Here is a 230,686-nt window from a genome sequence, read left to right as displayed (position 1 = left end):
TTATTTTAGCGCTGATAACTTCTAGAAGTTGCATCATGGCTGAACTTGTATTTTCAAAAATATATTCCTCGTCTATAATAGACAATCGCATATTGTACGCCTCCCATAATCACACTCTGTTTATTTTATCGGCGAAATTCAACTGATAAGTTAAAAGCAATTTGTGATTTTTTCTTAGTAATTTATGTCATTGAAATAAGATAGTAACCATGTTCATTATTGACGAACACGGTTACTTTTCATTACAAGCCTTTTTTATTTCCGAGTAGTACTTATCAGTCGAGCTGGACTTCCAGCAATAATCGAGTTTTCTGGGAATGAGTCTAATACTACTGAATTAGCGCCAACAATAGAATTCGCTCCGATAGTTATACCGCCTAAAACCTTACTGCCTGCAAAAATTGTTACGTTGTCCTCGATTCTAGGACGTCTTCTACTTCCATCACCTTTATCTCCTAAAGTGACGTTTTGATAGATAGTCACATTATCCCTAATTTCAACACGTGCTCCAATAACTGTACCCAGCCCATGAATAATTTTTAAGTTATTGCCTATTTCGGCGGAGTAATAAATTTCTATTTGAGTATACATTCGCTGTATATAGCTTAGCACTTGTAACAATTCTTTGGAGTTTGATTCGCCAAAATAATCAATGACTTTCCTTTGAACCATATAAATATGTACAGCCAATTCTTCGGGAGTCATAAATAAGTCAGACTCTAATAACTCTATTACTTTTTGAGAATTTACTATTTGAGGGTCAATCATAAAATTATTTCGTACAATCGTTAGTAGTTTTAACATTGTTTTCCCCCGAAAAATGTATTAATAATTTCATTATACAAAGGAACTCAATTTAAGCCGAAAGAAATAGTAGTAGCTACTTACTGTAACAATCCCGTTAAAGGAGAGGTCCACCATGCAGCAAGATATACTTGAAAAAAATGATAAAATAATCATTTCCCAACGCGATAATTTTAACAAAAAATTTGGTTTGGTACTCCGATCTTCGGCAATTTTTTACTATAAGTCCGCTCCTGATATTTCAACAACTCTCTCATTCATGAACTATTGGAAGTTAAAACGAGGAATCGAAGTTGCTATTGTGGCTTCAACTCGTGATATGGCTGGTACTCTAATAAAAAGAGAAGAACTTTCCTTTGAAAAAGGCGAGGTTATTAATTACTCTCCCGACCTACAGCTGCATTCATTTTTTGAGGGAAGTATTGAAATTGAAGTCTTTAGTACCAAAAATTTAAACATCCCTTACGCTGCTATCATGGCCATTTATGAAACAAAACAGAGCATTTCTATGGTCCATAGTTATTCACGAACCTATTCTCCATATGAAATAGAAGAAGGTCAGACCATAACGAAAGGAGAAGAGTCTTGCTGGACCCTTCGTGATACTGCTACCGTTCGCTCATTTTGCGTTTTCCATAATGGGGGCAAAGCAAAAGATAATCAAACGATTACTCTCCGTATAACAGGACCAAACAACGAGATTCGCCAAACTCTCATAGAGCTGCCTAGCCTTTTACCTTATAGCACAGTAAAACTTTACCCCTCTGATTATTTTCCAGATTTGTCTCACTGGTTAGTTGGTCAAGTAGCGAATGCCAATATTTCTTTTGCTGTTTCGGATGCTTTTACAAGGCTATTAGTGGGGAATGAGTCACTAGATGGTTTAGATTATCAGATTACTCATTCAAACTTTAATTACTCGAATCATGGCACTGATAAAATTGATATAGATGATATTCATGCCTACATGAATGTGCCTGATTGTGATGTGGATGATAAATACGTTATCATTTATCCTGATTCTGATCCAGGATCGTACGAAGTTTCTTACCTAAATAATCAAAAAGATTTTCAAACAGGGGAGCAGGTTTTAATACCAGTCAAAGGAGAGCAGTCGTTAACGTTCAAGAAAAAAAACGGGGTACTGCCAACACGTCTCGTTACCGGTTTAGTTTGTGAAAATGATACAGGATTGCTCCCAGCCGAGTGCAGCCTCGGGGTTATGACTTGCTTGAGGCCCCCCAAAAAACTGTGGTGGTGCTTGTGCGTAAGTAGCTTCTCTCACCATTCAAAACTAATTATTGTAGATAATCCCCAAATATATAAGTCTACAGAGAGCACTACGTTAAACATTCGTTTGTACTCTAGTGACAAGAATACATTCATAGAAACTACTATACTCTATGAAGAGCATGCTGAGAATTTTAGTAAAGGAATGAATATAAGAACATTATTCCCTAATGCACAGGAATTTTTAAATAATACGTATGGATATTTCACAGTATATAGTGAATACGGCGGGTTATACTGCTTTACAATGATCAGTAACCTTAATGGCTCATATACATTAGAGCATGGCTTCTAAAAGAATTAAATAACCCTAAATAATGGGCTGCCGATTTTTATCGGCAGCCTTTCATTTTTTCCTATTAAAAATCTGACACTTACTCGTAGCAGAAAATAAAGATAGACTTCGAGTGATCGAAGTCTATCAATGAAACTGCAACAGATCTTAACGGAGCAATTGCAGCACGCCTTGTGGCAATTGGTTCGCTTGAGCCAACATTGCTTGAGACGCTTGTGTAAGAATATTGTTCTTCGTGAACGCCATTTGCTCTTTTGCCATATCCACATCGCGGATACGGGATTCTGCAGCTGTCAGGTTCTCCGTAGTAATATTCAGGTTGTTAATCGTGTTTTCCAAACGGTTTTGGTTCGCACCCAGGTAAGAACGCGCTTTGCTCACCAGGTTGATTACATCATCGATGCTTCCCAGTACAGTAGATGCTGCGCCTGCACTACCCAAACTCCAAGCTCCTACTGCTGTAGCTACATTAGCAATAGAGAAGTTTGCAGTATTGAGAGACAAGGTTTGTCCTGCTTCTTGACCGATTTGGATTTTAATTTCGTCGCCAGTGTTTGCCAACAGATTGATACCGTTGAACTTTGTTTTATCTTTAATGTTAGTGATTTCTTTTGAGAGCTCAGACAATTCCTCTTGCAGACGAGCACGGTCATTCGTGTCATCATACGTACCGTTCGCGGATTGCGTAGCCAGTTCTTTAATACGAACAAGCATGTTGTTAACGGTTTGCAGTGCACCTTCTGCTGTTTGGATCAGGGAGATACCATCTTGGGAGTTACGGGAAGCTTGTTCCATACCACGGATTTGTGCACGCATACGCTCGGAGATAGAGAGACCTGCAGCGTCGTCAGCAGCACGGTTAATGCGGTAACCAGAAGACAGTTTTTCCACGTTTTTTGCCAAGCTACCTGTGTTTACGCCCAATTGACGGTGTGTGTTCATTGCAGAAATATTGTGGTTAATAATCATGTTCTTTCCTCCTTGAGTTGTCGACAATCACGTCCATGTGACTGCTAGATATTAGATGGAACTACAGTCACGTGCTTGTGACTTAATCCCTACTTTTATGTTATCGGATAGTACGATTGGATTATTAAGTAGTTTTTTCCTTTCCTAAACAAAAAAAAGATGATCTAATTATCATCTTTTTTTACCTTATTCTCTTTCATTAACTGTTTTACTGCTGCTGGCATCTGTATTTGACTCTTTATCGCAAGGCGATTTTCTTCTTGGATCGCATCAAATATTTCCTTTCGATACACGTCTAGATTCCTAGGCGCTTCAATTCCAATTCGCACCTGCTCTCCATCCACAGAAATAATTTTAATTTCAATGGTGTCACCTATCATAATTGATTCATTTTTCTTTCGAGAAAGGACCAACATGTGAACACCACCTATTCAAAATCCGCTGCTTGTTGCTCAAACAACGGTTGCCGAATGGAATACACTTCTTCTTGTAAAACGATTTGTTTCCCCATACGATTAGATAAGTTGACAACAATTGGAGCTTTTAGATTTGCAGTAACTTGATTATCATTCCGTACGGTTATGATAGAAAAAATAGCTATTGGAGTCTGTTCATTGATTCGCAATGCCTCTTTTATCCCGGACGAAAGCGAAAATTCATAGGTACGGAAGAATGAAAACGGATTTATTACCCAAAAACCAACATCTTTTTCTTCTGTCGATTGAATCAAAAAAAAGGGGCTTTCCTCTTCCTGTACCAACTGAAAAAACTGCAAATGGGAAAAACCAGGGATACCATCCTCAAAAAACAGCTTACCCAATTCGACTTGTTGGTTTTCGTTCATGTTATCCCCTCACTTACATCATTTTATCTAGCTGGCTACCAACCACACTAATCTTCAAACTATTATATTGTATCATATATGGTTCTATTTTACCTGGTGTATAGGAAAGCTCTGGAGGTCTAGTTACTGGATGAATACTCATTCCATTTCGCTTCACATTAATAGTAGCTGGGACAGCTTGGAAGCTAACATCTACACCCTCATCGTTAGATGTTGACGGTGGTCGGTAGCCTCCCTCCAATACTCTCAATCCTTTTTCCCTACCTATTTGAGCAATAGCATTTTCTTTAGTATATATTCTCATCAATCGGTCGCCTTCTTGGCTTTTCTCGGAGATCGACTGTAGCCATTTCTCACGCCCATAAGCAGCATTCGTATCACTAAATTGCATAGATGTCATAATCCCAATGTTTGCTCTAGCTTGACTAGAATCGATCTGTAATTTTGTCTTACCTTGCACAATTGTAAGTTCAGCGGGTGTCTGACTAAGGTTCATTTCCGCTTGGGGCTGTTTGATCGATTGTACAGGTTTATTTATGTTTAAACCTAATTGAGCAAATGTGCTTTCCATCCTTAGTTGAGGAATTTGCATCACACTACCCCCTAATTACCTATCGCAGAAAATCAAGCAGAGTTGGCTGAATAATCCGTGCACCTGATCCAAGTGCAGCTGAGTGTACACTTTCTTGCATTTTGAGATCCGTCATAACTCCTGCCATATCTGCATCTTCATTTTTTGACATTAATTCTGTAATACTAACATCTTGAGTTTTTAATCGATCTGCGATAAGTTCTACCCGGTTAACACTAGCTCCCAATGAGGCTCTCTCTGCCAGTAATTTATCATACTGCTGGTCCATACCTGTTATGAATTGAGACGCACCTCTCCCATTACTCAATTCAGTAATAACATTATCAAGCACTTTAAACATATTGTTTGCGTTATCAGGGAAGTTAAAAATCTTTTGTGCATTAATATTGGATGTCACAAAAACATTTTGGCTCACTTCTAAGTTGATAAGGGAGCTGTTTGTACTTACGAAATCGCCTTTCCCCGCATTAGCTGTAGGGTCAAATGGAGCTTTATTAGTATCTGTACCAGCAAATATATACTTCCCGTTAATCTGCTGATTAGCAAGTGTTCCTAGATGATTTTTGAGCTCCTGCACCTCGGAACCCATGGTTTTCAAATCGTCCGGCGAGATAGCTCCGTCCCCAGAATAAACTAGGATCTCCTTGATTCTTTTAATAACATTTCCAACTTCATCCATCGTACTATCCGTCATATCTAACCAAGACTTTGCTTCATCCACATTCCGTTTATACTGATCATTCTCCATCAATGAAGATCGATAAAACATACCACGTGCTGCTACAACAGGATCATCAGAAGGTTTTGCAATCTTCTTACCAGATGCTAATTGATCTTGTAGCTTATCCATGTTACGCATGGAATTGTGCAAATTCCGCAGCATATTACTATTTAGCATGTTCTGCGTTACACGTACCGCCATTTTTTATACCCTCCTAATTAGAGGCCAACTCGGCCCATGCCATTGATGACTTTATCCAAAATTTCGTCCATGCTTGTCATGACACGTGCAGATGCGCTGTATGCATGCTGATACTTCACCATTTCTGCCATCTCATCATCAATAGAAACACCTGATACAGATTGTCGCTGATTGTCAACAGTACCAACGAGCATTTCGGAGTTCAATTGATTACGCTTGGCTTCCTGGGCATCGACACCCAATTGGCTGATCGTATAGCGGTAGTAGTTATCCAGCGTAGAGCTTTCTGCCAAGTCATTAGGGCCAGTGCCTGCAGCCAATACCTTGAACTTAACCGATGCAATGGCGAGAGCGCTCTTGTTATTCCCTACAGGAGTACGACCTGCTTCTTCTTGTGCTGCCGCGATCGCATCTAGGCTCTTCATGATCTCTGGGTTAATAACGAGGCTAGATGCACCTTTCGGATAATCTTTGGTCACTGGATTAGCGGCCAGTGAATTCGCATCCACGAAGAAAGGCAGATCCTGTACAGTCCCATTGTTAATATCACTCAAGCTTCGTCCTGCCCGATGCAGATCGTTGATTTCCTTCGTCAGATTCACAGCCAAAACATCCAAGCGTTTCAGCATGTTCGGCACGATCTGATCACGAGATTGGAGGGTTCCTGCCATGTAGCCGGTTGTCGGCACAAACGCCGCCCCACCCAGCGTCATGTCACTCAGGCCCGTAGCTGGATTCTGTACAGTAGCTACCGGCTGCGATGTAATTCCAGTAACAAATTCACGACCTTCAATGGTCACGTTAACCATACCAGCTGTTGACTGAGTTGCACGAATCTCCACCAGTTTGGAGAGCTTATCCAACAATACGTCACGTTGGTCATAGAGATCGTTTGGCTGATAACCATGCGGTACAACGTTTGCAATCTGATTGTTCAAGTTAGCAATCTGTTGACCCAAGGAGTTGATCTCCATCGCTTTTACATTGACCACGTTGTTGAGATCGGTTTGTACTTCCTTGATGTGATTGGTTAGTGTATTAAACGTATCCGCTACTGCCTTGCTTCGTTCCCGAACAACTGCGCGAGCCGATGTATCTGTCGGGTCTTTGGCCAAGTCCTGCCATGCTTGCCACATTTGGTCCATAACCTTTTGCAAGCCAGTGTCAGAAGGCTCGTTCATGATGCCTTCCAGTTTCTCCAACGTTTCCAAACGACCATCCCAGTAGCCTTGACGTTTGTGTTCGTTCCGATACTGAATATCCAAAAACTCTTCTCGCAGACGCTGAATACTAGTCGCTTGCACACCCGTACCGAGCAATCCCGGCTCGATACTCGCTTGCATCCCTACATAAGGCAAACCAGTCGTAGCCTGCATATTCACGCGCTGGCGACTGTATCCTTCCGTATTCGCATTGGAGATATTATGTCCCGTTGTATTTAGCGCGGATTGTTGAGCGAACAAGCCGCGTTTGCTGACTTCAATTCCATGAAAAGTAGAGCGCATTTCGACACCTCTTTACGCTTTTTTGTTGAAAAAAGTTCGATTAGCCTGACGATACGTATCCGAGGTCGGCTTTCCATAGATGAAGTCGTCCTCGGGGGTATCTGTGATCAGATCGAGCGTCATGTTTACAAAAGAAAGGGATTGCTCCAGTAACTGCTGATTCAGGTCGTTAGCATCGCGCAGTTCGGTCACAATCCGGCTTAGCTCATTACGACAGGAAGTGAGTCGCATCTTCTCTTCCGCACTGGTCGTCAACTTGATCAATTCAGCCAGTGTGCCTTCTTGCAGCGCAAACCCCTTCTGTGCTGTCAGTTCTTTTACGACTTGTTGGCGGGCTGCTTCAGCTTCTGTGACGCCCTTGATCAGTTTTTGCTCCTGGCGTGTAATGGCTACCAGTTCATCCACACTCCCTTTTACCAGCACTTCTTTCTTGTGCGAGGCTAGGGTGTACAAGGCTTTGTGCAACTGGATCAAGTTGTCGAGCAGATCGTAGAGTCTGTCCATTCCTTGCTTCTCCTCATCTTCCATCGAAAACTATTTAAAGAGGCTGTTCAAAAGGTCCTCTTCAGATCTGTGTTACAGCTTTTTCCAAAAGGACAGGAGCTTATCAGCGATCCGCTCACTTGAGACGTGATATTTTCCTTCCTCCACTTGCTTCTTCAACTGCTCCACTTTTTCCCGACGTTGTGGAGAGTTGACATCTTCTACTTGCTTCTGCATTTCAAGCGCTTCTGTGGAAATGTTTACTTCATCCTTGCCCATCGGGATTTTACCGCTTTTGCCTACCTGGTTGTTACCTGTCTTGTTGTAAGCATTGATCATCCCGACACGGTTAGGTTCATTAATCCGCATCTGATTACCATCCTCTCATACCAACGGTCTTTTCATAGAAAAAACCGATGACACCTCTTAGTAGTATCATCGGCAATTTCATGATGTACGATTAGTTTTTTTGCGCAAAACTATTCGTCACTATTCTGCTTTCTTCGATAAGCTGCCTTAGCCAGATCGGCGCGTTGGAACTCCTCCAATCGCTGCTCTACCTCGATTTGTTGCGTGATTTCATGCTTCAAGCCTTTTAGACAAGATTCGCATATGTTGCCTGCTCGAATCAAAAAACCGCAGCGCTCACATGGATAACCAAGATTTGGACTTCCAGCAACCGAAATGCGCCCTTCCTTGATAAACTTCGTGATTTGCTTCACGCTCACACCGGTGGCTTCGCTCACTTGATGAATATTCGTTCCGCGATTTTCACGCTTGCGTAAAAACTGGGCGCATGCTTCATATTCTTGTTCCACTTCTTTATAGCATTTGGGGCAAATGTCACGGACTGCTTGTACAAATACAGCATCACACCGCGAGCAGTTTGCCAACTTGCCCATAGACATATCGGACAACCCCTTTTCCGTTCAGAAAGTTCATACGGTTCCACATCCGTTATATGCCTACATCATAGCTTAATTTTTCCAAACTGGCTATCGGTATATTGTCAAGGAATATACTTCACAGCTTGGCCCCAAATGTTCTCTGATTGTTTTCGCGCACGAACGCAACGTCGAACCAGTTGTATAAATATCGTCAAGAAGCAGGATTTTAGCAGTAGAGGGCACAGGCACATTCACCCCATCCCACACAAAAGCTTCGCGCATGCTTTCGTGACGAGCTGCGCGCCCTTTTTGCTTGCTCAGCTTTGGGGTATCCTTCGTCCTGAGAAGCAACGGTTTGACAGGAATTTTGATTGCCGCTCCTAAATGCTGGGCCAGCAGGTCAACCTGATTGAAGCCGCGTTCCCGCAATCGTTGTGGATGTAAAGGAACCATCGTGATACAGGTAAACCCCAAAGACCTGTAATAACGCTGAACCGTAATGGCGAGAAGCGTACCGTAGTATAAAGCTAGCCGCTCATCACCGCGGTATTTAAACAATCCGAGCAAATCCTTCTCTCCCTTTTCATAGCGAAGCAAACTCCGATTTGCCACCAATATCTGATCATCTTCTCCATGAACACAATCCCGGCATAGCCCTTCGTTGCCGATACTAGCCTGCAACTCCCTGTCACGCCCGCACTGCCGGCAAATATCATCCCCAATCAACGACAAAGCATCAAGACAGACTCCACACAACACAATCCCTTTTAACATGCGGTAGATGACCGGATAGCTCGCCTGATCGGATAGCTGTCGTGCCTTTTCACGAACGACCGATTCCTTTTGGAGAGCTGCGATACGCCCACCACAACGGACACACATCCCACTAATCACGAAAGGCCTCTTTGTTCCGCGAGCCTTTGAGCCAAGCTGTTCATCTGTAATATCTGTCTGACGGCCCGCTTTGGAGAAGTAGCGCGTTCTGCTTTCAAAAATAAAACACTACCCGACGTATCATCAACGGATCGCCCTACTCGTCCTGCTATCTGCACCAATGATGCCTCGTCAAATACAGGTGCCTCCGCGCCTACCACTACTACGTCACTCTTCGGTATGGTCACACCTCGCTCTAGAATCGTAGTCGTCACCATGACGGTATAACATTTTTCTCGAAATGCGAGTACCTTTTCCTCCCGTATAGGGTCTGCCGCATGAACACCGGCCATCTCCCCCGCGTGAGCAGGAAGCCACTTTTGAAGGTATGATAGCACCCTGTCAATTTCATCAACTCGCGGGACAAAAACAAAAACTTGTCGGCCTTCATTCAGAGAACTACTCACCGCTTCTATAAACGGTGCCACAATTCGATTCGTCTGAACGCGCTTATGTAAGCCTTGTACCGTGAGAATCTTGGGGACAGGAAGCGTAGCACCGTGGTAGCGTCCAGGTAACAGAACATGTGTATCTGAGAATAGCGGTATCGCCCCAGACGAGTCTAGGGTTGAGAATCCTTTTCTAACGAGCCGCTTTTGCAAATATCCCGGAGGTGTTGCACTTAAATAGAGGAGCTTCCCACTCTTTTTCACCGCTCTGGATAGAGCGCGATACAAAATAGGATCATTATGATAAGGGAACGCGTCCGCCTCGTCGAGAACCACCAGCAAAAAACGCCGATGGAAGCGCATGACCTGATGCGTGGTCGCAATCGTGATGTCACTCTCTTCCCACTTCTCTGAGCTCGAACCGTGAACAGCAATCACTTTAGCCCCGGGAAAGACTCGCTTAATACGCGGGGCTAACTCTAGTACGACGTCTTTTCGAGGTGTCGCAATCAAAACGCGACCGCCAGCAGCAAGTGCCTCTGTAACCGAAGGGAATAACAACTCTGTTTTGCCCGCTCCACAAACTGCCCAGATCAAAAACTCCGATAGCCCTGGTCTCGGATTGGCAACAAAGCAACGCGCTCGCTCAGCTGCCCGCGATTGATCTGCCGAATACTTCCCCGCCCACTCCAATCTCGCCACGTTCTGCAAGTGGTCTGCGCTTTGGATAAGAGATTCTCCTACATCCATTAAAAAATACGGAGTGCAACACTTACTCCTGCCCATCCCCAAACAAGCTGTGCAGTAAGCGCACCCTTGCTCACACGTATGACAATAAGTAAACTCCACCTGCTCTCCTGCGCTTCCGCAACGTTCACAGACCAACTCCAACCGATTGCGCCACCATCCATTTATGACCGTAAAACGAATACCAGGTCGCCATTCCGCTTTGTTTGCAAGCACGAATGCATGCAAAATGGCTGACAAATCATGCACGTCCACCCCTCGCTTTTTCAGCAAGGACTCCACTTCATCCCAAAGGAGCGCACGCCCGTCCAAAATCTCTCTCAAAACAGCTTCTTGTATATTCACCCGAGATGAGCTCCTTCGAAGAAGCTCGTGACCACCCAAAAAGCCCAACCGAGCACCCGGCAATTTCCCCGATTCTTTGCTACCTACATAAGAAACTTCCACACTCTCCTCGATTGACTCCCAAGAAAACCACCTCTGCTCTCGGCGGTCCTGTACACTCGCTGCTTCCCTTCCATATAAGTTGCTCGCTTCGCACACGCTACTTACCGCCAGTGCTCTCAACTCTTTTACATATCCATCAGTCAGCATCCGTCCTTTGCCGACTTGTTCCATCAAATACCCGTTCACCTTTGCACGCAAGGAAAAGGCCAGAGCAAGCGACGATGTCTTCCCGATGACATGCAGGACACATCCTTCTCTCTCCTGCCAAAAAGAACGATCTACAGAAAAGCTCGGCGTAACATAAGTCTGCACCTGTGGTATTGATCCGCCGCAAGCTTTGATATATAGCAAATACTCACGCATACGCTCACTCCCCCGCCCTCTTGCCCTTAGTGTGCAAAAAGACAGATAGGTCCGGCAAATAAATTTCGGAACCAAAATCATGCCGTAGAAAAATAAAAAAGCCGCCGATCTATTGTCGACAGCTCGTAATATTTACGCTTAACAAACTTTTATGCTCCCTCTTTTTTCTCCCGCAGATCAATGACGATGGTTCCAGCCGCCATATCCTCCTGTCCGTCTCCCAAACATTGTCCGTACGGATAACGATTCAAGACAGCTGTCATCTGTTTCGTATCATCGTCTGATCCATCATCTATCAAGGTAATTCGGATAGGTCTGCCACTCCAATACGAGCGAAACAGCAGACTCCGCACTACACGTTCCAGCACCTGTTCCGAATTGCGCACCAGCAACCGATAATGCTCATGCGGGAGCTCGCTCGCGCTATCCGTCCGATTGGTCCAGCGCTCCGCGATCATTACCAACAAAGAGGAGCAGCCAAATGCTGCCAAAAGCCATACAATCAGCTCTTCCATCACGGTCATACCTCCTCCTATACCAAGGTATGCCGCACGGCTTGAACAGCGTGCAAATAGGAAGCGCTTCCTACAGTTTCACCCAGCCATTTTTAATGGAGATGACAACAGCTTGTGTCCGGTCTTGCACATTCAGCTTTTGCAAAATGCTACTAACGTGATTTTTAACCGTCTTTTCACTAATAAACAAGAATTCCCCAATGGCACGATTGCTTTTCCCTTCTGCCATCAGCTGCAATACTTCCCGCTCGCGACGGGTAAGCGACTCGATCACTTTTGGATCGATGGCTTGCGATTCATCTACGGAGAAGCTACGCTCTGCCGTCCCTTCCTGCTCGCTCAGACGACGGAATTCTTCAATCAGCTTGCCCGTCACCTTCGGATGTATGTATGCACCACCACTCGCCACTACACGCACAGCATCAACGAGGTCTGTCGTTCCCATTTCCTTCAGCAAGTAGCCAGACGCTCCAGCGCGGAGTGTACGATACACATATCCCTCATCATCATGAATCGAGAGCATAATCACACGAGTAGAAGGGCTTACCGAAATCACATTTTCTGCAGCAGAAACGCCATTTATGTTCGGCATGTTAATATCCATCAACAAGACATCCGGCTTGTGCTCTTCCGCCAATACTGTGGCTTCTCCTCCGTCCGCACCTTCCCCGACGACCTTGAAATCTTCTTCCATTTCCAATATTCGCTTTACGCCTTCGCGAAATAATTGATGGTCATCTACAATCACGATGCGGAGTTCTTGCTGTCTCTTATCCATGGTTCATCCCCCAGTACTTATTTACGTATCATGTCACAATTTTATCGGTATTTGGAATATAACCTTGGTTCCCTCTCCCGGAGCCGATTGCAGCTCAACACTGCCCTCTAAGAGCTGTACACGCTCACGCATTCCCAAGAGTCCAAAAGAGTTGCCATTCGCCATGCGTTTTTCCAGATCGAACCCAACCCCATCGTCTTTGACGATAAGACTTAACGAATCTTGTACAAATTCCAGCTTCACTTGAACTGTCGTAGCGCCTGCGTGCTTCTCCACATTGTTCAGACATTCCTGAACCAAACGGAAGATCGCAGCCTTTACCGAACTGCGCAAAGGAGGCTCTACACCAAATACTACCAGATCGATGGAAGACTGAATACGCTCTTCGCACGTTTGAATATATTTTTGCAAGGTAGGTACTAGCCCTAAGTCATCTAATGCCATTGGACGCAAATCAAAAATAATACGTCGAACATCCGCCAAGCTCAAGCGTACCATTTCCTTCAGCTCGTGCAGTTCCATTTGCGCTTCCAAAATGCGCTCGTTCTTCAACATGCGCTCTACAATTTCCGAACGCAGCACGACATTCGCCATCGATTGAGCTGGACCGTCGTGAATTTCGCGTGCGACACGCTTGCGCTCTTCTTCCTGAGCCTGGATTACCTTTAAGCCCATCAACTGATGCTGCTTAGCCGATTCCAGCGCCTCGCCTATCTTGCTTAAGTCACCCGTCAAGTAACCTAGCACAACGCCCATTTGAGAAACAAGCTTTTCTGCACGGACGATGGTTTCTTCCAAGGTACGCAGTTGACGCTCCAAATCATTTCTTCTGCGCTTCAAATTATTTTCCCGTTCGCGGTAAATGGACAGCTCTACCTGAATACGGCTCGCCTCTTCATACGCAACCCGGATATCTTCCTCCGTGTACATATGAAAATTACGACTAACCAACACGAGCTTGTTGCGCGATTTGCGATACGCGAGTTCAAGTGCATCGACTTTTTGAATCACTTTGGAAATTTCTTGTCGAAGTTCATGTAAATCAAACTTCAATGAGTTGCCATGCTGTCTGGCGTTTTCAGCTATATCAAATATTTGGGTTTTACTCGTTTCTACGGTTTCAATCGTTCGCTTGATCACCCCGTCCAGCACGCTGATGTCTATCGCTTTGTTCATGATTGCTCTCCTTCAAACTCATTTTTAGCCTTCGTGAACAACTGTTGGAGGTGCTCTTCTTCAACATCTCGCAGTCCCATGTCATTGCGTGGAATGGCAAACGGATCTGTTCCCTGTTTTACGAATCCACGATTGGATGTAAATACATAGCGGTAGCCAGCTTGACGAGCTGTCTCCAGTACGACTGGACTTGTGTAGCCGAATGGCAACGAGATGACTTGGATCTCTTGCTTCATCCATTCGCTTAGACTAACGCGAGATATACTGAAATCTACATAGAGTCGGTCCCTGTACTCTTTTTCTTCCTCTAAACGCTGCAAGTCTTTCAGATAGACCGGAGCTGTTTCTGGGCCAAGATCGCCCCACTTATTTCGTTCTTCCTCTTCATGCAGACTGTACGTATGGGAACCGATTGTAACCAGTCCCGAATGAATCATTTCGTTAACCTGTTGACGCGTAAGTGGTGGCGTCATATTCTCCCGTTTTCGATCAGCTACATCTCTTAAGCGCCCCGCAATCGCGAAGTTCACTGAAGGGTAGCCGTATGTACGTAAGATCGGAAATGCTTCTGTGTAGTAACTCTCATACCCATCGTCAAACGTAATCAAAACAGCATTCTCAGTCGGTAAGGTACCCGTCTCCATAAATCGGAGGAACTCATCCAACGAAATCGGATTCAGGTCGTTATCATGCAAAAATTTCATGTGTCGGGCAAATTGATCAGGAGCTATGACATACCGCTGATTCGATTGATCCGTGACATGATGGTACGTCAAAACCACAACCTGATTGTTATACCACTTTTTCGTTTGAACCGCTGCTTCTTCAATTAGTGTGACGTTTGGCTCAGCATTTTTTGTCTCACTTATGCTTATAGACGTATCCACTTGGGGAAAAGGTTGCACTTCTTGTTTATTCTTTTTTTCCAGAAAAGATTCGCCTAACAACCCAATAGCCACTGCAAAAAACAAAAAAGTAAGAAACACGATCAGGAAGAGCCTTCTGTTCGGCAAAAAAACCCCTCCTCTACTTCCTCACTAGGAGATTCGACACAGTCCTACAAATTCCTGTGCAACAATTGGCCCAATAATTGGATGACTTTGCTCCTAAAATGAAAAAGAGCCCAGTAGCAACACCAGGCTCTTTTTATGTCATTCATGATATTACAGTTGAGCAGCCTCTTGCTTCAGGATTTCTGCCTTGTCTGTTTGCTCCCAAGGAACATTCAGGTCATTGCGTCCGAAGTGGCCATATGCAGCTGTTTGTTTGTAGATAGGACGACGCAGGTCGAGCTGCTTGATGATACCAGCAGGACGCAGGTCGAAGTGTTTGCGAACCAATTTCACCAGAGCTTCTTCGGAAATCGTACCTGTGCCGAATGTATCTACTGCAATAGAAACTGGTTGCGCTACACCAATTGCGTAAGCAACTTGTACTTCGCATTTGTCTGCGAGGCCAGCAGCCACGATGTTTTTCGCTACATAACGAGCTGCGTAAGCACCGGAACGGTCAACTTTTGTCGGATCTTTACCGGAGAACGCACCGCCGCCATGACGAGCATAACCGCCGTAAGTATCTACGATGATTTTGCGGCCAGTCAAGCCAGCATCCCCTTGTGGTCCGCCAATTACGAAACGGCCAGTTGGGTTGATGAAGTATTTGGTATCAGCGTCCAAGAGTTCAGCTGGAACAACTGGTTTGATTACGTGTTCAACCAGATCTTGCTTGATTTGCTCCAAAGTTGTTTCAGGAGCATGTTGGGTAGAAATAACGATTGTATCGATACGAACTGGTTTGTCGCCATCGTACTCAACGGTTACTTGTGTTTTTCCGTCAGGACGGAGGTAAGCAAGTGTTCCGTTTTTACGTACTTCAGTCAGACGACGAGCCAATTGGTGGGACATGCTGATTGGAAGTGGCATCAGCTCAGGTGTTTCATTGCAAGCAAAACCAAACATCAAACCTTGGTCACCAGCACCAATTGCTTCGATCTCAGCGTCAGTCATTTTGCCTTCGCGTGCTTCCAATGCTTGGTCTACACCAAGTGCAATGTCAGCGGACTGCTCGCCAATTGCAGTAATAACACCGCAAGTGTCAGCGTCAAAACCGAATTTCGCACGGTCATAACCGATTTCACGAATGGTTTCACGAACGAGCTTTTGGATATCTACATAAGTGTTTGTAGTGATTTCACCTGCTACGAGAACCAAACCAGTAGTTACGGAAGTTTCGCAAGCTACGCGAGCGTTTGGATCTTTGGACAGGATCGCATCCAAGATGGAGTCGGAAATTTGGTCACAAATTTTATCCGGATGTCCTTCGGTTACAGATTCGGATGTAAACAGACGACGACCTTTTTGCAAAGCCATGAGAAAATACCTCCTTTGACCTCATACAAATAGTGTGGTAGCCGAGTCAGGATTTTATCTACGTAAACGCAAATAAAAAACCCTTTCCATTTTTTAGGAGGAAAAGGTTTGAGCGTTTTTTGCTTCCTTCATCCTCTTATCGGCCAGAACAGATGTCCGTTCTGCTGGTTAGCACCGCTCTAGATCGGTTGCCGGGCTTCATAGGGCCAGTCCCTCCGCCTGCTCTGGATAAGAGTATCCATTACGGATAATAGAATAATTGTTTTTTTCAGAGATGTCAATAGGAAAAATTTTACTTATATTTGATAGGCCTTAGAAAGTACCACTACTACCTCTGCACGAGTTGCCCTTCCATTCGGTTTAAAGGAAGAACCGTAACCACTGAGCCACTTTCTAGATGTCAAAGCTTCAATGGCAGGAGAAGCCCAATGACTCGTTGGCACATCCTGATAATTCGAGGTACCACGGTTATACATTAAAACATCACGTGCCCGCGCGATCATGACCGCCATCTCTGCACGCGATATCGGCTGATCCGGCTTCATTTCATTCTTCGGGTACCCTTTCAAAATTCCTAATTGATAGGCTACACCTAGGTTGTGATACGCCCAGTGCCGCTTTTTCATATCCCGGAAGGTCGTGTTTCCTGTATAGGTAGTCGCTACCTTGGAACCGGTCGCACGCATCGATTTAAGCAGCATCGTCGCAAACTCTGCACGGGTCACTGCCTGATTCGGCTTGAACGAAGCATCATTGAATCCATTTACAATATCGCGAGAGCTAAGTCTGACGATCTCTGAGCGCGCCCAGTGGTCCGAAATATCTCGATAGCCCGCTATCAATTTCTGCTGCGTCACCGTGAGTCGGTAGGAATCATATTTGAACGAAGTACCACTATTGAGGCGTACATAGTATTTTCCTGGCTGCAAGCGCAAACCGATAACTTCATTCCCACTATTGGAAAGCTCGGCTACCTCATTCGTCGAAGCAAGCGCATAGTTCATGTTTCGATCGCTGTAGAGTGCGAAACGAAAGCCACTATCCACAGGAATATACGGCGCTCGGAATGTCACATATGATTCGCTATTGACAGTAAATTGGAACCAGTCGGGATCAGCTGCTGTCGGAATTGTTCCTGACATCACTGTCCCACCGCTTAACGGAGACGCTTTTTGATAGGTATCATTCGGCTCATTGAAATCTTTTTTAACTGGCGTGTACCCCAAATCCAGCTGGTATTCGCCATTGACTGCATTTCGCGAATACTCGCTCACACGGATGTAATATTTACCCGGGGACACCTCTTTACTGACCCGCTCTGTCGGATTGTCCCTTGTCCCATTATCGTATAGAGGATCCCAGACTACTGCTTTTTGACCAGGCGCTTGTTTGCCAAGACCCAGCAACAGATCCACTCTCTTGTTGTCAGGGCTTACAGTGACATCTAAATGCCCGTACTCGCGAACATAGTAAGAGAACCAATCCTGATCGCCTTCATCATGAAAATTGCCTGTTACACTGATTTGGTTCCCTACAAGCGGTCTGGCCGTTTCTTGTGTATCGTTCGGTTCATTTCGGTCAGGGTTGATCGTAAATTTACTCGTCAACACGTAGTTAAAAGCGTTGTTGACGCCTCCATTGCGCATTAAGCGGATGTTCATACTTCCTGCCTTGACCGGGACCGTTATCGTATCGCCATTCCCGAAGTACTGTGTAATCGGTTGACGATTCTCAGGGTAAAAGGTAGCAGCCACCGCCGAAGAAATACCCGATGTTACTGTAGCCGTAAAGCTGACCTTTCCATCGTAAGGGATGTCCATCTTCAGCCAATCTACGGTATCTTTTGGACCCAAATTGCCGCGTATTTGTGACTCAATCGGAAACGCCTTCGCTTTGGAAGGAGAATCATTCGGTTCTAAAAAGTCGTAAGAAAGTGCCGTTTTCACTGCTTTGTTGACATCTAACAAGCCGTATCCAGTCTTCCGATCCCATCCTTTCTCCCCCAAGTCAGTAGCCGTTTGATAAAGCAATTGCCTCACATCAAATGGACTGAGATTAGGGTGCCGAGCGAGAATGAGCGCGGCTGCACCAGCTACTTGCGGTGCCGCTGCTGAAGTACCACTAAACGAGCCGTATTTTCCCCCTAGCTTCGTTGTGTATACATTCAACCCAGGAGCCACCAAATTCAGTTCCGGCCCCGTATTTGCCTGAGACAAGACTTCATTGTTACTCCTCACAGCCCCTACCGCTACGACTGTTGGATAGGCAGCTGGATATGCCACACGGCTACTTTCATTACCACTTGCTGCAACCAAAACGGCTCCACTTCTCTCCGCTCGTTGTACAGCAGCTGCCAACGACTTGGAGTAAGCCATACTGCTAAAGGACATCACAATAACTTTGGCACCACGATCCAAGGCTACATTGATACCTTTTGCAATCAGTTCTTCATCCGATGACGCCTTGCTATTCAAGATTTTAATCGGTAAAATCTTGGCATTCCAAAGAACACCTGAAACACCGATATTATTATTTCCACTAGCAGCAAGAACACCGGCTACTTCTGTGCCGTGCCCGTTGTCATCCTGTGCTGACTTCCCAGCATTGACGAGATTCACACCAGGTAAAAGGTTGCCCTTTAAATCAGGGTGTTTATAATCTGCCCCAGTATCCAATACAGCAATAATAATCTGCTCATTGCTATTTACCGTTGGCCAAGCTTTATCTGCTTTAATTTGACTTAGATGTAGCTGGTTGGTCAAATAGTAGTCATTGGATGCCGGAGGTGCTGCTGCGAAGACTGATTGGTTGTTTGCCATAATGAGCGTGACCATTAATGTAACAGTCACTGACATGTTCACTGATCTTTTCATGTAAAACAGTCCTTCCTTCTCTCCCCTGCAAAAGTAGCAGTCTAAAAGGAATTCAGGTATTTGTAATCTGGTCTTTAGCATAGCGGATGAAAAGGGGGACATGCAACCCTCATCCTCCAATATTTGGGACATTCTCACAGAAGAAAACCCTTTTCACCATCGGCAAAAAGGGTTTTCTCCTTACTGTAACAAACCTTTATTGTCTTCTACTTCAGGTGCTACCTGAGCTTTTTCTTTTTTTCGTTGTTGCGCTTTCGGAATAAAGGCAGTCAGTTCCGCAATATTTACCGCTTCTTTTTTAAAGGAAGAGGAAGGAATATCGAACGCCCACACGCGATGGCTGTTCGCTTCTACCTTCATGTTTTCCAACGTGAAGTGTACGCGTGCTACCGTATCGCCAGCTTTATCATGAACAATAATTGGCACTTCGGTAAACTCCAGACGTTTTCCTAATCCGTTACGGAAAGCAACGATAACTTTCAAGCCGTTATCTTCACCAGGCTTGATATCGAGGACTTGCAAATCTACTTCGCCCTCTGCAATGGGGTTCTTCTCTTCAGCCTGTTGCAAATACTGCTCCGACTCATCTGCACTCAGACCCCAGTTATAATTTTGGTTATCCTCTACTCCGTGCTTTTTAGGCTTGATAAAAGTCAGCATCAGAGGTATTTCTTTTTCAGGGATACGGTCGAACTCATCCCAGCGGAACATAAATTCCATCGGGCGACTGGACATTTCTCCTACTGGTCCTGAGGCAATCAGGTCAAACGTTTTTTTCGCGACCTCTTCTCCGTCCTCCGTAACCAAAGTCAACGGAAGCTTTTGTAGCAAAACACTGCGGTCTGTCGCATTGCGAATGTAGACAAGAACCAGATAACCATCATTGGTAACCTGCGTAAAGAACGGAATAATACCGACTTCGTTACGAACAACCGGAGGCATTTCATCATGCGCGTATTGCAATAGCTCCTGCTCAGCGTCATCCAATTGATTTTCCCAAGGACCATTCATCACCAAAAACAGTTCCTTCGAGTCCACACGGTTCGCAGATTGTTGCGGATTATCCAGTCCAGATACACCCAGATAAAACTCTCTATGAAGATTCTCATGAATATCTTCGCGTACTTGCTCCAAGCTCTCTTTGGAACCAAACCAATTTTCCAATAACCAACTCATATAGCAACCTCCTCTTTCCCATCCCTAAAAAATGTGCGATCTACTCTACAGAAAGCGCCCATCTTTTCAGGTCGGCATCAGGCTTTTTCACAAATTTAGGTGGGAATACAATCAGCCACGGACGGCTGTTTCCAGGCTTTACACGAATGGAGCTTGCATCCAGAGAACCTGTCGCAACTACATCTCCATCCGAATCCGAAATCGTAAATTTGAGTTTTTCCGGACGGTAATCATGGTTGAGACCATTTCGGAAAAGCATGGCTACCACCAGGTTCCCTTCCTCGGTCTTTCGGATGTCAAAACCCGTTACTTCCACCGTATTAATAGGAACTAACGGCAAAGACTGTGTCAATGCTTCCAAACGATCCTTTTGACGATCAGTCATGCGCTTCTCCATTTCAGGATCAAGCTCCAGTGTACGAGGCCAAACATGTGAATTTCTGCCGGCCTTCATGACCACTTTCCAACGGCTAAAGGTGAAATTGTCATGCAAATAGCTTTCTTCCGGGAACAAAACCTCCCATGGACGGCTGGAATGCGGTGGAATAGCCTCCATATCTGACAAATCCACTCTCATCCGCGCAAAAGGCTTGTCGTCCAGATAAATCGCTAATCCTACGTTTTTAATACGCACAGGTTTATTTGTGGCGTTGCGGAAAAACATAGCGACAGTCATTCCGTTTGGCTGTGGAATCATACTGAAGCCTGTTACGCTAATCATGCCTGGTACCATCTCAGGCAATTCTGCTTGCAAAAAGCGGAGGGTATACTTTTTCTCCGAATCCAGCTCACTTTCCCATATCGGGCTCAACGATAGCTCAGTTCGAATTTTCTCAGCCTTCGTAGCAGACTTTTCTGGTCCACCATTGCTATCCATTTCGACTTCGTTGCTAGTCATGGAAGCTAAATCAATTGTCGACTCTTCCTGAATCTCCTTTTTCAGATCCTCCAGGGAGCGCTTTTGTTGATCTTTACCTAACAAATTCTTCATAAAAGAAAACATATGATACCTCCTCACACGTCCGGGCACGAACGAAGCTTCTCTTATCATCATAAACTTTTTAGACTAGCCCATGCAAATTGGCCACTCAAAAAATCAAGCTCCTTGGGGTACGCTCACTTTCCAACGCGACAAATCTGGTGCTTCCTTTAGGATGCTTGACGGCGGAAAAATAAACACCCATGGCTTGCTGGTATTTGCATTTACAGTCAAGCCGTCCAGTTCAAATAAGCCTTCTGCCACTTTATCTCCACTGGCATCAAACAGCGCCAACGGCAATTTTTCCAGGGAAAGGGTCTGCTGCGCAGAACCATTGCGTATCAGAAGCATGACATGAATATCGCCTTCTGACGAACGCCCAAGCTGTACACTCTGGATATTGACCTCTCCCTCTTTTAATGTAGGAAGATTCTTGGCTAACTGAATCAAGTAAGTTTTCTGTTCTTCAGATAGCGCCTTAATCCAGGATTCCTCTAACTCCAATTGGTGTGGCAGAACCATTTTCTTCTCGGCCAATTCAAAAGCAATTTTCCAATTTGCCAGAAGAACATCCACTTTCAGGAAGTGTTCTCTATCAAATACAAACGACCACGGTCTTGCGGAACGTGGTGGAATTTCCCCGATCTCGCTCAGATCAAATGTCTGGCGGGTAAACAACTCCTGATCACCGAACAGTACCACCAGTGTCGTCTCATTCAGCTGCACAGGTTCATCAGAACTGTTCCGGATGAACGCTGTCACTTCAATCCCTTCATCATGTGGAACAAGAGCAGTCCCTGCCAGAGAGATATTTCCCGCCTGCAATGGAGTCAGTTCTTGAGCCATAAAGGAGAGCGAATACTTCTCCTGTTGACTAAGCTTATCTTCCCATGATTCATGCAAGGAGAGCGTTGTGATGACGCCAGAAGATGCATCCTGTACCTGGCTTTCTTCTTGATGTGACTGTGCGGTATCAGAAGCGGACAAGATCGATTCCTCCTGAACCTGCTCTTGTACCTCTTTCGCTGTTGGTTTATTCCCCATTAAATTCTTCAAGAAGGATAACATATCGTCGCTCCCAACTTTTCTCTACATCTATATACAGTTTGCATTCGTCATCCACTATAGCATAGTGACATCCTTTTGCAACATAGAAAACTTGGCATTACAAACAGCAAATATACGTCTTGTGCAACCATAGAACAGAGCCATTCGTAATAGTAGTTATGTTAGGATACCCGTATGAAGCAGATGGTGTCAAGGAATGGAAAGATATCCTTACTTCATAGCTCGACACCTATAAGATGTTAAAGTTTACAATATTATTCAATATTGCTAGAATATAAGTGTCTAAACAAATAACTTGGGGAAGCACCATTTGCCAACTGACCAGCTCAGTTGGTCTTTTTTCTATTATGGGGATAAACAATATACATACAAAAAAATAAAGGACCTGCCTGTTACTGGCTGGACCTTCAGATTTGATTACCACGTTTTCTGTTAACATAAACGGAGGATTACCTAATCGCTAATTGTAGTTTCCAATCCAACGTCTCTCGAATGCCATCAGTTAAACTTGTTTTAGGCCCCCACCCTAATTTATCCATAATGTGAGAATTAGATAAAACAGAATGATTAATGTCACCTAATCTTGAATCTACATAAACAGGTGCTCCCTGTCCACTTAATAAATTGTTAAACAGGTTGTACAGCTCGTTTAAGCTTGTAGAAACTCCTGTGGAAACATTAAAGATTTCTCCATCTCCTGCTTGCAGTGCAAGTACATTTGCTCTAGCGATATCCTTTACAAACACAAAATCACGCGTGGTGCTCCCATCTCCATAAATAATCGGTGATTCTCCTCTGCTGAATAAATCAGTGAAAATAGAGACGACACCGTTTTCTCCATTTGAAGACTGCCTTGGGCCATAAACATTGGCATATCGTAAAATAGTAAAATCGATACCATAAAGTTCATGATACATCCTCAAGTATTCTTCTGATGTCTTTTTCGTTAAGCCGTACGGAGAAACTGGCTTCAGCGGATGACTCTCTTTGATAGGCAATTCGATAGGCATTCCGTATACAGCAGCTGTCGAAGCAAATATTACTTTTCTTACTTGATGCTTTCGAGCTGCTTCTAAAAGATTGAGTAGCCCTGTTAAATTGACCTGAAGATCCGTAATGGGGTCTCTTAAAGAATTAGGTACGCTAACTTGCCCAGCCTGATGTATTACAATGTCAAACTTTTCTCTAGAAAAGAGCGGATGCAAATCATCTCTAATATCTTGTTCAATGATTCGAACGTTCCTAGTGAGATTCCCCTTATTCCCTACGGATAAATTGTCCAACACGACAACGTGATGTCCACACTCAATTAATTCATCTACAATATGGGAACCTATAAAACCTGCCCCTCCAGTTACGAGTACTTTCATTAAAGTCTCCTCTTCACGCATTTGTGACGGCTTCTATCTTCTCAATAATTAACAGGAAATTTACTGTCACCTTTTTTAACCTTTGCAGGCTTTTCTCGTCCTTCTGCTTTGGTTTTATCAAGCAAGACAATGATCGTACGTAACATAATGATTATATCTAGCAGAAGAGAGTAGTTTCTAATATAATGCAAGTCATATCGCAGCTTATCCTCAACATCCGTCGTGTACTTCCCCATAACTTGGGCATATCCCGTAATTCCAGGTTTTACAACATGTCGGTATTCATAGGACTCGAACTGTTGGACAAACTGCTTAGTAAAATATTCTCTCTCCGGCCTTGGACCCACAAGTGACATATCACCTATGAGTACATTAAACAATTGAGGCAGTTCATCAATTCTGGTTAGTCTCAATAACCTTCCGACCCGTGTAATTCGAGAATCGTTTTGCTTAGCGATGATTGGTCCCGTATGTACTTCTGCATCTTCTATCATTGAGCGGAATTTATAAATATGAAATTCATTTCCATGCTGACCGATTCTATTTTGCTTGAAAATGATCCTTCCTTTTGGCTCCTCAAACTTGATCAGAAAACTCACGAAAAGAAAAATTGGGGATAAGAGCACCAAAAAAAGAAAAGAGAAAATCATATCAAAAACCCGCTTGATCAATCGCTGGTCAGCAGGAAGACCAAATGGCTTGACTGCTAGGACCATCGTGTCATCAAGTGATGTGATAATCGATTTAGAAAGCAGCAAATCATATAAGGATGGAACAACATATACGATCTTATTCTGTTTCATAGCTTGGTAAATGATCTGGGCTTTCTTTTCTTCCAATAATTCTGGGGTTATTATGACGGAATCTACCTTATTCATTTGTGCAATGATTTCTTCTAGGCTTTGATCAGGCTGAACGTGTTTCCACTTTATAGCGCCGAGGAATGACATGTCGATCTTTGCAAATTCAACCTGTGAACCAATTAGCAATGTTGTACCTGCTTTATAATCACGTTTACATTTCGAATAAATAAATTTCCATCCTGACAGTAATCCAATCATAAGAAAATAAGAAATTACTATGACAGATCTCGGCAGCGCAAACTCACGAAAAATAAAAGAAGCAGCCATTGTTAAGAACGTAATGAATGTAGTCGCAACGAAAATACTTCTGACAACATCCCATATGCTTTTTCTATTTAATGTATAAAGCTCATAGACTGTTAGAAAAAACAAGCTAATCAAAAGAATCCAAGGTGCAAGCGCCAGAAACGATTCCCAGTTTCTGGCTGTAATATTTTCATACCTCAAGAAAAAAGCCAGAACATATGTTAAAAAAATGATGAACAAGTCGACCGTTAACAAAATAAACTTATCAATGCGTCTATCCAATATATTAAACATAAAAAAACCCCTAACAATATCAATTGCTAGAGGTATTTTAACATACTTACTGTTTTCCAAACATCACACATTCATATGTCTATGTCGATTCTTAGGATTTTTTAGGCTGATTTATTAAGAGTTGGTCTTCTTCCACATCTCTTAACGGCTTTGCTGGATTACCGACAACAATCTTCCCAGAGACTACCTGTTTAGTTGCCACGCTTCCTGCCCCAATGACTCCATCTTCCTCCACAATCAGTCCAGGTAACAGAGTGGCATTTGCTCCTACCCTGCCGCCTTTTCGAATTGTACACCCTTTAAAAGCAGAAAATCTTTTTTCCGTACGTCCAATATAATTATCATTACTTGTTACAACACCAGGTGCAACAAACACATAGTCTTCAATCGTAGAAAAAGCAGTGATGTATGCATTTGTCTCAATCTTGCAATATGCGCCTACGCTACATTCGTTTTCTATAGCCACTCCACGGCCGATAATCGTTTGGGTGCCTATTGTTACCTTTTCACGAATAGTAGCAAGATCAGCCACGAATACTTCATCTGCCAGTTGCGCATTCACGTAAACAATCGCACTGGTTCCAATTGTACAACGATTTCCGATCACAGTTGGTGGATGATCTGATTGCGCCTTTAAGATCGATCTCGCAGCACGCATAGGTTTTTTTCCAATTACAACATTGTCATGTATTTGGCATCCTTCGCCGATTTTCGTGCCTTTGTAAATGATAACGTTATGACCGATCGTCACATTATTACCGATGACAACATCCTCTTCCACTATACAGTTGAATCCGAATGTAACATTCTCTCCTACAGTAGCCTGACCGCTGATGTGTAGATTCATACGTACGATCCCTCCAAATAAGACTTACCTTTCTATAATTGCGACCAGTTCTTTTGCTTGCATTTCTCGTGAGAAATATTGCTCAACAATCTCCTTGCCCAAACATACCAACGGATACATGTTGCCTTGAGCAAGATTATAAATCACTGTAGGTAAAAAGTCTGAGCCATCTTCTTTCATGTTCCCATAGATGCCTAAGTGATTTCGCTTTAAAAAGGCTTCTATCTCTCCCCTAACCGTTGTTATGATTGGTTTGTCATGCATAAGATAGTCAAATAGTTTATTGGGTAATGCCCCTTCAAACAATGGAACGTCTTTTAAACAAATAATGAATGCGTCGGCACACGAGAGATATTTCTGAACGTACGCTTTCGAAACAGCTGGGAGAAACAGTACGTTATTGTCTAATCCATATTCCATAACTTTCTGCTGAAGTTTCCCCTTCTCTACACCTTCACCCATTAACACGATCTTTATGTTACTTTCTTTACGCAATAGTTTGGCTGCTTCAATTATCTGCATAAGATCATTTGCCGGACCATGTGCTCCTGCGTACATAAAGACGAAATCATGTTGCCCTATCCCCATTTGTTCCCTAATCGTATTTCTTTGCACGGAGCAATCTTCAGGCATGGACACGTTTTCAAGATCAATGCCATTCGGCAGGAAAAAAATCTTGTCTGCCCTAATTCCTTTTTGCTGGATTCTACTGCTGATTCCCTCAGTAAGCACAACGATTTTGTCAGCTTTTTGATACAGCACTCTTTCCATCCATCGCAATATCTTAATGACGAATGTATCATCTTTACCTGTAATATCGACAAGTGAGTCTGGCCAAAGATCTCTTATTTCAAGAATAAAAACTGCTTTTCTGATCTTCGCTACAAGCATTGCTGAAAAAGCAGTAAATAAAGGGGGGGATGAACCTATAATGACATCAGGCTTGTCACGTTGAAAAAGTCCAACAACCCAAAACCAACATGCATACAACAACATATTGATCATACGAAAAGGTCCGTTGTCTTTGTATGCAATTGATCCTAACCACAGAAAACAGAACCCCTCCATGAACTGCTTCTTTGCTAGGGTCCATCTGGAAAACCGAAATTGCTTATTGTGATGGATGAAATTACTCCCCCAGAGAGTAACCTTGTACTGTTTACCCAGGTACTTCGCCAACTCATAGTGTCGAGTACTAGCTGGATATTCAGGAGTAACACTATATTGATTAACAATCCAAATGCTTTTCATGATTTTCACCTAACAAGTTAGCATAGAGAAATAACAGCTTCTTACTTTCTTCTTCCCAATTACCTTCCATTCTTGCCCACTCCCAAGCGTTTTCCCGGTATTGTAGGAGGTACTCTCTTTCACTTACCATTTTTCTAATTGCCTCCGCAATGCTTTTGGGATCTTCGGGATCAAACAATTCTCCAAAGTGAACCTGATCATTCAACTTGCGAATTTCTGGCAAATCACTGGCGCATACAGCAAGTCCAGCCATAATATACTCGGACAATTTATTTGGTAAGCTGTAATAGTTATTTAAGCATGTCGGTTTGTAGGGAATTATTCCGATGTCTGCAAACGCAGCTCCCTCTGTCAGTTGTTCCATCGTTACAGGTTCTAAAAAAGTAATTTTCTCCGTGAGCTTTAAATCAGCCACAAGTTGCCTCAGTTCATTCTCAATAGAACCAAAGCCCCGAATGAAAAGCTTGCAATCATCTGGCCAATATTCTACACTTTGAATCATTTCTTCTAACCCGCGATCCGGCATGAATCCACCGTGATACAATACGGATACTTCACGAATTGTCCCTCTCGTGATTGTTTTCACAGGGGTCATATTCTGACTAACGTAATTCTTCAGAGACAATGGCAGCGCAACGTTGTATCGCTTTTGTAACTCTTCTGCAATCGAACCATTGACTGTTATTATACGGTCTGCTCTCTTGATTAACATACCTTCTACGATTTGTAGACATCGTTTTATTACTGCAGATGTTCCTTGCTTTTGTTCCGTATATAGTTCATGGGAGTCATAGACAAGCTTTGAGCGATGGATGAAACTCGCAATAAAAGCAATAGGGAGAGTATCAAGGTCATGGGCATGATAGACCGTCGCTTTTGTCCCAAATGTTTTCATGGAAAGCCATACCATTTGATAAGCCTTAAGTAATACCTTTAATGGAAATCCCAGCTTCTTTTTCAATGTGGAGTCACCAGTCATGAACTGGTCAATCTTTCTCCTTACTTTCTGTGTGAGAAATGATACATTAGCCCGCTCCACTTCATAACCAGGCGAGAATCGCTCCTTTGGCTTATCATCCTTGTTCAGTCGAAGTCCTATAATTTTCACCTTATAATCGGAAGCAGCCAAAGAAGCAGCCTCTTTCCGTACACGCGGATCTGGAGTAACAGTGTTACTGACGATCATACAAATATCAATCTCTGAATTTCCCTTGCGCAAATCGTAAGTGACACCTCCACGGTACCTAAGTCTCAATCTTAGTCAATAAACTTCTTAAACCAAAGCTCTACATTTAACAAAGCCCAAAGCTCCCAGCTGTTGTCTTCTTTCTTGTTCAATGCTTCTTGAAGTTGTTTAGGTTGAAACATCCCACGGTCTAACGATCTTTTATCTAACAATGACTCATTTAAATAATTTCTGAGTTCATTTTTAAACCAATAGTTAATGGGGGTAGGAAATCCCTTTTTGTCTGTTCTCTCTAGAACCTCTTTAGGGATAACATTTCTGACTGCATCCTTCAAAATATACTTAGGGTCACCCATCTTGACTTTGAGCCCCGGAGGGATTTTAGCAGCCAATTCTACAAGTCTGTAGTCAAGCATTGGAACACGCGATTCAATGGAGACCGCCATACTTGTACGATCCTCTACTTGCAACAATGCAGGTAAGTAAGTTTTAAAATCATGGTAAAGAAGCTTGTCGAATAGCTCCTCAGCGTTATCACTGTTTACATATTTAAAAAACTCTACATCACTATCGTATGAGTGGTAGGTAGATAAAACCTCACTACCTAATAATGATACATCTAAAGCCATAGAGGTACTGAAGTGTTTCCACTTTTCTTCTGGTGAGCTAGAACGAACCGATAAGTATTGAAGAGCTTTGTTAATGGTCATTCTGATGCCTCTACGTTTTAAATAATTGAGCAAGAAATGTATCTTGTTAAATCTAGAAGAAGTCCTTGGTGACGAAGTACCAGGAGTTACAAGATCGGTAGCTGCCATTGTCCCAGTGGTTAAAAAATATCGTGGGTAGCCACCAAATAGTTCATCTCCCCCTTGTCCACCCAAAACAACTTTCACATGCTCACTTGCTAGTTTTGATACGAAATATTGAGGAAATAACCCCGGACCAACAGCTGGCTCATCCATAACCCATGTCATTCTATCCATTACATCAGGAAATGTTAACCCCTGTGGCACTACTTCCAAATAGTTAGTCTTCGCATGCTCTGCTACTGCTTTTGCATATTTTGTTTCGTCATAGAAGGGGTCTTCCGCAAACTTGCCTGAAAAGGTTTTTAACGTATGCTGGTCACCAAGTAGCTCTCTAGATAAACAAGTAATCGCACTCGAGTCTATTCCTCCACTCAGATGGCATCCAAGTGGTACATCACTTCGCAAATGGATTTTTACCGAATCGCGCAATGTTCCTAGAATCATCTCACTAGCTGTTTCCTCTGTAAGCGTATGATCGTGTCGAAACGATACATCCCAATACTGCTTTATTTTGGAATTGCCCGAGAGATCACTACTTAGTGTATGTCCTGGCATTAATTTTTTAATCCCTTTAAAAAACGTCTTATCTCCAAGCACATACATGTATTGAAGGTAATCTAATATGGCTTCGTAATTTGGTTGTCTCTTGACTGTTCTATCTTCAATGATCGCTTTTATTTCTGAGGCAACGATTAACCGCTCATCGTCCAAATAGTAATAGAACGGTTTGATCCCAATCCGATCTCGAGCAGCAAAGATTCGCTGTCTTCGTTCATCCCAGATGACAAAACTGAACATTCCATTAAGATATGCAACGCACTCTTCACCATAAAGCTCATAGAGATGTAGTATAACCTCAGAATCACTTTCCGTTTTGAAGTTGCGTCCTTTTCGGCGCAGCATTCCCTGCAATTCCTGATAATTATAAATCTCCCCGTTAAAAACAAGCCACATTGTTTGATCATGGTTAGCCATCGGTTGGTGTCCGCCAGCCAAATCAATAATACTTAACCTTCGAAATCCCAATCCAACAGGACCAGACGTATAAATCCCTTCGTCGTCAGGTCCTCGATGGATCATTGAATCTCGCATTTTCGAAAGCAACTGAGGGTCTACGGGCTGTCTGTTAAAGTGAAACATACCTACAAAGCCGCACATGTTATTAAGCTCCTTATTAACTATTGCCCATCAATGAAAGTTTTGAACCAAAGCTCCAAACATAACGCTCCCCACGTTACACGACCGAAATCCTTTTCATTGGATATTGCCTTCTCCAATGCATCTGTTTGAAAGATTCCGCGCTCGCGAGCTTTTTTATCAAGCAGTATCTCACGAACAAATGGCAACAGCGCATCTTTATACCAGAGGTTAAGAGGCACTGGGAAGCCCATTTTATCTTTTCTATTAAATACCTCATCAGGAATATGGTTTTTGATTACTTTCTTGAATAAGTATTTAGGCTGTCCACCCTTAAATTTAATAGCAGGAGGAATGGAAGCCATCAGTTCAGCAATGCGATGGTCTAACAAAGGCACACGGGATTCCAGCCCCCATGCCATGCTAGTACGATCTTCAACGTGTAGAAGTGCAGGCAAATGGACCTTCATATCAAAGTAAAGCATTTTATTCAAAAATGAAGCAGCATTAGAACCATTAAATATTAAACCGAACTCATTCACTACACGATCTGAATGAGAAAATAGATCACTACTGTAAATCGCTTTCGTGTCCCCAGAACGATCCATTAACCTGAAATATCTTTCATCTTGGGAGCTAAACAATCCATCGGCCCAAAAATATTTAAGCATTGGTACGTATTGCTGTAGCATTGGCAGACTAGGAATAATGGAAGCTAAGGTAGCCGCGTATTCTCCGCGATGCTGGGTCTCCATAATTGCACCTTTTAGACATTCTTCTAAATACCCAACCAAATAGCGAGTATACCCAGCGAAGATTTCGTCGCCGCCTTGGCCGCCCAGCACAACTTTCACATGTTCAGAAGCCAATTTTGAAACCATGAATTGTGGGAAAACGCCAGGACCTGCAGCCGGTTCATCCATGAAACGAATGATTTTAGGAAGAGTTTCCATAAAATCTGCTGATGAAGGATATATTTCGTTATACGTTGCTCCAGTCTGCTGTGCTACTAACTTTGCATAGCGAGTCTCATCAAATCTTTCACCTTCTTCAAAGGCACCCGTGAATGTATTTAATGAGCTCCCCGTCACATTTAACATTGAGGCCAAGCTAACTACCGTACTAGAATCTAGACCACCTGACAGATGAGCACCCAAGCTTACATCAGAACGCAAGCGAATTTTCACTGCGTCATCGATCAGTACTTTGAGCCGATCAGTGAAATACTCTTCCGTGTGTTCATAATCGATATCAAAATTCAAATCCCAGTATTTTTCGATTTTCTGGATCCCCGCTTGTGGATCCACTAGCATGTAATGACCTGGAGGAAGTTTTTTAACCTTATCAAACAATGTTTTTTCTCCCAGCACGGTTTGAAAAACAAGGTACTCTTCCAAAGAATGTTGGTCAACATTTCGAGTGACTTGACCTGTAGAGAGTAGCGCCTTAATTTCCGAAGCGAACATAAAGGTTTCATTCTGGTGCCAGTAGTAAAAAGGTTTTACACCCATGCGATCCCTTGCGCAAAAGAGCAGCTTCTTACGATCATCCCAAATCGCAAAGGAAAACATCCCAATAAAATATTTAAGACAATCAATCCCGAACTCTTCATAAGCGTGCACAATGACTTCTGTATCCGAATACGTACGGAAACGATGTCCTTTGCTTCGAAGATTCTGTGCTAATTCCATGTAATTATAAATACACCCATTAAAGGTAATCCAAACGGTTCCATCTTCATTTGAAAGTGGCTGTTTCCCACCCTCTGGATCGATAATAGCTAAACGGCGGTGCCCAATCCAGAGCCGATTCTCCGGGGACATCCATTCGTCAAAACCATCGGGACCACGATGAGCAATAGCATCGAGCATATTTCGCCCCTGATGCTTAATCTCATCAAACGCACCCCTATTTGATAGGATTCCTGCAATACCGCACATGTCCTGAACACTCCTAATTCTTGAATACTTTAGTGTTGTATATATGAAGGAGCTTCTGTCCTTCAACTTCCCAGTTTAATTCAGTCGCAGCTGCATTGCATTTCGCTTTCAAATCGTTTTTCCTATCTACATCCTTAAGCATCTCGCATACGGTTTGTCCAAAGGCAGAAGAAGACCCCATGTTTGTAACTTGAATAAATCCGTACTTTTCCTGCATCAAGTTAAAAAACGGCAAATCATCTGCAATAATCGGAACCCCAGCTAAAACATATTCAAACAATTTGTTCGGTGAGCAGTATAAGTGGTTGTCATCAATCGGGCGATAAGGAATGATACCTATGTCGGCCCCAGCAGAAAAATGAAGCATTTCCTCACTTGGAACTTTTCCCAAAAAGAAAATACGATCCTGAATATTTTCCTGAATCGCCACTTCTCTCAAAACTTTTTCGTATTCGCCATACCCGATAATCGCCAATGCTGTTTTTTCTGGGAAGAAACGCACTCCTCGGACAATGGTTTCAAGATTCCGCTCAGGGGAAATCCATCCTTGATAAAGGACAATATTCCAGTCTTCGGGAATCCCACTCTTTTCACAAAGAAGGGTCCTTGATTTATCAGGATTGAAGTTAACTGGCTTTTCCGTACAATTCATAATTACTTCCGGTCTTTTCACCTGATAACGTTCTTCCATAAGTTGAGCTATAAATGGATTTACAGTAATCGATACCGTCGGTTGTTGAATATATTTCTTCTCCAACTCATAGTACTTACGCTGCAGTGTCTTTGGTAGGACCTCTTGGGCATAGTAGAGTTCATGTGCATCATACACCAATGGAACCCCTTTTCTTGCAGCTGCATGCACACCTACTTTTAAACACGGCAAGTCGTGAACATGATAAACGTCAGCATCAAGCTCCAGCAGTTTGGTAAGCATGAATTGATCAAAAGGATCAATCTCCAGAATTGATCTAGCAATCTTCATAAATGCCTTGTTTACGAACATTTTCACTCTATCGTTATTGGGAAGATAGGATCGAATCTTCTTTAAGCGCTCGTCATCCCAATCGTACTGATAACGATGAATTTCAATGCCTTCCCAATTGTAGTGTTCTTCTTTTTCACATTCAAATCCAGCCAACAATGTAACAGAGTGGCCTGCATTTACCATGGTTTTCGCTTCCAGCAGGATCCTTCGATCAATCATGTAACTATCTGGGGTTATCATTACTATTTTCACTTCAATCCACCCTCTACCAGTTTCCGTAAGCCTCTTCAATATTAATAGATTTTATGTTTGTTCTGTACCCTGGAGACCAAAGAAAATTTAAGTCCCGCACTTGTGGAAATACGATCGGGGTAGCTTTTGAACTGCTTTTAAGACTAGTTAAGCTATCTTGGAATAACAAACCAACGGTAGGATCCAGTGTAATTATTTGTGATCCGACCTTCACCTCGATGACAGCATGAAATGCGTCTTCGAAATAATTTATACTTTGATACCTGACGTTATAATTCAATAGTCTTAAAATGTCATGCATTTCACTTGCGAGATTTAAACAGTGCGCTGTCAAACTGTACAAGGGAATTCTTGGTCTTAAATCTGATTCTGGAACCTGACTATACATATAATTAACAGAGTATAGATAGGTTAAGACCGATAAGAACTGAATATCATCTGGTAAATTTCGAACATCATCTAATACTTTCTTTACATTTGGATACTGTTTCAATGAAATAGAAAGAAGCTGATCATCACTCATTAATTTGTTAGCGCTTAAATCTACCTCTCTAGATTCAGTGCCAATTTTCAAGCCAACAATTGAGTCATTACTTACGCTACCAATAACAATCCCCGGTAAATTCCTCATTTTATCCACTCTATCCATAAGAGGGACCTTATGGTATTCCCACATTAACATATGAATAGCTAAATTCAGTTCATAGATTAATGACTCTGAAATTTGCCCGGCGTTCTGTGCAGGAGAGGGATAGTTAGAGAGTAAACGCCTGATCAAATAATCTGAGTTTGCTTCACGCTCTATATTAGATACAAAAAATTGGCCAACCCATACCTGTTGTCTGTAGTTTGGATGTTTTTTGTGTCTGACATCAACTTGCAGTGAATAGATACCTTCTTTAGGAAATCGGTAACCAGTAGCAAGGGATGCCTGATAGGGAGTAATTACTTTCCAATCTTCTTCGCCATACTTGCCCCATAATTGAAATTCAAGATCACTCAGTTGAAATTTGCCCTCTTTGATAATAAAGTCGATAGGTTCATTAACCTTTTTTTCAACGTAAAACGGTGCCCAGCTAATTCCCTCTACCAATTCCATATCTTTGATCGGCTCTACAACATTAAACTGCTGAACCCAGTGCTGGACATTCTCTGGATGTTTTAGATCCTTGATATCAATCTGAATATAATTTTCCCCGGTTTTTGTGAATGCAAAATCTATCAAGGGTAATTTCCCGTATGGCTGAACTAATTCCCAGTCTTCATTAGGAACCTTGACCCACATCTGATAAACCAATTGTTCTTTTGATATTGTATTTTCTATTGGAAAAAGATTAACTCTTTTATTCACATCAATTACTGTTGATTTTGGAGTCCATTCGATATTCTTGACAAGTTTTTCTGTTGATTCTATTGCTATTGCTCTTGAAGGAAAATAAACGTTACCAAGTAAAAGAAAAAAGGCAAGTACAACATAAACCCATTTCATAGTACGTGGATTACACATATTCATCAATTATAGTCTCCCGTGATGTTATTAAGTGTTTTGATAAATGTCCGTCAATTTATATGCTAAGTAGTTATAGCTAAAACGATTAACTGCGTGCTTCCGAATATCCTCTGATGCATATTTTTCAATATTGCACCCTACAGTAATCATAGCTTCGGCCAAGCTTAGCGGATCTTCTTTCTCACAAAGCTCTCCTAAAAACGACTCTGTAACGATACTCTCCGGTCCTCCACATCGAGTCGCGACTACAGGCTTCCCTGAAGCCATAGCTTCGATAAGCACTACTCCAAATGTTTCCGCTTTGCTAGGCAAAACAAAAACATCTGTTTCTTCTCGTAAAATACGTGAAACTTCTTGCCTTGATTGAAGCCCTAAGACAAAACAACATTGTTCCAATCCCAACGTTTGAATCAATTCCCTTACTTGAGCTCCTATTGTGCCATCTCCAACAATTTTTAAAGTCGCCTCAGGTAATGCCTGATGAACTTTAGCAAACGCCTTCACTAGTGTGTAGGGATCTTTTACCTCTTCCAAGTAACCAACATACGTAAAACGTAATGCTTGGGTATTTACCGAAAAAGCAGGATCAACATAGAAGTCATCAATAGATACCCCGTTATACAGTGTTTTGATTTTGTCCAGTACATTCTTATCTGAGAAGTAGCTCTTCACTTCATTCATCAACGATTCACTAACGCAATAGACCTGATCTGCACGTCCAATCGACCGTAAAGTTAGTTGTTTAATTAAAGCATTTTTTGTTAAATTACTGAATGGGCCTGTATGCTCTGTGAGAATAAGTGGAACTTGATATTTTTCCGCAACACTAGACGCAGCAGTGCCATCTAAATAGGCTGTATGAGCGTGTATCAAATCAAACTTGAAGTCTTTCCATACATTCTCGATCACTCCTAAAACGGCTTGACTGTAAGACCAAGCATGAAAGCGGAACGGAATGAATGGTGACCCCACTCGATAAGGCGGGTATAATACTGGGACTCCGTCGTATTCCTCCCACTTCGTGTCAGCAAGAACTTGCGGATATACTTGATTCGCTCTCCATAAACTTTTTATGTTGATTCCGTTCATCCAGAATGGCCTACATGAAATGACTCTGGCATCAATTCCTTCATACTCTCTCAATGCTTTTACTTGTTCATGAATAAATGGTCCGCTAACCTTTTGATCAGGATGTGGGAACATGTGACTGAGTACCAAAACTCTTTTCACTTTTCGATTGAGATTTTTGGTCCATAAAGTAGCAGCGGGTAAAGCCTCTTTATAATCAAGCTCAACCTGCGCACATCTGTCAGCAGTAATCTCCAGTTCTTCAGTCAAAATTTTATGCTTTCCTTCTAGAACTTTCACTTCATTTTGCAAACTCTCAAACTGTTCGCTGACTTGCACCATGCCTTGTTTGATTAACTTATTTTCTTCTAATACCAACAGGTTTTGTTGACTTTCCAATTGTCGTTCTGCTTCAATAGTATCTAGTTGCTTCTGCGCTAGTACCAATGCTGATTCAGCAAGAGAACGGTTATTTTCATTTCTATTTAATAACTCGTTGAGATAATCGATTCTATTGTTATAAAGCTTCTTCGCTTCCGACGTCTTCTTTATCAAATCGATCCAGGAAATCTCTTTTTCAGGGACATACTCTACTCCATCATGTTTGAACCACATCGGCTTTGGCCATAATCCTTCGTGGTCCGTCCATAGGCTCCAAGACACTTGGTAAGGTTCATCATTTGAAGATAATATATTTAACCCCCTGCTCAACTGAAGAAAGGGTTGTACACAACCAGTTTTTGGGGCAATATACTCTAAACTATTGACAATAACCTTCCCATACAAATAGAGGGATAAGGGTAATCCAAATTTATCAGCATTCCAGGAACTATTTATCGGGACTTCAAATGTTTGATCTTGCTCTTCTACTGACGAAGCGAATAATAAAGTGGGTAATCCAGTAATTCCATCGATGGCATACAATTCTACCCGATCGCTATTAGAGGAACCTGACGCCTTTATTACTAGTTTATCACCAGCTTTAGATACGACTGACATACGGATTGGTACTTCAGTAGTTTTATCGCTTTGATTTGTAATACCATTTTCAACTATCTTGGTTGTTTCAGGTAAACGAAACCTTGCCCACACTGAACCAACTGTAAAATCAGGACTAACTGCTTGCAAATGATTAGCAAACTGTACTCGATGGATGCTATCTTCTTGTTCTGTAATGGAAGGTACTTCTTTAAATGGAGCTTCTTCCAAATAAGGATACTGATAGAGTGCAATTAGTTCACTTCTATCTTGTATACAAGTAGTCTCGATCCCATCAAACCATTTCTCATGCCTGATAGCATCGAAATACGGCAGTATTTGGGTAGCCTCTTGATCGGGAATATGTTGCTCTTTTGACTGGCAGTTTGGACATACTGCTCCATCCCAATAATGGAAGATCCCTAATCCTTGCTTTACCTGTATGCTTGGATCGTGTGGAGGCAATGTTGAGGCGCCACTGTAACGAATTTCTCTTGCCTTCCAATCGATTAATGAAAATAAATCTACTATTTTCTTTTTATCGAAATTCCGTTGATGCCAATGAATATGGTAGACTTCCCCGCAGTTACTACATTTCGTTTCATTCGCAGCAAGCTGCTCACTGTGTGGCACCGTTAATAGAATGTACTTTTTAGCCACCCGTTTCATTTCTAGAAGGCCCTGAGCAAACTCTTCCTCTGTCAAATGTTCAAATACATCATTGGACATGACCAAATCAAACGAGTTATCTGGAAAAGGCAACTCTGTAATGGAGCTAACTACCGTATCTCTTTTTACGTATTTTAGAGCCTCTTCACTTATATCTACTCCCACAACATGAATATGGACGGGAAGATGATTGGTTATCTTCCCGTCTCCACACCCCAGGTCGAGAATGCTTTCCACATCTGAGGGAATCATGTTAAGGATATCGTGTAATACTTGGCGCTGATACAAATCTGGTGTATCACTCCAAATTTCAGCCTGCTTATAGTACTGTTGGTTGTCGTTTTGCATCCGATAACTTCACCCCAAATGGCTGTAAACAAAGCCCCTTCTCAATATTATCTTCAAGCGATTGTACAATCTCAAAATGTATACTGCGATCTAGCACATGATAACTTTCAGCTTCCACACCGCTTTTCGTGAGTGTTTTAAAAATAGCTGCGCTCGCTACATATTTTCCTCGGCCAATTAAAAGTTCATCTACATCAAAAGAGAATGCTCCTTTTCTCGGCAATGTAGCAATCCCGCTTTCTTTTGTATCGGCAATCCACTGACTGGCAACTTTTCCATCAGACATATATATACAAAACACAAACACTGGGTTGACCATTTCTATATTCGATTCATATTCAATAACTACCTGAACAGGTTTCCTAGTTTCAAATATTTTTGCTTCATGAAGTGACTCATTTAGCATCCGAACAGATACAATTCTCGCTTCTTTACTACCGTATTCAGAGAGTTCTGCTATACGTAAGACTTCACTCTCTCGTACTTCTTCTTCCTCATTTTCCTTCATTGATATCCCTTTATCTTCCAACCCTGTTTTCGCCATTTCCTCATTCATCAAAAACTGTGGTGGAACAATAAATTCATATGTTGTAAACTCACCAGCAATTAATGCGCCTAGCTGTCTGTATTCAATGCCATCGAACACTTCAAGATTCACATTTTCACCAGCAACCTGTGCCGTCACTTGTAAGCTCAGTTCCTGTAGATTTTGCAGGTAAACCTTCGGAACCTTATACTCAAAAGGTGCGTGACAATATTTCCCGCCGAGATTTTTATACTCTCGGTAATAACCATTCGCATCTCTTAATGATGGTCCCCAATCCATGTATCCTTTTGTATCCATTATGTAGTGCATTTGATCAGGTGAATTATCCATGGGCCCACCTACATCAATTGTCCCAATTTCTTCTGTACCAGAAAGAAGCTTGATTTGATAAACTCGACAAGAACCTTTTGGTGGTTTCCCGTTTTCACCTACAAAATGGAACAACACGGATTGAAATAGATCATCCATACTTTCAAGCAAGGCAGCCTGCTTCTTCTGTATCTTCAAGTCCCTTGCCCGAAGACGTATTTCTTCTTCCTTGCGAATCATTGCGTTGTAATTTTTAATCACCTCAAGCGGCTTTCCGTCTTGTCGTATACGACCACGATCGATCCAGATTACCCGATCACACAACTGTAGTACACTGTTTAAATCGTGGCTGACAAATAGAACTGTTGCTCCTGATTGAGCAGTTAGTTTCTGCATCCGCTCCACGCATTTTCCTGCAAAGTAAGCGTCTCCAGCTCCCAATACCTCGTCAATAATCAAAATTTCTGGCTCAATAGATGTGGCAGTAGAAAAAGCTAGTCTTGCATACATACCTGCCGAATATGTCTTGATTGGCTGATCAATGAATTCTTCAAGCTCAGAGAAGTCAATAATTTCTTCTTCTTTTTCTTGGATTTGTTTATCAGACAATCCTAAATAAGATAAAGCCGCCTTTATGTTTTGGCGGCCCGTAAATTCAGGATGAAATCCCGTTCCTAATTCCATAAGGGCTTGAATATTGCCTTTTACCTCAAGTGTTCCTTCTGTCGGTGTGACATTTCCTATAATCGTTTTCAAAAGGGTGCTTTTTCCAGCACCATTCCGACCAATTAATCCAATTCTCTCCCCTTTTTTTATTTCTACGCTAAGATCCCGCAATGCCCAAAACTCTTGGTAATAATCTTTGCGCCAAAAATTAAGACCAAACACATCAAGAACCTTATCGATAGGTTTGGAATACAATCGATATAGTTTTCCTAGGTTAGCAATCTTAATGGCATGATTAGACATTGTCTATAAACACCCGCTTCATTTTCTTAAAGAACCAGTAGCCAAGAACAAAAGTAGCAAGAGAAAAGCACGCTAATGTAACAAACGTTGAAGTTGGAGGCAATTTGCCAAGCATGAGAATGTTCTGATTGGATACTGTTAAATAGTAAATGGGATTCAAACTTAAAAACGGTCGCAAATACTCGGGAATCATATCTACCGTATAAGCAATCGGACTAATCATCATCAAAAAGAGTATGAGCACGCCAGTGATACTTTGTAGATCCCTTGCGTACACATTAACACTAGAAAGAATCCAAATAAGCCCTAATGTAAATAGAATTTGAAAGACCCATACAAATACAAATAACGGCAACAATGCCGTCCACTTCCCAAATGACAGCAAACCGATTAATAGCAATATCGTTCCTGCCACTTGGGTGGTTTGTGAAACAAGAACTGCTTTTACCGGAACTAGCTCAATCGGAAACATTGTATTTTTAATTAAACTCGAATTGGAAACGACACTGCTTACTCCATTTCCTAGGGCTTCTGAAAACCCAATAAACGGAATTAAACCACAAAAAATAAGCAACACGTATTCATTAGAGTTAAAAAGTTGAAATTTGACCTTGAAAATAAATATGTACACTGCTGCGTATGCACCCAAAAGCAGTAACGGGTACAAAAACAGCCACACTAACCCTAGCAAAGAACCAGCATACTTGGTCCTGATGTCGCTTTTCGTAGTCTGCCACAACAGCTTTCGATATTTATAAAGAAATGTAAATGGCTCAAGTAGTATTTTCACTATGCTCCACCAACTAGTAAACGGATTATTTGTTCAGCAGCATCTCCGTCACCGTATACTTTAGGGACTTCATTTATCGTAAAAGCTGCTTCCTTGTAACGATTATAAGCCTCAACGATTGAGTTTGATTGAGCACCAGTTAATACGTTTGCCCCCGCATTTACTGTCTCTACCCATTCGGTTTCATCACGCATCGTAATACAAGGTCTTTGTACGAAATATGCTTCTTTTTGAACACCGCCGCTATCAGTGAGAATAATTGCTGCGTTGCTTTCTAATTCAATCATTTCTAAATATGAAACTGGCTCGATGAGCAATATATTCGGATTCACCTTAATTCCGTATTCATCCAAGTATTTACGAGTCCTTGGATGCAACGAAACGAGCACACGGATATCTTGTGCAATCGTACCGAACGCTTCAAAAATTTCCGTTAGCCTGCCTCTGTCATTCGTATTTTCAGCCCGATGAACAGTTGCCAGTGCAAATTGGTTCGCTTCCAAACCATACGATTCCAAAATTGTAGTTCGCTCATTATCTAATTTGGCAAGATAATGCTTCATACAATCGTACATAACATCACCGACGACATGTACCCCTTCATTGATACCTTCCTTATGGAGATTATCAACAGAGTGGGATGTTGGACAAAAAAGCAAATTGGAAACATGATCGGTTAGTACACGATTTACTTCTTCTGGCATATGTCGATTGTAGCTTCGGAGCCCCGCCTCCACATGGGCAACAGGAATATGGAGCTTAGATGCAGCCAATGCGCCAGCAAGGGTAGAATTTGTATCTCCATATACGAGAACCCAATCCGGCTTTTCTTCCAAAAGTACCTTTTCAATTTCTGCTAACATTTGGCCGGTTTGCTGACCATGAGCTGATGAACCGATCCCAAGATGATAATGCGGAACAGGAATATCGAGTTGCTCAAAGAATACTTCGCTCATGTTTCGATCATAATGTTGTCCTGTATGAACGATCACTTCAGAAATTCGAGGATTATTTTGCTTTTGGGTTAATACTGCCCGAGAAACCGCAGCTGCCTTAATAAACTGCGGTCGAGCCCCAACAATCGTTACAATCTTCATATTTAGCTCCTACCTATAATCGGTAATATTTTCCCTGAATTTTTTCTTTGTCTTTCATTCCGTCTCTCGTATCAAAAATGATCTTTGCTTTTTCAGAGATTAATTGATAATCAAATGCTGTATGCTCTGTTGTTAACAATACAATATCAGATTGCTCCAGCACTTCATCTGTCAAACGAACTGTTTCTTTTTTGTTACCCTCATGTTTGAATACTGGAATGTTTGGGTCAACTACGATACAAGTTGCCCCCTGTGACTCTAAATGTGAAATAATAGAAAGAACGGGTGATTCCCGATAATCATCTATATCTTTTTTATAAGCTACACCGAGTATTAAAATCGTAGAACCACTTAATGATTTTCGCTCTTGATTTAAAATCTTCATTACTCGATTTACTACAAACTCTGGCATCGCATTGTTAATTTCGCCTGCGAGCTCAATAAGACGAGTATGGTAGTTATACTCACGAGCCTTCCAAGTAAGATAGAATGGATCGATAGGGATGCAGTGTCCTCCCAAACCAGGCCCAGGATAGAATGGCATGAAACCATAAGGCTTTGTTTTTGCCGCATCAATTACTTCCCATACGTCTATCCCCATTTTGTTACAAAGTACCGCCATTTCATTTGCAAGGGCAATGTTAATATGACGAAATGTATTTTCGTAAATTTTTTCCATTTCAGCTACTGCTGGAGATGATACGACATGTATTTCTCCCTCAAGTACAGTCTGGTACATAGTAGCAGCAACTCTTGCGCATTCGGTTGTAACACCCCCAACGACCTTAGGAGTATTTTTTGTGTTATAGTGTTTGTTTCCTGGGTCTACCCGCTCCGGTGAATATGCTAAAAAGAAATCCACTCCACATTTTAAACCCGATTCTTCAAGAATTGGCTTTACTAGTTCCTCAGTTGTCCCTGGATAAGTAGTACTCTCAAGCACAACAAGCATACCAGGCTTCAAATGGTTGGCTATTTCTCGTGCCGAAGAGCTAACATAGCTCGTGTCTGGTTGATGATACTTATCTAAAGGAGTCGGTACGCATATTGCCACCGCGTCTACATGATGGATAAAAGAATAATCGGCAGTAGCGTTCAACTTTTTTGCTTTTACAGTAGACAAAAGGTCTTCGTTCAGTACATCCCCGATATAATTAATTCCTTTATTAACCATATCGACTTTATCAGATTGTACATCAAATCCAATTACTTGAAACCCAGCTTTTGCTTTCTCTACTGCCAGAGGCAAACCAACATAGCCCAATCCTACCACACCGATGACTGCTGTTCTTTCTTCAAATTTTCTAATCAGTTTTTCGGCTAAGGGAGATATCGTATTCTCTAGCATGGTACTCATGAAGTTGCTCCTCTCATCTCGAAAAATTCTCTCACAACAGAAATTACGTACTGTTGCTCTTCCTCAGTCATTTCTGGATAAAGTGGCAAAGCCATAGTACCCTTTGCGGCTTTTTCAGACTCAATCAGGCTTTCTCTATCGCAGCCTAAATCTTTATATACTTCTTGCAAATGCAGTGGGACAGGATAGTAGACACCAGAAGAAATACCTTTCTCTTGCAAGAAGGCCATTAGTTCATCACGAAGGTCGGTTTGAATAATGTACAAATGATAAACTGCATAGCGGTTCTCTTTTTCAAAAGGAACCTGTATAGGCAAATCTTTCAGTGCCTCGTTATAAACAGCTGCTTTTTGTCTACGAGCTGCATTCCACTGATCAATATAAGCAAGCTTTACGTTCAGCATTGCAGCTTGCAGACTATCCAATCGACTGTTGTAACCAATCATGGAGTGATAGTATTTAGGATTGCTACCATGTGCGCGTAGAATTTTTATTTTTTTGGCCAGTTCTTCATCATTTGTTACGACCATACCGCCGTCTCCATATCCCCCCAAATTTTTCGTTGGAAAGAATGAAAAACAACCGGCGACACCCAATGAACCGATTTTTTGCTCCTTGTATTTTGAGCCAATTGCTTGACACGCATCTTCGACAACGTATAAATTGTATTTTTTAGCCAATGCCAATACTTCGTCCATATCTACAGGTTGTCCAAAAATATGTACCGGAATGATTGCCTTCGTATTTGGCGTTATTGCTGCCTCCAGCTTGCTTACATCAAAATTATATGTTTTTGGATCGATATCAATAAATACCGGTTTAGCACCTAGTTGAGAAACCACTTCCGCAGATGCAAAGAAGGTGAACGGTGTAGTAATAACCTCGTCACCTGGTCCTATTCCAAGTGCATCAAGTACGAGAAGCAATGCATCAGTACCATTTGCAACTCCGATAGCGCATTTTACGTTACAGTAATCTGCCATCTTTTGCTCAAAGTCAGCAACATGCTTACCCATAATATAATTGCCACTCGATAATACATCATCAACAGCTGCTTTTATCTCAGCTTCGATGCTTCTATATTGCTTTACCAAATCAAGCAATGGTACCTTATGAGTGGTTGTATTCATATTGACGATTCTCCTCTTCTACTCGTTCATTTAATTTAACTGGCTTTCCTAATTCCGCTGATTTATAGATTGCTAATACAAGCTTTAAAGCCTCTAGCCCATCTACTCCACTTACAACCGGGTCCCGATCACTCCGAATTGCCTCAACCATGTCTCTAATGATTTCTTCCTGCCCAGGGGTACCGTATGGATCTTGTTCAACCTCTTGAATGAGCGCTTCTGCATGTTGCTTTGGAAGAGACTCAAATTCCCAATGCTTGATCCAGTTAGCTGTAGTTCCAGATACAACAGCTGTTCCGCTCTCACCAAAAATACTGAGGGACTCTTCGAAGTTCTTTGGGAATATGGTAGCCGCAGCCTCGATGATCCCCAATGCCCCATTTTGGAATCGAACTGTTGCGGCTGCAACATCTTCAGCTTCTATATTTCTAAGACGTGTTGCAGAGTATCCTTGTACTTCTTCCACCGGCCCCATTAACCACAATAGTAAATCTAAATTATGTATAGCTTGGTTCATTAAAACTCCGCCGTCCATTTCCTTCGTTCCACGCCAAGCTGCTTGATCGTAATAGGCTTGGTTACGATTCCACCGTAACGTTGCATTAGCGTGACTTATCTTTCCAAATTGGCCGGTTGTCATTGCTTTCTTAAGAGCCATAATGGCAGGTCTAAATCGATTTGGATGCACGACAGATAGTTTTACTCCGTTGTCCTTACATGCTTGTACAATCGCTTCCGCATCCTGAATAGTCAATGCGATTGGTTTCTCTACGATCAGATGCTTTTTAGCCTTAGCCGCTTGAATTGCCAATTTTGCATGCAGCCCACTTGGTACACAGATGCATACAACATCTATTTCTGACTGTTTATCCAGCATTTCATCTAAATCTTTGTACCCATTCACTTGATATTTTTCACAAGTCTCCTGCAATCTCTCAACTGACGTATCACAAACTGCTACAAGTTTCGCGTTTTCGACATTTTCGATCGCCTCAATGTGTTTCTTTGAAATGTGGCCGCAGCCTACTATGGCGAAATGTATCATGATTCTATCTCCATTCTTTTCTTCTTGTATTACTATACCATGAATGAAACAAAAATATATTTGTAGAATAACATCATATTACTGCAAATATAAGTTTCATTATTATACAGAAGTCGACAATTACATAGTTTCTATTACGCTAAAAAAGGATGTTGATATGATTTCAACATCCTTTTATCCTTACCCAACTATTCTATTAACATGGCCCGATAGTCATCCAAAAGCTGCTTATACTTCGGGGACTGTCCTTGTAATTTCTGAGTCAATTCGATTGCTACACTATTTTGCCCCAACTTCTCATATGCAATGATCATGAGAGCCTGCACTTCGAGTGTAATACTCGGATCAGTAACCAATTTAAGTTGTTCAAGACTATCTGCGTAGTTCCCTAAAATAATATTCGCTTGCCCAAGATAAAAATACGTATAGGCATTCAAATCTAATGGCCGCTTGTCAGGGATTGCCTCTGCCTTGAAAGGTTCTATCCGACTTACGTAATCCTTGTATTTATCTAAAGCCTTCCCAGCAAGTACTGATGCTTGATCTTTTTGATTTTGTTTTGCCAATTGGAATGCAACCTGTGCATTTACCTGAATGCTCGCATCATAGAAGTGAACATTAAAATGATCTTGCTCCCAAGCCTTTTGGAAATATTGATCGGCTTTTACCCAATCATTCATGAAGAGATATACGTTGCCGATCTTGTATAAAACCTCAGACGCCTTGGGTTCGAGTTGCTCAGTACTATTTAATGTTGCTTCTGCTTTAGATTTCCACTCGCTCTGCTGTGACTGTGTGTACTTCGTCGCATACACTTTAGCCAGGTTCATCGCATATTCCGTATGATAAGGGTTTAGCTTAACTGCTTTCTCCAATATCGGTTGTGCAGCTTCTACATCTACTTCACTTGTTAACGCAGAAATAGTGTTTTGTGCAAAGAGAATCCTTCCCGAATATACACCGACTATTCCTACACAAACAGCGATAAGAGTGATCAAGAACCGCGAGTATTGGAAGCGTGTTTTCATATCTGTTGACTGTAATGGTACTGCAATTGCTATCAGCCAGAAAACAATAAACCATACCGTACCAAAAGAGAAATCAAAATCTATGAAAGCATGCATCAATATAATGGACAAGGATACTAGGGAGGCAACTGCGATAGTCGAATCGCTATCCTCCTCTTGTTCTTTCTTGATGCGAATGAGTATCTTCACTACCAGAAAGCATATCACGCCAATGAAAACAATGAGCCCTAACCATCCTGTATTAAGCAATATCTCCAAATAACCGTTATGGACCTCATTACTATAGTAGGGAAGCTCTTGATGAGCAGGATAAACGACTCTCCATCCTTCGCCACCAAAACCGAATACAGGGGCCTCCTTACTCACTGCAAAAGCATCCATATACATATTGGTTCTTCCCAATACACTAGAAGTACCCAAGTTAATATCAGTTATTCGCTGCTGCAATGACTCAGGCATAGCCTGGTATAGCAATCCCTGGTTTTTGAAATCCAGCAAAGTTAATAACCCAACTAATAAAATAAAACCGGGCAATACAAAGCGAATCAGAGGTTTCTTCGTTTCTTTCATAAAACTACTATTATTAACGATCCTTTGTGTAAGCAGCACCAGTACCATTACGATAATACTTGCCGCAACGAATGCGAGTAAACCTGCATCATCTACGTTTTCAGACCCAGCTGCAGTCATTTTTTGGAACACTAGGAGTGAAGCGACTAGAGAGAAAACAGTAAATGCAAGGTATTGAATTTGTTCCTTGCCCTTGAGAAGGAGTACTCCAATGAACCACGCCACAGGAAAAACGACCATTGCGCCACGTGAGTACGATAAGAAAAAACAAACGCCATATGCTACCAACGGCAAGCTGAAGAAAAGTGTAGTCAAGACTTTGATTTCTTTTTTTGCCAAATAGACAAGAGCATACAGCCAAAATGCACAGATAATCGTAGCAAATGTGTTGGGATATTGGAGTGGCCCTGCCAGCCTTCCCGAAAGGACTATATCCTTAAATACAATCCAATTCCAAAAACCAGCAAGTGAAAAAAAACTAATCCATACGCCCGTTGCATTAAAAACGATTGGCAGCAGCTTTTCCACTTTATCATTGTGGTCGATCTGTCGTAACCAAATTAACATGATAAAAAGAATCGCGTAGGTTAACCAACGAAATAAGTTGTCCAAAGCTCCCATGGGAGTTTCCGCACCGAGTAGTGATAAAACATGAGTCAGTGGAATGAAAAATACAATCAAATAGATTAAATGCTCATATTGTTGATTTTTCCTGATCATCCATAGGGCTGCGATCAGAAATAGTAGAATTAGACTTACTTCGATTAAATAAAAATCAGTATCAAAAAATAGTCCTCGAAGATATGGCGTGCATAAAAATAGGAGGGCTAAAGCTGCAAATAGCCCCCATTTCACTAATTGTTGCATTTTAGACCTCCGGCTTGCTTCTTTCCTATTTAGATTCAAGTTCCTTTACTATGTTAGCAACCTCAACCTTTGTATTCGTTCCCTCAGGAGCAAGTTCCAAGTATTTTTTCATATTGGTTACCGCTTCTTGTTTTTTGTTCAATTGCATATACCCGAATCCGATAAAACGGTAAGCTTCAAAATACTTAGGATCACTCGTAATTTCCGACAAGACTTTTACCGACTCTTCAAATTTATTTTGAACAAAGTAGATTTGTCCGAGCTTAAATTTAAGATCTGCAAAATCCGGCTTTACTTGAAGGCCTTTGTTAGCCGTAAGAAGCGCATTCTCGAAATCTTGATTCAACATTTGAATTGCTACAATATTGTTGTAGCCTTCGATCATGTCTGGTGACTTTGTAACTGCATTTTGATAATAACTCAGTGCTTTACTGAGATCATTTTGTTTCCGAGAGATATTACCCAGGTAGTACTCATAGATACCATTTGAAGCGTCGAGCTTTACACATTCCTCAAATGCTGACTTTGCTTCATCCATTTTTCCAGAGTTGTATAGAGCTAATGCAGCATCAAACTTTTCCTTACCAGGATTTGAAGTTTCAGTCTTCTTTTCTTGAGCTATAGGTGTAGGTGCTTCGGTTTCCTTTGCACATCCAGTAATAATCGCTAAAGACAATAGGAATACACCCACTAAATGTACGTACTTCATGAACGTTAGGTCCTCCATATTCTAGAAAATACTGAGATACCATTCTATATTAGCACATTCCTATAAATTAGTTGCTGAAAACAAAAAAAAAGAGCCTATTACTAGGACTCCCCAACTCTGAAGATAATAACTATGTTAGTAACTCAGCCAAAACCAAACCTTCCTTTTCTCCCAGTTAACAACGCATATTAATTATTGCAATGATACAAATTCGCATTCCCACGATAAATGAAAAATTGATGTAATGATCATTTTACAGAATATATACCACATGAAAATGTACTTCAAGAAAAGCAAAAAAAGGTTGCCGAGAAATTCTCGACAACCTTCTCCCCATAAAGGGGTTCTTGCACAGCTATTAGCGGTTGCTTACAGAACCGTCTTTAACTGCATTGTTTTTCTTATCTACAATGTTAGCGCCTTGGAAAGTAACATTGATTTGATCGTTCACAGACAAGGAGTTTGCATTGTATACTGCAACAGTTACAGACTTGTTGTCAGAATTCACTGTAAACGGTGTAGTATCTGCAAGTTTTGTTGTTGCTCCATTAACTTTAACAGTTACACCTGTAACAGCTCCTTGTGGCAAGGAGATTTCTTCAGAGAAGTTGATTACGAAGTTGGAGGAATCAACCAAAGCTACAGAAGAAGCTACTGGTTTCACGTTCTCATCCAAGTCTACTACGTCAGTATCTTCGCCAGCTTTCAAAGTGTTACCATCAACGTCTACAACGTTAGCAACTTTCAACAGGCGGTTACCGGAAGCACTAATGAAACCTTCTGGCAACTCGATAACCACTTTGTCTTTAGAGCTATCGAAGTACAGGTTAGAAGTGCTTGGGTTCAGTGCAACTCCATCCAAGGAATAGTTGCCTGCAACCAGAGCAGAAGAAGCCATTTGTTTGTTGAATTTAACCAACAATTTGCCTGGTGCTACTTGTTTAGTATCTGCATCCACTACTTCAACAACAGCAGAAGATTCGGAAGAACCAGTTACAGTCAAAGTAAATTTAGTATCAGCAGTAGTTGCGTTAGGTACTTTATCTTGTACTTTGCCTGCAGCGATTGTTACTTCATATTTACCTGGCTTCAGCTTAGCATTTTCAAGCAGGTTTTGTTCAGTAACTGGGAGTACCAAGTAATTCTCATCTTCACCATCGATTGCTCCGTTGTTGTTAGCATCATAATGGCTAGCAACTTGACCCAATGCTGCAGCTGAGATGTTAGTTACAACATTATCTTTGTCCGTGTACTTAATTGTAACGTTAGTGAGGCTGTTTGCATCAACATCCTCATCAAACTTCACAATCAGTTTATCATCTTTAGAAGAAGCAGACACAAATGCTGGTGCAGTGTTATCTTTAGTGAGCATTACAGAAGTTGTGAAAGCATCTCCTACCAAGCCAGACTTGTCAGTAAATGCTTCAACTTTAACTGTAGCATTCAGGAAGCTACCTGCCACATATTGCGCAGCATCAAAAGTAAATTTGGTTTTGTCAGTAGTATCTTGGTTGCTTGCACCCAGGGTGAATGTGTTAGAACCAATAGTTACTTTTGCATAGTCATCAGTAGCCTGATCTCCATCTGCATCAACGAGTTTAAGAGCTTCGCTGAACTTGAAGGTCAATGTAGTGTTTTTCGCAGAAACAGCTACTGTAGGCTTCACAGTATCAACTGGTGCAGTCAATGCAACTGTTGTTGGGTTTGGAGCGATGATGTTACCTGCATTGTCAGTAGCACCTACAATAACCAAAGTGCTAGCTTTACCAGCAGTCAAACCAGTAACTTCGAGTGTGTCACCGGAAAGTGTGTAGTCGGATGTGGTCAATGTTTTACCGTCAAGTGTCACAGTTCCCACAGATTTCAGTGGCTCGCTGAACTTCACGATAGCAGTAGAACCATCATAAGTTACTCCAGTGTAAGTAGGAGCAGTAGAGTCTGTAATTTTTACGTTGCCAAGGAATTCAGCAACTTTTTTGTTTACATCGTCTTTGCTGATGATGGAATCTTTCTTAACATAAACGGAGTAGTCACCGTTAAATGCAAGAGAGTTTGTGATAGTAAGAGTTTTACCATCTTCACTCAAAGAACCAGTTAAAGTTCCAAGTTGAGCAGCGCTTCCCAATCCAGCAACTGTAATATTGCTAGAGTTGATCACTTTAGTTTGAGCATTAAACAATTCGCCGCCAGCATTGCTTACTGGAATGCTGAAGTTGATCTTGATTTGGCTACCGCTTACAGCAGCTACGGAATCAACTTTCAGATCGCCAGTTGGTCCATCGATTGCATCGTTACGAGGATCGTAAGTTGCACCGTTAGAACCATCGAGGTTAGATTTCGTATAAACGCCTTCGAAATCGGATTTTTTCAGGTCTCTCTTAACTTTGCTGAACTCACCGTTCATGATTTCGCGGAGGCTTGCACCTTTACCGTCGAAGTCAACGTAGATCAGTTTGTCGAAAGCAGTTACTTTCATGTCAGCTGCAAATTTTGTTTTACCTGCATCTGTCAGGTTGAACAGGTCACGCAATTCATAGTATCTGTCTACATCTCCACCCAAATAAACACCAGATTTTGGTGCTGCAAAAGCGGAAGAAGCCATGCTAGCAACTACTGTAGCAGAAAGGATGGAAAGAGCTACTTTTTTATTCACGTACTACCCCTCCGTAAGTTTGATAGGAAGTCTCTATTTTTTGTGAGTGAGTATGTAATGAACAGCGGAGAGAGGTGACTCCCTCCGCTGTTCGACTCACGTAAAAGGCTTTAACTCACAAAATTATTTTTTGAAAGTTACGTTTGCTTTGTCAGTGTCGCCTTTTTCACTTGTTACAGTGATTACACCAGTAGTAGCATCTGTTTTGTCAGTAGAGAATTCGAATACGATTTCTCCGTTGCTTACTTTACCAGTGAAGGTTTCGCCGCCAACTTTGATAACTGCGTTATCAATCTCGGATTCTTTACCGGATTTGATTTCTACAGTTACAGAGTAAGAGTTTACTGGACCGATAGCGAACTGTTTACCAGTTGCGGAGTCAGCAATAGCATCCCATTTACCTGGGTTTGGAGTATCGCCTTTTTCTTGTTTCAAGAACGCTTCCGCTTCATCTTCCCAACCTTCTTTATCTACTTCATCTTCGTCGGAAATGATCAATACGTAGTCGTACTTGTTACCAGAAACGTCGGAGCTATCGATAGCAACGATGTAGTCGCCTTTGCTCACGCCGTCTACGCCTTCCAGATCATCGAAGATGTCCAGGAATGCAGTAGAAGATTTAGTGGAGATAGTGGATTTTTTGTCATCAGCATCTTTAACGGTGATGGTGTTGCCATCTACGTTAGATACCAGACCCACTTTGATTTTGTCGATGCTAGCATCTTTCCACTCGTCTTTGTCAGCGATCTTAGCGAGCATTTTCTCGTCGGAATCTTCGAGGTTGTTGTTAACTACTTCAACAACATCGTCCACAACTACTTCATCGTTAGTATCCAATTGGAATGCGATGAAGTCGCCGCGTTTGATACCACGATCGTCTTTCAGATCTTCGGAATCTTTGTCCAATGGGTAAGTTTTCAATTCGACTTTGTCACCGGTTTTAGTGAGAACTTGGATAGTGTCATCTCCACCGGATCTTCCGTAATCCCAAACCATACCGTATTGGGCATCGCCACCCAAACCGTCACCTTCAACTACGAAGATTGCTTCAACTTCATCTTTATTTTCGTCAACTGTGTAGTATACAGTCAGATCGTCTTCATCTGCGATGTTTTTGAACTTCGTAGCTTTAGCGTTTTTCAGTTCAGGACGTTTGTTTGCGTCTTTGATCTCACCAGTCATGTCGAAGATCGCAGTATCTTCATTTACTTCGTAGTCGTCAACCATTTCATCGTCTTCGTCAGCAAGTTTGTTCCAGTCAGTTCCAGAAGAACGAATCAGATCTGTTTTCAGGATACGAACTTTTTCTGCTTTACCTTCTTTGTCAAGTTCAACTTCAAGCAGAACGTTGCTGTCGTCTTTCTTAGGTTGGAGAAGCTCTTCCAGTTCGCTCTCGTTACCGTTTTTGTCGAAGTTTTTGCCGTTTACATCATAGATGTCTTTAGCTTCCAACTCAACATTCACTTTTTTGCCTTTTTGAGTCAATACAGTGAATTGCCATTTGTCTTTACCATAGTCATTGTAAGCTGCACGAGTAACGATTGCTTTTTGTTTGCGATCGTCGATTGGATCCTTAGTAGTTACGTGACGAACACGACCAGAAGCATCCAGGTACAGTTTTACTGTTTCGCCGTCAAGATCTTTGATCAGATCCCAGTTGGATCCATCAGTATCTTCAACGTCTTTGTTTCCGTTATCGGAGTAAGTAGCACCTTTGTAGATACGGTATGTTTTGTCTCCAACAGTCAGACGGTAGTCGTTGCTGTTACGCATAACAACTTTGTCTACTTTACCTTCTACAATCGTGTCAGTAGCGAAGATCAGGAACTTGTCTTCGTCACCTTCTGGATAGTAAACGCTGTAAACCATGTTTTCTTTCAGATCGCTGAATTTAGCTGGTTTACCATTGAGGAATACGAGGAAGTCTTTACCTTCATCTTTGTTTTCCAGCTCATTGAACTTGTCGTTGTCAATGTTCGTGATCTTTTTCTTTTCAACATCGACTTTGCTGATCACTTCAGAACCATACTTGCGACCTTCGTCAGTTTGGTTCATAGTTTGATCGTCGATTACGTGCATGTAAGCAATTTCGTTGTTGTCATCCAGAACAACTTTCACACCAAAAGTGAAGCCATCGCCATCTTTGATGATTTCTTTCAAACCGTCAACTGCATCAGTGTAACGTTTGAAGTTGTAAGTAACAACAGTGTCTTTGTTCAGACGGTAGGATTTCTCGCTAGCATCCAAAATCAGTTTCAGATCTTTCAGATCGGAGTTGCTCAGATCTTTAGCATCGGAGAACTTTTTGCCTTTCAGTTCCCATTCGCTCACACGGTCCATGATAACTTCTTCGTCTGTGGAACCTTCCATCCAAACGATTACGTCTTCACGGTCGTCTTTGATCCACACTTGTACGTGTTGACCAGCGAATTCGTTAGAGTTGATACCGTCAGCTACTTTGTAAGTAGTGTTGCCGATACCAGCATTTTTACCATTCAAAGTTACTTCGTTAGCTTTGATTTTGCCCAAACCGATAGCAGGTACGTTTGTTACCAGTGGCAAGTCATCGCCGTCACGGCCAGCTTCTTGAGCCCATTCCATGTCACGAACAGTAACTTTCAGGTACTTAGTCAAGAGGTTCTCGTTTGTTACCTCATAAGTAGCTTCAGTACCGTATCCTTTACGCTCCATCAGGTCTACACGAAGAGCGTTGTCGAGCATTTTGAAGATGTCGCCACGAACTGCTGCATTGTTAGGAGAAGTGATGCTTCTAGCAATGTTCAGCTCGGAAGCTTTGGAGATCATGCTGTTAGGCCATACACCTTTAACTGCTGGCTCATAACCCAGTGCACGAACGATCATAGTTACTGCTTCAGCATAAGTAACTTGGTTTTGTGGTTTGAAAGATTTGTCCGGGAAACCTTTTACGATCTCTTCGCCGGAAGCTACGTTTACGAAACCAGCAAACCAATCAGAAGATTTAACGTCAGTGTAAGTATTGCTGAATTGTGCCAATTTCGCACCTTGCTCCAGTCCGCGAGCGCGAACGATCAGAGTAGCGAACTCTGCACGAGTGATAGTTTTGTCTACACCGTATTCGCCGTTGCCATAACCTGCTACCAGGCCAAGAGCTTCCAGACGTTTTACGGTTTTTTCCATTTCAGCGTCCATTTTAGGAGCTGTAGTTGTTGCTGCTTCTTCTGCTGCGAAAGCCATTGGAGCAACAGTAAGTGCGAGTGCACTAGCCAATACACTGTTAACGACCTTTTTCATAACCTTGTGTTCTCCTCCTCTAGTATAAACAAATTGTTCTTGGGGAATATTTGTTGTTAATCTATCTTTCTTTTTAAAGCCCGAATCCTGCAAGCGCGTGTCACCTCCTTTCGCAGGAAAGCCTCGCTTTTTGTGTTAAAAATCTCTAGTATATTCAGTATTGTGTAAAATGCAACAATCACTAGTGTAACACAACTGCTAGAATTCGTGAATCTTTTTTACACAATTCCCCGTTTTTCGTGTGACATCCTATTAAACGCCTGAGCGAATCAAAAGTTGCGGCGCCTTCGAAAAAAAATTAAAGTTTTTTTCGTGGTTCGTTATTCACCTGTCCATTATGTACGAAGTGACATCCGCCACAATCCGTATTATAGGGGACATATGGCGGGCTGTCACGACTGAACCTTTTTCCAATTGGATTCGAAAGCTTACAAATCTTGTTTTCAGTTAGTTGCCCAGAGCTGTTTCAAAAGCTACAACAGCCAGGTTGTATGACAATACAGCCTTTTGGTACTCGTTCTCGCTAGTAGACAACGCTTCTTCGGACTGGATAACCTCCAAAGTAGTTGCGAGCCCATTCTCAAAGCGCAGATTTTTCAGGCGATAGCTCTCCGCAGCAGAATCCTTTGCAGACTTACGGAACTCAATCCCTTCTCTTGCCGCATTCAGGTTGAGATATGCTTCTGTTACATCTTTGATAACAACACGCTTTTGCTCATCGATAGCAAGCTTGGCTTTTTCCACATTATTGCGCGCCTGTTGACCTTGAAGAGTAGATACAGCCAAATACTCATCGATCAGCTTCACGTTCAGTTCAGCCAGCTTGAGCTCTTCTTCTGCTCTCGTAATTTCTACCCGGTTGGAGAGTGCCTGCTCCTTGGCTTGCTCGTTCGTCAGCTTAATAGGGGCCGTTTGCTTATTCGATGTGACGAGCTTCCATTCTTTATTTAAATCTACTCCGAGGAAGTCATTTAGATCCATAAGAGCAATTTCCACAGCGTTTTCTGCAGACTTCAATTGTGCTTTTGCCGCTGCTACTCCCATCTCTGCTTCCAAAACATCTGTTTTTGCATTCGTTCCCACATCGAATGCAGCCTTTGCTACCTTCAGCTGTGCTTCTGAACGCGCCAAGCTTTGTTTCTTCAAGTTCAAATCATCTTGAGCAAAAATCAGCTTGTAATAGACATCTTGTGCCCCTAGCTTTGTTTTTGCTTCAGCTGATTTTACGTACAGTGCATTGAGCTTTTTGTTCACTTTCCCATTCTCATTTGTCACATATTTGCGTTGTGCATCTTCCAGCGTTTCAATCGTACTGCTTGGCATTTCAGAGTTACTTACATAAGTAAGTGACTGATTAATGTCTGCATTTTTTGCATCCAGACGTGTCTCATTAAGCTTAGCATTTGACTTCAGAGCCTGTTCAACGGCTTTTTCCAAAGTCAGCTCCTCACTTGCAGCAGCCTCAGTAGTAGTCTGGCTCCCTGTACCGGTTTGTGTTGTTGTTTTATCATTTGATGCTTGTACAGTCGTAGGTGCCTTTGTTTGATCGGAGCCTGTATTCGCAGATGCCGTCAAGCTTCCTGCGCCTAGCGCTGTTGTTAATACTGCCGCCAAACTGATGGACATCCATTTCTTTTTCGAATATGGAAAATTCACTGAATTCCACTCCTTTATTTTATATTGAGCATAAAATTATTAACCACATTAAATATGTGGTTTGTCCCAAGATCACTATATCACAGAGTTATACTTCTCACACGCAAAATTATGCCATACCAGCATTTTCATAAGGGAATCATAGATAGCTCCTCCCTTTCCTTTTTTATTCCAGAAGCACCACATAGAGTACTACGATTATGTGTCAAAAACATTTCAGTGTTCGCCAACATTTCTTTTGCATGCTATCCTTTTCTTGAGGTGATTGTACGATGCTTACGCAATACAAAACTATCGCTGGCTACGGTGAGGACTATATCGTTATTGAACGCTCCCGTTTTATCGGATATGCCAAGCGGGTTACAACCGAAGAAGAAGCGACAGCGTTTATCGCGATGATTAAAAAGAAGCACTGGGATGCTACCCATAACTGTTCCGCTTTTGTCATTGGCGAAAACGATCAAATTCAGCGATCAAGTGATGACGGGGAGCCCAGCGGTACAGCTGGCAAACCGATTCTCGAGTGTATCAAGAAAAACGGTGTTAAGGATACGGTCGTCGTCGTCACTCGCTATTTCGGCGGAATCAAGCTTGGGGCTGGTGGACTCGTTCGGGCTTACACAGCAGGAACGGTTACTGCACTTAAGGCTGCGAAGATCGTGGTGCATACCCTGCATCAAACGATTTCTGTCAGCGTCGACTACACGTGGTGGGGCAAGGTAGAGAACGAACTACGTCTAGGCGAACATCGCGTGAGTGGTACGGATTTCACAGACAAGGTTACCACGCATGTATTGATTCCTGAGGGCGAACAGGATGAGTTCGTCGCGCGAATGGTCGATTTGACGAATGGACAAGCTCAGATCGTGCTCGGAGAAAAGGAATATGTGGAGGTTCCGGTGGACGCGGTTGGAGATGTGGAAGAAGAGTAATTTCTCAACGAAAAAAGCTGAAGAGGCGGATGACCTCTTCAGCTTTTCTTCTATTATATATAGCGAAATATATTCACTTACTGCTTAGGCAGTTTTTTGAGTTGGACCATCACACGTACTGTGATAACAGCCATCTCTGCACGAGTCAAATTATGAGTAGGCTTGAAGCTGTAGGTTGGCTTTTTCACGGATGGGTCATTGACTTCACCGTTCATCAGCTTACCTTTGCTGACAGCCAGCACAGATGGAGCTGCATAGTAGCTCACATCTTTCGCATCTGTAAACATTTTATTCAATGCCACTTTGGATGCATCGAGCGTAGCCAATTTCATGTTGAGCGCACGCGCAATCATGATTGTTGCTTCTTCACGCGTCAGAGAATCATCTGGGCGGAAGTAGCCTGGCTGTTTTCCACGAATAATCCCAGCGCGAGCAGCCGTCTCGATGTACTTGTACTCATAATCCCACGTATTCCGATTAGGACGGACATCCGTGAAGGTAGGCTCTAAAGGATCACGTTCATTGCTATCCTTATATGGACCTGCGTTAATAGGCAGTGCCAACGCTTTTACCAGCATTGTGGCAAATTCTCCGCGTGTCATGTCACGGTTTGCACCAAAACTGCTTCCACTGTATGCTGGCATAATGCCTTTTGCATACAAGGTCTCAATCGCATCACGGGCAAAATCATGGGTAATGACATCATCGTAGGATTCTCTTGTTTTCATGACCATGTAGTAACCAAATCCAGCAAACGGTACCTGCACGGTTTTCGCGCCAGTATTCACTACACCACCAATGTTTCTCCACTCGTCACCATTGTGATAGTAAATGGTCAAGATGTTGTTCGCAGCATTTACGATCGATGGATCATATTTAATGGTAAGTGTTCCACGGAGGCTTGGAACAAGATTGTCCTGCCAACGGCTCTTAAAGTCCTGAGCATCGCCTTCATCGTAGTATGGATCACGTCCACCCGGAGCCTCTATGTCACCTGCATCGACATAGTACAACGGACTTGCGTAGTTAAAGTTGGATTCGAGTACCAGCCTGTCCTCCAAATTGTCTTCTTCAATGGTTACTTGTCCTGTTGTTCGGTCTGCCATACCAAAATAGAGAGGCACATCGACAAAAATGTCTCCGTTTGGATTCTTCACTTCTTGGCCAGCACGGCTGTCATCTGGTGACAGCAATACGGTACCTTTTGGGAACTTCAGATCAAATTGCTTATCAAATACGCTAAACGCTACTTTCTTCCCTAATACATCACGATATTCAGCACCATTTACATTCGAGCTCGCATTGTAAATTTTGATTTCGTCTTTATAGGTGCTATCGCCTACTACAACCGAGAATTTCACTGTGTTTAAACCTTTTTTAAGTGGAACTGTAGATGTAAACACGTAGTAGGTTTCTGGAATTGTTTTTCCTTGGTCATCGTCGTAATAGAAGTCAGGGTTTGTTGTATTCGTTACTTTCGCTTCTGTTTTGCCGAACAATACTTTGTCCGCATTTTCCGCAAACACTTTTACAACTGCACTATTGCTATTAACGATGATGTACGGATCGTTTTCTTTTGCTTTTACTGGGGACAGAACTTCCCAGCTGGAATATTTCTGATCGATGTTGATGTCATAGCGAATGACAGTACCATTATCATCTTCTGCTACGATTGTGTAGACCGTTGATCCACCCTTTTTCAGAGTCAGAGGGAAGAGGGCCAGTTTTTGTTCCTGATCTTTCGCATCAGTTACAGCATCTTGCACTTCTTCAACAAGATCGCCATACTTCTTCGTGCTCATTTTCCCTCCAAATCGGGAACGAGACTGTGAATCAATGTTGTGCTCATCAAACAGGTCTTCCAAATCGTTATTCAAAGCTGCTTCCAGACGAGTCTTTACATATTCCTGATTCGTCGTGTCTTGATCCCAATCTCCACTCTTGTAGCGGAAATCATTGATCCGTTTTCCATTCTTTTCGATATATACATGTGTTGCATCATTTACAGTAAAGCTCAGGCTGCTCAAGAAGTTAGCACCCGTCTTATAGGATGGGTCTCCAGCTTTTTTCATCAGCTCTTCGGTTTTACCATTGGAGATGATCTCCAGCTTCACATCCTCTACAGATGGCGTCTTGGATGTGTTATATGAAACATTGTAGGTAAACACGGTTTTTGGATCGTCTTTTAACGTGATTTTCAGGACGTTGTTGCCCTTTTTATAACCGAGTTGGTCTTTTTGAATCAAGAATGTGCCCTTGTTGGTATCGATATCGGTAATGTTGATAGTTGCTCCGTTCAACGTCGCCTCAATATTACCCGACTTCAATACGTAGTTGTACACTTTCCCGTCAAGATTTCGGATATCGTTCTCACTCTTCACTTGATATCCGTCTTCGAAGCTGCGAACCTGTCCTGTTGCATCTACATAGGTGATTTGCGCATATGGAGTAATGCGAATATCCAGTGTATAGGCAGCAGATGTCGATGCTGTACCGCCATTATATCCAATCACCAATTTACCCTGACCCTGTGGAAGCTTTCTCAGCGTAAGTGTAAATCCATCGGTCGCTGTCTGGATAACATAGTCAGTCCCTGCCGCCAGTGTTTGTCCGTTGTAGGTAATGTTTACAGTAGAGTTTGGATTCGAGATATTTTGTGTGACGACCTTCAATTCCAGCGGCGAAGTAACAATCGTATTTGCAGCCGTTGGAGACAACTCTTGTGCATTCGCCAAATTAATCACTTTTGTAATATTCGGCTTCGTGCTGTCCAAGTACTTGAACTCGTACTCGTAGTTCGCAACATTAATAAAGCCAGATGGAGAAGTTACGGTATTGTTCGATGCTTTTGTCAAGTACTGGTAGCTCAACGATACTTTGTACGTTTTTCCATCCTGGAAGACTCCTGCTGGTACCCCTACAGTTACCGCATATTCGGTAAAGCCGCTTTGCGGATTGCCGATCGGTGTAAAGGTTAATCCACTTCCACTCTTGTATTCACTCTTACTTCCACCTTCGGAAATCGTGACCTTGAATTCCTGGAACTGCTGCTCACCAGCAATATCTACAAATTTCAAAAGTGCCGCACCATTCAATGTCATGGCTGGAGAATACGTTGCACCTGTTACCGTTGATAGTTGGTTCGGCTGTAGTGATACTCCACCCAGCATTACTTTGTAAAACTGATCAGAGCTTCCGGATGAGGTAGTGGTAACCAGCAGCTTGCGGACGAATGTTCCTACTTCCTTATTTTGGTTAAACACTCTGATCTCCAGGGTATTTTCACCAAGCTGCGATGGTACACTCAATCCAAAAGATCCGGTGCGGTTCACTTGTGTTTTGACTACATCACCTGTACGCAGGTTTTTCACTTCAACTGTATCTGCATTGAGTGCTTTTCCGTCCATGTTCAAATTCAGACGGTTAGTCGAAGGAACTGTGATATAAGTTGGACTCGAAGTGACATTCGGATCGTTCAGTGGTGTATCATTTACTTTCAAATCACTAACTAGTGGTGTGTTGTTGTATTGAACATAGAACTGGTAGTGCTCTTTTGTTACATTTCCCACCTTTTCATAGAAGGCGACTTGATTCAGACCTGGTTTCAGGCTGATATTGCTAAATGTAAAAGTACTTCCGTTAATCGATGGAGCAGTATTCGATAAATCCTGAACCGTCTGGCCATTGTTCGTAATCAGCTTGATTCGCAAGCTGCTTCCGGTTACACCACTACCATACGTACCAATCAGTGTGATTGTGGAATCGCCATAAACCACTGGGTTATAGGCTGTCGTTCCACCCGAAAAGTTTGTAATCGAAATCGGGCTATTCTGCGAGTTGTATTCGTAATAAATAACGTCACGCTCACCTGTATTTGGTGCAAAAAGCTGTACAGCATTCAGACCAGGAGATAAATCAATATCTGGCAATACGCCTCCTGCTCCCGTTACCGTTCGGACGGTCACTCCGTTTACTTGGACTTCGACAGCCTGTGTTTTATCCACTGCGGCTGAGATGCCATACTCGTATTCCAAGCCAGTTACTGTTCGGCTTGTAACCTTTTTAGGATTGCTTTGATGCTCACCTTCCCCAGAATTTTTGAATTTTAGCGGGCCTGTTCCCGAAGGCGAAGGAGTTGGTGTGTACTGAAAGTAGATCTCTGTTGTATCATTTGTTGGATCTAGCGTTACTTTTGGTCTTACCGTAACTTTAGTCACTGCCCCACTGCTGTTCAGTTGAAAATCCGGCAGTATAATTTTGTCATTTGCGAACAGTTGGTTATTCGCAAGGGGGACCCCATCAATTGTTACATCAACGCCTTGACCATTTTTCGAGGTATCTTTGTAAAATAGCTCGACACCATATATTAATTTCGATTTGGTCTTGAGTGGGGTACTGTACGCATAACCGTTACCGCTACCAGTCGCAAGATAGGCAGTTGGCGTCTTGATACCAGCCCCAGTATTCCAGTTGGAACCAAGTGCCGCAAAAGCAGGTACGGCAGGCAAAACACCTGTAACAATCAGCATCATCGTCAGGCACATCGCCAGCCAGCGACGGAATTGTTGATAGGACTTGTTCATTTTTTCACCTCTCCATATTATTCTGAATTGCTTATATGTCCCGCTCCAAAAAAGATCGGGCAGTATACTTCTCCCCTATCTTTATCGGACAATTCCCTTCTGTACTTAAGTGTTTCCCCCTAAATTTTGGTGAAAAAAAGCCCCAGCATCAAAATGATGCCAGGGCTTTTCTTATTTTCAATTCGTCCGACGCTGTTGTTCGGCTTGCTTAATTTTGATCCGTCTATACGTATTAATCAACGGACGGTGGCGACGGCTAACGAGTCCAACGATCTCCGTTCCAAGATGAATAACGATCAACAACGCAACCATGACGATAATCGTAGTCCACTTGGTCGTCTTCGTCAGTAGGATCGCCATCGTCCCGAAGAAAATGCTGATCGAGTAAATCGTGAGTACAGTCGAACGATGGGATAGACCCATGTTGAGCAAACAGTGATGCAAATGCCCTTTGTCTGGGCTCGAAATCGGCTTTTTGTTCACGATTCTGCGCACGATGGCGAAGAACGTATCCCAGAGCGGTACACCGAGCACAACGATGGGAATGATAAAGGAAACGAACAACGCTTCTTTAAAGCCCATGATCGACAGAGCAGCCAAGTTAAAGCCCAAGAAAAGCGAACCAGTGTCGCCCATGAACAGACGAGCCGGATGAAAGTTAAAGTAGAGAAAGCCCAAGATCGCTCCGAGGAGCACGAAACAGTAGGTCGCTACCTTGTAATCGTCCATCAACAAGGCCATGACACCCATTGTCCCTGCGGCAATCGCAGACACACCTGCCGACAGGCCATCGAGACCATCAATCAGGTTCACCGCATTCGTTACACCGACAATCCAAAACATCGTGATCGGAATCGCGAGCCAGAAGAGCCAGCCACTGCTGAAATCAATACTTCCGTTATACGGCAGATTCACGACGCCGATTTTCAAGCCAAAAGGAATGACGACAATCGCTGTTGCGACTAGCTGTCCGAGTAGCTTCCATTTTGGCGAGAGCTGGTATTTGTCATCGAGCATGCCGACGACCATCACGATCGTGCTTCCGATAAAAATTCCCAGCATTTCCGATATGCTTGTATACGGGACAAATAGGAAGAACGCAACCAGATAACCGATATAAATAGCCAAGCCACCCATACGTGGCATGATTCGCGTGTGTACCTTGCGCTGGTTCGGGGCATCGACTGCTCCTACTTTTACAGCCAGGTTTTTTACATACGGTGTTGCAATAAACGATATGATCAGCGAAGTCAGAAATCCGAGGATTAGTGTAGACATCGACTGTTCTCCTCTCTACGGATGCATCTAGGAACGGCTACTCCATTTTTCTTTCAGTACGGTTAGAACAAACCGAGGAATAGCCAGTTGACGCTTCCAGCGAGAAGGCTCGGAAGCAAGTCGATAAAACCATTCCAAATGCAGTTTTTGCCAGATCTCGGGAGCGCGCTTCACTTTCCCGGAAATGACGTCAAAGCTTCCGCCTACCCCCATCATCAGGGAGGCATTTAACTGATCGCGATACTTCGCCATCCATTCATCTTGTCTGGGCGCACCCAGTGCGACGAACAGGAGCTGCGGTTTCGCTTCGGCAATTTCTTGTACAATTTGAGTTTCTTCCTCTGGACGAAAATAGCCATCCCGACATCCGACGATTCGGGCGTTCGGATAACGAGCACTCAGTTTGTCTTTTGCCAAATGAATGACATCCGGCTTGGCGCCGAGTAAATACACGCCCCACTGATGTTGATCGGCTTTGGCCATGAGCGCTTCCAGCAGTTCCACACCCGTAACGCGCTCATAAATCGGCTGATTCGTCCATTTAGCAGCGTACACGATCCCAATTCCATCTGGAACGACATAGGCTTGTTCTACAATAGAACGGAAAGCGCGATTCTCTCTCGCTACCATGACGATTTCCGGATTGGCAGTCACCACGTGGGTCTTTTGACCGTTTTGTATACGCTCTGTTATATGATCGATAGTCTCACGGAAGCCGCGAGTCGTAAATGGCACATCTAATATCGTTGCGACCTGTTTGGTCATTTCTTCACCTTCAAGTGCTTGTTATTAAATCAATGTTTAAAAAGACGACTTTTTAAACTACCTTATTCATGCATGGAGATGCCCATTAGCCATTCTACCCGAAAAGAAAGGCACATTCAAGATGATCATGAATGTGCCTTATTTCCTGCCGTTAGGGCAAACATCAATCCACCCTCTGCTACTACTTTCCCATTTACCAATGCTTTTCCATGCCCTTTGCCGACGGTACCACGCACACGAGTAAGCTCAACCTCAAGTACCAGCGTATCTCCCGGCTTCACCTGATCTTTGAAACGGAATTCATCAATCCCTGCAAACAGTCCGATTTTTCCTTGATGTTCCTCCATGCTGAGCATCGCTACTGCCCCAACCTGTGCCAACGCTTCCACAATAAGGACACCAGGCATGACTGGATAACCAGGAAAATGGCCTTGAAAAAACGGTTCATTAACCGTGACATTTTTAATTCCAACTGCTCTTTTTCCTAACTCCAGCTCTTCAATTTTATCTATCAGCAAAAACGGGTAACGATGCGGGATGATTTCCTGAATTTGCATAATATCCAAAGGCGCTTTGATTTCCATTATGTATCGCTCCATTTCCATACTTAACTAGACTTGTCTATGCATGAATACCCTTTGACCAAGAAAACAATATACATAACTCCCGCCCCAGTTGAACTGACAAGCGGGGTTAAGATAAAAGGGGCACTTCCTCCCAAAAAGCGGGAAGTGCTCTTTTTCACCCTTACACGCGGTTCAATAGTCGAGCCTTTGCCAGATAAATCGCGCTCGCAATAAATGAGAACGCTATAACAGACCAAAGTATCGCTTCACTGTACTCATAGCGATACATTACCAGCGGAATGACAACATACAAAAGGACAGTTGTCAGCTTGCCGTAGGCGTTTGCCGGGACGGTTTTTTTCCCGCGGAAGTGGTAAACAGCTCCTGTTACTATCATTGCCAGATCGCGCACAAAGAAAAACAGGGCAGCCCATATACTGATTCGATCTGTCAAAAATAATGAGGCGATGACCGCCAGCATCATTAATTTATCTGCCAGAGGATCTAACATCATTCCGATGGTGGTCACAAGCTTATGCTTCCGCGCGATGTACCCATCCGCAATATCGGTCACTCCCGCCAAAATCAAAATGCCTAAAGCGATTTCAACATGATACGGAAACACCGAAAAAAAGACATACAGGTACAAAGGGATGAGCACGATGCGAAAGATCGTAAGCAAATTAGGAAGATTCACGGACATCCCTCCGTATTCAAATCGTCACTTCCTTTTTCAACCACTCGCCCTATTATACTCTGTGGACAAACACCACAACAAGTCCTCGAAAAAATAGGAGCCCCAACCATAGGGTTCGGGCTTGTCCAGCTTCGTTTTTACGTATCTTCAAACATTAAATCCCACATATGTTTGTAGGTTCCCAGATCGAATACGTCAGACATTGGCTGCTTTCCAACCCCACCGTATCCGATCATCAGACCGATGACCAGTGAGAAAAACAGCAGGAGTGGGACCAGCACCATCTTGGCAACTCTCAGCCGCCAATTTTTGCCGCTCCGTTCCCGCTCTTTTCCTTTTGACTTAACCTCTTCGGTCTGACGCGGGAAACGTTTGCTCTTCCCTTGTTCCATGCTCCTCTCCTCCGTCATGCTGAAATTATATGGGTTATCTGCTTCTCAGTTGGTTAGCAATGCCCATCATTTGATCACTGATGCCGACTGCACGTGAGTTCAATTGATACGCACGCTGAATGTTCACCAGTTGGGACATTTCCTCTGTCATGCTTACATTGGAGCCTTCCAATGCTCCTTGTCGAAGTGTAGCATCACCTGTAATGAGGGCATTCGTGTATTTGGTAGTTGGATTTGCACCGGAATCTAACTCAGCATCAAACAGATTCTGACCGACTTGCTGCAGCTGATCAGGATTGTCTACTTTCCAAAGACCGATATTGCCGTAAGAAACTCCATTTGCAGTAAGTGCTCCCTCGGCAGTAATTTGAATATTGGTGACTGGCTCTGGCAATACAATATTTACGCCGTTTTCATCTGTTAAAATGTGACCAGAGGTAGTGTGCAATACATAACCTTGTTCATCATCATCGAATGAGACCTTGAAAGAGCCATCGCGTGTCAATCGATTTTCCTCTTGAATGACATTGCCAGTAGCGTCCTTGATCTTGTGAGTGACAAGAAAATACCCGTTTCCCTCAACCAACACATCTGTTGGCACATCAGTAACTTTCACACTACCTTGACCGAGATCCAGCTTGGTCATGCCAAGACGGGCACCGCTTCCGATCCGAATCCCCACCGATGTATTCCGATTTTGATTGTCTGCTGCCGGCTGTTCATTCATCGAATCGGAGAGAAGCTCGGAAAACGATGCGACCCGGCGTTTGTACCCGATTGTATCAATATTCGCCAGATTGTTGGCTGTATTGTCCAACGCTTGCTGAATACCGCGCATAGCTGATGTGGAAATATTAAGCGACTGCATCTTTCCTACCTCCTATTATCCGTTAACACGACCGATTTCATTAGCAGCCTTATCCAACGTACCATCAATCGTTGTAATGACCCGTTGGTTCGCTTCATAAGCGCGAAGAACACTCATCATGTTCGTCATGGTTTGGCCAGGGTCTACATTGGAGCGCTCACGCCAACCTTGTTGCATACCGTATCGACCTGAAATCGTAGGTGTAGCGTACGTACCTGCTGCCAGAGCTGCTTGATCGTTTGCTTCAGCAACATCAATCGCTTCGACGTCCATGTCGCCTTCCCAACGGAATACATTGGTTCCCTCACGAACCAGCATCAAGGGATTGGTTACTACAGCCAGTCCCAAACGAGGATGCGCTGCCAAAGATTGATATTCATTCGTGTTCGGGTCTTTGTACAACAATTCGCCAGCTTCGTTGATCTTCAAATCTTGTCCAGCATTAATTCCACTAACTGGGTCATTAACTCGAATCGCCTGATTTTGATTGTCCAAAACATAGTACCCATCAGCCGTTACCAAGTAGCCTTCCCCATTCACGCTCCAGTTACCGTTTCGCGTGTAGCGAATATCCTCTTCTTGAGCTGGCTGCGTCAAATCCTCAATCCGCGCCACACTGTAAAACAACCGTCGCTCATTCCCATCCGGATCTGGTTGAATATTGTCCATCAACGCAAGATCATACGGATTGCGTGTCTCTTCAATATCCCCCTGCGCAAAATTCGGTAGCGCCTCCGACATGTATACCCCTGTGTGCAAACGCCCGATAATGGCAGGCTGTCCAGGCATAGTAGGGATGCCCGGAACATCCAGTCCTTCCTTATCATTCATGCGGGAGAGCAATTGCTCCGGAAATGCACGCATGACACCCACGTCCTGTTTGAACCCGGGTGTATTGATATTTGCTAAATTGTTCGCCAGCGATTCTTGCCTGTTCTGCAAAGCCAGCATGCCAGATGCAGACGTATACAAGCCTCTGATCACTTAAATCTTACCCCCTGAATAATCGCTTATTCGAGTGAGCCGGCATCTTGTCCAAATAGTCCAGCATCATTCCTGTTCCTTTTGCAACGCACATCATTGGCTCCTCCGCTACCAGCACAGGAACCTTCAGCTCCTCTGCCAGAATCTCGTCAATACCGTGCAATAATGCGCCGCCACCGGTCAGGAAAACACCCTTATCAATTATATCGGCAGAAAGCTCCGGAGGTGTTCGTTCTAAAACAGATTTTGAGGCTTGTACAATCGCACTCACCGACTCAGCCAGGGCTTCCTGGACTTCAGTGGAGCGGATGGTAATCGTTTGCGGCAAGCCGCTTACCATGTCTCGACCCCGAATGTCCATTTCGTCCTGGCGTCCGCCGGATACGGTTCCAATCTGAACCTTGATATCTTCAGCCGTACGCTCACCAATCAGCAATTTGTATTTATTTTTTATGTAACGCATAATAGCCACATCGAATGTATCGCCTGCTATTTTAATGGAGGAAGACGTGACAATATCGCCCATCGACAATACCGCTACATCGGTCGTTCCCCCACCGATATCCACTACCATATTACCGGACGGCTGAAAAATGTCCATACCTGCCCCAACTGCGGCAACTTTCGGTTCTTCTTCGATAAATACTTCTCTTGCTCCACCGCTGCGCTCAGCTGCTTCGCGAATTGCTTTTTGCTCAACAGACGTGATGTTGGTCGGGCAGCAAATCAAAATACGCGGACGGGCAAACATGCTCTTTCCACCAATTTTGTTCAAGAAGTGCTTCAGCATAGCCTCTGTGATTTCAAAATCCGCGATAACCCCTTCTCGCAAAGGTCGGATCGCTACGATATTTCCTGGGGTACGGCCTACCATGCGATAGGCTTCATTTCCCACGGCCAAAACTTTTCTGGTTTTACTATCTATTGCCACGACAGATGGTTCGTCTAGGACAATTCCCTTGCCTTTTACAAAAACCAAGACATTGGCCGTGCCCAAGTCGATTCCGATATCTTTGCCAAACATGAAAGGTCCTCCCTGATTACCAGTTACATTTCTACCTAATATCATAGGCTCTTCTACGTGAGAGGACAAGGAAATTCTTTCTTACACACTCTCCTCCTGTTCTACTCGTACTTTTTTACTACGCCGTTTGTACTTTATTTTGGTCGCTTCGCCTCCCCGAAGATGTCTGATGGCTTTGTGATATTCCAAAATTTCCTTTACCTGGTTCGCCAACTCTGGATTTATCTCAGGCAGCCGCTCAGTCAAGTCCTTGTGCACAGTACTTTTCGAAACACCGAACTCTTTAGCGATCATCCGAACCGTATTTCTTGTCTCTACAATATATCGGCCGATTTTGATGGTCCGCTCTTTGATGTAGTCGTGCACATTACTCGCCTCCTTGTATCTACATTGTCTGATACAATATATGGGTGCGTAGGGACACATATTCTACGTTTCCAAGCCTGACAAGCCAGCACGGCCGCATCTTTTTTCAACAGTTTGTACCACACGCAAAAAAACACCCGCAATTGTTGTATTTTGCAGGTGTTTTTCTAAATTCATCGGTTATTGATTTTTTACTTCCGTTTCAGCCTGAATCAAGTATTGCTCTGGATTGACAGGCTTGTTATCGATGCGAACTTCAAAGTGAAGATGTGCGCCAGCGTCTTTTTCAAAGGTGTTGCGCCCAGCAGACCCGATTACTTGACCTTGTGTCACTTCATCGCCTGGTTTGACTGTTACACTTTCCAGACTTTGATATACCGTAATCATTTTGTCTGCGTGCTCAATCTCAATCTCGTTGCCGACAAGTGGATCGTTCACCACTTTTACTACTTTACCCGCAAGAGCTGCGATGACATCAAAGCTCTTACCGTCCGTAGATACGAGGTCAATACCTGTGTGTGGGTAGAAGGTATTGTCGAAGCTCACCAATGCTTTTTGCTGATTGTCCTTGGACGCTTTCTCATCGTAGTAGTTCATGCCCACATTGTACTGCACGCCTTTTCCTACTGGCCAAGCGAGTGGTTGTACGCCACTTGTAGCAGGTACCGCTTCTTCGTTTTGCGGTGTAGTCGTCTCAGGAGCTGCAGGAGTTGTCACTGCCACGCCATCTCCGCTATTCGTCATTTTGGATACCGTGTCCATGACATTGCCCTGATACCACATCACAAAAGCGAGAATGATTGCTGCGGTGCCGATGTAGATTGCAGGAAACGCCCATTTCTTGCCCAAAACTTTTTTCCAAGAACTTGCCTTCTTGAATGGAATTGGTTGATTTTTTTGATCTTCCATTTTATTCATCACCTCATCCCTCAGTATCGCCAGAATTTTGACGTATAAACCTGAGAGAGTAGGGAAAAGTAAAAATTTGCTTTTCTTTTAAGCTGGGATCACACTTGAATACACTTGCAGACTAATTCCTTGATAGAAGTGCTTGACGATTTGCTCCGCGCTTTTCCCGCTTTTGGCCATTCCATTTGCTCCCCACTGGCTCATGCCGACACCATGACCGTACCCTTTGGTCGTAATGAAAACCTGATTGCCGCGCAAATCCAACGTAAAGGAAGAAGAGTTCAAATTGAGCTTTTCACGAAACTCTCTACCTGTAAACTCCTTGCCGCCAATGCTGATGGTTCCTACGCGATTTCCGGTTGTACGCGATTCGATCCGATACCAGGAACCATTGGTAGAAGCCTCCTGCGTGAGCTTGACGCCCAAATTCTTTTCTAGCTCCACAGTAGACATGACGACCGTTTCCTCATAGCGAGGAGATTGAATATCCCAAGGACTCGCAACGCTCTTCAAATAAGGAATGGGCTTTTCCCAATATTCATCCGAGTTTTCTGTAAAACCATTACTGGTGGAAAAAAACGTCGCGTCAATGGGCTCGTTCTGGTAGGTCAGGATAATCCCTGCTGTCGCCATAACTGCCTGCTGAATTCGTTTGTTTTTCCATTCGTACTGATCTCCCCAACGCTCTCGCCGCTGGTGCTCATCCATATAAACTTGATGCTGCACCGTATCCAAGACCTGACCACCTGATGGCACATCATCAAATTTGCCCTCTTTTACTCGTCGCACGATATAGGTCCTGGCCGCCAACGCCTGTGCTTTTAAAGCCTCCAACTCGAACTCAGCTGGCATTTCCGCCGCTACGACTCCAGTAATATACGTTTCTAGCGGCAATGTTTCCACAGCTTTTTTTTCTGTACGGTACACCTTTACTGGCATAGAAGAAGCCGATTCCTTCATCGCCGGTATGGCAGGCTCCGTGACGGCCACAGTCGGCTGACTGACAGGACCTATTTCTGGTGAAAACCAAAAGACCAGAGCAGCAGGCATCAGGACGAGCAAGATCGGCAAAGCGATAAACCACATGAGTAGATAGCGTTTCATGCAAGAGATCCTCCCCGTTACATACTAGACACGAAAAGTCTGAATAACCTACTAAAGTCTATGTTTGGTAACAGAGCGGTAGAACGAGAGAATGAGAGAGTCGAGAGAACGAAAAAAAGACCCCCTGCATACGCAGAGAATCTTTCGTTTTGCCATATGGTTGACGCATTTATCAAGCAAAATTAGGAGAGAAGCTTACTTTGATGGTTTCCGAAACTGCTTTTTCACGAGCCTTTTCTTCTGGAACCATACGTTCTACATCTGCGCCCAAAGCCAGCAGCTTTTCGGTAAAGTTCACATAGCCACGGTCAATATGGTGCAGGGCAGAAACCTCAGTCTCACCCTCCGATACGAGCCCAGCCAGTACAAGTGCTGCACCCGCACGCAGGTCAGTTGCTGCTACCTTGCTGCCTGTCAGCTTAGAACCACCTTCGACGATGGCACTGCGGCCTTCGATCTTGATGTTCGCATTCATGCGACGGAACTCTTCCACGTGCATGAAGCGGTTCTCAAATACTGTTTCGGTCACGATGCTCGTTCCTTCCGAAACAAGCAAAAGCGCCATCATTTGCGACTGCATATCTGTCGGGAAGCCAGGGTATGGCAGCGTTTTGAGGTCAACTGCTTTCAGTGTGCCTGTGCGGCGTACACGAATGCCGTTTTCTTGCTCCTCAATGTCCACGCCCATTTCACGAAGCTTGGCGGTCACGGATTTGAGATGATCGCAAATCGCACCTTCCACAAAGACATCCCCGCCAGTAATTGCTGCAGCAACCATGAAAGTTCCTGCTTCAATGCGGTCAGGAATGACACAATGTGTGCAGCCCTTCAGCTTTTCCACGCCTTCGATGCGGATCGAGCCTGTACCCGCTCCGCGGATTTTTGCTCCCATTCTGTTCAGGAAGTTCGCCAAATCAACGATCTCCGGCTCTTCTGCCGCATTTTCGATCAATGTGGTTCCCTCTGCCAAAGCAGCGGCCATCATAATATTTTCTGTTGCACCGACGCTAGCAATATCCAGGTAGATTTTCGCACCCTTCAATCGTCCTTCTACCGTCGCTTCAATAAACCCTTGTCCGATTTCGATCTTGGCTCCCATAGCCTCAAACCCTTTAAGGTGCTGGTCGATCGGGCGCGTACCAATGGCACATCCACCCGGGAGAGCGACACGAGCTTGTCCTTTTCTGGCTAAAAGCGGCCCCATCACGAGGAAAGATGCGCGCATTTTGCGGACCAGTTCATAGGACGCTTCTACACTCGTAAGCTTGGAAGCATCGATTGTCAGCACTTCATGATCATATGTAAGGGAGATTCCCATCGATTTCAAAAGGTCGCATATCGTCATGACATCGTCGAGAGCTGGTACGTCAGAGATGACACAAGTCCCTTCTTCTGCCAGGATAGATGCTGCAATAATAGGGAGTACGGCATTTTTGGCGCCAGATACTTTTACATTTCCAGACAATGCCTTACCACCACGGACAATAATTTTATCCAATGTGTACCCCTCCGCGTGCTAATATTCCACAGTGATGATTGGTGTACCTACAGTAATCCATGTTCCAGAATGGCTGTCACGATGCGTAGCCACCTGTAGATTCATCTTTTGACCGTTTAACGCGATGAATGATTCCCACATAGGGGTATACCCTGAAATGCTGACAACCGTCTCATCTTGCAAACGTTCTAATTCTGCCGCCTGGAGAGTACCAAAAATCGACAATATTTTACCCTCCTGTTGGTCAACACCCATCTTAACATTGTACAATCCGCGAATACAAGTGCTAATTTGCGGAATAAAGTCGGCGCTTTGCAGGGCATTCGTGAAGGTTTCCTGTACTTGTCCAATATATAGTAGGGAATCACGGTTTCCAGATAACTGAAGTACTAGATATACAGAAAATGCTCCATTTTTAGGAACTGCTGTCACCTCGTAGCTCAGATCCACCCCGTTTTGTGTGTATGTAGTCCTATATGCAAGTATGTTGTGCTTACGCGATTGTTCGCTTGGGGAAAACGGAATCTCAAGTTGTTGTGCCCATTTCGTCGCCAACTCTTTTACTTGTTCAGAACGCAGGCCTTCTCCCATCGCCGTACGCATACGTACCTGAACCGATACACCCGTTGCGCCCGTATCTTCCAGTACTTTCATCATTTCTGTCACAACCGGCTTTTCTTCCTTTGCTTGTGCAGGCATCCAATACACGGCCCCCATCACGAGCAATAGAGCCAGCACGCACCAACCAGACCATTTCCCCATTGATATCCTCTCCCTATGCTTACATGTATCTCTTTGTACTTCTCATTTTGTACATGTAGCTGGGTGGATATACCAGCGAATCGTCGTCTTTGGGTATTTAGTTGAACAAATTCCCGAATGTCAGGGACCAGCCCAAGTAATCAAGGAAAAAGCGGGATAGTTCATATCCAATCACAATGGAAAGAAAAATTTGCAACAGCTTCGCCTGAACGCCATTTGGTTTTTTCAAAATCTTATCAAAGCGAAAGGATTGCAACGCCCACCAAGCGAGCCCAATAAACGCAATCGATAAAATGATACTCAACAAGCCATATACTTCTTGTGGCATGCTCGTTACCTCCTCATTGCCTATCCGAGAATCATAGAAAAAGGGACGGCCCGATTACGAGCCATCCCTTCTATTGTACCTGAAGTGCTATTCAGTTACGAGTATCACTGAGAGCTGGGAGAGAGCATGTTCCCAAAATCAAAGGACGGATTGAAATGAATTTGGATATAGTCGGTGACCAGACCCGGGAAAGCACCAAAGAATACGGTAGCGATTGCCATGATGAGAATAAACGTCCAAATGCCTTTTGGCACGACCATTGGTGCTTCGGTTGTCCCAGGACGCATGTACATCTGACGAATAATCCCAAAGTAGTAGTAGTAGGAAATGACGCTGGTGATGATCATAATCGCCGCCAGCCAGTAGTTTTCTACCACTAATGTACCCATGAACAGATAGAACTTCCCGAAGAAGCCAACCGTAATCGGGATACCTGCCAAGGACAAGAGGAAGATGCTCATCGCAACCGCCATAACTGGTGAGCGATGATACAATCCGGCGAATCCTTTCAAATCCTCTGTCTCTTGCTCACGAGATACAACCATAATCACAGCGAAAGCACCAAAGCTAACCAGCAAGTAACCGAACAGATAGAAGATCACTTCGCTGAAAAAGAGAGAAGTCGGTGGTACAAACGGCACGAGCAAATAGCCCGCTTGTGCAATGCCTGAATAAGCCATCATACGCTTGACGTTTGTCTGCCTGAGCGCCATCGTATTCCCGATAATCATCGAGGCCGCTGCCATTATCCCTAGATAGAGGCTTCCCTCTTCGAAAAAGAACCGTCCTGATCCCGTTCCATTGGAAACGTTGAAAAACGAGATCATCATTACTCGAAAAATCAGCGCGAACCCTGCTGCTTTTGACACAACTGCCAGGAAAGCAGTGACCGGGGTAGGAGCACCTTGATAGACATCTGGCGCCCACATGTGGTTAGGCGCTGCAGATATTTTGAATGCAAGACCTACTGCGAGAAACGCAAACGCCGTATAGACGAGGAACTGATAGCCCGCCATTCCCGCTTCTGCCAATCGGAATGAGATTTCATAAATATGTGTAGTTCCCGTGAGACCGTACACGTACGACATCCCAAACAGGAGCACAGCCGTGGCAATACTTCCCGAAACGACGTATTTGAACGCCGACTCGTTGGAAAGCCGCGATTTTTTTCGCAATCCGACCAGTACATAGGACGAGAGAGACAATAGCTCCAGTCCCACAAACAAGGTAATCAAGTCAGCCGACGAAGCCATGACCATAGCCCCGAGAAGCCCGGTCAGCAGCAAATAGTAATACTCGCCTCTGTGCTGGATTTCCCCTGATTTCAGATAGGACAGCGAGATGAGAATGGCAAAAGCTGTACCTGCCAGGAAAATCAGCTTGAACGCATTGCCGTAATCGTCGATTCGGATCATGTCGATCATGTAGCTGTATGGCTTATCGAGAGCATTCATATTGATGATCACAAAGATCGCCGCTATGACCGTTGCCAGGAAGGATAGCCAACCAATGACCTGCTTGCCTAGGCGTTTGCCCGCAAAAAGATCCAGCAGTGATAAAAAGGTAGCAAAGCCCAGAATGATAAACTCGGGCAGAAGGTAGCTCCAGTCATATGAGAAAATATCTTTAACCTCCATGGATTACCCTCCTATTCCCGTTACGATAGGTACGATCGTTTTCAGCGCCTGCTGCATCGGATTCCCCAGAACTGCTGGATAAACACCAATGAGAATAATACATCCCAATAGGACTACCATCGGAATGACTTCCATCGGCTGTGCATCAGCAAGTCCTGTACATCTACCTGGAGTAGGGCCAAAAGTCGTTTTCAAGATCGCTCTGAGTAAATAAACTGCGGTGAGGACAATCCCAATCGCTCCCACTGCTGCCATTACTGGCAAACGACCAAACAGACCGAGGAAGGCAAAGAACTCACTAATGAATCCGGACATGCCCGGAAGTCCGAGTGAAGCCATCCCCCCTGCCAACAACACACCGCTGACAAACGGCATGGACTTAGCTAAACCGCCCAAATCGTCGAGCATCGATGTCTGCGTCCGATCCCAAATGACACCGATCAAGAAGAAGAGCAGTGCTGAGATAAAGCCGTGGGATACCACCTGGAACATCGCTCCCTGAAACCCGATCGTGTTCATTGATGCGAAACCGAGCAAGACGATACCCATATGGCTGATACTGGAGTAAGCCAGCACCATTTTTAAATCCTTTTGTACGAAGGCCAGCACAGCTCCATACAAAATGTTGATAATCCCCAAAACTGCCATCCACGTAGAGAAATCATAGGCCTGCTCTGGGAAGAAGCCGATTCCCATCCGCAAAAGACCGTATGCCCCCATCTTCAGCAAAATACCGGAGTGAATCATGACGATAGAAGGTGGAGCCTGTACGTGTACGCGTAGCATCCACGTGTGGAACGGAAATACGGGCAGCTTGATCGCAAAAGCGATAAATAGCGCTAGGAAGATGCCAAAACGCATTTCCGGCGTAAGGATTTCGGTTATCGGATGCCCTGGTGTCGTCAGGATCGCCGTGATTTCATCCATATTGAGCGTCCGCATGATGACAAAGATCACGATGAAAGCTAGCAGCATAATCCCTGAACCGATTCCGTTATACAAAAGGAATTTATTCGCTGCTTGTTCGCGCTCCCCATATCCCCAAATCCCGATGAGGAAGTACATCGGTACGAGTGTCAGCTCGAAGAAAATGAAGAACAGAAACAGATTGTCTGCAGCAAAGACTCCCAACATGCCGATCAACAACAGGTGAAACAGGATAAAATACTCCTTCTGCCTCTTCTTGATCTGCCACGAAGCAATTGCTGCGAGGGTACCGATAATCGCCGTCAGCAAAATCAATGGCATCGAAATACCATCCACACCGAGTTCATAGTTGATCTCAAAAGCAAAGACGGTGCCTGCCTGAGCCATTCCAATCGGAATCGAAATCCAATTGTGCTTTTCTACGAACTGCAGATTAGCTGTCTCGTAATCAAACATGCCGAACATCCAACCTGCCAAGATAAGTGCCGGCAACGTTCCAAAAATCCCGACCTGCTTGATCACACCTGCATGTCGACTGGGGATAAAGGCCATGACGAGAATCGCCAGCAGCGGAGAGAACACCAGTGATGACAAAAGGATATTACCCAAAGAGTCCACCTCCCCTAGCCGTCAAACTGATGGCGATGATCAAGAGTAACAGACCGAATATGACCATTGCCCCATAGGACTGAATCTGCCCACTTTGTACTCTTGCGTGCAAAGATCCGATTCCTTGGGTGATTTTTGCTGTCAATCCAACCAAACCATCCACAATATACTTATCAAATACATCCAGGACAAATCCAAGCCAGCCTAATGGACGAACAATGACGTTGTGATACAGCTCATCGATGTAGTACTTCTTGTATGAGAGCTGATAGAGCCACGGCATTGTTTTTGGAATAGTGTCCGAGGAGATTGATTTCTTGCCGTACATCAGGTACGCCAGCACGACTCCAAAAATGGAGATCAACAGTGCCACAATCTGTAACCAAGATGGTGCATGCTCACTGCCTTCCCCAAAAATGCTCGTGATTGCCATCCCTGTGTTCGTTGATAACAACCAATCGGAGAGTAATGGCGCGTACGGTGTATTCACAAAGCCCGCAACAACCGCAAGTAATGCCAAGACCAAGAGCGGACCTGTCATGACACTTGGAGATTCGTGCGCTTCGTGCTTGCCACGTGCCTTCCCTGCGAATGTTAGGAAGAACAGACGGAACATATAGAATGCGGTAAAGAATGCCGCTAGCAGCGCGATGAACAGTAAATCGTAGCGTTGCGCTCCGTAAACAGCTCCCAGAATCGCTTCTTTTGACCAGAAACCAGCGAACGGAAAGATCCCCGCAATCGCCAAGCAACCGATCAAGAAAGTCAAAGCGGTAATCGGCATCTTTTTCCACAAGCCACCCATTTCGAATACATCCTGCGTATGTACGGCATGGATGACACTACCTGCTCCAAGGAAGAGCAGTGCTTTGAAAAAGGCGTGCGTCATCAAATGAAAGGAACCTGCTACATAACCAGCAGCACCAGCTACACCCAATGCCAGCATCATGTACCCGAGCTGACTGACTGTGGAATAAGCCAAGACACGCTTGATATCCCGTTGGGTCAGGCCGATGGAAGCTGCAAATATGGCAGTGAATCCTCCTACATACGCCACAACTGTCAAAGCCGTATCCGATGCGATAAACAGCGGATAGGTAGCAGCGACCAAATAAACACCAGCCGCGACCATCGTTGCCGCGTGAATTAATGCAGACACAGGTGTTGGACCTTCCATGGCATCAGGCAACCACGTATGAAGTGGAAATTGACCTGATTTTCCCATGGCCCCAACGAAAATGAGGATCGCCGTGAGTGTAATCATCCATGGTTCCAGTCGTCCGAGTGCGATACTCTCAAAAATCGCCCCGTACTCGAAACTTCCGGTCCACCAGAACAACAGACATATCCCGATGAATAGAGCAAGATCCCCGATGCGGGTAACGATAAAAGCCTTTTTGGCAGCCGCTTTTGCTTCTGTCTTGAAGTAGTAGTAGCCAACGAGCAGGAAGGAGCATACCCCGACCAGCTCCCAGAAAATATATACTTGCAACAAATTTGGCGAGATTACTAATCCCAGCATGGAGAACGTGAACAGCGCCAGGTATTGATAGAACACTGGAAATCGTTCATCCCCATGCATGTAGCCTTTGGAATAAATTTGGACCAACAGACTGACTAATGTCACAATGACGAGCATCATGGCATTCAGCGGATTCACTTCGAATCCCATGTTGATCACGATATCGCCAATATGCAACCAATCTATCACATAATGGTAATCGGTTCCCCCACCCTGGAATCTCTCCCAGAAGATGAGCACTGCGATTCCAAAAGAAACAGCCGTCAGGGTAATGCCCACTATGGCCGCTCCTTCTTTCAATTGGCGACCAAATGAGACGATCACGATGAAAGCAAGAAGCGGAAACAGAGGGATCAGCCAGGCATATTGCATTAGAGTATCCATCTTTGTCCTCCTTTTCAGGTTTCCCTCTTATCGTTTCATTTGGTCCATTTCATCAACATTCACGGTCTCCTTGTTGCGATACAGCGCAATCAGAATCGCTAGCCCTACGGCAACCTCGGCAGCTGCAACCGTCATCGTGAACAAGGTAAAGATTTGTCCCGTCACGGATGGATACAGTCCGAATTTGGAAAAGGCGACCAGGTTAATATTTACAGCATTCAGCATCAGCTCAATTGATAACAAGACGACGACTGCATTTCGCTTCGTCAATGCACCGTACAAACCTACACAAAAGAGAATCAGAGCGACCATTAAGTAGGAGGAAATGCTTACTGTCATTCGTTATCCCCCTCCTTTTTCGCCATGACGATCGCACCGACCAATGCGACCAACAATAGAACAGACAACAGCTCAAATGGTATGACGAATTTGGTGAATACTTCGATACCGATTTCTTTTGCATTGTTTACTGGAGCCTCTGCAGGTGGCGGTGGCGCAGGCCACGGTGTATTTTGCACACCCCAGAATAATAGTCCGAACAGAACGATTACAAAGAGCAGGATAAAACGGTTTTTCCATGTCCGACCTGTTCCCTCATCGTTCGCATCGTGCTTGGTCAGCATGATTCCAAAGAGCATCAAAATGGAGATTGCCCCTGAATAAACTAGAATTTGTGCGACCCCGACGAACTCCGCTCCCAGCAAAACAAACAGACCTGCAATGCTGATAAACGTAACGCCCAATGAGATGACCATGTGGACGACGCGCGTAAAGCTGATCATAAACACCGCGCCACCGATCGTCAGAAGGGACAGGATAAAAAAGGCTACGAATTCACCTGTCATACTAATTCTCCTCCCTGACGTTCGTATTGTTGTCGTCCAGCCATTTCAAGTTCTTGTACAATTCGTCCCGGCTATAGGCAGCCAGTTCGAAGTTGTTTGTCATCACAATCGCTTCAGTGGGACAAACCTCTGTACACAGATCGCATAAAATGCACAGCTCAAAATTGATATCATACGTATCGATAATCTTTCCTTTTTTCTCCGGATCAGGATGGGGCTTCCCTGTCAGTTGAATACACTCCGTCGGACAAATGCGTGCGCATTGGTTACAGACGATGCATTTTTCAGGAGAAAAGTGCTGAATACCGCGAAAGCGAGGCGGCATTGGAAAGGGCACATCCGGATAGAAGTGGGTTACTTTTTTCTCCGTGAGCTTTTTAAATGTATACCCCAGGCCTTTGGCCAGTCCTAGCATGTGTGTCACCCCTCAGGATTTGAGAACTTGGCTGCACCACGTTTTTGACGAAAGCTAGCTTTTGGCGAAGCAAGCCTATGGCGAAGCCTGCGCTATGAAAACAGTGGAACGTAGTTGTTTTCGATCAAGTCGCTACTAGAACATGCCATTTTGGTAAGAAACCACTACAGCTGTGAGCAGGATGTTGAACAATGCCACGGGCAACAGCACTTTCCAGGCAAACGACATCAGTTGATCGACACGTAAGCGCGGCATCGTGGCGCGAATCCAAAACTGGAGGAAGACGTAAATTGAAAATTTAAGGATAAACCAAACGATTCCCGGAATGAAGTCCAGCGATGGATGAATCGGCAACCATCCACCAAAAAAGAGAATCGTGATCAAGGCACCCATCCCGAACATGTATACATACTCCGCCAGCATGAACATCGCAAAACGGAAACCGGAGTACTCGACGTGGTAACCGCCAACGAGCTCCGACTCTGCTTCTGGCAAGTCAAACGGCGTACGATTCAGCTCAGCCTGAGCAGCAATGATAAAAACAGCAAATCCGATAAACTGCGGAACAATATTCCAGACATCCCGCTGCGCCTCGACAATATCCTTGAGATTCATGCTGCCCGTCAATAGGACGATACCCACCACGGACATGACCAGCGGTACTTCATAGCTGATCATCTGCGCAGCGGAGCGGAGACCCCCGATCAGCGAGTACTTGTTATTCGAGGCCCAGCCAGCCGTGATCACGCCTAATACGGTGATCCCAGACAAGGCGATATAGTACAAGAGCCCTATTCCCAAATCAGCGAACTGAATGCTGTCCGAAAAAGGCATGACCGCCAACACGGCGAAAGCAGGGGCATAGGCCAATATTGGTGCTAGAGTGAACAACGCTTTGTCAGCGTGCTGCGGACGAATATCTTCCTTTAATAGCAGCTTGGCAACATCCGCAACCGTCTGGAGAAGTCCCAATGGTCCTACTCGATTCGGCCCGATGCGCAGCTGCATCCACCCAATCACTTTACGCTCAAAGTAAATGGCGTACGTAACGAATCCCAGCACGACTGCAAGCAGTAAAACTGCCGCTACGATAAACCAAAGCGTAGTCCCCCATGAGGGTGCTTGCTGCAAGAGAGTATTCATCAACAGTCAACCTCCCCGAGCACGATGTCGATACTGCCCAGGATGGCAACCATGTTCGAGAGGTTTTCCCCCTGCAACAGCTTAGGCAGAATTTGCAGATTGGTAAACGAAGGTCGTCTGAACTTCAATCTCCACGGCTTATCCTTGCCTTGACTGGCAATGTAACAGCCAATCTCCCCCCGCGGTGACTCGATGCGCACATAGGTCTCCCCAGCAGGCGGACGAATCACACGTGGTACTTTGCCCATGACTTCGCCTTCACTCGGAAATTGCTCCAATGCCTGCTCAAGAATTCGCAAGGATTGTTCAATTTCAGCCATGCGCAGATGATAGCGCGCCATGCAATCTCCCTCAGTCGCTGTCGGCACATCAAATTCAAAACGATCGTAAATGCAATACGGTTCGTCCTTGCGCAGGTCCCATTTGACACCTGTCGAGCGAAGCATGACACCTGATAGCGAGTAATCCAATGCCGTTTTTGTATCGAACTTTCCAATCCCTATGAGGCGGTTGATAAAAATCTCATTCCCTGTCACCAGTTGGTGGTAGTTATTCAATTCTTTCTTCATGTACTGGACAAATTCTTTGGCTTTGTCGATCCAGCCTGGAGGTGCATCCCATTTCACTCCGCCTACGCGCATGTAGTTAAAGGTCATCCGCGCCCCGCATAGCTCATTAAACAAATCCAGGATCGTCTCTCGATCACGGAATGCATAAAGGAACGGCCCCATCGCACCAATGTCCAAAAGAAACGTTCCCCACCAAACCAAATGGCTAGCCACCCGGTTCAGTTCCATCGCGATCAATCGCAAAAACTGAGCGCGCTCTGGAATCTCCAACCCCATCATCGTTTCTACTGCGTGGCAGAGAACGTAGTTGTTGGTCATGGCGGACACGTAGTCCATACGGTCTGTATAAGGAATAATTTGTGTATAGGTCAAGTTTTCTGCCAGCTTCTCTGTACCTCGATGCAAGTAGCCCATCACCGGAATCGCTTCTTTAATGGTTTCCCCATCGATTTTTACTACCAAGCGAAATACTCCGTGTGTACTCGGATGCTGTGGACCTACGTTTAATAACATCTCTTCCGTACGAAGTCCTGTTTCAGAAGAGGTATCAACATGAGTCGTGAGGATGTTATGGTTCATCTGCTAAACCTCCTCGTCGTATTGCACATAATCTTTGCGCAGCGGATACCCAACCCAATCATCCGGCAACAGGATTCGACGTAAATCCTTATGTCCCGGGAAATGAATACCCAAAAGGTCAAAAGTCTCTCTTTCATTCCAATTTGCGCCATGCCAGAGGTCCATTACAGAAGCAACTTTTGACTCTTCTCTGCTCGTTTTGACCTTTACTGCCAAGCTTTGGCGATTTTTGTAGGAATAAAAGTGGTAGTATACCTCCAGGCGATCCTCATAATCGACACCGTGAAGATCGGACAGGTACTCAAAGCTCAATTGCTCGTCATCTCTTAAATATTGGGCAACTTGATGCCAACGTTCGTTTTGAATGGTGAGAGTTGGAACTTCCTTTCCCAGCTCGTTAATATACGAAGCCTCGATGACTTCCTGTCCAAATGCTTCGGAAATTCTTGAAACGTATTTATCAAGATAGGGCTGGTTTTTGGAAGGTGCTTTCGGCGCTTCCTCTGCCGGGGCCTCATCACCAGTCGCTTGCGCTGTTTTTGCCTTCGCTGCTGCGGCTGCTGCTGCTTTGGCTTTTGCGGCAGCGGCTGCCTTTGCCTTGGCGTCGTCATCACCGGATTCATCGCCGCCTGCTTCACGTGCGGCTTTTGCCTTTGCAGCGGCCGCTGCGGCAGCCTTGGCTTTTGCGGCTGCTGCTGCCTTCGCCTTGGCATCCGCATCTGGAGCTGAATCAGCTGTATCGGCTCCATTTTCCGCTGCTTCCTTCGCTGCTTTTGCCTTGGCTAGTGCTTCTGCGGCAGCTGCTTTCTTGGCTGCGGCTTTTTCTTCTGGCGTCATTTCAGACACTGGCTTTGCTGGTGTAACAACTGCTTCTGATTGTTGCTCGGCAACTGGAGTTTCCGCTTCCGCAGCTTCTTTTGCTTCCTTCTCCGCTTTTGCCTTGGCAATCGCTTCTGCCGCTGCTGCTTTCTTGGCTGCGGCCTTTTCTTCAGGCGTCATTTCAGACACAGCTTTTGCATCCGGAGCAGAGACTTCCTCTTGTGGCTCTTGAGATGGCTCCACTTGGCTCGCCTCTTGGGAAGCCTGGGCTTCCTGTTCTCTTAATTTTCGCAAAGCTTCTGCCTTGGCACGGGCTTCAGCCGCTGCCGCTGCCTTTTCCTCCGGCGTCGGCTTGCGTTTCTCATCGCTCATAGATTGGTCACCTGCTTCCCAGTCTTCGCTTCGTAACGGATTTTTTCTTGAAGCTTATTAATTCCGTAGATCAAAGCGGCAGGGTTAGGCGGACAACCTGGAATATATACGTCGACAGGCACAATCTGGTCTACACCTTTTACCACGCTGTACGAGCGCACATACGGACCTCCCGCTGTCGCACAGGAGCCCATGGCAATCACCCACTTTGGTTCAGGCATTTGATCATACAGCCTGCGCAGCAGTGGGGCCATCTTTTTCGTGACGGTTCCGGCTACGATCATGACATCAGATTGTCTTGGGGATGCTCGAAAAATAACGCCAAACCGGTCGAGGTCATAACGAGCCCCACCCGTTCCCATCATTTCGATCGCGCAACAGGCCAAGCCAAAGGTTAATGGCCACAACGAGTTGCTGCGAACCCATCCCTTCACCGTTTCCAATGTCGTGAACATGACGTTGCGATTCAATTCCTCTTGCAATTCAGGCGCAATGCTCGTCAGATCTAGTTCCATTCCAGCACCTTCTTTCTCCACGCGTAAATCAATCCTACGATGAGCAAGGATATAAAGATGACCATCTCGACTAAGGCAAAGAGCCCCAGTTCTTTGTAAGCGACGGCCCACGGATACAGAAAGAGTGTTTCTACATCAAAGATGACAAACATGAGGGCAAAGATGTAATACTTCACGTTGAAACGCACCCAACTGTCACCAACAGGAATGTTACCGCTTTCATAAGTAGTTTGCTTCTCCCGTGTCGGTTTCTTTGGACGAAGTAATGGACCAACAAAACTGACTGTAGCCACGGGCAACAGCACACCAAGAATCAAAAAGATCGCGACAATCACATAATTGTTGGTATAGATGTCACTCACCCACGTTCCCTCCGCTCTTGAGAAAGGTATGAATCGTCTTGCGCTGTCCTCCAGAAGAAGTCGTGACTCCCTCAAAAGGGTACTGCTCGCAGCATCAAAGGTGTAGGTATGAACGCTGTCGCTAAATGATACTGCTAGAAAAAAATACCTTTATCATTATAGCAAATTGCCAATAGGGTGTCTAACGAAAGCCTTCCTTTTGTGCCATATAAAGGGAAAAAACTCAGAGATTTCTCCCCGAGTTTTTCCAGCATAGTATGATGACCAAACGAATATGTCCATCTGATCCTCTTATTCTCTTAATTATTGAACGTTGTTTGAAAATTGCTGTCCGAGGAAGTCCTCGTAAATGCGCTCCCATACAATCGCAAAGTTCATCTTATCGTCTTCTGGGATCTCCAGCATATTTTCAATCGCTTCTTCCATATATGGAGTCAGCTTGATCAGGACCTCTGCCAGCATCTGATCATTGGTGTTCAGCAATTGCTTCATTTCTGCTTTGGACATGCTGAACGTATTTTCTTCTTGCTCGTGCAGCTTCATCACGAGGCGGCTAAACATCGGATGTACCAATGCTTCCAGTTTAACATGAGCCAATGCAAGAGATTCTGCTTCGCTCAGCTTGAACAACTCAGATGCGTCTGGGAATGGATAAACCGGTACATCCCAAGCATCTCCATTATCGATTACCAGACCCCACTTCACGAAAAGCTCAATCGCTTCGTCAAGAGATGTCGGATATGCATAATCGGAACGGCTCATGAACGCTTTGAATCTGTTCAAGAGGTTTACATAGCCTTTAAAATCCTCTTCAGACTTAAAGCCTTCTTTAACAGGTTCGGTGAATGTGCCTTTCAATGCTTCGAACTCGTCCAGAGCTTTTTTCATTTCTTCTTTTGACTCATGCTTCGTTACTACATAGCACATTGCCTGGAAGAGAACTTTCATTTCATGAGATAGCACGCTTGTCCAGCCATTAGCCGCAAAGCTGCTAGGAATCACTACGCCATCTTGATTGTGGCGGATATCGCGAACGGTTTGCATCAATTACACTCTCCTTTAATCCCAATAGCCAATGCCGCTTTTTCCCGCTGTTTTTCATGCTAACGTAGCTCGTCGGCAGGGCATTAGGTCTATTATACACAGAAACATTAGGCAATTACCAACTGGAAATATCATGCCCGATTACCATGGCTCATCATTCATCACCTGATAACCGAAAAATCCCCGCAGCCACATGGGCGCGGGGATATCAAGCTTACGCTTTACTTCGCTACGTCGAGACGTGCCATCGCACGTTGCAGCGCGCGTTCTGCACGCTTGACGTCGAGCTCGGCATATTTCTCAGCCAAACGCTTTTCAGCACGCTCTTTCGCTGCCTTCGCGCGTTCAACATCGATGTCTCCCGGCAATTCAGCCGTTTCAGCAAGGATGGTTACTTTATCGCCGCGCACTTCCATGAAGCCGCCGCTTACAGCCATCTTTACTTCTTTATCGCCTTCTGTCTTAATCCGAACTGGCGCTGTTTTCAGCGGGGTTACCAACGGCACGTGGTTCGGCATAATACCGATTTCCCCTTGCAAGCCGCGAGCAATCACCATTTCAGCCTGACCGCTGTAGACAACTCGTTCAGGAGTTACGACTTCAACTGTCATCTTACTCACTTACTCGTCTCCCCTTTCCAGGGTGTCTTACGCCATTTTCTTCGCTTTTTCTACCGCTTCTTCAATTGTACCTACGTACAGGAACGCGCCCTCTGGCAGGTGGTCATGCTTACCTTCGAGGATTTCCTTGAAGCTGCGAACGGTTTCTTTCAATGGCACGTATTGGCCTGGGTTACCAGTGAACTGCTCGGCAACGTGGAAGGACTGGGACAAGAAACGTTGAATGCGGCGAGCGCGTCCAACTACTTGCTTGTCGTCGTCGCTCAACTCGTCCATACCGAGAATCGCGATGATATCTTGCAGTTCTTTGTAACGTTGCAGGATTTTTTGAACGCTACGAGCCACATCATAGTGTTCTTGTCCTACTACATCAGGAGCCAGAGCACGGGAAGTGGATGCGAGTGGATCTACCGCAGGGAAGATACCCAACTCAGCGATGGAACGCTCCAAGTTCGTTGTAGCGTCCAAGTGAGCAAACGTAGTAGCAGGAGCCGGGTCAGTGTAGTCATCCGCTGGTACGTAGATCGCTTGAATGGACGTTACGGAACCTTTTTTCGTGGAAGTAATACGCTCTTGCAGCTGACCCATTTCGGTAGCCAGTGTTGGCTGGTAACCTACCGCAGATGGCATACGGCCCAAGAGAGCAGAAACTTCGGAACCCGCTTGAGTAAAGCGGAAGATGTTATCAACAAAGAGAAGAACGTCGCGGCCTTCTTCATCACGGAAGTATTCCGCCATAGTCAGACCAGTCAACGCTACACGAAGACGTGCACCAGGCGGTTCGTTCATCTGACCGAATACCATCGCGGTTTTCGGCAGAACGCCTGCGTCTTTCATCTCGTGGTACAGGTCGTTACCTTCACGGGTACGCTCACCTACACCAGCGAATACGGAAATACCACCGTGCTCTTGCGCGATGTTGTTGATCAGCTCTTGAATAGTAACGGTTTTACCTACACCCGCACCACCAAACAGACCGATCTTACCACCCTTGATGTACGGAGCCAAGAGGTCAATAACTTTGATACCTGTTTCCAGGATCTCAACAGTCGTTGCTTGGTCTACGAACTCAGGAGCTTTACGGTGAATTGGGTCACGACGATCTACTTGACCGAGTTCTTGCAGGTCGATCGGCTCACCCAATACGTTGAATACGCGTCCGAGGGTAATTGCACCCACTGGAACGGAGATAGCTGCACCAGTATCAACTGCTTCCATACCACGAACCAAACCGTCAGTGGAAGACATTGCAACGGTACGAACCAAGTTATCGCCCAAATGAGTAGCAACCTCAACAGTCAAGTTGATGTCGCGCTCACCAGCGCTTTGTGCTTTATGTTGAATCTTGATCGCATTGTAAATGGCAGGCAGGTGTCCGCGGTCGAACTCGACGTCAACAACCGGACCCATTACCTGAACCACGCGTCCATTCGCCATCTTACTTCTTCCCTCCTGTAAAGCTAAATTGGGAGCTATTCGCTGCCACTAAGCCTGTGCGTTTGCACCTGCAACGATCTCGGAAATCTCTTGTGTAATGGCTGCCTGACGAGCACGGTTATAGCTCAACGTTAAACGGTTGATCATATCCGTAGCATTGTCTGTCGCACTGCCCATTGCAGTCATACGGGAACCTTCTTCAGAAGCTTTTGCTTCGAGGAGTGCACTGTAAACCAGTGTTTCCGCATATTTCGGCAACAGATCAGCCAATACTTCTTCCGAGGACGGCTCATACTCGTAATTCAATTCGCGCGCATTGTTGCTCTCGGGAGCTTCCAATGGCAGCAATTGTTTTACGGTAGGTATTTGCGAAATTGCACTTTGGAACTTGTTGTAGCACAGGTACAGTTCGTCAATCTGCTCGTTCTCGAACATTTGGACTGCTGCACCGGCAATTTTCTTGATATCAGCAAAGGCTGGGCTGGCTGGCAGACCTGTCACTTCCTCCAAAAGAGGGTAGTTCCGTTTGCTGAAGAAGTCACGACCTTTGCGGCCAATCACAAAAATACCATACTCATCCTTGGTCTTGTGCTTCTCGTTAATGGTATTTACCACTCTACGGAGAATGTTGGCATTGTAACCCCCAGCAAGTCCACGGTCGGAAGTGATGACAATATAACCAGTCTTTTTCACCGGACGATTTTGCAACATTGGATGTTTGGAACCAGAGTTCCCACTCGCGATGCTTGCGATCACTTCTTGGATCTTGTCAGCATACGGGCGTGCCGCCTCAGCTTTATCCTGGTTACGGCGAAGCTTTGCAGCCGCCACCATTTTCATCGCTTTCGTGATTTGGCGCATATCCTTTTTACTTTTGATACTGCGTCGAATCTCACGTATTCCTTTAGCCACTCGTTTTCACCACCTTGAGGACGCATGCACGGGCAAATGGCCCGGCATGCATCTGATGTCTATCAGGTTAACGATTAGCGAGTTACCGAAAAGCCTTTTTTGAACTCTTCGATCGCTGCGTTGAATTCTTTTTCATCTGGAAGGTCTTTCGTTGTGCGGATGTGCTCCAACAGTTGCGGTTTGTTGGAATCCAAGAAAGACAACATCTCTTTCTCAAAGCGGCGCACATCTGCTACTGGAATGTCATCCAGGAAACCTCTTGTAGCGCTATAGATAGAAGCAACTTGCTTCTCAACAGACATTGGATCGAACTGACCTTGTTTCATGATTTCCATCAAGCGCTCACCACGGGTCAGACGAGCTTGGGTCGCTTTGTCCAGATCGGAACCGAACTGAGCAAACGCAGCCAACTCACGGTATTGAGCCAACTCAAGCTTGAGTGGACCTGCTACCTTTTTCATCGCCTTGATTTGCGCGGAACCACCTACACGGGATACAGAAAGACCAGTGTTAACCGCTGGACGTTGACCTGCGTTGAACAAGTCTGTCTCGAGGAAGATCTGACCGTCCGTGATGGAGATCACGTTGGTTGGAATGTATGCGGAAATGTCACCCGCTTGGGTTTCGATGAATGGCAGAGCCGTAATGGAACCAGCGCCCAGATCATCAGACAGTTTCGCAGCGCGCTCCAGCAAGCGGGAGTGCAAGTAGAATACGTCACCAGGATATGCTTCACGGCCTGGAGGACGGCGGAGCAAGAGGGACATTTCGCGGTATGCAGCAGCCTGTTTGGACAGGTCATCGTATACGCACAGAACGTGTCCGCCTTTGTACATGAAGTACTCAGCCATTGTTACACCAGTATAAGGAGACAGGTACAACATTGGAGCTGGGTCAGACGCAGTAGCAGAAACGATGATGGTGTAATCTAGAGCACCTGCTTTACGCAGTGTTTCTACGATGTTTGCAACGGTGGATTGCTTTTGACCGATTGCAACGTAGATACAAATCATGTCTTTACCTTTTTGGTTGATGATCGTGTCGAGCGCCACTGCTGTTTTACCAGTTTGGCGGTCACCAATGATCAACTCACGCTGTCCACGACCAACTGGGATCATCGCGTCAATCGCTTTGATACCTGTTTGGAGTGGCTCGTGTACGGATTTACGCGCCATAACGCCAGGAGCTGGGCTCTCGATTGGGCGGAAACCGTCATTTGCGATAGGGCCTTGACCATCGATAGGTTGACCCAGTGGGTTTACAACGCGGCCGAGCAGCGCTTCCCCTACTGGAACTTCCATAACGCGGCCGGTACGTTTTACAGTATCGCCTTCCTTAATGTCGCGGAAAGGTCCCATAATAACGACACCCACGTTATCTTCTTCCAAGTTGAGTACCATACCCATTACGCCATTTTGGAACTCGAGGAGCTCACCTTGCATGGCCTTTTCCAAACCGTGAACACGAGCAATACCGTCACCTACTTGGATGACTGTGCCTACATCCACAACTTCGATTTCAGATGTAAAGTTAGCGATCCGCTCTTTAATGAGGGAGCTAATCTCTTCTGGTCTGATTGCACTCACTTAATTCACCCCATTCATCCAACTTCTTAAAAGCCATCGAACTTTACGCCTTTTGCGCAAAGGTTTCCAACTTCGTTTTCAGGCTGCCATCGTACAGACGGTCGCCAATCTTGATAATAATGCCGCCGAGAATCGCTGGATCTACAACTGCTGTCATACGCAGCTTTTTGTTCAGCGTTTGACCGAACTTCTCAGCCAGCTCATTTTGCTCTTCAGTAGAAAGCGGCTTTGCACTAGTCACAATCGCATCTGCGAATCCACGAGCTTCGTTCGCCAATTGTACAAAAGAACGGTAGATATCAACCAGATCAACTTCACGTCCGTTTTCAATCAGGACGTTTAGAAAATTAAAGGTTTCTTCCCCAACATGGCTTTTGAACAATTCGTCAGCGAGCTGGCTTTTTGCATCTGCTGCGATGTGCGGGTGCAACATGATCTTTTTCAGATCTTCATTGCTTTCTACCGCTTCTACGATTGCACCCAGGTCTGCTTCTACCTGATCAATCTTGCTACGCTCACTCGCTACTTCAAAGAGAGCGCGAGCATAACGTTTCCCTACTGCGCTACTCATAGGCGATCTCCCACTTGTGCGAGAAATTTGTCAACAGTAGACTTTTGAGCTGCTTCGTCCAGTTCTTTCTCAATGATCTTGGAAGCCAAGAGCACGGAAAGACCAGTCATTTGCTCACGCAGTTCGAGTTTTGCTTTTTCTACTTCACGAGCCAGTTCAGCACTAGCATCTGCTTTCATGCGCTCAGAAGCTGCTTGTGCTTCAGCAACGATTTTGCTTGCTTCATCAGACGCTTGCTTCGCAGCACGGTCGATGATCGCTTTAGATTCAGCGCGAGCTTCATCCAAAAGACGGCGTTGTTCAGCCAAAAGCTTTTCGGATTCCTTGTGGTTGCGTTCCGCAGTAGCAAGCTCGTTCTCAACATGAGCACGGCGCTTTTCCAATACGCCCGCAATCGGTCCTGTTGCATATTTGGAAACAACGATCAACAGCAAAACGAAAATAATCACCTGGAGTAATAATGTGCCCCATTCCAGGGATACGGCTCCAAACTCAACCATTTTTAGTTCACTCCTTCCTGACAAACGAAAGATTCTGCAATAAGTTCTTTACGTACTTACCAGAATTATTACTAGAAGACTTCCATGCCAAGCTTTGGCCGAAGCCTGATTTTTCCCTACTAAAAGATAGGCGAAGGTGACCCTCCGCCTATTTAATACTGTTCAACTGTTCGCTTAGCCCAGACGACCCATCAAGATGAAGCCTACAGCTACAGCGATAATTGGAATCGCCTCTACGAGACCCATACCGAGGAACATGATACCCATCAGGTTACCACGAGCTTCAGGTTGACGAGCAACACCTTCAATTGTTTTAGAGATTACGTTACTTGCACCAAAAGCACCACCAAGTGCTGCCAAACCGAAAATAAGACCCATAGCAATAGCTACACCCATAACTTCCATGTTAAAAATACCTCCCTAAATTGTTGTTAACCAAAACTAGATTTTAGTGTTCATCATTCACAAGTTGTGAAATGTAAACCATAGAAAGAGTCAAGAAAATGAACGCCTGAATTGCACCTACGAAGACGGAGTAGCCGAGCCAAATAAATAATGGTGCTGCGGCCAAAACACCCCCACTCAACAGGAAGGCAATCATGATCTCTTTTGCAAAGAGGTTACCGAACAAACGCAAAGGAAGCGTCAACGGTTTAATGATAAACTCCTCAAGAATGTGAATCGGGTTGAGGAATACGTGCTTAAACCAACCACCTGGACTTTTCTTGATACCAAGGTAGTGGGAGTAAAGCAAGACTACCAATGCCAAACCAAATGTTACGCTTGGAGTAGCAGTCGGCGACTTCCACCAGATAACGTGAGCCCCTTTGTCAGCTAGCTCGTGCTCAACGGTTTCGCGCTTTTTCGCTTCGGCTTCTGGCGTAGGAGCAATCGTCAGCATCTTCATAACACTTTCGCTGATTTCACCTTTGTGCACTGTGGTGACGTTGGCGATAACACCTAGCTGGTTCCCAATGAAGATGTAGAGAAACAACGTAATACCAAGCGTCATCATCATCATGACTTTCTTGTGATCCATGTATCCTGCAGTAACATTCTTGACAAAGTCAAAAATCCACTCAACTGCATTTTGCTTAGCACCAGGTACTCCGGTTTCCAGCTTTCGCGTCATTACAAACAGGAAGATAAACACAAGCAGTGCGGTAAGAACCATCATGAGAATCGTAGCGATGTCAAATACCATGCCGCCTAAACTAAACCGTAACGTATAATGATGACCCATCTTTTCACCCCTTTCCATCGATAGATAGAGGTTGTCCGAAACTCTGTCTACACATTGCTATCGAACGCTCTCTGTTAAAATCACTTCATTAAAAGGAAATGCTGGTAACAAATCTATTTTGAATTGCGGAATACGAGTAGATAGCTGATCCCTTGGATCAAAAACAACCCAAGTAGAACTCCTGATAATGTGAACATATGAGGGAAAAGAAAGGTAGTATAGGCGGCTAGCCCGGCAATCATGAACCGAAGCATCGTGCCCGTTCCTTTTGGTCTGATATTAGGGTCATCTGCCATTTGTCCAACAACCCAGACCTTGCTTGCGAGAACGCTGGTATTAATGATTCCTGTCACTGTTCCAAGCACTAAACTCTGCAAAAAAACCTTGTGTTCAGGCAATACAATCATCAGTATCACAAACAATGCCATACACCATAAAGAATAGCGAAAAGTCTTTCGCATCGCTAAAGCAAACGCTTCCATCGTTCGTCACCCCCTACAGATACGGGCGAATGAGTCGATAGACAGTGTATACACCAATAGCAATCCCTGTAATCAAGCCGATAAGCAAGAACCAAGGATCAGTCGCTAGTAGGCGATCCGCGTATCTGCCGATCATAAAACCGGCAACCACACAAATGGCAAAGTCAAGACCAAGTACGCTGACCAAACCAAGTGCTCGCCATGGATTGTCAAGTTTCGCCAGTTTATCCTTCTCCTTTCACATAAGGAGAGGGCACACAATTTCCAAATGCCCTCATCCATATTAACGAAGATTTATTCCCTTTGTCAACGCAAGCGTTTCGGTGTACACAAAGCGTTCACAATTTAAAAATTAAATTTTCTCGACAATTGTGGAGACGCCCTGTCCCCCACCAATGCAAAGAGTCGCTAACCCATATTTTGCCCCTTCGCGCTTTTGCAATTCATGGACGAGCGTAACTAAAATTCTCGCGCCACTCGCACCGATTGGATGTCCCAAAGCGATGGCTCCACCGTTGACATTTAGCTTCTCACGATCAAACTCCAGTGCTTTGCCAACAGACAGTGATTGGACGGCAAAAGCTTCGTTTGCTTCGATCAAATCGATGTCAGCAATCGACAGTCTCGCTTTTTCCAGTACGCGTTTGGTCGCGGGAACCGGACCGTACCCCATGATGCTCGGATCAACACCTGCACTCGCATTGGCTACGATACGAGCAAGTGGCTTCACTCCCAGCTCTTCTGCTTTCTCGCGCGTCATAATCAAGAGAGCTGCTGCTCCATCGTTGATGCCGGATGCATTCCCTGCTGTCACGGTACCATCCTTTTTAAATGCAGGCTTCAGCTTGCCTAGCGCTTCGGCTGTCACGCCAGCACGCGGGAATTCGTCCACGGCAAACAACACTGGGTCACCCTTTCGCTGCGGGATCGGAACCGGCACAATCTCTTCTTGAAAACGACCACTAACGAGCGCTTGCTGAGCCTTTTCTTGGCTCCACGCTGAAAACTCATCCTGCTCTTCGCGTCCGATTTCGTATTTGGTGCAAAGATTCTCCGCCGTAATGCCCATGTGATAGTCGTTGAAAGCACACCACAGCCCATCGCGAATCATGGAGTCTACTACTTTCTGATCTCCCATGCGGTAGCCTGAGCGCGCTCCTTCCATTAAGTATGGTGCCTGGCTCATATTTTCCATCCCACCAGCCAAGACAACTTCTGCCTCACCAGCAAGGATTGACTGAACGGCCAAATGAACGGCTTTTAGACCTGAACCACAAACCTTGTTGATTGTCAGGGAGGGAACTTCATGAGCAAGGCCCGCGTGAATAGAAGCCTGGCGCGCCGGGTTTTGACCCAAGCCTGCTGACAGTACATTCCCCATTATCACTTCATCGACCGCATCCTTGGAAACACCTGCACGATCTAGCGCTGCTTCCAGTACAATCCCGCCCAGCTTTGTCGCGCTGACACCTGCAAGCGTTCCTTGAAAGCTACCTATAGCAGTGCGCACAGCACTCGCAATGACGATTTCTCTTTGACTCATCTTCCACACACCCCTCGAATACACAGGATAGGCAACCTTCTTAAGATTCCATCTTTTCATGATAATTCCTGCCAGGAAATCGCTTTCTTTTCCAATTCATGAAAAACCGTCACAGCTCTTAGAGAAGAGTGTGACGGTCTGAATGATTTATAGAAGTGCTTCTGCCATTTCATCGACGATATTGTTGATGGCAATCGGGCCGTAATAGGCGATCCACACGGTTGTGTTTACCTCGTACACCTTATTTTCCTTGGCTGCTTTTAGCCCTTTCCAAATGGAGCTGTTTTTGTACTCGTCCGTTAATGCTTGATTCGCTTTGTCCGTTACGACAAATAGGTGATCGGCATTTACCTCTGGCAACACCTCCAGAGAAATCATCGTAGCTGTATCTGATTTATCCATCGCTGGCTTGGGAGGAGTCAGTCCCAAATCGGAATACAAGATAGCAGCCGTACGGTGTTCAACTGTGTGCAGTCGAATAGCATTGTCACGAGGACGAATAAGTGCGACGGACTCACCCTTGAGCTTGGTTGCGAATTCTGCTTTCAATTTGTTCGTTTTCTCTTGGTAGTCTTTTACGATTTGCTCAGCTTGTTGTTCTTTTTCGAGAATTTTTCCGAAGGTAATCAGCGTCTCTCTCCAGTCTTCATTCCGGTCAAACATGATGGTTGGAGCGATTTTGTTCAAATTATCATAGATTTTATCTTGAAACTCCGTGCATATGATCAAGTCAGGCTCCATAGCAACTACCGCTTCTGAATTGGGCTCGTCTTTTGTTCCGAGTACGTGAACATCTTTTAGCTTGTCCATGAGATACTCTGGAAACTTCGAACCGTCCCCCGTTGTAATGACACTACCTGCAGGCAGCTCGCCCAAGGCAATCATCTGATCTGCGTATTGCGTATCCAGCACAGCGATTCTGACTGGTTTAAAATCAAGCGTCAGCTCGCCTTTCATGTGCTTGATTGTACGCGTATCACTTTTCTTCACTTCTTGATTCGCGCTAGATTGCGTGGTATTCGACTGTGTCACCACCTGATTCGAAGCGCCTGCTGCTGCGTTCCCCGAATTGCTAGTATTCGTACCGCCGCCTGAGCAGGCTCCCAGCAGCAAGGTAAGGCTCAGCATCAGGTTCAGTGCCAGCATCGCTTTTGTACTCTTATACATCGGTACGGCTCCTCCATCTCTTGATCGCAGGTGATTTTGATTTTCATTTTCAATGTGATCATTATATTTCCACAGCTTTTGACCAGCAATGGAATATCGCGACAAGAGTAATGGACTTTGGCGACGAATTTCCGATGTCAGCGGATTTTCCTTATACATAGAAGGGGAGAAGCCTGTATATTTTTTAAAGATACGACTGAAATAATAGCTGTCTGTATAACCTACTGATTCCGCTACCTCTTTTAGTCCCAAATTCGTTTGACGCAGTAGTTCCTGCGCTTTTTGAATACGCACCTGGATCAGATAGTCGATAGGGCCGACCGCTAGCTGGGCTTTAAAGGTGCGTTGCAAAGATCGGGAGCTGCAGTTTAAGAGCGCAGAAAGATCATCGAGTGTGAACGTCTCTGCGTAATGCTCCTCGATATACCTGACGGCCTGAACGACCAAATTCGGTACCGTTACCCCTATTCCTTGCAACTGCATCTGTGCCATTAGCTCACATACGAGTTGATAAAGCAGGGCCTTGGCTCGCAGCTTGTCCAGGTTGCCGTTCTGATTCCATACTTGCTGCATACGTGATATCGCGACAAATACATTTGCCTGATGTATGGGGGTTAATCCGTATTGGATGTGAAAAGGTTGTGCTTTCTCCAGTAAACGTAACAACTCCTGCCGACAAGGCAATGGTAAATGAGCTTTGTACAAAATCAGATAGTATTCCAGCTCATCCTTTATTTCCTCGATGTCCACGTAAGTACCTTTGCCAGCATGGACCATATAGCAATTCTTGATAGCATGTACATTCCCGTCAAGACGAATCAGACCACTGCCTCTCACCGAAAATAGAAAGGCACTAGCCGGCAATTGATAGGATCGCAGCTGCTCTCCGGCTCGCATGACGATATGCCGTACATCATGTAATCGTACACTTGCCTGATTCCATAGAAAAATATGATCATCCACGTTCATTGTCCCACACTCAACTCCTTGATAGCCCTCCCATCGTTCTTCTTTTCATTCTATTTGATAACCATTCTCATTTCTATAGCAAAAATCATAGAGAGCACACTACCTCGATGAAACCGCGCGAACGTAAATCACTTCGTAGGTGACAGGGATGCCCGTTTCTCTTTTATACGTCTGCTCATAGTAACAAATCATTTCTGCAAGGAGTTTTCTGCGTCCCAGACCGCTCCCTTGCTCCATACTTGCACTAGCGCCCACCGCTTTCACGGCATGCAAGAAATCCCGTACACCTGGGTAAGTTAGCCGCTCATATTTCCTCATCACCTCTATATCCGTAAACCCTGCTTGCTCCAATAGCTCGTGCCAATCACGTGCAGAGTGAAACTCCAAGCCATGGCGCACTCCCTTTTCCCCCAAAATCGCATGAGCATTCGCAAACGAATCATGCAGCTCCCAAAACGTATCGGGTCCAAATGTTGAAAAAACCAAAGGTGCTCCGGGCTTCAGGATTCTTCCCAATCCTTTTAGCGTATGCGCTGGCTTGGCAAACCACTGAAAGCACGCTCCTGAAACTATCAAATCCTTTGACTTCGCCTGTTGTTCCCAAACCCATTCTTCCGCATCGGCTTGAGAAAATGAACAAGTCAGGCCATGCTGTTCCAGATTGTTCTTCGCCTGCTCCAACATGCCCGATGCAATCTCTACCACTTCGTAATGGGCAGCAGAAAAATGGCTGCGAATGACGCGGGTTAATCCCCCTGTCCCACAGCCAATCTCTAGAATGTTTCGCACCTCGTTCTCGTTCGTTATTTCTGTAACTATTTGACTCAAATGATCGGCCATCTTCTTTTGTACGAGTGCGTATTTTTCGTATGAGACAGCCTTCTCACTAAATCGGCTGCTGATTGCTCTCTTCTGCAAGCTGCTCCACCATCCTCTTTAGCGAATCTCCTACAACCTCCGGAACAAATACATGCGGGGCATGACCACAGTCAGGAATTTGCACGAAATGGGCACCTGCAAGGCTACTCGCCAGTTCTTCTCCGGCTGCGAGCGAACAGATAGCATCCTCCCTACCATGAATAACGAGAGTGGGAGTAGTCAGCGAAGACAGGAACGGGCGGCAATCCTCTCCTTCTAAATAGGTCAAGCCCGCGATCAACGCTGCCGTACTCCACTTCTGGCTGTCCACCCCCACGTGCAAGCCTATTTGCTTACGCTCTCCTGGTGTTAGCATCTGTTCAACAAATGCGTCCATCACCCGCTCCCGTGCTATGGAAAGCTGTCTTTTCATCCTTTGCAAAACAACAGGATGCCATCCGTTGCGAAGGTCATGCTGTTCACAGGTAAAGCGTGCTGTGGTGCCGATCAAAACAAGTCCTGAGACCGGGTACTGGGCAGCGAGGCGTATGCCGAGCATCCCTCCCATGGACCACCCCACTACAATTAGCTCCTGGTCCAAAAGAGACTGGACTTCCTCTTCTACTCTCTCGTAAAATTGCAAGGAATCAGTGACGTCCGAATAAGTAGGTGTGATGTGCTGATAGGAAGGAAATTGGGAGCGAACTGCATCCCAGCTGCAATCTGGCATTCCCCACCCGGTTAGCCACAGCATCACTTTTCTCACGATATCGTCCCTCCTTTATGAAGCTCGTTCCTGATTTCGCTCACTTGCTCACAAGCCCACTCTAGCTCTTCGCGCGTATGGGCAGCCATCACTGTAAAACGGATACGGGCGGTTCCCTCTGGCACGGTAGGCGGTCGAATCGCCACTGCTGCAATCCCCCGTTGCCGAAGCCTTTTGCTGAATTGCAAAGTCCACTCATTCTCTCCTAACGTGAGCGGGATGATTGGCGTATCTTCTTCGTCTACGGTAAACCCGCGTGAGCGAAGCAACTGGCGAAACACGAGCGCATTCTGCCTCACCGCTTTTCTTCGCCAAGACTCTGTTTGTACCAAAGACAACGCCGCCAGATTCGAGCCGATCACAGCAGGGGGCAAGGCTGTCGAATACACCAGCGAGCGCGCTTTTGTCATCAAGTAACGAATGATGATCTCATCTGCGCATACGTATGCCCCATAAACACCAAATGCCTTGCTAAAGGTTCCCATCAAAACATCGACTTGTCCGGCAATGCCCAGCTCGTGGCACAAACCCTGCCCTTCTTCACCACGCACTCCCCCCGCATGGGCTTCGTCAACCATTAGCATGGCATCGTAACGATCTCGCAGTTGTACCAATTCAAGTAGGGGAGCTTTATCACCGTCCATAGAGAATATGCTGTCCGTGACAATCCACTTCCGTCTTGCATCCTGGTGCTTTTTTAGCAAAAATTCCAGATGGTCCATATCGTTATGTCTGTACCGAAAATGCTCCGCCCGACTGAGCACGATCCCATCGACGATGCTGGCGTGATTCAACCGATCACTAAAAACAGCGTCGCCTCTTCCGGCTAGCGCTGCAATTACCCCTGTATTTGCCTGATAGCCGTTTGCAAAGACAAGCGCCCCTTCTCTCTCCTTCCACACCGCCAATTGTTGTTCCAGCACGTTATATAATGCGTAGTTGCCATGGACGAGACGAGAGGCAGTTCCTCCTGCCCCCCACTCCTCTGCTGCCTTCTTCCCAGTTTCAACGATTCGTTGATCATGGGCCAAGCCCAAATAGTTGTTTGATGACAGGTTTAATAACGGTTTCCCTTCGACTTGAATCCACGTGCCTGCGCGATCACTGGCTGACTCTACGGTGTTCCATTCTCTTGTCAGCGATTGTTTGCGCAACGAATCATATTCTTCTTCCAGCCATGTGTAGCGTTTATTCATAACTGACCTACTGTCCTACAGCGCACACAGCTCGATTTCAAACCCGAGGTCTTCAATCATCTGATGGTCTGTCGTGATTTCCTGCCCGGGCGTCGTCAAATAGTCGCCTACGAACAATGAGTTAGCCGCATACAAGGAGAGCGGCTGCAACGTGCGCAAATTCACTTCGCGACCACCCGCAACGCGAATTTCTTTATCTGGGCAAATAAATCGGAACAAGGCGAGAACTCGAAGAGCCTTCATTGCCGGAGTGCGTCCTTTATCCTCCAACGGGGTTCCGGGAATCGCATTTAAAAAATTGATCGGGATGGAATCTGCGTCGAGATTGCGCAGGGCAAATGCCATTTCCACGATCTCTTCATCGCTCTCCCCCATGCCGATGATCACGCCTGCGCAGGGTGACATCCCTGCTCTTTTCACGGTATCGACTGTCTGTACACGCTGATCGTATGTGTGCGTTGTCGTAATCGCTTCGTAATGATTGCGACTCGTGTTGAGATTATGGTTGTAGCGGTGAACACCTGAATTTTTTAGGCGCGTTGCTTGTTCGTCGCTTAATATCCCAAGGCACGCACAAATTTTCAGCGGCATCGTTTCGCGGATTTCTTTGACTGCCTCGATGACCTGGCCTAGCTCTCTTTCTGTGGGACCACGTCCTGAGGCGACAATACAGTATGTACCTGCTTTTCGATTCATGGCTTCTCGCGCACCTGCGAGCAATGTCTCCTTGTCCAGCATCGTGTACTTGGATACGGGAGCATTCGAAACAATCGACTGCGAGCAGTAACCGCAATCCTCCGGACATAGGCCGCTCTTGGCGTTGATGATCATGTTCAGTTTGACCTTTTTTCCGAAAAAGTGCTTTCTGACGCGAAAAGCTTCGTTCATGACCAGTAGCAGCTCATCATCAGACGCTTGCAATACCTTCATTGCCTCGTCCTGTGTAAACTCTTCTTTCTTGATGGCTTTGCTTGCGTACTCCTTCCAATCCAGACAGGCGCTTTGCTTCATTTTCTCGTCTCCTCTTTCTATTATTTATGGCTCCATTGACACAACTGTCCGATGTCTACACATTCTTGGATCAGCTGCGTCAACTGCTGGCGCTCTAACGGTTGGTCTATCCATGGAAGCACGCCCCATACAGGAACTCCCCCGTAGCTCTCGATCATGCTCGCGTTTGTTTTGACACTCTCATCGGTGACACCAGCAGAGTTGTTTTGATTCAGGATGACACCTACAACCTCGATCCCGAGTTCCCGTGCATACCAAACGGACAAGAGCGTATGGTTAATCGTGCCGAGCCCAGCCCGCGCCACGATGAGCATAGGTAGATTCAGTCGAGCAGCAAGATCCGCCATCGTTTCGGTTGGAGTCAATGGCACAATCAGACCACCAGCTCCTTCGACAAGGATTGCCGGATAACGTTCCATCAGGGGTCTCCCGCAAGCGATTACTTCCTCCATGGTCAAGGTTTTCCCCTCTGCTTCCGCAGCCAGAGACGGGGTAAGCGGCGCCTCAAAACAGAGCGGAGCTATCTCCTCACACGAGTCAGGCACTCCACTCCACGCTCTCAAGTGCATAGCGTCACTGCCCTCATCATGTGCTCGTGCTCCTGACTGGACTGGCTTCCAAACCCCTATGTCCACTCCTGTCTCACGCAACACGGATGCGATTCCGGCAGTCACAACCGTTTTGCCTACCCCTGTATCTGTTCCTGTGATGAACAATCCGGAAAAGGGTCGATCAGTCACATCAATCACTCCTCCGTTTCACCTGTCGTTACATCCTGAATCGATTCCGTCAAAATCCGAACCATGTCAGCCAATTCTTCCGTTGTAGATACAAGCGGCGGGATAAAAACCATGACGTTGCCCAATGGCCGTGTCAGAAGCCCTTTTTCTCTCGCTATCTGACAGACACGCACACCGATCCGCTCATTCCAGTGATAGGGCTCCTTGGTCTCTTTATCCCGAACCAGCTCGATTCCCGCCATCAAGCCTTTTTGCCGGATATCGCCTACATGGGGCAGGTCGCGAAGTGGCACTAGCAATTGATCCAGATCGGTTGCTTTTTGTGCTACCTGTTGAACGACTCCGCGCTCCTCCATCAGCCGCAGGTTGGCGAGAGCAACTGCACAGCCAAGTGGATTTCCCGTGAACGAATGTCCGTGAAAGAAGGTTTTCTGTTCCTCATAGTCGGCGAAAAAGGCATCATAAATCTGCTCGGTTACTAAGGTAGCCGCTACTGGCAAATACCCTCCCGTGAGCCCTTTTGCGACCGCCATAATATCTGGCACGACTCCATCATGCTCACAAGCGAACATTTTGCCCGTGCGTCCAAATCCTGTCGCTACTTCGTCTGCGATCAGCAATACATCATAGGCGCGCAACAGCTCCGCGATTTTTTTCAAGCAACCGTCCGGCATGATAATCACGCCGCTTGCTCCCTGCACGACAGGCTCCACGATCATCGCCGCAATCTCATGAGCTCTTTCCTTCAACAAACTTTCCAGACTGCTCAATGTGGCCTGAACGGCTGCTTCTTCGCCACCCTGTCGGTATGGATAAGGGTATGGAATGACATGTGGAGAAAAGAGCAGTGGTTTGTAGACCTGATGGTAGAGCGGAATGGCTCCCACACTGGTAGCTCCAATCGTATCCCCGTGATAGGCATTGTTCATTGTGATAAACGAATACTTGCCAGTCTGCCCGCGATTTTGCCAGTATTGGAACGCCATTTTCAATGAGATTTCGACTGCCGTTGCCCCGTTGTCAGAGTAAAAGACTTTGCTCAGTCCTTTTGGAGCGAGGTTGATCAGCTTTTCCGCTAATAGAATGGATGGGACATTTGCCATGCCGAGCAAAGTAGAGTGGGCAATCTGGTCGAGCTGTTCCGTGATCGCCTGATTCAGCTCGGGAACGTTGTGCCCGTGGACATTCAACCACACGGAGGAAAAACCGTCGTAGTAAGCCTTGCCGTTCACATCGAACAGCTTGATCCCTTCTCCTCTCGCAATAATCAGTGGCTCCTGTGCGACGTAGTCTTTCATTTGGGTGAAGGGATGCCAAACGTATTGCTTGTTTTTGGCAGAAAGCTCTGCATAATTATTTAACAACCAAATCACAACCTTGGTTAACATATATTTGTTAACCGTTATTTTAAAATGGTTAACCTATTTTAGCAAAGCTTTTTTCTTCGACATGGAAAAAAGAAAAAAGGCCAAGCTCCTCTTTTTTAGAGAAGCTTGACCTTTTTCTATTGTCATTCTTACTTGGCTTGATGCAAGATGCGATATAGCGCAACGACACACACTGCTCTCGTCGTCGGTTTATTCGGCTGATAATTTCCTCCAACTGGATCAATCAGACCGAGTCCGACCATGTTGTTGATGGATGTAGATGCCCAGGATGGCCATGTCCCTTTATCGGAGACCTTTTTCGTCGCTCCCTTTTTATTCACGAGACGATCGAGAATGACTGCGGCCTCTGCGCGAGTCACCGGCTGATCTGGACGGAAAGTATTATCGTTATAGCCCTTCACCAGGCCTTTGGAAACAGCAACCTGTACGGCACCTTGCGCATAGGAAGGCACCTTATCCTTGAATTTCAGCTTTGGTGAGGATGGGAGCTCCCATTCAAAAGTGCGCGCGAGCAAGGTGACGAACTGTGCTCTTGTCAAAGAAACCTCTGGGCCGAACGTCGTCTCCGTCAAACCCTTTACGTAGCCCTTTTCCGCCATGTAGGTGATTTCTGCCTTGGCTGGATGCTTCGCGATATCACTAAATCCAGCGCTGTCCGTGCCTGCATTGTCCAGGTAGTACGGAATGTATTTGCCGTAGCTATTGACTTCATATACCCACTGACCTTGAGCATTCAGAGTTCCCAGCAGCGGATCCAAAGTATTGTTTACTTCGTTTACGTACAAGAGCCCAACGCCTTTTCCAGCGAGCCATTTCTTCGGTGCCAAGGTCAACTGAATCGACGAAGTTGAAATTGCGTCCTCTTGTCCTGCTTTTAGTTCGCCCGGCTTAATCGTAAACGAATAATCAGCAGGCACATATCCTGGCATCGGCTGAGTCACGATCGACTCCACATCAATCAGCGCACTATCCAGGTAAAGCGCAGTATTTGCTAAGGAATAATGGAGATCCAGCTCCGCCCCGAGAGACATGCTGCCTGGCAGTTCAGGAACAACGGCTACATCGCTCGGTTGACCTGTCTGGTTGCCCAAGAGGAGCGAGAATTCGTCGAAGTACAGTGTTCCTTTGTCGTGTGTAATGCCATCATTGGCTTGGTCAACGACATACACACTCTTGAGCTGCAATGGATACGCAACATTGCTCGGGAAGTAGCCTTTAACCTGCTTCCACCCTGTCCAATTGATCTCTTTTGCCAGATCGACGTAGACTGCCTTGCCGTTTGCATCGACTACTTCTGCACGGAGCCAATGTCCGCTGTTGTCACCATTGACCCATAAGCCCAATCCGAGCGGTTTGCCAGGAATGGTCACAGGTTTTGCCCCCAGAACGCCATACGAAATCCGCATGTTGTTCGCTGGTGCTCCAGAGAAGTTGTACACCAGCTTCGCTGCCTTTTTCGTGCGGAATGTCTGATCGGAAACGAGCCCGAACGATCCAGCGGAACTGATGCTGGATGGATTTGCCGCATGGTACATGCCAACCTGATTATCGAAGGTGAGCCATGGCTGCTCAAATTGTCCGACAGCAAATGGTACGCTTGTCGACACGCCATCATACGTAATGGTCAGGGTTCCGTTGCCCGGCTCATTGCCTGCTACCAGTTGCAGATTGTCGTTAATCGTCGCTACAGGGGAATCGACACTCGCTTTTACGCTAAGTGGCGTCGCTTGTACGGTAGAACCCTTCTTCGTTTTGATTTTGACATCGAGATTAAGGGATTGTCCCGGTGCAATCGTGATCGGATTCGGGGAAACGACGATTTGCTGCACATCGTTGCCGGAAATAACTTGAATGTCTTTATTTTGCGTCACATTGCCCAATCGCGCTGTCAATGTGATCTTGCCGGAGCGAGCTGGTGTGAATTGCTTGCCATTTACGGTTCCCGCTTCGAACTGACTGGCATCCCAGCTCACATCGCCTACATTGATCGCGTACGGTTGGTAGTGAACGTCATATCCCTTGGATGCGCTGAGCGAGATCGTTTGTCCGATGAGCACATCTGCTGGTACATCGATTTGGAAGCCTTTCAATTCTCCAGCAGGTGCCGTGTTGTATACGGCCAGTCCAGTAGGCACACGTCGCTCAGCACCGCCGCTCGGCTTATTCGACAGATTCGCGTGTGTCTCACCCAGCATGCGAGCTGCCATGGTCGTAGAGCCACCACCATCAAAATTTACAGCCCGAAAAGAACCGAGCTCCGCCATGATTTTTGCTAGTTCATCCAAATAAACGCCTTGGCTCGCATCGATCGTGACCATGTACAAGGTCTTCCCGTCCTGGGAAACACCGACCGCTGTACGCGCCGTTTTGTTTGTGATGGACTTGTCCGCTGGAAAGGACGAAAGTGCTTTCCCTTGATCAACCAAAAGAACATTGCCACCCACCGCATGGTTCAAGTCGAGTGTCTGTGGTGTCGTTTGATACTCAACTGTTGCAGTAGCGCCTACTGGGAAGTTTTGTTTGAGAAACGCTCCTGCTGCTCCATGTCCCCAAAGGACATAGCCGTTGTAAGGTATGTATACGCCAGGTTGATTCACACGAACTTCTTTGGCTACGTTGTCTACAAACAGAATCTCGACGACATCTTTGTAGCCCGATATCGTCCCCAAGCTGGTTTTGCCAAAGGAAGGGGTATAAACGTTCAGTTGGTTCTGGTGACTTTTTCGTCCGTCACTCGGGTTGTACTCTTCCTTGTTGACACCCTGAATCGAATAGGTAGCGCCATTAGGAGCAGTAACCTTGCCGCCAAAACCAAACTTATCGACAATGGCCATCTTGTCTCCGGTCAAGCCTAGGGCGTACCAGTAGGAGACCAAGCCCATGGAAGAAATGAGTTCATCGTCTTTCATGACAATGCCAAACGGTGCTCCCCGCTTCGACATGTTAAAAAAGTCGGCATTGATCGCTGCTACAGCTCCGGTTTCACGCGCCATTTGTGTAACCGTCTGCCTGTCTGTCAGCTTGCCTTTCGTCCCGTATACCGGTTTGACCTCAACGTAAGGATTATTCATGTCAACCTTGGTCACCATGATCGTGACGACTTGGTTGGCAAATGATTTCGTATATTTCTGCAAAGTGGTCCCCTCACCAATTGGGGTTTGCCACATCATATTCAATGCACTGGTCTCCGCTCTGGCGTGTGCGACATTGGTCGCAAACGGCACAAACGGAACAAAAGCTCCCCAGGCCATGGTCGTGGCCGTGAGCAGCGTCACTATCCTTTGCGCTCTCATGTTGGTAACTCCTCTCCGTATTCCAAACTCTATCTTTTTTCCATCTAAGCCAAGTAACTAAATATTAGACGCAAAAAATCATGGATAGTTTCGCCAATTCTCTCGATTCTCCATTAGAAAAACATACCAAATCGTCAGTCTTCGAAACCAAAAAAATTCCCGTTACCAACAAGAAACCCGCCCGGTTTTGACGAACGGTACCTGGCGGGTTTTCCTAGCTGTATGTTACTGACCTGGTTTGAAAGGCTCTGGCTGTTCAGCTCGCAAACCAAAATGATAGAGGATTGCTTCTACGATTCGACGGGAAGCCTCGCCATCCCCGTACGGGTTGACAGCGTGCGCCATTGCATCGTAAGCCGCTTGGTTGGTCAGCAATTCTTTTGCCATTGCATAAACTTGCTCTTCGTCAGTTCCCACGAGCTTCAACGTGCCTGCTTCAATCCCCTCAGGACGTTCTGTCGTATCGCGCAGAACCAGGACTGGTACGCCAAGAGACGGCGCTTCCTCCTGCACCCCGCCAGAATCGGTCAGGATGAGATGGGCACGACGAGCGAAGTTGTGGAAATCAAGGGCATCCAATGGTTCGATCAACGAAATGCGATCGTGGTTTCCGAGAATCTCCTGCGCTACTTCTTGTACAGCAGGATTCAAGTGAACCGGATACACAACAGCAATCTCAGGATGCTCGTCCACTAGTCTTCGAACTGCACGGAAAATACGGCGCATCGGCTCGCCCAAATTTTCGCGGCGGTGTGCCGTCATCAGCACCAGCTTCTGACCAGCTACGCGATCAAGTACCGGATGCGTGTAATCCTCGCGAACCGTTGTTTTCAGCGCGTCAATTGCTGTGTTTCCTGTCACGTAGATGCTCTCTTCCGGCTTTGCTTCGCGACGAAGATTGTCAGCCGATCCATCGGTCGGAGAGAAGTGCAGGTCAGCCATTACACCTGTCAACTGACGGTTCATCTCTTCCGGGAACGGCGAGTACTTGTCCCATGTGCGCAAGCCCGCTTCCACGTGTCCGATCGCGACTTGATTATAAAAAGCAGCCAGACTCGCCACAAAAGTGGTTGTCGTATCCCCGTGTACGAGGACAATGTCCGGTTTTACTTCCTTCATCGTTTCATCCAGGCTCTCCAATGCGCGAGTGGTCACACCCACTAACGTTTGGCGATCCTTCATGATGTTCAAATCAATGTCTGGTTGAATATCAAAAATGTCCAAAACCTGATCGAGCATTTGACGATGTTGGGCCGTCACGCAAACGACCGATTCGATCTGTTCACTGTGCTTGTTCAATTCATGGACAAGCGGCGCCATTTTGATCGCTTCTGGACGTGTTCCGAATACCGTCATTACTTTTACAGTTTTCATACGTTTTTCCCTCTCCGACTACTTCGTGCCGTACAAGCGGTCACCCGCATCGCCCAATCCTGGCACGATGTATCCATGGTCGTTTAAATATTCATCAACAGCTGCTACGTAAATATCTACATCAGGATGCTCGTCCTGAACCAGCTTGATGCCTTCTGGAGCAGCGATGAGGCACATCAGCTTCAAGTTTTTCGCTCCACGTTTTTTCAAAGCAGTAAGAGCAGCAACAGCAGAGCCCCCAGTCGCCAGCATTGGGTCAGTTACGATCAACTCACGCTCAGCAACATCGGATGGCAGCTTCACATAATACTCAACAGGCTGTAGGGTTTCCGGATCACGGTAAAGACCTACGTGTCCTACTTTGGCAGCAGGGATCAGCCTCATCAGGCCATCCACCATACCAAGACCAGCGCGCAGAATCGGTACCAGCCCTACTTTTTTACCAGCAATTACGTTCGACTGACAGGTAGCCACTGGCGTTTCGATGGTGGTTTGCTCCAACGGCATATCACGAGTAATTTCATAGCCCATCAGAGTCGTCACTTCATCTACCAGTTCGCGAAATTCCTTGGTCCCTGTATTCTTGTCACGAATATACGTAACTTTATGCTGAATCAGCGGATGGTCAAACACATATACACGGCTCATGTCATTTCCTCCGTTTCCCTATCAATGCATCCTTTCTATAATAGCGGGTGAGAGTGACGCCGTCAATTTGCCTAATCTTCGTACTTTTTCGCATCCTCGATCCCTAGCTACAGCCGGGAAGTGGAAAAAAAGCAGACCCGTATGGGAAAATTTCCACTGGGTCTGCTTCTCGTTGGCTTGCTTAGATATTCAATCCTTCGTACATCGGGAAACGTTGGCACAAAGCTGCCACACGTTGGCGTGCTTCTTCGTGCTTCGCAGCATCCTCTGGGTTTTTCAATGTCAGAGCGATAATTGCTGCAACTTCTTTCATCGCTTCCTCATCAAAACCGCGGCTCGTTACTGCTGGCGTACCCATGCGCACACCGCTTGTAACAAACGGGCTTTGTGTATCGTAAGGAATGGTATTTTTGTTTGTGGTAATGCTTACTTCGTCCAACAAATGCTCAGCTACTTTACCTGTCAGGCCGATTTTGCTTACATCAACCAATACGAGGTGGTTATCCGTTCCGCCGGAAACGAGCGTCAGACCTTCCGCAGTCAGCGCCTCAGCAAATGCACGTGCATTCTTGATGATGCGAGCTGCGTAATCCTTGAACTCTGGTTGCAGGTTTTCGCCGAAGGCAACCGCTTTTGCTGCGATGACGTGCATCAACGGACCACCTTGAACGCCTGGGAATACGGATTTGTCGATGCCTTTCGCGAATTCTTCCTTGCACAAAATCAAACCGCCACGTGGTCCACGCAGAGTCTTGTGCGTCGTAGAAGTAACGAAATGCGCGTGCGGTACTGGGTTTGGATGCAGACCTGCCGCAACCAGACCAGCGATATGCGCCATATCCACCATGAAGTACGCGCCCACTTCATCCGCGATCTCACGGAACTTGGCAAAATCAATCGTACGCGGATAGGCACTCGCACCGCAAACGATCAGTTTTGGCTTGTGCTCCAACGCTTTTGCACGAACAACTTCATAGTTGATCAGGTGCGTATCTTCGTCTACACCGTAATCAACGAAATTGTACAGAGTACCGGAGAAGTTTACTGCACTACCATGCGTCAAGTGACCACCGTGGGACAGGTTCATTCCCAACACAGTATCGCCTGGCTGAAGAATGGTGAAGTATACAGCCATGTTCGCCTGAGCACCGGAGTGTGGTTGTACGTTTGCATGCTCAGCGCCAAAAATTTCTTTTACGCGGTCGCGCGCAATGTTTTCCACGATATCCACATACTCGCAACCACCGTAATAGCGGCGACCTGGATATCCTTCTGCGTATTTATTCGTCAAAACGGTTCCCATTGCTTCCATAACTGCGCGGCTTACGAAGTTCTCAGAAGCAATCAGCTCAATCTTGTCGCGTTGTCTTCCGAGCTCCAGTTGAACGGCTTCCATGACTTGCGGGTCTTGATTACGCAAAAAATCTAGCATAATAGTTTCTCCTCCTTAAAAGTTCGTGATCATAAAGTGGGCTTGTCCCACATTCTTTTTACGTGCAGCTTTCATTCGATGGTGTCTTCTCATACACGGCACGCGGTCCGCCAATCAGCTTAGGACGCGTACGCGCTGCCGTAACATGAGCTTGTCCAACGAGACGCTGTGTTGGACGCACCGGTACTGCCACATGCTTCAGATGCATGCCGATCAGCGTATGGCCGATATCAATGCCTGCGTGCGCGCGAATGTGCTCCACAACGGCTGCATCCGTGAACTGTGTAAACGCATGCGCAGCCATAGAGCCTCCAGCAGTCGGAACGGGAACAACCGAGACCTCTTCCAGTCCGTATCGCAATGCAACATCACGCTCGACGACCAGAGCCCTGTTCAAATGTTCACAACATTGGAAGGCAACAGCAAAGCCGCGCTTTTCTACAACAGATTGAATCCCACGATACAGAGCCTTCGCTACATCTTGGCTGCCAGCTTTACCGATATGCTCCCCGAGCACCTCGCTGGTACTGCACCCAATCACCATGAGTTGCCCGGCTTTCAGCTCTGCCATATCAGCTACTTCTTCGACAATGTCACTGATTTGTTTTTCGATAGCGGATAAATCCACTTACTTCACTCCCGCATGCTTCGCTTCAATTTGGGAAATCTTTTCCACACGACGCTCGTGGCGACCACCTTGAAACTCTGTTTCCAACCAAATTTTCACGATATCAAGCGCAAGACCCGGTCCAATGACACGCTCACCCATCGCCAACACATTGGTGTTGTTATGCTCACGGGTAGCGCGTGCAGAAAACGTATCATGCACAAGTGCACAACGGATGCCTGGAACCTTGTTGGCTGCGATCGACATGCCGATACCTGTTCCGCAAACGAGAATGCCTCGATCAAACTCCCCCGCTGCCACCTTTTCCGCTACTGGCAAAGCATAATCGGGATAATCAACCGATTCCTCGCAGGTGCAGCCGAAGTCTTCCGTCTGGATGTTCATGGAGGCCAGCAGAGACTTGATCTCCTCTTTTAGCTTGTATCCACCGTGATCAGCAGCAAGTGCTACTTTCATCTGTCATCCCTCGCTTGTCTCATAATCTTCGTCTAGTATACATCAAAAAACAATAAGTAAAAAGTGAACATTTTTATCAAATGACTAAAAATCGTTCGTACTCTCGCAAAAAACAAGGCCCTGGCTATATACCAGCACCCTATTCATCCACTGATTTACGAAGACCTGGGTCCTTGAGCATCAATGAGAGCCTTTCCAGTGACTCTTCGATTTCTTCGGCACACCTGCGATAATCCATCAGTGATCCCCCATACGGATCAGCAATATCACTAAAGCCTTCTATCCCAACGAACTCCTGCAGGGTATGCACCTTTTCAGCCGCTGAGGGGAAATACGTCAGGATCGCTCGCTTGTGACCGTGCGTCATCGTCAAAATGACATCAGACCATTCAATCAACCCTTCGTCTACCTTGCTGGCCTTATGATCGTGGGCAACTCCTCGTTCTTCTAATACTTGTTTGGCGTGCAAGGAGGCATCCTGACCGGCAAATGCCGCCACTCCTGCTGAGCGTATCTCAAGCCCCTGTCCATCTGTCTTCGAACGGAACAACGCTTCTGCCATTGGGCTTCGGCACGTATTTCCCGTACAGACGAAAAGTATCCGTTTCACGTATCGTTCCTCCTCTCCTATTAATTAGTCCGGTTATATCATAAATTTTAACCCAAAACCAAACAAAATAAGTCCACCTACTAATTCGCTATAATCCCCAAGCCACCCTCCCACACTCCTGCCTAACAATAAACCGAAGTAGGACATGGTGGCACCCATTATTCCAAAAAGGGAGATGGCCAAAATTCTATTGACCTCGATCAAGCCGAACGAGAAACCGACGGTGAAAGCATCCAGGCTGACACTTAATGCGAAGAGCATAAGTCCGAACCCTTTTGTCTTCAATACACTTTTTTGATCCCCTTGGACGAAACCATTCCATAGCATATGCAAGCCGATGATCATCAGGACACCGCCGCCAATAAACACGGCTATATCTCCAACCAAATCGGACAAGTATGCTCCAACAACAATCCCGATGATCGGCATCATAATGTGAAACAGTCCGATGGTGATACTCACTTTGATAATCTCTCGTAACCGAATCCCGACCATCCCTACGCCAATTCCCAACGAAAAGGCATCCATACTTAAGGCGAAAGCAATAATGAGCAACGTCAAAAATTGCCCCCATTGAAATAACACCTGATCCAAGCAGCTCCCCTCCCGTCTCTTCACCTTATGCGGACAAGGGGGAGTTTAGGACAGGTTTACACGGACAAGACTCGGCCTCCAGCAGCCTTTTCCAAGCGATTCATTACGGCCATACCCAACCCGTTTCGCGGGAAAGTCTCACCGACTATATACTGCACCTCTTGATCGTCGAATTCTCGCAGCACAGCATAAAGCTGTTGGGCAACCATTTCCAGATCCGCTTGTGATCCGACCACAAGAACGACATCTGCCGCCGCGTGACTTTGCCAAAAGGAAACTGTTTCTTCCGTTGCCAGCACACCCGTTTTTTGACCGTGCTGCTTCGCCTGTTGCAGCATGTCTTCCATTTTCGCCCGAACTTTTTCACTCTCTCCTGACACGAGCCACATTTCGCCTTCAGGAGCGTAATGCGTATATTTCATCCCTGGAGAGCGCGGTGCCTCGGCTGCTCCCACTTGAAAAGAAGGGTCGAGCTCCACGTAGCCAATCACTGGTTCCATTTGCTCCCGTGTGATGCCGCCTGGGCGCAGAATCATGGGCGGGTCCTGCGTAACATCAATAACCGTAGATTCTACCCCAACACCTGTTGCCCCACCATCGACCACACCTGCTACGCGTCCATCCAAGTCAGCCAATACATGCGCCGCTGTCGTTGGACTCGGACGTCCAGAGCGATTGGCACTTGGAGCTGCAATCGGTACCCCCGCTTCCTTGATCAAAGCCAAGGCAATCGGATGATCAGGCATGCGAACCCCGACTGATTCCAGACCTGCCGTTACCAGCGAAGCTACTTGATCCGTTTTTGGCAAAATCACCGTCAACGGGCCAGGCCAAAATGCCTCCATCAGCTTTTTCCCTTTCTCCGGAACCTCACTTGCTACTGTGGACAACTGGTCCCACGCCCCAATATGTACAATCAGCGGATTATCGCTGGGTCTGCCTTTTGCTGTAAATATTTTTTCCACTGCTTCATTTGATAATGCATTCGCTCCCAAGCCGTAAACCGTCTCCGTGGGAAACGCGACAACTGCCCCTTCTCGAAGAAAACGGGCTGCATCCACAATCTGTGCACAACTATGCTGATTTTCCACATCGTTATCCACAGACCAGGCTTTTGTCACAAAATTCATTTCCATCGTTAAAAAATCCTTTCTCTAGCTCGTTTCTTGGTAAGGAGTGCCTTAAGTATAGATGTGCACCAAAAAGTTTTCAACAGGCTGTGGGTAACTTGTGAATAACTTTTCTGAACAGCGTGGAAAAGAGAACATTGTTACCTTTTTTTAACTTCATCCGTCTCAACCGTGTAGTAGAATGAACACGAAAACAAAACAATAACTTTCCCTTTATCGAAAGGACCGTGAATGATATGTCATCTTTTAAATCCTTAGCTTCCAGCCTGCTTGGAACAGCTGTATTGTTAACAGCTGTCGCTGCTCCAGTATTTGCAGCACCAGCTTCACCTGCAACCTCCACAAAGCCTGCTGTACAAGCGCCAAAGCCAAAAGCTAACGGTGTCGTGTTCACACCAAAAACCATTACGGTCGATACGAAAGAATTTCAAGGTAAAGTATCCATCCCAGTGATTAGCGGGATGAAGGATAAAGCTTTTGAAGCAAAACTGAACGCTACTCTGCTAAAAGAAGCACAAACAGGCTTGGCGGAAGGACAAAAAGCCGGCAAAGAAGATGCGGCAGAAGCGAAAAAAAACGGATGGGAGCCACGTCCTCATGCACTCGACATCTCCTATGAGGTATACCATGCTGGTAATCTCGTTTCTTTCTCCGTACAGACGTACATTTATACAGGCGGAGCACATGGCATGACGGATGTTTCGTATTACAACATCGATAATCAACCCAAATCAAAACAATTGAAGCTGGCTGACCTGTTCCAGTCTGGCCATGACTACCGTACCATTTTCAATCAAATCATTTTGCAACAAATAAAAGAAGAAACCGAGGAGGATGGCTTTAATCCTTACGATGGATTTGAAAGCATCAGAGAGGATCAAGGCTTCTCCTTTAAAGATGGCAACCTGATGATCCATTTTGGTCAATACGAAATTGCCGCCTATGCAGCGGGAATGCCAGAGTTCGCGATCCCTGCTCAGCGTTACCAAGATTTGTTGAAGTCTGAGATTCGTGAGGCTTTGTTCAAAAAGTAATAGAGCCATTCAAAACGACACCTGCACATGCGGCGGGTGTCGTTTTTTATGTCCAGCTTAGGAGAGCCAGCTCTCGATTTTTTCCCATAAGTAAAATCTCACTTCTACTTTAGGAGCAGAGGCAGTTGCTTCTTCTACTTTTTCTATCTCTTCGGACTTTTCTAGCTCTACTTTTGTTTGTTCAGCGTCCACTTTATTTGATTCGGAATGTTGCCCTACTTCGTTCTCTTCTAGGGGTGCAACCGCTACTTGCTTTCTATCAAGTCGATCGTAGTTTTCATCTTCTTCGGATACAGCTGCTGTCGGTTGCTCTGATTCTTCAGGCTCTGGAGTTGGCTCTGCTTGTACAGCGTCGCCATTGGACATGTCAATAAAGCAGAGCGGTGGGAACAGGACACACCACCAGTTTTGGCCTTTTGCCTCTCCAATTTGTACACGGACTGCTCGGTAGTTACCCGCAGGATACACATAAGAGCCGTACAGCTTCGTCGGAAAAGGGACTTCGCCGAAATCGACTACAGCTTTATACGAAAAACCGCGTTCCTTGATCGTCTTGTCTACGACTTGTTGCAGGACAGGCAATTGTGATTGAATCACTTGCTCTGCTTCCTCCAAAGTCTCGATATCGTCCGCCCATGTATTCATTTGAGCGATAATGGCATCTCTGACTTCGCGCTTCAACCATTGGTCTTGGACAGAATCGCTGTTCGCAATAATACGCAAGCGAACGGATTCCTGAGGGATCGGCCCATTATCCAACACATTGGCCGAAGTAAGCTGCCCCTCCCAGCTCATCATAAGTACAAACAGGCTAAATGCCATCAATAACATCCGTTTCATCGTTATCCGTCTCCCTCTATACTGATCTTCTCTCTTTAGCAATCAGTATGGACGGATTCACACGATTTCAAACATTCATTCCATATGTAAAAAAGGCGAGACGAGCAAGTGCTATCGTCTTACTCCGATAACGACCCGCTCGATCCCCGCCAAATCCGGAACAATCTCTACCTCATCCATGACACCGGATGCCCTCATCAATGCCGCTACATCCCCAGCCTGATAAATGCCTACCTCAAACGCTGCGACCGCTCTTTCTTTCAATAGATTCGGCAGCGCCTCACACAGTCGACGGTAGCAATCTAGACCATCTTCACCGCCATCCAAAGCCAAGCGAGGTTCATGTACGCGTACTTCATCGTCCAGCTCCTCGACATCGCGACTCGGGATATAAGGTGGATTGGACACGAGGATGTCTACCTTTTCGCCTGCTTCCAAAAGCGGTTGCACCAAATCCCCTTGTAGAAAGCGGACACCTGCACCAAGACGACTTGCATTTTCCCGTGCGATTGCCGTTGCCTCAGGAGACAGGTCCACCGTAGTCACGCGCCATTGCGGTTTTTCTAACGCGAGCGTAATGCAGATGGCTCCGCTCCCTGTGCCGATATCCACCACCGCTAGCTCTTCCCGCTCAGGCCAGAGCTTTGCTGCAGCAGCCATCACTTGCTCCACCAGGATTTCCGTTTCCGGTCTTGGGATCAGCACACCTGGTCGTACCGTAAAAGGACGACCGTAAAACTCCTGTTCGCCAAACATGTATTGCAGTGGCTCGTTATTCGCCCGGCGCACGCATAGTCCGTCCAGCTTCACCAATGTTTCTGCATCGATTGAATCCGTCATCCCCATTAAAAAGCGCGTCCGATCCCAGTCGAGACAATGACGAATCATTAGCTCCGCTTCGAACAAAGGATCCTTTGTCCCTTTTTCCCGCAAAAAGGAAGAAGCCCGTAATAGGGCTTCTCGAATCGTCGTGACATCAGACCAATCAAGCTGAGTGTGCATGGCTTTTCAAAAGCTCCGTTTGTTCATGCAGGATCAGGTTGTCGATCACTTCATCCAATTCGCCTTCCAATACCGATTCCAGTCGGTGCAGGGTCAGACCGATGCGGTGGTCGGTCACGCGGCTTTGTGGATAGTTGTAAGTGCGGATGCGCTCGCTTCGGTCACCAGTACCCACCAAGCTTTTGCGCGTAGCATCTGCTTCCGCATTTTGTTGTTGCATGTAGAAATCATACAGACGTGCGCGCAATACACGCAGCGCCTTGTCTTTGTTGGAATGCTGGGATTTCTCGTCCTGACAAGAAACCATGATCCCTGTAGGAATATGCGTTACGCGAACCGCAGACTTGGTCGTGTTAACGCTCTGACCGCCCGCACCACTGGAGCAGAACGTATCGATGCGGATATCTTTTTCGTGTACTTCCACTTCCACGTCTTCTGCTTCTGGCAGAACCAGTACAGTCGCAGTAGAAGTATGGATGCGTCCACCGGACTCAGTAGCCGGGATGCGTTGCACACGATGCGCGCCGCTTTCGAATTTCATTTTGCTGTAAGCACCGCGACCAGACAGCGAGAAGACAATTTCTTTGTATCCACCGATATCGGTTGGGCTTGCCTCCAGCACTTCAATTTTAAAAGCGTTGCGCTCCGCAAAACGAGTGTACATACGGAAAAGCACCGCTGCAAACAGTGCAGCTTCATCGCCGCCCGCAGCACCGCGGATTTCCACAATGACGTTTTTCTCATCGTTCGGGTCTTTTGGAAGCAACAGGATCTTCAAACGATCTTCCAGTTGTTCCTTGCGTGATGACAATTCATTGAGCTCGAGCTTGACCATTTCACGCATCTCGTCATCCAGTTTTTCTTCGAGCATCGCTTTGGCGTCATCGATTTGACTCACCACTGATTTATATTCACGGTATGTCGTTACCGTCTCTTCCAACGAAGATTGTTCCTTAGACAGTTCACGCAAGCGTTTTGTATCACTAATGACGTCGGGGTCACATAGGAGATTCGTTACTTCTTCAAAACGCTCTTCGACTGCAGATAAGCGTGTAAACATTTTTATTTCACCCCATCGCAAAGAATAATAGCCTTTTGGCGCAGGCGAAGCCTTGGTAGCATGTATGTTAGATATGAATTGCGATAAAATGCTATCTACCATAAAAACGGTTATAACAGATAAATTATAGGAGGAATGTCGCAAGAAGTCAAAGCGCATTATTACTGGAAATGTTTTACCGATGCCAAACAGGCCCGGCTATGCCGAGCCTTGCTACATACGTCCTGCTCACCTGTCAGCGATGGTAACCGTCATGCGAGGTTAAGTGAAAATCGTAGTTTGGAATTCTTTCTCGTAGAAGTGAAATCACCTGCTGCTCGATGGTACGCGCTTGATTCGCAGTGATGTTATGCACAAGGTCAAGAGTAACATATGCATTGGCATCGCTGAGTGTGATGCGTGCATTTTCCACACCTTTCACCGACATAGCGGTCCTCTCCATATTCGTCACTTCGACTGGCGTATTGCGCACATTCGTTTTACCAGTAACCATGTTCGGGTTTTGATTGCGCCCCATTAGCGAGTCGCGATCAGCAGCAACAGGGGTACGGCCTTGCAGCGTATTTCCGCTTTGATCCCCTCTGACCTTCATATTGTGCTGCGTATTCCTCATATCCGTACGATAGCCCTGTTGCTTAGCCGTATTTCCACCGCAACCGACGGTGAGAGCAGAAGTCAGTGTCACCACGCCCAGTATGACCAACGCGCTTCGCCAAAAAGGCTGTGTCCGCATGAAAAAGCCACCTCCTGTTTTGCTTAGTCTGCGCATCGCCTCTTGGGCTCATGCACGGGACAAACAGGGGGTGGCTTCTGCTTTCTTTATTCGACAACTGGAGGCGTATAGTAATGCTTGCGACAGACGCTGCTGTACGTATCATTTCCAGCAATTTCAATCGTCTCGCCAGCGTAGACGGGTTGTCCATTTTTGAACTTGAGAATATGCGTCGCCTTTTTATTGCAGTAAACACAGACGGTTTTAATCTCTTCTACTTTGTCAGCCTCGCACAACAGGGCGGCGCTGCCAGGGAAGAGCTCATTCTTGAAGTTTTTCAACAAGCCATAAACGATTACAGGGATGCCCAGCTTGTCTACAATCCTGACGAGCTGATCCACATGGTGGCGGCTGATGAACTGAGCCTCGTCAACCAACACGCAATGCGGCTTGACTGACTCTGCCTCTACGATTTGATACAGATCGGTCTCTTCGTTAATCGGAATCGCTTCTCGGCTAATCCCAACACGCGAAGCAACTTTTCCCACGCCATAGCGATCATCCACTGCTGGAGTAAACACTACTACTTTTTTCCCCGATTGCTCGTAGTTGTGGGCAACGGTCAATAATTGAATGGATTTGGAAGCATTCATCGCTCCATACCGAAAATATAGTTGTGCCACGTCTCTATCTCCCTTTGCCTAAAAGTCATTACTCAGTCTTTTGATGGCGGTCTTTTGCCTCTTGAAACAAGGCCATGGCCAGCTTTCTTCTTTGTGCATGGTCCACACACGGAATCGGATAGTCGAAGCCAATCTTACAGCCTGCTTGCTCTTGGATATGCTCCGGCATGTCCCACGGTTTATGAATATATTGTAGAGGTACTTCACGCAATACGGGAAGATATTTTTTGACGAAAATGCCGTCTGGATCAAACTTTTCCCCTTGTGTGACAGGATGAAAGATCCGAAAATACGGTTGCGCATCGGTACCAGTCGAAGCACTCCACTGCCAGCCCCCGATGTTTGCCGCTTCATCGAAATCGATCAACTGCTGTGCAAAATAGGCCATTCCCCAACGCCAATCCACGAGCAAATCCTTTGTCAAAAAAGAAGCGGTAATCATCCGCAGCCGATTGTGCATCCAACCCGTCTCATTCAACTGCTTCATGGCAGCGTCGACAATCGGGTAGCCCGTCTCCCCATGACACCAACGGGTAAATAGATCCTTCCTATTTTCCCAAGCGACCGTTTCAAATTGTGGCAGGTAGGCATGGTCAGTCGTGTGCGGATGGAAATAGAGCACCTGCTGATAAAATTCTCTCCAAATGAGTTCCGTAAGAAAAGCTTCGATCGAGGTAACCTGCTCACCCCGCGCGGAAGCAAGCACTTCCTGTACGCTATGATACACCGTTCTTATAGACAGCGTACCTGCGTTTAGGGCAAAAGACAGCCGGGAGGTCGCATTTACCCCTGGCATGTCGCGTCGTTCTTTATACGTATAAATGTCTCCATCTAAAAATTGCTGCAATCGTTTACGTGCCGCTAGCTCCCCGAACTGCTCCATTTCCCACTCGGGGCCGATCGGTCGTTGCCGTCCAAACGCTTCCATAGTAGGAACTGGTTCACTCGCCAACTCCTTCAACCGCTCAAATAGATTCCATCTTGTCGGCTGAGAAAACGGTCTATCTTTGGTCAGCGTCTGCCAAACGCGGCGATAAGGTGTAAATACGGCATACGGTGTCCGCTGCTTCGTCATAATTTCCCCGGGCTCATGCAAAACCAGATCCTTGCATGTATGTACAAACACGCCTAGACGGCTCAACACTTCTGACACGAGCTCGTCTCGCTTGCGAGCCTCTGGCGTATAATCCCGATTGAAAAACAACTTATCTGCACCCGTCTCTTGCGCTAATTGACAGAGCACTTGCTGTGGGTTGCCGTGGCGAATCAAGAGGCGTCCTCCCAGTTGAGCCAAAGTATCGCCGAGTGCAGCTATCGCGGCAAAATTCGCATGCAGTCGCTTATCTCCTACAACCGCAGAACGACAAAGCGAATCCTCCACTATATAAACAGGAATAATCGGATCGCCTGTGGGCATAGCTGCGTGCAGAGCAGCATGGTCATGCAAGCGCAGATCCCGACGGAACCAGACGATAGCAGTCATCGTTTGTCCTCCCGAAAAAATTAGTGCTAGAAAAAGACAAAACCAGGCAGATTGCTCTACCTGGTTGTTCCCATACATTCTGATACTTACAGATTGTATTTGCGTTTGAAACGGTCTACACGGCCGCCTGCATCAACGAATTTTTGTTTTCCTGTGAAGAAAGGATGGCAGTTGGAGCAGATCTCCACTTTCAACGCTTGTTTCACGGAACCGGATTCAAATTCGTTACCGCATGCGCAGCTAACTGTAACTACGTTGTACTTAGGATGAATGTTTTGTTTCATCTCTTCTACACCTCTTTCCGCCCTGAATCGTTTGCCGAAACAGAGTTATATAAACACATATCAGATAGTAGCATGAAACACTGCCGAAATGCAACTGGTTGGCCGATTACGCCATGTTTTTCCTGCGCTGGAGTTGATCTGGAGGAATATGTGTAAACGAACCGATTACAACATCGGGCAGTTCCTGCTGATAAATTTCGATGGCTTGCTTCATGCCGAATACTTCGCCTTGCGCTTTTGGAATCATCGCCAGATAACTCTCTGGATCGATATTCAGATTCCGCAGCTGAATCAGCTTAATGCCTGTTCTGCGGATGAACTCGATCATCGCTTCCATTTCCTCTTCGCGGTCAAATACACCAGGGAAGCACAAGTAGTTAATGGACGTATACACACCCTTGGATGCAGCGTACTCAGCAGAACGCGCTACATTTTCCAACGTGTAGTTGCGCGGGCGATAGTAAGCATTATAGTGTTCGTCAATCGCGCTGATAATACTCACGCGCATCAGATCAAGACCAGCATCGACAATGCCTTTGATGTGATCCGTCAAGCCCGCATTCGTATTGATGTTGATAAAGCCCATATCTGTCGTTTCCCGTACCCGACGCATAGCAGGAACAATGATGGAAGCCATCGTAGAAGGCTCACCCTCACAACCCTGTCCAAAGCTGATGATGCTCTCCGGTGTCTTCAGATGGTGCAGCATGACTTCCACCAGCTCGTCCTCTGTCGGCTTGAAATTCATCCGCGTCTGTGGAGAAGGGAATCCACTGTCATCTGGTTGCTCGGAAATACAGCCGTAGCACCCTGCATTACAGGTATAGGAAACAGGCAAGCTGCCTTCCCAGCGGTTGAAAAAGTTATTGGAGGCCGTTAAGCATTCGTATTCCAACGCACAGTGGGACAAGTGGTTCAAAATGCGGTTTTGCGGAAACGTCTCCAACGTCTTTGCCACTCGCTGGCGCAGTTCATCCATCGGGAAGTTCAACGGGTCCCATTTGTAAATATCGTCACTCGCTCGACCCGTTACCCAGAAACGGTTATCCTTCCAGACAACTGCGGAGTAGCCGAACAATGGCAGCTTGCTTTCCTTGTTCGTTTTCACGTAGCCTGGCAGCAAGAGTCTTGTAATTCCTTGTGGCACAAGTGCGCCTACTGCTGTACAGCCATCCAACTTGACCATTTCCCCTGTGTCAGGGTCCATTCCGATCGGCTCGGTGTCCGGCAAACTAACCAACGTCGATCCTTCTGGGAGTGGGATCAGTTCTTCTTCCAGAATTTCTGTCAATATATCTCCGTTACGAGCCACTGCAAAAAGACCTGGGTGGTCGTATACATTGCCTTTTTCATCTGCGTAAACTAAATACATGGGAAAATCGCCTCGCTTCTTTGCTTTGCCCATTGTATCGCATTGAAAAAGCAATGTAAATTGTATAGGGTTACCTGCCAAGATAGGGAAGTGGATTGATCGGCACATCATCCTGTCGCACTTCAAAGTGCAAGTGGTACCCCGTAGAATTACCCGTTTGCCCCATGTATCCCAATATCTCACCCGCTTCTACGTTTTGACCAGGTGACACCAGCAACAGACGCATATGGGCATAAAAGGTTTGCAAGCCATCGCCGTGATCAATCACGACCATCCGCCCGTACCCTGACCGGTTGGCGCCTGCCTCCACAACAACTCCTGCCCTCGCTGCCAAGATCGGGGTCTTTGATTCCTGTTCATTCCACAAATCCACACCCTTGTGTGTTTTTCCCCAACGCGCTCCAAATCCGCTTGTAATCGTAGCTTCTCTGACAGGCCAACTTAGACCAGCGCGAATCCTCGTGATGACTTGCCGACTTGCCGCTTGAACGGCACTTCGCTTCTGCTGAGGATCGTTGCCCAACATCGGATTGCCTTTAGCGATGGGGACATACACAACCTGCCCTACATACAGGTTGTCCGACAGCCATTTTAGCAGCGGATTTCGTTCGATTAACGATTCCCGACTTACACCGTACCGCCTTGCTATGTAATCCAGTGTTTCTCCGCGTTTCACCATATGTCCGACTTCATCACGCTTGATGATTAGCTTCATGCCCACGCTTAAAAGATGGGGGTTCGTAATGCTATTAGCCTCTACCAGATTTTTTAAAGAAAGACCGTAACGCTGGGCAATACCGGATAGCGTATCTCCTTGCCGAACAGCGTACATCACTGAATTTCCTTTTGTCGCTGGTGCAGGTGAAGCCAGACTGGCATAGGGATTAAACGCTTGAAATAACGCCTGCTCCACGACAGCTTTTTTTGCTTCCATCTGTGACTCCACCGGAGCGCTAACTTGCACGTACTCCACAAAGCATCTCCTCCTTCTTTTCCAGCTCCCTTCCTAACGGTATGCTAACGCCACAAAAAAAATGACGGTGAGTCATCATGAACTCACCGTCGTGCTAGCTGCTTTCCCTCTGCCCTGTTGCTTAGACTCAAGGGTTTGCAAAAATTCTTCGTTTGTTTTTGTATCTGCCAACTTTTTAATAAAGGAGTCGACAAACTCATTTGTTTCATTCATGTTCTTCCGGATCATCCACAGCTTATCCAGCTCTTCTTTGGTGAGCAAAAGCTCTTCGCGACGCGTACCCGAACGACGGATATCGATCGCCGGGAAAATTCTGCGCTCCGCCAGCTTGCGATCCAAATGAAGCTCCATGTTTCCGGTTCCTTTGAACTCCTCATAGATCACATCGTCCATACGTGAGCCGGTCTCAACCAAAGCAGTCGCCAAAATGGTCAAGCTGCCGCCTTCTTCAATGTTCCGCGCAGAACCAAAAAAGCGCTTCGGACGATGGAAGGCTGCCGGATCAATACCACCGGACAATGTTCGACCACTTGGAGGAATAACCAAGTTGTAAGCACGAGCGAGACGTGTAATGGAATCCAGCAGGATCACCACGTCTTTTTTGTGCTCAACCAATCGCTTTGCACGCTCCAAGACAAGCTCAGCAACTTTGATGTGATTCTCAGGCAACTCGTCAAAAGTCGAGGCAACCACCTCTCCTTTGACAGATCGCTGCATATCCGTCACCTCTTCCGGACGCTCATCAATGAGCAAGACAAACAAGTGGATATCCGGGCGGCTTTCGGTAATGCTGTTGGCAATCTCTTTGATCAGCATGGTTTTCCCCGCTTTTGGCGGAGCCACAATCAATCCACGCTGACCCAGTCCAACAGGAGAGAGAAGATCCATCAGGCGAGTGGAAACACGTGCAGGAGCTGTCTCCAGTACAAGCTTGGTTTGAGGATACAACGGTGTCAATGCGGGGAAATGAAGACGCTCTGCGGCTGTCTCAGGGTCTTCTCCGTTCACTGCCTCTACTTGAAGGAGTCCAAAGTAACGTTCATTCTCCTTCGGTGGTCTTGCTTTTCCTGATACCACATCCCCCATCCGCAGATCAAAACGGCGAATCTGCGATTGGGAGATGTAGATATCTTCCGAGCTAGGGAGATAGTTAATGGGGCGGAGGAAGCCGTATCCCTCCGGCAATATTTCGAGAACCCCCTCCATAAACATGAGACCATCCCGCTCCGCCCGTGCTCGAAGAATCGCGAAAATCAATTCCTTCTTCTTCAGCTGGGAGTAGTACGGAATATGGTATTCCTTGGCCAGCTTATAGAGATCGGTCAGCTTCTTTTCTTCTAGTTCAGAAAGTAACATACATCCACCACTCTTTATTTACTCTTAAAAAACCTAGCTCAACATATAAATGCGAAAATTGTTTTCTTACAAACCGTTACTCGGATTGCGTTCTATGCGGTGGTTCCCTTCAATGAAACGTACCGTTCCGGTTTTCGCACGCATAACAACGGAATTAGTCGTCGCACGAGTTCCTTGGAAGCGAACCCCTTTGAGCAACTCGCCATCCGTCACACCTGTCGCTGCAAAAATGGCGTCATCACCTTTCACCAAGTCGTCCATGAATAGGACTTGATGAGGGTTAGTCAATCCCATTTTAACACAGCGTTTAATCTCTTCTTCATTTTGCGGCAAGAGCTTACCCTGGATTTCTCCCCCGAGGCATTTCAGGGCAACTGCTGCCAGAACACCTTCCGGAGCTCCTCCAGAACCGAACAAAATGTCTACACCTGTATCAGGGAATGCAGTGTTGATCGCAGCGGCTACGTCTCCGTCTGAGATGAGTCGAATACGCGCGCCTGCCTCACGAATTTCGTGGATCACCTGAGAGTGACGATCACGGTCAAGCACAATAGCGACCAAATCGCTGATATCTTTCCCCTGTGCCTGCGCTACCGCTTTCAGGTTATCACGAACCGGTGCGTTGATATCGACTTTGCCGACTGCTTTAGGCCCTACTGCCATTTTCTCCATATACATGTCAGGAGCATGCAACAAATTTCCTCGGTCTGCAATGGCAATGACCGAAATCGCTCCCCATGTACCTTTTGCGAGGATATTTGTTCCCTCCAAAGGGTCAACAGCCACATCGACTGCCGGAGCCACTCCCTGGCCCAGACGCTCACCGATGTACAGCATTGGCGCTTCGTCCATTTCGCCCTCGCCAATTACTACGACGCCATCCATCGGCACTTTCATAAATTCATTGCGCATTGCGGTCGTTGCCGCATCATCAGCCTCATCTTTTTTTCCGAGACCCATCCAACTGGCAGAAGCCAAAGCAGCGGCTTCAGTCACACGTACCAGTTCAAGTGTTAAACTCCGTTCCATTCTGGAAGACTCCTCTCCTGGTGATTGGTTAACGCTGGTGGTTTTCCATGCTCTGCAGACCTACCCGAGTAATATCGGCTCCCAAGGCTTGCAGCTTGCCCACCAAGTTTTCGTAGCCACGATCTATATGTTCGAGTCCTTCTAATTCTGTCGTGCCGTTCGTTGCCAAGCCGGCAATGAACAGAGCTGCTCCCGCACGCAAATCCGAAGCTATCACTTTGGCACCATTCAGTTTGCTTCCGCCTTCGATGACAGCGGATCTTCCTTCAATCTTCAAGGAAGCTCCCATACGGCGCAGTTCATCTACATGACGAAAACGCGAGCTGTAAATATTGTCCGTCACGATGCTTGAGCCTTTAGCAAGAGTCAGCAAGGTCGTGATCGGCTGCTGGAGATCCGTTGGAAAACCCGGATACGGACTCGTTTTCACGTCGATTGATCGATAAGAATCATGTCCGATGACTTGGATGCTGTCATCCTCTTCTACCACTTGCACACCGATTTCGCGCAGCTTGGCCGTTACAGACTCCAAATGCTTTGGAATGACATTCTCCACCATCACATTGCCGTTGGTAGCTGCTGCCGCAATCATGTACGTCCCCGCTTCGATCCGATCGGGGATAATCGTATGACGGCATCCGCGCAAGCGTTCTACGCCTTGAATGCGGATCATGTCCGTTCCGGCGCCTTTGATGTTTGCTCCCATATTATTGAGCAAGGTTGCTACATCGACGATCTCAGGCTCACGGGCAGCGTTTTCAATAATGGTCACACCATCTGCTTTGGCAGCAGCCAGCATGATGTTAATGGTGGCACCAACACTGACCAGATCGAGATAAATTCGCGCACCCTGCAAGCGTCCATTTTGGGCACGGATAGTCATGACGCCGTTTTTGTTCTCCACCTCGGCGCCCATCGCTTCAAAGCCTTTGATATGCAAATCTACTGGACGCGGGCCCAAATCACAGCCACCCGGCAAGCCAACCTGGGCTTCACCGAACTTGGCGAGCAAGGCTCCCCACAAATAGTACGAGGCACGGAGCTTTTTGATGCGACCATTTGGCATGAGCATCAGCCTCATACTACGTCCGTCGATTTCCATCCAATCTTCTTCGAACAGCACGTCAGCTCCCATTTCCCGCAAGAGCTCGTGATAGATACCTACATCCTGAATACGGGGGAGATTCTCAATAACAACGGGTCCATCTGCCAGCAACGCTGCTGGGATGAGTGCGACTGCGCTGTTTTTTGCTCCGCTGATGGTCACCGTCCCCGCGAGCGGTTTTCCACCGTTGATGATCAGCTTATCCATGCTTTGCTCTCCTCAGGCGTAATCGGGAAAGAAGCACCTTCCCCGATGGAAAAGGTGCTTGGACTTTCAACACGTGTCCTTATTTTTGCATACTTGCCCAGTCAGCGAGGAATTTCTCCAAGCCACTGTCTGTCAGTGGATGGGCAATGAGTTGTTTAAATACTTTCGCTGGAATGGTAGCGAAGTGAGAACCACGGCGTGCTGCCTCCGTTACGTGAACGGGGTGGCGCACAGATGCCGCAATGATCTCGGTGTCGATACCGTGAACAGAAAAGATTTCAGCAATATCTTCGATCAATTGCATGCCATCTTGACCAATATCATCCAAGCGTCCCAAGAACGGAGACACGAAGCTCGCACCTGCGCGCGCAGCCAAAAGTGCCTGATTCGCGGAGAACACCAGTGTTACGTTTGTTCTGATTTTGCGTTTAGCGAAATACTTGGTTGCCTTCAAACCTTCTGCGGTCATTGGCAGCTTGATGACGATGTTTTTCGAAAGAGCAGCGAGCTTATCTCCCTCTTCGATCATGCCTTTTGCATCTGTACTGATGACTTCGGCACTAATCGGACCGTCAACAATATCGAGAATTTCTTTCAGGGTCTCTACAAAATCGCGTCCTTCTTTGGCAACCAAAGACGGATTTGTCGTTACGCCCGCCAGAACTCCCCATTCGTGAATCTCGCGGATTTCTTCAACGTTTGCTGTATCAATCAAAAAACGCATGATTATCCTCCCAGTTACGCGCGGTTGCTACTTCCGAACAAGCGCATTTTTCCTTGTACTACTTCCTTGATCGCATCGCGAGCAGGGCTCAGGTATTTGCGTGGATCGATCTCATTCGGCTTGGCAGCTAGCACTTTGCGAACTGTTTCCGTGCATGCGACTTGGCTTTCTGTATTTACATTGATTTTTCCTACGCCTAAACGAATGGATTCGATGATCGCTTCGTCTGGTACGCCGGAACCACCGTGAAGAACGATCGGCGCTCCAATGTTGCTCGCTACTTTTTCGATAATGTCGTAGCGGATTTTTGGAACTCCTTTGTACATACCGTGTGCTGTACCTACAGCAATCGCTACATAGTCTACTTTTGTTTCTTCCCAGAAGCGGATTGCTTCCTCAGGATTTGCCAAGGTAGCATCTTCCTCGTCAACAGACAGGTCGTCTTCTACCCCACCGATGGTACCGAGTTCACCTTCTACCGATACGCCAACAGCGTGAGCAGCCTCTACAACCTGTTTGGTCAGGCGAAGGTTATCTTCAAACGAATGATGGGAACCATCGAACATAACAGAAGAGAACCCAGCGCGAATGCACTTCATTACCATGTCGAAATTGCTACCATGGTCAAGATGCAATGCTACAGGGACTCCTGCGCGTTCAGCAGCCACTTTTGCAATCGCTACTGTATAATCGATCCCCATGTATTTCAGTGCACCCTCAGAAACACCAAAGATCACAGGCGATTTTTCTTCCATCGCAGCTTCAGTAATCGCTTGAGTAAACTCCAGATTGTTCAGGTTAAATTGTCCGACGGCGTATTTATGCTTTTTGACGTCTTCGGTAAAAGCGGTCATAGGTACCAGTGGCATTTTGTAAATCCTCCTCTAGCAGACTTCAGTCATGTGGCTTATTATACCACAGACAAGCATTTGTTAACAGGGACGCTTGTACCCTGACCTAAGCAGTCAGTTCTTAACAAGCTAATTGCTGATGCACTGCCATTCGTAGTTCATCGATATCAAACGGCTTTGTAAAATGAGTCAATGCTCCCAGTTGTGTTGCTTCTTTGATCATGTCCAGCTCTCCGTAAGCTGTCATCATGATGACTTTGATTTCCTGATTGATCTTCTTGATGTGTTTCAAGATCTCAATACCATCCATCCCAGGGATCTTCATGTCGAGGATAACCAAATCTGGCGATTCTTTTTCCACGATTTCCAATGCCATTTTCCCGTTTGCTGCCTGAAAGGTCTTGTACCCTTCTTTTCCCAGCACCTCATACAGTAAAATGCGAATCCCATACTGGTCATCCACAACCAGTACCTTTTTATCTTGCTTGTCGAACATTCTGATTCCCCCCTGACGAATGCGTTTTCTTAATTATTATGGGTTCGCCTAAAATCAGGAAACTCCTTCACCTTTTTTGCTGAACGCCTGCTTAAAATTTCCCATAGGCCTCATTTCGAGTATAATGGGAAAAACCAATTTCCCCTACACACAAGGAGCCAGATACTTACTATGGATGCTCTGTGGCTGATTTGCTTGTTAACATTTATTATCCATACGACAGAGACACTTACCTACGGAATCCGTTTTGCAGGGGTACAAACGGGCAGGATTGCTGTAGCGATGTCTCTGGTCGGGATCGTATTGCTCCTCTCCCGTACTTCCAACCTGATTCAAGGACCATTCACTGGGGGATTGATGGATCAAGCTGCGATCGAGCACGTTGATCCTAGCACACAGTTGCACGTGATTATTGCAGCGTCCTCGCTCGGAACCTTGGCGGCTATCGTACTGTTTCCCACTTTCGTCCAAATATCGAAACGAATGATCTCGCACTTGGAGTTAGCGGGCTCGATTCCGCAAATGATTCGCACGGCAGTTACTGTTGAAACCATCCGACGTGTTCACCATCATGTCCGGATTCCTAGCTGGCAAGCCATCTCTCGTTTTCGAATCAAAGGCATTCCCAAACGATTACTGTTATTAAATGCATTTGGGACAGCTATCTACACAAGCAGCGTACTGTCCGTGTTATACGCGACATTACTAGCCCCGGATTACAAAGCAACCGTTTTGATGTCTTCTGGATTAATCAACGGTTTTGCCACGATTTTCATGACGATTCTAGTAGACCCGCAAATTGCCCTTCTGACAGAAAAAGCAATGCAAGGGAAAACCACGCAGCAATCGATTCGCGACATGTACCTATGGCTGATGTTCTCACGTTTTATCGGAACGATTTTGGCTCAATTCCTGCTCATTCCGGCCGCCTACTGGGTAGCCTGGCTATCGCCCTTGTTCCATTGATCTGCTTTTGAAAGCACAAAACGCACCTGCGACTTTACATCGCGGGTGCGTCTTTTATTTATGGAACTATGTTATTTGTTCAGGGAAGCCTTCACGAAGTCACGGAACAATGGCTGTGGACGGTTCGGACGGGATGTGAACTCTGGGTGGAACTGTGTCGCTACATACCATGGATGTTCTGGAACTTCCACGATTTCAACCAGTCGACCATCTGGAGTTGTACCCGCAAAACGCAAGCCCATTTGCGCCAATTGATCACGATATTCGTTGTTCACTTCATAACGATGACGATGACGTTCATAAACCAGGGTACTTCCGTATGCAGCCTCAGTCAGCGTGCCTTCTTCCACTTTGGTTGGACCGAGACCCAGACGCATTGTACCGCCCTTGTCCTCGATATCTTTTTGCTCTGGCAGGAGGTCAATAACCGGATATGCTGTATTCGGGTTGATCTCGGAGCTGTTTGCGCCGTCCATACCCGCTACGTGGCGAGCGAACTCGATCACAGCGATTTGCATACCCAAGCAAATTCCGAGGAATGGTACTTTATTTTCACGAGCATAGCGTGTAGCGATGATTTTACCTTCGATACCACGATCGCCAAAGCCGCCTGGTACGAGGATACCATTTACATCACCGAGCAGTTCGCCAACATTTTCTGGCGTAACTTCTTCCGCGTGTACCCATTTGATTTCTACTTTGGAATCGTTCGCATAGCCACCATGGTACAGCGCTTCTGCTACGGACAAGTACGCATCATGCAATTCTACATATTTACCAACGATTGCAATGGTAGTCGTTTTGGACAGGTTTTTGATTTTCGATACGAGCGATTTCCACTCTGTCATATCCGCTTCTTGGCAAGTCAGACCCAAGTGACGGCATACGTAATCGTCCAACCCTTGTGCTTGCAATTGCAGTGGTACATCGTAAAGGCTATCCGCGTCTATACATTCCACTACCGCGTTTTTATCGATATCACAGAACAGAGCCAACTTGTCTTTCATTTCTTGCGTCATCGGTTGCTCGGTACGTGTCACGATCACATTTGGTTGAATACCCAAGCTGCGCAGTTCTTTCACGCTGTGTTGCGTAGGCTTGGTTTTCATTTCACCTGCTGCCTTGATATATGGTACCAGGGTTACGTGAATGTACATGACGTTTTCGCGACCGATGTCACTTTTGATCTGGCGGATGGATTCAAGGAATGGCAAGCTCTCGATATCCCCAACAGTTCCACCGATCTCGGTAATCACTACATCTGCCCCGGTTTCGCGACCTGCACGGAAAATGCGATCTTTGATTTCGTTCGTGATGTGAGGAATAACTTGAACGGTTCCTCCCAAATAGTCGCCACGGCGTTCTTTGGCAATGACAGTCGAGTAAATTCTACCAGTTGTCATATTGGAGTTAGCGCTCAGGTTGATATCGATAAAGCGCTCATAGTGGCCCAAGTCCAGGTCTGTTTCCGCACCATCGTCCGTTACGAAAACTTCCCCGTGTTGATACGGACTCATCGTTCCCGGGTCAACGTTGATGTATGGGTCACACTTCTGGATGGTTACCTTCAGACCCCTATTTTTCAAGAGTCGGCCCAGAGAAGCCGCTGTAATTCCTTTTCCCAACGAGGATACAACCCCGCCTGTCACAAAAATATACTTCGTCATCGTTAACGTCCCCTCTTTCCCTCACCCTTAAGTTGTTATAAAAATCGAATGAAGACGGCTCCAAAAAAAAAGAAAAACAAAAGCGAGTCCTATCCCGTAAAGAAATGGGGTAGGGGCACTTTTGTTTTATAGTTTCCCATATTTGATCCTTCTTCATGTGAAGCCCAAGGAGTATTTTATCTGTCCCTTAAGCGGAAGTCAAGGACCTATTTATCGTCTTCCTCGTCGAGCTCTTCGTCAGATTCCTCTTCCGCAAGCTCTTCGTCTTCTTCGAACATCTCATCATCTTCGTCTTCGAGTTCTTCCTCGTCGATTTCTCCATCGATTTCTTCTTCTTCGATTTCAGAATCTTCGTCGACGAATTCCTCTTCGTCCTCAAAGATGACAACATCGTCTTCCTCGTATTCCTCGACACCTTCGTCTTCGGAATCGTAATCGTCGAAGTCATCTTCCGTGACGATTTTCTTCTTCTTCGTTCCGCCACCCTCTTGGGTTTCTTCCACGGTGTCGGTTGGGTACCAGCGTTTCAATCCCCATACATTGTCACCGAGGCACACGAAGCGGCCATCAATGTTAATTTCTGTGTATACTTGCGCGATGATTGCCATGAGTTGTTCATCAGTCAGCTTGCGCACTGCAACCAGTTCATTCATCAGCTCGCGGAAGTTGTAAGTGCGGTTAGTTTCACGCAAAATTTCATACGCAATGTCAACTAACGCCATCTCACTCAGTTTCTCGGAATCAATATGAGCAAACAATTGACTCACTCAGGGCACGTCCTTTCCATATGAAAACGATTGATTTGAATACTGACCCGGTGCCCTGTTCGGGGGACGCAGGTTTGTATAAGTCATTCATAAATGATGTCAAAATCCCTAATTACACAACGCACAACATACGAAGGCTAACATACAGTATTCCTTATTTTAGCCGAAAATGCAAGGCTTTCAAACAAGCGAGACTCTTTTTATTAGGTAATGGTCGTAAATTTCCTTAATAATGAACTCACCCCTATACCAACCACTGATTAAACAGTTGGGGGCTAAGATAAGTGCTAACAAACGACCATTTGGAATGGACATACAAATTTTTATTACATAACATTTTGGAAAAGTAACGTACGATAGATAATATAATGAAGAGTAGAAGTTTAACTTCTACTCTTCATTATTACACACGACACCGCGTTCATTTACTGTAATATTCTTAAAATATGAATGGTAGGTTTTCTACAGTCATGAATATGGTTGAGGGGCAATTTTATTTGCTTTATTTTCTCCTAGATTTGTTGAGAGCGACGCAGGAATGAACTCCGAGGTGTCCGCTTCGATATGCACATGTTTTTCAAGCAATGCCAGTAGATAATGAAAGGTAGGAACCGATTCTTTGGCAAGGATAATTCCTTTTTTGTCGATCAGGACAGCAGATGGGATGGCATCGATTTGGTACATTGAAAACGAAATGGAAGAGTTGATATACTGAATATCGTCCTGGTTTTGAGTGTCGTGAATGAGCTTTCCTGAATAAACAACTAGTAATTTAAGCTGAGGAAATCGTAGTTTTACCTTCTCTAAATGTGGAATAATTTGCTGGCATATGGGACAACCTTCTGCCGTGAAAAGTGCAAGTGTAGAGTGGCTTTTCATCTCTGTAAAATCAATGCTTGTTCCAGACGGACTGTTATCGATCAGAACCGGGGCTCTGGAGCCTATCCAGTTGTCTACACTCGGTTCTTTTTCTTTTGCTTGTAATTTATTGATAAAATCTGCTACTAGTTTTGTTAGCAAGTAAATAACGACGAATTGCACAATGACAAATACCCATAACGCAATCACAGACCATTGTATAAACGTTTCCACAGAGGATCTCTCCTTTTTCGTGAGGGAATGATATTTATTTTTGTGCGACTAGCTCGTGTACTTTCTTCCGAATGCTCCCTAGATGTTGACCAATCAGAATCACAAGTGTGGACAACAATACGATGATCATTAACGTCCAGTACTCTTCTCCATATACGGTCCTGAAATTCCCTGTTTCTAATGCCCATGAGAGATTCCCATAGGTGGTCGGTATTTGATAGACCCAGAGACACATCGCAATGAGCAAGACGTTTCGGCTGACCAGTACCCATGATAGATTGTGATTGCCGACGATGCCACCGCAACCACATGATATTTCTCGTCTTCCGCGCAATAAATTGACCACAATAGCCACGCTATACAGGAGTAGTAAACCACTACCAGCCAGAGCTGCCCAGGAATAGTACAGCCCGAAAATGAGTAGCAATCCAATCAGCAATTCAGAATAAGTGTCGAGGACGGCAAAAAATCTAATAGATCGTTCAGGCAGTATTTTGTAGTCTTTTACAATTGAAGCATGAGTCGTTCTGTTTTTGATTTTTGATACAGACGAGCTTATAAACAACAGTGCTAGAATCATGCGAAAGATAAAGGATGCGATTTCCAATTTTTCACCTGCTTTCCACTGGTGTTGCATACCATTGTGCTTGAGCATGATACATCTGCGCATATTCTTTATTACGTGAAATCAGTTCATCATGCGTTCCAGACTCGACTAACTGACCATCCTTCATCACGATAATCCGATCTGCCATTTTAGCGGCAGCCATACGGTGTGAGACAAATAGGGTTGTTTTATTTTCAGTCAGATTTCGTACGAGTTGGTATACAGAAAGCTCAGTCATGGGATCAAGAGCTGCTGTTGGCTCATCTAAAATCACAATATCACTATTTCGAAACAGAGCACGAGCCAAGGCAATTTTTTGCCATTGTCCTCCAGAAAGATCGGTTCCCTCTTGCAAATAGCGACTTAAATAGGTTTGGTAGCCATCTGGAAGTTTGGAAACGATTTGATCCACGCCAGCTGTAGCGGCAACTTCTTGCATCCATTTTAGATCGTTTATTCGTTCGGTATCACCAAAACCAATATTATCTTGTAACGTATAGGCATATTTGATGAAGTCCTGGAAGATCACGGTCATATTTTTGCGTAAATCATCAGGTTTGATCTGGCTAATACTGAGGCCATCAAAGGAAATGTCACCCTGTGATATGGGATACAACCCCATCACACATTTGACCAAGGTTGATTTACCCGAGCCATTTTCACCGACGATTGCGATTTTTTCACCAGGCCGTATGTGCAAGTGAATATCCCTTAGAACAGGATTTGTCGTATTCACGTAGGTAAATGACAATCCTTTTATAAAAATGCCCTGTTGTAGCGGTGCAGGAAAGAGAGCCGAGCCTTCGTCGCTTGCATCCTTTTCAGGGTGTTCATATTCGATGAAATCAAAAAAATCGTTTATATAAAGAATCTCTCCAAATATTTTGGCAAACTGGTTAGATAGCTGATTGGTCAATCCTTGTGTTCCCTGCACAGCTTGTCCGATTGCTACAAACTCACCGATTTGCATAGAGGTGGTACGGATTAACCAGATGATAATTCCAGCTGTCCCAAAGTACAAAAGTGCGGTAAACCCATCTAGGCCGACCTCCGTTGCTTGTTGCTTTCGCAGCACCTTTAATGTTTCAGTGAACTGGTGGGTAATGGAGGTTGACCATCTTTTCAGTAGCATTTGACCTAAGCCAAATAGTCGAATTTCCTTGGCTGACTGCCGATCTTTCAATAAAAAACTGGTATATTGTATGTCGCGAATTAAGGGGGTTAAGCCGTATCTGAGCCAATAATTGATACTGCCAAACCGAATTTGAACAAAGAAGACGGGAATTGCCGCGATCAGACTTAAAATGACGAGGCTCCAGTGAACGGTAAACAAAAAGAGCAAGAAACTGAAAATAGTAATGCTGGCTCTAACGATCTCTAGTAGGATCGTGAGTGGTGATAAAAAGCGTGTGCCCACATTCAAGTGAACTCTCTCTAAATGATTGTAAAAATCGGGAATATCAAAATAGAAAAGCGGTACCGCTTCTACCTTTTGAAGTACAAGTGATTGTGCCGCGAGTTCCAAAACATTTTCAAGCTTTCCATTCAGGTATTGTTGGATATTGAGAAGCACAGATGTAGCCATCGCTATTAAAAATTGAAGTGAGAGTAAGAAAAAAGCATAACGATAATCACCCACTTGGAGTTGAATGATTTTCGCGACCTCATTGATCATTTCTTTAGATAGCCAAAGGGTGGCTACTGGTAGTAAACCAATCATGATTGTTAAGCAAACTAAAAGCGCGAGAAGTAGCCGGGCATGTGCCCATAAGAAAGTGAACAGCTTGATAAATGATTGAACAATCATGAGGAACACCTTTTCTAGTTTTATTGGATGTTGTGGAGCTCTTGCTTCTCCTTGTGCTTCAAGATGTCTACTAGCTCACCAACTGAGCGTCCTACATATCGAATGATCCCCTGTGAGTCAACAATAAACAGGCTTGGGAAGTTGATGATTTGTAATTCGCTCATGGTTTTTTTGTCGACGGGAACCATCGTAATTTTTCCGCTAAATGTGTCGATAAAGTGCTGATAGTCAGAATCATCCTGCTTAACCGCACATAAGAAAGGAAGGTTGGTTGTTTTTTTCTTGATATGGGTTAAGTATCTTTCTACTTCATGATGGCATGTATCACATGAGGGGGCAGCGAACATGACAATGGTTGGTGTTTGTGAAAAATGCGTGGGGAATATAAGTGACTCTTTGAGATTTACACCGATAAAATACTGGTTTAGAAGTGAAAAAAAAGAATCTTCTACAGAAAAGAGAGTAACGATATTCCTGAACTTTCGGTATGAATAGAGTTGCATGCCGAATAAAGCAACTGCTACCGTTAGTGGAATGAGAACGTACACAGAAACCTCCCTCAAACTCCATTTTGGTAAATATTTGTAAATAATATATCATTTGACAGTTTTTGTTGCAATTCTTATAATTGAATCGAAAGTAAAAAATGTAAAAATATGGAGGTTATGACTATGTTAGATCAATTTTCAAAGTTAATTGGTGTCAAGAATGATTCTAAAAACGGTTTCATTGATCCTCCCTGCACCATTAATGTGTTTTGTATTCTAGAAAAGGGGACAGCAAAACATAACTTGCAGAACCCTCTTAAATTTACTTGCTGCTAGGAAAAAGAATCATTTAGGGGATGAGGGTACCAGCAATACACGAAAAATTTGCTAGGATGCTAAATCATCCTCTCCAAACAAACCTTCAAAACCACTAGAAATGTGGAGCTGGAGGTTTGTTTTGCATTCACAAATTTTCTTCCTAATGAAAGAAACCCCGAAAATAGCGGGGTTTCTCTACAGTCTTAAGAGTAGAAGTTAAACTTCTACTCTTGTTTTACATTTTAGAATAAGACAAGGACCACCTCGTAACAAAGAAGTGGTCCTTGTGTCATTTTCGAATCTTTCCACGTACCCTAGGATTTCTTTTAAGCCAATTACTCTGTTGCTACATATTTCTGCGGTATTGGCCGCCCACTTCATACAAGGCACCACTGATTTGTCCAAGCGATGCTACTTTGACCGTCTCCATCAGCTCGGCAAAGATGTTCTCTCCCGCCATAGCCACTTCTTGCAGACGCCGCAGCGCAGCCGCAGACACATCCTTGTGGCGCTCCTGGAATGCCCGGAGATTAATGATTTGCTGTTCTTTTTCCTCTTCGGTCGCCCGAGCCAATTCAATCTCGTAATCGTCCTCAGATGCATTCGGATTAATGAACGTGTTTACCCCAATAATCGGAAGCTCGCCCGTATGCTTTTTCATTTCGTAATACATGGACTCGTCTTGAATTTTGCCGCGCTGATATTGAGTCTCCATCGCCCCCAGCACGCCTCCGCGAGAACTGATCCGCTCGAACTCTTGCATAACTGACTCTTCTACCAGATCAGTCAACTCATCGATGATGAATGCCCCTTGCAGTGGGTTCTCATTTTTCGCGAGTCCCATTTCCTTGTTGATGATCATCTGAATCGCCATTGCCCGTCGCACAGAGTTCTCTGTCGGGGTCGTAATCGCTTCGTCGTAGGCATTCGTATGGAGAGAATTACAGTTGTCGTAAATGGCAATCAAGGCCTGCAAGGTCGTTCTGATATCGTTGAAATCCATCTCCTGCGCGTGCAAGGAACGGCCGGACGTCTGGATGTGGTACTTCAGCTTTTGGCTGCGGTCATTTGCACCATAACGATTTTTCATCACGGTTGCCCAAATCCGGCGAGCCACACGTCCAATCACGGTGTATTCCGGATCGAGACCATTAGAGAAGAAGAAGGACAGGTTTGGCGCAAAGTCATCGATGTTCATGCCGCGGCTTAAATAGTACTCGACATAGGTAAATCCGTTAGATAGCGTAAACGCAAGCTGCGTAATCGGATTCGCCCCTGCCTCCGCAATGTGATAGCCGGAAATGGACACAGAGTAGTAGTTCCGTACTTTCTGGTCGATAAAATACTGCTGGATATCCCCCATCATCCGCAAGGCAAATTCTGTCGAGAAGATACACGTGTTTTGCCCCTGATCCTCTTTCAAAATATCTGCCTGAACAGTTCCGCGAACAGTCGACAGCGTGTACGCTCTGATTTGTTTTGCTTCGTCCTCGGTAGGCTGACGCCCTTCTTTTTGAACAAAAGCATTCAGTTGCTGCTCGATCGCCGTATTCATGAACATGGCCAAAATCATAGGTGCAGGACCGTTGATCGTCATGGACACAGAAGTGCTAGGTGCACAAAGGTCAAAGCCGGCGTACAGCTTTTTCATGTCATCCAGGGTGCAAATACTGACCCCACTCGTACCGATTTTTCCGTAAATGTCCGGGCGGTAGTCAGGGTCCTCACCATACAGCGTAACCGAGTCAAAAGCCGTACTGAGTCGCTTCGCTTCATCATTTTGAGACAGGAAGTGGAAGCGTCTGTTCGTCCGCTCTGGAGTACCTTCGCCTGCAAATTGTCGCTTGGGATCTTCGCCCTCGCGTTTAAACGGAAATACTCCTGCAGTATACGGGAATTCACCTGGAACATTTTCTTTTAATGACCACTTTAAAATTTCGCCCCAATCCTCGTAATCAGGGACGGCTACTTTTGAAATGCGTGTACCCGACAACGATTCGCTGAACAGCTTGGTAACCAGTTCCTTGTCGCGAATTTTCGTGACGAATTGATCCTTCCGATACGCTTCCTTGAGCTTGGGCCAATTTTCTAGGATACGTCGGCACTCCGGATGCAGCTTTTCTTCAAAGAGAACGATTTGTTTATCAAGCACCGCCACCAGCTCGGCAGCTGCCGAATCTCCCGAGGCCAGCACCGTCTCCTTTGCACCTTGCAACTGGAACAGCTTGCGTGCAATCAACGACTGCTCTTCGGCATAGGCACGGCATTGGCGGACGGTGTTGGCAATGTCTTGCAAATAATTGATTCTCTCTGTCGGAATCAACGAAGTTTTATGAATCTTTACAGGAGTCGTATCCAAATTCTCTACAGACCAGTCAACGCTAGTCTTTTCTACAATTCGATGCATCAAGGCAGCAAACAACACATTCGTTCCCGGATCGTTAAACTGACTCGCAATCGTACCATACACAGGAACCTTCTCATCCGGCAGCTCAAAAAGCTGATGATTGCGTCGATATTGCTTGCGGACCTCACGAAGAGCGTCCTCTGAGCCTTTACGCTCAAATTTGTTGATCGCGATCACATCAGCAAAGTCGAGCATATCAATCTTTTCCAACTGAGATGGTGCCCCGAATTCACTCGTCATGACGTACATGGAGACGTCGCACACTTCTGTGACCTGCGCATCCCCCTGACCAATCCCGCTCGTTTCCACAATAATCAGATCAAAATGGGCAGAACGCGTTACTTGAATCGCGTCTTTTAAGGCAGCAGACAGCTCCATGCCCGATTTTCGGGTGGCGAGACTGCGCATATAAACACGCGGTGTCGAATTGGCATTCATGCGGATGCGGTCACCAAGTAACGCTCCGCCTGATTTTTGCTTGGATGGATCGACAGACAAGATCGCGACCGTCTTCTCGGGATAAGTGCGAATAAATCGACGAACAAGCTCATCAGTTAATGAGCTTTTTCCTGCTCCACCCGTACCTGTAATCCCTAATACCGGAATGGCTGAATCGGCTTCCACTAAACTTTCACGGAGAGGTTCTGTCCATTCACGCTGGTCCACTGCGTACTCTGCAACGGAAATAAGCCGGGCAATCGCCTGATGGTTTTGCTCACGCAAGCCTGCTACTTCTCCCTCCAGCTGCTTAACGGTTGGGAAATCGCTACGTCTAATCATGTCGTTGATCATGCCCTGCAAGCCCAATCGTCTGCCGTCATCTGGCGAATAAATTTTACAGACTCCGTACTCTTCCAATTCCCGAATCTCGCGTGGAACGATAACGCCGCCACCGCCGCCAAAAACACGGATATGCTCTGCTCCCCGCTCGCGTAATAGATCAATTACGTATTTGAAATACTCCACATGGCCGCCTTGGTAGGAGCTGATGGCAATCCCTTGCACATCCTCCTGAACAGCGGCTGTTACAATATCATCAACAGAGCGGTTGTGTCCGAGATGGATTACCTCTACTCCCGACGATTGTAAAATACGACGCATGATATTAATCGAGGCGTCGTGACCGTCATACAGACTGGCTGCGGTCACAAAGCGAACCTTGTTTTGCGGACGATACACTTCTGTTTCCATCGTTCCACTCTCCTTTTAATTAAGTTTAAAAAGGAGGAAAAACAGGGCCAAGCAGATCAAGGCGGTAGACGCGAGGTATGCTTGGCACTCTATGTTTCCCTGACTTTTTAAACTCTCCTCTTAATCGGAGACACTGATATCGCGAAGCAGAAGCGCGATCTGCTTCTCTGTGTACTCCTCAATGGTATAGTGCTTTTTCAATGCCCAGCGGCGGAATACCCACATTTCGCCCAGTACCATGATATTGTCCGCCATCAGCTTGACGTTCTTTTCGTCAATGTGCAGCGAACCATCGGCAATCCCTTTTTCCAGGATTTCGACGAAAATATGCGAAATGGCTTCTTCACGCCCCAACACGTAGCGGAGTGTTTCTTTTGGCAATGATTTGGCTTCCTGATAAATAAGCAAAACGCGGTCGCTCATCTGATCCATCACGCGGATCAGGCTCTTTAGTGCTATCTTTAATGTTTTCAAACCAGTTCCGTTGAAGTTGATCGCTTCACGCAAGCGCGTCTCCATCTCCGCATGAATGGCATCACAAACAAGATAGAGCACGTCTTCTTTTGACTCAATATACTCGTACAACGTACCAATACTAAATCCAGACGCTCGGGCAATCTCCCTTGTCGTCGTTTTATGAAAACCTTTATTAATGAAGAGATGAACGGCAGCCTCAATAATCTGCTCTCTTCTTCTCTCGATCAGTTTTGGGTCCTTTACTAGGGACGGTATCGCTTTTCTCTTGTCAGACACTCCAAAATCCACCTTTCCAACCGACTGAGCGTTTGGTCAGACGCCTCATAGAAAAGAAGGCGCAAACACTCTACTTTTGTATCATTCGCAGATCATTATACGCGAGTAAGAGCACAAAGCCAAACTTTTCTTTTCTATGTGTGTCATCGTGTTGGAAGACTGGACAGTTTCCTACTCTTTTAGCAGGAAATTACTGATCACGACACGTTGGATTTCATTGGTTCCTTCATAGATTTGTGTAATTTTGGCATCGCGCATGAAGCGCTCCACAGGATACTCCCGCGTGTAGCCGTAACCCCCGAAAACTTGAACAGCCTCGATTGTTACTTCCATTGCTGTATCTCCTGCAAAAACTTTGGACATCGCAGATGCTTTGCCATATGGAAGACCTTGATCCTCCAACCACGCTGCTTGGTAAGTGAGCAAACGGGATGCCTCGATCTTGGTAGCCATGTCTGCCAGCTTGAACTGGATTGCCTGCAAGGAAGCGATTGGTTTGCCGAACTGATTGCGTTCTTTAGCATAGTTCCGCGCATGCTCGTAGGCACCTTGTGCAATGCCCAATGCTTGAGCGGCGATACCGTTTCTTCCACCGTCCAACGTCATCATCGCGATTTTGAAGCCTTGGCCTTCTTCGCCCAGCCTATTTTCTACTGGCACGCGCACATCTTCAAAATTGACTGCAAGTGTTGGCGAGGAACGGATACCCAGCTTCTTCTCCTTTTTCCCCATTGTGAAGCCGTCCATGCCTTTTTCTACGATGAAAGCCGTGATGCCTTTATGGTTCAGCTCTGGTTGGGTGACCGCAAATACGATGTAGATTTCTGCTTCGCCCGCATTGGTAATGAAAATTTTGGTGCCATTTAAAATGTAATGATCACCATCGCGTACGGCTGTCGTGCGCATTCCCGCAGAGTCAGAGCCAGATCCCGCCTCGGTCAAACAGTACGCGCCCATCTTCTTGCCTTCTGCTAATGGACGCAAAAACTTTTGTTTTTGCTCCTCTGTCCCGAATTTGTAAATCGGCCAGCTCGCCAAGGAAACATGTGCGGACAGTGTCACACCGATGGAGGCATCCACACGGGAGAGTTCTTCCACTGCAATAACGTAGCTCAGGTAATCTGCACCTGCTCCGCCGTATTGTTCCGACCAAGGAATGCCTGTCAGTCCAAGCTCAGCCATTTGCTCAAATATGGAACGATCAAAACACTCTTCTTCGTCGCGCTCGGCTGCTGTCGGAGCTACTTGATTCTCTGCAAAGTCGCGAATCATTTTGCGCATCATTTCATGTTCTTCCGTCAGTTGGAAATTCATATGGATCACTCCCCCATGTCTTTTTCATCTGTCTATTTAATCAGCAAGCAAATGCTTGGCGATAACGATTCGTTGAATTTCGTTGGTGCCCTCATAGATTTGCGTTACTTTCGCATCCCGGAATAGACGTTCAACCGGATATTCTCGAGTGTAGCCATATCCACCAAAGATTTGTACGGCTTCTGTGGCGAGCTCCATCGCGGAGTCTGTGGCAAAACGCTTTGCCATCGAGGCTTCCATCCCACAAGAAATACCTTGGCTGCGCAGCCACGCCGCTCGGTATACCAGCAACCGGGCAACTTCTGCTTTCGTCGCCATGTCAGCCAGCTTGAAGGCAATGGCTTGCTGCTTGGCAATCGGTTGTCCGAACTGCTTACGTTCCCGCGCGTACTCTGTCGCATACTCTACTGCCGCCTCGGCAATCCCTAGTGCCTGTGCCGCAATTCCGATTCGACCGGAATCCAGATTCGCCATCGCGATACAGAAGCCTTCCCCTTCCTGCCCCAGCAGGTTGGCAGCCGGTACACGCGCATTATCGAATACGAGCTCTGTCGTATAGGAACCGTGCAGTCCCATCTTCTTTTCTTTTTTCCCAACCGTGAAGCCTGGTGTATCCTTGTCTACAATGAAGGCCGATATTCCCTTGGTTCCTTTTGTAGAGTCGGTTACGGCAAATGCGATATACGTATCTGCCTCCCCACCGTTTGTGATGAACACCTTGTTTCCGTTCAAGATGTACTCATCGCCTTTTTTCACAGCTGTGGTTCGGATACTGCTCGCATCAGAACCTGCATGCGGCTCGGTCAAGGCAAAAGCCCCGAGGTATTCCCCACTCGCAAGCTTGGTCACGTATTTGCGTTTTTGCTCCTCGGTACCGAAGTAGAGAATCGGGTTCGTCCCGACGGAGGTATGCACGGACAAAATGACGCCTACTGTCGCACTCACTTTGGAAATCTCGTGAATGGCCAAAATGTAGGAAATAAAATCCGCCCCTGCTCCTCCCCACTCTTCGGCGATCGGAATGCCCATGAGCCCCATCTCGCCCATCTTTTTCAGGATCTGACGCGGGAACTGGTCCGTCTCTTCCATCACAGGGATGAAAGGTGCGATCTCTTTCTGGGCAAAGTCTCGCACCATGCGGCGCATCATCTCTTGCTCTTCATTCAATCGAAAATCCATGTCCGTCCTACCTTTCTGCAAAGTTCCTCTCTAGCAAAAGTTCAAAAAGTCGTCATTTCAGCACCGAGAAAGTGGCGAGAACCTGAAGAAGGAGGAGCGGAATGTAGAGAACTACATGAGCACCGGACTTCAAAGGTGAATGCCACTTTCGACGTCGCATACGCTTTCAGTACTACTTCGTGATCAAAAGACGAATTTTTGAACTACCTTGCCTAGTTGTACACGTAGAAACCACGACCGGATTTTTTGCCTAGCCATCCTGCTTTGACGTACTTGCGCAGCAACGGGCATGGGCGGTATTTCGAATCACCGAATCCTTCGTGCAGTACCTCCATAATGTAGAGGCAAGTGTCCAGCCCGATGAAATCAGCCAACTGAAGCGGCCCCATCGGATGGTTCATACCCAGCTTCATGACTTCATCGATCGCTTCCGGTGATGCAACTCCCTCGTACACACAATAAATCGCTTCATTCAGCATTGGCATCAGTACCCGATTGGACACAAACCCAGGGAAATCGTTTACGCTCACGGGCACCTTGCTCATTTGTTTGGACAAATCTTCTGTCAGCTGATAAACCTCATCGGATGTTTGCAGGCCGCGGATGATCTCAACCAGCTTCATCACGGGAACAGGGTTCATGAAGTGCATGCCGATTACTTTTTCCGGGCGCTTCGTCACTGCCGCGATCTCGGTAATCGGCAACGAGGATGTATTGCTCGCGAGCACCGTATGCGGCGGACATACCTCGTCCAGCTTGGAAAAAATTTGCGTTTTGACCGACATATTTTCCGTCACTGCTTCTACTACAAAATCTGCATCAGATGCATCAGCCAGATCGGTAGACAGCGTCAATCGTCCGAGAATGGCTTCCTTTTCCGCTTCGCTGAGCTTGCCTTTTTCCACGTTGCGCGACAAGTTTTTCGTAATCGTAGCAAGACCGCGTTCCACAAACGCCTGCTGAACGTCGTTCAAATAAACACGAAAGCCAGCCTGCGCTGCTACCTGGGCAATCCCACTGCCCATCTGTCCTGCCCCGATGACCATAATCGTTTGTACGTTCATGCAAAAAGGCCTCCCTTACTCTACTTTAATCAAGATGGCGTCACCCTGTGCGGCACCACTGCAAATTGCCGCGATCCCTAAGCCGCCGCCTCGTCTTTTTAATTCATAGGCGAGGTGCATAATAATCCGAGCACCACTCGCGCCAATCGGGTGTCCAAACGCGATCGCTCCGCCGTTCACATTCACTTTCTCCGCGTCCCAGCCGACGATTTTACCACTGGTCAAAATCACCGCAGCAAACGCTTCGTTCACCTCGAACAAATCGATGTCAGAAAGAGCTACTCCCGTCTTCTCCAGAAGCTTGTTAATGGCAAGCCCCGGAGTTGTCGCGATATAAGGTGCATCTGCGCCGACCTCGGCGTGACCAAGAATCGTCGCAAGCGGCTTGATACCCAGTTGCTGCGCTTTTGCATCCGACATCAACACCATCGCTGCTGCTCCGTCGTTGATTCCTGGAGCATTGCCTGCCGTGATCGTCCCGTCCTTTTTGTACACGGGAGGCAGCTTCGCCAATCCTTCCTTAGTGGTATCTGGACGCGGTCCTTCATCCACGATTACTTGCAGCGGCTCCCCTTTTCTTTGCGGAATGGAAACCGATACTAGCTCTTCGGCAAAAAGTCCTTTTTCCATCGCTTGAGCAGCTCTCTGCTGACTGCGCAGTGCCCACGCATCCTGCTCTTCTCGCGTAATCCCGTTCTCTTCCGCCACATTGCTACCGTGGACAGCCATCGCCACTTGATGAAACGGGCAAGTGAGGCCGTCATACATCATGAGGTCGCGAACCGTCGCATCTCCCATCCTCATCCCGTTGCGTGCATCCGGCAGTGCGTACGGTGCGTTGCTCATGCTCTCCATGCCGCCAGCGACTATGATTTCTCCGTCTCCTGCGCGAATGATCTGGTCCCCCAACGTCACTGCACGCATCCCTGACGCACATACCTTGTTAATCGTCTCGCTCGCTACATTCCATGGCAAACCAGCCTTACGAGCCGCCTGGCGTGAGGGCACCTGACCCGCACCTGCCTGCAAGACCATGCCCATGATCACTTCGTCCACCTGATCGCCGGAAATGCCAGCGCGCTCCACCGCTTCCTTGATTACAATGGAACCGAGCTCAACTGCCGATAACGCTTTCAAAGATCCGCCAAATTTACCAAACGGGGTACGCGCTGCCCCAACAATGACCGTTTTCATCGAATGACCTCCATTCGGATGATTTTCACATCAACAAAAACTAAATTGATCGAGCGTTCGTTCATTTTGCATACTTTTATTTTGCCGTCTTCCGTACGAATAGTCAATCAATAATGAAAAAAAGAGCAGCCTGACTTTTGGGAGAGTCAGGCTGTTCTTGCTATTGTCGTGCCATCCAGCTTAGTTTCCAGAAGCCTTGCTTGTTTTTCTGCATTTTATAGGCAATCTTATCACTATTGTCCTTGAAGGCCACCCATACAACCGCTTCCTTGTCAGACGTTTGCTCAAGCGTTATGTCACTTGCCAAGTCTCGCATCTTTTTTAACTGCTTCCAGCTATTTCTTGCTGCCACCGGATCTTTCTTCATATCTTCCAAGTATTGCTCCGGTGTTGGCTTCTCTGATCCATCGTCCTCGATATGCAAAGCGTACTGCATTTCGAGCTGACCCTCTTGCTGTGCTTGCACATACAGCTTCCATACATCGATTGGAGATAACCCACGCAAAAGCTCATCTTTTTTCTCATACATGTAATTGTAATAACGATCCTGTTCCTCTGGCTTTAAATCAAATACGGACGTAGCTACTGGTGTTTGTGTGCCACCCTGGGGGACATCTACGACATCCTCATTAACGGTACCGTTGCTGTTCAGTTTGAAAAGATAGACCTCTTTGCCTTGGACATAGCTTATGGTATACCAATGAAGCTTTTTATCCTTCCATCCAACAAACATCTCCAAGCCCACGTCTCTTTTTAGCAGAGCCTCCGTCTCGATCATTGTCCAGTCTTTTCGCTGATATCCTTCTTTTGCGAGAATCGAATAGCCCCAGTACTCTTCTGTGCCATCGTCCCCGCTTCCGCCATAATTGTCTACAACTGTGTAAGGGAACGAAATCTTGGCTTTGATTTGGTCTTGTGTCATCCCAACACGCAAGACATCGATGATCTCATCTACCGTTCCCATAATCACATGATCATCAGAAGCTGGGTGAGCCTTTGGATCGGGCTTTTGATGGGTACCTGGCTCAGCAGACGTTCCGTTCGGCGTATGTGTACTCGTGCTTTCCTTTTGCAGTAAATAAGGGGCAAACCCAATGACAAGCACAACCGCAACAAGTGCTGCGCTTACAGGGTAGATGAAACGAAACCTTTTCTTGCCTTTCTTCTCGATATTCATACGAATCCGCTCCTCCAAGCTAGTCGTATTGTCCATTCCGCGCAACAGTGTCCGGTCAGCCGTTTCCTTGAATTCCTCCAGCAATTTATCCAGGTTCATTCGATCCCCTCCTTTTCCAGGAGCGCTTTAAGTTTCTGGCGTGCACGGTGCATTTTCGTATAAATCGCTCCTGCGGACGTGTCCATAATCACCGCAATCTCCTCGACGGACAACTCTTCGTAGTAGTGAAGAACAATCAACTGACGATAGCTATGCGGCAGCTTCATGACAAGATGAGCAAAACGGGCGCGAAGGTCATTTTGCAAAACGGTCGACTCTGCTCCCTCGACTACCTCTATGTCCACTTCCGGTTTGAAAAACAGGTGACGGAACGACCACGAGCGTAGGTGTTTTTTCGCTTCGTTGACGGCGATTCGGTACACCCATGTTTGCATCGAGCTCTCTTGGCGGAATTTCCCCAAATTTTTGTAAGCTAACAGGAACACTTCCTGTGTGATATCCTCTGCAAGGCTGCGGTCCTTGACCATCAAATACACGAGTCGCAACACCTTTTTCAGATAGTGCCGGATCAATTCATCGAATAATGCCTCTTTTGTTTTGGTTAAGCCTTTCTCTGCAAGCTCCAGCTTCCTCACTCCCTTCCCACTCCATTAGATTCAGCTGGCTCCTCTATCTTACAGTTTTTTTGCAAAAAATAATGCGCAAGCCTCGTCGCTTGATCAGCACGAGACTTGCGCATGGTATGAACCTAGATGGCGTCTGCGAGAATTTCCGCGACGTCGCGTGTTTTGACGTGATCTTCCTGCTCTTTGGTCTTGATTCCATCGTTCATCATCGTCAGGCAGTATGGGCATGCACTGGCGATTTCCGTCGGCTTGACCTCCAGAGCTTGCTCCGTACGTGTAACGTTCACACGAGAGCCCTCATGTTCCTCCATCCACATCAAGCCGCCGCCCGCTCCACAGCACATACTGTCGCAGCCGCTGCGCTTCATCTCGACCACCTCTACGCCAGGAATGGCTTCGAGAATTACACGTGGTTTGTCGTAAATTTCGTTGTAGCGGCCCAGGTAGCAGGAATCGTGGTAGGTGATGCGTTCCTTGACTTCCTTGGTTGGCTTCAATTTGCCTTCCTTCACCCACTCCGCCAACAGCTCGGAGTGGTGGTACACCTCTGCATTCAATCCAAACTCCGGATATTCGTTCTTAAACGTATTGAACGCATGCGGGTCGCAGGTGACGATTTTTTTCACTTCATACGCTTCAAACAAGGCAATATTTTCTTGGGCGAGCTGCTGGAACAAGAACTCGTTACCAATGCGGCGGGCCGTATCGCCAGAGTTCTTTTCCTCGTTGCCCAAAATGGCGAACTTCACACCCGCTTCGTGCATGAGCTTCACAAATGCCTGCGAGATTTTTTGGCTACGCAAGTCAAATGATCCCATCGAGCCTACCCAGAGCAAGTACTCGAATTCTTCGACCTGCTTCACAGTTGGCACCTCGTATTCACCGTTCAGACCTTCAATCCATTTCGTCCGGTCTTTGCGGTTAATTCCCCACGGGTTGCCCTGACGCTCGATATTGTTCAAGGCGCGCTGCGCTTCTGCTGGCATGCTGCCTTCTGTCATGACCAAGTAGCGGCGCATATCGATGATTTTATCTACGTGCTCGTTCATCACCGGGCATTGGTCTTCACAGTTGCGACAGGTCGTACAAGCCCACAGCTCCTGCTCGGTAATGACATCGCCGATCAAGCTTTTCTCATAGACTGCAGTTGCTCCTTCCGCTGTCGCCGCTACTTCAGATGCTTGGATTGCAATCTGGTTGGCAGTCGTCTGCGAAAAGGCGAAGTTAGGCATCCATGGTGTACGCGATGTCACCGACGCACCTTTTTCGGTCAAATGGTCGCGCATTTTCGTAATCAAATCCATTGGGGAGAGCATTTTTCCCGTTCCAGAGGCCGGGCACATATTCGTGCAGCGACCACACTCCACACAAGCGTACAGGTCGATGAGCTGCGTTTGCGTAAAATCCTCGATTTTGCCGACACCAAATTCTTCCTGCGTCTCGTCCTCGAAGTTGATGCTGGTCAGCTTACCTGGCGGGTCCAGCTTCTTGAACCACACATTGACAGGAGCAAACAGCAAATGCGCGTGCTTGGACTGCGGCACATACACCGCGAAACCGAGCAGGATGATCAGATGCAGCCACCAGAAAACGTAAAAGCCTACCACTGCACCTGTTGTCCCTACTCCAATCGCAGAGAGTACGATCGCGAAAACAGATGAGATCGGAGCGAACGCCGATGGCTCATGTCCGAGCCAAATTTGTTCAAAAGCGAGCGAGAACAGCACAGTCGCCATCAGGGAGGAAATCAGCAAGAGGACGATCCCCGATTTGAAGCCGCGCTTCAGACGCTTGAGCTTTTCGATATAGCGGCGGTAAAAAGCGTAACCGACCGCAGCCAAAATGAGAAACGTGGTGATCTCCTGCATGACAGAGAAGTATTTGTGGGCGCTACCAAAAGGAAGCTCGTAGCCTTTCAAAAGCCCTTTGATAACCAGCTCGATGGCTCCGAATTGCAGGGTGATAAAGCCGTAAAACATCACAACATGCATCACGCCGCTCTTTTTGTCCTTCAACAGCTTCTTGTGGAAAATGACGTTGTCCAGCATCAGATTGATGCGTGCCCCAAAGTCATTTTTCACATCCGGCTTTTTCCCCAGCTTGATAAACAAGTATCTGCTGTACACGACATGCCCGGCTAAATACAGCCCGTAAGCGAGAACCAGGAAAAAGGCGATCAAATTAATGAGTGCCAGCATGTTTTCTACTCCCCTCTATTGCGAGTTTGTCTTTGGACGTGGAAATCGTTTTTTCTATCTTATCAGAATCATGGAAATAAATGAATGAGTATTCAGTCAGTCCGTTTATTTTTTTCGAAAAATGCAACGATACTGAGCGACCGCTCATAATGAATACAACTCGATCTTATCACACAAGTTGCGAATCATCCATCCTCTTCGAAGAGTTGGAAATATTCTTACGAAAAAAAGAAACAGCTACCTTCATACGGGTAGCTGTTGATCATGTTTATTTTCCTGAGGCTTCCTTCGTCTCGGCAGTAGGTTGGTCTTTCTTGGCCTTTTGCTCTGACCGTACATCTGCGAGTGATTTGACCTTGGTTGCTTTGATGCGCTTGTTACGCGGCAGATCAGTCGGCTCCAGATTGTCTACCTCGTCTTGCATGAGTGCTGCGATACCAACCGCTTTGCCTTTTGCAGCCATGCAGTATTCGCAGTTTTCCTCGTCGTGCTCGTGGTATTGCTTCGGCTCTGGATAGGACGTGATAACGCCTTCAAAATTGCGCAGCACAACTTTATCGGATGCTTGTGAGATGATGTAGTTCGGGCTGACAGGAATTTTGCCTCCGCCGTGTGGAGCGTCTACTACAAAAGTCGGAACTGCATAGCCGGAAGTATGGCCGCGCAGGTGCTCCATGATTTCGATCCCTTTGCTGACAGGTGCGCGGAAGTGTCCGATTCCCTCTGACAGGTCGCATTGATAGATGTAATACGGGCGAACGCGGATTTTGACCAGGTCCTGCACCAGCTTTTTCATCGTATTCGCACAATCGTTGATACCAGCCAAAATAACTGCTTGGTTGCCGAGCGGAACACCAGCGTTGGCGAGCATTTCGCAAGCTAGCTTCGCTTCCGGTGTAATTTCTTTCGGATGGTTAAAGTGTGTATTGAGCCAAACTGGATGGTATTTTTTCAGGATATTGCACAGGTTTTCGGTAATGCGCTGCGGGAATACAACGGGTGCACGCGTACCGATCCGAATAATTTCAACATGTGGGATGTCGCGCAGGCTGCTGATGATGTATTCCAATACACGGTCATTGATCAACAAACCGTCTCCACCGGAGAGCAGTACATCGCGGACTTCTGGTCTTGAGCGGATGTAATCGATACAGGCATCCAACTGTTTCTTTGGTACTCCCATGCCGATCTGGCCGGAAAAGCGACGGCGCGTACAGTAACGGCAGTACATGGAGCATTGGTTCGTCACCAGGAAAAGCACGCGATCTGGATAACGATGCGTCAGACCAGGCACAGGAGAATCGGTATCCTCGTGGAGTGGGTCTTCCATGTCGTATTTGGTACGAACCATCTCAGAGGACAAAGGTACAGACTGCATGCGAACCGGATCGCTTGGATCGTCTGGATCCATCAGATGAGCATAGTACGGTGTGATATTGAGTGGAATGGTTTGCGTAGAAATACGTACGCCCTCTTCCTCTTCCGGTGTCAGGTTGATTACCTGCTTCAAATCATCGACCGTCTTGATGGTGTGCGTAAGCTGCCACATCCAGTCATTCCATTGCTCGTCCGTGACATCCTTCCAAAGTTCTATCGAACGCCAATCGCGTTTTGTCGCTACTGTCATGTGCATCCCGTCTCCCCTCGTCTTATGGTGAACCTCTTCGTTTCACTCAACCAACAAGAGATGCAAGTGCCATGCCAACAAATCAAAAGATTTAGAAAATAAGGAATAGAGCGTTTCGTGAGCGCTTCTTATCCATTTGATCCTTCACGAGTCTGCCGAATTTTCGGCAATCAACAGGGAGGGATCACCCGCTGCGAGAGCTTGTATTGCAGTGTCTGTCTGGGGATGCCTAAGAGTTTGGCAGCACGAAGTACATTGCCGTCCGTTTGCTGCATCGCATCTTTGATCACCTTTTCCTCTACCTCACGCAAAATCTCGGGCAGCGTACAGCCTTCCTTTGATAAAAGTTGTGTCGAAATAGGTGCTTCATTTTTCTCAGACGGCGAGCGTTCCAGCAAATGAGCCGGAAGATGGTCCAACAAAATGATGTCCGACTCCACCATATTCATGGCTGCTTCTATGACATGTTCCAGTTCACGTACGTTTCCCGGCCAATCATACGCAGCAAACAAACTAGCCACTTCACCGCTGATTCCACGCACATTCATACCGAAGATCCGGTTGAACTTTTGCAAGAAATGATCGATCAGCATATCCACATCTTCTCTGCGCTCGCGCAATGGCGGCAGTTCAAAAGAGACGACGTTGATCCGGTAATACAGGTCGGTTCGCATGATTCCTCTTTCCACGAGTGACTGTGGTGCTTCGTTGACTGCGGCGATTACTCGTACATCCACTTTGGTCGACTGGCTTCCGCCGATCCGTCTGATCTGACCGTCCTGGAGGACTCGCAGCAGCTTTGCTTGCAAATCGAGCGGCATGCTGTTCAGTTCATCCAGAAATAGAGTACCACCGTCCGCCAGCTCGAATAACCCTGGCCGATCATCGGCTCCTGTGAAGCTTCCTTTTGTCGTGCCAAACAGCAAGCTTTCGAGCAGCGCGGCCGGCAGTGCGGCACAGTTTTGCGCGATGAATGGCTTACTGCTGCGGACAGACGCGTGGTGAATAGATTGGACAAACAGTTCTTTTCCCGTCCCGGTTTCGCCGTATATCAACACGGGAGAAGTTGTCCGCGCAGCTTTTCGAGCGCGTTCTTTGAGACGTTTCATTTTTTCACTCATCGTCAAAATGTCTTCGAAATGGAAAGTCGTTTCATCCACCGAGCGTTTTGTCCGTTTCGGCTTGCTAATCTGGGCCTGAAGATCAACCAAACGCTCCGACAGTTCTTTTAGCTTGCCGATATCCTTCGCCACCTCGACTGCCCCGACTAACCTTTTGCCTACTCTCACTGGAAGTGTCGTGTTGATTGTCTCCACGCGCATTCCCTTCCAGTTTTTATATGTCTGTGTCTGGTTGTAGATTGATTCGCCACTATCGATGACACGAAGCAGGGTACTCGACTGTCGATCAAGCGAAGGAAAAACCTCCAACAATGGCTTCCCCAACACCTCTTCTGAGGTTAGGCCATCGAGCTTGGCTGCGACGTGATTGTAGAAAATCGTAATGCCATTAGCGTCCACAACGTGAATTCCTTCATCGATAGCGCCCAAGATCGCCTGCAACATTTCTACCGTATCTGACAACGGCATCCTGGCTTTCACTCCTTCCTTCCATCCATGCTGCCAAAAAATCATCACTTCGCCGAATATTCGGCACTTTTACAAGGTTATCGATTACGCCCTACCTGAATGGCAAGCATTGCGGTATACAATAAATGTCCCAATATCCAGATGAAAAACGCTGTCAAACTCATCGCGGATTGACTCAACAGGCTAAATGGGAAAAACGCGACAGAAAAACCGAGCATCCAGTACAGCAAGTATCGTACCGATCGGGCTTTTCGTTCCCGCGGGTAAAAGTGCATGAGAAAAAAGGCGACGATCACACTAATCAGCAGATGAATCAATAGTTCTACAATAGAGGGCAGGTTTTCCATACCCGGCACATAGCTGACATCAATTAAAACGGGAAAGGTATTGGTATCAAACAAACCATCTCCGAGCGCCAAAAAAGCAGCAAGACCCAGACCGGCTATTAGTCCATTTGTGAGTACAAACATGCTGTATCCCCCTTTCACTTCAGCCGCAAGTAATCCTATTGTACGTGCAAAAAACCGCCCTTGCAAAGGGCGGCTTATTTTCCTAGCTCTATTTTCAGCTCATGCTCACCAGCATACTGCTCATTCATCCATAGCTGGTACGCAATTTCTACCTGTACAGGAACCTCTGCTTCGTAGCGGATTCGCAGTTTGTTCGTATGCGTCTCCATTGCAAACGGACCATAGGGACTTTGATAGGTAGAATGGGTGCTGGCTCCTTTTTCGAATTGCTGTCTGGTTGAAACTCCGCCCTGACGAACCAGCGTAATGGACGTATCTGTTAGCTTCAGTGTCGTGCTTACTTCGCCTACGCCTTCCATCTGCTCTTTGTAGGTCAAGTACCACGCGGTTGCTTTTTGTACGCGCTTGCCTTCATAACTGTGGGTCGTTTCTTCCCAGTTGCCTTCGACATGATGTCGTGCCGTCAATTTCACTTGTATGTCTTGCATGCTGCTTCCACACTCCACTTTCTTTCGCTTCCCATTTATCCCTACATTCTACCCTTCATCGCTCTGGTGTGGCAACCGCCGCCTCCGCTTTGGCATCAGCCAGCAGGTATTTCATGGTAGCAGCAATCCCGATCGCCGCAAGCAACAGCAGACCTGCCAACACCAAGTACCCGACTCCTGCCCCCGTGTAATCGATCATAGCCGTAAACAAACCAATAAGGACCAAACGCATCATCATTCCGATTGAGTTGAAAAAGCTCATCACCCGCCCCATCTGATGCTTCGGCACAACTGTCATATAGAGCGATTGCCGAATCAAGCGCACGGAAGCGTTACTCCACCCGTAAAACGTGTACGCCGCAATTAACGCCCAGCCATACGGCAAAGCAACCATGACAACAATGGCAATCGCGAACAACAACGTATTGACGATCATGGCTGCCAGCTGCCCCATCTTGCGAACGACGATCGCAACGAGTAAACCTGCCGCCACGGCCCCCAGTGCATACGTGACTTCACCTAGCGAATAAACCGAGACACCCTCCTGCAGCGTTTGGCTTATGTAAACAGGCTTCAATAAGTTCGTCGCCATAACAGCAATGAAGGGCATGAGTGCCGATATGCCAAACAGCAGGAATCCCTTCTTTTGCCGAATGTACCGCCAGCTTTCCATCAGCTGCCCCGTCCAAGCGACACCCTGGCTTTGCTTCGCTTCTTTTTCCAGCGTGAAGGTATACGTCATGGTAGACAGCAAGGTAAAGGCGAACAAGTAGGTAATCGCATTGAAAATAATCACCACATGCAGCCCGTAGGAGCTAAGCAAAATCCCTGCAAACGCGCCAGCAAGAACAGATGCAGTCTGTCCTTCGATCTCGAGCAGACTGTTGATGCTGTTGTAATGCTTGGGCTCAAACGTCTCCTGAACCAGTGCGGACTGCGTCGGGTAATGAATTTGGTACATAAAAGTCGTCGTCAAATAGATAACAATCAGCATCCACTCGGTGTACTCTCCGAAAAAGCCCCAGATCGCAAGCATGCCAAGCACACCAAATCCGATCAAGTTTTCTACCAGCAGCATTTTTTTGCGGGAATAACGATCGATGAGCGTCCCGATATACGGCCCGATGAAAAACATCAGTACCGCAGAAGTAAACATGGTGGAGCCCAAAAGTTGAGCAGAGCCTGTCGTTTCCACGAGGTACCAAGCAATCCCGATCATCGTCATGCCTTGCCCAAAGCCAGAGAACAGATTGGAAAAGAACAGCTTTCGAAATGGTGCGTAGGCAAATACTTCTCTCATGCAGACAACTCCTTTGTAAGAAAACCTCCGTCGACTATTAAATCATCTCACTATTATGATTGTACTGACAATTTTATACTTTGTAAACTAAAATGTTTATTAATTGAATTGAACGTCTACCACCAATAAGAAAAGCCCCTGGTTCTTTTACAAAAACCGGGGGCTTAATTACGCGGATATCTTATTTCACAAAGCTCAAGAGCAGCTCGCGAACGATTTTGGATGCCGCGATTTGCGTCATTTCACTGTGGTCATACACAGGAGCAACCTCCACCAGGTCGCAACCGATGACATTCGCACCGTTGTTTGCCATGAAGTGAATGGTATCGAGCAACTCACGAGAAGTGATGCCGCCTGCTTCTGTTGTGCCTGTTCCCGGAGCGTGCGCAGGGTCCAATACATCGATGTCAATCGACAGGTAGATTGGACGGTTGCCGATAGTAGGCAGCACTTGCTTCACTGGCTCCAGTACATCGTATTTGTACAGATGCATGTTTTCTTTTGCCCACTCGAACTCATCTTTCATACCGCTACGGATACCGAAAGAGTAAACATTTTTGCCGCCGATCAGGTTGCATACCTTTTTGATCGGGGTGGAGTGGGAGTATTCGTATCCCTCGTAGTTGTCGCGCAGGTCTGTATGCGCGTCAAAGTGGAATACGACCATATCCTTGTACTTTTCATAAACCGCTTGGAATACTGGCCAGGAAACCAAGTGTTCTCCGCCCAGACCCAATGGGAACTTGCCATCTGCCAATACTTTTGCCACGAATGTACGGATCGCATCCAGGCTACCTTCCACGTTTCCGAAAGGAAGGGGAATATCGCCAGCATCAAAGTATTTGATGTCTTCCAACAGCCTGTCCAAGTACGGGCTGTACTCTTCCAGACCGATAGAAACCTCACGAATACGGGCAGGACCAAAACGAGAGCCTGGACGGAAGCTCACTGTCCAGTCCATCGGCATACCGTAAATAACGGCTTGGCTTTCCTCGTAATTCCCGTGACTACGGATAAAAACATTTCCAGAGTATGCTTCGTCAAAACGCATAGGTGTTGTTCTCCCCCGATTAGTCGCGGGTCAGCTCAGCCACAAAGTTAGGCAGTTTGAAAGCAGCGTGGTGAACTTCCGCATTGTAGTATTTGGTGCCCAAATCTTTGATTTTCGCTGGATCTACTTCCAACGGATCGTGTTGCTTGGATGCGATGGTGAAGCTCCACAGTCCGGATGGATAAGTAGGGATGCTGCAAGTGTAGAGACGAGTAACCGGGAAGATCGATTTCAGGTCTTTGAACACGCGCTTGATCAGTTCACGGTTGAACCAAGGAGATTCCGTTTGAGCAACCATGATGCCGTCTGGTTTCAAAGCATCGTGAATGCCTTGGTAGAAACCTTTTTCGAACAGACCTACAGCTGGACCAACTGGCTCTGTAGAGTCAACCATGATCACATCGTACTCACCTTTGTGGTCATGAATATGTTTAATACCATCGATGACTTGTACATCTACACGCGGATTGCCTGTCAATGCACTCGCAATCTCAGGGAAATATTTTTTGCAAGACTCAATGACGCCACCGTCGATTTCAGCCAGAACTGCTTTTTCTACAGACGCGTGCTTTACGATTTCACGAATAGCACCGCCATCGCCGCCGCCTACAACCAGAACCTTTTTCGGGTTTGGATGCGTATTCAACGCGATATGAGAAATCATTTCATGGTAGACAAACTCATCGACATCGGTAGTCATAACCATGCCGTCGAGCACTAACATGCGACCAAACTGCTTCGTATTAATTACGTCGATTTGTTGAAACTCGGATTTCTCACTGTATAGGGTTTCTGTAATTTTCGTTGTTATCCCGTGATTTTCCGTCTGTTTTTCGGTGTACCACAATTCCATGTTCATGGCTATGTAACCTCCTTCAATTAACCGCATGAAAATACATATAACAAGAAAATTATAGTAGCTGTCTTCCAAATTGCAAGATATTTTTCTAGCAAGGAAAGTTTAACCAGCTTGCAAGCGACACATACTACTAGTAACGTAGTATGTCCTATTTTATTGATTCAACCGCAGAAAGGAGGAGAGGCACACATGGAAGTCATTCGCGAAGCCCCATTGCTGCGCTATTTGCGTTGGGCTAAGAGATTTGTAAAATTTACCATTCTCAGCCTATTATGTTTTTCTTTTGCCATCTTGCTACTCATTTTGTACTTACGCTCTCAACCACTCCCGGAAACGTTTGTGAAGCAAACCACGACGATCTACGCTTCCAATGGAGAGGTTTTGGATACGATGCACCGTGGCGAGAACCGGATTTCTGTGCCACTTGCAGAGATTTCACCCGCATTGCTTGATGCGACTATTGCGATCGAGGACCGTTCGTTCCGCGAACATTTCGGTTTTGATTGGAAACGATTAGCCATGGCCGCTTATGTCGATGTCATTAACATGGACAAGCGCCAGGGTGCCAGCACCATCACTCAACAATTGGCAAGAAATCTGTACCTCAGCTTGGACAAGACATGGGAACGAAAAATCAAAGAAGCTTTGCTTTCAATTCAGCTTGAGCTGAATTACAGCAAGGATGAAATATTAGAAATGTACGTGAATCAGATTTATTATGGTCACTCAGCTTATGGGGTACAAGCTGCTGCCCAAACCTATTTCGGCAAGAACGCCAAAGATTTGACAGTTGCAGAGAGCGCCATGCTGGCTGGCATCCCAAAAGGTCCTACTTATTATTCACCATTTGTCGATTTAGAACGCGCCAAAGCCAGACAAAAGCTCATTTTGAATGCCATGGAGCGTGACAATCTACTGACATCGAAGGAAGTAGAGCAAGCCTACGCGGAACCAATCAAGCTGAAACAGCGAACAAACGAAAATGTAACCGAGCCAGCTCCTTATTTCCGCGATTACATCGCCAATTTGGTAAAAAACAAATATGGCATCGACGAAGAAAAATTTATTCATGGAGGCCTAAAAATCCATACGACCCTTGATCCAGTCGTACAAAAAAAGGCCGAGGATATTGTCGGCTCCGTCTTACCGAAGAACAATCCGAATTTGCAAGTAGCCCTCGTCGCCATGGACCCAACTACCGGCTATATTAAAGCGATGGTAGGTGGACGTGACTACAAGGTGAGTCAGTTCAATCGCGTGCTTGGCAAGCGGCAGCCCGGCTCCTCTTTCAAGCCGATCATGTATTTGTCGGCCTTGCAAAACGGCTATACACCGCTCACTTTGATGAAAAGCGAACCGACCGTTTTTACCTACGATAACAATAAGCAGTACATCCCCGGCAATTTTGGTGGAAAATATGCAAACGCACTGATCAACATGCGTGAAGCAATCAAAACTTCCGACAACATTTATGCCGTCAAGACCATTGATTTTCTCGGGCCACAAAAAGTGGTGGATCAGGCAATGCAATTAGGTATCACCAGCTCGATGCAAGCAGTTCCCTCTCTGGCACTGGGAACTTCACCCATCTCCCCCTTGGAGTTAAACGCAGCTTATGCAGCAATTGTCAACAAGGGACAAGCAGTGAAGCCCATTGCTATCACCTCCATCGAGGACAGCGAGGGCAACATTTTGGTCGAAGAAAAACCGGAGAAAACACAGGTAGCCGACCCTGTCGCGTCTGCTCTCTTAGTGAATATGATGCAAAGTGTATTTGAACAAGGCGGTACGGGATATCGCGTAGCTGGCGAAATGAACCGACCGGTAGCAGGGAAAACAGGATCTACGGATTATGACGCTTGGCTGAGTGGGTTCACTCCGCAGCTAGTCTCTACCGTATGGGTAGGTTACGACAAAAATCAAAAGGTCGATGATGTAAAGGAAGGCTATCTGTCCAAAAAAATTTGGGCCCAGTTCATGGAAAGTGCACTTAAAGGTCAACCCCCTGCACTCTTTGACATGCCAGCTGGTGTGGTTTCTGTCTATATTGATCCCGCTTCTGGAAAACTGGCGACCGAGCATTGTCCGAATCCACAACTCTTTTATTTTGCCAGCGGAACAGAGCCTCAAGATTACTGCACGGATCACATCCCGACAAATGAGACACCGACACCTTTAAAGCCGCCAGATTCTGCGACCTTCTGGCAGCGCATGGGCAGTTGGTGGAAACCGAATAACTAAAGAAAAAAGGACGTTTCTCTTCATCGAGTACGTCCTTTTTGGTATACCTATTAACCTTGCGTGCTCTGATTGTCCCCGCCGCCCACGACTCCATCTCCATCTGCAAAAACATGGTCGTTGACGATTGTAATCAGACCGGCATTATCAAGCTGTTCCAATACTTCAAACAAGCTTTCCCTTTTTCCAGCAGGGAGCTTACTCACAAAGTTGTTTATCTCGGTCGGAGTCACGTGTGTGTGGAAATGGACGCCACCGTGCTTCACAAAATGATCATGCGATTGTTCATTACCACGGAGATCTTCTCCCAATGGGTACCGCCCCTTCCGTCAAACAGTTTGGTTCAATCCCCATTAGTGTTCCGCGATATCCCAAAAACTATGATCAATAAAAGAAATTATATACACAAACAGGGAAAGAGTGACGGCTCTCTCCCTGTTTGTTGACCTAGTGTACATGTTACACAGATATGGAAATAAGTTTACCTGACTTCAATTGTGTGAACAATTGATTTCACGATTTGTTCACAGACCGTTCACGATTTCCAACTTTAGGACAAATTTTGCTTTAATTCCTCGGTGGAGTTCTCAAACATGTCCGCGTTATTATCAATCAAAAGCTTTTTCAGAGCGGCTTTTTCCTTCTCGGATAGATCGGACAGCATAATACGTCTCTTCATGGAGTAATCCATGCGATTCACGTGATCTGCCAAAATTTTGTAGCCCCGACGCGCTTCCCTATCGATTTCCATATAGCACGCGGTTGCCCCTGCATAATAAGGACCAGCTTCATTGCGATCGACGGTTACCCAAACGAGCCAATAAGGCTTTCCATTTGGTACTTCTTCTTTATTCATCGTCCATTTGATGCCCTTTTCTACAGAACTTTTGGCATGCAAGGCACCCATGTCAATGTACGCTTCGTCCCCATCGATAATGACCGAAGACACAGCATTCAGGTCAAGTACACCTTGACCAAAACCTCCGTGTACATCGGTTTTTCCACTCATGATGGTAAAACCACCTTTTTTATTATCAAAAATATCCATTTGAACAACCTCCAGACAATCATTCTCCTTCCTTTTATTCTACTCGAAAAACGTGCGATGACGCAATTTGCCTATGTGCCCAGTTATTTATCCATGGGCTTTTGGGTGTTTCGTTTTTTGTTTACGAGCTGGATGATTTTTTCGATGCCCGACATGATCAGGATCGTAACGACTGCTGTATGGACAGCCATAGCTACCTTCATGACTAACAGTTCACCTAGCATCGTGTCAGAGGGAACAATAAACAGGTAGTACACAAAGCTGATAAAAAGAACACTTAGAAAGATCAGCCAGCCTCGAAAGCCTAACGTGAAGCGAATGAAAGCGGCGATGAGCAAACCGATCAAAGGCCCCGCAAACATCAATGAGAATACGAAAGGACCGAGTATGAACCAGACAATCCAATTATCATCCATTGTCTTACTCCCCTTGCTTTAGGTGACTACTCAATCATTGGAAGCCATTGATTCTTCTACCTCTGCCAGTCCACGCTCATCGAGCACGTAATGTCTACCTGTTTCTTTGTAACGCTCCGAATCATCTGACGAGAAACGTTTGATCAGAAAGCGCGCTGGCTCCTCTCCCTCTACAGCTACAGGCGGCTGGAATTCCAGGTCTTCACCGTCTCGAACATGGATGACAACGATGCGATCGTGATATTCAATAGACAGGTCTTCCCGTACTTCTTTTTTATTGGCGTCGAGCATAAAGGTCTGGCCGGATTTTTGTATCGTCACTTCAGGAAAGCTTTTGTCATCTTGTGCAATGATGTAATACAGATAGTCAGCATTTTGATCCGGAGCATTGCGCAATCCTGGTTGTAATTCCTCATCTCCCTGTAGCAATCGCGTTACTTGGTCGATGACTTCTGGTATGGTCGGAAGCTTGGCGTGTTCGCCTTTCACGTAGTAACGTTTTTTCATATCCTTCTGGGCGTAATTGGCACTCATATACGGAACGGTACCGTCCCCAATGCCAGGATCGAGAATCGGGGACCATTCGTTATAAAAAGAATCATAAAAGTAACCGAGCAGTGTTACTTGACCTGTACCGACAATGGAATACTGTGGAACATTGATCGTTTTGTTATCCCACTTTTCATGCATCTTGCCGCCATGTCGGACGAGCGGCGCATAGTCGAGGCGAATATTTTTGTCCTTTAAAAACTCGTCGTAGGTGTAGTACTGGATGTTACTCTTTTTCAGGAAGCCAACCGTTTCAAAGTATTTTTTGGAGGGTAACAGCTCGTAAACGGCAGGCGCATAAGAGGAAATCACTTTCCCTGTTTCCTCATCCAGCCAAGGGATCGAAAAATTGTATCCATGCTTAAGAGCCTGATATGCCCGTGGAGATCCAAGGAAAGGTGTGCCCATATACACGACACGATTCACTTTGCGCTGGTAGGACACGTTGGACAGAAGTGTTTCTTTTACCAAGAGCCCACCCATGCTATGTGCCACCAAATGCACCTGATTTGCCCCACTAGCCTTCAGTGCAGCATCGATTTCTTCTTTTAGAAGGTTGGCATTTTTGGTGCTGCTATATCGCCAGTCGTACGGCAGTGCAAATAAGGTGCGGTGCTTTTTGTATCCCGCTTTCTCCAGTTCCTTTACCATGCTGTAATACTGTTCGGTAAGTTCTTTTAAAAACGGCGCATAGGAAAGATATTCGATGGCATAAAAATCATCTTTTTCCGGGTGGATCGTCGCATCACGGACGACTGGCTGTACATCTACACTGTTTGGCTTGATCGGCTCCAATGAAAGCAGCCTGCGGTGTTTGGGATCATTAATACCAATGAGACTATCGCCAAGTGCCAACCATATTTCCGATCTCTTTCCATTCTGCTCCACTTCGAGTCGCGATCCACCTACTCCCGGGATTAAGATAACTGGGATCGTTCTGTCTCCAATATAAAGACTGTACGAGTTAGCGGTAAATCCCGAGCGTTTGCTGGCCATGACCTTGACTTTATAAGTTCCAGGATAGGCATTGAAAATCATATGTTCATCCGAATTCTTTGCTTTCTCAGATCTAGCAACAACTTTTCCAGCCTCGTCGAGCAGAAATACGTCCATATCCATTCCAGTAGGGATATCCTTGAGGGAGACCTCCACAGTAGAGGAGAGCTTAACGGATAAGCTGTAAAAATCCACATCTGTCTGTGAATGAAGATTCCCTACGATATTTCGGTTATACGCATCCAGCTCGTAGGCCTCTTCCATTGTGTCATTCGGCTCGTACCCATCCGCCTTGCCCCCTCCTTGATCCGCGAAAAAATCAGCTCGCAAGCGGTAATAGTAATCTTTCGAAAAGGAGCCCTGCTTTCCAACGACCTTGATGTAGTACCATTTGTCTTTTTCCAGTGCCAGTCCCTCGATTAGCTCAGGCTCATTTCCATGTTGCTCTGAACGGGCAAGCTCCCGCTCCTCCTCATCATACACATACAAATCGTAGTCTTCGTTTGCCCGAATATCTGTGAGGGATATTTTCATCTGTCCATTTGTTGTTCCTCTGATTTTCCAAAAATCCACATCATTTTTGCTGCTAATCTTTCCATGGCTGTCCTTTCCATCAAAGAGCCAGTCCGATCTGCTGCCCAAGGTGTCATTCGGTTCTACCTCAAAGCGAGCTTCTCTACTGCGCAGTTCCACTTCTCCAGGCTTCTTCTCGCCTGAAAAATGCGCATAAAATTCCTCTGCCAGCCGCGAAAGCTCTTCATCGGTGGCATCCTGCTCTGGCGGAGCTTCGTTTGGGTCTTCGATCTCTAGTTCAACCAACTCTAACGGTTCTCCCTGATCGGCAGCCATTTCATTCCAAGGCGCCTTTTTGATTTTTATTTTATCTACGGTCGGCTCTATGTGTTCAGGCAACGACAGCTCCCAGCTACGTAACGGCTCTTCTGAATCATCTATGAACATCGTTATCTGGAGAGGGCTATCATCCAAAGGCATTACAGCGAGGGAAATCTGAGACTCCTCGTGAAAAGAACGGGTTTTTCTGTCGATGTCCTGATTGACAGACAGCTCGATTTTATCCGGAGTACCCGATAATTGTGCCTGAAAACGCACCTCTCCCTCGTCGATCCATGCCCACGCCTCCTCTACGAATATCTCCCGTTCATTTGCCCAGCCCTGTTCCACTGTATTTCCCAAGCATAAAGCGAATAGGAGAAGTGCACATAGCAAGCGCCGCGTGATTAATCCCACAAAAATCCCCCTCATCCTTTTTCTAGCTTTACAGTAGAAAAAGACAGAGAGGGGGTGCAAATATTTTTACTGTGTCGTATGGTTGCGGATTCCTTGTCGTTCCCATGCATTTGCAATGATACGGAAGGGTAGTTGATAATCTTTTAGCTCGTGCCCTTGCCCAGAAGCTTTATTTTGATAGGAGAAGCCCTTGTTCACGTCAAAACGAAAGGAAACAGAGTAATAGACAGCGTAGCTCGCATCCTTTTGGAAGCCATGCTGTTTATCCCCCATCAAAGGCGTATCTACTCCCACTTCGCGAGTTCCTAGCTTGGAAGCGGAATAAGAAGGTCCTCTCCAGAGCTGGGGAGTCGCTTGTTGCAAGGCTAACAACGACTGTAACGGCGTTTGGCGTAAGCCAGTTTCTGAAATCCACGCCCGCGCAGATGTTACGACAGGAAACTGGTTGCTCACGGGATGGCGATGTCGATCCTGCAGCTCCACTTGTGTCAAGATTCGCTCCCCCGCATAGTAATCGTTTGGCTGGCTGTTTGGATACCGGTCCCTGGCATGATACGCTGCCCATTCGGCTGTATGGCGAATCGAGCCTGTTGCATTCGGCTCAAATACTTCAAAAGAACGCTCTCCCCCTTTTACCGTTATGGTATAGCGTCCTGTCATTGTTTTGGATATGTTTTGTGGTTCACAAACCTCTTCATCTTCGTCGTTCATCGCGCAGCTCTCGTAGGACAATTCAAAATCGACCTGATAATCCATTACGATGACAAAGCTGTTGATTTCTGCTTTGTACTTTTGCGATTGGAGTACTTGGCGCCAAGTCGTCTGCGTGGGGACAGTGGTTCCTGTATACACGACCTCTGTACCTGTAGATGCACTGCTTACCTGCCATTGCATCGGCGCACCGGGGCCTGTCAGCTTCAGATCAAGCTGCGATGGTGTATACACCGCCATGCTCTTGGCATCTGAAATCCACCCGGGATTCGCAGTGACGGTTACGTTTTTGATAGTGTCCCCGCTGACTGAACTCTCCAATTGTGCTTTAAATTGTGTGATTTTCTGATTGATCTCCTGCTCTGTTTTTTGGAAGCCTTCGTTTATTTTCGTCTGATCAATGACCACGCGAATCGTAGCAGGCTCACGTTCCCACACGCCATCTGCATGTAGCGGCAGTTTTTGTAGCTGTCGACCATCACTGTCATAAATCTCTAATCCAATTTCACCGCCATCAAAATCGTCTCCACCACCAGGTGGCTCGGGAACTTCCCCACCAACTATCTTCACTGGCCAAGCCGCACGATTGTCCGTCCAGATCGTCTCATTTTCCGGCATGGATTTCGCAGGGTTGATATGGGCGATGAAATCCTCCGATTTTTGCGGATACTTCGTCGGAACCGTGATCTTACGCACCTCACCCGGCTTGAATTCCTTCACATCCAAGCTGGTTTCCTTCTCTGATCTAGCCCACCGAACAGCCAATTTCGTATCATGCGTTAATTTCCCGGCATTCTTCACGTTGAATGTAATTGTCGCATCGGTTCCTGCGGCTTGAGGGCTCTTCGGATCAATTTGAAAGCTCGATTTCACAATAAGCAAATTCTCTCCTTCCGGCTTTGGAGTGCCTTTGCCAATTTGCACAAAAAAATGACCGTCGCAGCCATCACTCTGGGTTGAGTAAAATTGCACCTTGTACAGACCTTCTAGAAGAAGATCGTTCCCATCTTCCGGAAAATACACCCAATGTCCATTTGTAGAGGTGTTTGATCCATCCAGTTCTTTTCCATTCCGCTTTCTTTCCCAGTTTCCTGTGGCCGGATCGAACCACCTCATTGAAAAGTGACTATCCTCGGACAAAAACATGTGAAAACGATACCCGTCTGGAATTTCATCTGCTGCTAATTCAATTGTTTCTCCACGTTTAATTTCTTTGCTCCACTTTTGGTTTTTCAGATTAATTTCTACAGACACCAAAATATCCCGGCATTTTTGGTCAGATTCAATGGTGAATCGTACCTCACCCGTGCAGCCCGTCTCGGACTCGAACAGCAGTACAATTTCATCACCAACATCCACAGTGACTGGCAACATGAGCCTGAATGGCTCGTCCGCTACAAGCTTGTCGGTTAACGCTGTTTTTCCTTCGGGGGTCTTCAAATACCAAGTACCAGATACCTTCGAGGAAAACCATAGATTGGTATCGTAGTGGTTTCCGAGATCAGTAAAGTATTTGAAATATACCGGGTCTGTCAGTGTATATCCTGAACTGGGTGATCCATTCATCAGTTCGCCTTCTGGAGAAAATGGTAGCGGCGGCTCGCTATGTACCAGGAATTTAACCTTTTTTTGGTCCGCTATTGTACAAGAGGCATCTTTTACTACGATCGTGATTTCCCAATTGCAGTCAGGCCGATCCTTCCACTGTGTCCCATCGAAGTTAAGCTTAAGTTTGTACGTTTTTCCTCGCTCAAACTGAACATCATACGGGTCATGAATATTCCCGTACGGAAGTTTTAAGCTGGAGGAATGATAGGATCGCCATCTGCCATTGTCACTTTCCTCGACTGGTAAGGTATAGATTTTTCCGTTTGGAAGTGTTACATCCCACTTGAGCGATGCTTCCTCGCTATCTCCGTATTTGGTTGTGTATTTGGCTCGGAACGTCAGCGTGTCAAACGGCATAATCTCAATCGTTTCACCGTTTCTCACTGCTGATGCCGACAGTGTAACGATGGGGCATGAGCCTTCGCCGTCTGGCGACTTGACTCTCAAATATTTCTCCCAGCATTCGGTTCCATCATCACTGACGTAGATGACTTTTACCCGTCCAGAGCTACCGATGCTTCCTGTCCCGACTTTCCTGTTGCCATTCGCCCCAGGCTTCATATCATAACCATTCATGGTGAACTTCCCCGATTTATTGGCATAGAGAGTGATTTCGGCATTTTTTTCGACAGCAATATCTGAGCCGCCGCTTGCAACAGCATTGTGGTCTTTAATATCCTTATCGCCAACGACTTGAATGTTCAGTTTGGTTTTTGTTGATCCGATCGAACAGGCTGGACCTGGATCAGGCTTTTCAGGATCGGGTTTTTCCGGTGGGGTTACATCACCTACTGTGAATTGTGCTGTGTAAGGTGTCGAAACGCTTATGCTGCTTGATCCTTGGCGACTTCTTTGATGCAAGTCAGTGATTGTCAGCGACACCTCATACACGCCTGGCTCGGTAGGCTTATATTCGGTATTTTTATGGGTCCACTTGTAGCCTGGGGGACTGCTTGTCTCGTTTACCGTGGGAACGGCGGTACTGGGATCGTTGAATTGTCGATTAGACAAGAAGCTTTTGTATCCACGTCCCGTTGTCTTGTTGATCACGTTTAAAGACCATACAAAAATGCCGCGGTCATAGTAAGAAAAGTCCGTGGCATTTGCATGGATCTCAACTGTTTCGTTGAGGTTGTATTTGGTTTTGTCGGTGGTTATGTTGCCGCTGGGTTGTGGGGTTGTTCGGAAGTGGCCTACTGAGATGTATCCGCCTTTGCCGTCTGGGACGAGGTTGTCTCCTTTGGTGTAGCCTGCTCCTCCTGAGGCGGAGGCTAGTTCTGCGAGGTTGTAGGCTTGGTAGGGTACGAAATTTGGTACTGAGTCACTGGAGACTTCCTTACTATAAACGTTAGTCGTTCCCCCAAGAATGTAGTTTGGATTTCCTCCAAACCGTTTTATCCAGTATGACGCTTCGTTTTCGTCAACAAAGTACCACCCTCTATCCGCCTTTCGGTTTACATCAGCAAAGCCCAATACTCTATTATTATCAGAAACTCTGTCTACTTCAATTTGAGAAACTGTTGCTCCGAGTTGTCCATTTATTCCTTCGATTAAAAGAAGATAAAAACTCCCTTTGGGTGCAAGCTCTTTATTTGAATCAACAGTAGCAACTTTAATGTTGTGATAATTGGGAGAACCATAGGTCGAGTTTGGATTAACAATAAATAAACCACATAAAAGGAAAAGAGAAAGCACAGAAAAAAATATTCTATGCTTAAGTAAGTGGATATGCATTTACTTCGTACCCTTCGTTTTATAGAATTTTCGGGAGTTATTAGTTTGTTCTAAAGAAGGTAGTTTGGTATACAAGTAGATACCTGCATCAGTTGAGTCATTGTTATTTATAACATTAAAAGAAAAAGAACTTGTGTTGTTTAATGGAATGTTAAAAGATTGATTGTTTGTGAAACCTTCCAATCCATTTTGCTTTGTAAAAAATTGTACTACTATCATAAAATCACTATCACCCTTAGGCACCTTCCCACTAATCTTCCCATTCACAACCTTCAAGCTCTTATGAAACTCATCCGCATACTTTGCCCCTTGCTCAAGCTGCCACTTATCCTTCCACAAATAACGCAAAATCTCCGCAGCTTCCCCTCGTGTCACAGGCAAATCTTCACGAAATTTAGGCTGACCACTAGGTGCTGGCTTCATCCATCCCCACGTGATTAGCGCCCCGGTATTGGTTAAATTCGGATTCTTTTCACCCCGAATTGGCTTCCATGCAGCATACACCAGCGCTGCCGTTTCTTCCTTCGTCAACAATCTATTTGGCTCTACCTTCACCCCCGCCAAAATCCCCACCTTCTGCGCCTTCTCATAGCTCATCGTCGCCCAGTGCCCTGCTGGGAGCTGCGGTACGGGTGCTCCCTCCTTCAATCCGCGGATGGCTACTAAACTAGCGATAAACTGCCCCTGCGTGATTTGACTATTCGGATAAAAGTTCCCCTTGCTATCCAGCCATAAGTATTTCTTCTGTACACCAAAATCAATGGCTGCCTTTGCTGTATGTGAAGCGTAGTCCTTCGCTTGCGCAGCAGCTTTTACCGTATGACTGTCAGCAACTCCAATAAACCCTGCCATTGCTAGTACAGATGCTAGTAGGTATGACATCATTGCACGTTTGTTCATGGAATGACCCCCTCTTTACAGGATATTTTACCTATATTATCCATTTTCAGAAAGTGTCTGATTTAGGTTCCTTTGCAAAAAGCTTCGCAACGTATTCTCGGGTACGGCTCCTTCCAGCTTGTCGACCACCTTCCCTTTTTCGACGACAAAAACAGTGGGGGTTGCCTCTGCACCGAGTCGCGACGCTTCATCTAGCTCTTTCTGCTTATGGATATCCAGTCGTTGAATCATTTCCGGTGGATACGCCTTCACAACTCTCTCGAATGTCGGGCCGAACTCCGTACAATATCCGCAGCTATCACTATAGACGTACACCACTCTTACTTCATGGGCACTGGCTGTACCCCACGCACTTATACCGACGGCAAGCATAACCACACCGAGCGCGATCCATAGCCACCATTGCTTGCTTCTACTCACGTCCATCTCCCTTTCGCTCATCAAAATGTTTCATCCCTATGCACTTGTCAAAGAACGATGCCCGTATTATGCAGCCCCGAACTGAGACAAAAAAAGCCAGCCCCATTAGACTGGCTGACATGTATAAAAAAAAGACGTACCACAACTCTTGCAAGTTCGTACGCCGTGCTTGTCCTCGTATGATGTTCCCTATTGCATATGTGCAGTGCCGCCGTCTTCCTTCATCAGCACACGCAGTTCTTCAACAAACGCCTGCCCTTTTTGAATCTCTTCTTCGGTGTAGCGTTGCTTGCTCTTAAACGTAAAGATTTTGCCCTTCATTTCCTCATAAGGCAGGTGGTTGAAATACAGAATCGTAGAAACCAGCTCGAGAAAACGAGAATTCTCCTCGTTCATACGCAAAATCGCACGTTCTCCACTACCGAAATCAACCTCATGAAACTTGAGAAAATCACGACCGGTTTCGTTCAAAGAGTAACGATACATATGAATGGCACCTTTACTCTCCATTTGCTCATCCAGAAGCCCCATGTTGCACAGCTCATCTACTCTGAGCGTCAGTTCCTCCGAATATGGACCGTACATGTGAAACTCGTAGCGCTCATCGAAATCCATCTCCAGATGTTTTCCTATGTACACCATCTTTTGCAATTTTTTTCGCCCGCTCACTTCGCCGACTATCTCAATCAGGCGTATGATCTTGGCGTGACGATTAAGCATCCTCCATCACTCCCAGACGTTCTCGAATCTTACGGGAGAGATCCCCCGGCAAAGCCATGACTTTATCCAACGGAAAGTACAGCTTGTAATCAAAGCGCCGCTTTCCACTAATGGCCTGTACAATTTCTGACTTCTGTGACAGCTCGACCAGTTCGCCTGAAGGCATTTGGAGCATAATCGGAATGCGCTCCTCTTCTTCTCCGGCACGGTAAAAATCATACGGAAGATCGGAGGTCGTGTCTACCTCCAAATAATACATCGGGTCAATTCCGGCAGATTGAAATAGTTCTTTCAGCTCAGACAGCAAGCGGAAATCCCTCGGATTATATTCGACGTATTTAAAGAGATTCCTGTCCAAAAAACGGGCGCACAAATCTTTCAACACGGGGTCATGCTCTCTGCGCCAGAGCTGCATATAGAAAAGAATAATGGACTCATCAAGCGCCAAATAGTCAGCGAGCTCTACCTTTTCCTGCAAGAAAGGCAGCAGCATGACAGGCTCCTGCATGAACGGATAGCCTTGGGAGAACAAGAGCTTTGCCCTTTGAAAAATTTTGCACAAGATGACTTCGGCACTTCGTGTCACGGGATGGAAATAGACCTGCCAGTACATTTGATAGCGAGACATGATGTAGTCTTCGACAGCATGCATCCCACTGAATTTAAAGACAATACCATCCTCCTGCGGCCGCATGACACGCAAGATTCGTTCAATCTCGAAATTGCCGTAATTGACGCCCGTATAGTAGGCATCACGCAGCAAGTAGTCCATCCGATCGGCATCGAGCTGGCTGGAAATAAGGCTTACGATCAGTTTATTGTCATATGTCTTATTGATCACTTCTGCCAATTTCTTCGGGAAGCTATCATCAAACCGACGAAGAATTCGGTTGATTTGCGTATCTCCAAGCAAAATGGCGCGCGTCCAATCCTCGTGGTGATACTTGAACACCTTTTCAAACGAATGAGAAAACGGACCGTGGCCCACATCGTGGAGCAAAGCCGCACATAGGCACAGCAGCTTTTCCTCATACGTCAACTGAATTCGGCCTTCGAACGTCTCCAAAATTCTGCGCATCAGTTCATATACACCAAGCGAGTGGTTAAAGCGGCTATGCTCTCCACCATGAAAGGTAAAAAAACTGGTGCCCAGTTGCCTGACTCGGCGCAAACGCTGGAATTCTGCCGAGTTGATCAAATCCCAGATGAATTTGTCACGCACGTGGACGTAGCGGTGGACAGGGTCTTTGAATACCTTTTCTTCATGAAGAAGCTGTGGCTGTTGCATCCTGGACACTCCCTTCCTGTACTGCGTTCTCTCTATTACTGACAGTGAATGTTGATTCTATCATATCATACGTCTGCTACCGTTTCTTGCTCAATCAAACTCTTACAAAAATCTGAAGAATGCCATTTCCATCTAGACCGAGTAAAAGGCATGTAGGATCATATAGAAAAAAATGGTTTGGATGAGAGGTTTTCACAAATGTTGAACAATACATTTCGATACATAACGAAAAACCCACTTTTACTCCTTTTATTGATGATTATGCTCTTTCTGCCCTTACTCGCCTCCTGGGGGCAGTTTCTCTCCTCAGGTTTTTTGCGGGAAACGGTTTCCGTCTCTCTCCTATTCTGGCCGAAAACCGATTGGAAGGTCGCTATCCCGCTTCCTGGCTGGCTCATTTTTGGTGTTATCTCGCTGATTTACGCTTGCGGAATCTTATGGCTTGTACAAAAGAAAAAATTGGGCCAAGCATTTCTGTTCATCCTTGTCGGTCTCTTATTGGCAAAAGCGGCCGGAGGTGCGTTTCAAGCGATTAGCGGATGGTCTACCACGCAGCCAATCGGTACACAGTCACTTGCTGGCAAAGCAAATCTGCTTGTGTTTGCCACCTGGCATAACCCTTTGTGGGAGGAGCTTGTCTTTCGTGGCATCCCGTTTCTCTTGCTAATACTCATTTATCGAAGGAACACAGACCTGCCCACTGGTGCGAGGTGGATCTATCTTCTCATTCCTTCGATGATTTTCGCTTACTATCACGTACCCGGGCATGGTCTAGGGACTCTTTTTGAATCGTTTCTCATTGGTGTTTTGTGGGCATGGGCAGCACTTCGCTGGGGACTGCTAGCTCCGATCATTCTGCACATTTATGCAGATCCGATGATCATCCCTTCTCTCCCCAAAATGAAAAACATGCCTCTAGAGGAGATTCCCTGGCTGGTCAACCACAGCATGCTGCTACAGTCGATCTGGGCTTTATGTGTACTCGTTTTTCTCATACTGGCTCTTGCTCTTTTGATAATCGGCTGGCGAAAAGCAAGAAAAGCTTATTAAAACAAACAGCGGCAAACTCCCGAACGAAATGAATCGGAGAGTTTGCCGCTGTTGCATGTCATTACAATGTCTCTGCCTCAGCCCCATACAAATCCGGGCGCTTCGCGGCTTTTTTCGCCAGCTTTTTGATCTTGTGCTGCGTCAGAACCGTATAGAAGGACGGTACGACGATCAAGGTCAAAAGTGTCGAGAACGCCAAGCCGGAAATAATGGTGACCGCTAGCGGTTTGAACAAAACGTCACCCGAAATAGCTAACGGCATCATACCTGCAATCGCTGTAAGCGAGGTCAAAAGAATAGGCCGTAGCCGTGCCTCACACGCAGAAATAACCGCCTGCTTCAGCTCCATGCCTGTATGACGTGCCTCCTCGATGAACTCGATCAAAACAATCCCGTTACGCACCACGATGCCCGCCAACGCAATAATCCCCATCATTGTCATAAAGCCAAGTGGCGTCTGGGTCACGAACAAGCCGATCAAGCTCCCCGATACAGCGAGGTAAATCGTACTGGTAACCAGTACAGGAATGGTCAAGGAATAGAATTGCATCGCGATCAAAATCAGGATCAAGAAAACCACAAGAATCGAAAGTTTGCCCATGTCGATAAAAATATCAGTCTGCTCGGAAGTCTCGCCGCCAATCTCATAGCGGTATCCTTCAGGCAAGGACATACTATCGAGCATCGGCTTGATCTCTGCCATTACTTCTGTAGCCGTTCTACCTTTCAGATCACTGGTAACCGTCACGCTCCGCGACAAATCGCGATGTGGGATCGTCTGTGTACTGAAAGTCGGTTTTACTTCCGCGAGCTGTGACAACGGAATCAGCTCTCCACGTGCATTGGCGATGCTGAGTCGCTGGAACAGCAATGCAGGGTCTTCCTCACCTTTTTGCAAGAACAGCTTCATATCTATCAGGTCTGAGCCCGTATCAAACTCACTGACGGTAATGCCTTCGCTCACCAGACGCAATGTTGTGGACAAGTCCGTGTAGTTGACGAGCTTTTGCTCCATTAGCTCTTTATTGACGACAAATTCCAAGGTGTAGCGTTCTACCCCGAAATCGTCTTGCACATTGTACGTTCCCTCTAATCTGGCAACCTTTTCTTTTGCTTGTGCAGAAAGAGAGCGCAGCGTCTCAATATCCTCTCCATAAAAACGGATCACGACTGGTTTTCCAACCGGAGGACCTGCCTCCAGCTGCTTCGTCAAGATACTCGCTTCCGGATACAGCTTTTTGAATTCCTCTGTCCACGGCTCCAGCATGTTCTCGAGATGGGTCTCTTTTTCATTATAACGAACCACTAGCTGTCCGACGGTAATGCCGCTTCCGGCAGCTGTATCTCCGCCGAACATTTTCGGTGCACTGCCTCCCGCGTACGCAGATACTGTCTCGATGCCAGGCTGCTTCAACACCCAGTCTGCCGTCCCACGTACCACTCGGTCTGTTTCCTCCAGACTGTTGCCTACGGGGAGACGGATATCGATGAGAAACTGCGGGCGATCATCGTTCGGGAACAATTCCACTGGAGTGAGCGGTATCAATCCATATGCTGCCGTTCCAATCAATACGCCAATCATTCCTGCCAAAAGCGGTCGCTTCAAAATTTTCGGCATGAACTTGCTCGCATACCACTTGGTCAGCTGCAACAATTGTTTCCCCAACAGTCCAGCGGGCTTACGATACCCTTCTACGCCAGCCTTTCTACGTTGCTCATACCATTGGCGAAAGATCGGAATGATCGTCAGCGACATGACCATCGACGCCAGCATCGTCATCGAAATAATGACGGGAACCGGACGAATGAACTGCCCGACGTTGCCGCTCAAAAACATCAAGGGCGCAAACGACGCAATCGTAGCCAGCGTAGCAGTCGTGATCGATATCGATACTTCCTTGGCACCATGAACCGCCGCAGCCATCGGTTTTTCACCCAGGACAGACAGTCTCCGCTCAATATTGTCATTGACTACCACAGCGTCATCGACCAATATCCCCAGCACAATAATCAAGGAAACGATCGAGATCATATTGAGTGAAATACCCAGAGATGGCAGGAACATAAGCCCCACAGCCAAGGAAATCGGAATCGCCATCGCTACTACCAATGAAGTGATCAGGTTCAATCCGAGTGCACACACCACCAAAACAGCGACGATGGCAATCATCATTTCTCGGGTCAGGTCGCTAAAAAGCTCATCGACGCGTTCATTTTGACTGTAAATCGAGTGTCTCTCGGCCCCTGCCGGAAGTGTTTTATCCAGAGTCACCATCATCTCGTCTACGCGCTTCTGCAAGGACGGCACATCACTTCCTGTCTCTGCATTGACGCTGATCGTGATCGAAGGCTTCCCATTGAAATACGAAGTCGTTTTCACCGTCTCCGTCGTCATTTTGACCGATCCGATGTCCTTCAGATAGATCGGGAAGCCCTCTTTTGAACGAGAGATAATGACTTTATTCAGTTCTTCGACATCTGTATTTTCCGCCAGCTTAAGCTGGTAGGTCCGTTTTTCTGTGGTCAGGTCGCCAAGCGGGATTTTTTCATTTTCCTTTTTGACCGCCATCATCACCTGACTCCATGTGATCCCGTACTGGCTCAGCTTTTGCGTATCAACCTCGATGTGGACCTCCTGCTCCGGTAGACCCTCCACCAGTACATCCGCTACGTTCGGAATGGTGCGCAGCTGTTCTTTCCACGATTTCAGCATGGTACGCATGCTGTACAATTCCTCACGCGTGTTAGCGGTGACCGCAAACGATTGGACAAACGTACGATTCAAATCATCATTGATGATCGGTTGTTTCGCATCGGCTGGCAGATCAGCCTCTGCGTCCTTTACCTTCTTCCGCAATTCATCCCATTTTTGCTTCGGGTCTACGTCACTCTTTGCTTCCACCATGATAAAAGAGACTCCGAGGGAAGATGAGGATGATATATAGTTAAGTCCCTGTAATTCATTGATTTTTTCTTCCAGCTTTTTCGTAACAGCCTGCTCGACCTTTTCCGGCGAAGCTCCCGGGTATACCGTCGTGATCGTCGCCATGTTGACGATAATATCCGGCATCTCTTGCTTGGGTAGCTGAAAAAAGCTCAGGGAGCCTACAAGTGCAATCATGCTGAAAAACAGAAGCGTGATTTTGCGCTTTTGTACGATGTACTTGATCACCGTTGTGTACCTCCTGCCGCCTCGATTGGATCACCGTCAAACAAACGGTCCACCCCTTTGACGATCAGTTGGTCTCCTTCTTTTAATCCGTTCTTGATCTCGAGCTTGTCACTGACAATCTGCCCGATGGCTACGCTTGTTTTGACAGCCTTGCCGCCTGCATTGACGAAGACATGCGCGTCATCTTTTCCTCTGCTGATGACTGCTTCCACTGGTACGTAGACACCTTCCTGCCCCGTTACCGTTTTGGTCGCTTTCACCACCTGACCAGCAAACCAGTCACGAGCTTGGTTGGCGATTTGGACCTCTACACCAATCGTTCCGGTATTTTGGTTCGTGGCAGGAAATATTTTTGTCACTTTGCCATCCCGTTTTTGTCCATACAGGTCTAAGGAGATCGTCTCGCCTACTTTCCATGCCGAAATCTCACGGTCAGGAACGGGCAATACGACTTTTAATGTGTCGATGTTGCCGACTTGAAAGACGGGGGTGCCTGAACCAACCAAATTGCCAGCAGACGAGAGCTTGGCGATGATCGTCCCGTTTATCGGCGAACGGAGCTGTGTTTTGGCAAGTGTATTGGCTGCCACTTCTTTGGCAATGACGGACTGATTATAAACAGCCTGGCTCAACTGTTTGTCTTCCACACGAGCGCCTTGGGTAACTAGCGAATAGGACTGCTGTGCGTTTTGCAAATCCTTTTGCGCAATCGTCAGTCCATTTTGTGCACTTTCATACTCGCTTTTGGAGATGGCGTTTTGTTGGTAGAGCTTTTCAATCCGGTTGAAATCATCCTGCATTTTTTGCAAAGCGACTGTTGCCTTCTCCACCAGCAATCGCGCCTGCGTCACTTCTTGCTCTCTCGCCCCATTCGTTACCTTGCTAAGATTTGCCGCACTCTGCTGCATAGCAGCGTTTGAAGAGGCGACTTGGAGCGAGTAATCCTGGGCGTTCACACGGGCGAGCACATCTCCCGCTTTGACTGTGTCTCCTTCTTTACGGTTCATCTCCACGATACGACCGCCTACTTCAAAAGAGACGAGTGCTTCCTCCAAAGGAGCCAGCGTACCAGACAATTCCGTGACGGTAACAGCCTGCTCCTTCTTCACTTGTGCAACGACGACATGCTTCATTTCCTTCTGGGGTGCCGAAGCAGGCTGTTGCTCGCTGCAAGCCGTCGTTGCCAATAGTCCGATCATCATTACAGATACAAGCCATCTTCTCTTCATGACTTCCTCCGCCCCTATGTAGCTATGCTGTTTATTTGAATCCCTTGATGCCTTGTAGCAAGATTTCAGAAGCATTTTCAAAAAGCTCTTCTTCTACCATTTCGAGATCGAGATTGACCCGATACTTCGCCATAAAGGCATAGAAGAAAGTAGAGACGAACATAAGAGCTGCCGTGAACGGATCTACCTTTGGCAAATGCCCTTGCTCCTGAAACGCTAGGAGCTTGTTGGACAATACCTCGACTGCGGTCATCGGCAGGCTGCTGAACATCTGCACGACTTCCGGGTGGTTATCCGCTTCAATCATGCAGATCATGAAAATTTCTTTGCGCTCGACCAATAAGCCGTAATACGTGCGTGCGTAGCTGACTAGCATTTGCTTGAGATCAGAAAACTCGCCTTGCAGCCCTTGCTCCAGCTGCTCCCGGACATCCATGATTTCTTTTAGGAGTTCTGTCAAGATGCCTACCTTGTTCTTGAAATGACGAAATACCGTCACCTCATTCACCCCTGCAAGCTCAGAGATCTTGCGTGTAGTCGCTCCCTTGTATCCCTTTTGTGCCATTAGCTGACGTGCGGCTGATAAAATTCGCTCACGGGTTTCCTGTTCCTCTTCGCCTCTCCCCCCCAGCTTCTGTTCTATATCTGGGTGATCCATAAAGCACCTCCGTGCCAAGCAAGCAATTACTTGCATTTTCATTTTTTTCCAAACTCATTATATAAAGGAACTGCATGCATGTAAATACTTGCATACAGTTCCAAATGTTAATTTTTCCTTGTCAGCCTTACCGTTGTGTCTTCGTCTTAATCTGCGAGCTTGGGTCTTGCTTGCATTCTGTGCTGTATTCGACCAGATCGATTTCGCAGTCCGGCCCAATCTCGATCTTGTTGCCGCGAACGACCTTGGCCTTTGTGTTTTCCAGATAGATTTCGTCTCCTTCGATCGTCTCTACAGACAAGGTATTGTTGAGAAAATGCTTCAACAGCTTGCCCAAGGTGCTATTCCCTGTTCGGCGCACCTCGATGTGCTCTCCACCCATTTCTTTTGCCTCACAGCCGCCATGCAAAAGCACCTCGATTCGCCCCGCATTCAGCAGTCCTCCGATACTAAACGCACCGTTTGCCCGGAACACTTCCGCTTCGCAATCCCCTGCGGTTTTCAATGACCCGAGAACCTTTACGTCCTCGCCTGCCATATTGCCCTGTACCTTGACGTTGCCACCTACTTTTAGACTCGTAAAATTCAAATCGTCCGCAACATCAAGCTGACCATATACGGATAACGTATCCATTTTCACTTTGCCTTTAATTGACGCGTTGCCCTCCACTCTTGCCGAAGAGCCAATGAGATCTCCCGTGATACTGACATGTCCTGCACAATGAAGCGACTCGCACTCTACGTCGCCATTGATCTTGCCGTAACCTTGCACATCTACTTTGTTGTATACGCCACCCGTAGCATTCACTGCCCCATGAAAGATCAAATCTGTTTTGTTATTGTTCTCGTTCTGCATGGTATGGTCTCCCCCTACATAAATTTTGCTTTTAATTCTTCGATGCAATTGGCGAAAATGAGCCGCGTCACTACCTTTACACCGTTGTCAAAATACATTTCGGTAGAGCCAGATACCAACACGAACGTGGAAATCCCCATCTTGCGCATAAAAATCAGCTCACAAGGCTTCCCATCGAACTTGGGATAGTGGCTAGCCAGTACCTGCAGCAATCCGCCGCCTTCTTCTACAGTTAAGTCTCCTGCTGCCAAAAGTTTTTCCAACACATAGGCGTATAGTGCCTGCTGGAAGGTAAAGGTCCTTAGGCTTCCGAGAAAAACGTTGAACACTTCTAAAGAGGTAACAGAAACAATGTTTCGTGCCAATAGTTCATCTGCGGACAACGACGTTTCACTCATATTTGGTGAAAACATGTCCGCCAATTCATCCAGCGACAAGTCGTCTTTCATGTTCAGGATCTTGTCGATTCGAGCTAAAATCTGTTCGCGCGGGAAAAAGGTTTCTTGCCCTGTAAAAGTCGCTCGTCGAATGAACCACTCCTCTGGAATCAAGTTCTTTCGTTTCCAACGGTATAACTGTCCGTACGAAATGCCTGTCAGCTCCAGCAGGTCCTTCTTCGAGATTACATTTGTGTCCAAGTGAAGCACCTCCAAAAACAATGTAACATAACACTGTTACGTTATTCAACTACAGACTGTTTGACACTCGGGGGACTGTCACAAAATCCCTTTAGCTGGATCAAATAAGTGATTTGAATGCAGAAAGGAAGCATGACATATGAAAAAACAAACACTAGCCGTGACAAGTATGATTGCCTTGCTGTTATCCGTTGCATCTCCATTTACAAACACACAAGCGCCAGCATATGCAGCTGGTCAGGCGCCAGCAGTAGAGCCAGAAATGAAAACCCTTGCTCAGTTAAACAAAAATGTCGTAGAAGCGGCGAAACAAGCGATGCAAAAACAGGCTGGCGGCGTGCCGATCGAACTGGACGAGATGATGGGAGAAACGACAGAATGCTGGGTGATTTCGGCCAAAAACAACAGAGGTGAGGTGCTCGTTACCAAGCAGGAGGGCAAGATTGTATCCGTATCCGTGAAATTAAAATGGAGCGAAGTGGCTGCTGATTTGCAAAATACAGCTACGAGCACGTTAAAAGAAATGGATCATCAGCATGCCTTTACGATTGATTGGGTAGAACGGATCAATTGGGAAAAAGAAAACATTTGGCAGTTCAAAGGGCAAAATGCCTCGGTCAGCATTGACGCTGCCACCGGGAAGGTCAACGCTGCGACTTTGAATTATACAAACGAGAAAATGAACCCCAAAGTGGTCGATACAGCGCAAAAGGCGCTGAAGTCTCTTTCCAACGGTAAAGCATCGGCGCTGCTTCCTGACGTAACACTGATGAAAGAATCAAAAGAACGCTTGGATCAAGTATGGAATTTCATGGATATGGAACGAAAATACAGAATCGTCATAGGGGCGAAAACAGGGAAAGTAGTGGCAGCGACCATGTTCAGTGAGTTCAGAGATGGGAACTATACCGCGGACGAAGATATTCCCAAGGTGTTTGCCAAACCATTCTTTACAAAAGAAGCGGCGATTGCTGCTGCCAACCCGATGATGAAAAAAGTTTTTAACCTCGATCTGACCGGATACAATGTTTCGTCCAAATATAACGTATATACGTTTACGAAAAAGGGGAAACCGACTGTTACAGCAGCGATCAACCATAAAGGAATCTTCTATGATTTCGCCGTTACGCCGGAAAACGGCTTGATCAACTAGGGATGCTCTAGGATATTGGGGCACAATCCACCTTTACCAAATACACCAATGAAACCACCTATTGAAAGGTGGTTTCATTGTGTTGGCCGTTCTTATGTAAATTCTGCTTGCATCAAGCGTTTCAGATCAGTTGGTATTGGTGCCTCGACTACAATCTCTTGTTCGAGAAGCGGATGCAAAAAAGACAACTTGGAAGCATGCAGAGCCTGTCGGCGTAACAAACCTCTCGCTCCCCCGTACATCGTATCGCCAGCAAGCGGGTGTCCAAGATGGGCAAAGTGAACGCGAATCTGATGGGTACGCCCCGTCTCCAGCCAAACGCGTGCGAGCGTCATTCCCTCAGAGGTCTGTTGTACCTCGTAATGTGTGATGGCAGGATCGCCACTCTCCACGACACGGCGCTTCGTAGGATGACGCGCATCTCGGCCAATTGGCGCATCAATCGTTCCAGCTCCCTCTGACAGCACGCCACTGGCAACCGCAAGATACTCGCGTTGAATGCCTCCTTCGCGCAGTAGCCTATCAGCCAATTGATGACCATAGCTGCTTTTGGCTACGAGAATAGCTCCTGATGTATCTTTATCCAGCCGATGCACAGGATGTACACTCGTCTGCTCACCCCTTGCCGCCAGTACGGCAGCGAGTGCATGTACCAGTGTGTCGGTCTCCTGTTTAATCGGGTGCACCATCATGCCTGCCGGTTTGTTTGCAATCAAGAGATGATCGTCCTCGTACAAAATATCGATGGACGGCATTGGTGTAATCGGTCCCTCGGGCTTCGTATCATGTTGGGGCTGCCCAGGCGCTTGCTCTTGCCTCTCGATGACACGAACCGCGATTGTATCTCCTGCTTTTACTTGTCTTTGCAGGAAGGGCTGCTTGCGATTGAGTAAAATCCCCTTGCTTCTCGTCAGCCGCTGCATCATACGACCCGACACGTTGAGCTTTTGCCGGACGATTTGTTCTACGTTCATTCCCGTGTCCTGTTCACTGACGATGTATTCGATCCAATCTTTGCGGCTCACGTCTAATCCCTCTGTTCCATGCTTTTTTCTTATTGTAGCAAAAGGATGCCAGAGATGCTCGTCTGTAGTCGTCCCCTTACATTTGGCGGTGGGGGAAGCCCTGCCACATGTCTTCCAGTCGCCTGTATCCTCTCTTCGTTCGGGCGGTCTCCTTCCAGACATGTGACAGTGCTTACGGACAGCTTGTGTTTGCTTCTTGCTTTTAGAGCGTTTTGGTTGTGATACAAGGGAGGTTTAGAACTTTCATCAACATGAATCAACTTACAAGAAGTTAAACAACAGCCACGTAGAAGAAGCGCATTTCCAGTCCAAGCGCCTCTGGAGCCCAACCCAGCTCCGGAATAAATGGCGGGGGTTTTCAGCTTCACTTATGAAACCCTTCCTCGAAACTTCTACGTTTGAAGCGCTCCCGCCATTTATTCCGGAGCGGGCAGTCAATCCCCTTTGAGGGGCGTAGGCCGAAGCGTAGACTGGAAATGCGCTTCTTCCCTCATCGACAGCTACGTTAAAATGTGAAAAAACCACCACGCTAAGCATGATGGCCCTGTTAACTTACCCTTTTAAGTTTTCCGGATTGAGTCCTTGCAGCTCTGGCAAAACGAACAAACCGTCTTTGCGAATCAGCACATCATCAAACCAGATTTCTCCGCCGCCATACTCGGGACGTTGGATGTTTACCATATCCCAGTGGATTTGGCTGCGGTTGCCGTTATCTGCGTTGTCGTACGCACGTCCTGGTGTGAAGTGGAAGCTGCCCGCAATTTTTTCATCGAACAAGATATCATTCATTGGGTGCAGGATGTACGGATGCACACCAATTGCGAATTCCCCGATGTAGCGCGCTCCTTCGTCCGTATCGAAAATTTCGTTGAGTCTCTCGGTGTTGTTAGAAGTCGCCTCGACGATTTTTCCGTCTACAAACTTCAGGCACACATTTTCGAATTTCGTGCCCATGTAGCTTGTTGCTGCGTTGTACGTAATGGTTCCATTCACGGAGTTACGCACTGGGGCTGTAAAAATCTCGCCGTCTGGAATGTTGCGAAGCCCGGAGCAAATGATACTAGGGATGTCCTTGATTGAGAATTGAAGATCTGTTCCAGGTCCAACAAGACGCACTTTGTCCGTGCGATCCATCAATTGCTGCAAAGGCAAAAAGGCTTCGTGCATCTTTTTATAGTCAACGGAACATACGTCAAAATAAAAATCCTCAAAAGCAACGGTAGACATGTTGGCATTTTGCGCCAAAGCCGTGGTCGGGTAGTTGAGCAGTGTCCAACGTACATTGTTGGTCAGGTAGTCATTCAATTCTTGCATCACACTTTGGTGTGCACGACGACGCTCTACCGGGACATCGGCCATCTCACTGTCGTTGGACGGACCATTGATGACGATATATGTATCCAAATCTTTGTACATTGGCTCTTCCCATCTCGCCAAATGAGTCGCACGCTCTGCACTTGCACCGAGCATCAGCTCACGTTGGATAGACGGGTCAATAATCCGTACGAACGGATAAGCTCCCAAGTCATACGCCTGCTTAACCAATTCTTTTGCCAAAGCGTGACCCTCGCCACGAACTTCAATCAACAAGCTTTCTTTTTCCTTCAGGCGTACAGAATGGCTCAGCAAATTTGTAGCCAGCTTAACGATGCGTGCATCCAGCATGCGATATCCCCCACATTCCTAACATGATTGGTTATTGTTAAAAAATATTTTACCGAATGAAGGTACCTTTTTCAATTCTCGATGTTCTTGGTACTATTCAAAAAAAACCAAAAAATTATCTTGCATAAATTCGACTCTTTCGAGTATTCTAATCAACAAGAGTTTACCTATGTAAAAATTTTGAAAGACGGGAGTGCTGAGTTCATGGTGTTTTCTGTAGTTATCTTCGCTTAGGTGGGGCCTCTCTAAGGGGCACTGCCTCTTACAACCCTATCAAAAGCTAGAAGCTGCAGGATGCCTGAACCGCTTCCGTCTTTTTCCCGATATAAATTGCGGGCCATGTTCTTGGGTGAACAGTCGGTTTACTGTACCTAAAATTAAAGGTATATAACCGTCTCTCTTTTGTACACCATTGAACTGGTTATTTCCCGCCACCCTTGTATCGTTTGATAAAGCGCAAGTGGAAGAGCATTGTCTCTACCCCGTTTGCGCTTTTTTACGTGGAATTTTTCCAAGAAGAGAATCGCAGTCAAAGCACCTGCAGAAATAGAATGGAGGAATTCGTGTCATGATATGGCGTTCGTGGGATCTTAACTTGAAGGTACGTCTCTTTGGTGAATTGATTACGCACACCTTCTTTTGGATGTACTTTCCGTTTATGGCGATTTATTTTAGCGATACGTTTGGGAAGGATGTAGCGGGTCTTCTGTTGATGGTACCACCGCTGCTCGGGATGCTGTCCAACCTGTTTGGCGGATATTTGGCTGACCGGGTAGGTCGCAGGTTCACGATGCTGCTCTCGCTCTGTACATCGACCGTGATGTTCGCCCTGTTTGCTTTCTCCCCGTCCCCTTGGGTTGACTATATTGCCTTCATCGGGATCGGGATCGCTGGGGCTCTCTACTGGCCTGCCAGCTCCGCCATGGTGGCTGATTTGACCACAGAAGAAGATCGAAGAATTGTCTTTGCTACCTTTTACACAGCGATGAACATCGGGGTGGTTGCGGGTCCCGTATTGGGTTCTGTCTTTTTTGTTCATTACCGCCCGCAGCTGTTAATGTTCTGTACCATCGTTGAGTTGCTTTTTGCGATTGCCGTCTTTTTCCTGATCAAAGAAACGCTGCCTGAACACGTCCGTCAGGAGAAGGCAAAGGAGCGTTTTTCCCTGATTCAGCAATTCAAGAGTTACGCCATTATTTTCCGAGATAAAGCATTTGCCCTGTACATTGGCGCAGGGATTTTGATCGCTATTGGATTCATGCAGTTGGACATTTACATGGCGTTGTATGTCAAAGAGCATGTTATGCAGCAGCCCTTATTTTCGTGGGGCAATTGGACTTATTCTGTCGGCGGAACCAGCGCATTCGGCTGGCTCATGGCTTTAAATGGTTTTTTGGTGGTTCTGTTTACACTGCCGGTCACACGCTGGTTTGAAAACTGGAGCGATCGCAACAGCCTCGTCATCTCCTCCATCTTATTCGGTCTCGGCCTGTTCTTGATGGCCTTTACGACGAATATTTGGCTCCTGTTCGGCTGTATGGCGATTTTGACATTCGGCGAGCTGATGCGCACACCAGTCGCCCAGAGCTTCATCAGTAAATACTCGCCGGAGGATGCACGCGGTCAGTACATGGGAGCTTCTTCGCTCCAGTTCTCCATTGGTCGCTTCTTCGCTCCCCTGACGATCGGACTATCCCAATGGCTCGCTCCTGTTGGTGTATTCGGTGTCATCCTGGGCTTTACCTTAGTCAGTGCCTATCTGTATATCATTTTGTTCCGGATGATTGGTGCCAAAGAAGTTAGCAAGAGTAGCTAGAGTAGAACATGTCCGTTCTACCAAATCTCCTCCTCTCATATAAATGAGTCATAGATAGCTTGACCAGGAGGGGATCGTCATAAACCAGCCGAATGCCTTTGCTACATTTAAAGAACATCGAGGAATCGTCTACCGAACTTCTACCTATCTTCAATGGGGAGCGAATTCAGAGGGGCATCGTTCTCTTGGGAGCTGTCTCTTACTGAACCCTGGTAGTGCCAAGCTTTTTCGTGAAAGACCTGCTCCCGGTCATAGCGTCATAGGTCAAACCACACTCGATTCCACCATGCGACAATTGATCCGGCTCGTGGAGGCGATCTATGGAAAGCGGGCATTGGCAGGCAGATTCCATATGTACAATCTGTTTTCCGTACAAAATGCTGATGCCGTGAGTGCCATTTCTCATTTCGAGCAGCTCATTCACGAGAAAGAAACGACGCTTGCGGCTCAGCTCGTATCTACACAGGAACTGCAAAAGCATCCGTGGCTCCTGCTGGGGTGGGGGCTTTCACATCACCATTCCTGGCAGCATTTTTCTTCGCTCAAGAAACTGTGGAAACAACGGATCGCAGCAGCAGGGATACCGACTTTTGGCAAGCCCTGCCCCAAGGGAATCGATTACTACCATCCGAGTCCGCCTCTACATGCGACGAAAGAAATGATCCTGGAGGAACTGGTGGAGATCTATAGGAAAACGATTGGGCGAAAGTCTGCCCATCCGCTTTAGATAAAAAAAGAGTCTGTCTCCCCACAAAGCGGGAAACAGACTCTTTTCCATTCACTACGGCATCTCGCTGCCCTCGAAAAATTCCGTTCTGTCAAAACGACCGCGCATCCATTTGTACGTATCTTCATAGATGGCGCGCTTGACAGGGTCCGTGCTCTTGACAGACTCTAGCAATGTCTTGGAGCCGAAGTAGTAAGCGTGTACGTTGTTTTTATCCATCCCCAGCTTGTGGGTGGCCACTAACTGATTGTAGTAGGTCTGATAGAACTTCGGATCATTGTACATCTTCCAGTCGCCTTCGATCTCGATGTCCATGTCGTACTTGTTGACAACGTCCAGTACCCCTTGAATACGGTCAATTCCTACCGGCTTGTCGCTATAATAGCTTGGCTGCAGGAATGCCTTATCGAAATAAAGAGATTTCCACTCGGACACTCCCGGTGCACCGAAATACGGAATCCAATAATATCGCAACGCCTCGTCATGCACCATGCTACCCATGTCACGAATCAGCTGGCGTTCTTTCGGTGCACCATCCTCCACCAGCTCATGGAACCAATAGATTCCTTCCAGCTTCAGATACGCGTATCCTTCCTTGTTCCAGCGCTTCATGAGCTCCTGGAAGTACCATTCCAGTGCAGCTTTGCGGTTCTGATACGCTTGCTCTTCCCCAATTCCCGCAGGGCTGAAGGAAAGGGATGGTTTCTTTTCATCCAGCTGGCCAAAATTGGTCTGACTGGCATTCGGATATGGCAGAGCCAACACAACATTTTCCTGCGTCGGTGTTGAATACAGCGTTCCGCGCAGGCGATTGTATTCCCGCATAGCTTGGTTAAGAGCATCCAGCTGCTTATTCGAGCCGAACAAATCATTCATATACGTTGTCCAGCTTTCCTTCGTAGCAGGAATAGTCTGATACGGCAGGAACAAAATCGTGTCAAACATCTGGTCACGCATATAACCATCTACGGTGCGGTAACCAACCATCGGGAGGAAATCCTCTTTGGTCCATGTCCCGAGTTCGCCATGCTCTCCGGTATAAGCGAGCAGCATATTTTCCACACGACGTCCTGCTTGTTTGGCATCTTCCAGCTTTGCCGGGTTTGGTGGCGGCAACAAGACAGCGCCATTGTTCCACTCGCTATCCGTTTTTGCCCATATCTCCAGCTGGCGAGCGAACGTAAATACTTTCACCGGGAAAGATACCCGGACATAACGGGTGTTGACGTCCGGCAAGGTCACGCTCAATGTGCGTGTAACCAGCTTGTCCTCTTTGGCGGAAACATCGTGAACGGCTCTTCCCGCATACGACCACACTTTTCCGTCGCGAGATACCTCGACTTCCATGTATTCTGGCATCGTGATGCCCGAGGTCTTCTGTTGCTTAAACGTCAGCGCAACTCTCTCCAATGGCTTCGCCTCGTCGAGCTCAACGGTCACCTTGCGCCCAAACTGACGGTGGTATCCCGTCCAGTCTTCTGTAGGTGTAACAAGTCCGCCTACTGGACCCGGATATTGCTTCTCCAGCTCTTGGAAATACGAATCTGGCGCTCCAAAAGTAGTAACCGATGTATAACTGCCTGGTGCGATATTGACCAGTTCGTCCTTCTCTGCTGGCTCTTTCGCCTCTTCTTCTGGATCAGCAGGCTTCGTTGCATCCGTTTCTGTTGCTCCGGTGTCTGCGTCTGGCTTTTCTCCCTCTACTACCGTCTTGCTTTTATCGACTTTCGTTGCCGAGTCATTGGAGGAAGTCACCGGTTCAGTCTTTGGCGTGTCCTCTACCTTTTCGACAGCTGGCTTACCAGCGTCCTTGATCTCAACGGGAATCGTCGTCGTTTTGTAGCCGACTGTCACCGTGAGATTTCCTTTTCCTGCTGTAGGACCAGCAACAAAGGTTCCGTCAGCCGAAACGGCTCCCAGCTCGGGACGATCAAAAGCGAAAATAGGTGTAAAAGGCAGATCATCTCCGCCGATGCTGCTTACCTTCAAGCGTTGGCTCGTGCCAGCAGCCAAACTCAGCCGCTCTACATCTACCTTGTATTTCACCTGTTCTGCTTGCTGGTAGCGTGCATCCAAGACGCGCTCAGCGATCACAGCAGCCTCTGCACGCGTGACAGTACCTGTCGGATTAAACTTGCCGCCTGCACCTTGCATCCAGCGCTGATTCGTCACTTCTTCCACGGCCGTTTTGGCGTAATCGGCGAATTCTTCTTCATCGCTGTATGCAACAGGAGTCTGACCTGCCACTTTGGTTACAGCGCCTTCTTTCATCAAGCGAGACAGCATGACAGCCAGCTCTTGTCGTGTAAGCGGGTCTAGAGCACCCATCGTGTGCTCACTTCTACCGTTCATCACACCCAACTCAGAGAGTCCATATACGTATGGTGCATAAGGACTTTCCAGTGGTACATCTTCAAAAGCGGCATCGTCGATTTCTGTTGGTTGAAGACCGATTACTTTTGTCAAAAGCACCGCAATATCCTGTCTAGAAATCGTGTTTTGCGGGTTGAAGCGGTTTTCTCCCTGACCACTGATCATATGAAGGGATGCAAGTCTGGTTACGGCTTTACTGGCGTAGCTGTTGCCCAAATCCGTAAACTCCGTTTGCGCTTCTTCTTGTTTTTTGAACTGATCTTCCAGCTTCTTGGTCTGTTCTGCTGGTTTCTCGCTCTCCACCGCCGGTTTCTCTGGCTCTGTCGCAGCATGAGTCAACGGCGTGCTTTGGACCAGTAATGTCGTCGCTGCCAATAGCGCAGCCAGCATTCTGCTCCCGAATCTTTTCTTGCTCATTGCATTTTCTCCTCCAATTATGCCCCTTCTTTAGAGGTAGTTCAAAAAGTCATCTTTGAACAATACTCTTATGTCTACTCGGTCGGGGTAACCATTGGCCCGCGCGGCGGTCTAGGTCCGAAAAACTGATAGTAATCTACCTTGATATTTCCGTTGTAGAGCTTGCGCTTTTTGCTTGCTGTACGACCAAAATGCTCCTCAAACTGTTCATCGGACGTAATAACATAGAAAGACCACGTATCCATGGCAGCAAAGGTTTCCCCCATTTCGCCATACATCTTGGCAACCTGCTTCCATTCTCCCAAGCGCTCCCCATAAGGTGGGTTGCAAATTAAGTAGCCGTACTTGCGCTTGGTCCGCACATCCCTCACATCCATGCGCTGAAAATGAATCAGGTCATCTACACCGGCCTCAGTGGCGTTGTGGCGGGCAATTTTCAAGATCTCGTCATCCATATCTGTCCCGATAATCTCCAGCTTTTGATCATAACGAGCCAAATCATGGGTCTCTGCGCGCGCTTCACGCCAAGCTGTTTTCGGAATGATAGGCCACGCCTCGGAAACGAATTCCCGGTTCATCCCCGGAGCGATGTTTTGTCCGATCAGCGCCGCCTCAATCGGAAGTGTACCCGAACCACAGAATGGGTCCATGAATACCCGATCAGGCTTCCAGCGAGACAGCATAATCATCGCCGCAGCCATGGTTTCCTTCAGTGGCGCTTGTCCGATCAATTCCCGGTAGCCGCGCTTGTGCAGGCCCGGTCCTGACGTATCAATCGTCAGCGTCGCCACATCCTTGAGAAGTGCCACCTCGATCTTGTACAGCGGCCCTTGCTCATCGAACCACTCGCGCTTGTAGGTCTTTTTCAGACTTTCTACCACTGCTTTTTTCACGATCGCTTGGCAATCCGGCACACTGAACAAGGTAGATTTGACCGATTTCCCTTCCACTGGAAACGTCCCATCCTCTGTGATCCAATCGGCCCACGGCAGAGCTTTTGTCTGTTCAAACAGCTCGTCAAACGTAGTCGCTTTGAACTCCCCTATCTTAAGACGCACGCGGTCAGCAGTTCGTAACCACAAATTTGTGCGGGGAATCGCAGAAATATCTGCAGTGAACGTTACCTTGCCGTTTTCCACCTGTACCGGACCGTATCCGAGTGCCTTTACCTCTTCTGCTACTACTGATTCCAAACCAAAAGTCGCCGTAGCGATCAATTCTACTTTTTGCATATGTAATCTCCTGTCCGTCCGATATCCTTCGGGCAAATGCCCTGTCCTACTACCTTACATATTATATTACCCCATTTACGAATAGCGTTGGTAAACTTGTCTAAATTCAAAAGACCCATCACCGAAAAACAGTGACGGGGTACGGCATGTGGATCATCCATATGGGACATCCTACGAAAAACTTTACGTACGGGAGGGAGTCAGGGTGCCAGAATTACCTGAGATGGAGACCTATCGCCGACTGCTACAGGAAAAAATCGGTGGCGGAACAATTACTGCCACACATGTTCAGCGGGAAAAAACGATTAATCTACCACCTGCGGAATTTGCTCGTCTTTTGCAAGGCAATCGCCTGACACTTGTCGACCGACGTGGCAAGCATCTTCTCTTCCATCTGGAAAGTGGACATGTCCTGCTGCTTCATCTGATGCTCGGCGGCTTTCTATACCTGGGCTCTGCGGAAGACAAACTGAAGAGAACCGCCCAAGTGACTCTTGCCTTTGACGAGCGCATTTTATATTTTCACGGCCTCCGCTTAGGCTACCTACACTTGCTCACCAACGTTCAGATCGACGAGAGACTGGCTCCACTCGGTCCGGAGCCATTGGACCCGCTGTTTACCTTTCCCCGATTTACGGAGCTACTCGCTGACAAGCGCAGCGTCCTCAAAACAGCATTAGTCAATCAGCATTGGCTGGCGGGCATCGGCAACTGCTATGCGGACGAAATCTGCTTTCATGCCGCCATCCTGCCTACCCGGACGATCCCAACGCTTTCTTTCGAGGAACAAAAACGACTGTATCATTCCATGCAAACCGTGCTTACAGAAGCCATTCGATTCGGCGGTTACATGCAACCGCTCTTTTCCGGTGATTCCCTGACAGGTGGCTTCGATGAGCGCTGTCAGGTGTACGATCGAGGCGGAGAGCCTTGCCCGCGCTGTGGACAGCCTATCGAAAAGAGCGAGCTCTCCTCCCGCAAAGTATTCGCCTGCACGAACTGCCAGCATTGACAGGAGCGTATTCACTCCCTAGACGACAGGAGTCTTTGCGGCTTCCATCTGCTTGATCATAAACACCTGTTCCGTCTCGGAAGGACTGAATCCCGCCGCTTGCAGGATTTCGACAAGCAAGGTATCAGCCGCGCGCAAATTAAACGTAGAACGGCGGCAATCGTGTGCAAGCGGCCCATACACGTGCGCGAGTGCGGTTTTCAAAATGTCTTGGGCATCAGGATGCTCTGGCTGTGCAACACATTGACGCAGCACGATCCCACTCACTTTGCCTTCTTCGTTTATCGAGCACTTGTACATCGCATAGCCGACCGCCTGACCCTCTCTGTCTTCTATAAGCACGGCCTGCGCATCTCGCAAGTTCAGCCAGTAATTTTGCCATGGGACATCGGTCACGTAAAACGGCAGCATGGCGACTTCCGGAGCCAAAATGCGCCGAACCCGATAATCAGCCTGTACATTTGTCTGAAAGGCATTCTCTGCCAGCGGCCCACTCTGCTGCAAAAACAACAGACGATCCACAACGTCATAGCCTTTTTGCTCATACAAGGCAATCGCTTTGGTATTTTGGCTCAATGCCTCCAAGGTAGCTACTTCCACCCCAGCTTCCCGGTACAAATCCAATGTCGCCTCAATCAGTTGCTTCCCTACTCCTTGTCGACGATATTCCGTGGCGACACCCGTTCCACCATTCCACGCGACTTTTCGCCCTGCAATGGTTCTCATCCCGCTGGCCACTACGCCAATCGGCTCTGTGCCGTCAAAAGCAACCACAGACAGGGACAGCACATATCCCTCGCCCCCCAGTCGTTGGACAAGCATTTCTTCTGTCATCGTAAACTCGATAAAATAGCCTTCAAATCCTCTGTTCCACGCTTTGGTCACTTCTGCAAAGGTACAGTCGCTCATCCGTTTGATGGTAATCATGGTATCACCTTCCTGATATTTGATAAAATAATTTTAATCGATAAAATCAAAAAATTCAATCATCTCGGAACACCTTTCTCCAGCTTTGTCACCCACACGCCTGACATGGTAAAATTAAATAATCACTTACTCGGGAGGTTCCTATGCGCAAACAGCTTACGGTCGGTTCGCTCATTCCTGGACGATCTGACGTACAGATGTCGAGTCCAGCCCCCGTTCCCGTGCAGACGCATACATCATTGAAAAAAACAGAAATGAGTCTGGCTCACCCCCAATCAGAGCAGAAGCTCGTACAGGTGAAGCAACGCTCACAAACGATGCCAGTCCGGTACACTCCCTCTCAGACACTATTACAAGCTGCCCTCACGCAAGATCACCCCATCGCTTACAAATGCCAACAAGGGCATTGCGGCAAGTGCAGTGTACAGATCGTAGCTGGTGCATCATTACTTGACACCCCAACCGGACAGGAAAAAGCAAAGCTGGGAGAAAAACTCGCTACAGGCTATCGCCTCGCTTGTCAGAGCACATTTCGCTCTTCGATTCCTACATAGAGGGTATTTCTAATAGAAAAAGGTGGCCGTAGCATGAATCCTACACGCATCCTACTATTCGCTGGGGGCAATCTGGGCAACTGGGCGATCCAAGAGATTCGCGAAAATGATTGGCTCGTCGGCGTTGACAGAGGTGCCTTGTTCCTCATTCGCAACGGTCTTGTGCCAAGATTGTCGATTGGTGACTTTGATTCTGTCAGCACCGAGGAAATGGCAGAAATTGAACGCCACAGTATGCACGTCTCCTCCTGCGATCCCGTCATGAAAGATTTGACTGATACAGAGATGGCGCTTACTTGGGCAATCGAGCAACAGCCCGAGGAGATTGTGCTGCTTGGTGTGCTCGGCTCTCGTTTTGACCATATGCTGGCAAACGTACACTTGCTGAACAAAGCGTTGCAGACGGGCACCAACTGCCTCATCCTCGATGAAACCAATGAAATCCGTCTGATTGACCGCCATAGTACGATCGAGCAGAATCATTTTGATCATATCTCTCTGCTGCCTTTTACACCGGAAGTCACAGGGATCACCTTAACTGGATTCCTCTATCCGTTGAAGGACGCGACCCTGCGGATTGGCGACACGCTTGGCATCAGCAATCTGCTAACGGAACAGACTGGAACGATCACGATTCAAACGGGCAAGCTGCTCGTTGTCAAAAGCAAAGACTAATCGTTAGAAAAAGAAAGGATCTCCCTGCATGATGCAAAACAATGGAGATCCTTTTCCTTTTCCCTGCACAAATGCAGGCTACTCTTCCTCTACCTGCATCGGCAACTGCCAATCAATCTCTTGAAGCTCGCGCGAACGCAAAAACTCATTGGTCCGCGAAAAAGGACGACTGCCAAAAAAGCCGCGATTCGCCGAAAATGGGCTCGGATGCGGGGAGGCGATGACGAAATGCTTGTTTCGATCAATGAATGCCGCCTTCTCCTGCGCATGCTTTCCCCACAGGATGAAAACAAGGGGAGTCTCCCGGTCGTTCAACAAATGAATAATTCGATCCGTAAACGTCTCCCACCCAATGTCCTTGTGCGAATTCGGAGTGCCGCGACGAACCGTCAGAACGGTGTTCAGCATCATGACGCCTTGCTTCGCCCAATGGTTCAGGTAACCATGCTGGGGAATTTCAAAACCGACATCGCTTTTCAACTCTTTGTAAATGTTGACCAGAGACGGAGGCGGCTTGATTCCCGGCTTGACCGAAAAGCTCAATCCATGTGCTTGTCCCGGTCCGTGATACGGGTCCTGCCCCAAAATCACAACCTTTGCATTCTGATAGTCAGTCAGGTGCAGCGCTGTGAATATATGAAACATATCTGGGTAAATTGTCTGTGTCTGATACTCTTCCTTCAACGTCTGACGAAGCTTTACATAATAGGGCTTTTCGAATTCATCGGCCAATACGGGGGCCCAGTCATTTTGCAATATGGTAGTCATGTTCCTCACCTTGTCCGCTGTTTTTTTCTACCTTACCACAAACCTCCCCATCACTGAACCACTGATTCGAGAACTAGGACCATTCTGACTTGGTCCTATCTTTCCCATGTTTCCTAGTCTTTGTTTCCTAGTACCCTCGTTTGATAGCTTTTCTCCTATGATCTTTGACATAATGATTGCTGGGAAGATTTAGAGAAAAGAGAAAGGGAGAGGGTTTCACATCATGAAATGGGACATAAAGTCATTTTTGGGGGGCATTGTTGTAGGTTCGGTGCTCTTTTCCGGAATTGCCATTGCAGCACCCGCTTTTCCAGACGCGGAAGAAGGAATGAAAACACCGTTCACCTACTACTTTGACGGGATGCCGAAATCACCAAACAGCGACGTACAAGGCATCATGTACAAAAACTCCGTCTATGTACCAATCCGCTTCGTAGCAGAGAACCTGAACAAACCGGTCATTTACGATGCGAGAACCAAATCGATTTTCATCGGTAAAATTCCAACAGCAAAAATGTACTCCAAAATGGAAGCGATCGAGCTGGTGAAAAAGAAATTCGCTGGCAAACTCTCGCCGACACATGTAGTCGAGTACGCTCATGACGACGAAAAAGGTCACTATGTCATCCAAGTGTACCAAACGGTCGTGAACAACTTCCAATCTGGCGACAGCTACACCAGTACGTATGGCTGGTTCGTAGTGAACCCGAATACCGGGGAAATTAAGTCGTTATTATAATTTCTTCTGCACTTATTTATTCGTACGAAAAAGACAGCGGACTAGGGACCCGCTAGCACCGGAGGATATCCTTCCGGTGCCTTTTTTATTTACTGGAAAAATTTAGATTGATTACCACTTGTCCCATGTGATACGATCTCCCTACCGAAACTTAACAGACATTTTTATTTACTATTTATTATATATAAGGAGTGAACTTGTTTATGTCTACCTTACCGAACTGGGCGAGTTTATACCTTCAACGTTTACAGCTAGATCACAAGTCCCCTAACCTCTCTTATCTCAGTGAGCTCTGTCGCGCGCATCTGCAGACCTTCCCTTATGAAAATGTAAGCAAGCTGCTCTTCTTCCGTGACGGAAAACATGTGGCACCGGCCCCTGAGGAATATGTGCACAATGCGATCCACCATCATTTTGGCGGCACATGCTATACCACCAATCACAGCTTTCTCGCGTTACTTCGCTCCCTTGGCTTCTTCGGTCACCTCATCTTGCCAGGCGGTGGACATACTGCCATCCTGATCGATGGTCCGAACACAGGAGAAACACCCGTCTATGTGGATACGGGGGCTACCGCTCCTATCTTTGAGCCGATTCATTTTCTGGAAGACGGGAACCATTCCAGGCCTTTTGGCACTGTTTCGATGGAATTGACCAAAAGTCCCGATCATCCTGAACACTATCGCTTTACGCGGTATGAAAACGGAAAAGTGGCAATTCCTCCGTGGGATTTTCATCCGAATGAACGAAAAGAACTGTCCGACTTGTCGGAGGTCATCCGCTCCTCTTTTTTACCAGACGCCTTATTTTTGAATCGACTTCACATTCATCGTTTTCAGCTAGAGCAAGATCGCTTCGTGGTCCTCAAAAACAACACTCTCCACATCGGTTATTCAGATGGCACAGACCAGATAACACCACTCCACACGATCTCTGATATAGAAGCCGCCGTAGCCGATGAAATGCAATTGCCACTTCTCCCTGTTCGCGAGGCGGTAGAAATCTTGCTCGAACGTGGTATTGATATTTTCTCTGCCCCCAAGAAAAAAGAAGTCCCACTTGAAAACGAAGCTCTCGATCGTCCTACCATTTGCTAATATCTGGTTGACAATGATAATATTTCTCAATAATATGGAAAAGTAGGGAAATGGTATATAAGGAGTGTCGCACTTCATGATGATGGAGATAAAAACATACGTCGTCCAGGAAGGTCATTCTGACAAAATCGTACAAGGCTTTAGCGAGCCTGGTGCTGTTGAGAAGGCTCCTGGTTTTGTAGATTTGAGCGTGCTAGTACAGAAGCCACGAAAAGGTGAAGAAGAAGTGGTCGTCATAATCCGCTGGGAATCAAAAGAAGCGTGGAAGCAGTGGGAGCTGAGTGATGTTCATCTGGCAGGTCACCGCGAAGCGCGCGAAGAAAAGACCCCTGAGTGGTACATTAGCGGCAATACCGGCCATTACGAGTTGAAAGCGAAAAAAGAACCGCAGCCTTCGTAAATACAAACAAACCAGCCCAGACCTCGGAAAAACTCCGATCAATCCAGGCTGGTTTTTTATTTTCCTTTATCCTTTTTCCAAACCGTATTTCTCCATCTTCCGGTACAAGGTCGACAAGCTGATTTGCAGCTCATTGGCAATCGCGGCTTTGTCCTGTCCAAACTTGCCTGCATTCAAATATCGGTGGAGAATGGAGCGTTCATATTCTGCCACCAGCTTTTCCAATCCCAAATCGCTGCCTACTGTCGTCGGTTCATCCTCGAACAGCAAATACTCAGGAAGCTCCTCGTTGCCGATTACTTGCCCCTCCGCCATGTTGACCATATACTCGACGGCATTTTCCAGCTGACGAATATTCCCCGGCCACTCGTATGCCTGTAGTCGTTGGACGAGCTGGGCTTCGAGCTCCAGTCTACCTTTTTGCAGCAACGTCCCGTATCGATACAGAAAATGCTGCAAGTAAAGCGCAATATCCTCCGTGCGTTCACGCAACGGCTTTAACCGCAGGGGGATGACGTTGAGTCGATAATATAAATCCTCGCGAAACGTTCCTTCCCTGACCATGCTCTCCAAATCTCTGTGTGTAGCAGCAATAACACGTACATCCACGCCTAGCGTCTTCACGCCGCCTACCCGATCTACTGTTTTCTCCTGAAGGACGCGCAGCAGCTTGGGCTGGAGGGACAACGGAATATCGCCTACTTCATCCAGAAAAATCGTTCCCTTGTGGGCCAATTCAAATTTTCCCGGCTTCCCTTCGCGTCTCGAGCCTGTGAATGCGCCACCTTCGTACCCGAACAACTCGCTTTCTAACAAGGTCTCAGGAATCGCCGCGCAATTGACTGCGATAAATGGCTGTCTGCTGCGCGCACTCTCGCAGTGAATGGCTTTTGCTAACAGCTCCTTGCCCGTTCCGCTCTCTCCCCGGATCAAAACAGTGGAAATACTGTGCGTCACTTTTTTCGCTTTGGCAATCACATCGCGCAAGCCTGTTTCTGCCCCAATCAGCTGGGCGAAATACACCGGATGAACCGAGGCCTGCGGCATTTCCTCTTGAATGTTACAGCTCTTCTCCCGTTGCGCATCCAGCTCTAGCAGCTTGTGCTCAATCAAGGAACTCGTATGCTGCAAAAACGGCATCCATTTTTCCGAGTGGTGCAGCATTTTTTCTTTTTGTTCAGGGGAAAAGCCAATAATTCCGATGACCCCTACCGTCTTCTCCCGTTTGTGCACCGGAAATCCAATCGTCGCCAGCTCCCGACATTGCTGCAAAAACTTGCAATTGCCACACTCCGATTCGTTCTTTTTCATGTCAAAGATCATTCCCGGCTGTCCGGTTTGCAGGATCATTCGAAAAAACGATCCCTCCGGCGCAGGCAATCCAATCAACTCCTGATAGTAGCCGGTCCCGCTCACACGTATCCCTTGTTCATCCAGGATGGTGACATCGAGTCCCAGTACCTTGGAAATATTGTCGGCGTACGATTGAATGAATTCCTCGATCCGGGAAAACTCTGTCATGCCCAATCCTCCAGTTTCACGTTCCTTTATCCCCTAGACACTGCCGCCATTGGCAGACTAGCTAGCGCCTGCTCCAAATCCGCGATGATATCCTCCACATCCTCCAAGCCAGTCGATAAACGAATCAGACCGTCCGTAATGTTGAACTTGATTCGCTCAGAGGCAGGAATCGAGGAATGCGTCATCGAGGCAGGATGCTGTACCAGTGTCTCGGGATCTCCTAAACTAAACGATATCATAGCCAAGTGCAGAGCGTTAATGAAAGATTTGGCTGCCTCGTAGCCGCCCTTTACTTCAAAGGAAACGATCCCGCCCATTCCGGCCATTTGCCGTTTAGCCAGCTCATGCTGTGGATGGGAAGGCAGACCAGGGTAGTAGACGTGCGAGATTGTAGGGTGCTGCGCCAAAAACTCCGCCACTGCCTGCGCGTTTTGCCCATGCTGTCTGACACGCAAGCCGAGTGTTTTCAGCCCACGCAAGATCAAGAAAGCATCCCAAGCATTCAAATTTTGTCCCAAGTCTCCCATGACGTTTTTTCGCATGAATTGGATTTGCTCCTGCTTCCCGACGATGAAGCCCGCGATGACATCCCCATGTCCGTTCAAATATTTGGTGGCGCTATGCACGACGACATCCGCCCCTAGCTCAAGCGGTCGCTGCAAGTATGGCGTTAAGAAGGTATTGTCGACGATGACCACAATGCCATGCGCGTGCGCCAAACGTGACAACGCCGAGATATCTAAAACAGTCAGGCACGGGTTCGAGGGTGTTTCGAGGTACAGGACTTTTGTGTTTGGCAAAAAAGCGCTCTCGACTGCCTGCAAATTGGTGCAATCGACGAAGTCCGTCGCAATGCCATAACGCGGGGCCATGGTCGTAAGAAACTTGTAGCTACCCCCGTACACATCTCGGGTACACACGACATGATCACCCTGCTTCAAAAAGGCGAGCAAAGCTCCCGAAATGGCTGCCATCCCACTGCTTACGCCCAAGGCAGCTTCGCCATTTTCCAATGCGGCGATTTTTTGTTCCAAAGTGGTGATGGTAGGGTTGCCATATCTTCCGTAGTATGTTCCTTCCCGCTCCCCAGCCACGCACGCCGCTGCGGAGTCTGCATCTGGAAACGCGTAGGCCACGGCAGGTACCACCGCGGATACGACTGCTCCTGTTTTTTGGCAAGGCGTTTGTGCTGTATGAATAATGGAGGTGTCCATCTTCCACTTGTTTGTCGTCATTTCTCGTCTCTCCCTTTTGCTTGTACTGTTACCAAAGGGTATAGCAAGGAGCGTGCCAAGGTGAGAAACCGCATCATTCCAGCGTTCTTCCTTTTCTGCGCTCGCAGACATTCGCAATCATGCAAATGATTTTTTTCGAATTCACGAGAAAAAGCCGTTAGTTGCCCCAACGACTTTTCGCATAGTTGCAATTACGTTTTGCATTACTAGAAAAACAGCTTATACGAGCATGCCGCCCGCGCTTTTCCTGTATTTCAAAATGCCTTCTGCCGCTCGATAGGAGAGAGCACCCATCGTTCCTGTCGGATTGTAGCCGCTATTGTGCGCAAAGGCAGAAGCCCCGACGACAAATACGTTTTCCGCATCCCACATCTGCAAGTAGTTGTTAACGGCTGAGGTTTCTGGAGAGGCTCCCATGATGACGCCACCTGTATTGTGCGTCGATTGGTATGGTGTGATATCGTAGGGTCCGAGCTTGCGGTTGATTTCGAGCTTCTCGTTCGCACCCATTTCTTTCACAATTTCTGCGCACTTATCCGCACAAAAAGCCGCCAACTCCCTGTCCTGATCGACGAAATCATACGTAATGCGCATCAACGGATCACCAAATGCGTCCTTGTACGTCGGGTCCAGATCAAGGAAGTGCTGTCGAAATGGCATGGAAGCTCCTTGGGCGCCTACGGATATGAACCGATTCGTGTATTTGATCGATGCAGCCTTGAAATCCTTGCCCCAGCTAGGCGTTCCCGGCGGCACCTTGTTCGTGCCGATTGGTCGAAATCCAGTTTGTGTGACAGCGATATTCGCCCCATGGATAAATTTCAAATCGGAGTGATCGAAGTTATCACCGTTGTAGTCATCCAAACACATTCCTAACGAGCCTGCGCCTGCATAATTGTTAAACTCCTTGTCGTCGAAGAAGCCGACTGCGCCTCCTCTCATGACCTGGTAGGCATAATTTTTTCCGATTACGCCTTTTCCCGTTGCTGGATCATACGGTTTCCCCAGCTTGGACATGAGCAAGATTCGCGCGTTGTTGAATACATAACTCGTCATCACCACAATATCGGCGGGCTGTTCGAATTCCTCCCCTGTCGTGACATCCGTATACAAGACGCCTGTCGCCTTGTTCCCTGTATGTAAAATTCTGCGGACATGGGAATGCGTGCGAATTTCAAACTTCCCTGTCTTTTTCGCTACCGGGATCACCGTCACCACTGGATCGGCTTTTGCTCCGTACTCGCAACCAAACCTTTCACAGAAGCCGCAGTACTGACAAGCTGCCCGAGCCACCCCGTCTGGATTGGTATACGCTTGCGAGAGATTTGCAGATGGTAGGATGTATGGATGCAGGCTTTTCTTCTTCGCCGCATCTGCAAACATTTTCATACTCGGTGTCGTACGCATCGGAGGTATCGGATAAGGACTGGAGCGTTTTCCCCCCAACGGATTCTCCTCGCCTGCGATTCCCGCCATCTTTTCAAACTTATCGAAGTACGGCTCCAATTGATCGTAGGTAATGCCCCAATCCTGGATCGTCATTCCCTCAGGAATTTTCTTTGCCCCATACCGTTCAATCGTCTTGGAGCGAATTTCGAAATCATACGGCAGGAAACGGAAGGTCTGTCCGTTCCAGTGGATACCAGCTCCCCCGAGTCCTGTCCCGATCAAAAAGGAACCGTATGACCGCATGGGAAGCGCGCGAACGTTCATTTTACTGCGGAACGTAATCGTTTCCTTGGACAAATCTTGCATCATCTCGTAACGAAGAGCGTAACGCAATTCATCGTGTACCATGAAGTAGTCTTCGGTTTTCCGCTCCTTGCCTCGCTCTAGTCCCACTACTGTCAAACCTTGCTTGGTTAGCTCGGAAGCAATAATGCCTCCTCCCCAGCCCACCCCCACGATTACGACGTCAACCTTGGGCAGCTTTTTGGCCATATGTACAGTCCCCCTTAATGTTGTTGATGATCCCGCAAACTTAAGGGAGCCATCTTCACAAACTCAGGCTTATCGATCAGCTGTGTATACGCCATCTGATTACCTGGGAAATTCTTCATTTTCCAGCCGTCCATATTTTTATTACCTCCGTACAGAGGGTCTGCATAAACGCCTTCGATCGTACTGGCCCGCAGCATATTGAAAAAAGTGCTCGCCGAAATGGTCGTCAATTTTACTTCATCGGTTTCAAAAGCCTTTAAAACCGCGTCCTGCTGCTCCGCCGGGAGTTCATAAAACCGTTTTCCATGGGTACTGTTACTGTAGTTGTTCATCTCTTGAAGGCCGATATCGAATATTTCCCTACGTTTCAACCTGCCTTGATAGCCCTGTGTGATCTCACCTGGAAAAAAGGGCGCTTGCATGTATTCACGAGCATTAAAGCCCCAATCACCCGCTAGCTGGTGGTCAATGAAATAAGCGGCACCGAGTGCCTTCGCGCCCGGACCTAGCTCATCCTCAGGATAAATGCGCTCACAAGCGGCATCCGCCACCTTAAATTGCTCAGGCGTAAAAAACATGAGTGCCTGATTGTAATCGGCAGCAGGGGGCGGTGCTGCTGGCTGCGCCGGAGGTTCTGGTTTGCGGAGCAAGCTCCCTGCCACGCCACCCACGACCAAGCTTCCGAGCACCAGGCCGGAGTTTTTCAAGAAGTTCCTTCGGGATACTGGCTGCTCCTTCACGTTGTTTGAATCTGCCAAATCTACCACCTCCAGTGATTTCCTTCCTTTGGTTTGTGCATTTTTTCCACAAGATACTCGTGATCACCGGAATTTTTTCCAACATACTCCACTCATAACTTCATGCAGCGAACAAAGGATAAGTTTATCTAGGCAGGAAGACTTGGAGGGATCGTGATGAAGCACTTCCATACATGGGTAGGAACCGCAGGGTTAGGGGCTGTACTTCTAATGACAGCTTGTATGAATCAGGCTGCTCCGCCTACGAAGCCGCATCCACCAGCACGTACACAGTCCATTGCGCAAACTCCAAAAGGCGCAACTGTTATTCCAAGCGTGGATCGTGATAAGAAATTCACGACAAACGCGCACGGCCATACGTATAGCGGAATGGGCAATGCTCTCTACAGCTCCATGGGCAGCTCACACTTGCACACGGGCGGTCCTTCTACAAAGCTGGAAGCCCAACTGAAGGCAGCAGGCGTTCACGGCGTTCAGGCATTGATTGTGAACGATGCCATCTACTTGGCCCCTTCTACTGCCAATACACAATCGATCAATCAAATGGACCCGATGCAGTCCCATCTCATCAGCAATTACTCGGGAAGCTCCAGTCGAGGGCATGATGCTGCCCATACAAAATCAGGGAGCGGAACCGCAGGTACATTGGGTACGAGTGATCATCAGAACACATTCGCACAAGCACGCACCCAAATCGAGCGTATCTATGGAACGGATACACCCGTGAAGGTCGTGAACTCGAAAAAAGGCATCCAAGCGCTAGAAACAGTGAAAAAGCAAATGAAGGAGCACAAAAATAATCAAACCATGGCCGAACAGCTGAGCGTGCTCATACGCGAAGCAAAGCGGTAAACAAAGAAAAAGGGACAAGCATCCTCGCTTGTCCCTTCCTTATTTCGATAAAAAATCTTGGATTTCGTTCACGGTCTCTTGCGGATGCGTTACCATCAGCAAATGTTGAGCTTCCTGTATCCTTTTCACCTTGGCCTGCTTCACAATCCCCTGATAATGGGCGACTGCCTGATGATGAAACTGCTGCTCTTCTTTTGACAATAAGCTGTCGTCAGCCAGCAGTAATAGCACGGGGCATGTCAGCTGTTGGAACAATTCCGGTTGGCTATGGACGCTGTACTCTTTGAAATAAGCGGAGAAAGCTTCCCTCGGCAAACGGTATCCGTAGCTGTCGTCTTCCCTTTTCAAAAGCTCGTCTCGCATCCAGCCCTCTGGCATCACTCTCGTACCATACCGCTCTGCGAACTGCCTTTCCGCTTCCTCTACAGAAGAAAAACGCGTGGTTGCCAGCCGCTCGACAACCTTCTCCCTATTGAATCCAGGCACTTCTCCCAAGGAATAATACCCTCCATCCAGCAATACGAGCGACGCTACACGCTTAGGCTCGCGAATCGCAAGCATCTGGGCAGGCACAGCAGAAAAGGACGCTGCGACAATCGTCACTTGTTCAAGCTGTTCTGCATCCAAAAGTTGAATCAAATCCGTTACAATCCGCTCAAACGAAAAGGAACCATGGCTCACAGAATTCCCGTGACCACGGATATCTACCGCAATCACCCGATATCGCTCTGCCAATCGTGGCAGGATGGGCGCAAATAGCAGCTTAGTGTTGCGAATGCCATGCAAAAGCAGCAAGGCAGGTGCATCTGACTTTCCTGTTACGCCGTACTCCAGCGTGCCCTCTTCTACCTGCAAACGATTGACCTGCGAAAACAATGCTTCGTCCATTTTGCCTACCTCCTCACTAAATACGCCCCGGAATCAGCACGCCAATATGATCTGGATGCAGCCTGGCGATGTAAAACAGTGCCGAGACGATACATACACCGGCCACTAGTGTGAGTACTTCTGCTTTTTTCCAGCGTTTGCTACGGTAAAACCGATGCTGACTGTTACGCATGCGAAAGCCTTTCGCATCCAATGCATTGGCAATCAATTGTACACGCTTGAGTGAGTTGAAGATGAGCGGTACGAGCAAGTAGCTGTACTTCCTGATGCGTTCCGGAACATTTCCTTCGCTCGTCGACATCCCTCGTACCATCTGCGCTTCCCGAATGATCGCCAAATCATTTTTGACGAGGGGGATAAAGCGAAAAATGAGCGAGAGCAAATAACTGATCGAAAACGGAACGCCAATTCCGCGAAGTCCCATCGCTATCTCTCTGGGCGAAGTCGAAAACACATAATACATGGACAATAACGCGACATTTGCCAGTCGAAGTCCCATTCCCAATGCCCATAAGACACCGACATCCGTGATTTGCACGGGATAATGGATCAACGGAATGGTGCTGCTCCAGTACGAAGTGCCTACATTGGTAAACGGTAGCCACGTAATCACTGCAAAGCACGAACCGATTCCACCAACCAATATGTACGCCTTAATCATAGAGCGCTCCCAGCCCAGCTTGGCAATCAGTACGATGTTTATCGCCAACAGAACAATTAGCACACGCGGGTCCTGGAATAAAAAAGGGAGCAAGCCCAGCAGCACGAATACAAGCAGCGTGTAGCTCGGATGGGCATTCTTCATCTTAGATCCCCTCTCCCAGCAACTGTTTTTTCATCGCTGTCAGCGTGAGGGGAATCGGGTCGTCGATCCCCGCAGCCTTCCCAAAACGATAAATGGCAGGCGCTTCTACTTGGGCAGCAGCTAATACTTGTGGTTGCGAAAATACGTGCACTGGGTCCCCGTCGCATAGCAGCTTTCCTTTATGCATAACGATCACTCGCTGGGCGTACTCCGCTACCAGACGCATATCGTGCGTGATGACGATGATCGTATGACCTTCCGCGTGTAAATGCCGCACCAGCTCCATCATTTCTTGCATGCCTCGGTAATCGAGACCGGTCGTAGGTTCGTCCAGCACGATGACTTGCGGCTTCATTGCCAAGATCGAAGCCACCGCAATCTTTTGCCGCGTGCCTTTGCTCGAAAAATAGGGTTCTTCGTCACCCTTGTCGGATAACCCTACTGCTGCCAACGCCTCCGCGACAGCTTGCTCTATTTTTTCAGGCGGCCAGCCCATGTTTTTGGGCCCAAATGCTACCTCTGCCTTTATGGTCGAATGAAAGATTTGATGATCAGGATTTTGATAGCAATAGGCCACGATTCTCGATAGTTGGGCAACGCTCATCGTCTTGGTATCGAGACCATTCACTTTGACGGTACCCTGTGTTGGCTTGTATAGACCATTACAATGCTTGGCCAATGTCGTTTTACCGGAACCATTTCCCCCGATGATGGCGACGAATTCTCCCTGTTTCAGTTGGAGCGAAACGCCATGCAGCACCGGCTTTTCCTTTTCATAGCCATACCAGACATCATTAAGTTCAATAACGACACTCACAGGCTTCCCTCCCGAACGAGCCGTGCTTCTTTGTAGTAGAGTGCCAGCTCCTCAACAGTCAGAGGCACACCAGCAGTGGACGCCGACAAGACGCCTTGCTGGCATAGCATGTGATAGAGTCGGATGACATCCGGGACCAATATGCCATGCTCGTCCAACACGTCCACTTGGTCAAAAAATTGGCGAGTTGGCTGGTCCAGAACGATTTTCCCCTCGGCAATCAGAATCATTCGGTCGCAAAAGGCTGCGAGCTCTTCTGTCGCATGGGACGATACCACAATCGTCATTTCTTTTTCCCGCTTCAAACGTGAAAGAAGCGAGAAGACCTCCCGCGCTCCCACCGGGTCCAGCTCAGAAGTAGGCTCATCCAAAATGAGTACCTGTGGGCTGTGGGAAAGAGCGGATGCAATTGCCACCCGCTGCTTTTCTCCCCCCGATAGCTCAAGAGGCGAACGATTAGCAAAGCCGTTCAATCCGATCAGATCGAGTACCTCTGCCATTCTTTTTTCGATTCGCTCGTCCGACCACCCGGCATTCTCAAGCGAAAAGGCAAGCTCCTCTTCGACGGTCAGCCCGATGAACTGCGACTCCGGGTCCTGAAAGACGATGCCTTGCTCGCCATTGGACTCGACACTCCCCACGAAATGTCCACCGTAGTTAGCTGGAATCAGACCCGACATCGTCAGTAGCAACGTCGTTTTCCCTGCGGCAGCAGGCCCGACTACGCCGACTACTTCCCCTGGATAAAGCGCCAGATGAATGTCCGCTAGCGCAGGCTGTGCTCCCTCTTCATAATGCCAATAGACTCCGTTTACTCGCAGCAATGGTTCTGTTTTCACCTTGCGATCCTGCTTTCATTCCCGAGATAGTTAAAATCCTGCAAGGGGCGACCCCGGTATAGTCCAGAGCGCTTCACGAATGGGTACAACAGCTTTAAGAGGATCGGTCCCAGAACTGCCGTTGATATGGCTTGGTTCAAGAACACCGTCGGGATGAAAACAGCAACTACCTCTTTCGGAGTCAATCCCAGTGCAAAATTAACGAGAATCCCGCATGCTACTACTGCCGAGCTGATGATGACTACAAACACGATGTATTGAAAAACGCTTCGTTTTGTTTTCAGGGCAGGATGACTCACAGCAAGTAGCCCGATAAAGCCACCCATAAAATTAGAAAAGAAACCGACCGCGATCGCATGAGGCGGTGCGCTTCCGGTTAACAAATCACTGACCATATTTCCAAAGGCAAGACCAATGCATCCCGGCAAGCCGAATAACATGCCAAAAACGGGCTGAAGGGCATTGGCCGGACGGATCGGTACGGAAGGAATGAGCTTGATATTGGCAAGCATAATAATGGCAACAGCGTAGAGCGCGGCAGTGACGACAATCAGGACGTAATCTACCGTCGTCCACTTCCGCCGGAACAGATTCGAGAGCATCAGAATAACTCCTCCTTGTGTCAAGTGTTAATGTTTGGAATATTCCTGTAGCCAGTTTACTCTCTCTTTTCTGGATCGTCTAGAAGAGGGTGGGTAAAACCATTGGTTCTAGCGGTAGGGTGGGGAGGAAACAGGAGAAAACGCTCAGCTTCTAGGGCCACCAGCTGGGGGATTGACTGCCCGCCTCCATGCAAAAAGCGAAACCGCGTCCAAAGTGGCCGGTTCAGGATGTGTTTCAGAGGTGGACGCTTAAGGGCGTGTTTCGCTTTTTGCATTCCGTCTCGGTCGGTGTCCCTAAGATCTTCGCTTATTTCTCCTGTTTCCTCTGCGAGCTGTTTGCTTTCCCCCTGCTTTCTTAGGGAGAATCGAAATGAATAAAAAAGAGAGAGCCACGTGCGGCGGTGTCTTCCATACACCCTCGTGATATACTAGTAGTCAAACTAATCAAATATTCAAGATAACTAAATAAAGGAGTTATCATGGGACAATATGTAGTCAGAGAAAGCACGAAAGATGAGGCTGAATTTATTGAGCAAAGAATCGTTGAATACAATGAATCGAATGTTCCTTTTGAACTGACCGTTCCTTTTTCAAAAATCAATAAACACGTTCGTGATGAAGATGGCACTATCATTGCGGGAATAAACTGTGTGTACTATTCTTGGAGATGTTTGTACATTGATGCTTTATGGGTCAGAGATGATTTGAGAAAGACCGGATTGGGAAGCAAGCTTCTTCTTGAAATTGAAAACACAGCTAGGGAGTATGGCATTCATTTGATTCATTTAGATACTTTTGATTTTCAAGCAAAGGACTTTTATGTAAAACACGGGTACGAGATACATGGTGTACTCGAGGATTGCCCTCTTTCCCATCAAAGATTTTACCTACAGAAGAGAATTGATTAGCAGTCTAATCTTCCGCAAAAAAGTAGCCCTACATCCAATAATAGATGTAGGGCTCTTTGTCTTCCACATGTTACTCCTCAAACTTCACCATTTCCAAATTGGTTTTTTTGACCTTCACCAGGTACAACAAATAGATCAAGCCTACAAAGCTCCATAGCAAGCCCAGCATCATGGACGTTGTTTCGAGGTTGACCCACAGAAAGGCGATGAACGTTGTCCCGATGGATGGAGACAACACGAAGCCCCACCAATCCTTGCTATGCTTGTTCTTTTGTTTACGGAAATAGTACGCCATTACGCTGATGTTCACAAAGCTAAAGGCGATCAGTGCGCCGAAGTTAATAAAGGAAGTTGCTGTTAACAAATCCATGTACAAAGCGAACAGCATCAACGCTCCGACCAGTAAGACGTTAAGCAAAGGCGTTCTCAGCTTCGGATGTACATAACCGAACCAGCGTCGCGGCAAAAATCCATCTCGTCCCATTGCGTACAACAAGCGTGTCACGCTCGTGACTGATACCAGTCCGGATGCCAGTGTCGAAGACAACGCTGCCGCCAAAAACACCAATTGAAAGATCGTCCCACCGATAAACAGAGCAATCTCCGCAGAGGCCGCTTCTGGATCAGACAATACCGAAACATCAGGAAATAATGATTGCATGAAATAAGAGGCCGTAATAAATAACGCTCCTCCTGCGAGTGCTACGAGCATAATCCCGCGAGGAATCGTCTTTTTCGCATCGACGGTTTCCTCCGTGAGCGTGGTTACTGCATCAAAGCCAAGGAAGGAAAAGCAAAGAATCGACGCACCGGAAAGCAGTGCAATGACAGACATATCCGGTGACAAAAATGGACGCAGGTTGAATACGTGGCCAAGCCCGTCACCTTGCATAAGACCACGGATTGCCAATCCCGCAAATAATACGACGACCACGACTTGAAACAGCACTAGAATCGAGTTAACGGATGCGGTTACCGTTACGCGAAATACGTTTAACCCCGTCACCAATACAATGAAACCAATAATCCACCATGCTGTCGACACGTCAGGAAACACGGATGATAAGTATACTCCCGTCAACAAGGCGTTAATCATCGGTAAAAATAAATAATCTAGCAAAGATGCCCAGCCTACCAAAAATCCTGCATAGGGATGAATCGTTTGTTGCGTATACGTGTACGCGGTCCCTGCTGAAGGGAATAGCCGTACCATCTTTCCGTAGCTTGCCGCCGTAAACAGGATCGCAAGAAGTGTGACTGCATAAGCAGCAGGAACGTGTCCCCCCGTTTCTCCAGATACAATGCCAAAGGTGTCAAAAACGGCCATCGGGGCCATGTAGCCCAGTCCAATTACGACAATATGTCGCAACTTCAAACTACGTGTTAGTTCTGCTCTCCCGTTCACTACCTGTCCCCCTTTATGTAACAGAATAATTATACACGTTGATTTATAATCACGAAAGAAAAAAGCACTGCTGCACACGGGTTCTCCATGCACAGCAGCGCTTGATTTATATACGTATTTCCTATGCTTTTGGCAGTTCAAAGGAACTCTTCAACGATACAATCCGGTTGAATACGAGCTTATCATCTGTCGTATGCTTCGGATCGACATTGAAATAGCCATGACGGAAAAATTGATACTTGTCTTGTGGCTTGGTTTCTTTCATATTTGGCTCCACATAGCCTTGCAGCACTTCCAACGAATTCGGGTTAACGTTGTCGAGGAATGTGCCCTCTGCGTCTTCATCATCCATAATCAATGGCTCGTACAAACGGAATTCAGCAGGAAGCGCATTGGTCGCATCCACCCAGTGAATCGTCCCTTTTACCTTGCGACCTGTAAAACCGCTGCCGCTCTTCGTCTCAGGGTCATACGTGCAATGGATCTCGATCACGTTGCCATCTGCATCCTTCACGACGTCATTGCATTTAATGAAGTACGCGTGCTTCAGACGCACTTCATTTCCCGGGAACAGGCGGAAATACTTGCTCGGCGGGTTTTCCATGAAGTCGTCTTGTTCAATGTAGATTTCGCGGGAGAACGGAATTTGACGATTGCCCATCTCTGGGTTCTCTGGATTAATCTCCGCTTCGAGCATCTCGACTTGTCCTTCCGGATAGTTCGTGATGACGACCTTCAACGGATTCAAAACAGCCATCGTACGTGGTGCCTTCAGCTTCAGGTCCTCACGGATGAAATACTCCAGCATTTTCTCGTCAACCGTGCTGTTAGCGCGCGCTACCCCTACTTCACGAGCGAATGTACGAATCGCTTCCGGTGTATAGCCGCGACGACGGAAGCCTGCGATGGTTGGCATGCGCGGGTCATCCCAGCCGTCTACTACATTCTCATCAACAAGCTGTTTCAGCTTGCGTTTACTCATAACGGTGTTGGTCAGATTCAAGCGGGCAAATTCGTACTGGCGTGGTACACTCTCCATTTCGCACTCGCGGACTACCCAGTCGTACAACGGACGATGATCTTCGAATTCCAGTGAACACAGGGAGTGTGTCACGCCCTCGATGGCATCCTCCAACGGATGAGCGAAGTCGTACATCGGATAGATGCACCATTTGTCGCCCGTGTTGTGATGCGTTGCATGGGAGATTCGATACAGAACCGGATCACGCATGTTGAAGTTCTGAGAAGCCATATCGATTTTCGCACGCAGCACCTTTTCTCCGTCCTTGAATTCCCCTTGGCGCATACGTGCAAACAGATCCAGGTTTTCCTCCACAGATCGGTTGCGGAACGGACTATCTGTGCCTGGCTCTGTCCATGTTCCACGCATTTTACGCATTTCTTCGGGAGACAGATCGTCTACGTAAGCCAGACCTTTTTTAATCAACAGCACCGCACGGTTGTACATCTCTTCAAAGTAATCAGATGCAAAAAACAGCCCATCCCATTCGAAGCCAAGCCATTGAACGTCCCTTTTGATGGCCTCTACGTATTCGATGTCTTCCTTCACCGGGTTGGTGTCGTCAAAACGCAGGTTGGCCTTGCCGGAAAATTCACGTGCCAACTCAAAGTTGAGGCAGATCGCTTTTGCATGTCCAATATGAAGATACCCGTTCGGTTCTGGGGGAAAGCGGGTAATAATTTCTTTTACTTTGCCCTCTTGCAAGTCATCAATCATGATATTGCGGATAAAATTGGATGCCGCTACCTTGTTTTCCAATGAAATCAACCTTTCACTTCACCTTTACATTCCATAATACTGATTCTCTACCCAGAGTTCAACAAAATCGGGTCGTGGACCGACCCGCTCACGTCTTCCATTGCTGCCTCGTTTGCCATTGTGGCCTGCAATACAGATGAATGACAGAATCAATGGCTAAGCGCTGCTCCGTGATCCCTCGAATCGTTTCGAGATGCTTCGGGGAAATCAGATTCAACAACGGCTGTTCAACATGATTGAAACGTTGGAATGCTTCCGCTGCAATCCGATCCCACTGTGGGTAATACCGAAGCAAGTCATCGGGCATTACACGGGAGCGATCCGTGTCAGACTCGGGCAAACAATCAAAAGGTTCATCCAGATTTAACGTTCCATAATCATCGGTCAGCTCTTCGCCCGGAAAAATATCCCGTGCAGCCAATTCCATATCATACATGGTCGGCACACAATTCGCATGAAAGCTGTGGTTCACGTACCTTGCCTTATCCCAACAAAGAATGTACTTTCCGAACTGGTTCTTGAATGAATATTTTTGCACGTCCTGTTTTCGTAATGAGTCAAGTTTTTCCACAAATGCAGGGTCCAATACCTGGTCCAAATTATCCTGTGCCCATACAATCGTTCCTTTTGGGATAAACCTTGTCGCAAACACACCGTACCCGATCTCATCGTTGATATAGCGCAATTCTGTATCGGGATGCATCATGGTCTTTGTTTCACTCCTTGGCTTATGTGCCTTTTTATCATCATAAGCAATTCAGCCCCATGAGGTGTGTGAATGTCTGCGAAAAACACCCCTCCCCATAGCTTTCCTGACTATTTTTCTGGATTAAAAAATTTTTTCTTATTTACCACAAATGGTAAATAGTCTATATTATTGGCAAACGGTGTTTTAGGAACATTTTCCCACAACGATCGCATCAGTAAATGTGTCAATTTTATGCTTCATCCATTGATATCGAAACGGCAAACCCGGGGAAATCCGGCGACGCAAAGCTACAGGGGCTACCTCCGCAACAGCGGACACGCTTGCCAGCTACCGAAGTATTGATGTAGGACGAGACCAATGATCCTATATCATTGGTCTTTTTTTGCGCACATAATGTCTATTTTTGTCTATTTTTGTATGTTTGTGTATTTTTGACTTTTGAAGGAGGTGAGGCAACAGCGGATAGCCGGTTTAATGAATTCATTATTCTATTCATCATGAAGGAGGTTTCATAGGAATGTCATTCTGGAAGAAACTCTCAACCGTCGCGCTGACTGCTGTCATCGGGGTATCAACATTCTCTGGGGCACAAGCTGCTAACCGTCCAACAACGATGTCACCGAACGCAATGGTGACGACTCCTCACTATCTGGCTACGGCTGCGGCCCTGAAGACATTGGAAAACGGTGGAAACGCTGTAGATGCTGCTATTACAGCCGCTTCCACATTAGCTGTCGTCTATCCTCATTACACAACCATTGGTGGAGATAACTTCTGGCTCATCTACAATGCCAAAACAAAAGAGCTGAAGGCACTGAACGGCAGTGGTCGCGCAGGCGAAAAGGCAACCATCGACTATTACAAAAACAAAGGCTACGAAAAAATCCCGTCCCGCGGTTATGAATCGGCAAACACTGTCCCTGGTGTCGTCTCCGGCTGGTGGGAGGCTTACAACTACGCCCATAAAAGCATGGGCAATAGTAAGGTTCAATGGAACAAACTGCTGGAGCCTGCCATTGGATACGCCGAGAACGGATATCCAGTCTCCCCCAACCAAGTATATTGGACGAAATACGCGACAGATCCAACTGACAATAACTTGAAGAATCTTCAACGTTTTGATGGATTCCGTAAAACATTCCTGAAGCCCAACGGTGATCCCTATGCAGCAGGCGAAATTCTCAAACAAAAGGATCTTGCCAATACTTTGCGAATCATTGCGAAAAAAGGCGCTGACGGTTTTTATAAAGGAGAAGTAGCTAAAAAAATCGTAGCAGACATGCAAGCCAACGGCGGATTGCTCACGTTGAAAGATTTTGAGAAGCACACCTCCACTTGGGCAGATCCGATTTCGGTAGACTACCGCGGATATAAAGCGTACAACGTTCCGCCTAACTCCCAAGGCATGGCATCGCTCTCTATTCTTAATGTTTTGAATAACTTTGACCTCAAGAGCATGGGTGAAGGAACACCCGATTACTATCACACGATTGTGGAAGCTACCAAACAGTCTTTTGCTGACCGTGACAAATGGCTGACTGACCCTGCCTTTGTGGATATCCCTGTGGATGAGCTGTTGTCCAAGCAGCACGGGAAAGATTTAGCTGCGCGCATTGATATGAAGCAAGCTGCCAAATCCGTAGAACCGCTTGATCCAAAAGGCGATACAACCTGGTTCGGGATCGTCGACAAAGATGGAAATGCCGTGTCCATCATTCAGAGTCACTATTTTGACTGGGGTTCCGGCATCGTAGCGAAAGATACGGGCATCCTTTTGCAAAACCGCGGAAGCTATTTCTCTTTGGACTCCAAACACATCAATCACTTGGAACCAGGAAAACGTACCTTCCACACCATTAATCCAGCTATGCTCTTTAAAGGGGACAAGCCTTATCTTCTCTACGGGACACAAGGGGGAGAAGGACAGCCGCAAACGCAAGCCGCTCTCGTCACGCGTATCGTCGACTTTGGTTTCAGCGTACAAGACGCAATCGAAGCACCAAGATGGCTGCATGGACGCAACTGGGGATCTGATTCCAACAATCTCAAGGTGGAAAGCCGCATCCCTCAAGACGTCCTGGACGAGTTAATAAAACGTGGGCATCCAGTCGAAAAGCTGGAAGCAGCCTATACCGATACGATGGGACAGTCCGGCGCAATCCTGATTGACCCGCAAACCAATGTAAAATTTGGCGGTGCTGACCCTCGCGGTGAAGGCGCAGCAATGGGATATTGATATTTTGTCAGACTGCTGAGTTAAACTCAGCAGTCTACCTGTATTATATTTCCTTGTGGCAGACCGCTTTTCACAAAGAAAGAAATATCTCAATCACGGATTAGGAGCGGAAAAATCCTATGTTTTTGTTCAACAAACTCAGGAACAAAATGATCCTTTGGTTTCTCGTCGTGGCCGTCATTCCACTTACTGCCGTTTCGATGTTTATCACGAGCAGCTTTTCATCCATTCTGATTGATAAACAAAAATCATCCTATGTTGACCTTACTTCCAGTACAGCCATAGCTATGGATCAATATCTGGACCGGCGTATGACAGAAATTCAGATTTTAGCCCGTACCTCGGATATTCAATCCGATGATGCAGCGGCAAAAAATGAATTCATCCGCAAGTTTACCGAGGAAATGAAACTGTATGACGGAAATACCTTTATCGCAAGTGATGGAAAAGTAACGGCTGATACGTTCCCCAAAAGCGTTGGAATCAATCTTGGCGAGCGCCAATTCTTCAAAGACGGTATGCAGGACAAGCCCAGCTTCTCCGATGTTCTAGTTGCGAAGACAACCGGCAATCGCTCTATCATCGTCGCTTCCCCTGTAAAAGCGAAAAATAATGAGAAGCTTGGTGTCTTGACCGGGCTCGTCAATGTAGATGACTTCACAGCTACATTCCTCAAGAATTTGAAAGTAGGCAACGATGGCTATCCGATTCTCGTTGATAACAAGGACCAGATTCAGTACCATCCTACCCAGGATCTGATCGGAAAACCGCTTGAGGAATCCGCTCTGCCGCAACCATTAATGGAAATCCTGAAATCAGGAAAAACAGAAAAGGGCTCATACAGCTACTCGGACAATGGTAAGGAATACGTTGTCACCTATTCCCCCATTCCCAAGACCAACTTTGGTTTGTATCTGCATATCCCTGTCGAATCCATAACGTCTGCGGTTTCATCCGTTACCAACATGGTTACGATCATTGTCATCATTGTTGTTGCTGTCGTGATCGCAATCGCGTACGCTGTTTCCCGGCAAATCTCCCGCCCTATTGCGGCAGTTGCCTCCGTGGCTAACCGCATTTCCGAGGGTGAACTGACTGTACAACCCTTGCAGATTCAAACCAAGGATGAGGTTGGACAGCTATCCCAATCCGTAAACACAATGGTGCTCAACCTGCGAACGATTATTCAACAAGTAAATGATACAGCTTCAGATCTTGCTTCTTCAGCAGAGGAATTGTCTGTCAACTCCGACCATACGAGCAAGGCTACCGAGCAAATCGCCATAACGATTCAGGAAGTAGCTTACGGTGCGGAAAAGCAAGTGAAGAGTGTAGAGGAAAGTGTCACCGCAATTCAAGGTGTATCGACAGGGGCCCAGCGGGTTGCCACGAATGCACAGCAAGCTGCCGAATCAGCTTTGGACGCTTCCCAAATTGCAGTGGAAGGCAATCAGGCCCTTCAGGTCGTTATCAGCCAGATGCAATCGATCGAGAACACTGTCGGCAACATTGCCGATATCGTCAAACGATTAGGAAACAGCTCGCAGGAAATCGGACAAATCGTACAAGTCATCACCGGTATCGCTGAACAAACAAATCTGTTAGCACTTAACGCAGCTATTGAAGCGGCGAGAGCTGGTGAACAGGGGCGCGGATTCGCCGTTGTTGCAGACGAAGTGCGCAAATTGGCTGAGCAGTCCGCGCAATCCGCGCAACAGATCACACTGTTGATTACGACGATTCAGCTCGAATCAAACCAGGCTGTCCTTTCGATGGAACAGGGCACCAAAGAGGTCGCCACTGGACTTACAGTCGTTAACAATGCAGGCAAGTCCTTCGAACAGATCCAAGATGCTGTCACACAGGTAGCAAGCCAAATTCAAGAAGTAAAAGCTTATTCTGAGCAAATGTCTTTTGGTACCAAACAGGTGGTAGAATTGGTCAGTGTCATTGAAGAAGTAGCGGAGAATTCTGCTGATGGAACACAAAGCGTGTCAGCCGCCACAGAAGAACAGCTGGCAGCTATGGAAGAAGTCAGTTCATCAGCTACTTCTCTGGCAAGAATAGCCGAAGAACTGCAATCTCATGTAAGCAAATTCAAGATATAGTCCAAACAACGAAAACAAGAAAAGCCGCCTTGCATGTGCACGGCGGCTCTTTCCTGCTTTCGCTTACACAAACTCCCACATCCGGTCAGGATGGTTCGTGCAAATTTGAACCTGAGGATGCCACGAAATGACTTCGCGGATATGCTTCGGATCATCCAGCGTCCACGCGATGACTTGGAAGCCTTTTTCAATCGCGGCTGCAGTTAGCTCACGCGTCAGAAACGGATATCCCATGGAGAGGATCGTGGCACCTGCTGCCTCCATCTGTTCCAGCATGAGTACAGGTCGGCCATATACAATCAGGCCTGTCTGCACTTCTTGGTCGAGCGTGCGAACGTGACGGATCAAATCGTGGTCAAAGGAAGTCAGGTACACCTCTTGCTTCATTCCATGCTTTTCTACAAGCGCGAGCACCTTTTCAGCGATACCCGGGTACATATCACTTGTTGCTTTCAACTCGATATTTAGCGCGCAGCGACCTTTTACTGCGACTAGTACTTCCTCGAGTGTAGGGATTTTTTCGCCTGAAAACTTGTCGCCAAACCAGCTCCCTGCATCCAGCTCACGCAGCTCTGCCAAGGTATGATCCATGACCAGACCGTGGCCATTGGTCGTGCGTTCCAACGTAAAGTCGTGAATCAGCACCGGAACACCATCACGCGTCAACTGTACATCAATTTCCATTGCTTTGATAGCTGGCTCTGCCAAAGCCAGTCGAATCGCTGTCATTGTATTCTCCGGGGCTTTGCCTGACCACCCGCGATGTGCCATACAAATGTTCATTTCGCCAGCTCCTCTATCATTTCGTTTCTGTTATTTTTTCAAAAGCTTGCTGCCTTTTTCCGTCGCCGCCTGCATCGCTTCATCTACTGTCGCTTGGCCAAGCATCGCACGCTGCAGTTCTTTTTGAATCACATCCTGCAATTCTTTGTAGCCTGGAGCCATTGGACGAGGATAGCCGTATTGCAGTTGATCTACCGCGACCTTGAAGTTTGGTTCTTTTTCATAGAAAGCCTTCATTTCAGCCGAATCGATTGCTTCTGTCGTGACAGGCATATAACCGGAAGCGATTGACCAAGGAACTGTTTGCTCGGTATCGGTCATCCACTTCATGAATTCCCACGCTGCTTTTTTCTCCGCATCGGTCGACTTCGCCAGCATCACGAGATTCGCACCGCCCGTTGGCGTACCAAGCGTTTTATTGGCTGGCAAGAAAGCTGCACCCATGTCAAATTTGGCATTTTTCTTCAATTCCGTCAAGGAGCCTGTCGAGGTAAAAATCATGCCCACTTTTTGATTCAGGAAGTCTTGCTCCGCTACATCCCACGCATTGTAGTTCTCTCCTGGAGGGTTTTTCATGATGCCTTCCTTCACCATTTTGGACCAGAGCTCAAGCGGTGCTTTTCCTGCTTCGTTGTTGATCGTCAGCTCCTTGCCGTTCTCGCTCAGGATGTTGCCCCCGCCTTGGAAAACAAGCGCTTCGTAGAACCAGATATCCACGGGCGTCGAGAAGCCGTACCGAGTAATTTTGTCTCCTTCTTTCTTGCTCAGCTTTTGAGAAAAGCTGACGAGCTCATCCCATGTTTTCGGACCGTTTGTATCCAATCCTGCTTCTTTTAACAAATCGCGGTTGATGTACAGCAGTGGAGTGGAGCGGTTAAATGGCACTGCGTACAGTTTGTCATTCCAATAAGAGTTTTTCATGAGACCTGGAATGTACTTCTTTTCATCCCCTTGCGAATAGGGCGTCAAATCTTCCAAAACCTTTGCGTCTGCAAATGCTGCGATCGAAGCGATCTCGACCATCGTCACATCCGGATTGTTGCCCGCTGCTACAGATGCCAGTACTTTGGAATGGTTTTCTTGATACGCACCTTGGTAGGCTGGTTTGACGATAATATCTTTATGTGTTTCATTGAATTTTTTGACCATATCCTCGATGGTTTTCCCACGAACGCCACCCAACGCATACCAGAAATCAATTTGGACTGGGCCGCTGGATGCTGTAGACGCTGCTGGCTGAGAAGTGCTGCCTGTACTAGCAGACTGTTCTTTTCCAGATGATCCGCATCCAGCCAACACTCCTGATAAACCGATAGTCAATGCACATAGAATCGTTCCCGTCTTTTTCATGGAAAACATGATTTGATTTCCTCCCTAAGAGCTATCTTTTTTATTTGGATTGATAGATGAACGCTTTGATAATATGCCGTTGTGCCACAAAGAAAATCACGAGAATCGGTAGAATGAGGATCATGTTGCCAGCCATCATGACGTTCCACAAGGTTCCGCCGTCGGACATGTGTAAGCTGGATATTCCGATCGGCAAGGTGCGTACCTCGTCGCTGTTGGTCATAATCAGCGGCCAGAAATAGTCGTTCCAGTGGTAAATAAAGCTGAATAGTCCAAAAGTGACCAGCACAGGTTTCGCCATCGGCACCATGATCGTCCACATGATCTTCCATTCAGACGCGTTATCCAGACGTGCTGCCTCGATCACTTCATCGGGCACCTGCATGAATGCTTGCCTGAGCAGGAAGATTCCGAAAGCACTGGCTGCGTACGGCAAGATGAGCGACCACAGCGTATTAACGAGTCCCCAACCGCTCAATTGCACGTAGATCGGCAAAAAGATGACTTGTCCAGGAATCATCAAGACAATCAAGACAAGACCAAACAACAGATTGCGACCCGGAAACTTGTAGCGGGCAAAAGCGTAAGCCGCAGGCACCGCTGTCAAAAATTGCAGGATCAAAATCCCTACCGCAACCAGAATGCTGTTCCACGTATACATAAGGAACGGACCTGATTCCCACGCTTGGGCGAAATTGCTCCACTCCCACGTCTCAGGCAAAAGCGTCGGGGGAAATTGCAGGACCTCTGGCATAGTTTTGAAAGCCGTCGATGCCATCCACAGAAACGGGAACACAAACAGGAAAGCCACGATCAAAAGTCCAATCCATTCCACGGTCTTGCGTGAAGCCAAAACCACTCGATACATGCTGCCCCTCCTTTCTCACGAGTTCATCAGCGATAATGTACGCGCTTGGACATCACTAGGAAATGCAAAGCTGTTAAAATCCCTACCAGTATCAGCAAAATGACAGAGGCAGCCGAAGCAATCCCGCCATTGTAGAAGTCCATTCCCTGCTCGTAAATGTAGTAGACAAGCATGTTCGTACTATTGATTGGACCACCCTGCGTCATAATGGCAATCGTGTCAAATGCTTGAAAGGATGAGATCGTATTGATAATGAGCAAAAAGAAAATCGTTGGCGACAGCATCGGTATGGTAATCCGTCTCAGCGTCCGCCACCACGGTGATTGATCGAGCGCTGCTGCCTCGTATATATCGCCCGGTATGCTTTGCAAACCTGCGATGAAAATGAGCGTGTTATAGCCGACACCTTTCCAAATGCTGACGATAATCAGTGACAGCAAGGAGCTTTTCGGGTCAGTCAGCCACGTATACGCAGGCAATCCGACCGCTTCCAGACCTGCGTTCAACAGACCAAACTGCGGGTCCATCAGCCACATCCACAGCATCGAGACAGATACCAGGGAAATGATGTGCGGACTGAAGACAGTCGCCTGAATAATGCCGTACACTTTTGCCTTTTTGTTCAGCCATAGTGCGAGCAGGAAGGATAGCGTCAGGCCGATCCCCACTGTCGCAATGGTAAAGACCGCGGTATTTCCCAATACTTGATGAAAATCTCCGTCTACCATCAAGTCCTGATAGTTTTGCAAGCCTACCCATTCCATTTGCTCCAAATTGATCAATGACCAGTCCTGAAAGCTCAAATAAATGATCGAGCCAATCGGGTAAAAGAAGAACAGGACAAAGCAAATCAATGCGGGTGCCAGATACAAGTACGGACGCAGTCGGGATGCGAGCTCAGACCAGGCAAATGCCGACGGACGCACTTCTGTTTTCGACTGGCTTACACCCGGCAACTCCTGTACAGTTGCCGCTTTTCGCATCAGCTATCCCCTCCTGCACGTGTTGATACAGGCTCTCGTCCACTCATGCGACCCACTCGTTTTCCGCTCCCTTTTTCGAACACATATATGTACTCCCACGGTACAGTGACCGTGACCGAGGAGCCGACCTGCATCGCTACCTCCGAGTCCGCTTTGACGATGACCCTGCCTTTTTCCGTCTCTACATGAAGGAGCGTATCTGAGCCGAGAATTTCTCTGGATACGACCTGACCTCGTGCGTTCCACATCTCTTCGCTCGTGATGGCAGAGACAGCAGTAGGCAACAACACTGCTTTTTCCGGGCGGAATCCCCATACGTGCTCACTCTTGCCCTCCGCAGAAACAATGTTCATCGGCGGAGAGCCGATAAATTGGGCGACAAACAGATTTTCCGGCTCCTGATACAAATTCATCGGGGCCGCTACTTGCATAATGTGTCCGTCATTCATGACAACGATCTGATCGCCCATGGTCATCGCTTCTACCTGATCATGTGTCACGTAGATGAAAGTGCTACCGAGCTGCTTGTGCAGGCTCGTCAATTCCACACGCATCTGATTCCGCAGCTTCGCATCGAGATTGGAGAGCGGTTCGTCCATCAGGAAGACCTTTGGCTTTTTCACCATGGCCCGCGCGAGTGCAACACGTTGCCGTTGACCACCGGAGAGCTGAGAAGGCTTGCGCTTGAGGTAATCGGTTAGCCCGACGATTTCCGCGATCTCCTCTACCAGCACCTGGCATTCCTTTTTCGATATTCCGCGGTTTCTCAACCCATAAGCGATATTGTCATACACGTTCATTGTTGGGTAGAGAGCGTAATTTTGAAAAACCATCGCAATATCACGCTTGCCAGGTGGCAATTGGTTCACCGTTTGATCACCGATCATGATTTTGCCGTCCGTCACTGTTTCCAAGCCAGCGATCATCCTGAGTGTGGTTGATTTCCCACAGCCGGACGGACCTACCAGAACCGTAAAGGAGCCGTCTGGAATGACCAAATCCAATCCTTTGACCACGCTTTGATTCTGAAAGGCTTTCGTTACCTGCTCCAACACCACACGTGCCATTTGTTTTTATTTCCCTCCTTGTGCCTTTGCGGCCAGCATTTCCGTAACAAATGCCTCGAAATTAGCGTAGCGGTAATCCGGAAAAGCGTAGAGCCAGTTCTCTTGTCCGTACCACTCCAAAACGACAGACTGCACACCCGCTCCTACCGCAGCCAGTACATCATAGCGACTGTCACCGATCATCATGGCTTGCTCGGGACGTTTGTCTAGCGCCACCAGTGCTTTTTGTACAGGCTCAGCCGACGGCTTGCCTCGTGATACATCATCGACCGTGACGATTGCCTCAAACAGATGCTCAATCCCCGCCATCTCCAGACCAGCCAATGTAAACTCCCGTTGCTTGTTCGTGACGATCGCCATCGTGAAGCCCGCCGCCTTCAGCTTTTCCAACCCTTCGCGAACAAACGGAAACAGTTTGACGTGTTCTTCATGATGCTCCCGTACATAGGCGAAGTATCTCTGCAGCACTTCCTTTTTGTCAGGTACGCCTGCTGCTGTAGCAACTGCCGCCAAAAAATCATCAAACGATTCGCCAAAACGCGCGAGCAGCTCTTCCCTGCTAAAATGTCCCGGTGCGTACTGCTCAGCCGTAAAAGCAACGGCATCCACGACCGCATCCCGACTGTCTAGCAAAGTCCCGTCCAAATCAAATAACAACGCTTGAATCAAGGTTCACACACTCCTTCCACAGCAGGGGACTTCCGACTGAAACAGCTGTCGCCCCATGCTTTAATACTTCCTCCATCTGTTCCCGCTTGCGAATCAGCCCGCCAGAAATGATTGGGGTATCGATAACACTTCGAAATTCTTCGATAAACTCCGGCAGCAAAGCAGGCATCAGCTCAACGGCGTCAGGCTGTGTATCTTGCAGGGAGGTTAGGCCTGATTTAATCGAGTCGCTATCAACCAAAAACAATCGCTGAATCGTCAGCAGGCCTTGCTTTTTCGCCAGCTTGACCAGTGTGTTGCGCGTAGTGACGATCCCGTCTGGCTTGACGTAATGCGCCAGAAATGCGATTCCTTCCCGGTCATGACTGATTCCGCCGATCCGCTCCAAATGAAGAAATACAGGGATATTTTTCGACTTAAAATAATCCACGTAGCCTTTGATCACACCAATGTTACCAATCGAGAGTACCGCAGCACTCAAATTTGCCTCTGCCGCTTTTTCCAGGTGCTTCGCTTCTTTTACGGAAGCGATCAGCTTGTACTTTGCCAGTCTTGCATGAAATTGTTCCTGGTTCACTCGCTTAAGCCTCCTTATGCCCAAGACAAAAAACCCTGCGACATGACAATGCCAAAGAACTCTCGATGAAAGTGCTTGGAAAGGCTGTCGGGGGTTTCTCCATGGCTCCAACCGAAGGGATTGTTCACTTGTTACTTTGAATGGTACTGTACGAGCGTTAAGGAATCTTGAAGCAAATGTTAATAAACGGAAAAGTTCCTGTAAGGATGGAATTGACGGAACGGAAGAGCGGATGTATGATCCATCTATATTCAAATAATCAAATATTCGAAAATACGAAAAGAAGGGTTGCAATCATGAAGTGGGCACCAAGATTCGAAGGCTACGATCTCGTTTCCTTTCGAAAAGACTGTGTATCAGGCTTAATCGTCGGCATTATCGCGATACCATTGGGGATGGCATTTGCTATCGCCTCCGGAGTAAAGCCTGAGTACGGGATTTACACGACCATTATCGCCGGAATATTGATTTCTCTCTTTGGCGGTTCCCGCTATCAAATCGGGGGACCTACGGGCGCTTTTATCCCGATATTATTTGCAATCGTCATGCAATACGGTTATGCAGACTTGCTCCTCGCTGGATTCATGGCAGGAATTCTCCTTGTTCTCATGGGGGCTCTACGGCTGGGAGGGCTGATCAAATTCATTCCGCGACCCGTCATCATCGGATTCACTTCGGGGATTGCTGTTATCATCTTCTCTGGTCAAATTGCCAACTTTCTCGGCCTGGAACAACTGCAAAGACACGAGGATTTTTTGTCCAACATGGGGGAAATCGTCCTTCATCTAAACACGATTCATGTATACAGCGTAGCCATCGCTATTTTGAGTCTCGCCCTTATTTTGGTGACTCCCCGATTCTTCCGTAGCATACCGGCCTCTCTCGTCGGACTCGTAGTCTCCAGTGTCGTTTCCGTCCTCTTTTTGGAAGGAAAGGTAGCGACAATTGGCTCTACCTTTGGAGAGATACCGAGTACATTACCCGGCTTTCATTTTCCTGAAATCACATGGGAACGTGTCCAAAAGTTACTGAGTCCTGCCTTGATCATTGCTATACTAGGAGCGATAGAGTCTTTATTGTCTGCTGTCGTCGCCGATGGGATGACACGCAGTCGCCACAACAGCAACCGGGAATTAATCGGCCAAGGAATTGCCAACATCGTGACTCCGTTATTTGGGGGAATTCCGGCTACTGGCGCGATTGCGAGAACAGCCACCAACATTCGAACCGGGGCAACCTCCCCCATGTCTGGCATCATTCATGGTCTGGTCGTTTTGCTCATCCTGGTGCTGTTCGCCCCTTACGCCTCGCACATTCCGTTGGCGAGTATGGCGCCGATCTTGATGCTGGTTGCCTGGAATATGAGTGAGCGCAAGGAATTTGCCCACATGCTAAAAGCGAAGACGAGCGATTCTCTTGTGCTGGTGCTCACCTTCCTTTTGACCGTTTTCACCAATTTAACCGTCGCTATTGAAGTGGGGTTGGTGCTGTCTATCCTGTTATTTGTCAAACGAACACGCGATAGCTTGCGGGTAGCTCAGGTACTGCCTGATCCCTCGTCCAAGCACGACAAAGTCATGCCGCATATGGTTACCGAGGGGCACGATTGCCCGCAAATCAGCATCTACACGATTGAGGGTCCTCTGTTTTTCGGGGATGCCGACTTGTTTGAAAGCTCCCTCATGCAAACCCTTCAACGACAACCAAAGGTATTGCTGCTGCGGATGGGAAAAGTCCCCCTGATGGACATGACCGGGGAAGCGAAATTGTCGCGGATTGTGAAACAATGTATGGACCAAGGGACAACAGTCCTTATTTCCGGAATCCAATCTGGCCCCAAGAAAATCTTGCAGCGTACGGGGCTATATGGCCTCGTAGGCGAAGCTCATTTTTTTGCTCATACTGGAGACGCGATCACGTATGCCCTCAGTTTACTGGATACTGGGAAGTGCCTCGGATGCAAGCATTTTGCCTTCCGCGAATGCACGCGTCTATCCGCTCCTACTGAAACTTCCACATGATGTTACGATCGGAGGAACCTATCATTGAATTTGGAACTACAACAATTTAAAGCGAATTTTTTCAAGGCGTTGGGTCATCCCCTGCGGATTCGGATTCTGGAGCTGCTGGCGGAAGGAGATAAGAATGTAAACGAGCTTCAGACACTCATCGGGAGTGAAGGCTCCGCTGTTTCCCAACAGCTCGCCATTTTGCGGAACAACAATATCGTGTACGGCACGAAGGACGGAAACAAAGTCACCTACTCACTGCGTGATCCGATGATCATCGAGCTATTGAGTGTGGCCAGACAAATTTTTAACAATCACCTGATTGATACGATCTCTATGCTGGATCGTTTTAACGAGGAATCATCGCTTGAGTCAACATAGGGGAGGAGAAGAAAAAGCACAGTTCTCTTCCACTCTGACACGCTAGCAGGCGGGATTCACTGGCCGTCTCCATTTCAAAAAGGGGATCGTCGAGCCAAAGCCACCCTACGGGCGGAAGCTTCTCAAGGAAGAATTGTTCGACAAGCGTGGTCCCCTTTTTGCAGTTCCGACTGGGTTGGCGTTGTCAAGGTCTACGAGCCCTGTGCTTTTTCTTCTCGCCAGCTTTGTTGGTTCATCGATGTCTTTTAAAACTTAACCGCTATTACAAAAAAGCCCAGGACCTTTAAAACGTCCTGGGCCTTCCTATGTTTACTGGGAAACGGCAATGACTGCATCCAATGCGATCAACGCTTCTGCTTCAATGGCTTTTGCCATCACATCGGTGTGCGGGTTATAGGATTCGATCAGGTCTGCATCTGCATACCCGTCAATCGCCAAAATAGAGCCTGCCTTCATACCACGGAGAGCCGCAATCACGAAGAGGGCGGTGTTTTCCATCTCGACTGCCAAAACGCCAGCTTTTTGGTACAGCTTGTGCGGGAACTCCAATACCCCACTGTAAAAGACATCGAGTGTCAGCGTGATTCCTTCGAATACCTTCAAGTCTGATGCGTTTGCTCCTGCTGCTTGTACAAGCGCGTCCACGACATGGCGATTGGCAACAGCCGGGAATCCCACAGGAACCAACTGACTGGTCAAGCCATCTTGGCGAACCGCTGCGGAGCTGATGACGAGGCTGCCTGTCTCGATTTCTTTTTGATATGACCCGGCAGTTCCTACACGAATGATGACCTGAACGCCGCCCTTCGCCAGCTCCTCGAAGCATACGGCCGCTCCCGGTGCACCTACCCCATGGCTCACTACCGCTACCTCAACGCCTTTCCACGTACCCGCATAGCTGTGATATTCACGGTTTTCCCCGATTTGACGCTGATCGTCGAGTTTCGAAGCAATCAAGGCTGCACGTTTTGGATCACCGCACACGATGACGCGCTTTGGCAGTTGTTCTGGATCTACCTTTAGATTCGTCAACATCTCAATCGAACTCCTTTTTCTCCCACTCATCCTCTGGGATCGGCAATGCTTCACCGGAGAACCGCTCTTCACGAAACGGGTCTGCGATCAAGTGAAAACCATTTTGCTCCCAAAAGCCGGGCTTGTTTTCGGTCATAAATTCAATCCCTCTGATCCACTTCACACTTTTCCAGAAATACAGATGAGGAACAACCAGGCGAAGCGGCCAACCGTGCTTGTCCGTCAGTCGCTCTCCATCAAAGGAGTGAGCCAGCAGCACATCATCACGCTCCAGATCCGCGAGCGGCACATTGGCGGTATAGTCGTGATCACCGTGCAGCATGACGAAGTTCGCTCGCGGAGTCACGCCAATTGCTTGCAAAAAATCACGAAAACGCACGCCTGTAAATGCATTGTCAAAACGGGACCAGCGTGTCACGCAGTGAATGTCGCTCGTCACTGTCACCTGTGGCATCGCCATGATCTCTTCGTAGGAGAGCGTCACTTCCCGGTCTACCTCACCGAAAACACGCAGTGTCCATTCGTTCATGTCATACACCGGCACGTCTCCCTCATGCAAAATGGGAAACCGCTCTGTCAGGATTTGTCCTGGCGGAAGTCGTCTGGCGAGTCCCGGTCCCACTGGGGCGGGTACTTTCATTTTTTTGATCCGATCTGCCTTGTTCATATCGCATTTCCCCTTGTCTTCGCTGTCTATATAACCTGTGTTTAACGGGTGCTCTGCTGATTGTCGCTGCCGATCTGACTCTTGTTTTTCAAGAAGAACATCGCCACAATCGTCAGCACGTATGGCAGCATGGCAGTGAACTGGGTCGGAAGCGAAAAGCCCTGCAACCGAATACTAAGGGCATCCATCAACCCGAACAAAAAGCTCGAAGCCAAAATACCGAGTGGATGCGACTGCCCCATCATCATTGCTACCAATGCGATAAAGCCCCGGCCAGCCGTCATTCCTTCTGTAAACATCGTGACTTGCCCCAGTGAAAGCTGTGCCCCTGCAATCCCACACAATGCGCCACTCATCACAATCGCCAGCATCTGAAGTCCCGTCACTTTCAGACCGAGACTGCGTGCCGCAACGGGATTCAGACCAACTGCGAGGACGCGGAAGCCCGTAACCGTCCGATAAAAGAACACATACAACAGAATGGCAGCCAAAAACGCAAAATACACGAGCGGCGAATGACCAGAGACAATGCCTCCGATGACTGGAATATCGTGAATAAAAGGAATCTCGACGGTTGGCAAGCCAACCATATCCTTATCGTAAAACGCCCCTTTGACACCGAAGATCGCCCGCAGTGCAAATGTCGTCAACCCCAGCGCGAGAAAGTTAATCGCCACACCGACGACGATTTCATTCGCCCTAAGCTTGATCGTCATGTACGCGAATAAGAGAGAAAAGACAATGCTGACCAGCGCTGCAATCAAAACGGCCAGAAAGAGATTCCCGGTAAAATGATTGCCGACGATCGCGGAAAAGGCACCGACCAGTACCAATCCCTCCAAGCCAACATTAAAAATTCCGACACGTGCGCAGAGCGCTCCACCCAAAGCTGCCAACAGGATCGGCGTGACCATCCGAATGGTAGAACTGAGGAGGGACCAATCAAAGAGCTCCATGCGATTCCCCTCCTTTTGCCTTCCGCTTTTTCCACCAGTCGTAGCTGAACTTGGCGGAGATGAACAATATCAATACGGCTTGTATAACACTTGCCAGCTCCAGCGGCACATCCGTATTGCGCTCTACACCCATGGCTCCTGTCTGAAAAGCAGCAAGCAGGATCGAAGTCACAATGATGCCAAGGGGATGCGAGTTCGCAAGCAGAGCGGCCATCAGCCCCGTCCAGGCGAATCCTGGTACGGTCAGGGCACCGTCAACAAAACGATAGTGCGCCCCCATTACCTCTACGGTTCCCGCCAAGCCAGCCAGTCCACCACTGGCAAACATCCCGGTCAGCATCACCCGAATGCGATTAATTCCTCCGTATTGAGCAAACAGCGAGTTTTGACCCAGCATCTTCACTTCATAGCCAAAAGGCGTAAAACGAAGTACCCAGAACAACAGTAGCGCTGCAACGATCGCAAACAAAAACCCTGCATGCACGCTCATCCCTGCAAACAGCTTCGGAAGCCAAGCGCTTTTCTCCAGCATGACGGTCTGTGCCAGTGCCGCAGAACCCGAGCGATCCCGGAATGGCTCTGTCACGAGATAGCTCGCAAACAATACCGCGATATAGTTGAAAAGCAACGTAGAGATGAGCAACGGAATACGAAAGCGGGCTTCCATAAAGCCTGGCAACAACGCCCAGAACCCACCGACTGCCATCCCTGCGAAAATACCCGCCACAATTTTGATCATTCCCGGTGCTGGCAAGTAGATCGCGACTAACGCAGCACTGACGGCACCCAGCACCATTTGCCCTTCCGCCCCTAGATTGAATACCCCTGCCCGAAATGCGAGGGAAAGACCCAAGGCAATCAGCATGATAGGCGTGGCTCTCGCTAATGTAGACGTAAAGAAATAAAAACTGCCAAAGGCCCCTTTCCACATTTCCTGGTAGGTGCCCAAGATCGATTCGCCAACTGCAGCAATGACCAGCGCCCCGGTCAACAAACCGATGACGACAGCCAAGAACGGCTGAACCAATGACTTAGATAGCTCTTTGATTGCTGCCATGAATGCTTCCCCCCGCCATGATCACGCTGATTTTTTCTTCGGTTGCCTCCAGGCGTGAAAGCTCTCCAGCGATTCGCCCTTTATACATGACCAAAACCCTGTCAGACAAGGCGAGAATTTCGGACAACTCGGAGGAGACGAGCAAGATCCCGTCTCCCTGATTGCGCTTTTCAATCAGCGCCTGATGGATGTACTCCATGGCACCGATATCCACCCCTCGCGTAGGCTCAGCCGCAATCAAAAACGGGGTTTCATGTCCCAGCTCCCTTGCTACGATCAGCTTTTGCAAATTTCCACCTGACAGATTCCCTGCCAGCTCCTGCAATTGTCGAGAGCCAGTTTTGATGGCAAACTGCTCAACCCAGCCTTTTACGACTTGGCGGAATTTCTCCCGCAAAACGACGCCTCGGCGGTTGTAAGCAGGCTTTCGCTGATAGCCCATCAACGCATTTTCCTCGACGCTTGAGAGTTTGGCCGTTCCCCACAGGTAACGATCCTCCGGAATATGAGCCAAACCGGCATCCCGAATGGTGACTACTGATTTATTCGTCACATCTTTGCCGCCTAACCGCACCGTACCCTCCTGTGCCGCACGCAAACCACTGATCGCTTGCAGCAGCTCGGATTGACCATTCCCGGAAACACCTGCAATTCCTACGATTTCGCCGTGATGCACGGTAAAGCTGACTTGATCGAGCAATGTCTGCTTTTCTCGAACCGTGAGATTCTCCACCTGCAACAAGGGGCCTTTATCCAGAGGAACTCGCTCAGCTAGCTCCTGTAATTCACGTCCAACCATCAATCTTGCCAAATCATCCGCATTTGTCTCATTCCGCGAAACCGTTCCCGTCACTTTGCCTCCGCGCAGTACCGTAATACGATCGGCTACCTCCATGACTTCCTGCAACTTATGTGTAATCAAAATGACGCTCTTGCCACTCTCTGCCAGGTTTCGAATCGTTTGCAGCAGGTCGCGTACCTCCAGCGGAGTAAGTACAGCGGTAGGCTCGTCCAGCACGATAATATCCGCTCCTTGATACAGGACCTTAAGAATTTCGACCCGTTGCTGTTCCCCAATCGAGCAATTCGCTACCTTGGTCTGCGGATGAATCGGAATGCGATACTGCTCACTAAGCGCACGCACCTTGTCCTCCGCGTCATTTCTTTTGAAAAAACCCGCTTGTTTCGGCTCGTAGCCGATCACGATATTTTCAGTCACACTAAATTCTCCGAAGAGCATAAAGTGCTGGTGAACCATCCCGATTCCATTTCGAATCGCGTCCTCTGGTCCGCGAAAAACAACTGGCTTTCCGTTTAACACGATCTCTCCCGACGTGGGCTGCTCCATCCCGTACAGCATCCGCATCAGTGTCGTTTTGCCCGCTCCATTTTCCCCGACAATCGCGTGGACTTCTCCTGCTGCCAGTGAGAACGACACCTTGTCGTTGGCGGTAAAATCTCCGTACTTCTTGGTCATGGCCCTCATTTCCAAGCGATCGGTCATTCCCACTCCCTCATTTCTGTACGTCCTTTTATGAAAATGGAAGACCGACTACACAGCCGTAGTCGGTCACATCCATCACTGTGCACAAGCTTTAAATAAACGTTCAAAAAGTTGGCTTTTCAGCACCGAACTACCTTATTAGAACTTGTCTGGTACTTGGCGGGTGCCTGCTACTATCTCATCGTTGATCGCTTTCACTTTATCCACGACTTCTTGTCCAATAAAAGCGTTCAGAGGCGTTTTGCTTTCGTGCGTGACATAGGTTACGCCAACACCTTTTTCTTTCAAGCCGTACGCAACAACACCTGGTTTGAACGTTCCTTCTACAAAGTTCTTCACGGTTTCATAAGCTGCCGCGTCGGTCCCTTTCAATTGGGACAGAACGATATGCTCTGGATCGATCGTCGTACGGTCAACGTCCTGACCTGCTGTGAAGAAGCCTTTTTCCTTCGCCGCTTCGAAAACGCCGAGGTCGCCTACAGCTGCTGCACCGTTAATGAAGTCAGCGCCTTTGGAAGCTTGGAGCAAAGCCAATTCCTTCGCTTTTGCCGGGTCAGTGAAGCTTCCTACATAGTTGACCATCAGTTCTGCCTTTGGATTCGTCGCTTTCAAGCCCTCTTCGAAGCCGACTGTCCATTTTTTCAACTGTGGAATATCGAGAGCGACAACCATACCTACTTTGTTCGTTTTCGTTGCCAGACCTGCTGCTGCTCCCACCAGGTAAGCCGCTTCCTGCTCGCGGAAGGTAACACTGCGAACGTTTGGCAAATCCACTACGGTATCAATAATCGCAAAATTACGGTCAGGATTTTCGGTTGCTACTTTTTTCAATGCATCCTCTGATGTAAAGGAAGAAGTGATGATCAAATCATAATTTTCTGCAACAGCCACGCGCAGATTCTCTTCAATCGCTCCATGGTCCGTAGATTCAATCGTTTTCACTTCTGCGCCCAGCTCTTGTGCGGCTTTCTTTGCACCCTCATCCATTTGTTGAAAGAACGGGTTCACACCAATTTTCTCGGGCAAAATCAAGGCAATTCGCTTTTTGTCCGCGCCCTCTTGTCCTGCTGCTTGTCCTCCTGGCTGATCTGCCGGTACGCTTGTGCCAGTCGAGCACCCTGTTGCCAATACTGCGAATGTCGTTAAAGCCAGCAATAACTTCTTCATGATGTATCTCTCCCTATCCGAACTTTACGTTTTTCTTTATCCTATTAGGTAATGTACGGCTTTTTACCCATTTTTTCAATACTATTTACGAATATTCTCTTATAAAATTAATTTATCGTTCGTTTATTTACCCCTCCCCTTTTACAAATACAACAAAAAAAACTCTTCCCGGAGGAAGAGTTTGCGTACGTAGCCGTTCTCTTCCTCATCTGTCAAAACCATGGTACAGGTTTTGCAGGAATTGGCACCTTTCTGTTCATGCATAGACATGATCAGTGGTTGCCGGGCATCATCGGGCCAGTCCCTCCGCCGCTCTTGATAAGGTAGCTGAATATATTTAGTTACAATGGAATTCATTCTAGCAGAACGGTTCGAAAATGCAATTCTTTTTTCTCAATTCCAAACACTTCTAAAAGTGAATAAAAGTTTAAAAAGTCGTCTTTTCAGCATCGAGAAACAACCTATTTCACGTGAAAGGTTTGCTGGAGACGATGAGACAACGTATTCAGCTCGCCCAGCTCTTCCGTAATCTCACGTACTTTTTGATGCTGGTTTTCTGCTGTCGCAAACAGCTCTTCTAAGTTGGCTACCGATTCCTCGGTTACGGCTGTAATGGTCGACATCTCGATGGCAACTTCTCCGGAACGCACTTTTACCCGGTCCATGCTGGAGCTTACTTGATCAGCTGCTTGCAGGAAGGCCATCATCCCGGCACGCACTGCTTCGATGGAGGCCACTGTTTTCACGGCCAGTTCTTGGCCTTTTGCAACAGACGTTTCCCCATTGCTCATATGCTGCACCGCATTCTCACTTTCCTGGTGGAGTGATTTCAGAATGTCGGTAATTTCCTGCGTAGCTGTCGCGCTTTGTTCTGCCAGCTTGCGTACCTCGTCCGCTACAACAGCAAATCCCCGTCCATGTTCGCCTGCACGCGCCGATTCAATCGCCGCATTCAGCGCCAAGAGATTCGTTTGTGTCGCGATCTGATTAATAGCGCCAACAATTTCCTCTACACGGTTCGCCTGCCGATTGAGCTGGTGAATCGTGGAGGCTGCTACATTGACTGCCTGCACTATTTGCTCCATCTGCGAGGACAGCTCGTTCATCATCTGAACGCTTTCTATCAGACGACGGTTGTTTTGTTGCGATTCCGTTTTCATTGCGTTGGTCTGTGTTGTGACTGCCTCGATTTCCTGGTCGATGGATTGAACCTCTTCTTCGATTTTCACCGTAGAATTCGCCTGCGATTCCATACCTGTAGCGACTTCCTTAAAGGCCACCATCATTTCATCTGTATTGCGCTTCGTACCTTCCGCATGCTCATGCACATGATCGCTTGTACGATCCAGCTGTTCCGTCATTTGCTGGATGTTCAAAAGCATTTCTCCCAGACGGCGCTCCTTCTCTTCCGCTTCCTGCCTTGCGTCATCAGCTTTTCGCAAGGAGGCTTGTCCGGCGAGACATAGATACGTGACGGCTCCCATCATCATGAGAATCGTGACAATACGCATAAGCAAATTGAGCTCCGAAAAATCACCTTCGAAAATCTCGTAGGTTCCCGTATAAAATCCAACAATCGTAACGATGATTTGGGCAATTCCCGCTGTAACTACCAGCTTCCAGTCCAAATAGGCTGCCAAAAAGCCCATGACGATAAAGGCGAGGAAGGTAACCTCCTGGTAATCGGTAAAGTGATCGAAGGAAATAGCATAAAACATAAGTCCGATTGCTACCAGATAACGAATGACATGACTATCTCTGCGAATGAAATAATACGGCGAAACAATTAAAGTGACCAGCAATCCCAAGGACGTCACTTTCCAGAAGTTCACATCCACTTGGTAGGCAATGAGTCCCGCCATCCACAAATGATTCCATAGGATGAAAATCATAAAGCCTTCTTTGTCAGTCAAGGTATTGCGAATCAATTGAATCATAATTGCCCCCCTTTTCCTTTTTACTTATGTATCGGATTCTTTCCCCATTATATAGCCAAACCTTTGCCAAATTTGTGAAAAAAGTGAGAACAGCCAAAAACAATTTCGAATAGGCTATTACACAACTCACACGTACAGGAGGCAAACGGAGAAAAGTGGAACTCAATCAATTGCCAGCTACCGTGCTGACACGGACAATTAGCCGTCCGAACACCACCATTTACTACCCGCAATTGGCAGGCCTAGCCAACCAGCAAGCGGAAAAAGATATCAACCGGGCGATTTATCAAACGGTTCAAGGCTTAATTCACGAGCAGCAACGGGTCCAGGTACCGGGAAATACAGAAATGCAAGGAAGCTACGAAATCAAGACAAACGAACGCGGCATTTTCAGTGTCGTGTTGAGCAACTACGCCTACACACCGCAAATGGCTCACGGCATGACCTTTCTCGGGTCAATCACCGCAGATATCCAAACAGGCAAGCTGTATACGCTGCGTGAATTATTCAAGCCAGGAAGCGATTACGTCAAGGTGATTTCTGAAAACATCAAGCGTCAAATCAAAGAAAGAAACATCCCCACACTCAATGGCTTTACTTCGATTAAGCCCGATCAAGATTATTACCTAGCCGACAAAGCACTGGTCATCTACTTCCAGTTGTACGAAATTACGCCTTACTACGTCGGTTT

Annotated in this window: 202 protein-coding genes and 3 riboswitches (2 of these 205 only partly in view); of the genes, 22 read left to right on the top strand and 180 right to left on the bottom strand. The window is 46.8% G+C overall.

The window, feature by feature from the left end:
* Window positions 1–91, bottom strand: the start of a protein-coding gene (locus HP398_RS18835; RefSeq protein WP_017252283.1) for a DUF8042 domain-containing protein. 515 nt of this gene lie to the left of the window's left edge; only the first 91 of its 606 coding nucleotides appear in the window; the start codon lies at window positions 89–91; its stop codon lies off the left edge, out of view.
* A gap of 164 nt (window positions 92–255) precedes the next feature.
* The gene (locus HP398_RS18830) at window positions 256–804 is read right to left on the bottom strand and encodes a serine O-acetyltransferase (RefSeq protein ID WP_017252284.1); all 549 of its coding nucleotides are present in this window, start codon (window positions 802–804) and stop codon (window positions 256–258) included.
* A 115-nt stretch (window positions 805–919) separates the two neighbouring features.
* Here HP398_RS18830 and HP398_RS18825 point away from each other — a divergent pair, with 115 nt between their 5' ends.
* Complete coding sequence (locus tag HP398_RS18825; protein ID WP_017252285.1) at window positions 920–2,389, top strand: hypothetical protein; 1,470 nt, start codon at window positions 920–922, stop codon at window positions 2,387–2,389.
* A 147-nt stretch (window positions 2,390–2,536) separates the two neighbouring features.
* On the opposite strand, the gene HP398_RS18820 is transcribed toward HP398_RS18825, so the two are convergent.
* The 41 genes from HP398_RS18820 to HP398_RS18620 all read right to left on the bottom strand — a co-directional run bounded on the left by HP398_RS18820 (window position 2,537) and on the right by HP398_RS18620 (window position 56,160).
* Window positions 2,537–3,358 carry a flagellin N-terminal helical domain-containing protein gene (locus tag HP398_RS18820; protein ID WP_069850869.1) on the bottom strand — a complete coding sequence of 274 codons (822 nt, stop codon included), beginning with the start codon at window positions 3,356–3,358 and terminating at the stop codon, window positions 2,537–2,539.
* 164 nt (window positions 3,359–3,522) lie between these two features.
* Window positions 3,523–3,774 carry a carbon storage regulator CsrA gene (gene csrA / locus HP398_RS18815; protein ID WP_017252287.1) on the bottom strand — a complete coding sequence of 84 codons (252 nt, stop codon included), beginning with the start codon at window positions 3,772–3,774 and terminating at the stop codon, window positions 3,523–3,525.
* Between the two features lie 11 nt (window positions 3,775–3,785).
* Window positions 3,786–4,202 carry a flagellar assembly protein FliW gene (locus tag HP398_RS18810; protein WP_017252288.1) on the bottom strand — a complete coding sequence of 139 codons (417 nt, stop codon included), beginning with the start codon at window positions 4,200–4,202 and terminating at the stop codon, window positions 3,786–3,788.
* Window positions 4,203–4,215: 13 nt separating this feature from the next.
* Window positions 4,216–4,794: a DUF6470 family protein gene (locus tag HP398_RS18805; protein WP_017252289.1), complete on the bottom strand. Its 579-nt coding sequence runs from the start codon at window positions 4,792–4,794 to the stop codon at window positions 4,216–4,218.
* A 19-nt stretch (window positions 4,795–4,813) separates the two neighbouring features.
* Window positions 4,814–5,716 carry a flagellar hook-associated protein FlgL gene (gene flgL / locus HP398_RS18800; protein ID WP_017252290.1) on the bottom strand — a complete coding sequence of 301 codons (903 nt, stop codon included), beginning with the start codon at window positions 5,714–5,716 and terminating at the stop codon, window positions 4,814–4,816.
* Between the two features lie 17 nt (window positions 5,717–5,733).
* Window positions 5,734–7,221, bottom strand: coding sequence for a flagellar hook-associated protein FlgK (gene flgK, locus HP398_RS18795; protein ID WP_173623361.1), 1,488 nt, complete (start codon window positions 7,219–7,221; stop codon window positions 5,734–5,736).
* Window positions 7,222–7,233: 12 nt separating this feature from the next.
* Window positions 7,234–7,725 (bottom strand): flagellar protein FlgN, encoded by a 492-nt coding sequence (locus HP398_RS18790; RefSeq protein WP_173623360.1) that lies wholly within the window; start codon window positions 7,723–7,725, stop codon window positions 7,234–7,236.
* Between the two features lie 72 nt (window positions 7,726–7,797).
* Entirely contained in the window at window positions 7,798–8,073 is a 276-nt protein-coding gene (flgM, locus tag HP398_RS18785) for a flagellar biosynthesis anti-sigma factor FlgM (RefSeq protein ID WP_016742371.1), read from the bottom strand.
* A gap of 110 nt (window positions 8,074–8,183) precedes the next feature.
* Window positions 8,184–8,612, bottom strand: a complete 429-nt coding sequence (locus tag HP398_RS18780; protein WP_106838056.1) for a TIGR03826 family flagellar region protein — start codon at window positions 8,610–8,612, stop codon at window positions 8,184–8,186.
* An 87-nt stretch (window positions 8,613–8,699) separates the two neighbouring features.
* Window positions 8,700–9,485, bottom strand: coding sequence for a ComF family protein (locus HP398_RS18775; protein WP_173623359.1), 786 nt, complete (start codon window positions 9,483–9,485; stop codon window positions 8,700–8,702).
* Complete coding sequence (locus HP398_RS18770) at window positions 9,482–11,470, bottom strand: ATP-dependent helicase ComFA (protein ID WP_173623358.1); 1,989 nt, start codon at window positions 11,468–11,470, stop codon at window positions 9,482–9,484. Before HP398_RS18770 ends, HP398_RS18775 begins: the two co-directional genes overlap by 4 nt.
* 149 nt (window positions 11,471–11,619) lie before the next feature.
* Complete coding sequence (locus HP398_RS18765) at window positions 11,620–11,985, bottom strand: glycosyltransferase family 2 protein (protein WP_017252296.1); 366 nt, start codon at window positions 11,983–11,985, stop codon at window positions 11,620–11,622.
* Between the two features lie 70 nt (window positions 11,986–12,055).
* Window positions 12,056–12,763 carry a response regulator gene (locus HP398_RS18760; protein ID WP_017252297.1) on the bottom strand — a complete coding sequence of 236 codons (708 nt, stop codon included), beginning with the start codon at window positions 12,761–12,763 and terminating at the stop codon, window positions 12,056–12,058.
* Window positions 12,764–12,796: 33 nt separating this feature from the next.
* Window positions 12,797–13,939: a sensor histidine kinase gene (locus HP398_RS18755; RefSeq protein WP_017252298.1), complete on the bottom strand. Its 1,143-nt coding sequence runs from the start codon at window positions 13,937–13,939 to the stop codon at window positions 12,797–12,799.
* Window positions 13,936–14,952 (bottom strand): polysaccharide deacetylase family protein, encoded by a 1,017-nt coding sequence (locus HP398_RS18750; protein ID WP_017252299.1) that lies wholly within the window; start codon window positions 14,950–14,952, stop codon window positions 13,936–13,938. Before HP398_RS18750 ends, HP398_RS18755 begins: the two co-directional genes overlap by 4 nt.
* Window positions 14,953–15,102: 150 nt before the next feature.
* Window positions 15,103–16,308 (bottom strand): methionine adenosyltransferase, encoded by a 1,206-nt coding sequence (metK, locus tag HP398_RS18745; protein ID WP_069850900.1) that lies wholly within the window; start codon window positions 16,306–16,308, stop codon window positions 15,103–15,105.
* Between the two features lie 133 nt (window positions 16,309–16,441).
* Window positions 16,442–16,543: riboswitch (SAM riboswitch) on the bottom strand.
* Between the two features lie 61 nt (window positions 16,544–16,604).
* Window positions 16,605–19,181 (bottom strand): S8 family peptidase, encoded by a 2,577-nt coding sequence (locus HP398_RS18740; protein WP_173623357.1) that lies wholly within the window; start codon window positions 19,179–19,181, stop codon window positions 16,605–16,607.
* A 180-nt stretch (window positions 19,182–19,361) separates the two neighbouring features.
* Window positions 19,362–20,357 carry an SLAP domain-containing protein gene (locus tag HP398_RS18735; protein ID WP_173623356.1) on the bottom strand — a complete coding sequence of 332 codons (996 nt, stop codon included), beginning with the start codon at window positions 20,355–20,357 and terminating at the stop codon, window positions 19,362–19,364.
* Between the two features lie 40 nt (window positions 20,358–20,397).
* Complete coding sequence (locus tag HP398_RS18730) at window positions 20,398–21,360, bottom strand: SLAP domain-containing protein (RefSeq protein ID WP_173623355.1); 963 nt, start codon at window positions 21,358–21,360, stop codon at window positions 20,398–20,400.
* 93 nt (window positions 21,361–21,453) lie between these two features.
* On the bottom strand, window positions 21,454–22,404 hold the full coding sequence (locus HP398_RS18725; protein ID WP_173623354.1) for an accessory Sec system S-layer assembly protein: 951 nt from the start codon (window positions 22,402–22,404) through the stop codon (window positions 21,454–21,456).
* A 449-nt stretch (window positions 22,405–22,853) separates the two neighbouring features.
* Window positions 22,854–23,795: an SDR family oxidoreductase gene (locus tag HP398_RS18720; RefSeq protein WP_371736762.1), complete on the bottom strand. Its 942-nt coding sequence runs from the start codon at window positions 23,793–23,795 to the stop codon at window positions 22,854–22,856.
* A 20-nt stretch (window positions 23,796–23,815) separates the two neighbouring features.
* On the bottom strand, window positions 23,816–25,177 hold the full coding sequence (locus HP398_RS18715) for a sugar transferase (protein WP_017252306.1): 1,362 nt from the start codon (window positions 25,175–25,177) through the stop codon (window positions 23,816–23,818).
* Between the two features lie 91 nt (window positions 25,178–25,268).
* Window positions 25,269–26,024 (bottom strand): acyltransferase, encoded by a 756-nt coding sequence (locus HP398_RS18710; RefSeq protein WP_173623353.1) that lies wholly within the window; start codon window positions 26,022–26,024, stop codon window positions 25,269–25,271.
* A gap of 24 nt (window positions 26,025–26,048) precedes the next feature.
* Window positions 26,049–27,275, bottom strand: coding sequence for a glycosyltransferase family 4 protein (locus tag HP398_RS18705; RefSeq protein WP_173623352.1), 1,227 nt, complete (start codon window positions 27,273–27,275; stop codon window positions 26,049–26,051).
* Window positions 27,253–28,461: a glycosyltransferase gene (locus HP398_RS18700; RefSeq protein WP_217368754.1), complete on the bottom strand. Its 1,209-nt coding sequence runs from the start codon at window positions 28,459–28,461 to the stop codon at window positions 27,253–27,255. Before HP398_RS18700 ends, HP398_RS18705 begins: the two co-directional genes overlap by 23 nt.
* Window positions 28,462–28,532: 71 nt before the next feature.
* Window positions 28,533–30,431, bottom strand: a complete 1,899-nt coding sequence (asnB, locus tag HP398_RS18695) for an asparagine synthase (glutamine-hydrolyzing) (protein ID WP_017252310.1) — start codon at window positions 30,429–30,431, stop codon at window positions 28,533–28,535.
* Window positions 30,432–30,451: 20 nt separating this feature from the next.
* On the bottom strand, window positions 30,452–32,350 hold the full coding sequence (asnB, locus tag HP398_RS18690; protein WP_017252311.1) for an asparagine synthase (glutamine-hydrolyzing): 1,899 nt from the start codon (window positions 32,348–32,350) through the stop codon (window positions 30,452–30,454).
* Window positions 32,351–32,363: 13 nt separating this feature from the next.
* The gene (locus HP398_RS18685; RefSeq protein ID WP_371736761.1) at window positions 32,364–33,587 is read right to left on the bottom strand and encodes a glycosyltransferase; all 1,224 of its coding nucleotides are present in this window, start codon (window positions 33,585–33,587) and stop codon (window positions 32,364–32,366) included.
* 13 nt (window positions 33,588–33,600) lie between these two features.
* A complete protein-coding gene (locus HP398_RS18680; protein ID WP_173623351.1) occupies window positions 33,601–35,076 on the bottom strand; it encodes a hypothetical protein in 1,476 nt (491 codons plus the stop codon).
* A 48-nt stretch (window positions 35,077–35,124) separates the two neighbouring features.
* The gene (locus tag HP398_RS18675; protein ID WP_173623350.1) at window positions 35,125–38,160 is read right to left on the bottom strand and encodes a glycosyltransferase; all 3,036 of its coding nucleotides are present in this window, start codon (window positions 38,158–38,160) and stop codon (window positions 35,125–35,127) included.
* Complete coding sequence (locus tag HP398_RS18670; RefSeq protein WP_173623349.1) at window positions 38,132–39,985, bottom strand: ABC transporter ATP-binding protein; 1,854 nt, start codon at window positions 39,983–39,985, stop codon at window positions 38,132–38,134. Before HP398_RS18670 ends, HP398_RS18675 begins: the two co-directional genes overlap by 29 nt.
* Window positions 39,978–40,775 carry an ABC transporter permease gene (locus tag HP398_RS18665; protein ID WP_017252316.1) on the bottom strand — a complete coding sequence of 266 codons (798 nt, stop codon included), beginning with the start codon at window positions 40,773–40,775 and terminating at the stop codon, window positions 39,978–39,980. The genes HP398_RS18670 and HP398_RS18665 overlap by 8 nt, the downstream gene beginning before the upstream one ends.
* Window positions 40,775–41,872: a non-hydrolyzing UDP-N-acetylglucosamine 2-epimerase gene (wecB, locus tag HP398_RS18660; RefSeq protein WP_017252317.1), complete on the bottom strand. Its 1,098-nt coding sequence runs from the start codon at window positions 41,870–41,872 to the stop codon at window positions 40,775–40,777. The genes HP398_RS18665 and wecB (HP398_RS18660) overlap by 1 nt, the downstream gene beginning before the upstream one ends.
* A gap of 13 nt (window positions 41,873–41,885) precedes the next feature.
* Window positions 41,886–43,229, bottom strand: a complete 1,344-nt coding sequence (locus HP398_RS18655; RefSeq protein ID WP_173623348.1) for a nucleotide sugar dehydrogenase — start codon at window positions 43,227–43,229, stop codon at window positions 41,886–41,888.
* Window positions 43,226–44,359: a DegT/DnrJ/EryC1/StrS family aminotransferase gene (locus tag HP398_RS18650; RefSeq protein WP_069850942.1), complete on the bottom strand. Its 1,134-nt coding sequence runs from the start codon at window positions 44,357–44,359 to the stop codon at window positions 43,226–43,228. Before HP398_RS18650 ends, HP398_RS18655 begins: the two co-directional genes overlap by 4 nt.
* Window positions 44,340–45,404: a Gfo/Idh/MocA family protein gene (locus tag HP398_RS18645; protein WP_173623347.1), complete on the bottom strand. Its 1,065-nt coding sequence runs from the start codon at window positions 45,402–45,404 to the stop codon at window positions 44,340–44,342. The genes HP398_RS18650 and HP398_RS18645 overlap by 20 nt, the downstream gene beginning before the upstream one ends.
* 188 nt (window positions 45,405–45,592) lie before the next feature.
* On the bottom strand, window positions 45,593–47,869 hold the full coding sequence (locus tag HP398_RS18640) for an O-antigen ligase family protein (protein WP_017252321.1): 2,277 nt from the start codon (window positions 47,867–47,869) through the stop codon (window positions 45,593–45,595).
* A 25-nt stretch (window positions 47,870–47,894) separates the two neighbouring features.
* Window positions 47,895–48,578 carry a tetratricopeptide repeat protein gene (locus HP398_RS18635; protein WP_173623346.1) on the bottom strand — a complete coding sequence of 228 codons (684 nt, stop codon included), beginning with the start codon at window positions 48,576–48,578 and terminating at the stop codon, window positions 47,895–47,897.
* A 358-nt stretch (window positions 48,579–48,936) separates the two neighbouring features.
* Window positions 48,937–51,231, bottom strand: coding sequence for a hypothetical protein (locus tag HP398_RS18630; RefSeq protein WP_173623345.1), 2,295 nt, complete (start codon window positions 51,229–51,231; stop codon window positions 48,937–48,939).
* Window positions 51,232–51,354: 123 nt separating this feature from the next.
* On the bottom strand, window positions 51,355–54,504 hold the full coding sequence (locus HP398_RS18625; RefSeq protein ID WP_173623390.1) for an S-layer homology domain-containing protein: 3,150 nt from the start codon (window positions 54,502–54,504) through the stop codon (window positions 51,355–51,357).
* A gap of 447 nt (window positions 54,505–54,951) precedes the next feature.
* Complete coding sequence (locus HP398_RS18620; protein ID WP_017252325.1) at window positions 54,952–56,160, bottom strand: TolC family protein; 1,209 nt, start codon at window positions 56,158–56,160, stop codon at window positions 54,952–54,954.
* Between the two features lie 272 nt (window positions 56,161–56,432).
* On the opposite strand from HP398_RS18620, the gene HP398_RS18615 reads away from it, so the two are divergent.
* Entirely contained in the window at window positions 56,433–57,092 is a 660-nt protein-coding gene (locus tag HP398_RS18615; RefSeq protein ID WP_173623344.1) for a YigZ family protein, read from the top strand.
* Window positions 57,093–57,169: 77 nt separating this feature from the next.
* Here HP398_RS18615 and HP398_RS18610 read toward each other — a convergent pair whose 3' ends face one another.
* The 54 genes from HP398_RS18610 to HP398_RS18345 all read right to left on the bottom strand — a co-directional run bounded on the left by HP398_RS18610 (window position 57,170) and on the right by HP398_RS18345 (window position 112,118).
* Window positions 57,170–61,675, bottom strand: coding sequence for an S-layer homology domain-containing protein (locus tag HP398_RS18610; protein WP_017252327.1), 4,506 nt, complete (start codon window positions 61,673–61,675; stop codon window positions 57,170–57,172).
* A gap of 177 nt (window positions 61,676–61,852) precedes the next feature.
* Window positions 61,853–62,953 carry a glycosyltransferase family 4 protein gene (locus tag HP398_RS18605; protein WP_173623343.1) on the bottom strand — a complete coding sequence of 367 codons (1,101 nt, stop codon included), beginning with the start codon at window positions 62,951–62,953 and terminating at the stop codon, window positions 61,853–61,855.
* A 27-nt stretch (window positions 62,954–62,980) separates the two neighbouring features.
* A complete protein-coding gene (locus HP398_RS18600) occupies window positions 62,981–63,718 on the bottom strand; it encodes a WecB/TagA/CpsF family glycosyltransferase (RefSeq protein WP_017252329.1) in 738 nt (245 codons plus the stop codon).
* Between the two features lie 125 nt (window positions 63,719–63,843).
* Window positions 63,844–64,302, bottom strand: coding sequence for a 3-hydroxyacyl-ACP dehydratase FabZ (gene fabZ / locus HP398_RS18595; protein ID WP_017252330.1), 459 nt, complete (start codon window positions 64,300–64,302; stop codon window positions 63,844–63,846).
* Between the two features lie 163 nt (window positions 64,303–64,465).
* Window positions 64,466–64,987, bottom strand: coding sequence for a CDP-alcohol phosphatidyltransferase family protein (locus HP398_RS18590; RefSeq protein WP_017252331.1), 522 nt, complete (start codon window positions 64,985–64,987; stop codon window positions 64,466–64,468).
* A 131-nt stretch (window positions 64,988–65,118) separates the two neighbouring features.
* The gene (locus HP398_RS18585) at window positions 65,119–65,373 is read right to left on the bottom strand and encodes a DNA-directed RNA polymerase subunit beta (protein ID WP_017252332.1); all 255 of its coding nucleotides are present in this window, start codon (window positions 65,371–65,373) and stop codon (window positions 65,119–65,121) included.
* 34 nt (window positions 65,374–65,407) lie between these two features.
* Window positions 65,408–66,241, bottom strand: coding sequence for a flagellar hook-basal body protein (locus tag HP398_RS18580; protein WP_069850971.1), 834 nt, complete (start codon window positions 66,239–66,241; stop codon window positions 65,408–65,410).
* A 15-nt stretch (window positions 66,242–66,256) separates the two neighbouring features.
* Window positions 66,257–67,225: a flagellar hook-basal body protein gene (locus tag HP398_RS18575; protein WP_173623342.1), complete on the bottom strand. Its 969-nt coding sequence runs from the start codon at window positions 67,223–67,225 to the stop codon at window positions 66,257–66,259.
* 7 nt (window positions 67,226–67,232) lie between these two features.
* Complete coding sequence (gene mreB, locus HP398_RS18570) at window positions 67,233–68,249, bottom strand: rod shape-determining protein (protein WP_017252335.1); 1,017 nt, start codon at window positions 68,247–68,249, stop codon at window positions 67,233–67,235.
* Between the two features lie 81 nt (window positions 68,250–68,330).
* Window positions 68,331–68,615, bottom strand: a complete 285-nt coding sequence (gene spoIIID / locus HP398_RS18565; RefSeq protein ID WP_003388385.1) for a sporulation transcriptional regulator SpoIIID — start codon at window positions 68,613–68,615, stop codon at window positions 68,331–68,333.
* A 180-nt stretch (window positions 68,616–68,795) separates the two neighbouring features.
* On the bottom strand, window positions 68,796–69,524 hold the full coding sequence (locus HP398_RS18560) for a M23 family metallopeptidase (protein WP_069850979.1): 729 nt from the start codon (window positions 69,522–69,524) through the stop codon (window positions 68,796–68,798).
* 87 nt (window positions 69,525–69,611) lie between these two features.
* A complete protein-coding gene (gene spoIID, locus HP398_RS18555) occupies window positions 69,612–70,628 on the bottom strand; it encodes a stage II sporulation protein D (RefSeq protein WP_173623341.1) in 1,017 nt (338 codons plus the stop codon).
* Between the two features lie 172 nt (window positions 70,629–70,800).
* Entirely contained in the window at window positions 70,801–72,126 is a 1,326-nt protein-coding gene (gene murA / locus HP398_RS18550) for a UDP-N-acetylglucosamine 1-carboxyvinyltransferase (RefSeq protein WP_173623340.1), read from the bottom strand.
* An 18-nt stretch (window positions 72,127–72,144) separates the two neighbouring features.
* The gene (locus HP398_RS18545; protein WP_173623339.1) at window positions 72,145–72,888 is read right to left on the bottom strand and encodes a YwmB family TATA-box binding protein; all 744 of its coding nucleotides are present in this window, start codon (window positions 72,886–72,888) and stop codon (window positions 72,145–72,147) included.
* Between the two features lie 97 nt (window positions 72,889–72,985).
* Window positions 72,986–73,216, bottom strand: a complete 231-nt coding sequence (locus tag HP398_RS18540; RefSeq protein WP_106654755.1) for a DUF1146 family protein — start codon at window positions 73,214–73,216, stop codon at window positions 72,986–72,988.
* Between the two features lie 104 nt (window positions 73,217–73,320).
* The gene (gene nuoN / locus HP398_RS18535) at window positions 73,321–74,853 is read right to left on the bottom strand and encodes an NADH-quinone oxidoreductase subunit NuoN (RefSeq protein ID WP_017252341.1); all 1,533 of its coding nucleotides are present in this window, start codon (window positions 74,851–74,853) and stop codon (window positions 73,321–73,323) included.
* Between the two features lie 3 nt (window positions 74,854–74,856).
* Window positions 74,857–76,389, bottom strand: coding sequence for a complex I subunit 4 family protein (locus HP398_RS18530; RefSeq protein WP_017252342.1), 1,533 nt, complete (start codon window positions 76,387–76,389; stop codon window positions 74,857–74,859).
* Complete coding sequence (gene nuoL, locus HP398_RS18525) at window positions 76,382–78,295, bottom strand: NADH-quinone oxidoreductase subunit L (RefSeq protein ID WP_173623338.1); 1,914 nt, start codon at window positions 78,293–78,295, stop codon at window positions 76,382–76,384. Before nuoL ends, HP398_RS18530 begins: the two co-directional genes overlap by 8 nt.
* A gap of 27 nt (window positions 78,296–78,322) precedes the next feature.
* Entirely contained in the window at window positions 78,323–78,634 is a 312-nt protein-coding gene (nuoK, locus tag HP398_RS18520; protein ID WP_007722089.1) for an NADH-quinone oxidoreductase subunit NuoK, read from the bottom strand.
* On the bottom strand, window positions 78,631–79,140 hold the full coding sequence (locus tag HP398_RS18515) for an NADH-quinone oxidoreductase subunit J (protein ID WP_017252344.1): 510 nt from the start codon (window positions 79,138–79,140) through the stop codon (window positions 78,631–78,633). Before HP398_RS18515 ends, nuoK begins: the two co-directional genes overlap by 4 nt.
* A gap of 1 nt (window position 79,141) precedes the next feature.
* Window positions 79,142–79,555 carry an NADH-quinone oxidoreductase subunit NuoI gene (gene nuoI, locus HP398_RS18510; RefSeq protein ID WP_007722093.1) on the bottom strand — a complete coding sequence of 138 codons (414 nt, stop codon included), beginning with the start codon at window positions 79,553–79,555 and terminating at the stop codon, window positions 79,142–79,144.
* 135 nt (window positions 79,556–79,690) lie between these two features.
* Window positions 79,691–80,701, bottom strand: a complete 1,011-nt coding sequence (gene nuoH / locus HP398_RS18505; protein ID WP_017252345.1) for an NADH-quinone oxidoreductase subunit NuoH — start codon at window positions 80,699–80,701, stop codon at window positions 79,691–79,693.
* Window positions 80,698–81,846 carry an NADH-quinone oxidoreductase subunit D gene (locus HP398_RS18500; protein WP_017252346.1) on the bottom strand — a complete coding sequence of 383 codons (1,149 nt, stop codon included), beginning with the start codon at window positions 81,844–81,846 and terminating at the stop codon, window positions 80,698–80,700. Before HP398_RS18500 ends, nuoH begins: the two co-directional genes overlap by 4 nt.
* A 3-nt stretch (window positions 81,847–81,849) precedes the next feature.
* A complete protein-coding gene (locus HP398_RS18495; protein ID WP_173623337.1) occupies window positions 81,850–83,037 on the bottom strand; it encodes an NADH-quinone oxidoreductase subunit C in 1,188 nt (395 codons plus the stop codon).
* Window positions 83,034–83,552, bottom strand: a complete 519-nt coding sequence (locus tag HP398_RS18490; RefSeq protein ID WP_007725455.1) for a NuoB/complex I 20 kDa subunit family protein — start codon at window positions 83,550–83,552, stop codon at window positions 83,034–83,036. Before HP398_RS18490 ends, HP398_RS18495 begins: the two co-directional genes overlap by 4 nt.
* Entirely contained in the window at window positions 83,543–83,914 is a 372-nt protein-coding gene (locus HP398_RS18485; protein ID WP_007725457.1) for an NADH-quinone oxidoreductase subunit A, read from the bottom strand. Before HP398_RS18485 ends, HP398_RS18490 begins: the two co-directional genes overlap by 10 nt.
* 303 nt (window positions 83,915–84,217) lie before the next feature.
* Window positions 84,218–84,958 (bottom strand): DUF6042 family protein, encoded by a 741-nt coding sequence (locus HP398_RS18480; protein ID WP_017252348.1) that lies wholly within the window; start codon window positions 84,956–84,958, stop codon window positions 84,218–84,220.
* A gap of 221 nt (window positions 84,959–85,179) precedes the next feature.
* Window positions 85,180–85,578: a F0F1 ATP synthase subunit epsilon gene (locus HP398_RS18475; RefSeq protein WP_017252349.1), complete on the bottom strand. Its 399-nt coding sequence runs from the start codon at window positions 85,576–85,578 to the stop codon at window positions 85,180–85,182.
* Between the two features lie 27 nt (window positions 85,579–85,605).
* The gene (atpD, locus tag HP398_RS18470; protein ID WP_007725462.1) at window positions 85,606–87,015 is read right to left on the bottom strand and encodes a F0F1 ATP synthase subunit beta; all 1,410 of its coding nucleotides are present in this window, start codon (window positions 87,013–87,015) and stop codon (window positions 85,606–85,608) included.
* Window positions 87,016–87,063: 48 nt separating this feature from the next.
* On the bottom strand, window positions 87,064–87,927 hold the full coding sequence (gene atpG, locus HP398_RS18465; protein WP_017252350.1) for an ATP synthase F1 subunit gamma: 864 nt from the start codon (window positions 87,925–87,927) through the stop codon (window positions 87,064–87,066).
* A 74-nt stretch (window positions 87,928–88,001) separates the two neighbouring features.
* A complete protein-coding gene (gene atpA / locus HP398_RS18460) occupies window positions 88,002–89,513 on the bottom strand; it encodes a F0F1 ATP synthase subunit alpha (RefSeq protein ID WP_017252351.1) in 1,512 nt (503 codons plus the stop codon).
* Window positions 89,514–89,556: 43 nt separating this feature from the next.
* On the bottom strand, window positions 89,557–90,084 hold the full coding sequence (locus HP398_RS18455; RefSeq protein WP_017252352.1) for a F0F1 ATP synthase subunit delta: 528 nt from the start codon (window positions 90,082–90,084) through the stop codon (window positions 89,557–89,559).
* Window positions 90,081–90,584 carry a F0F1 ATP synthase subunit B gene (atpF, locus tag HP398_RS18450; protein WP_017252353.1) on the bottom strand — a complete coding sequence of 168 codons (504 nt, stop codon included), beginning with the start codon at window positions 90,582–90,584 and terminating at the stop codon, window positions 90,081–90,083. The genes HP398_RS18455 and atpF overlap by 4 nt, the downstream gene beginning before the upstream one ends.
* A 174-nt stretch (window positions 90,585–90,758) precedes the next feature.
* Window positions 90,759–90,989, bottom strand: coding sequence for a F0F1 ATP synthase subunit C (gene atpE / locus HP398_RS18445; RefSeq protein ID WP_017252354.1), 231 nt, complete (start codon window positions 90,987–90,989; stop codon window positions 90,759–90,761).
* A 43-nt stretch (window positions 90,990–91,032) separates the two neighbouring features.
* Window positions 91,033–91,827, bottom strand: coding sequence for a F0F1 ATP synthase subunit A (gene atpB / locus HP398_RS18440; RefSeq protein ID WP_017252355.1), 795 nt, complete (start codon window positions 91,825–91,827; stop codon window positions 91,033–91,035).
* Window positions 91,828–91,940: 113 nt separating this feature from the next.
* On the bottom strand, window positions 91,941–92,309 hold the full coding sequence (locus HP398_RS18435) for an ATP synthase subunit I (protein WP_017252356.1): 369 nt from the start codon (window positions 92,307–92,309) through the stop codon (window positions 91,941–91,943).
* A 13-nt stretch (window positions 92,310–92,322) separates the two neighbouring features.
* Window positions 92,323–92,496, bottom strand: a complete 174-nt coding sequence (locus HP398_RS18430) for an AtpZ/AtpI family protein (protein WP_017252357.1) — start codon at window positions 92,494–92,496, stop codon at window positions 92,323–92,325.
* A 165-nt stretch (window positions 92,497–92,661) separates the two neighbouring features.
* Complete coding sequence (locus HP398_RS18425) at window positions 92,662–93,852, bottom strand: acetyl-CoA C-acetyltransferase (RefSeq protein ID WP_173623389.1); 1,191 nt, start codon at window positions 93,850–93,852, stop codon at window positions 92,662–92,664.
* A 147-nt stretch (window positions 93,853–93,999) separates the two neighbouring features.
* Window positions 94,000–95,988 (bottom strand): AraC family transcriptional regulator, encoded by a 1,989-nt coding sequence (locus HP398_RS18420; protein ID WP_173623336.1) that lies wholly within the window; start codon window positions 95,986–95,988, stop codon window positions 94,000–94,002.
* Between the two features lie 99 nt (window positions 95,989–96,087).
* On the bottom strand, window positions 96,088–96,906 hold the full coding sequence (bioC, locus tag HP398_RS18415) for a malonyl-ACP O-methyltransferase BioC (protein ID WP_017252360.1): 819 nt from the start codon (window positions 96,904–96,906) through the stop codon (window positions 96,088–96,090).
* A complete protein-coding gene (locus HP398_RS18410) occupies window positions 96,875–97,612 on the bottom strand; it encodes an alpha/beta fold hydrolase (RefSeq protein WP_173623335.1) in 738 nt (245 codons plus the stop codon). The genes bioC and HP398_RS18410 overlap by 32 nt, the downstream gene beginning before the upstream one ends.
* Window positions 97,609–98,808 (bottom strand): 8-amino-7-oxononanoate synthase, encoded by a 1,200-nt coding sequence (gene bioF, locus HP398_RS18405; RefSeq protein WP_173623334.1) that lies wholly within the window; start codon window positions 98,806–98,808, stop codon window positions 97,609–97,611. The genes HP398_RS18410 and bioF overlap by 4 nt, the downstream gene beginning before the upstream one ends.
* A 15-nt stretch (window positions 98,809–98,823) precedes the next feature.
* Window positions 98,824–99,819, bottom strand: coding sequence for a biotin synthase BioB (gene bioB, locus HP398_RS18400; RefSeq protein WP_173623333.1), 996 nt, complete (start codon window positions 99,817–99,819; stop codon window positions 98,824–98,826).
* A gap of 20 nt (window positions 99,820–99,839) precedes the next feature.
* On the bottom strand, window positions 99,840–100,559 hold the full coding sequence (gene bioD, locus HP398_RS18395) for a dethiobiotin synthase (RefSeq protein WP_173623332.1): 720 nt from the start codon (window positions 100,557–100,559) through the stop codon (window positions 99,840–99,842).
* 5 nt (window positions 100,560–100,564) lie between these two features.
* A complete protein-coding gene (gene bioA, locus HP398_RS18390; RefSeq protein ID WP_173623331.1) occupies window positions 100,565–101,947 on the bottom strand; it encodes an adenosylmethionine--8-amino-7-oxononanoate transaminase in 1,383 nt (460 codons plus the stop codon).
* A 128-nt stretch (window positions 101,948–102,075) separates the two neighbouring features.
* Window positions 102,076–105,240, bottom strand: coding sequence for a phosphodiester glycosidase family protein (locus HP398_RS18385; RefSeq protein ID WP_173623330.1), 3,165 nt, complete (start codon window positions 105,238–105,240; stop codon window positions 102,076–102,078).
* Window positions 105,241–105,465: 225 nt separating this feature from the next.
* Window positions 105,466–106,614: a non-hydrolyzing UDP-N-acetylglucosamine 2-epimerase gene (wecB, locus tag HP398_RS18380; protein ID WP_173623329.1), complete on the bottom strand. Its 1,149-nt coding sequence runs from the start codon at window positions 106,612–106,614 to the stop codon at window positions 105,466–105,468.
* 18 nt (window positions 106,615–106,632) lie between these two features.
* Entirely contained in the window at window positions 106,633–107,262 is a 630-nt protein-coding gene (gene upp / locus HP398_RS18375) for a uracil phosphoribosyltransferase (RefSeq protein WP_007725492.1), read from the bottom strand.
* A gap of 181 nt (window positions 107,263–107,443) precedes the next feature.
* Window positions 107,444–108,694 carry a serine hydroxymethyltransferase gene (locus HP398_RS18370; protein WP_017252368.1) on the bottom strand — a complete coding sequence of 417 codons (1,251 nt, stop codon included), beginning with the start codon at window positions 108,692–108,694 and terminating at the stop codon, window positions 107,444–107,446.
* A gap of 58 nt (window positions 108,695–108,752) precedes the next feature.
* On the bottom strand, window positions 108,753–109,322 hold the full coding sequence (locus tag HP398_RS18365) for a TIGR01440 family protein (protein ID WP_173623328.1): 570 nt from the start codon (window positions 109,320–109,322) through the stop codon (window positions 108,753–108,755).
* Window positions 109,323–109,778 carry a ribose 5-phosphate isomerase B gene (rpiB, locus tag HP398_RS18360; protein WP_017252370.1) on the bottom strand — a complete coding sequence of 152 codons (456 nt, stop codon included), beginning with the start codon at window positions 109,776–109,778 and terminating at the stop codon, window positions 109,323–109,325. It lies immediately after the preceding gene.
* 139 nt (window positions 109,779–109,917) lie between these two features.
* Window positions 109,918–110,388, bottom strand: coding sequence for a low molecular weight protein arginine phosphatase (locus HP398_RS18355; RefSeq protein WP_017252371.1), 471 nt, complete (start codon window positions 110,386–110,388; stop codon window positions 109,918–109,920).
* Between the two features lie 33 nt (window positions 110,389–110,421).
* A complete protein-coding gene (locus tag HP398_RS18350; RefSeq protein WP_017252372.1) occupies window positions 110,422–110,982 on the bottom strand; it encodes a manganese efflux pump MntP in 561 nt (186 codons plus the stop codon).
* Between the two features lie 56 nt (window positions 110,983–111,038).
* Window positions 111,039–112,118, bottom strand: coding sequence for an L-threonylcarbamoyladenylate synthase (locus tag HP398_RS18345; protein WP_173623327.1), 1,080 nt, complete (start codon window positions 112,116–112,118; stop codon window positions 111,039–111,041).
* 230 nt (window positions 112,119–112,348) lie between these two features.
* Here HP398_RS18345 and HP398_RS18340 point away from each other — a divergent pair, with 230 nt between their 5' ends.
* On the top strand, window positions 112,349–113,146 hold the full coding sequence (locus tag HP398_RS18340; protein WP_017252374.1) for a DUF3298 and DUF4163 domain-containing protein: 798 nt from the start codon (window positions 112,349–112,351) through the stop codon (window positions 113,144–113,146).
* Window positions 113,147–113,203: 57 nt separating this feature from the next.
* Here the strand turns inward: HP398_RS18340 and spoIIR are convergent, their stop codons facing one another.
* The 15 genes from spoIIR to HP398_RS18265 form a co-directional block, all read right to left on the bottom strand.
* The gene (gene spoIIR, locus HP398_RS18335; RefSeq protein ID WP_017252375.1) at window positions 113,204–113,986 is read right to left on the bottom strand and encodes a stage II sporulation protein R; all 783 of its coding nucleotides are present in this window, start codon (window positions 113,984–113,986) and stop codon (window positions 113,204–113,206) included.
* 111 nt (window positions 113,987–114,097) lie between these two features.
* Entirely contained in the window at window positions 114,098–114,988 is an 891-nt protein-coding gene (prmC, locus tag HP398_RS18330; RefSeq protein ID WP_173623326.1) for a peptide chain release factor N(5)-glutamine methyltransferase, read from the bottom strand.
* Window positions 114,972–116,048: a peptide chain release factor 1 gene (prfA, locus tag HP398_RS18325; protein ID WP_017252377.1), complete on the bottom strand. Its 1,077-nt coding sequence runs from the start codon at window positions 116,046–116,048 to the stop codon at window positions 114,972–114,974. The genes prmC and prfA overlap by 17 nt, the downstream gene beginning before the upstream one ends.
* Window positions 116,049–116,283: 235 nt before the next feature.
* A complete protein-coding gene (locus HP398_RS18320; protein WP_017252378.1) occupies window positions 116,284–116,781 on the bottom strand; it encodes a Sporulation lipoprotein YhcN/YlaJ (Spore-YhcN-YlaJ) in 498 nt (165 codons plus the stop codon).
* An 86-nt stretch (window positions 116,782–116,867) separates the two neighbouring features.
* Window positions 116,868–117,443, bottom strand: coding sequence for a thymidine kinase (locus tag HP398_RS18315; protein ID WP_017252379.1), 576 nt, complete (start codon window positions 117,441–117,443; stop codon window positions 116,868–116,870).
* 28 nt (window positions 117,444–117,471) lie between these two features.
* Window positions 117,472–118,926, bottom strand: a complete 1,455-nt coding sequence (locus tag HP398_RS18310) for a cryptochrome/photolyase family protein (RefSeq protein WP_173623325.1) — start codon at window positions 118,924–118,926, stop codon at window positions 117,472–117,474.
* An 86-nt stretch (window positions 118,927–119,012) separates the two neighbouring features.
* On the bottom strand, window positions 119,013–119,210 hold the full coding sequence (rpmE, locus tag HP398_RS18305) for a 50S ribosomal protein L31 (RefSeq protein ID WP_017252381.1): 198 nt from the start codon (window positions 119,208–119,210) through the stop codon (window positions 119,013–119,015).
* A 106-nt stretch (window positions 119,211–119,316) separates the two neighbouring features.
* Window positions 119,317–120,582: a radical SAM family protein gene (locus tag HP398_RS18300; protein WP_026043394.1), complete on the bottom strand. Its 1,266-nt coding sequence runs from the start codon at window positions 120,580–120,582 to the stop codon at window positions 119,317–119,319.
* Window positions 120,583–120,652: 70 nt separating this feature from the next.
* Window positions 120,653–121,555, bottom strand: coding sequence for a M23 family metallopeptidase (locus HP398_RS18295; protein WP_069851039.1), 903 nt, complete (start codon window positions 121,553–121,555; stop codon window positions 120,653–120,655).
* A 75-nt stretch (window positions 121,556–121,630) separates the two neighbouring features.
* Window positions 121,631–122,911: a transcription termination factor Rho gene (rho, locus tag HP398_RS18290; protein ID WP_017252384.1), complete on the bottom strand. Its 1,281-nt coding sequence runs from the start codon at window positions 122,909–122,911 to the stop codon at window positions 121,631–121,633.
* A 66-nt stretch (window positions 122,912–122,977) separates the two neighbouring features.
* Window positions 122,978–123,940: a class II fructose-bisphosphatase gene (glpX, locus tag HP398_RS18285; protein ID WP_173623324.1), complete on the bottom strand. Its 963-nt coding sequence runs from the start codon at window positions 123,938–123,940 to the stop codon at window positions 122,978–122,980.
* 28 nt (window positions 123,941–123,968) lie between these two features.
* Entirely contained in the window at window positions 123,969–125,252 is a 1,284-nt protein-coding gene (locus tag HP398_RS18280) for a UDP-N-acetylglucosamine 1-carboxyvinyltransferase (protein ID WP_017252386.1), read from the bottom strand.
* A 79-nt stretch (window positions 125,253–125,331) separates the two neighbouring features.
* Window positions 125,332–125,976 carry a fructose-6-phosphate aldolase gene (gene fsa, locus HP398_RS18275; protein ID WP_017252387.1) on the bottom strand — a complete coding sequence of 215 codons (645 nt, stop codon included), beginning with the start codon at window positions 125,974–125,976 and terminating at the stop codon, window positions 125,332–125,334.
* Window positions 125,977–125,990: 14 nt separating this feature from the next.
* Window positions 125,991–126,845, bottom strand: coding sequence for a class II fructose-1,6-bisphosphate aldolase (fba, locus tag HP398_RS18270; protein WP_173623323.1), 855 nt, complete (start codon window positions 126,843–126,845; stop codon window positions 125,991–125,993).
* A 103-nt stretch (window positions 126,846–126,948) separates the two neighbouring features.
* The gene (locus tag HP398_RS18265; RefSeq protein WP_007725537.1) at window positions 126,949–127,323 is read right to left on the bottom strand and encodes a response regulator; all 375 of its coding nucleotides are present in this window, start codon (window positions 127,321–127,323) and stop codon (window positions 126,949–126,951) included.
* Window positions 127,324–127,494: 171 nt separating this feature from the next.
* Between HP398_RS18265 and HP398_RS18260 the strand changes: the two genes are divergently transcribed.
* Window positions 127,495–128,289 carry a lipid II flippase Amj family protein gene (locus tag HP398_RS18260; protein WP_017252389.1) on the top strand — a complete coding sequence of 265 codons (795 nt, stop codon included), beginning with the start codon at window positions 127,495–127,497 and terminating at the stop codon, window positions 128,287–128,289.
* A 71-nt stretch (window positions 128,290–128,360) separates the two neighbouring features.
* Here the strand turns inward: HP398_RS18260 and HP398_RS18255 are convergent, their stop codons facing one another.
* The 22 genes from HP398_RS18255 to speE all read right to left on the bottom strand — a co-directional run bounded on the left by HP398_RS18255 (window position 128,361) and on the right by speE (window position 155,516).
* Window positions 128,361–129,956 carry a CTP synthase gene (locus HP398_RS18255; protein WP_017252390.1) on the bottom strand — a complete coding sequence of 532 codons (1,596 nt, stop codon included), beginning with the start codon at window positions 129,954–129,956 and terminating at the stop codon, window positions 128,361–128,363.
* A 206-nt stretch (window positions 129,957–130,162) separates the two neighbouring features.
* A complete protein-coding gene (gene rpoE / locus HP398_RS18250; RefSeq protein ID WP_017252391.1) occupies window positions 130,163–130,723 on the bottom strand; it encodes a DNA-directed RNA polymerase subunit delta in 561 nt (186 codons plus the stop codon).
* 468 nt (window positions 130,724–131,191) lie between these two features.
* Window positions 131,192–131,815 (bottom strand): thioredoxin domain-containing protein, encoded by a 624-nt coding sequence (locus tag HP398_RS18245; RefSeq protein WP_017252392.1) that lies wholly within the window; start codon window positions 131,813–131,815, stop codon window positions 131,192–131,194.
* 34 nt (window positions 131,816–131,849) lie between these two features.
* Complete coding sequence (locus HP398_RS18240) at window positions 131,850–132,452, bottom strand: MauE/DoxX family redox-associated membrane protein (RefSeq protein WP_254476199.1); 603 nt, start codon at window positions 132,450–132,452, stop codon at window positions 131,850–131,852.
* Window positions 132,427–134,229 carry an ABC transporter ATP-binding protein gene (locus HP398_RS18235; protein ID WP_217368753.1) on the bottom strand — a complete coding sequence of 601 codons (1,803 nt, stop codon included), beginning with the start codon at window positions 134,227–134,229 and terminating at the stop codon, window positions 132,427–132,429. Before HP398_RS18235 ends, HP398_RS18240 begins: the two co-directional genes overlap by 26 nt.
* Window positions 134,230–134,249: 20 nt before the next feature.
* Entirely contained in the window at window positions 134,250–134,777 is a 528-nt protein-coding gene (locus HP398_RS18230; protein WP_173623321.1) for a TlpA family protein disulfide reductase, read from the bottom strand.
* A 604-nt stretch (window positions 134,778–135,381) separates the two neighbouring features.
* Window positions 135,382–138,633 (bottom strand): fused isobutyryl-CoA mutase/GTPase IcmF, encoded by a 3,252-nt coding sequence (gene icmF / locus HP398_RS18225; RefSeq protein WP_173623320.1) that lies wholly within the window; start codon window positions 138,631–138,633, stop codon window positions 135,382–135,384.
* A 120-nt stretch (window positions 138,634–138,753) separates the two neighbouring features.
* The gene (locus HP398_RS18220; protein ID WP_017252398.1) at window positions 138,754–139,386 is read right to left on the bottom strand and encodes a TetR/AcrR family transcriptional regulator; all 633 of its coding nucleotides are present in this window, start codon (window positions 139,384–139,386) and stop codon (window positions 138,754–138,756) included.
* A gap of 171 nt (window positions 139,387–139,557) precedes the next feature.
* Complete coding sequence (locus HP398_RS18215; RefSeq protein ID WP_017252399.1) at window positions 139,558–140,700, bottom strand: acyl-CoA dehydrogenase; 1,143 nt, start codon at window positions 140,698–140,700, stop codon at window positions 139,558–139,560.
* A gap of 36 nt (window positions 140,701–140,736) precedes the next feature.
* Window positions 140,737–141,879 (bottom strand): acyl-CoA dehydrogenase, encoded by a 1,143-nt coding sequence (locus HP398_RS18210; RefSeq protein ID WP_173623319.1) that lies wholly within the window; start codon window positions 141,877–141,879, stop codon window positions 140,737–140,739.
* A gap of 212 nt (window positions 141,880–142,091) precedes the next feature.
* Complete coding sequence (locus tag HP398_RS18205; RefSeq protein WP_173623318.1) at window positions 142,092–142,943, bottom strand: 3-hydroxybutyryl-CoA dehydrogenase; 852 nt, start codon at window positions 142,941–142,943, stop codon at window positions 142,092–142,094.
* A 15-nt stretch (window positions 142,944–142,958) separates the two neighbouring features.
* Window positions 142,959–144,137, bottom strand: coding sequence for an acetyl-CoA C-acetyltransferase (locus HP398_RS18200; protein ID WP_173623317.1), 1,179 nt, complete (start codon window positions 144,135–144,137; stop codon window positions 142,959–142,961).
* A 160-nt stretch (window positions 144,138–144,297) separates the two neighbouring features.
* Entirely contained in the window at window positions 144,298–145,413 is a 1,116-nt protein-coding gene (locus HP398_RS18195; RefSeq protein ID WP_173623316.1) for a hypothetical protein, read from the bottom strand.
* Window positions 145,410–145,949 carry a sigma-70 family RNA polymerase sigma factor gene (locus tag HP398_RS18190; protein WP_173623315.1) on the bottom strand — a complete coding sequence of 180 codons (540 nt, stop codon included), beginning with the start codon at window positions 145,947–145,949 and terminating at the stop codon, window positions 145,410–145,412. The genes HP398_RS18195 and HP398_RS18190 overlap by 4 nt, the downstream gene beginning before the upstream one ends.
* A gap of 113 nt (window positions 145,950–146,062) precedes the next feature.
* Window positions 146,063–148,138, bottom strand: coding sequence for a heterodisulfide reductase-related iron-sulfur binding cluster (locus HP398_RS18185; RefSeq protein WP_173623314.1), 2,076 nt, complete (start codon window positions 148,136–148,138; stop codon window positions 146,063–146,065).
* A gap of 268 nt (window positions 148,139–148,406) precedes the next feature.
* Window positions 148,407–149,771, bottom strand: a complete 1,365-nt coding sequence (gene kamA, locus HP398_RS18180; RefSeq protein ID WP_173623313.1) for a lysine 2,3-aminomutase — start codon at window positions 149,769–149,771, stop codon at window positions 148,407–148,409.
* A gap of 164 nt (window positions 149,772–149,935) precedes the next feature.
* Window positions 149,936–151,354 carry a sigma-54 interaction domain-containing protein gene (locus tag HP398_RS18175; RefSeq protein WP_173623312.1) on the bottom strand — a complete coding sequence of 473 codons (1,419 nt, stop codon included), beginning with the start codon at window positions 151,352–151,354 and terminating at the stop codon, window positions 149,936–149,938.
* A 77-nt stretch (window positions 151,355–151,431) separates the two neighbouring features.
* The gene (locus tag HP398_RS18170) at window positions 151,432–151,824 is read right to left on the bottom strand and encodes a hypothetical protein (protein WP_173623311.1); all 393 of its coding nucleotides are present in this window, start codon (window positions 151,822–151,824) and stop codon (window positions 151,432–151,434) included.
* Between the two features lie 74 nt (window positions 151,825–151,898).
* Window positions 151,899–152,312: a YwiB family protein gene (locus HP398_RS18165; RefSeq protein WP_106654809.1), complete on the bottom strand. Its 414-nt coding sequence runs from the start codon at window positions 152,310–152,312 to the stop codon at window positions 151,899–151,901.
* A 55-nt stretch (window positions 152,313–152,367) separates the two neighbouring features.
* On the bottom strand, window positions 152,368–153,612 hold the full coding sequence (locus HP398_RS18160) for an MFS transporter (protein ID WP_173623310.1): 1,245 nt from the start codon (window positions 153,610–153,612) through the stop codon (window positions 152,368–152,370).
* Window positions 153,613–153,793: 181 nt separating this feature from the next.
* On the bottom strand, window positions 153,794–154,663 hold the full coding sequence (gene speB / locus HP398_RS18155; RefSeq protein ID WP_017252411.1) for an agmatinase: 870 nt from the start codon (window positions 154,661–154,663) through the stop codon (window positions 153,794–153,796).
* Window positions 154,664–154,682: 19 nt separating this feature from the next.
* The gene (gene speE / locus HP398_RS18150; protein WP_026043396.1) at window positions 154,683–155,516 is read right to left on the bottom strand and encodes a polyamine aminopropyltransferase; all 834 of its coding nucleotides are present in this window, start codon (window positions 155,514–155,516) and stop codon (window positions 154,683–154,685) included.
* A gap of 195 nt (window positions 155,517–155,711) precedes the next feature.
* Here speE and HP398_RS18145 point away from each other — a divergent pair, with 195 nt between their 5' ends.
* Window positions 155,712–157,763, top strand: a complete 2,052-nt coding sequence (locus tag HP398_RS18145; RefSeq protein ID WP_173623309.1) for a transglycosylase domain-containing protein — start codon at window positions 155,712–155,714, stop codon at window positions 157,761–157,763.
* 50 nt (window positions 157,764–157,813) lie between these two features.
* Here HP398_RS18145 and HP398_RS18140 read toward each other — a convergent pair whose 3' ends face one another.
* From HP398_RS18140 to HP398_RS18100, 9 genes are all read right to left on the bottom strand, one after another.
* Window positions 157,814–158,071: a hypothetical protein gene (locus HP398_RS18140; RefSeq protein WP_017252414.1), complete on the bottom strand. Its 258-nt coding sequence runs from the start codon at window positions 158,069–158,071 to the stop codon at window positions 157,814–157,816.
* A gap of 239 nt (window positions 158,072–158,310) precedes the next feature.
* Window positions 158,311–158,808 (bottom strand): YwhD family protein, encoded by a 498-nt coding sequence (locus tag HP398_RS18135; RefSeq protein ID WP_069851084.1) that lies wholly within the window; start codon window positions 158,806–158,808, stop codon window positions 158,311–158,313.
* Between the two features lie 83 nt (window positions 158,809–158,891).
* Complete coding sequence (locus HP398_RS18130) at window positions 158,892–159,224, bottom strand: hypothetical protein (protein ID WP_017252416.1); 333 nt, start codon at window positions 159,222–159,224, stop codon at window positions 158,892–158,894.
* A 30-nt stretch (window positions 159,225–159,254) separates the two neighbouring features.
* A complete protein-coding gene (locus HP398_RS18125) occupies window positions 159,255–162,017 on the bottom strand; it encodes a lipase/acyltransferase domain-containing protein (RefSeq protein ID WP_173623308.1) in 2,763 nt (920 codons plus the stop codon).
* A gap of 66 nt (window positions 162,018–162,083) precedes the next feature.
* Complete coding sequence (locus HP398_RS18120; RefSeq protein ID WP_254476197.1) at window positions 162,084–165,809, bottom strand: ABC transporter permease; 3,726 nt, start codon at window positions 165,807–165,809, stop codon at window positions 162,084–162,086.
* A 261-nt stretch (window positions 165,810–166,070) separates the two neighbouring features.
* Window positions 166,071–166,970, bottom strand: a complete 900-nt coding sequence (locus HP398_RS18115) for an S-layer homology domain-containing protein (RefSeq protein ID WP_017252419.1) — start codon at window positions 166,968–166,970, stop codon at window positions 166,071–166,073.
* Window positions 166,971–167,006: 36 nt separating this feature from the next.
* Complete coding sequence (locus tag HP398_RS18110) at window positions 167,007–167,396, bottom strand: thioredoxin family protein (RefSeq protein ID WP_035292014.1); 390 nt, start codon at window positions 167,394–167,396, stop codon at window positions 167,007–167,009.
* A 183-nt stretch (window positions 167,397–167,579) separates the two neighbouring features.
* Window positions 167,580–168,110, bottom strand: coding sequence for a YwgA family protein (locus HP398_RS18105; protein WP_173623306.1), 531 nt, complete (start codon window positions 168,108–168,110; stop codon window positions 167,580–167,582).
* Complete coding sequence (locus HP398_RS18100) at window positions 168,103–169,398, bottom strand: HD domain-containing protein (RefSeq protein ID WP_173623305.1); 1,296 nt, start codon at window positions 169,396–169,398, stop codon at window positions 168,103–168,105. Before HP398_RS18100 ends, HP398_RS18105 begins: the two co-directional genes overlap by 8 nt.
* A gap of 198 nt (window positions 169,399–169,596) precedes the next feature.
* Here HP398_RS18100 and HP398_RS18095 point away from each other — a divergent pair, with 198 nt between their 5' ends.
* On the top strand, window positions 169,597–170,448 hold the full coding sequence (locus tag HP398_RS18095; protein ID WP_173623304.1) for a CPBP family intramembrane glutamic endopeptidase: 852 nt from the start codon (window positions 169,597–169,599) through the stop codon (window positions 170,446–170,448).
* A 61-nt stretch (window positions 170,449–170,509) separates the two neighbouring features.
* On the opposite strand, the gene HP398_RS18090 is transcribed toward HP398_RS18095, so the two are convergent.
* The 5 genes from HP398_RS18090 to HP398_RS18070 all read right to left on the bottom strand — a co-directional run bounded on the left by HP398_RS18090 (window position 170,510) and on the right by HP398_RS18070 (window position 177,001).
* Window positions 170,510–173,620 carry an efflux RND transporter permease subunit gene (locus tag HP398_RS18090; RefSeq protein ID WP_173623303.1) on the bottom strand — a complete coding sequence of 1,037 codons (3,111 nt, stop codon included), beginning with the start codon at window positions 173,618–173,620 and terminating at the stop codon, window positions 170,510–170,512.
* Window positions 173,617–174,849, bottom strand: coding sequence for an efflux RND transporter periplasmic adaptor subunit (locus tag HP398_RS18085; protein ID WP_173623302.1), 1,233 nt, complete (start codon window positions 174,847–174,849; stop codon window positions 173,617–173,619). The genes HP398_RS18090 and HP398_RS18085 overlap by 4 nt, the downstream gene beginning before the upstream one ends.
* Window positions 174,850–174,880: 31 nt before the next feature.
* Window positions 174,881–175,507, bottom strand: a complete 627-nt coding sequence (locus HP398_RS18080) for a TetR/AcrR family transcriptional regulator (RefSeq protein WP_017252425.1) — start codon at window positions 175,505–175,507, stop codon at window positions 174,881–174,883.
* Between the two features lie 127 nt (window positions 175,508–175,634).
* Window positions 175,635–176,363, bottom strand: coding sequence for a polymer-forming cytoskeletal protein (locus HP398_RS18075; RefSeq protein WP_017252426.1), 729 nt, complete (start codon window positions 176,361–176,363; stop codon window positions 175,635–175,637).
* A gap of 14 nt (window positions 176,364–176,377) precedes the next feature.
* Window positions 176,378–177,001, bottom strand: a complete 624-nt coding sequence (locus HP398_RS18070; RefSeq protein WP_026043397.1) for a YhbD family protein — start codon at window positions 176,999–177,001, stop codon at window positions 176,378–176,380.
* 139 nt (window positions 177,002–177,140) lie between these two features.
* On the opposite strand from HP398_RS18070, the gene HP398_RS18065 reads away from it, so the two are divergent.
* The gene (locus HP398_RS18065) at window positions 177,141–178,154 is read left to right on the top strand and encodes a hypothetical protein (RefSeq protein WP_173623301.1); all 1,014 of its coding nucleotides are present in this window, start codon (window positions 177,141–177,143) and stop codon (window positions 178,152–178,154) included.
* Window positions 178,155–178,246: 92 nt separating this feature from the next.
* Here HP398_RS18065 and HP398_RS18060 read toward each other — a convergent pair whose 3' ends face one another.
* Complete coding sequence (locus HP398_RS18060; protein ID WP_173623300.1) at window positions 178,247–179,179, bottom strand: RluA family pseudouridine synthase; 933 nt, start codon at window positions 179,177–179,179, stop codon at window positions 178,247–178,249.
* Window positions 179,180–179,731: 552 nt separating this feature from the next.
* Window positions 179,732–180,844, bottom strand: coding sequence for an aminopeptidase (locus tag HP398_RS18055; protein WP_106834756.1), 1,113 nt, complete (start codon window positions 180,842–180,844; stop codon window positions 179,732–179,734).
* 568 nt (window positions 180,845–181,412) lie between these two features.
* On the opposite strand from HP398_RS18055, the gene HP398_RS18050 reads away from it, so the two are divergent.
* Window positions 181,413–182,660: an MDR family MFS transporter gene (locus tag HP398_RS18050; protein ID WP_173623299.1), complete on the top strand. Its 1,248-nt coding sequence runs from the start codon at window positions 181,413–181,415 to the stop codon at window positions 182,658–182,660.
* Window positions 182,661–182,946: 286 nt separating this feature from the next.
* Window positions 182,947–183,387 carry a hypothetical protein gene (locus HP398_RS18045; RefSeq protein WP_254476195.1) on the top strand — a complete coding sequence of 147 codons (441 nt, stop codon included), beginning with the start codon at window positions 182,947–182,949 and terminating at the stop codon, window positions 183,385–183,387.
* 54 nt (window positions 183,388–183,441) lie between these two features.
* On the opposite strand, the gene HP398_RS18040 is transcribed toward HP398_RS18045, so the two are convergent.
* Window positions 183,442–185,925 (bottom strand): DUF4855 domain-containing protein, encoded by a 2,484-nt coding sequence (locus tag HP398_RS18040; protein ID WP_371736763.1) that lies wholly within the window; start codon window positions 185,923–185,925, stop codon window positions 183,442–183,444.
* Between the two features lie 326 nt (window positions 185,926–186,251).
* Window positions 186,252–187,409, bottom strand: a complete 1,158-nt coding sequence (locus tag HP398_RS18035) for a THUMP domain-containing class I SAM-dependent RNA methyltransferase (RefSeq protein ID WP_173623297.1) — start codon at window positions 187,407–187,409, stop codon at window positions 186,252–186,254.
* A 205-nt stretch (window positions 187,410–187,614) separates the two neighbouring features.
* Between HP398_RS18035 and HP398_RS18030 the strand changes: the two genes are divergently transcribed.
* Window positions 187,615–188,421 (top strand): Fpg/Nei family DNA glycosylase, encoded by an 807-nt coding sequence (locus HP398_RS18030; RefSeq protein ID WP_017252437.1) that lies wholly within the window; start codon window positions 187,615–187,617, stop codon window positions 188,419–188,421.
* 18 nt (window positions 188,422–188,439) lie between these two features.
* Here HP398_RS18030 and HP398_RS18025 read toward each other — a convergent pair whose 3' ends face one another.
* Window positions 188,440–189,348, bottom strand: a complete 909-nt coding sequence (locus HP398_RS18025) for a GNAT family N-acetyltransferase (protein WP_106834751.1) — start codon at window positions 189,346–189,348, stop codon at window positions 188,440–188,442.
* Window positions 189,349–189,491: 143 nt separating this feature from the next.
* Between HP398_RS18025 and HP398_RS18020 the strand changes: the two genes are divergently transcribed.
* Both HP398_RS18020 and HP398_RS18015 read left to right on the top strand, forming a co-directional pair.
* Complete coding sequence (locus tag HP398_RS18020) at window positions 189,492–189,902, top strand: 2Fe-2S iron-sulfur cluster binding domain-containing protein (RefSeq protein ID WP_173623296.1); 411 nt, start codon at window positions 189,492–189,494, stop codon at window positions 189,900–189,902.
* Window positions 189,903–189,935: 33 nt separating this feature from the next.
* Window positions 189,936–190,577: a thiamine diphosphokinase gene (locus HP398_RS18015; protein ID WP_017252440.1), complete on the top strand. Its 642-nt coding sequence runs from the start codon at window positions 189,936–189,938 to the stop codon at window positions 190,575–190,577.
* A 78-nt stretch (window positions 190,578–190,655) separates the two neighbouring features.
* Here HP398_RS18015 and HP398_RS18010 read toward each other — a convergent pair whose 3' ends face one another.
* Window positions 190,656–191,345: a uracil-DNA glycosylase gene (locus HP398_RS18010; protein ID WP_069851122.1), complete on the bottom strand. Its 690-nt coding sequence runs from the start codon at window positions 191,343–191,345 to the stop codon at window positions 190,656–190,658.
* 223 nt (window positions 191,346–191,568) lie between these two features.
* Between HP398_RS18010 and HP398_RS18005 the strand changes: the two genes are divergently transcribed.
* The 3 genes from HP398_RS18005 to HP398_RS17995 all read left to right on the top strand — a co-directional run bounded on the left by HP398_RS18005 (window position 191,569) and on the right by HP398_RS17995 (window position 193,581).
* The gene (locus tag HP398_RS18005; protein ID WP_017252442.1) at window positions 191,569–192,084 is read left to right on the top strand and encodes a stalk domain-containing protein; all 516 of its coding nucleotides are present in this window, start codon (window positions 191,569–191,571) and stop codon (window positions 192,082–192,084) included.
* Window positions 192,085–192,287: 203 nt separating this feature from the next.
* Window positions 192,288–193,181, top strand: coding sequence for an arylamine N-acetyltransferase (locus HP398_RS18000; protein WP_173623295.1), 894 nt, complete (start codon window positions 192,288–192,290; stop codon window positions 193,179–193,181).
* 76 nt (window positions 193,182–193,257) lie between these two features.
* Complete coding sequence (locus tag HP398_RS17995; protein ID WP_017252444.1) at window positions 193,258–193,581, top strand: antibiotic biosynthesis monooxygenase family protein; 324 nt, start codon at window positions 193,258–193,260, stop codon at window positions 193,579–193,581.
* Window positions 193,582–193,647: 66 nt separating this feature from the next.
* Here the strand turns inward: HP398_RS17995 and HP398_RS17990 are convergent, their stop codons facing one another.
* The 4 genes from HP398_RS17990 to HP398_RS17975 all read right to left on the bottom strand — a co-directional run bounded on the left by HP398_RS17990 (window position 193,648) and on the right by HP398_RS17975 (window position 199,036).
* Window positions 193,648–195,102, bottom strand: coding sequence for a sigma-54 interaction domain-containing protein (locus HP398_RS17990; RefSeq protein ID WP_017252445.1), 1,455 nt, complete (start codon window positions 195,100–195,102; stop codon window positions 193,648–193,650).
* Between the two features lie 26 nt (window positions 195,103–195,128).
* Window positions 195,129–196,337, bottom strand: a complete 1,209-nt coding sequence (locus tag HP398_RS17985) for a trans-sulfuration enzyme family protein (RefSeq protein WP_173623294.1) — start codon at window positions 196,335–196,337, stop codon at window positions 195,129–195,131.
* Between the two features lie 219 nt (window positions 196,338–196,556).
* Window positions 196,557–198,278 (bottom strand): GMC family oxidoreductase, encoded by a 1,722-nt coding sequence (locus tag HP398_RS17980; RefSeq protein WP_017252447.1) that lies wholly within the window; start codon window positions 198,276–198,278, stop codon window positions 196,557–196,559.
* Window positions 198,279–198,292: 14 nt separating this feature from the next.
* Window positions 198,293–199,036, bottom strand: a complete 744-nt coding sequence (locus HP398_RS17975) for a gluconate 2-dehydrogenase subunit 3 family protein (RefSeq protein WP_026043398.1) — start codon at window positions 199,034–199,036, stop codon at window positions 198,293–198,295.
* Between the two features lie 156 nt (window positions 199,037–199,192).
* Here HP398_RS17975 and HP398_RS17970 point away from each other — a divergent pair, with 156 nt between their 5' ends.
* Entirely contained in the window at window positions 199,193–199,888 is a 696-nt protein-coding gene (locus HP398_RS17970; RefSeq protein WP_017252449.1) for a hypothetical protein, read from the top strand.
* Window positions 199,889–199,927: 39 nt separating this feature from the next.
* On the opposite strand, the gene HP398_RS17965 is transcribed toward HP398_RS17970, so the two are convergent.
* From HP398_RS17965 to HP398_RS17945, 5 genes are read right to left on the bottom strand one after another with little or no spacing between them, the layout of a single operon-like run.
* Window positions 199,928–200,776 carry an alpha/beta fold hydrolase gene (locus HP398_RS17965; RefSeq protein ID WP_173623293.1) on the bottom strand — a complete coding sequence of 283 codons (849 nt, stop codon included), beginning with the start codon at window positions 200,774–200,776 and terminating at the stop codon, window positions 199,928–199,930.
* A gap of 16 nt (window positions 200,777–200,792) precedes the next feature.
* Window positions 200,793–201,581: an energy-coupling factor transporter transmembrane component T gene (locus HP398_RS17960; RefSeq protein WP_173623292.1), complete on the bottom strand. Its 789-nt coding sequence runs from the start codon at window positions 201,579–201,581 to the stop codon at window positions 200,793–200,795.
* Between the two features lies 1 nt (window position 201,582).
* On the bottom strand, window positions 201,583–202,398 hold the full coding sequence (locus tag HP398_RS17955; protein ID WP_173623291.1) for an energy-coupling factor ABC transporter ATP-binding protein: 816 nt from the start codon (window positions 202,396–202,398) through the stop codon (window positions 201,583–201,585).
* Window positions 202,395–203,237 (bottom strand): energy-coupling factor ABC transporter ATP-binding protein, encoded by an 843-nt coding sequence (locus HP398_RS17950; RefSeq protein WP_173623290.1) that lies wholly within the window; start codon window positions 203,235–203,237, stop codon window positions 202,395–202,397. Before HP398_RS17950 ends, HP398_RS17955 begins: the two co-directional genes overlap by 4 nt.
* Window positions 203,234–203,839, bottom strand: a complete 606-nt coding sequence (locus HP398_RS17945) for a QueT transporter family protein (protein WP_017252454.1) — start codon at window positions 203,837–203,839, stop codon at window positions 203,234–203,236. The genes HP398_RS17950 and HP398_RS17945 overlap by 4 nt, the downstream gene beginning before the upstream one ends.
* Before the next feature lie 479 nt (window positions 203,840–204,318).
* Here HP398_RS17945 and HP398_RS17940 point away from each other — a divergent pair, with 479 nt between their 5' ends.
* The gene (locus HP398_RS17940) at window positions 204,319–204,747 is read left to right on the top strand and encodes a GNAT family N-acetyltransferase (protein ID WP_017252456.1); all 429 of its coding nucleotides are present in this window, start codon (window positions 204,319–204,321) and stop codon (window positions 204,745–204,747) included.
* 70 nt (window positions 204,748–204,817) lie between these two features.
* Here the strand turns inward: HP398_RS17940 and HP398_RS17935 are convergent, their stop codons facing one another.
* From HP398_RS17935 to HP398_RS17925, 3 genes are all read right to left on the bottom strand, one after another.
* Entirely contained in the window at window positions 204,818–206,152 is a 1,335-nt protein-coding gene (locus HP398_RS17935) for an APC family permease (protein WP_017252457.1), read from the bottom strand.
* 121 nt (window positions 206,153–206,273) lie between these two features.
* Complete coding sequence (locus tag HP398_RS17930) at window positions 206,274–207,941, bottom strand: glutamine--tRNA ligase/YqeY domain fusion protein (protein ID WP_017252458.1); 1,668 nt, start codon at window positions 207,939–207,941, stop codon at window positions 206,274–206,276.
* Between the two features lie 79 nt (window positions 207,942–208,020).
* Window positions 208,021–208,638 carry an SET domain-containing protein gene (locus HP398_RS17925; protein WP_173623289.1) on the bottom strand — a complete coding sequence of 206 codons (618 nt, stop codon included), beginning with the start codon at window positions 208,636–208,638 and terminating at the stop codon, window positions 208,021–208,023.
* Between the two features lie 249 nt (window positions 208,639–208,887).
* Window positions 208,888–208,976: riboswitch (cyclic di-GMP riboswitch) on the top strand.
* Window positions 208,977–209,158: 182 nt separating this feature from the next.
* Here HP398_RS17925 and ggt point away from each other — a divergent pair.
* Window positions 209,159–210,877: a gamma-glutamyltransferase gene (gene ggt / locus HP398_RS17920; protein WP_173623288.1), complete on the top strand. Its 1,719-nt coding sequence runs from the start codon at window positions 209,159–209,161 to the stop codon at window positions 210,875–210,877.
* A gap of 119 nt (window positions 210,878–210,996) precedes the next feature.
* On the top strand, window positions 210,997–212,985 hold the full coding sequence (locus HP398_RS17915; RefSeq protein WP_017252461.1) for a methyl-accepting chemotaxis protein: 1,989 nt from the start codon (window positions 210,997–210,999) through the stop codon (window positions 212,983–212,985).
* Between the two features lie 63 nt (window positions 212,986–213,048).
* Here the strand turns inward: HP398_RS17915 and HP398_RS17910 are convergent, their stop codons facing one another.
* The 7 genes from HP398_RS17910 to HP398_RS17880 are packed head-to-tail and all read right to left on the bottom strand — an operon-like array spanning window position 213,049 to window position 219,282.
* On the bottom strand, window positions 213,049–213,768 hold the full coding sequence (locus HP398_RS17910) for a glycerophosphodiester phosphodiesterase (protein WP_017252462.1): 720 nt from the start codon (window positions 213,766–213,768) through the stop codon (window positions 213,049–213,051).
* Window positions 213,769–213,798: 30 nt separating this feature from the next.
* Window positions 213,799–215,127, bottom strand: coding sequence for an ABC transporter substrate-binding protein (locus HP398_RS17905; protein WP_173623287.1), 1,329 nt, complete (start codon window positions 215,125–215,127; stop codon window positions 213,799–213,801).
* A gap of 31 nt (window positions 215,128–215,158) precedes the next feature.
* On the bottom strand, window positions 215,159–215,986 hold the full coding sequence (locus tag HP398_RS17900; RefSeq protein ID WP_017252464.1) for a carbohydrate ABC transporter permease: 828 nt from the start codon (window positions 215,984–215,986) through the stop codon (window positions 215,159–215,161).
* A gap of 26 nt (window positions 215,987–216,012) precedes the next feature.
* Window positions 216,013–216,969 carry a carbohydrate ABC transporter permease gene (locus HP398_RS17895; protein WP_017252465.1) on the bottom strand — a complete coding sequence of 319 codons (957 nt, stop codon included), beginning with the start codon at window positions 216,967–216,969 and terminating at the stop codon, window positions 216,013–216,015.
* Entirely contained in the window at window positions 216,969–218,036 is a 1,068-nt protein-coding gene (locus HP398_RS17890) for an ABC transporter ATP-binding protein (RefSeq protein ID WP_173623286.1), read from the bottom strand. The genes HP398_RS17895 and HP398_RS17890 overlap by 1 nt, the downstream gene beginning before the upstream one ends.
* A gap of 6 nt (window positions 218,037–218,042) precedes the next feature.
* A complete protein-coding gene (locus HP398_RS17885; protein ID WP_173623285.1) occupies window positions 218,043–218,705 on the bottom strand; it encodes an HAD family hydrolase in 663 nt (220 codons plus the stop codon).
* Complete coding sequence (locus HP398_RS17880) at window positions 218,683–219,282, bottom strand: glycerol-3-phosphate responsive antiterminator (protein ID WP_017252468.1); 600 nt, start codon at window positions 219,280–219,282, stop codon at window positions 218,683–218,685. The genes HP398_RS17885 and HP398_RS17880 overlap by 23 nt, the downstream gene beginning before the upstream one ends.
* Window positions 219,283–219,578: 296 nt before the next feature.
* Here HP398_RS17880 and HP398_RS17875 point away from each other — a divergent pair, with 296 nt between their 5' ends.
* Together HP398_RS17875 and HP398_RS17870 are read left to right on the top strand one after the other, a co-directional pair.
* The gene (locus tag HP398_RS17875; RefSeq protein WP_173623284.1) at window positions 219,579–221,303 is read left to right on the top strand and encodes a SulP family inorganic anion transporter; all 1,725 of its coding nucleotides are present in this window, start codon (window positions 219,579–219,581) and stop codon (window positions 221,301–221,303) included.
* Window positions 221,304–221,327: 24 nt separating this feature from the next.
* The gene (locus HP398_RS17870) at window positions 221,328–221,672 is read left to right on the top strand and encodes an ArsR/SmtB family transcription factor (protein WP_069851171.1); all 345 of its coding nucleotides are present in this window, start codon (window positions 221,328–221,330) and stop codon (window positions 221,670–221,672) included.
* 309 nt (window positions 221,673–221,981) lie between these two features.
* Here HP398_RS17870 and HP398_RS17865 read toward each other — a convergent pair whose 3' ends face one another.
* From HP398_RS17865 to HP398_RS17835, 7 genes are all read right to left on the bottom strand, one after another.
* On the bottom strand, window positions 221,982–222,707 hold the full coding sequence (locus HP398_RS17865; protein ID WP_173623283.1) for a nucleoside phosphorylase: 726 nt from the start codon (window positions 222,705–222,707) through the stop codon (window positions 221,982–221,984).
* 1 nt (window position 222,708) lies between these two features.
* A complete protein-coding gene (locus tag HP398_RS17860) occupies window positions 222,709–223,374 on the bottom strand; it encodes a sulfite oxidase-like oxidoreductase (protein ID WP_173623282.1) in 666 nt (221 codons plus the stop codon).
* A 41-nt stretch (window positions 223,375–223,415) separates the two neighbouring features.
* Entirely contained in the window at window positions 223,416–224,330 is a 915-nt protein-coding gene (locus HP398_RS17855) for an ABC transporter permease (RefSeq protein ID WP_017252473.1), read from the bottom strand.
* Window positions 224,317–225,387 carry an ABC transporter permease gene (locus HP398_RS17850; RefSeq protein WP_017252474.1) on the bottom strand — a complete coding sequence of 357 codons (1,071 nt, stop codon included), beginning with the start codon at window positions 225,385–225,387 and terminating at the stop codon, window positions 224,317–224,319. The genes HP398_RS17855 and HP398_RS17850 overlap by 14 nt, the downstream gene beginning before the upstream one ends.
* Window positions 225,362–226,891 carry an ABC transporter ATP-binding protein gene (locus HP398_RS17845; protein ID WP_173623281.1) on the bottom strand — a complete coding sequence of 510 codons (1,530 nt, stop codon included), beginning with the start codon at window positions 226,889–226,891 and terminating at the stop codon, window positions 225,362–225,364. The genes HP398_RS17850 and HP398_RS17845 overlap by 26 nt, the downstream gene beginning before the upstream one ends.
* Before the next feature lie 138 nt (window positions 226,892–227,029).
* A complete protein-coding gene (locus HP398_RS17840; RefSeq protein WP_173623280.1) occupies window positions 227,030–228,058 on the bottom strand; it encodes a BMP family lipoprotein in 1,029 nt (342 codons plus the stop codon).
* A 202-nt stretch (window positions 228,059–228,260) separates the two neighbouring features.
* Window positions 228,261–228,383: riboswitch (SAM riboswitch) on the bottom strand.
* Between the two features lie 136 nt (window positions 228,384–228,519).
* Window positions 228,520–229,995: a methyl-accepting chemotaxis protein gene (locus HP398_RS17835; RefSeq protein WP_017252477.1), complete on the bottom strand. Its 1,476-nt coding sequence runs from the start codon at window positions 229,993–229,995 to the stop codon at window positions 228,520–228,522.
* A 155-nt stretch (window positions 229,996–230,150) separates the two neighbouring features.
* Between HP398_RS17835 and HP398_RS17830 the strand changes: the two genes are divergently transcribed.
* Window positions 230,151–230,686 carry the 5' portion of a DUF3298 and DUF4163 domain-containing protein gene (locus HP398_RS17830; RefSeq protein ID WP_137031844.1) on the top strand. Its footprint extends 82 nt past the window's final position, so the window shows 536 of its 618 coding nt (coding positions 1–536); the start codon lies at window positions 230,151–230,153; the stop codon falls past the right edge of the window.

Source organism: Brevibacillus sp. HB1.4B (genome assembly GCF_013284285.1).
Taxonomy (GTDB): domain Bacteria; phylum Bacillota; class Bacilli; order Brevibacillales; family Brevibacillaceae; genus Brevibacillus; species Brevibacillus porteri.
The sequence above is the reverse complement of the archived record's forward strand: the minus strand, read 5'-3'. Positions and strand labels throughout refer to the sequence as shown.

Bases quoted from the DNA above. Each gene is read 5' to 3' on its own strand.
- HP398_RS17970 (WP_017252449.1), top strand. From the start codon at position 199,193: ATGAAGCACTTCCATACATGGGTAGGAACCGCAGGGTTAGGGGCTGTA.
- HP398_RS18560 (WP_069850979.1), bottom strand. From the start codon at position 69,524: ATGGAAGATCAAAAAAATCAACCAATTCCATTCAAGAAGGCAAGTTCT.
- HP398_RS18265 (WP_007725537.1), bottom strand. From the start codon at position 127,323: ATGTTCGACAAGCAAGATAAAAAGGTACTGGTTGTGGATGACCAGTAT.
- HP398_RS18240 (WP_254476199.1), bottom strand. From the start codon at position 132,452: ATGCAACACCAGTGGAAAGCAGGTGAAAAATTGGAAATCGCATCCTTT.
- HP398_RS17845 (WP_173623281.1), bottom strand. From the start codon at position 226,891: ATGACCGATCGCTTGGAAATGAGGGCCATGACCAAGAAGTACGGAGAT.
- HP398_RS17895 (WP_017252465.1), bottom strand. From the start codon at position 216,969: ATGCGAAAAGCGGCAACTGTACAGGAGTTGCCGGGTGTAAGCCAGTCG.
- HP398_RS18735 (WP_173623356.1), bottom strand. From the start codon at position 20,357: ATGAGTTGGTTATTGGAAAATTGGTTTGGTTCCAAAGAGAGCTTGGAG.
- HP398_RS18765 (WP_017252296.1), bottom strand. From the start codon at position 11,985: ATGGAAGAGCTGATTGTATGGCTTTTGGCAGCATTTGGCTGCTCCTCT.
- HP398_RS18825 (WP_017252285.1), top strand. From the start codon at position 920: ATGCAGCAAGATATACTTGAAAAAAATGATAAAATAATCATTTCCCAA.
- HP398_RS18675 (WP_173623350.1), bottom strand. From the start codon at position 38,160: ATGCAAAACGACAACCAACAGTACTATAAGCAGGCTGAAATTTGGAGT.
- HP398_RS18540 (WP_106654755.1), bottom strand. From the start codon at position 73,216: ATGCCACAAGAAGTATATGGCTTGTTGAGTATCATTTTATCGATTGCG.
- HP398_RS18345 (WP_173623327.1), bottom strand. From the start codon at position 112,118: ATGGAAATGAATTTTGTGACAAAAGCCTGGTCTGTGGATAACGATGTG.
- HP398_RS18205 (WP_173623318.1), bottom strand. From the start codon at position 142,943: ATGAACGTACAAACGATTATGGTCATCGGGGCAGGACAGATGGGCAGT.
- kamA (WP_173623313.1), bottom strand. From the start codon at position 149,771: ATGCACATGACAGTAGCGACAAAACGCGATTGGCGTTCGATAGAACTT.
- HP398_RS18370 (WP_017252368.1), bottom strand. From the start codon at position 108,694: ATGCTAGATTTTTTGCGTAATCAAGACCCGCAAGTCATGGAAGCCGTT.
- HP398_RS18680 (WP_173623351.1), bottom strand. From the start codon at position 35,076: ATGAAATGGGTTTATGTTGTACTTGCCTTTTTTCTTTTACTTGGTAAC.
- mreB (WP_017252335.1), bottom strand. From the start codon at position 68,249: ATGTTTGGCAAAGATATCGGAATCGACTTGGGCACGGCCAATGTCTTG.
- HP398_RS18280 (WP_017252386.1), bottom strand. From the start codon at position 125,252: ATGGATAAGCTGATCATCAACGGTGGAAAACCGCTCGCGGGGACGGTG.
- HP398_RS18200 (WP_173623317.1), bottom strand. From the start codon at position 144,137: ATGAAAACGGTCATTGTTGGGGCAGCGCGTACCCCGTTTGGTAAATTT.
- asnB (WP_017252310.1), bottom strand. From the start codon at position 30,431: ATGTGCGGCTTTGTAGGTATGTTTCACTTTAACAGACAGCCCGTAGAC.
- HP398_RS18755 (WP_017252298.1), bottom strand. From the start codon at position 13,939: ATGAACAAAGCGATAGACATCAGCGTGCTGGACGGGGTGATCAAGCGA.
- bioF (WP_173623334.1), bottom strand. From the start codon at position 98,808: ATGAATAAACGCTACACATGGCTGGAAGAAGAATATGATTCGTTGCGC.
- HP398_RS17905 (WP_173623287.1), bottom strand. From the start codon at position 215,127: ATGTTTTCCATGAAAAAGACGGGAACGATTCTATGTGCATTGACTATC.
- glpX (WP_173623324.1), bottom strand. From the start codon at position 123,940: ATGGAACGGAGTTTAACACTTGAACTGGTACGTGTGACTGAAGCCGCT.
- HP398_RS18310 (WP_173623325.1), bottom strand. From the start codon at position 118,926: ATGACTGCTATCGTCTGGTTCCGTCGGGATCTGCGCTTGCATGACCAT.
- HP398_RS17965 (WP_173623293.1), bottom strand. From the start codon at position 200,776: ATGGACGAAGCATTGTTTTCGCAGGTCAATCGTTTGCAGGTAGAAGAG.
- HP398_RS18780 (WP_106838056.1), bottom strand. From the start codon at position 8,612: ATGTCTATGGGCAAGTTGGCAAACTGCTCGCGGTGTGATGCTGTATTT.
- HP398_RS18050 (WP_173623299.1), top strand. From the start codon at position 181,413: ATGATATGGCGTTCGTGGGATCTTAACTTGAAGGTACGTCTCTTTGGT.
- HP398_RS18760 (WP_017252297.1), bottom strand. From the start codon at position 12,763: ATGGATAAGAGACAGCAAGAACTCCGCATCGTGATTGTAGATGACCAT.
- HP398_RS18085 (WP_173623302.1), bottom strand. From the start codon at position 174,849: ATGAAGAGAAGATGGCTTGTATCTGTAATGATGATCGGACTATTGGCA.
- atpE (WP_017252354.1), bottom strand. From the start codon at position 90,989: ATGGAAGTTATGGGTGTAGCTATTGCTATGGGTCTTATTTTCGGTTTG.
- fabZ (WP_017252330.1), bottom strand. From the start codon at position 64,302: ATGGAAATCAAAGCGCCTTTGGATATTATGCAAATTCAGGAAATCATC.
- HP398_RS18625 (WP_173623390.1), bottom strand. From the start codon at position 54,504: ATGAAAAAGGTCGTTAACAGTGTATTGGCTAGTGCACTCGCACTTACT.
- HP398_RS18260 (WP_017252389.1), top strand. From the start codon at position 127,495: ATGGATGCTCTGTGGCTGATTTGCTTGTTAACATTTATTATCCATACG.
- nuoL (WP_173623338.1), bottom strand. From the start codon at position 78,295: ATGGATACTCTAATGCAATATGCCTGGCTGATCCCTCTGTTTCCGCTT.
- HP398_RS18055 (WP_106834756.1), bottom strand. From the start codon at position 180,844: ATGCTGGATGCACGCATCGTTAAGCTGGCTACAAATTTGCTGAGCCAT.
- HP398_RS18160 (WP_173623310.1), bottom strand. From the start codon at position 153,612: ATGAGAGAAGTATTTGCCTACGCACCATTTCGAAAGCTGTTCTTTTCC.
- HP398_RS17875 (WP_173623284.1), top strand. From the start codon at position 219,579: ATGAAGTGGGCACCAAGATTCGAAGGCTACGATCTCGTTTCCTTTCGA.
- HP398_RS17850 (WP_017252474.1), bottom strand. From the start codon at position 225,387: ATGGCAGCAATCAAAGAGCTATCTAAGTCATTGGTTCAGCCGTTCTTG.
- nuoI (WP_007722093.1), bottom strand. From the start codon at position 79,555: ATGCTAGGACTGGCCAAAGGCCTGGGGTATACATTTAAAAAGCTCACG.
- HP398_RS18830 (WP_017252284.1), bottom strand. From the start codon at position 804: ATGTTAAAACTACTAACGATTGTACGAAATAATTTTATGATTGACCCT.
- HP398_RS18000 (WP_173623295.1), top strand. From the start codon at position 192,288: ATGTCTACCTTACCGAACTGGGCGAGTTTATACCTTCAACGTTTACAG.
- HP398_RS17835 (WP_017252477.1), bottom strand. From the start codon at position 229,995: ATGATTCAATTGATTCGCAATACCTTGACTGACAAAGAAGGCTTTATG.
- HP398_RS18015 (WP_017252440.1), top strand. From the start codon at position 189,936: ATGAATCCTACACGCATCCTACTATTCGCTGGGGGCAATCTGGGCAAC.
- speE (WP_026043396.1), bottom strand. From the start codon at position 155,516: ATGGAATTGTGGTACACCGAAAAACAGACGGAAAATCACGGGATAACA.
- HP398_RS18545 (WP_173623339.1), bottom strand. From the start codon at position 72,888: ATGGGGAAATGGTCTGGTTGGTGCGTGCTGGCTCTATTGCTCGTGATG.
- rpmE (WP_017252381.1), bottom strand. From the start codon at position 119,210: ATGAAACAAAACATTCATCCTAAGTACAACGTAGTTACAGTTAGCTGC.
- HP398_RS18720 (WP_371736762.1), bottom strand. From the start codon at position 23,795: ATGCGTGAAGAGGAGACTTTAATGAAAGTACTCGTAACTGGAGGGGCA.
- HP398_RS17990 (WP_017252445.1), bottom strand. From the start codon at position 195,102: ATGACAGAGTTTTCCCGGATCGAGGAATTCATTCAATCGTACGCCGAC.
- HP398_RS18145 (WP_173623309.1), top strand. From the start codon at position 155,712: ATGGAAGTCATTCGCGAAGCCCCATTGCTGCGCTATTTGCGTTGGGCT.
- HP398_RS17910 (WP_017252462.1), bottom strand. From the start codon at position 213,768: ATGAACATTTGTATGGCACATCGCGGGTGGTCAGGCAAAGCCCCGGAG.
- HP398_RS18080 (WP_017252425.1), bottom strand. From the start codon at position 175,507: ATGGATCACCCAGATATAGAACAGAAGCTGGGGGGGAGAGGCGAAGAG.
- atpB (WP_017252355.1), bottom strand. From the start codon at position 91,827: ATGGGTCATCATTATACGTTACGGTTTAGTTTAGGCGGCATGGTATTT.
- HP398_RS18195 (WP_173623316.1), bottom strand. From the start codon at position 145,413: ATGAACCTGGATAAATTGCTGGAGGAATTCAAGGAAACGGCTGACCGG.
- fba (WP_173623323.1), bottom strand. From the start codon at position 126,845: ATGCCACTGGTACCTATGACCGCTTTTACCGAAGACGTCAAAAAGCAT.
- HP398_RS18730 (WP_173623355.1), bottom strand. From the start codon at position 21,360: ATGTTTTCTTTTATGAAGAATTTGTTAGGTAAAGATCAACAAAAGCGC.
- HP398_RS18455 (WP_017252352.1), bottom strand. From the start codon at position 90,084: ATGAGTAGCGCAGTAGGGAAACGTTATGCTCGCGCTCTCTTTGAAGTA.
- HP398_RS18210 (WP_173623319.1), bottom strand. From the start codon at position 141,879: ATGGATTTTCGATTGAATGAAGAGCAAGAGATGATGCGCCGCATGGTG.
- HP398_RS18175 (WP_173623312.1), bottom strand. From the start codon at position 151,354: ATGCCGTTGTCAGATACGGTAGAAATGTTGCAGGCGATCTTGGGCGCT.
- HP398_RS18075 (WP_017252426.1), bottom strand. From the start codon at position 176,363: ATGCAGAACGAGAACAATAACAAAACAGATTTGATCTTTCATGGGGCA.
- ggt (WP_173623288.1), top strand. From the start codon at position 209,159: ATGTCATTCTGGAAGAAACTCTCAACCGTCGCGCTGACTGCTGTCATC.
- HP398_RS18655 (WP_173623348.1), bottom strand. From the start codon at position 43,229: ATGAGTACCATGCTAGAGAATACGATATCTCCCTTAGCCGAAAAACTG.
- HP398_RS17945 (WP_017252454.1), bottom strand. From the start codon at position 203,839: ATGCTCTCGAATCTGTTCCGGCGGAAGTGGACGACGGTAGATTACGTC.
- bioA (WP_173623331.1), bottom strand. From the start codon at position 101,947: ATGTTAACCAAGGTTGTGATTTGGTTGTTAAATAATTATGCAGAGCTT.
- rho (WP_017252384.1), bottom strand. From the start codon at position 122,911: ATGTTACTTTCTGAACTAGAAGAAAAGAAGCTGACCGATCTCTATAAG.
- HP398_RS17890 (WP_173623286.1), bottom strand. From the start codon at position 218,036: ATGGCACGTGTGGTGTTGGAGCAGGTAACGAAAGCCTTTCAGAATCAA.
- HP398_RS18165 (WP_106654809.1), bottom strand. From the start codon at position 152,312: ATGCAAGACATACAAGTGAAATTGACGGCACGACATCATGTCGAAGGC.
- spoIIR (WP_017252375.1), bottom strand. From the start codon at position 113,986: ATGAAACGGATGTTATTGATGGCATTTAGCCTGTTTGTACTTATGATG.
- HP398_RS18645 (WP_173623347.1), bottom strand. From the start codon at position 45,404: ATGATACATTTCGCCATAGTAGGCTGCGGCCACATTTCAAAGAAACAC.
- HP398_RS18235 (WP_217368753.1), bottom strand. From the start codon at position 134,229: ATGATTGTTCAATCATTTATCAAGCTGTTCACTTTCTTATGGGCACAT.
- nuoN (WP_017252341.1), bottom strand. From the start codon at position 74,853: ATGGAGGTTAAAGATATTTTCTCATATGACTGGAGCTACCTTCTGCCC.
- HP398_RS17865 (WP_173623283.1), bottom strand. From the start codon at position 222,707: ATGTTGACGAATCTAAAGGTAGATCCAGAACAACTGCCAAAGCGCGTC.
- HP398_RS18805 (WP_017252289.1), bottom strand. From the start codon at position 4,794: ATGCAAATTCCTCAACTAAGGATGGAAAGCACATTTGCTCAATTAGGT.
- HP398_RS18095 (WP_173623304.1), top strand. From the start codon at position 169,597: ATGTTGAACAATACATTTCGATACATAACGAAAAACCCACTTTTACTC.
- HP398_RS18500 (WP_017252346.1), bottom strand. From the start codon at position 81,846: ATGAACCATAACATCCTCACGACTCATGTTGATACCTCTTCTGAAACA.
- HP398_RS18480 (WP_017252348.1), bottom strand. From the start codon at position 84,958: ATGCAAACCGTTCGCGATATCCGCCACAATCAAGATGGCGTAGTGATT.
- HP398_RS18580 (WP_069850971.1), bottom strand. From the start codon at position 66,241: ATGCAGTCGCTTAATATTTCCACATCAGCTATGCGCGGTATTCAGCAA.
- csrA (WP_017252287.1), bottom strand. From the start codon at position 3,774: ATGTTGGTCCTTTCTCGAAAGAAAAATGAATCAATTATGATAGGTGAC.
- HP398_RS18490 (WP_007725455.1), bottom strand. From the start codon at position 83,552: ATGGAACTAGATCTGACGAGCATTGCGCCTGAATTGCAAGAGGAATTG.
- HP398_RS18020 (WP_173623296.1), top strand. From the start codon at position 189,492: ATGCGCAAACAGCTTACGGTCGGTTCGCTCATTCCTGGACGATCTGAC.
- HP398_RS18385 (WP_173623330.1), bottom strand. From the start codon at position 105,240: ATGAGAGCGCAAAGGATAGTGACGCTGCTCACGGCCACGACCATGGCC.
- HP398_RS18615 (WP_173623344.1), top strand. From the start codon at position 56,433: ATGCTTACGCAATACAAAACTATCGCTGGCTACGGTGAGGACTATATC.
- HP398_RS17960 (WP_173623292.1), bottom strand. From the start codon at position 201,581: ATGAAGAATGCCCATCCGAGCTACACGCTGCTTGTATTCGTGCTGCTG.
- nuoK (WP_007722089.1), bottom strand. From the start codon at position 78,634: ATGACAGTAAGCATTTCCTCCTACTTAATGGTCGCTCTGATTCTCTTT.
- HP398_RS18110 (WP_035292014.1), bottom strand. From the start codon at position 167,396: ATGGACGTGAGTAGAAGCAAGCAATGGTGGCTATGGATCGCGCTCGGT.
- HP398_RS17915 (WP_017252461.1), top strand. From the start codon at position 210,997: ATGTTTTTGTTCAACAAACTCAGGAACAAAATGATCCTTTGGTTTCTC.
- HP398_RS17860 (WP_173623282.1), bottom strand. From the start codon at position 223,374: ATGAACAAGGCAGATCGGATCAAAAAAATGAAAGTACCCGCCCCAGTG.
- HP398_RS18635 (WP_173623346.1), bottom strand. From the start codon at position 48,578: ATGAAGTACGTACATTTAGTGGGTGTATTCCTATTGTCTTTAGCGATT.
- HP398_RS18790 (WP_173623360.1), bottom strand. From the start codon at position 7,725: ATGGACAGACTCTACGATCTGCTCGACAACTTGATCCAGTTGCACAAA.
- spoIID (WP_173623341.1), bottom strand. From the start codon at position 70,628: ATGAAACGCTATCTACTCATGTGGTTTATCGCTTTGCCGATCTTGCTC.
- HP398_RS18820 (WP_069850869.1), bottom strand. From the start codon at position 3,358: ATGATTATTAACCACAATATTTCTGCAATGAACACACACCGTCAATTG.
- HP398_RS18650 (WP_069850942.1), bottom strand. From the start codon at position 44,359: ATGAATACAACCACTCATAAGGTACCATTGCTTGATTTGGTAAAGCAA.
- HP398_RS18130 (WP_017252416.1), bottom strand. From the start codon at position 159,224: ATGGATGATAATTGGATTGTCTGGTTCATACTCGGTCCTTTCGTATTC.
- upp (WP_007725492.1), bottom strand. From the start codon at position 107,262: ATGAGCCGTGTATATGTGTTTGACCATCCGCTGATTCAGCATAAAGTT.
- HP398_RS18320 (WP_017252378.1), bottom strand. From the start codon at position 116,781: ATGCGGACACAGCCTTTTTGGCGAAGCGCGTTGGTCATACTGGGCGTG.
- HP398_RS18435 (WP_017252356.1), bottom strand. From the start codon at position 92,309: ATGGAAGCGTTTGCTTTAGCGATGCGAAAGACTTTTCGCTATTCTTTA.
- HP398_RS18590 (WP_017252331.1), bottom strand. From the start codon at position 64,987: ATGTCCGTGAATCTTCCTAATTTGCTTACGATCTTTCGCATCGTGCTC.
- HP398_RS18425 (WP_173623389.1), bottom strand. From the start codon at position 93,852: ATGAGTCAAAGAGAAATCGTCATTGCGAGTGCTGTGCGCACTGCTATA.
- HP398_RS18215 (WP_017252399.1), bottom strand. From the start codon at position 140,700: ATGAATTTCCAACTGACGGAAGAACATGAAATGATGCGCAAAATGATT.
- HP398_RS18065 (WP_173623301.1), top strand. From the start codon at position 177,141: ATGAAAAAACAAACACTAGCCGTGACAAGTATGATTGCCTTGCTGTTA.
- HP398_RS18740 (WP_173623357.1), bottom strand. From the start codon at position 19,181: ATGAAAAGATCAGTGAACATGTCAGTGACTGTTACATTAATGGTCACG.
- HP398_RS18035 (WP_173623297.1), bottom strand. From the start codon at position 187,409: ATGCAAAAAGTAGAATTGATCGCTACGGCGACTTTTGGTTTGGAATCA.
- flgM (WP_016742371.1), bottom strand. From the start codon at position 8,073: ATGCGGATTAATGAACCTAACCGTGTCGGGATGATCAATGCTTACAAC.
- speB (WP_017252411.1), bottom strand. From the start codon at position 154,663: ATGCGTTTTGACGAAGCATACTCTGGAAATGTTTTTATCCGTAGTCAC.
- HP398_RS18185 (WP_173623314.1), bottom strand. From the start codon at position 148,138: ATGCTGGCACTCATTAATTTGATCGCCTTTTTCCTGGTTCTCGCTTAC.
- prfA (WP_017252377.1), bottom strand. From the start codon at position 116,048: ATGTTTACACGCTTATCTGCAGTCGAAGAGCGTTTTGAAGAAGTAACG.
- HP398_RS18115 (WP_017252419.1), bottom strand. From the start codon at position 166,970: ATGAACAAACGTGCAATGATGTCATACCTACTAGCATCTGTACTAGCA.
- HP398_RS18420 (WP_173623336.1), bottom strand. From the start codon at position 95,988: ATGAACGTGGATGATCATATTTTTCTATGGAATCAGGCAAGTGTACGA.
- HP398_RS18005 (WP_017252442.1), top strand. From the start codon at position 191,569: ATGAAATGGGACATAAAGTCATTTTTGGGGGGCATTGTTGTAGGTTCG.
- HP398_RS18045 (WP_254476195.1), top strand. From the start codon at position 182,947: ATGCGACAATTGATCCGGCTCGTGGAGGCGATCTATGGAAAGCGGGCA.
- HP398_RS17995 (WP_017252444.1), top strand. From the start codon at position 193,258: ATGATGATGGAGATAAAAACATACGTCGTCCAGGAAGGTCATTCTGAC.
- HP398_RS17840 (WP_173623280.1), bottom strand. From the start codon at position 228,058: ATGAAGAAGTTATTGCTGGCTTTAACGACATTCGCAGTATTGGCAACA.
- HP398_RS18610 (WP_017252327.1), bottom strand. From the start codon at position 61,675: ATGAACAAGTCCTATCAACAATTCCGTCGCTGGCTGGCGATGTGCCTG.
- HP398_RS18585 (WP_017252332.1), bottom strand. From the start codon at position 65,373: ATGGAACAAGGGAAGAGCAAACGTTTCCCGCGTCAGACCGAAGAGGTT.
- HP398_RS18300 (WP_026043394.1), bottom strand. From the start codon at position 120,582: ATGTATTTAGTTTACGCAGATGAAAAAGGCAATGTATACGACCACCCA.
- HP398_RS17900 (WP_017252464.1), bottom strand. From the start codon at position 215,986: ATGTATCGAGTGGTTTTGGCTTCACGCAAGACCGTGGAATGGATTGGA.
- HP398_RS18725 (WP_173623354.1), bottom strand. From the start codon at position 22,404: ATGTTATCCTTCTTGAAGAATTTAATGGGGAATAAACCAACAGCGAAA.
- fsa (WP_017252387.1), bottom strand. From the start codon at position 125,976: ATGCGTTTTTTGATTGATACAGCAAACGTTGAAGAAATCCGCGAGATT.
- HP398_RS18340 (WP_017252374.1), top strand. From the start codon at position 112,349: ATGTCATCTTTTAAATCCTTAGCTTCCAGCCTGCTTGGAACAGCTGTA.
- rpiB (WP_017252370.1), bottom strand. From the start codon at position 109,778: ATGAAAGTAGCACTTGCTGCTGATCACGGTGGATACAAGCTAAAAGAG.
- HP398_RS18040 (WP_371736763.1), bottom strand. From the start codon at position 185,925: ATGATCAGTGGTCAGGGAGAAAACCGCTTCAACCCGCAAAACACGATT.
- HP398_RS17980 (WP_017252447.1), bottom strand. From the start codon at position 198,278: ATGGCCAAAAAGCTGCCCAAGGTTGACGTCGTAATCGTGGGGGTGGGC.
- HP398_RS18640 (WP_017252321.1), bottom strand. From the start codon at position 47,869: ATGCAACAATTAGTGAAATGGGGGCTATTTGCAGCTTTAGCCCTCCTA.
- HP398_RS18135 (WP_069851084.1), bottom strand. From the start codon at position 158,808: ATGGATATTTTTGATAATAAAAAAGGTGGTTTTACCATCATGAGTGGA.
- HP398_RS18700 (WP_217368754.1), bottom strand. From the start codon at position 28,461: ATGATCGTCAGTAACACTGTTACTCCAGATCCGCGTGTACGGAAAGAG.
- HP398_RS18100 (WP_173623305.1), bottom strand. From the start codon at position 169,398: ATGCAACAGCCACAGCTTCTTCATGAAGAAAAGGTATTCAAAGACCCT.
- HP398_RS17985 (WP_173623294.1), bottom strand. From the start codon at position 196,337: ATGACGACAAACAAGTGGAAGATGGACACCTCCATTATTCATACAGCA.
- HP398_RS18170 (WP_173623311.1), bottom strand. From the start codon at position 151,824: ATGTTTGTACTCACAAATGGACTAATAGCCGGTCTGGGTCTTGCTGCT.
- HP398_RS18105 (WP_173623306.1), bottom strand. From the start codon at position 168,110: ATGCTTAATCGTCACGCCAAGATCATACGCCTGATTGAGATAGTCGGC.
- HP398_RS18495 (WP_173623337.1), bottom strand. From the start codon at position 83,037: ATGAGCGATGAGAAACGCAAGCCGACGCCGGAGGAAAAGGCAGCGGCA.
- flgL (WP_017252290.1), bottom strand. From the start codon at position 5,716: ATGGCGGTACGTGTAACGCAGAACATGCTAAATAGTAATATGCTGCGG.
- HP398_RS17925 (WP_173623289.1), bottom strand. From the start codon at position 208,638: ATGATGCATCCCGATACAGAATTGCGCTATATCAACGATGAGATCGGG.
- HP398_RS18715 (WP_017252306.1), bottom strand. From the start codon at position 25,177: ATGTTTAATATATTGGATAGACGCATTGATAAGTTTATTTTGTTAACG.
- HP398_RS18010 (WP_069851122.1), bottom strand. From the start codon at position 191,345: ATGACTACCATATTGCAAAATGACTGGGCCCCCGTATTGGCCGATGAA.
- atpF (WP_017252353.1), bottom strand. From the start codon at position 90,584: ATGGTTGAGTTTGGAGCCGTATCCCTGGAATGGGGCACATTATTACTC.
- wecB (WP_017252317.1), bottom strand. From the start codon at position 41,872: ATGAAGATTGTAACGATTGTTGGGGCTCGACCGCAGTTTATTAAGGCA.
- metK (WP_069850900.1), bottom strand. From the start codon at position 16,308: ATGGCTTTGCAAAAAGGTCGTCGTCTGTTTACATCCGAATCTGTAACC.
- HP398_RS18710 (WP_173623353.1), bottom strand. From the start codon at position 26,024: ATGAATCTACACATCAGCGGTCAGGCTACTGTAGGAGAGAATGTTACA.
- HP398_RS17940 (WP_017252456.1), top strand. From the start codon at position 204,319: ATGGGACAATATGTAGTCAGAGAAAGCACGAAAGATGAGGCTGAATTT.
- wecB (WP_173623329.1), bottom strand. From the start codon at position 106,614: ATGAAAACTGTAAAAGTAATGACGGTATTCGGAACACGTCCAGAAGCG.
- HP398_RS18255 (WP_017252390.1), bottom strand. From the start codon at position 129,956: ATGACGAAGTATATTTTTGTGACAGGCGGGGTTGTATCCTCGTTGGGA.
- asnB (WP_017252311.1), bottom strand. From the start codon at position 32,350: ATGTGCGGTATTGCAGGAATCCTATCAAATAGGGGTGCGTTTGATGAG.
- HP398_RS18670 (WP_173623349.1), bottom strand. From the start codon at position 39,985: ATGTCTAATCATGCCATTAAGATTGCTAACCTAGGAAAACTATATCGA.
- icmF (WP_173623320.1), bottom strand. From the start codon at position 138,633: ATGGAAACAGAAGTGTATCGTCCGCAAAACAAGGTTCGCTTTGTGACC.
- HP398_RS18025 (WP_106834751.1), bottom strand. From the start codon at position 189,348: ATGATTACCATCAAACGGATGAGCGACTGTACCTTTGCAGAAGTGACC.
- HP398_RS18810 (WP_017252288.1), bottom strand. From the start codon at position 4,202: ATGAACGAAAACCAACAAGTCGAATTGGGTAAGCTGTTTTTTGAGGAT.
- HP398_RS17855 (WP_017252473.1), bottom strand. From the start codon at position 224,330: ATGGAGCTCTTTGATTGGTCCCTCCTCAGTTCTACCATTCGGATGGTC.
- HP398_RS18605 (WP_173623343.1), bottom strand. From the start codon at position 62,953: ATGTCTACACTAATCCTCGGATTTCTGACTTCGCTGATCATATCGTTT.
- HP398_RS18770 (WP_173623358.1), bottom strand. From the start codon at position 11,470: ATGCGTGAGTATTTGCTATATATCAAAGCTTGCGGCGGATCAATACCA.
- atpD (WP_007725462.1), bottom strand. From the start codon at position 87,015: ATGGCGAATGGACGCGTGGTTCAGGTAATGGGTCCGGTTGTTGACGTC.
- flgK (WP_173623361.1), bottom strand. From the start codon at position 7,221: ATGCGCTCTACTTTTCATGGAATTGAAGTCAGCAAACGCGGCTTGTTC.
- HP398_RS18600 (WP_017252329.1), bottom strand. From the start codon at position 63,718: ATGACCAAACAGGTCGCAACGATATTAGATGTGCCATTTACGACTCGC.
- HP398_RS18515 (WP_017252344.1), bottom strand. From the start codon at position 79,140: ATGACAGGTGAATTCGTAGCCTTTTTTATCCTGTCCCTTCTGACGATC.
- HP398_RS18705 (WP_173623352.1), bottom strand. From the start codon at position 27,275: ATGAAAAGCATTTGGATTGTTAATCAATATAGTGTTACTCCTGAATAT.
- prmC (WP_173623326.1), bottom strand. From the start codon at position 114,988: ATGCACACTCAGCTTGATTGGTCTGATGTCACGACGATTCGAGAAGCC.
- bioB (WP_173623333.1), bottom strand. From the start codon at position 99,819: ATGAAGCAAAGCGCCTGTCTGGATTGGAAGGAGTACGCAAGCAAAGCC.